Here is a 230,686-nt window from a genome sequence, read left to right as displayed (position 1 = left end):
GCCATTCGCAAGCAATTCTCGGAGCCAAGAAGATCCGTTATTGAAGACCAAATCGAAGAAATTAAATTAACGCTCGATGTCTTGATTCCAAGTGAAGAAGTAATGGTTACCGTAACGAAAGACGGCTATGTAAAACGCACTAGTACGCGTTCATACAGTGCTTCTAACGGCAAAGATTTCACCATGAAAGAATCAGATTATCTGTTATTTGAGTCGATGATGAATACGCAGCATCACTTGCTGCTGTTTACAAGTTTAGGTAATTACATTTATCAGCCGATTCATGAACTGCCTGATATCCGCTGGAAAGACCTTGGTCAGCATATATCGAGTATCGTGTCACTTGATTCAAACGAAACAATCATCAAAGCTATTCCAATCGAAAACTTTGATGAAAACCGCTATATCTTAGCCGTTTCAAAACTGGGTCAGATCAAACGTTCTACACTTGCTGAATATCAAGTACAGCGTTATTCACGTGCTTTGAATACGATGAATTTGAAAAAAGGCGACGAGGTAATGTATATTGATCTCGTGACTGAAACCGAGGATGTCTTCATCGTCACCAATAACGGCTATGCAGTACGATTCAATATGCAGGAAGTTCCTGTTACTGGTGTGAAAACTGGTGGAGTTAAAGGTATTAACTTGAAAGATGGCGATGTTGTAGCAAACGCAACGATTATTCCAGCTGATGCTCGGGGAGATCTATTCCTCGTGACACATCGTGGTGCCGTCAAAAAAATGGCTTTAAAAGAATTTGAACAAGGTTCTCGTGCAAAACGAGGAATTGTTGTGTTACGTGAATTAAAATCGAATGCTCACCGCGTAAGTGGCGTATTTTACGTAGAAGATAATGAACAAGTGATTATCGAGACGGCAAAAGGCGTTCGTGAAGTTGTTGAAACGAAACCAATCCGTGTATCTGATCGTTACTCGAATGGCTCTTTTGTTGTTGATACAGACAAAGACGGGGCTGTCGTGAGATTATGGAAAGCATTAAAGAAAAACGAAGATAGCAAGAAATAGAAGGGGTACAACAAGGAAGCTGTAATGGCTTCCTTTGTTGTATACAGGGGAAGTTATGTGGAAGAATCGTAACGTTTGGATTATTTTAGTTGGGGAAATGATTGCGGGTCTTGGACTTTGGACCGGAATTATTGGAAATCTGGAGTTTATGCAAGAACGAATTCCTTCCGATTTCCTGAAGTCAGTTATTATGGCAATCGGTTTACTGGCTGGAATACTAGCTGGGCCATTTGCTGGTAAAATTATTGATCAATCGAAGAAAAAAACAGTACTCTTGATTTCAGGATTTGGACGCATGATCAGTGTGAGCTTTATGCTGATTGCGATCGGAACAGGCTCTATCTGGTGGATGGTCGCCTTTATGATTAGCATTCAATTGTCAGCAGCATTCTATTTCCCAGCCTTGCAGGCGACTATTCCTTTAGTAGTAAAAGACGATCAATTGCTGCAAATGAATGGCTGGCATATGAATGTCGCGACGATGGCTCGTGTCATAGGTACCGCCCTTGCAGGTGTAGTATTGGTTTATTGGTCTCTTGAATCGCTCTACTATATGTCCATCATCGCTTATGCTGGTTTATTGATTTTTACTTATATGCTACGTATAGATGAGGGTCAAGAAAAAGAGGCAAAAGTAAAAGTCGCCTCACCTGGTAAAGGCGGATTCATGGAAGTGTTCCCAATTTTAAAATCCTATCCAGCGGTCATGATGACATTAGTCATGACATTAATCCCTTTGTTATTCATTGGCTCGTTTAACTTACTTGTCATTAACATTAGTGAGTTACAGGACTCTTCGTCCATAAAAGGGGCAATTTACGCAGCAGAAGGTATCGCATTCATGTTGGGTACAATTGTTGTAAAGTACATTGCAAATAAATGGAGCACCAGTACGATATTATTTTTCTTTGCATTCGTTATCGGTGTAGCTGAATTAATCTTGATATTTGCAGCAAGTCCAGTATTGTCGGTAACCGCATTTGCGGTATTTGGCTTTGCTGTGGGTAGTTTCTTCCCAACAGCCATGACAATTTTCCAAAAACAAATGCCAAAAGCGTTTCACGGCAGATTTTTCTCGTTCCGAAACATGTTGGAACGTGTGATTTTCCAGGTCGTACTATTGGCAACTGGCGCACTGTTAGACTTAATCGGCTTACAATGGATGGTTGTAGTATTTGGGGTTCTCAGCCTGTCACTGACAACAGTTTTCTTGATTCAAATGAAGAAACGTAATATTAAATTGGATACAAATGATCAAACCGCAGAAATCGTATGATTTCTGCGGTTTTTTCTATCTCAAACTTTTATTTTGCGAAAAACCGAATGTTAAAAGAGTCTTTTCATGTACAATTAAACAACTTGACTGAAATATAAATTAATTTACATATTTAGAAAACGTCCTGTAAGTAGCAATCGTCTATTAGTAAAAGGAAGGGAAGGGGGATGTGGGTGAACAGTTTTTTGGCAGAACAGAAATTTCAACTGGTTATGCAGGAACATACCGATTACTTGTTAAGGCTTGCCTATTTATATATAAAAGATTGGCCAGCTGCTGAAGATATTGTCCAAGATGTGTTTTTAGCCTATTATCAAAAGTTCGAGCAATTTGAAGAACGCTCATCTTTAAAGACGTATCTAGCAAAAATGACGATCAATAAATGCAAAGATTATTTAAAAAGCTGGCGTTATCGTAAACAAATATTAACGAATAGCTTTTTGTATCAATCAAAGAAAATTCGGGACAAAATCATTGTGGAAGATGAAAAATTGGTGCTTGCTGATGCAATTTTACAGTTACCTTTAAAATACCGCGAAGTGATAATTTATTATTATTTCGAGGAGTTATCCGTACTGGAAGTAGCTCAACTGTTATCGATTTCCGATAATACGGTGAAAACTAGATTGAAAAAGTCGAGAGCCCTTTTAAAGAATCAATTAAAACACACTATTCAATGGGAGGTGCTTTTCCATGAATGATATAAAACAGCAATTGATCACTAAGATTGGTGATACATCAGAACGTTCAGCTCGGGTACAACAACAAGTAAACTTGAAAAAGAATCAGCAACCTGAAGGAAAGAAAATTCATTGGGGATATTATGCAACGATTGCAGCCATCACGGGTGTTTTGGCACTTGGGATGAATTTACTCCCATCCGTATTGAACGAAAATCCTGGACAATTGAATGAACCGGAACCTCAAGAAATCGTTTCTCCTAATGAAGAAGACTCCGAATCAGTTGTACTGGAAAAAGGTGAATACTACGAACTGTTGAAACAATACTTTTTCCCACAGGAGTCAGAAGTTGATTTTATCGGGGGTTTTGAAAATGGCGGATTAAACATACAAACATTGTGGTTAAATGATTTTTATGTTCAACAAGTCCTTACTAATGATGGTGGAATCACAAAGCATATATACCGTATAAACGGGGACCAGATTGAATTAGTTTACGATGAAATGATTGATGGTACCGCACCATCACAAATATCGATTGATGAGCTAAATAAATTGTTCCCCATACAGATTGTCATAAAAGCTCCATTCAACCTGGGTGATCAATATGGAGATTGGACTTTGATTGATACTTCAGGTGAAGTAACAACTTATTATGAAAGCTTTTCAAATGTGCTCATTCTAGAAAATTCATATGATGATTCACGAATTAGAAAATACTTTGTAAAAGACTATGGGATGGTGAAGTGGGAAAGCGCTGAATTAAATAAAGACAGTGGTGAATATGAAGTGTTTATAACCACTGAACAGATTACAGTTTATTCTCCGCCAGAACAAACACCATCTCATTTTAAGGCAACAATCATGCCAAATTATGTAGCTGATTTTCATTCGGGCTGGAAAATATCTCCTGATAATTCTCTAAGAGCTACAATAAACGGGAAAGGTGAAACTGCTGGCGAAGAAGGTGAAGCAGTGCTAGTAATTGAAAACCTTGCTACGAGTGAAACAACCATTTACGCACTAAAAGATAACTATTTCGGTCAATTTACGCCTAAAAAGATTGAATGGATTGATGAAAATCGATTATTTGTCATTATCGGCGCTTCACACGGAATGGTGACAGTTGGCGGGAAACTGTATGAACTGAATATCAGTGACAATGTTGTTACACCAGTAATTGAAGATTTAGGCGTAAGAGAAGAAATTATGTCCGTAAAAGTTAATAATGACGGCACATTCACATACGAAAAACATGTGTATGACACAGATCAGATGGAATATAACGATAGTCACGTTGAAGAAGGAACAATGCCAATTCCACCAGCTAAATAATTTGGAATCTTAAAGCTCGGTTCATTAAGAACTGAGCTTAATTTTTACTTATAAATCGTGTAAACAAACGTTCAGTTTAATTTAAAGTGATTTTTAGCCATTTTTTTCTTTTGTCTCACTGTTACAAGTATACTTGGTTCATGAGACGTAACTTCCTATAATTTATATTATGTAAACTAAAATTAATTTCAAACAAAAAGGAGTTCTCATTTTTCCCTGAGACTCCTCTATTCATCAATCAATAGCGATAAACTGCACACTGTACTCAATTACATCATTAATAAATACATTTTGATTTTTTGCGAACTCTTTTACATCATTTAATAATTGTTGGTCATACGTCGTTTTGTATTGAACCCGATCAACTGGTTTATTGGTTTTGTCTAAATTAATTTGGTCTTGTATCAATACATTTTTTAATCCATTTTCGATTAAATGATTTACATGTGTATTATGTCTAGCTCCTAACTGTTTTAAAGTCTCCAACATTGATTGGCTAATATTCGTTCTGAATGAAATTCTGTTTGTATGTTTTGTATGAGTAATTTTACCATCGAGTATTTTCCACATCGGAAGCATTCTAGTATCATCCACTAAATAAGGATTATCTGTGTGTTGTGTCATATAAACTCTTTTATAAATAAGAAAGTTTTCGGAATCAGCTTCTTTGTAAATGATGTCAGAAAGCTTCTGAACACTTGTTTTTCCACGAACCCAAATACGGTAAATTGTATGATTTTTTTGGCTGGTTATAGATCTTATATCCGAGTTTAAGCTCCAGGATTGAAATACATCTAATATTCCCTCTGCAAATGCTAAACTACCTGTAGTAACATTCACTTGGTATCCTTCGTGGCCAACCCAGCCATCGCCATCAATAACGCCACGCACAAATGAGGATAAAAAACCTTCTGGCACTTTTGGAAAAGGCACATTTAAAGATTTCTTTGCAGAAATTCCGAGTGATTCTAGATCTTGTTTCATTACTTTTGAATTTATGATTAATGTTGCTGCGGTTTTAGTTTTTCCAAATGGCGTTAGTACATAATCTGTCTCCATATAATTGGCGATCAGTCGCAGGATACGTTCATCATTCTGAGTGAAAAAGATACTATGAAGTGAATTATGAATGTGTCCATCCGTAACCAATAAACCAAGTATCCACGCCATTTCATGCGTCCATTCCTTAAAGAAATGCTCGTTCACTTGATGTTTTCTTGGTTGACCTGAATACTGTTCTCTATTCATGGGTATTCCATGTTTGTATAGAACATTACGAATTGCGCGATCAGAAAGTCCGACAATCGTGTTCATTTCTTTGAAGGACATATCACTTTTGTACAGTTTTATTATGGTTTCATCAGTTATTCCAGGATGTCGAGGCATTGCTACTGCTCCCTTCTACTGAAAGACTATAGATAGATGACTTTAAAACCATTATACAAACAAACGTTCTGGCACGTCCATTTTGGCATTTTAAATTGAATTTCATTTTTAAAAAAAGACTATGTTTGAGGGAAATACGATTTTTAGGGATTGTGTATTTGATACAAGGGACAAATATTGGTATACTGTTTGTAAGATATGAGTAAAATAAAAAAGATCGCTGGTGCGCTAACACCAACGATCGACGTAATAGCAGGTTCCCTTCAAGGGGATCGGCAACAAAATGGTAGGAATAACCCATCTGAGCGCTAACTCAAGGATGGGTTATTTTTTATGGTTGAAAGACAGGATTGATACAATCAATGCTGCGAACGATAATGCAAACATTAATGCTTCAAATACTGACATGGCACCCCCCCCTTTCAAACGGGAGTGAGCCAACCACCCTTGAGTTCCTATTCTATTACCTTGCCATTATAACATACGTATGTTCGTAGTCAGAGGAGCAAATGGAACCTTTTTTAATGACTGATTTCCTCAAAATATGTGCTCGCTATTTCTTCTTTCCTATATAAAGCAAATGCGATGAGATGCCTAACACATGTGGATTGCTCGCTGTCTCTTTCAGCATCTCCATCAACTGATTGAACTCTTCTTCTCCACGATTTCTCCAATAATCCCATTGTTCGCTCGTCAAAAGCGTTCCGATATTGGTCGAACCGATCAAATCCAACGTCTCAAACCCTTGAGACTCCATAAATGGTTTAATATCCTCTACATTAAAGTAATATGCTCCCGTAAACCTTCCATCATCGCTATGATTAAACTCACCGGTCTTCATGAACTCCTCAATTGAATCCATCTGATCGTTTGGTCTCCAATTCATCGGATTCATCAATGAAGTCAGAACATGTTTGATTCTTGGCATAAAGGCAACAAACACAATACCTTCCTGTTTGGTCACGCGATACAGTTCCTCAATCGCTTTTTGTCTGTCATCCTCTTTTTGCAAATGGTACATAGGGCCAAGCGCTAGCGCAGCATCAAACTGCTGATCAGCTAAAATAGACAAATCCCTGGCGTCAGCCACGTGGAAACCTTTGAATTGAGCATCTAATCCCACTTGTATAGCTTTTTCCCTAGCAACTTCAACCAGTCTAGGGACAAGATCCGTCAATGTGACATTATATCCTTGATCAGCCAATCTCAAGGCGTATTTACCTGGGCCCGCTCCGTTATCCAGCACACTGCCAGTTGCCGGCATATATTTTTGAATGAAATGCCAATTAATCTGAAACTCTAAAGGCTCCCGGTCTAGTCTTCCCCATTCATCAAATTTAGAATAATACTCAATAATTTTAGTCATCATCAAATCCCCTTTTTATCTTTTATATATTGCTCCAACCATACCCCATTAAATTTAACTGTTTGCCGCCAATGGTAATGTCTTTCCGGTTTTCGATGACTTTGGCACCCATTGCTTCGTAGAAATGTCTTGAAGGATTATCTTCCAATACCCAAACAAGTGCTGATTTCATAGTGTTTTCCATCAATTTCAGGAAGACCTGTTGCAAAAGTTGTTTACCAATTCCTAATCCCTGAAATTCTTTTAGGATATAAAGTGTCGTAATATCAGCCACATAACCTGGATATTGTCCTGACTTTTCTTTACCGGCATCAGTAAAACCAACTATTTTCCCGTCCCGTTCAGCTACAAACACGTAATTATGTTCGTTTGAAATGTTTTGAACCCACATCTTGGTGCGATTTTCATAAGAAAGGTTATTTAAAAACTCGTCAGGGACGATGTCTTGATAAGTGGTTCTCCAGCAATCCACATGAACTCTCGCGATACCTTCTGCATCCACAACATTAGCTTCTCTTATTTTCATCCGCATCTTTCCTTCCCTTTTTTTAGACACAAAAAAACCCATCGCTCAAAAGAGACGATAGGTTTACCCTTCGTGGTACCACTCTTATTGGTTTGCAAACTGAACAAACCTTCTTAAGACTTTATTACGGAAGTGACCCGTTCAGACCTACATGTCAGCCTGACCTCTCATAAGCGAGTTGGGGAATTCATTGACTGTCTTACACCGACCGACAGCTCTCTGAGCAATAAATATTCCTTAATACTCTTAATCACCGAGTTTACTTTATGGGAAAATTTTCTTAATGATACAATTGTTAAAATATTTAGTCAAGAGAATTTTATAAATAACTGTATTAGACCAACAAATAATCCCGACTTAAAGCAATTAGCATCTTTCTGCAACAAATTCTGCTTCAACATTAAGACCCATTGAAGTCAACAATTCCTGTAACAATTCCCACACCGCTTCATCATAACCAGACGTCACGATGTACCAATAATTTGCATCACGGATGAATGCCAGCTTTTCCAGTTCATCGGCTTGACTCAAAAATAGACGCATTCGTTTCATTTCCTTTTCATCACACTTGCGTTCTTCAGAAAAAGTAAAGCTCTTTCCAGAAGTCGTTTCAAAATTTCGATCCCCGACACCGAGTCCATCCAAAGTAGACATTCGTTTGGACGCTGTCCGTTCTTTTTTCACTTCATGTAAATAACTGACTACATCCACTTTCTTTGTTCCAAAAACTTCACGACAACGGGTAAGAATACGCTCTCTATCTTTTTTCCATTTTCTTGGCGTATCTTTTCCGAATTCTGTTGCCAGTTCTTGAACTTGTTGTTCATTTTCAAAAGTCCATATGGTTTCCAACATCTCGACATAGACTATGGAAAAAGCCAAATCTAAAAACTCCCGAATATTCCGTGCCATGTATCGAATCGGCTGATCATTGGTTGGCGTTACACATACAATTGGAGCTTCATTTAAATCTGGTACGGAATGAAAATCAGTCAAAAACCCGAAATGAATTCCATCACCCCCAGTGCTAGCAAACGCAATTAAATCAGGAGGCGTAATCGCATAAGGATGAAATTGATTAATTGGTTGAAAACCAATTTGACCAAGTGAAAGGCCTTTTCCAGCAAACTCTTCTTCCAGTTGGAACAATTGATGGATTTCGCGTGGTATTTCATATGAACCATATAATTCTTTCAACTCTTCATATCCCATTGAACAATTCCCCCTCTTTTAGGCCTTTTACAATGGTTCGATGAGCAGATTGGTAACTCCTTCATTTTCTGGAAAATAAAAAACAGGAAAGAGTTTAGAAGCTCTTTCCTGTTTAATAAAATGTTCTTATTATGCAATTTTCTTCTTCAGTAAACCAGCTACCATGGCTGTCACAACCGCACCTGCTAGAATCGCAAGCGCATAGAGTAACACATTGATAATGCCCCCATCTACCAGTCCCATCACGAATACGCCACCGTGAGGAGCACGTAAAGCGATATCAAACAGCATCGTCAACCCACCTGTTACTGCCGCTCCTGCAACAGCGGCAGGAATAACACGTCCGGGATCAGCTGCAGCAAACGGGATGACACCTTCGGTAATGAAGCATGCCCCTAAAACGTAAGCCGTCTTACCAGCTTCTCGTTCCGGTTTAGTGAAACGTTTCTTGAATAGTGTCGTTGCCAGGGCCATGCCTAGTGGCGGTACCATTCCCGCTCCCATAACCGTTGCGATATAGGCAAAGTTTTCAGCGTCGAGCATAGCAATACCAAATGTGTAAGCGGCTTTATTGATCGGTCCGCCCATATCGATGGCCATCATCGCCCCTAATAGTAGCCCTACAAGAACAGCATTCGTGCCACCAAGTCCTTCCAAGAATGAAGAAATACCGGTATAAACTTTTGTTAATTGTGGGTTCACCAACATCATGATGATTCCCGTGATCGCGATACTAAATACCGGGAAAAACAACACCGGTTTTAGACCTTCGAGTGCATCCGGCAAACGAGAGAACATTTTCTTCACAAACAAAGTCACGTAACCTGCAAGGAAGCCGGCGATAATCCCACCAAGGAATCCAGATCCGCCGCTTGCGCCTTCTACACCTGTGACCGTAATGGCAATTAACCCACCTACCATACCGGGAGCAAAGCCTGGTCGATCCGCAATACTAGAAGCGATAAACCCGGCCAATACCGGAACCATCAGGAAGAACGCATTTCCTCCACCGATGGTATTCAACATGGCTGCAAAAGCATTGTATTCTGGACTGTCAGGGTTACTAGAATTGATACCCCAGAAAAATGATAGCGCAATTAAAATGCCGCCCCCCACGACAAATGGCAACATATTCGATACACCATTCATTAAATGTTTGTAGAAGCCATTTTTCGATTCTGAAGATGAGTCTTCTTCTTTCGAAGATTCATGGTGATAGATTGGAGCGTCGTCTGAAATCGCACGGTTGAGCAAGTTATCTGTTTCGTGAATGGCCTTGCCGACTTTTGTTTGAATAACAGGCTTTCCATTAAATCGTGCCATTTCTACCTTGGTGTCAGCCGCAACGATAATGGCATCAGCTTCTGCAATGTCAGTATCCGTCAATCTGTTTTTAACGCCACTTGAGCCGTTTGTTTCGACTTTTAAGGAAATCCCTAACTGTTTCGCACGCTCATTCAGTTTCTCAGCTGCCATATACGTATGGGCAATCCCAGTAGGACATGCTGTAACGGCCAGAATTTTCTTCATTGAACTAGCCGCTCCATGAGTATCTTCAACACTGACCTCGTCTTTAGGTCCATCCACTTCGTTTTCTTTGTTTGAGACTGCCTGTAAGACATCCTCAATCGAAGTTGCTGCTAGAATTTGATTTCGGAAGTTTGCATCCATCAAAAACGTAGCAAGTCTCGAAAGCGCATCGAGATGATCATTATTCGCTCCTTCACTTGCCGCAATCATAAAGAATAGATGTGCAGGCTGACCGTCCAGAGATTCATAGTCTATCCCTTTTAAAGACCTGCCAAAGGCAATGGCAGGTACTTGAACTGCACTTGATTTGGCATGTGGAATCGCAATGCCGTCTCCAATGCCCGTTGTACTTTGTGTCTCTCGTGCCAATATGTCCTCTGTAAACTTCTTCTTATCTATCAATTTACCAGCTTGATCTAGTTGACCAATCAATTCAGTCAAGACTTCTGATTTGCGTTGCGCATCAAGATCTAAGATGATCGTATCTTTAGTCAATAATTGTGTAATTTTCATTTCTTCACATCCTGTTCGAATAGTGGATTTAGGAGTACTTGATCTAGCAAAGCTTCAACATCATCTCTTTCGCATAAATCAGATTGAAAAGCCGTTGCACTGCCACTGGCAACGCCATATCTGAATGCTTTTGTAGCATCCTGCTCTGTCATATAAGATGCGATGAAACCGGATACAAGGGAATCACCCGATCCAACTGTATTGACCACTTGCTTAGTAGGAACGGATGCTTTAATTATCAAATCTTTTGTGACTAAAAGTGCACCTTCGCCACCCATCGAGACAATGACGTGTTCTACGCCCTGATCCACGAGGTTCCGGGCATATTTGACAGCTTCTTGAGTCGAGGTAATCTCGGTTTCAAACAATTCCCCTAATTCATCTACATTCGGTTTAATTAATAGTGGCTTTAGGCGTACCAGTTCTTTTAATGCAGGGCCAGACGTATCCAAAACGAAATGGATTCTATTTGCATTGCAATACATCGCGATTTCCTCGAAAAATGATGTCGGGATGGAATCTGTTAATCTTCCAGCAAGAACAAACCAATCTCCTGCCTTCATTTGTCGAACCTTTTCAAATAAGAGTTGTAAGTGCTCATCCAACAAAGTCGGGCCCGGTCCATTTAATTCCGTTTCCACTGTGGATTTAATTTTGACATTAATACGTGTGATTTCATCAGTAGGAATGAAATCTGTCTTAATGCCTTCATTGATCAAAAATTGCTCTATGTATGTACCGGTAAAGCCCCCAGCGAAAGCAATAGCTGTGCTCTCCACTTCTAGACGTTTCAACACACGGGAAACATTAATGCCCTTTCCACCGGGATAAAAATACACTTCGTCTGAACGATTGAGCTTGCCTGTTTTAAATTCAGGCAAATACGTTGTGTAATCGATGGATGGCGTAATCGTGCAAGTATAAATCATGTGGATACCACCTTTACGTCCGTTAATTTTATGAGTGATTCAAATGTTTCATTATCTATTTCATTTACGATCAGTTCTGCGTCATGAATATCCATGATTTTGGCAAAGCTGACTGTATTCACTTTTGTGTGATCTGCCACCACATATGTTTTTTGGGCATGGGAGCTAGCCAACTTTTTAATTGCCGCTTCTTCCGGATCAGGTGTTGTATATCCGTGAGTAGCATGTATACCGTTCACTCCGAGGAAACATAAATCAAAACGGTAACTTTCTAATGATTGAATGGCTTGTGAACCTACGAGTGCGCCTGTAAGACGTTTCATGTAACCTCCCGTCATATATGTTTGAATACCGAGTTCGTTCAGTAAATCCATATGTGTCAGGCCATTGGTCACCACGATCACATTCTTTTCTTGTAAAAAAGGAATCATATGGTTGATGGTTGTCCCAGCATCCAAGAAGATACACTGACCATTTTGTATGGACGAAGCAGCATATTTCGCAAGTTGGACTTTTTCTTGCGTGTTTTTGGAAGATTTAACGATTACACTCGGTTCATTGGCATACCGGCTTGGAACTGTTGCACCACCAAAAATTCGAACCAGTTTGCCGAGGTTTTCAAGTTCGGTTAAATCTCTGCGAATGGTTGATTCGGATGCGGAAGTTGCTTCCACTATTTCTTGAATTTTAATTGTCTGCTTTTGCGTTAACATGCTTAAAATCAAGTTGTGACGTTCGGTTGTTAACATCGACTCACCTACTTCTTCATTCGTTTGAAATGATAATACTTGAAATCGTTTTCAAAATCAATCATAATCAGTCATACGCAATCAAACTCGTTCACGCGTTGATGGTTGTGATTCATTAAGTATTCAAATTATTTAGGAGGAATTTAAAATGATTGAAAAACAATATAACATTACAGGTGGCGAAGGTCTTCATGCCCGTCCAACATCCGTTTTAGTGGCTGCTTCAGCTGCTTTTAAATCAGATATTTCACTTGAATTCAATGACAAAAAAGTAAACTTAAAATCGATCTTAGGCGTTATGTCCCTAGGTGTACCTTCGGGCGCTTCAATCAAAATTTCTGCAGATGGTGAAGATGAAGAAGCTGCAATGGCAAAAATCGATGACATCATGAAAAATGAAGGAATCGGTAACTGATGAACTTCTCACTATCCGGAATTGCAGCGTCAAATGGGATTGCCATTGCCAAAGCGTTCAGACTTGAAAATCCGGAATTGACTGTTGAAAAAACAGTGATTATTGATATTGAGGCCGAGTTAGCTCGTTTTGAGTCAGCGGTCACTCAATCAAAATCAGAACTTGAAACAATCAAAGAGCAAACGTCTAAACAAATCAGCGATGAAGAAGCAGCAATTTTCAGTGCACACCTTCTTGTCTTGAGTGACCCTGAATTACTTGGACCAATTACCGATAAAATCAAATCGGAAAAGGTCAATGCTGAGTTCGCATTGCAGGAAACATCGAATATGTTCATCGGTCTATTTGAATCGATGGACAATGACTATATGAAGGAACGTGCAGCGGACATCCGTGATGTTACGAAACGGGTTTTAGCGCATCTCCTAGGTGTATCCATTCAAAATCCGAGTATGATAGCTGATGAAGTGATTATTATCGCTGAAGATTTGACACCTTCAGATACTGTTCAGTTGAATCCTCAATTTGTCAAAGGGTTCATCACGGATATTGGAGGACGCACGTCACATTCTGCTATTCTTGCAAGAACTCTTGAAATTCCTGCGGTTGTTGGTGCAAAAACCGTGATGTCGTCGATTGAAAACGGCTCATTGGTGATTGTGGATGGACTTGACGGCAATATCATTGTGAATCCAGATGTTGAAACAATTGCACAATATGAAGAGAAAAAAGCGAACTACGAACAGCAAAAATCCGAATGGGCACGTTTAAAACATGAAGCGACTATCACTGCTGACGGTCATCATGTGGAACTTGGAGCCAATATTGGGACACCTAATGATGTAGTCGGTGTGATTGATCATGGTGGCGAAGCAATTGGTTTATACCGTACGGAATTTCTGTATATGGGACGTAGCCAATTTCCGACTGAAGATGAACAGACGGAAGCTTATGCTTCTGTTCTGAAACAAATGAACGGAAAACCTACAGTTGTTCGCACACTGGATATTGGTGGCGACAAAGAGCTTTCCTACCTACAATTGCCGAAAGAACTAAATCCTTTCTTAGGATTACGTGCGATCCGCCTGTGTCTGGAAATGAAAGATATGTTCAGAACACAACTGAGAGCATTACTTCGTGCGAGTATACATGGGAATTTGAAGATTATGTTCCCAATGATTGCAACGCTTGAAGAATTCCGTCAAGCAAAAGCATTGTTCCTCGAAGAAAAAGCGAAGCTTGAAGAACAAGGTGTTGAAGTTAGCAATTCGATCGAAGTTGGCATTATGGTTGAAATTCCCTCAACTGCTGTTATGGCGGATGTTTTCGCAAAAGAAGTCGACTTCTTCTCGATTGGTACGAACGACTTGATTCAATACACACTGGCTGCTGACCGTATGAATGAACGGGTTTCTTACTTGTACCAGCCTTTTAATCCGGCTATCCTACGTCTAGTGAAAAACGTTATTGATGCGTCTCACAAAGAAGGCAAATGGACGGGCATGTGTGGCGAAATGGCCGGAGACGAAATTGCAATCCCTATCCTTCTCGGTATGGGACTTGATGAGTTTTCCATGAGTGCTTCATCCATATTAAAAGCTCGCTCTCAAATCAGTAAGCTGTCAAAAGCAGAACTGGAAAGTCATATCGAAACCATTCTCACCCTATCTACCTCTGAGGAAGTAGTATCATATGTCAAAAAATTAACTGTTACAGAATAATGTTTTAAATCACAAAAGGCATGTAATTTCCGATAAGGAATTACATGCCTTTTTGTTTGAGGACTTAGTTTGTCAATATCAATATGGTTTAAAATGGTATACTGACAATAGTGTTTTAGTAATTTCGAAATACTCAAATAAATCTTGAGGGGTGATAGAAATGGCTATTGAAGTTTATCTGAATTTTAATGGGAATTGTCGGGAAGCAGTAGAATTTTACGCAGATGTATTTAAAACTGAAGAACCAAAAATCATGACGTTTGGTGAAATGCCGCCAAGTGAAGAGTATCCATTGCCTGAAGAAGCTAAAAACCGTATTATGCACACTCGTTTAAACATGTGTGGCAGCGTTGTTATGTTTTCTGATACATTCCCTGGAATGCCTTTTGTTGAAGGAAATAACATTAGTCTCGCCATCGTCAGTGAGGACCTGGATGAACTCAAATCACTGTTTGATCAGTTGAAAACAGGCGGAACTGTAGGGATGGAGCTTCAAGAAACATTCTGGAGCAAATGTTATGGAAGCCTTAGAGATAAGTTCGGAATCGAATGGCAGTTTAATTACGGAATGAGTGAGTTATAATACATCTTGCCTAAGTCTATATATAACCCCCGTTGAATTTTTTCAACGGGGGTTTCGTTTTTAAATTCGATGATGGTCTGCTTTCCATGAAACAATTGCTTTTTTAATATCATCTGGGGACAGTTTTTCTTTGACGGCACGTTCACAAAGAGTTGGAAACTCTTGTTCACCGGCAAAGCGTAAGGCAATAATTTGACCTTTACTAAGATTTGAATCTAGTAATTTACCTGTTAACACAAAATGACGCAGATTTTCTTCTGCTCGAATGGTTCGATCCTGGTTTTTTAAAGGGTTCAGTCTAACTAGAATGGCAACAATAATAATGCACACAACCATTAGTAATAATAAAATAGATTGCAGAATGTTTTCCCCCGCGTTAAATGAGCGGACTAAATTAAGTATGGATACGACCAATGTTGTTACTAATAGAATCAACAATACATAGTGATAAAGCGGGTCTACTTTTACATGAGTTTTGTAATTTTGATTATCCATTAGAATCTCCTTCCTGATTTTGAATTCTTATTCCCATTTAAATGTGTAACTAGCCACGATAAAAGCCCCGACTAACCAACCGCCCAATATGAGTGCTTCAGAACCAAGGTCCATAAACGATGTCCCGACATTCATTGTTTCCCGTAATGCATGGCTTAAATGAGAAATTGGTAATACGTTAACAATCGGCTGAAGAAATGCAGGCATATCGCGAATCGGGAAAAATACTCCGCCTAAAAACAGCATAGGAAACGATAAGAAGCCTGCAATCGGTCCCGCACTTTCAGGTGTTTTGGCTACTCCAGCAATGATGAAGCCTATTGCCATAAAAGCCAGAGTTCCTAAAATGACGAAGGTTATTAAACTTAACCAAGATCCGTTTACTTGAGTTCCGTAAATAAGGTGAGCCACACCTAATACAATCAGTGCTTGCATGCCGTTAAGCAGTAGTCTTGCTGTTATTTGAGCAGCAATAAAAGTGGAAGCTTTTAATGTGGTTCCTTGCATTCTACGTAAAATCCCGCGCTCTCTCCACGCAGCAATCTGACCGGCTACACCATTCATATTGTTGCTCATAATCATCATGGCTAGAATTCCTGGCACCAAGAAATCAATATACTTTAAGTCCAGGGCTTCAATGCCATTTGCATGCGTCACAATGACTGGCGTGTAATTTGCTTTTTCCTTACTAATCCCATCAACGACACTATTGACAATCGTCATTCCTATTTGCGAAACTGCGACGTCGGTTTCGTTGTAATATATCGGGAGCTCAAATGGCGTAGTTGTTGCAGCGTCCATCATTTGATTCTCATACCCTTGAGGAATGACAACGACGAGTTGAAGATTGCCTTTTTTCACTTGGGCAAGTGCTTTCTCTTTACTGTCGATTGGCTCAAGATTAACAGTTTCAATCTTTCCGAGCGTTTTTGAGAACTCTTTTGAAAGAGTTGTTTGATCCTGATCCACTACACCGATCGAGACAGATACTCCATTGCCGTCTCCTAAAAAAGACCCGAGCATGATCATCAGAAAAATGGGAAAGGCAAGCGTCCAGAAAAGAACTTGGCGGTTGCGAAGAAATATTCGTAATTGCGATAGCGTTAATTGCCAATAAGCTTTCATTCTTCTCTCAGACTCCTTCCTGTCATATGGATAAATACATCTTCCAAGGTTGAAGTTCTGGTCTGTAGATTGGTCAATTGAATCTGTTTTTCAGATGTAAATTGAATCAAGGTAATCAATGTTTCCTGTAGATTATCGGTATAAAGTACATAGGTATCCTTATGCTTCCCAACTTGTTTCACCCCATCAAGCTGTTCGAGTTCTTGTGTCAGTAAATTGCCTTCATATTGAAATTCTACTGCACTATCAGACTCTAAACTTTTAATGAGACCTGAAGGTGTATCTAAAGCAATCAGATTTCCCTGGTCCATGATGGCAATTCGGTCACAAAGAACTTGCGCTTCATCCATATAATGCGTGGTTAAAACAGTGGTCTTTCCTTTTTCTTTTAACTTCAATACGATGTCCCAAAGCGTTCTTCTAGCCTGTGGATCAAGTCCCGTTGTCGGTTCATCCAAAAACAATATCCAAGGATCATGAACGAGGGCAAGCGCGATAGCAAGGCGTTGTTTTTGACCACCGGATAGAGTCTTGACACGACTCTTCGTTTTTTCAGTTAATACCATATCTTCGATCAACTCGGGAATCAAGACGTTTTTTTGATAAAAACTTGCATACAACTTCAAAATTTCTTCAACAGTCAGTAATTCAAACAATGTGGTTGATTGTAACTGGATGCCGATGACTTCTTTCACTTTTAATAAATCTTTTGCAATATCAAATCCTCCGATAATGGCTGATCCTGTATCAGGTTTTCGCAAGCCAACCATCATTTCCAAAGTGGTCGATTTACCTGCGCCATTTGGTCCGAGAAGTCCGAAAATCTCCCCTTTATTCACGGAAAAACCAATACCATTGACAGCTGTAAAACTCCCATATTTCTTTACTAAATTTTTTATTTCGATCATTGTTTCCGTCTGATTTCGCATGGTTCACCCTCCTATGAAGACCGTATCAAAGTTGTATATTGCTCAAAAAAGGCCAATCTCCCCTCAAAGGAACATTTGTTCTATCATGTTTTTTTCTTTGGTTCGTATTGAATCATCTTTCCAGTCATACCAAGTGATTTATTTATAATTAGAGATGAGCCAGTGTGAAATCGCATTTAATCCTTCAGGACTTAAGGGACGTTTCTGAATTGTTTTATTCATTTTCTTAACTTTTAAAATTGATTTTTCTTCTTTTTGAGTACGCATTCCGTGTTCCATATCTTTGATGATATGAAATTCTGAAGATCCTTGGACAAGAGAAGATAGTTCATTTAGATGAGCATTTTCAACCAAAGGATCTTTGTCCCCATGAATAGCGAGTACAGGACATGTCACTTGCCTTAATGCCTTTCTTGGGTCATAACTATAATGTTCTCTTAGCCATTTTGCAGGCTGTTTAAACAGGAACATTGCTTTATAAACATCACGATTCGATTTCCCCATTTTCTGCATCAGTTTTTCTACTTTCTTTTCTTCTTTTTCTTCATTTACGAGCATTCTCATAAGTATGCCTTTGACGCCCTTCGAACTCTTGAGTTCCTGATAGGCTAACTTTCTTTGATGCTTTAAATATTCATCAAGGTTCGCAACCCCACCTGCTAAAAGCATTAATCCTCCAAGTTTCTGTCGCTCGGAAAGTGCTGTCCCAATAATTGTTCCTTCACTATGGCCAAGAACAATGATTCGTTCTGAATCAACATTTGGGTGTTGTTGTAAGTATGTATAGCTGCACTCCGCATCCCCAACAAAATCCCATAACCCACTGGTTAACAAAGCCTCTTTACTACTGCCGGTTCCTCGCTTGTCATATCGAAACGTGACAAAACCCAGTCCACTAATAAAGTCGGCCAGTTCTTTATATAAATTGAACTGGTATTTCCCTTTTGGTCCGTTTCCATTCCGGTCAAGCGGTCCAGAACCAGATATGAATAAAACCGCAGGAAACTTTTCATTTTCAATTGGACTCGAAGGAATAGTAATGGTTCCAAAAATCTTTGCGACACCATTAATTTCTACTTCTGTTTCTTTAAAGGGCATGCTAATATATTCCTCCATGATTACTGATTGATAATTAATTCTAAACTCCTCACTTTCTGATTTTATGGCAACTTAATGCACATAAATAGAAGCACAGCAAAGGCTGTGCTTCTATAAATTTTATGCTTATCATGACTCACTCATTCAAACTCTTATTAAGCCGATACTGCAATTTGCGCATGTCCCTTCTTATAAAAGAACTGGAATGCTCCTAGCGTTAAGATAGCAAAACCAATTAGGAAATGAACCATCCCCTTACTGATGGCATCACTAGTTCCGACAAGGATATTGATTTATATAAATTAAAACATTTATAAAAAACCCTCTGAACTGTTATAAAGTTCAAAGGGTAATTGTTAATATGTTAGACTTGCTGCAACAAGCAATCCGACAACGATCGAAATTGAAAACAAACTGAATCCTACAGCTAAATTTCCATTTTCCACTTCTTTGGCCAGGTTTGTATTTGGTGTGAGTCCATATTCCACAATCCAGTAAGCAATTACTTGAGTCGCAATTCCGACAAGCCCCCAAATAAAGGCATCAAGCAAATTCACGCTTCCCGCCCATACGGTATAAATGACAATGCCAAGACCGATTGCTTTCCCCCACAACTTCAACGCTACAGCGATGTTTCCTTCTTTAATCAGCTTAACTTCAGAAAACTTGGTTGTAAATGCAAAGACAGTCAAGCCCAAAAGCATGAGCAAAACGCCAACTCCAAAGTGTGCTAAAAAGTTCCCAACAGTTTCTCCCGTAATGTATTCCATCATCATAATCATCCCTTCAATTTCTCTTCTATGCCTATCGGTAAAAAATAAGATAAGTTATTCGTTATTGCCCCACCTGCACGTATGCCAATCGCTCCCGCCTTGTCGTTCAGTAAAAAACAGCCATACATCAGATGGACGTGTTTTGTACCTAAAGTCGTCTGTACTTCCGTTTCTGGTAAAGGATAAAAAGCTTGATAGACAGGTAGATTATCGATGTACGTCTTCTGGGGCTCCTCGTCGATGGTTTCACCCGCTCCGTTAAATATTTCTACCGTATCCCCTTCACGTCCAAGGGAAGGCTTTCGAACATAGGGCATATTCAGCGTTAAAAATTTATCCGGCTCCAAATAGGTTGGTAAAAAGTATTGTCCAATCACTTGCTGTTCTTCAGTGGTGAAGTATAGATTTTCCTCATGCAGCCCCCAAATAAGTGCCTGGACGGCTTTTGACTGCAACAAAAAAGCAGATGGTGGATTGAGAACCATCACTTTGTTCTCAATAATGAGTTTAATCAGTTCCTGCCCAATATTCTCGTTGGTCGTAGGTTCTTTATCATTTACCAAATGTTCGATTGGATAAGTTTGTCGGTATAAAATATCTATCCGTTCCCCACTTGGTGTAAAGAGACCTGAATCCGTGATGACTCCATTCTCTTCGACTGGTTCTGTCAATATTTGAAGCTGGTCCAGACTGACGTATTCCGATGGGAGATCAAGATGTTCCTGTAAAAAACGAGTGGTCCACAAATCTTCTATATTGTCACCATGAGAAGTGAAGACGATCTTAGGCGTACCTGGACGGTTTAAATGATTCCAGGAAGCGGCTACTGCTTTTCTCATTTCTTTACGTAACAAGTCCACACTTGTTTCATTCGGATTTGCGGCCCCATAGTAATTACATACATAGTCGTTCGCCTGGAAAGCTTCCTTGATGAATGTCGGCGTATCGGAATTAAATTCCATTAGCTTGATGCCAGATTCTGAAACAACAAAATCAAGACGGCCAATAATGGTATCCTGGGGAATCGATTTAAGACGACAGTACGCCAGTGCTTCACTTGGAATACCAAGCTGTAGCAAGGTTTCGTCATCCAGTTCCCTTAAAAGAGGGACAACTTTTCTGAAAATAGCTCCGACTTGTTCGGCTGCTTTTCGGATATCTTTCACTTCAGCTAAAGAATGTTTCTTTATGTCCAATAAAGCATATTCCACTTCATATAAGTCCGGAAAAAAGTAAGGAACTCGTGCATATACTTTCTGTCTTTCCAGTTGAAATTGTGGGTCAATCAACCGCCAAATCCTCCTTTGGAGCCACTGCCGATTCCTGACTTATAGCCACCACCGCTTTGTACGTTATTGTATTTGTTGAAGTTACTTGAATAATTTGGTGATTTCCTTAAAGCTGATTTATTACTGAACATGGTGCCGAAGAGATAATAGGCCCCAAAATGTGAGGATCTGCTATCGTCACAATAGTAGGTTGCTTCATTTTCGTCCCATTCCCAGTCATCACAATCGTATTCTGTAGGTTCTGGTGGCAATGAAGAATTGGATGGTTCATATTCACCTTGTCCGCATCCGGTCATCCCTAAAGCCATAACTGACGTCGCTACGCCTGCCATCAATTTTTTTGTCTTATTCATGTGTTGATTCCCTCCATTTTATATCCGGTCTCCATTAGGTAAAGAACATAAACACGACGATCCTCATCTATTTCAGCGGAATCTTTTTCCCATTCCTGACCATTGATGTAATGGTAAACAGAACCTATTCGAGAAAGAATGTCGATATGATGTTCGAATTCCAGTGTTTGCAGCAGTGGATAGTTTTCTCTTTTATTAAATCTGCGCATTTCCAATTTCAACGTATTGTTTAGGTTGAATTCTTCTTTTTCCTTTTCGCCTTCTTCGTGCTTTTCTACATAGATTACATGCCAATCACCTTCTATGGCAGATGAAGTCTGTTTATAGACGGTTCCTTCTTTTACATAAAAATCGCATTCTCTACGTGCGAGAACTTGATGTAAATCGATTTCTTCATAGTGAAATAATGGTTTATATGAGCTAGTACGGTCATACAAACGGTATTCAAGTGAAGTATTCACTTGTTCATCCATCCCTTCAAGAACTTATCAATACTTATACGGTTGTCTTTTACATTGGTTTCAAATAAAAAAGATTCTCACAATCTATTGTATATCAGGAGAAAAAGAAAAAGGCGAAATCCTTTAAAAAAGGACTTCACCCACTCCTCAATCTCCAATATCTTAAACCATGATTTTCGGTTTTCTTTGTTCCAGTAACGGTTCTTGATAAATGATTTCTTCTCCCGTCTCAATGTCAATAAACGAGCTTGTTTCATTGAACCAGCGGTCTGGCGCTTCATGTCCCCAGAATGTTTGGCGGAGAGGATCATTTAAATCCCAGCGTTTAGGCTTCAAATCCGGATCTGTTGTTAAGTAATCACCGGTGTACAGTTCAATGCGATGGCCATCCGGATCTCGTAAATACAGGAAGAATGCATTTGATAATCCATGTCGGCCTGGACCACGTTCAATGGATTGCGCATAACCCATACTCGCGAGAACGTCACAGCAGTCAAGAATGCTCAAACGGTCTGATAGGGAATACGCAAAGTGATGGAGTTTTGGTCCCGGGCCACTCATGAAGGCATGATCATGAACGGTTGGTTTACGATAAAGCCAGGCAGCCCACAAGTCTCCTTTTTCCGTTTCGGTATATTCCGAACACGAGAAGCCTAAATTCTCAACATAGAAATCATATGCTTTTTGAACATCCGGTACTGCACAATTGACGTGGTCAATCCGTTGAATTTTCGCTCCACGGTACAGATCATACCGTTGAAGCATGCGGTTGACAGTGGTCATTTCCGCGAAAAACTCAAGCGGAATCCCGGAGTTATCATGCACACGAAGTGTTCTTCCCATAGCATGTTGGGTTCCTGAAGGCATCCATTTTGTTTTTAAACCTTTGGAAGCAAAAAGCTTTTCAATTTCATCGAGGTCCTGTTCTTTTGCTACTTTGTAACTCAGTACTTCCACCGTCGCTTTTTGTGCCTTTTTCAAAACCAGACTATGATGAGCATGTTCTTCCAGTCCTCTTAAATAGATATGCTGATTATCACTTTCGGTTTCAATCATGCCTAAACCATCGACATAAAATTCTCGGGATGCTTGTAAATTCGTTACATGCAGAACCGTTCTAGCAATACGAATGATTGAAAAATCCATTGTGTTCACCACCTGCTGTTATTTTCCGAACTGTTGAATATGATGTTCCGCTATGGAAACATGAATAATTTTCTGTTCGGTATAAAATTCGAATCCATAATGTCCGCCTTCTCGTCCAATTCCTGAATACTTTGATCCGCCGAAAGGAGTGCGTAAATCCCGCACATTTTGAGCGTTGACCCATAACATCCCGGCTTCCACTTTATGCGCTACGCGGTGCCCCCGTTTAATATCATTAGTCCAAACATAACCTGCCAGGCCATAGTTGATATCGTTTGCGAGTTTAATAGCTTCTTCTTCATCTTTAAAGGTCATCACCGTCAAGACTGGTCCGAAAATTTCTTCCTGTGCAATTCGCATATGATTTTCTGCATTCAGTAGAAGTGTCGGAGCGACAAAATTCCCTTTGGCCATTTCTTCCGGAATGTCAGCAGTAATTACTTCTGCGCCTTCCTCTTTGGCAATGTCCAAGTAGCTTTTCACTTTTTGATAATGTCCTTTATCAATTAATGGTCCCACTTCAGTAGCTGCTTCCAGCGGGTCCCCCATCTTGATTTTCGCTACACGTTTTTTCAGCGCATCAACAAATTCATCTTTAATTGATTCCTGAACAAACAAGCGGGAGTTCGCTGTACATCTCTCTCCATTGAAGGAATAAATTCCCCATACACAGGCATCCATTGCACGGTCGAAGTCTGCATCGTCAAACACAATAATCGGTGACTTCCCGCCAAGTTCCATCGAACAGCTTTTGAGCGTATCTGCACTATTTTTAATGATGGTGGATCCCGTTTTTGTTTCCCCGGTAAATGAAATGAGTTGCACATCCGGATGCTTAACGAGTGCATCTCCTGCTGTTTCACCGTAACCATGAACCACGTTAAAGACACCTTTAGGCAAATCGGCTCTATGAATGATTTCAGCTAACAAATTCGCCGACAGTGGCGATAGTTCTGCTGGCTTCAACACTACGGTATTGCCAGTTGCCAGAGCAGGTGCCACTTTCCACGTTTCAAGCATGAATGGTGCATTCCATGGAGTGATTAACCCAGCAACCCCAACAGGAGTATTGATTGTATAGTTGATAAATTCATCATCCACTTGATAGGCATCACCGACTAGACGGCTTTCTACCATGCGTGCGTAAAATCGGAAGTTCTCTGAAGCGCGGCTAACCATTTTTTTAGTCTGACTGATTGGGAGTCCCGTATCGAGCGCTTCTAAGTAAGCGATTCTCTCTACTTCTTCATCGATCAGGTCCGCAATTCGATAAATGTACTCCATTCTTTTCGTGAGTTTCATCGTTTTCCAAGGACCATGGTCAAATGCTTCACGTGCAGCAGCTACCGCTTTATTAATGTCTTCTACTTGTCCTTCAGCTACTTCATTGATTCGTTCATTGGTAAATGGATTCATATTAATAATCGTTTTATTACCTGTAGCAGATATGAATTCCCCATTGATATAGAGTAGGATATTGTCTTGCGTTTCATGTTTTAACGCCACTTTTTCGCGGGAAGATACCATACTTATCACCTATATTCCTAAGTTTATTGTGAGCATCAACGAAGTTCTTAATTTACAGCCGCTTCTTTTGGAAGTTTCCCAAGATCGATCAGCGTATCACGCACTTCTTTTTTCAGTGCCTCTGAAGGGAATCCTAGAGGCAGTCGAAGCATCGGATTGATCTTGCCCATCATGCCAAGCGCGACTTTAGCGGGGCCTGGGTTCGTATCTTTAAATAACACGTCGTTCAAAGGCATTAATTCAAAGTGTAAATCCTGACACCTTGCCACGTCTCCCGCTTCCCATGCATTATATAGTTCGGCTACTTTAACCGGCTCGACGTTTGCAGTTGCGCTGATAAATCCTGCGCCGCCTATCGCAAGCATCGGATAGCAAAGTAGTTCAATTCCCGAATACAACAGGAAGTCTCTTCCGCAGTTTAGCAATACACGATTGACATGCTCGAAGTCTTTATTTGCTTCTTTGACACCGACGATATTCGGGCAATCTTCAGCCAAACGTTTCATCGTGCTTACTTCCATATTGACGGCCGAACGACCGGGAATATTATAGATGATAATCGGTGTAGTCACTGAATCAGCGACTGTCTTAAAGTGCTGGTAAAGGGCTTCTTGGTTCGGTCTATTGTAATAAGGAACAATTACCATCGCTGCGTCGGCACCGATTTCTTCTGCGTACTTTGTCAGTTCCATCGTCTCGTCATGGTTTGTAGAACCTGTTCCAGGTGCGAAAAAGACGCGGCCAGCAATGGTCTCTTTTGCAAGAGCCATCACTCTTTTTCGCTCAGCCATTGTCAGTGAGCTCGGTTCTCCACTTGTTCCTGTAACTGATATTCCGTGACTGCCACTTTCAATTTGCCAGTTGATAAGCTCAACAAATGCTTTTTCATCAATGGCACCGTCTTCTGTAAATGGGGTAACAACCGGACAAATGGAACCTCTTAGTTTTCTTTTAGCTTCTTCGTATGCCAATGTTATCTACTCCTTTAAGCAATTAAAGTTAGTGAATGTTATTCTTGAAGTTCCTTCAGTTCACGGTATTTACCTTGGCTGTAAAGTAACGGGTCATGTTGTTCTAGTTGGACGCCTGTTACTTGCCCGATAAAAATCGTATGATCGCCTGCTACATATTCGCTATGCAGTTTACATGTTACAACGGCTAGTGAATTTGGCAGAACAGGTAGTCCTTTAAAAGTAGAGAACGTTATTTCTTCCTCTAAATTAAGCTGACCTGAAAACTGTTTTGATTCATTTACTTGATTGGACGTCAGGATATTCACGGCGAATTGTTTTGCTTCTTTTATATGTTGCAGCATTCTAGCCCGCTCTCCAATGCTGACAGCAATTAGCTTCGGGTTTAAAGATATCGACATAAACGCATTTGCGGTCATGCCATGGACTTCTCCAGAAACTTCGGTTGTGATGACTGTTACCCCCGTAGCGAAACTTCCCATTGCATTGCGAAACAGTCGATCATCCACTTCATGTTCTCCGTTCTGCATATTCCAATCTCCCTTCCATTAACTTTTCGAGTATTTATTACTTGATCAGGTTAAGATGCCCGCTTCTTTTTTCGCGCGGTTCAGGAAGTCGTTCACCATGTTTTTATATGGTTGTTTGTCGAATTGATCGTAATAAGCATTGGACATACGCACTGGGTCCCCGAAGAAATAGTATTCATAAAGGGCTTGGCGGTTACCGAATGCACTGATTGAAATATCCCAGGCCAAACGGAATAGTTGAACTTTTTCTTCCCCGTTAATGTTGGCGCCTTGCGTATATCGATGCACTAACGTACCGACATCTGTATTGCTGAAATCTGCTTCCGTCGGCAATGCCATCAGACCAGATGCGCCTAAAATTTTGATAATCTCATTCATACGCTGATACATTTTCGGGTACCAGTTTCGCGCTGCGTTCAACGGTTCGAAATCTGGTGTCATATTGCCGTATTGATCGATTTTTGCGTTGTGTTCAGCACGGTAAAGATGAGAACGCATTACTTCGAGAATGACCATGATTTCGCTCGCCTTTTCTTTGACGTGCATGAATTGGTCGATTCCGATTGCTTCCATCATATTGACGACTACACCTAGAATGAATTCTGTTTTCACTGTGTTTTTGGCGATGACTTGATGCGTCATATGTATGACCGCATTCGTCTCTGCATACGTACGATTACAGATATTTGTGTTTTCGCTTACGAATACTCTTTCCCAAGGGACAAAAACATCTTCAAATGAGATGATGGCATCACTTTCGTCAAATCGTGCGCCAAGTGGGTGATCCCATTTGCTCTTCCCATAGTCGAAAGATTCACGGGATAAGAATTTGAGGCCCGCTGTATTATTTGGAATGGCAAAGGCGAAAGCATATGGATCGTCTGTTGTTCCTGGTGTTCGGTTGATGGTAGAAGGGAAAACGACAAGCTCATCCGTGATTCCGCCTAAGGTAGCCAACAGACGGCATCCGTTCACAATAATTCCGTCTGGTGTCTTTTTCGTAATGCGGGCAGAGAGAGTAGGGTCTTTTTGGTCCGATTGAGTCAACGTCGATCGGTTCACTTGTGGATGAATTAAGGTATGTGTCAAGCTGATATCATTTTCACGAGCGTATTCATAATAGTCTCTTGCGTTTTTGGCAAACTGCTTACTTCCGCCTTCTTGTGCGAAAAATTCACTAGCAGTACCAAATGCCATAATGCTCGTATTTAAATAGTCGGGAGAACGCCCCATCATTCCGCCGGAGAAACCAGCCCATTCCGAGTGCATTTCACGCCTTCTGAATAAATCATCCTTTGTTTTCGGAGCAATAAAGGAAAGCCCCACTTTCTTGCCTGAAGTTGGAGAAGTATAGAGCATTTTCTCTGGCTTTTCATGTTGCAAATCATAAAGCCCGGCAACGCTTTCCACTACATTCTTAAAGGCCGGGTGAGTTGTTACGTCTTCTACTTTCTCCCCGTGAATCCATACTTCCGTATTCCGTTTTTTAATGCCGTCGATATATTCTTTTCCTGTTCGTGCCCCCATGTAATTCCCTCCTATAGTTCAAGTTCTTTCATATGAAATCTATCAAAAGTGATAAAGGTTCTAAATTTTCAGAATAAAAATGCCGAAATGACTGATAATAGTTAACCCACACAATGAAATGATTTAATTCTTCTTAAATCGTGAGTGGATATTGTTTTGCTTATATGTGCCGGCTTCACTAAACTCCATTAGTTCCATTGACAATGCCAGGTAGCGCTTGGACATGAGTTCAGAAAAATGATTTTTCATCACGTCAAACAGCGCATCACATGCTTCTTTTTTGATTTCTGCCGAACGCCCTGCCCCTATTTTTAGCACGGCATGGACAAATGCATCGTCTTCTGCTCCGTCGGCTATCCTGTAATCAGTTAATTGAATCGCTCTAGAGCGAATGCCCCCTATTGGAAAAACTGAGCCCCTAGCGATTAAAACTTTATGGACTTCCTCGAAGAGCTTGTCGATATTCATTTCATTCTTAATGTTGTCTGTATACTCTACTGTAAAATGCGGCAAGTAGATTTCCTCCTGTCCACGTTACCGGTTCAGAAAGGACTCATCTCCGATAATGGTATTAACGAGCCGACCGACTCCCTCAATTTCCGTCACGACTACATCACCAACAGCTGTATCGACGGATCCTTTTGGTGTACCTGTAAGAATGACGTCATTTTCACTCAATGTCATAAAGCTACTAAAATATTCAATCAGCGTTGGGATATCGAAGATCATATCTGCTGTCGTTCCTTCTTGTACGAGCTTGTCATTGACATGAGTTGTCAATTTCAGATTCATCGGGTTAGAAACTTCGTTCGCATAGACGAGCCATGGACCAAAAGGTGTACACGTATCACGGTTTTTAACACGTAAGTTTGGCCGGTAGTAATTTTCAAGATAATCCCGGATGGCGTAGTCGTTTGCGACACTGTAGCCTTTTACATATTGATAAGCCTCTTCTTTTTTCACATGACGGGCTGTCTTCCCGATAATGACGGCCAATTCGCATTCATAATGCATGTACGTAACGTCAGCTGGTCGACGAGTAAACCCATGATGACCGATAAATGTATTTGGACCTTTTAGGAAAACAAGTGGTTCCGTCGGTGCATCAAATGCCAGTTCTGCAGCATGATCAGCATAGTTAAGCCCTAAAGCAAATACCGTCCTCGGAATGATTGGTGTTAACCACTCCACTTCGCGTTCTTCCACAATCCGTCCATCATCTAGCTTCAGTCGGCCTTCCCATTCAAATGCTTCATGAATGGTGCCATCAAAGGATATGCGCGCTTTTCTCATTGCGTCGCCCCCCCGCTGAAAGATTTTTCGTCAACGAGTACATTTTCCAAACTACCGATACCCTTTATCTCAATTCGGACTTTATCACCGATTTTTGCAAGAGGTGCATTTTCTGGTACCCCTACGAGCAAGACATCGCCTGGACTTAGTGTCATGAATTCAGTCACATCCACAAGTAGGCGGGGAACCGGTCGGATTAAATTGTTTGTTGAATTTTCCTGTTTTAACTCATCATTGATGTATACGCGGATAATTACATCATCCGGATTTTTCAACTCATCCCGATCAATAATCCACGGGCCGATTGGGCAAAATCCATCGCGGCATTTATGTTGCACTGCTGGTCTGAAAAGACTTGCATGCGGAACGCTAACATCATTAACAATCGTATAGCCAGCTACATAATTCATGGCCGTTTCTTCTGTTAATGCTACCGCGGTTTTGCCTATGACAATTCCGAGTGACGCACCCATTTCAAGATTTGATTCGTTTTCCGGAACCGGTATGCCGGCTCCATATCGATTGAACGTATTTGCGGGTTTAATGTAGAGAACTGGTGCCACTGGTGGCGATAGATAGGGTTTGTCATTGACCGCATCACCTAAACGCTCAAGGGCACCTTGAAAGTTCATTAATGTGCCGTAAACCGTTCCGGTTATGGGGTTGTCCAACGGAATGTCGCTCACGTTGATCTCATTGTCTTCAATTTTGATTGAGTTTCTTTCTGTACTGACAACTGCAGAAGTAAATTCCCTTGAATCTGTTCGTTTGAATTTTGCATTATTCATTCATACCACTCCTTAAGTTATTAAACTCTTTATCGGTCGGTTCAATAACTATAAGATCTATAAATTGAACATTATTAAAATATGATTCTTCGAGACCACTAATAATTAAACAGACAACAAGGCTTTATCGCTGTTTAGTTTTTCACCACGAATTCGCTGGAATTCATCCATGAGTTTCGGAATGGTCAATTTCTTTTTCTCTTCCGCATTAAATTCCAAGATAATTTGTCCTTTGTCCATCATGATCAGCCTATTTCCTAAATCCAACGCTTGCTGCATATTATGCGTAATCATTAGCGTTGTGAGCTGATCTTTTTCTATCAACTGTTTTGTTAAGTTGGTAATCAATTCCGCACGAGATGGATCAAGTGCAGCTGTATGTTCATCCAAAAGCAGAATCGATGGTTGTGTAAAGGTTGCCATCAAAAGAGAAAGAGCCTGCCTTTCACCACCGGAAAGCAAACCCACTTTCGCATTCAATCTGTTTTCAAGATTTAAATGAAGTGTTTCAAGAGATGCTCGGAATAACTCCCTGCGTTTTCTGTCTACACCAATTTTTAATAAGCGTTTCTTATTGCGTGAATAGGCCATAGCCAGATTCTCCTCGATCGTCATCGAAGGGGCTGTACCAGCCATCGGATCTTGAAAGACCCGACCAATCATCTGCGAACGTTTATATTCGGGCAATTTTGTAACATTTTTGTTGGCGATTTCAATCTCACCAAAATCAGGGGACAACGCACCGGAAATCATATTCAACATCGTGGATTTTCCTGCACCATTACTTCCAATTACCGTCATGAAATCACCTGGATTTAAATGAAGATTAATTTGATCCAAAGCGATTTTTTCATCAGGTGTGGCTTCATTGAACAATTTGTTAATCTGGACGAGTTTCAGCAACTGTAGCTCCCCCTTTTGAAAGCGAATGATACTGTACTAAACGTTCCGCATGCCGTTTGGCTTTTCTACTTCTCTCTCTTCGCTTTTCAATGTATTGAGGTAGAATCAAAGCACAGATGACAATAACTGCTGTAATCAATTTCATATCTCCTGAATCAAGGAATTCTACTCTAAGTGCCTGTCCAATTACAATACGGTAAATGATGGCTCCCGCAATTACTGCAAATGTCGTACGGACAATGGTTTTCTTCCCAAATATTGCTTCACCGATAATGACCGAGGCCAATCCGATGATGATCATTCCGATTCCCATCCCAATATCGGCAAACTTCGCATATTGAGCAAATAGTGCACCAGAGAATGCCACCAAAGCATTGGAAAAACCAAGCCCGACAATAATAAGTGTGTCCGTATTGGCAGACAGGCTGCGAATCATTCTCTTATTATCTCCGGTCGCTCTGATCGCCAAGCCAATTTCCGTTTTCAAGAACCAATCGACCACAAACTTAATAAATAAAACGGTTAGTGCCATAAGGAACAGAGTTCCCCAGGTAGCTGGTAAATACTGCACCCCCAACATACTGAAGAAATTATTTACTGCGGAATCGATCCCTAGAGAACCCCAAAAAGATTTGAATTGATTAAAGATTGATTCTGTATTCAGTAAAGGGATATTCGGCCGACCTATGGAATTCTCCGAGGTCATTCCCATTATTCGAAGATTAAGGGAATACAATGCAATCATCATCAAGATTCCGGAAAGTAGTGCATTGATTTTCCCTTTTGTATGTAGAAGGCCCGTCACACAGCCTGCAAGAAAACCGATAATGACGGCAAGCGCCGTCGCTACCAAAGGATGATATCCTAAGATAATCATCGTGGCAGCAACCGCAGCTCCTGTTACAAAGCTTCCGTCAACTGTTAAATCCGGAAAATCCAAAACACGAAATGAAATATATACACCAAGTGCCATGATTGCATAGATGATTCCTTGCTCTACAGAGCCAAATACTGCTGAAAACATGTAGAATCACCTCCTGATTTATTTGCTGAATTCAGCTTTCCATTCGTCTTTTATCTCAAGTCCAATAGTAGATGCTGTTTCTTTGTTCATGATGAATTTTAATTTTTGTGGGATATCTACAGGGATATCTGATGGCTTGCTTTCACCTTTAAGAATTTTCACCGCTTTTTGACCAGCTTCGTAGCCGATATCAAAGTATTCAAATCCGTATGCTGCTAATCCACCACGTTTGACAGAATCAAATTCACCAACCATCATCGGCAATTTATTTTCATTCGCGACTGCAATGACCGATTCTAATGCAGAAACAACGGTATTATCTGTAATGATGTATAAAGAGTCTACTTTGCCGATCAATGATTCTGTTGCTTGTTTCACATCTGCAGAAGTTGCGACCGATGCTTCAACAACCGTCATATCCATATCTTTCAGCATGGCTTTGACTGCATCCACTTGGGAACGTGAATTTTGTTCCCCAGCGTTGAATACCATTCCAACTTTTTTCGCACCTAATTCCTCTTTCAAGAATTTCATCGTATTGGAAATTGCATCAGGATGACTATCGATAGTACCTGTTACATTGCCGCCAGGTTTTTCCATGGTCTCGACGAGTTCTGCCCCAACTGCATCCGTTACTGAAGTGAAAACAATCGGTATGTCTGATGTTTCACTGGCCGCAGCCTGAGCACTTGGCGTTGAATTTGCAAATATTAAATCAACTCTCGAACCGACAAGGTTAGATGCAATTGTCGTGTTGGCACTAGGATCACCCTGTGCGATTTGGACATCATACTCCGCTTCAATACCTGCGTCTTCCAGCGCTTTTTTAAAGCCATCATAAGCGGCGTTTAAGGAAGGGTGCTCAACAATTTGTGTTACACCGATCTTAAATGTCTTATCTTCACCTGATGAATTCGTCTTTTCTCCATCGCCACATGCCCCTAAAAGCAATGCAGAACTGAGAAGAACGACTCCCATTTTTTTTAATCCACTCTTCATTACAATTCCCCCTACATGATTAGTTATATTTTCAAACTTGAAACCATAGGAAACGAATGTTACTGTGAAAATTTTCTCAAATCAGATGATGGATAAATCTTTCTTTTTAGCAGGTGGGGCATGGATGGCCTGTCCAATCAATCCTTCCACAGCTTCTAACAGTCCCTCTCCTAACCCTGGATGTGCATACAGTGGGAATTTCACATCTTCTTCTTTTGCAGCCATTTCGAGCAACTGAACAAAAGAACCAGACATTTCGATTGCCCCTTCGCCCATCATATGAATTCCACTGATAATTTCAGTTGCAGGATCGGAAATGACTTTAATAAAGCCATCTTTTTTTGCCGTAATGGAAGCATACCCATTGCCACCGAGAGGGTATTGACTGACTCGAACCTTGAGTCCAAAGTCGAGTGCATTTTGCTCAGTAAGACCAACGGAAACAGCAGGTGGGATGGTATGCGCAACAACTGGCATGAACGTAATGTCTACTTCAGGTTTATGACCTGCAATCGCTTCAACTGCTGCTTTTCCCTGCTTTATGGCTTTGATCGCTAGTAAAGGTCCTTCTGTTACGTCACCAATCGCAAAAATGGATGGAATTGATGTCCGCATATAGGCGTCTACATGGATAAATCCTTCATTCGTTTGCGCAAGCCCAATTCGGCCGATGCCAAGGGAATCGACATTCGGTTTACGCAATCCCGCTATGAATAGGTGGGAACCTTGAATTGTCTCTTCTACGTTTTTATCGTTTTTAAAAGTAATTGAAATCTCACTTTCAGTCTCATTAGAGGATAGTAGTTGAGCTTCTTTATAGACATTTAATTTGCTACGTTTAAACAGCCGCAGCATTTCTTTATGGATGGACTCATCAAAAGCAAAGCTCGATTTGTCTTCAAGGAGAATGCTTACTTTGGCACCGAGTGCTGCAAAACTTGAAGCTACTTCCAGAGCAATATAGTCCTGACCTAAAACCACCAAATGTTCCGGCTTTTTTTCCAGTTCGAATATTTCATGTGACAAGAGAATTCGTTTGCCTTTTTCATTTATAGTTGGAGGTAAAATCGGAGTACTGCCGGTTGCAATAATTGCCTGATCGAATTTGAAAATATCGAACTGATGCCCATTTTCCACGCCGATTTTGTCTGTTCCGAGGAAAGTAGCTTTCCCCCGAATCAATTCGATTTTATTGTTTTTACAGAGACTTTCCACACCAGCTCTAAGACCGTTGATAGCCTTGTCTTTATAATCCAATAGCTTGCGGTAATTGAATGTATTATCATCAAATTCAATACCCAGTTCGTTCAAATGAGCAGTATCTGCCTTTTTTGCCGCAGCGTGGGTAAAGATTTTAGACGGAATACATCCTTTATTCAGACACACACCGCCCATTTCAGCCTGTTCTATTAATGTGACTGAAAGACCAAGCTGTGCACCACGAATAGCAGCAGAGTATCCGCCTGGTCCTCCTCCGATAATGATGAGATTACGTTGTTGACTGATTTCACCGACAACCATCTATATCATCTCCATCATCAGTTTATGTGGGTGTTCAATAAGGCTTGCAAAGCGGTTGGTAAAAGCCACTGCGGTTGCGCCATCTGCAACGCGGTGATCAAATGCCATGGATAGGGTCATGATATGACCGATGACTATTTCATCCCGTTCATTGACGATTGGCTGTTTTTTTGTTTTATGGAAAGCAATCAATGCTGTTTCAGGATAATTGATAATTGGTGTTGCACCCGTGCTACCTAAGGGTCCCACGTTACTCACAGTAAATGTACTGTTCTGCATTTCAAAAGGCTGCATTTTCCCGGCAATTGCTCTCTCCGTTAACCCTTTGACTTCTGCATGGATATTTTTGATTGATTTCTTATCCGCGTCGTGCAGTACTGGAACAATCAACCCGCTATCCGTATTGGTAGCAATGCCGATATGATAATTTTTCTTAAGAAGAATCCGACTGTTATCTTCATCAAGCTCGGCATTGAAAATCGGGAAGTCCTTCAATGAAATGACTAAAGCTTTAATGAGGAAAGCAGATACACTAACTGATTCACCAGAGGCTTTCAATTCTTCTCTCATTCTAAATAAGTTGGTCATGTTCACTTCGTCAAAATGTGTAACATGCGGAATCGTGAATAATGATTTCGTCATTTTTTCAGCAATCTTTTTACGTATTCCTTTAAACGGAATTTCGTCTGGTGTTTCTAGAGTAATTGCTTCCTTCTGAACCGCCACAACGCTCTCTTTTTGAGTTTCAGGCTGCTGCCCTTTTAGGAAACGGTAAACATCTTCCTCCGTCACTCTTCCAGATGGATCAGAAGCGGGAACATCTTCAATATTGATGTTATTGTCACGTGCGATTTTCCGTGTGAATGGTGCTGCCAGAACACGGTTGAAGGTCAACGCCATATTTTTTTCCTTAAGCATCACTGGCGAAAACGCTTCTTTTTTTACGTCCTGTTTCATTTCAGGGGATGTTTTTTGTTCCATTTTTATGGATTCATCCGCTTCTATGTAAATCAGGCTGGTTCCGACTCGAACGGTTTCGCCAGCATCGATAATGATTTTTTTAACGACTCCTGAGCAGGGAGAAGTAAGTTCTGCAACCATTTTGTCTGTCTGTACTTCCACAAGAGGTTGATCCGTTTTTACCGAATCACCAACCTTGACCAGGTAATGGATGATTTCACCTTCTGTCATCCCTTCACCAATATCGTGTAGTTTTACTTCGAGCATTGCACTTCCCCCTTAAAAATGAACCACTTTTTCAATCCCTTCAACCACACGGGCTGGCGTAGGAAGATAATGTTCTTCCAAAGTGAAGAAAGGAACAGGAACATCAAAGCCCGTCACTCTTTCAATTGGAGCCCGTAAATATAGGAACGAAGTGTCATTGATGATGGACACAATATCATTGCCTAGCCCACCAGTATGATGCGCTTCGTGAATAATAACCGCTCTGCTTGTCTTTTGAACGGACTTCGCAATCATGTCGCGATCAATCGGATATAGTGTACGAAGGTCTATTATTTCGCAACTGATACCTTTTTTCTCTGCCTGATCTGCCGCTTTTTCAGCGATTGCTATCATGGCTCCCCATGCAATCAAAGTGACATCGGATCCTTCACGGACAATGTTTCCTTTGCCAATTTCCACTGTATATTTTCCAATGGGTACTTCTTCTCTTTGCGAACGGTAATTTTTCATTGTTTCGAGTACCAGCACCGGGTCTGGATCTTCCATCGCAGCAATTAACAAACCTTTTGCATCGTATGGATTTGATGGACAAACAACTTTTATGCCCGGCATATGCGTGAAAAGCGTTTCTGTGCTATCAGAATGAATTTCAGGTGCACGAATACCCGCTCCGTATGGGGCTCTAATGACCATAGGAACAGTAAAGCGGGACATTGAACGCATCCGAATACGGGATACATGAGTCATGATTTGTTCGTATGCAGGATAAATAAATCCAAGAAACTGAATTTCCGCGATCGGTCTGAATCCATTTACAGCCAGCCCAATGGATGTTCCGATGATTCCGGATTCTGCCAAAGGAGTATCTACTACTCGGTCTGCGCCGAACTTTTCCTGAAGTCCTTCTGTCGCACGGAAGACACCCCCATTTTTCCCGATGTCTTCACCCAGGATAATGGTACGTTCATCCTCTTTAAGCAATAAGCGCATGCCGTCATTGATTGCCTGGATCATCGTCATCTGGGTTGTCATTACCTCTTCATGACTTGACTCTTTCATTTTCGTCATCCTGTTACCGCCTCTCTAAATGTGCAAGATATGATTCTTTCTGTTCAGCGAGTTGTTTGGGCATAACAGCGTACACATGATCGAAAACATCTTCTACGTTTGGTGCCGGGTAGTTCTCCATTTCTTCCACTGCCTCTTCTACTTCATTCATGGTTTTTTCTTTCATTTCTTCGATCCACTGTTCGTCCCAGTAACCATAATTCTTCATGAATAATTCCATACGTTCCATAGGGTCCACAATATGCTGACCTTGTTCTGCCGGACGATATTTTGAAGGATCGTCAGCCGTTGTATGGGCTCCTTTACGCCATGTAACTGCTTCAATTAATGTCGGTCCATCGCCATTACGCGCACGGTCAAATGCTTTTTTTGTTTCAAAGTAGACGGCTAGACAGTCATTTCCGTCAATTCTGACTCCCGGCATACCATAAGCAACCGATTTTTGTGCAATCGTTTTGGAATTCATTTGTTTTTCCATTGGCACTGAAATTGCATAGCCGTTATTCTGATTGAAAAAGACTACCGGAACCTTAAAAACGCTAGCGAAATTTAGCCCTTCATGGAAGTCACCTTCCGATGTGGCACCATCGCCGAAATAAGCGATGGACGCATTTTTTGTCCCTCTCAATTTCTCAGCCCACGCAGCCCCTGCAGCATGTGGCAGTTGGGTTGCGATTGGCACTGCCGGTGGAAAAATATTTCTACCTTCAGGTGGTACACACCCTTCGACTCTTCCGTTCCAGTACAAGAAAGTTCTTGTCATACTTTTGCCGAATGTCAGGGTCGCGCCGTGGTCACGATATGTTGGGAAGACCCAGTCGTTTTCTTCAAGTGCTAATGCACTGCCTACTTGTGCTGCTTCCTGTCCTTCAAAAGGTGCGTATGTACCTAGACGCCCCTGACGTTGCAAGTTAATTGATTTTCTGTCATAGGTACGAATCCGCAACATGTTGTAATACAAATCTTTAACCAGCTCTTCATTAATCGTCTGTTCATAACTCTCATCAACCAGAATACCTTTATCGTCTATTATTCTTTTAATTGGATAGTTTTGTTCCACTTAACTTGCCTCCATTCAGGATAAGTTGCGTATGGACCACTTAGGTTTCGCAGGTGCAGTATAGAAGTTGTTTCGTTTTGCTCTTTCCGCAATTCGTTTCTCACACATCTGATTTGCAGATTCTTCTGTTGTTTTTCCACTGATGTTTGCTTCATTGAATACTTCTAAAAGTGCATCATAAATATGTTTTGTTTTGGCGAGTACACGTTCATGATTGATTCCGTACAATTCATCGGCCACTTGAATGAGACCACCGGAATTGACGATATAATCAGGGGCGTATAAGATCTCTTTTTCGTGTAACATTTTGCCGTGTGTGTCATTTAACAGCTGGTTATTAGCAGCACCGACAATGGCTTTCACTTTAAATTGAGCGATTGTATTGTCATTGATAATTCCACCGAATGCACAAGGAACAAAAAGATCCGCAGCTTGTGAATAAATATCTTCTTTTGAAATAATGGTCACTTTTCCTGCTGTCGTTGAAGCTTTTGCTTCAATAGCCTGCAAGCTTTCCTGATGAATATCTGTCACGAAAATGTCTGCCCCAGCTTCAAGAAGACCGCTGGCAACTTTGAACCCAACTTTCCCCAGACCTTGGATGGCATAGGTATGTCCACCCAATTCATCATTTCCGAAGAGCATGCGATTGGTCGCTTTTATGCCATACAGGACACCGGCAGCCGTTGGAATGGAAGAATCTCCGCCTCCACCATATTCAACAGGGAGTCCGTTAATGAAATTGGTTTCTTTTGAAGCGTGAATGAAATCATCCATTGCTGTGCCCATATCTGTTCCTGTATAAAAACGGCCACCTAATGAATTAACAAATTGACCGAATGCACGGAATAGTTCAGGTGATTTATCTGTTTTCGGATCCCCGATAATAACGGCTTTACCGCCTCCAAAATCCACATCAGCTGCCGCACATTTATACGTCATTCCTTTTGAAAGACGAAGAACATCTTCTAGTGCATCGTCCAAACTGTTGTATGGCTGCATACGACATCCCCCGAGTGCTGGGCCAAGCGTTGTATTATGAATTGCAATGATGGCACGTAAGCCTGTGGATGGATCATTACAAAAAACAACTTGTTCATGCGCACTCATTTTATCGAAGAGTTCAAATTCTTTTGCCATTGATGTTCTTTCTGCCACTTTCATTTGAAAAGCCTCCTTAAGATCTGTTAACTAAAGATAGACGCTTGTTTCAACTTATTTGCTATGGATTCTTTTGAAAGAATTACTTGCACTACTTCACCTTTTCCAATGACACCTAAATGATTTTGTGCGATCACTTTTGTCTTTACAAAATTGTCGCGAAGCTCAATCACTGTGGCTGTTAGGGAAACCACTGACCCATGAGGGGATGCCGCAATATGTTTCAGTTGGACGGATGCACCCATTCCCTCTTCATGTTCTTCTAAAAAAGGCAGAATGATTTTCCTGGAAACCCATTCCATATGATAGGTCATCGCTACTGTTGAATAGACAGGGTGTATAACTTCCCCTTCAAACGCGGCATACATGTCCTCTGTCACTGTAATTTTGATTGATTCTTCTCTACCTAACTCCAATCCCAGTTTCATATTCTATCTCCCACTTACCATTTAGTTTATGTATATGATATGAATCAAATTGCAGATTAATAGAAAAAAGTTTCTACTAACCCAAAAGATTCATATAACCAAGCTAAATATGAAAACGCTTACAAAATGAGGTTGATTTCAACGGAATGACCATTTAGGTTTACTTGCAACTGTGAAAAAACGATTACGATTCCCTTTGTACCCGATTCGTTTCTCACACATCTTATTAGCGGCTTCCATTGTTGATATGCCATGATTCATCGCCATCTCATATACCTCCAAAATAGCATCATAAATATGTTTTGTTTTGGCAAGAACTCTTGCATGGTTAATTCCATATAATTCATCAGCCACCTGAATTAACCCACCTGAATTGATAATATAATCCGGCGCGTACAGAATACCTCTTTGCTGAAGTTTTGTGCCATGAGTGTCATGTAAAAGTTGATTATTTGCCGATCCTGCAATTGCTTTCACTTTGAACTGATCAATTGTCTGGTCATTGATGATTCCCCCAAGAGCGCATGGTACAAAAATATCTGCCTCCTGCGAATAGATTTCATCACTTGCCACAACCTTCACGGATCCTGGTGTAGTGGCAGCGATTTCTTCTATAGTTCTCAGACTTTCATTGCTGATATCAGTCACAAAAAGATGAGCTCCTTCCTCCAGTAACCCAACGGCCACTTTAGCTCCCACTTTTCCAAGCCCTTGAATAGCGTACGTCACTCCGCCCAAATCAGGTTTGCCAAAAAGTCTTTGATTTGTTGCTTTAATTCCATAAAGAACTCCTGCTGCAGTTGGTATAGAGGAATCGCCTCCTCCCCCATATGCCGCTGGGAGCCCTACAATGTAAGGGGTCTCTTTTGAAGCCTGTATAAAATCTTCCATAGTAGTGCCCATATCCGTTCCGGTATAAAATCGGCCGTTTAATGAATTGACAAATTGGCCGAACGCCCGAAACAACTCAGGTGATTTATCTGATTTCGGATCTCCTATGATCACGGCTTTTCCTCCACCGAAATCCACGTCGGCAGCCGCACATTTATAACTCATTCCTTTAGACAATCGTAAGGCGTCTTCCAGAGCCTCTTCCACACTTCCATACGGATGCATGCGGCAGCCACCCAAAGCGGGCCCACCTGTTGTATTATGTATGGCAATGATTGCCCTTAGACCAGTTGATGGGTCATTACAAAAGACGACTTGTTCATGCTGTGCCATTCTTTCAAACAGCTCAAAATCGTTCGACAATTGAATACTATTTACGCTTTCCATCAATCAATCCCCCTCAGGATTCACATAAAATTTAAGTGCTTTTTTATGTAAAAGATGAAACGACTTCTATTCAGTTTACAAAATATTTTTATGGTTAAAATTAATTTCTTTTCATTCATATAGTGTATGACAGGTTTTATCGTATAACACTATTTCAACGTAATATTATCAAAACGTAATATTATAGTCAACACAATAATTGGAAAACTCTTTATTTTTGGAATTAATAGAAACTTAGTTATAAACGACTTTTTTGCCACGTTAAAGTTGCTCATGAAATAGATAAATACCCATAAAGATAGAGCCCTTCCAAGTCGATTAACCTGAAAGGGGCTCTTGCCTAAAAGTCTCATTCCCACTAATTTGTTTCAATAGAAATGGATCAGATATTTATTTCTTCATTAATAATTCAAGCTCACGCGAAGTTTTGCACATTTGAAGGTTGGCATCTTTCATCATCTTTTCAAACAAGTCTTTGACACTCGAAATCTCATCGATTAATCCTGCGATTTGTCCACTATTAATAAAACCATTTTCCAAGTCACCTTCGACAGCACCCATAACGTGTTTCTTTTCTGTCGTCATTTCACCATATTGAACGAGCGTCATGCCTTCCCTTTCATTCTCTTCAAGTTTCATTGAATATGGTGTCTTCAACATTCTTCTTAGCATTCCAACGCTACGTCCTACAATGATGGTTTCAGTATCACTGGCATTCACTAAGCTTTGCTTATAATTGTCGTGGAACGGCGCTTCTTTTGTGGCTATTAATCGTGTACCGATTTGTACACCACTTGCTCCTAACATAAGTGCCGCAGCAAAACCTTTTCCGTCACCGATCCCCCCAGCAGCAATCACTGGTAGTTTGACATTCTTTACGATTTGAGGGATAAGTGTGAATGTAGTCAATTCAAGACTGGAGTTGATTCCAGCAGCTTCGAAACCTTCCGCAACAAGAATATCTGCCCCAGCAGCCTCCGCTTTTTGAGCATGTTTTACTGATGCTACAAGTACAATCACTTTTACGCCATTTTCATGTAAAGTCGGAATAAAAGGAACGGGGTTACCGGCTGACAGGGAAACAATCGGAATACGATATTTGATGACAAGATCAATAAGTTCTTTTGTATATGGTGAGACATTAATGGCGATGTTAATCGCAAAGTTCTTATCGGTCAGTTTCTTCGTTTGAAGAATGATTTGTTCGACTTCATCAGGTGTCATCGTACCGCATCCGATTGTACCTAGACCTCCTGCTTCAGACACTGCGGAAGTTAACTGGGCATTACTAATATTCCCCATCCCCCCCTGGATAATTGGGTAATTAATTTGTAACATCTCACAAACATATTTCATTTTTCATTCACCTCTACTAGAATATGTTATAGTAATACTAGTTGAAAGACAATTGCGTTAATTTGTATTGGGGGTATTATTTTGATTATTCCGTTTAAAGGGAAAACGCCAGAAATTCATTCTACCGTTTTCGTGGCACCAGGAGCTAAACTAATCGGTGAAGTTCAAGTAGGAGAAGAATCGACCATTTGGTTCAATGCAGTCTTGCGTGGCGATGAAGGACTTATTTCGATTGGAAAAAGATGCAGTATTCAGGACAATTCAACGATTCATTTATATGAAGATGCGCCAGTCATGGTTGAAGATGAAGTAACCGTTGGCCATAATGTTATTTTACACGGCTGCAAAGTTGGAAGACGTTCGATTATTGGGATGGGTTCCACTATTCTCGATCACGCTGAAATTGGGGAAGAATGCATCATTGGTGCCAATACATTAATTCCTCCGGGCAAAAAAATTCCACCAAGATCACTCGTTGTTGGATCACCAGGAAAAGTAGTAAGAGAACTGAATGAGAAAGATCTTGAAATGATTCAACTCTCCATTGATACGTATGTACAAAAAGGATACGATTACCGAGAGATTCTGCAAAACGCTGATACTGAATAAATGAAAATCGGGTTCCCAAAGGGTTCATGTTGCATGACTAAAAAACATTACTTAATAATTTTTTTAGCACCGTATTTTATTTGCGGTGCTTTTTCTGTTATTAAAAGAAAACGTTCTTAGGCGGAAGACCTCCTTTGCTTGGATGATTAATCAAAAAATACTACCCGCACAGTCCTGGCCATTTTAACTTTCATTAAATAGATGTTCTATTCGCTTCATTATTTGGTTGTTTGGTAAATAATAAAAATCATTAATTTTTGATGTGTCAAAATACATTTTCACGTCTCTTTTCTCGAAAATTTTTACTGAATATGTATAACCGACTCTGCCTTCTTGGTTTTCATCAGGTTCAAAAGTAATTTCCTTTATACTGTTTAACCAGTCATCAATAATCTCAACATCTGTTATCGTCTTTAGTTCTCCACCACCGTGTCTGATTTCAATTTTTGTCACATCTGAAAGATTTGCAGGATAAATTTCTTGAAATGTCATTGCCTCATGTTGAACTTCTGATTGACAACCAACAATCAAAAATAAGCTTATAAAAACGATAATAAATCTCAATTTATTTAAAGCCATATACTTTCCTCCAATTGAATAACCCATTATTAAAGATAACTAGCACTTTTTTAAAACAAACCTGACTCGATAGTTCAATAAGTTCAACAATAATAATATTAATCCTTCTTTCATCCCTTTAGACTACAAAAAAACATTAAAACCTAATTATTTATGGCGTTTATCTCAAAAATGAAAATTCGGGTGGTCACGAAGGATTAAAGAAAACGCAGAAATTTTTAAAAATCCAAACTTTAATGGTTTGGCACTCGTTTAACATGTACTGAAAGGAGTGAGATTTTGTTCAATATTAATGACTTGAAAGATTTAATGTTTGAGTATACAGAGTTCTTAATACGATTAGCTTATTACTATGTTAAGGATCTACAAGCTGCAGAGGACATTGTACAAGAAGTATTCATAAAATTTTATAACAATCAGCATAATTATGAAGAACGTGGTGAGTTAAAAGCTTATTTAACCCAAATGACTGTGAACAAAAGCAAAGATTATTTGAAAAGTTGGACCAATAGAAAAATCCAACTACAGAACAGATTATTCTCACAAGCTGGTAAAAGGAATTTGGACGAATTGGTAAGAAAAGACGAGGAAGCAATGATTGGAGAAGCAATTCTTGAATTACCGTTAAAACATCGAGAAGTTCTCATTTATTTTTATTTTAATGAAATGACGATTACGGAAGTTGCCCATATCTTAACTATTCCAGAAAGTACAGTAAAAACTCGATTAAGGCGTGGTAAAGAACTATTAAGAAACCGACTGAAAGGAATAGAATGGGAGGCGCTTTTAAATGAGTAATTATCTACGTGAAGTGAAAGATTTAACCGACAGTAAACACCGTGTTATGCGAAACGTAGTAAATGCGATAGAAACTAACTCAAGAAAACCAAAACATAAATGGCGATATGTATTGATATCCGCTATTTTAACGATAGGCTCTACGCTTTTCGTTTTAAACCAAATATCGATTGAAAATGAACGACAGCCTGCAACCGAAATAAACAAAGTAACCGAAGTACTTTTAGATTTAGAACAGCCTACATTCACCGAAGAACAAGGGTTATTTTATCTTCATGGAGTTACGTTAGGTGACTCACAATCAAGAGTAATAGAACTTTTAGGAGAAAATTATAAAATCCAACAAGAGGATGGCAGTGGTGCAGACTTCGTCATGGTTTATGATGAGCTGGCGAGATTCTTTTTTTATGAAGATAAATTAGATTGGATATTATTAGAGAAAGTGGATAAGAATTACTTTGACCAAATGTTTAAGGACTACGCTGGATTTAAATTTAAAACTACGACAGATGTTAATAACGATCGTTTTTTTTACTCGAAGGAGACGGGTCAGTTATTAAAGGCAACAACAAATGTTCCGAACGAGGATCTTTACTTATATCTTATACGTGGTGGAAAGGACCTCTTGGAAAATCCAGATTTTCCAAAGTGGGAACAGATTATAAATTAGTTTTGACCATATGACAGCTAAAGTATGTTAAGGTATCAAGCAAAGTGGTTCACGCTTATAAAACACGAATCGACTCTTAATACGCAATTATAAGAAATACAAAAACAAGACTACTCTCTGATAAAAGGGTAGTTTTATTTTTTATCGTTATGGTCGTAGGAATGCCAGTTTCTTAATCGTTTTTGCAATTGTATCCCACAGGCTTCGTTTCGAATCTTGCCCCGATTCTCCTATATCAATTACAGCCTTACGCTCGCTCGGTACCTTCTCTTAGTTCGATTTGGTCACTTCCCTGCCTTTTTAAAAAATTCCAGAACTGCATCTTTTAATAAAAGAAATGATTCTATTTGTGCAATTACAAATAAAAAACTCCACAAACTGGGCACCATTCAAAAATGATGAATATAATAAATTGATTTCATTTTGGATTGACCAATAGGAGTGAAATAATGGGAGCAGTTAATGGAAAGGCATTAATTGACCGTTTGGACCAATTGAAAAGCGAAATATGGTTCGATGGAGAAATGATTACTGGCAAGCTTTCAGAGCATCCTGCGTTTAAGGGTATTCTAAAGACAAAAGCATCTTTGTATGACCTGCAACTGGATCCCAGTCTTGCAAATGAATTAACGTTTATTTCACCTGATACCAATAAACCAACAGGTCTTTCATATTTAAAGCCTAAAACAAAAGAAGATATTGTGAAGAGAAGAAAAATGATGGAACATTGGGCAAGACAGACCAAAGGGATGATGGGGAGAAGTCCAGATTATATCAACTCGGTTATCATGGCTTTTGCTTCTTCTGCTTCATTTTTAAAAGGAAAAGAAAAGTGTTTCCCCGAGAACATTCAATCTGTTTATGAATCAGCCATGAGTAAAGACCTAACATTCACTCACACATTTGTAACCCCTCAAGTGAACCGTTCTTTATTTAATTATAATACCTCAAAGGAACCAATTGCAGCCAAAGTCATTGATCACAACGAGCAAGGGTTAGTCATAAAAGGTGCACGTCTACTAGCTACCCAAGGAGGTTTAACGGATGAAGTCCTCGTCTTTAGTACCCCAAATTTTTTCTTGGAAGAGGATGAAGCATATGCTTTCTCGATTCCATCCGATACGCCAGGGTTAAAATTTATCTGCAGGGAATCTTTTGTGGGTGGCGATTCCACTTTTAATCACCCACTTAGTTCACGATTCGAAGAAATGGATTCTCTTGTTGTCTTTGATGATGTTTTAGTCCCTTGGAACCGCGTATTCTATTATGGAAATATTGAAGCATCGGTCAACTTCCTATTAAAAAGTTCCTTTCATTGTTTTGCATTACATCAAACCATAACCAGACAAATTGTTAAATCCGAATTTATGTTAGGGATTGCTCAACTTCTTGTGGAGACCATTGATGTAGGAGAATATCAACATATTCATGAAAAAATATCAGAATTTATCATTGGACTTGAAACCATGAAGGCTCTTCTTGAGAAATCTGAGCAAAACAGCGAATTAGATGAATTCGGTACAATGCGTCCACACCTACCTCCTCTTCAAATTGCCAGTAATATTTTTCCTAACATATATCCACGATTTTGTGAAATCATCCAAATAATTGGTGCTAGCGGTATGGTGACTTTGCCCACTGAAAAAGCAATTAATTCTTCAATTGGCTCTAATATTAACCATTATCTTCAAGGTTCAGACAGAACTGCCGAAGAGCGTATAAAGATATTCCGGTTGGCTTGGGATTTGACGATGAGTTCATTCGGCACCAGACAAATTCAATACGAACGGTACTTTTTTGGAGATCCTATACGTATGTCTAGTACCTTATACAACACGTATCCAAAGGCGCAATACGTGAAAAATGTCTGTGAATTTCTAGATATAAATAGTGAAGGAACCTGTTAAATGTCGAGGAGAGTTTTGAGCTATTAAGTACGTTTTTTGAAACATCATAGAAAAGACCAACAAATCATTTTACAATTTGTTGGTCTTTTCTATTACTTACTTATACTTTGTTCGAACGTTAGCTATTCATTCACTCATTAATGGATGATCATCAGCATCATATTCTTTGTCTTTCCACTGCATGTCATTGTCTTCTTGGAATACCTCTTCGAAAAACTGACTTGCTGATTGAGCGAGCAGTTTATAGTATTGCTCGAACAAGAGTGCAGCATGATGTCCATTCCAAATTTCGGGTAGCAATTCTTTCGGTAATCCTGGATCCGCAAAAAGGAATTTGCGGTATTCATGCACGAGCTTCGTCCGTTCAACAAAACATTCCGCATCTGTCATTTGACCTTTATTCATCATGCTTTGATGAACAATGAATTGCTTGCTATAAGTCTCAATAAACTCTTGATATTTAGTTTCTATCTCTTGAAGAGGCCAGCTTTTTTCGACGAGTGATTTGTCTGCTTGAGGTCCTTTATATGAAGAGATGAAGAAATCAGCATAAGGTTGAATTTCGTACTTTTCAATAAGCAAGTTTACTTCTTTTTCAAGATTGTTTGGTGAAATCCAGCAACCATTTGAAAAGCTACCAAAGCCACTCCATAAAAGTTCTTTACGAAGTTCATCGCGAATTTGTCTTTTCTCTTCAGGAATTGTATACATCAGCATACGCCATTTTCCGTCCCAATCGTCTGGTGTTAACTTGAAAATGCGGACTGCAGCTTCCTCCATACGGGCTTCGCCACGTGGAGTTAAAAAGTAATAACTTTTATTGCCCTTTTTTTCAGACTCAATCCATCCTTGCTTCATCATTCGGGAAACCGCTACACGAACGGATTGTTCGTTATGCCCGAATTCCTTTAATAGGCGAATTAAACTGCCAATCCATATTTTATTTCCGTAATGTCTAATATAATCACCATATATTGTAAATATCATGGATTGTGTGTTTGCCAATTTATTTCACTCTTTCTTTTACACTCTTATACATATTTCAATTTCATATGCTGTATATCATTATATCGTTATATTAAGAAAATGAAAATTAATTCCCCGAGAATACCGGGCTCCTCTTTTCACTGAATGCGTTTAAGGCTTCCATACGATCAGAAGTGGGAATAACCAATTCATATGCTTTTGATTCAATAGCCAGTCCAGTTTGTAAGTCCGTGTTCATGCCGTTTGTAATGGCATATTTCGCCTGTTTAATCGCAACGGGTCCATTTTTCATCATGTCGTAAGCAAGCTGTTCGCATGTTTCAAGCAACTGTTCTTTCTTCACCACTTTTAATACGATGCCAAGGTTAACACCTTCTTGTGCTGAGAACTTTCTTGCGGTAAATATCAGTTCTTTCGCTTTCATTTCTCCAACAAGTCTTGGGAGACGTTGAGTTCCTCCTGCTCCAGGTATGATTGCCCAGCTCGTTTCAGTCAAACCCATCTGTACATCTTGTGCGGCAATCGAAAAATCACATGCAATCATCAATTCAAATCCACCACCGAACGCATAGCCATTCACAGCAGCAATCGTCGGTTGAGGTAGATTTGCGATGCTGTTAAATACATCGCGGATGGCTTTCACATTTCTCCGCACTTCCGATTCTGTCAATGTTTTACGTTCTTTTAAATCCGCTCCAGCACTGAATGCTTTCTCTCCTGCTCCTGTAAAAATGACAACCCGCACATCTGGATCTAGAGAAATTGAATCTGTTACTGACTGTAATTCCTGAAGTGTTTCGAAATTAAAGCAATTCAAAGCTTGTTCTCTGTTTATCGTGACATAAGCAATATGATTGTTTTTACTATATAGAATCGATGCCATATGTTCTCTCCTTCATTAAAAGCTGTCCAACTACTGCAATAATTCATTTAAAGAATCATTTCTGGAGGGACAGCCATATTTATAATTCTATTCCGTTACATTTTCAATAATAGTAGCGATACCTTGCCCTACTCCTATACACATAGTTGCCAAACCATATTGAACGTTCTGCTTTTTCATTTCATATAAAAGAGTGGTCAATATTCGTGCTCCACTTGCACCGAGTGGATGCCCAAAAGCGATAGCTCCGCCATTGACATTCACTTTTTTATCATCCAATTCCAATTGTCGTATACATTCAAGAGATTGTGAGGCAAACGCTTCATTTAGTTCAACCAGACCGATATCCGTTATAGTCATCCCTGTTCGAGCCAAAACTTTTTTAGAAGCGTAAATTGGACCGAGGCCCATCACATTTGGTTCAAGACCCGCTGTAGCCCCTGCCACATATTTAGCCAGAGGTTGCAAGTTCAATTCCTTCGCTTTTTCTGCACTCATCAGCAACAAAGCTGACGCACCGTCATTGACACCTGATGCATTCCCGGCCGTAACTGTGCCATCTTTAAAGATTGGTTTCAGCTGTTTGAGTTTCTCCAAAGTAGTATCAGGTCGAGGATGTTCATCCTGATCCACTACTACTTTATTCCCTTTTCGGTCCATATAAACAACTGGCACAATTTCATCCGCAAACCGGTTTTCGTCCAACGCTTTTTTCGCACGTCGTTGACTTTCATAAGCAAACAGATCCTGACTTTCACGCGAAATATTGTACTGTCGTGCTACATTTTCAGCTGTTTCAGGCATAGAATCCGTACCGTACATTTCTTTTAGCTTGCTGTTTGTAAAACGCCAGCCAATTGTTGTATCCATCATTTCCATGTTTCCTCTAGGAAACGCTTGAGATGGTTTAGCCATGACTAACGGTGCACGTGTCATGCTTTCCGTTCCGCCAGCAATGTAAATATCCCCGTCACCGACTGCAATAGCCCTTGCCGCATACATAACTGCATCAAGTCCTGAACCACATAGGCGGTTAATAGTTGTACCAGCCACTTCAACCGGCAGTCCCGCCAGCAATGCGGACATACGGGCCACGTTGCGGTTATCTTCTCCTGCCTGATTGGCATTCCCTAACACCACTTCTTCGATTTCTGAAGCGACTATAGCTGGATTTCGTTCAATAAGTGCCTTGATCACGACCGCACCTAAATCATCCGGGCGTACATCTTTTAACGCACCGTTGTATCTACCGATAGGTGTTCTAACAGCATCTACTATAAGGACTTCTCTCATTTCTTGACCCACTCTTCTTCTATTGTATAGTCATATACACCTTTGCCCGTTTTTCGACCAAGACGGCCTGCTTTGACATATTGTTCGAGTAGAGGCGCTGGGCGGTACTTCTCCCCTAGTTTTGAATGTAAATAGTTTAAGTTGTTAAGGCGTGTGTCGAGTCCCACTAAATCTACTAGTTCGAATGGACCCATAGGATAGTTCAAACCAAGTTTTATCGCTTTATCTATTTCTTCAGGAGTACCAAGTCCTTCTTGTAGCATAAAAAATGCTTCGTTGCCTACGAGGGCACTGATTCTGCTGGTCACAAAACCAGGGAATTCATTGATGACGACCGTCTCTTTCCCCATTTTCACTGCTACTTCTTTGATTACTTCGGCAGTTTCGTCGCTCGTTTCCAAGCCGCGGACAATTTCCACAAGTGGCATTTTATGTACAGGATTGAAAAAATGCATTGCGATTGTTCTTTCAGGACGTTTTGCAAAAGAAGCAATTTCTGTCGGACTCATCGTTGATGTATTTGTTGCAAAATAACAATGAGCAGATGCATGTTCTTCCATTGTTTCAAACACTCGTTTTTTTATGTCCAGTTCTTCAGGGACAGCTTCTATTATTAAATCAGCATTACCAGCTGCTTCGGATAACTCTTGGATAAAGCTTAATTTACTTAGGGCTTGCGTAGCCTGATCAGAAGAGATTTTACCGATGGATACACCTTTTTTGAACATGCGTTCAATTTCTTGTCTTGCATTTTCCAAGGCCGTTTCATGTATGTCGACTACCGTTACATTAAAACCACCAACTGCGCCAACATAAGCAATTCCTCTGCCCATTAATCCTGAACCGACGACAACAATTTGGTTAATCACGTAATATTCCTCCTTTTGAGGTGAAAGAATACGGACAGGGGGTTGGATAACTCCCTGTCCGTCATTTATAGATTATTATACGAGTCAGAAAGTAAAAGTTTATCTACCTTCGTTTTAAATTATCTATGTCTATCTACAAGCGACAACCCCTCAGTTGAAAGGGAACCATAAAGCGCTAATATATCGCTTCCTGCTTTTCTTATAGACCGAACGGATTCAAAGGACGACTTCCGTAGTAGGATAAAATACTTTTCGTTTCTGTATAAAGATCCAGGGTTTCGATGCATAATTCTCGCCCGAATCCAGATTGCTTATACCCTCCGAAAGGTGTTCCAGGGAATGCGGAAAACGGGCAATTGACCATAACGATTCCCGCTTGAATCTGATTGGCAACGCGTGTCGCACGAGCCCCATCTTTTGACCAGACGGCTGAACCTAATCCGAATTCTGTATCGTTAGCTAGTCGGATTGCTTCTTTTTCATCTTTAAATTTCATGACCACAACGACCGGTCCGAAAATTTCATCTGTTACTGCTTTCATGTCGTGAGTGACGTTAGCTATGATTGTCGGTTCATACCAGAACCCATTTTCATATCCTTCAGGTTTTGCAACGTTACCACCAACCAAAATTTCAGCCCCATCTTTTTTCGCGGATTGGACATACCCATCAATCGTGTCTAGTTGACCTTGATCAATAATAGCTCCAACATGTGTACCTTTATCCAATGGATTGCCCATCTGTAATTTATTTGCTTTTTCAACAAATTTGCTCATAAATTCATCGTAAATATCTTCATGGACGTAAAGACGGGATCGTGCCTCGCATGACTGGCCTGAATTATAGAAGATCCCAAATAATGAACCATCGACTGCCGCATCAATATCTGCATCTTCGAATACTAGACTTGGTGATTTTCCACCAAGCTCCAGTGTCACACGTTTTAATGTGTCAGAAGCTTTGCCCATAATGTCTTTTCCGATTGGTGTAGAACCGGTAAATGCAACTTTATTCACTCGTGGATGCTCCACTAAGAAGTTTCCGACTTCCGCTCCTGAACCTGGAATCACGTTCACTACACCAGCAGGAACGCCTGCTTCAAGACAAATCTCTCCCAGGATAATTGCCGTAAGCGGAGTAAGTGATGCGGGTTTAACAATTACTGAACATCCTACAGCAATCGCAGGAGCGATTTTCCATGCCGCCATCATTAATGGATAGTTCCAAGGAATAATTTGTGCACAAACGCCAACAGGTTCTTTCTCCGTATAGTTGTGGAATTGTCCCGGTACATTGTTGACAGTTCCACGATGCCCGACGATTGCGCCAGCATAAAACTCGAAATCTTCGATTGCTTGCGACACTTGACCTTGTGCTGCGTGAAGTGATTTACCCGTATCCAGTATTTCAAGTTCCACTAAATCATTGAAACGAGAACGCATGATAGCAGCAATTTTATTCAATACTTGTGCACGTCGCCCAACAGGGAATAGCTTCCATTTCCCGTGATCGAAAGCATTGCGTGCCGCTTCAACGGCCTTTTCAGCATCTTCTTTAGAAGCTTTCGCCACTTCCGCTATCAGTTCACCAGTTGCTGGATTAAATGTTTGGATCGTATCGCCAGTGCTGCTCTTCACTTTTTCACCATTAATAATTAAATGATAAAAATCACGTTTCATCGATTCTTGTTCAAGTTCGTTTTCTCGGATTGTAGCCATGTGATAATCCCCCTATTGTCCTGAAAAGACAGGTTTTCGTTTTTCCATAAATGATTTAACGCCTTCGCGATGATCGTTTGTAAGACCTGCTATCCGCTGACCTTGAGCTTCATGTTCCAAATAATCTTCAAAGCTGTTTTCCGAGACCGCCTTCAAATAACGTTTGATCAAACCGATTGCTTTCGTCGGTAAAGAAGCAATGCGTTTTGCAAAAGCGGATACGTCCTCTTCCCAGCTTTCTGCCGAAATAAGTTGTGTAGCCAGTCCCATATTAAGAGCATCTTCAGCTTTCACTTTTTCACCCAATATCGAAAGTTCTAAAGCCTTCGCTTCCCCCACTAGGCGTGTTAAATAATACAGATTTCCTGAGTCTGGAATGAGACCGACATGAATAAATGCATTGATAAAACTTGCACGTTCCGATACCAGTCTGAAATCGCAAGCAAGTGCAAGACTGAATCCTGCTCCCGCCGCTACCCCATTTACAGCAGCAATAATTGGTTTTTCACACTGTCTGATTTGCTTGATCATGGGACCGTAGTGGTCACGTAATACTTGGCCGTGATCCATCTTTTCATCGACTTCCGATAAATCTTGTCCAGAACAAAATGCCCGCCCCTCGCCCGTAATAACGATGCAACGAACTTGTTCATCATTGGATGCAGCTTTGAAAGCTTCTTTTACTTCCCGATTCATTTGAGCGACGAATGCATTCAAACTGTCAGGTCTATTTAAGTAGAGCCATGCAATACCGTCTTTGACGTCGTAACGGATCGTCTCAAACATCCAACACACTCCTTACTTCCCTTTATAATCCGGTTTTCTTTTTTCAATAAAAGCATTCATGCCTTCTTTTTGGTCCTGAGTTGAAAACAGTAAATAGAAGTTTTTACGTTCATACTGCATTCCTTCTAATAAAGAAGTATCAACTGCCTTGTTTACCGAATCTTTAATTAGACGCAAGGAAAGAGGCGGTTGCTTGGCAAGTCGGTTTGCGAACTTCATACACTCTTCCATCAGAAGTTCCGGTGCGACAATTTTATTAATCACTCCATATTTAAGTGCTGCTTCCGCAGAAATACGCTCACCTGTCCATAGCCACTCTAAAGCTTTCGTGCGTCCGGCAAGTTTCGTCAAGCGCTGCGTTCCACCTGCGCCAGGCATGACACCAAGGCCGACTTCCGGGAATGAGAACTCTGTTCCACTTGCTGTAATCAGAATATCGCAACACAGCGCTAGTTCGAATCCTCCACCAAAAACAAATCCTTTTACGGCACCGATGATAGGCTTTTTAATCAGAGCCAACCGATCCCAATCAGCAAATTGATTCAGGAGTTCCAGGCTGATTGAATCATCATTTGTCATTTCATCAATGTCAGCTCCAGCTGAGAACGCCCTGCCCTTACCTGTCAACACGATGACTCGTACTTGATCATCCCGATCGAAACCTTCCATCGCCTCGACCAGTTCCCTCACCATTTTTCGGTTTAGGGAATTCAACTGACGGGGACGATTCAGTTCGATTAACGCCACGCTGCCTTCAAGTGAAGTTTCAATTAACTCATACGCGTTCATTACGCATCTTCACCAATCATCAACGTTACTAAATTCCCTGCAAACCCCATCAGGTCTTTACCAGATGCTTTTCCTTCAGCAGAACGCATTCCTTGCTGCATTGATTCCATGTCATCGTAAATCATTTCGCACATAAGGTAATACTTACTTTCTCCACCCATTGGAGAACCAGTAAATTTTGTTACTTTCATTTCACGCAGACCAGGAATTTTTGCTGTCAACGGTCCATGAACGTTGAAATAATGATCATCGAAAGCCTCTTTATTTTCAGGGTGTTTGTATAATGCGATTAATTTAGCCATTATTTTCTCCTCACTTTACATGTTGGTAGAGACCGGTTTCATGGCCTCAAATACGTTTTTACAACTCTTGCAATATAGGATGCTACGACATGCGGTCGGTCCAAAGATATTGTCCATCGTTACGTAGGTGGACCCACAATAAGCGCAGTCCACATGCCAGCTTCCGTCTTCTTTAAAATGACGCGGAGGTGGTGCAATTCCAAACGCCCTCAAATTTTGGTGACCTTTTTCCGTAATGCGATCGGAGGTCCAAGGTGGATGAAAGGTAAATTCCACTTCAATCTCTGTAACTTCCGGTAATTCTTTTATTGCATTGATTGTATTTTTCTTGATAATTTCAAGTGCGGGACAACCTAGGAAGGTTGGCAGAAGTACAACTTTCACATGAGTTCCATTCGTCGTAACTTCACCAATCATGCCGAGATCAAAGATGCTGACTGTGTCTATTTCAGGATCTTTCACATTCAGCAATGCTTCGTACACTCTCTCGACCGTTAGTTCTGTTAATGCAGTCATGTTGTCTCCTCCTTTCCCAAGCCCGATTACCAGACCGCTGCAGATTCGAATTTGTAAACTTCTGAAAGAGTGGTTAACCCTTCCTCCAGATCATTTGTATGTTCACCATTTCTTCCGTTTTTGACTGGTTGATCTGGAATTTTAGGCATTTGCACTTGTAATGAAGTCAACAAAGGCTCGATGTTCATTTTCCATTTTTCTTGCAATGCTTCTTCGCTACCGATTAGCCCATTACTTTCAATCGCTTCCTTTTGGGTGCCATAAGAAAAAACATCTCCGAAATCAGCCACTACAAGGGCAATAGCTTCATTCATCTTCTTTTTAGCTACATCAGTGGAACTCATCAATTGTTTGAACCAGGTTTCCCAGTGCAATCGGTGATAATAAAGTTCCATCCTCACTTTTACAGCTACTTCAGCCAGTGGCTTATAGGAGCTCTCACATAAAGAATCGATCTTCACCTTTTTGGCCTGAGTATAGAAATAACTTCTTGTCACGGCGTACGCCCAGTCGTAGTGGGGAGTTTCCAAATAGTATCCGCTACCGTTTACCCGCTCGGTTAAAATACTGTTTCTCCTATCCGAAGCAGGGCGGCTATGAGCGAGGTCATCTGCATTTCCAGCACCTAGATTTTCTAGAAGGGTATAATACATCGCAGCATGCCCCATCGTGTCCTGACTGATGGAAGAGTAAGCAATGTCCGCTTCAATATGAGGAGCGAGACCTAGCCATTCAGAGCCACGGAACGAGTACATGAAATCATCGTCTGCTAACTGGAATAATAAATTCTTTACCGCATCTGTATATTCAGGACTCATCACAGAATCATTCATTTTCTCTCGCCTCCCCATGACAGGATTTCTTTTTCGTCCAACATTTCCTGTTCATATTGACGCCATTTCTTTTTCAAGTATCCGTATCCTTTTGTCGTTCGGTACTCTTTATTTTCAAGTCGGCCAAGCGTCAATTTTTCTTCGGCATTCATTCGTTTGATATGTTTGCGATTGACAATCCAAATGTCGGCAACTGGTTCACGGCGCATAAAGTTTTCCTGTGCCATAATGAGCGCCATTTCTTCATTCGGAGCCAGTAAGCTGAATTGGTGCTGAAATGCAGAACTTGGCGTCCGTTTACTGAAAATTTCATATTCGTGATAAAAGGTTTTTTCGTTGCTCACTTCCCCTGACTCCTCTCTTTAACTTATATTTGCGCTGAGTGCATCACGGACCCAAGAATTATATTCATAAGAATGCCGACGTAAATTCAGTCTCGCTTCCGAACGTTGTCCCTGATTTTTAATGATTTTTTTGAATTCATTCCAATCTGGCTGCTGATAGGTCCATAAATTGCTATCTTTGTCGTAACGAAGTGTTGGATCAGGTATGGTCAATCCCAATGAAATTATTCGAGGTATATATTTATCAAAGAAAATCTGTCTGAACTCTTCATTTGTTTTAGTCCGGATTTTATATTTGATCGTCAAGTCTTGTTTGGATGAACCCGTCGTTTCTTTACTGGCTGGACCAAAGAACATAAGAAGAGGTTCCCACCATCTATTCAATGCCTCCTGAATCATAGCCTTTTGTTGATCAGTTCCTTCTGCTAACGCCATGATTATTGATTCACCGTGCTGTGCATGGAAAACTTCTTCTGCGCAAATTCGTTGAAGTGCTCTGGCGTAAGGACCGTACGAAGCCTTCAGCATATCTGTCTGTGTGATAATCGCCGCTCCGTCAACTAACCATCCGATAATTCCTGCATCTGCCCACGTTTTCGTTTCCATATGGAACACATTATGGAATTTTAAATCTCCATTAAATAAATCCTGCATTAAATCTGCACGGTTTTTGTTATAAGGTTTTAACAAGTCTTCAGTTACCCGAAGAAGGAGTTGGCCATGACCCATTTCATCCTGAACTTTTGCCATAATGCCAAGTTTTCTATAAAGTGAAGGCGCTTTAGGAACCCATTCTTTCTCTGGTAGAGCCCCCATAATTTCACTCATCCCATGCATTGAAATCAATTTGATTAATGTCTGTCTGTAATCTTCAGGCATCCAATCATCCGCTTCGATTTTTTCTCCAGCTTCAATACGCTGCATAAAGTTCGTTAACTGATTATCTTCAGAGATCGTGTTAAAACTAGCCATTCCAACTCCTCCTTTGTTTAATATATGTGTTTGTATTCTTTGACATAACAATTACATTACGGATATATGAACACTCGTTATGTATAAGGTTTTTATTCCGCTCTTTAGTTGGAATATTGTAGGTATAATCGCAGCAACATAGAAAAATGCCCTATTTCCTAAATGTCATGTTGAATTAAGACAATGAAATCTTTAGCCAATTTAACGGTAGAATTCATCATCATAATTAACATAACAATTTATCAACGATATAAACATATTTTGTAATATGTTTATAGATTAATAGGGCGTAACAGAGAAGTCAACAAAAATCTCTGAAAATTCCAATTAATAAAGAGCTTAAATTTTAAGCAAACAAAAACCCGAAGGTCAGGCAGAATCCTGATCTTCGGGTTTTATAAATGTCTTTAAAGTTCTTTATCTTCAATCGAGTTTAACCATTGTTCAATCGGACCGATGACCGATTCAACGCAACCATCGTCAAACGGGGAAATCAAGTTGGCTTCTTTTACAAGGCCAGTAAACGATAGACTTCCTCCAATTTTACAAAGATGTACGTAATCAGCCCAAGCTTGATCACGGTCTTCCATCGTACGTTTAAAGAACTGGAATGCACAGATTTGAGCTAATGTATAGTCTATATAATAGAAAGGACTTTGATAGATATGACCTTGACGCTGCCAGAACCCACCTCTGTTTAAATAATCATTGCCGTCATAATCACGGTGCGGTAAATATTTTTGCTCGAGTTCACGCCAAGCTTTTTTGCGTTCAGCTGGCGATGCTTCAGGATTTTCATAAACAAAATGTTGGAATTCATCCACAGCCACTCCATATGGTAAGAATTCAAGTGCTCCGCTTAGATGGGAGAATTTATACTTGTCTGTATCTTCCTTGAAGAAATTCTCCATCCATGGCCAAGTAATGAACTCCATGCTCATCGAGTGAATTTCACATGCTTCGTATGTCGGCCAGTTGTATTCAGGAATTTCAAAATGACGACTTGAATACACTTGGAACGCATGTCCAGCTTCATGTGTCAAAACATCGATATCTCCAGAAGTGCCATTGAAGTTAGAAAAGATGAAAGGTGCTTTGTACTCCTCAATATATGAACAATACCCACCACTTGCTTTCCCTTTTTTCGCAACAAGATCCATCAAGTTGTTATCAATCATGAAATCAAAGAATTCACTTGTTTCCGGGGACAACTCATCATACATCTTCTTACCACCTTCAATGATCCATTCAGGAGAACCCTTCGGTGTGGCATTTCCAGTTTTGTAATTGATTGATTCATCATAGTATTTAAATTCATCAACCCCAATACGTGCCTGTTGACGTTCTTTTAATTTGCCTGCTAAAGGAACAATAAAGTCTTTGACTTGATCCCTGAAGTTCTTCACCATGCTCGCGTCATAATCTGTACGGATCATGCGATAATAACCCAGTTCCACAAAGTTTTTATAACCTAAAGTACGGGCAATTTCTGTGCGGACTTTTACTAAATCATCATAAATACGGTCGAGTTGCTCTTCATTTTCAGCGAAAAAGCTGAAGAAAGCATCCTTCGCTCGCTTCCTCATATCACGGTCAGTTGATTCAGTAAATGGCTGCATTTGCGCCAGTGTGCGTTCTTCGTTTTCAAATTGAATTTTTGCAGATGCAATCAGTTGTTGGTATTCGGAAGACAGTTTGTTCTCTTTTTGCATCATCGGAATGACTTCTGAAGAAAAAGATTTGATTTGCGCATCCGCAATGGCAAATAATTGAGTGCCCCATTTTTCTTCCAGCTCTTTACGGAATGATGAGCTCACCAGAGCCTTATAATATTTTGTTACCAAATCATCTACTTTCGGGCTTAGTTCATCAAAGTAATCCTGTTCCGTTTTATAAAATTCATCAGTCGTATCAATGGAATTTCTGATATAAACAATATTCATCATCGTTCCAACCTGATTTCTTATATTGTTGATTAGCTTCATCGCATCACTTTGAGCTTCAACTGTGTCGGCAGTCGTAAACTGAACCAATGCTTCGTTAAACTTTTCTTCAATTTCCTCGAATACCGGTCGTGTATACGTGAAATCCTCGAATTTTGTAACCATTTAAAACCATCCCCTACTTATTTCAAATCGTAATCCGTCGATTGTGCAATCGTGTAATTACGTCTACTCATAAATAGTTTACTATTATTTCATTTATGACAACAAGAAAAATTATTTTATTATGAATGTTAGGGTAATTTACTCGGACCACTGGTTCTGTTGTTCTTCCGTAGCAACCAACTGTAAATCATCGGCAGAGATTGTTATGATTTGATAATCATTTTTCTCTGCATACTTCATAGCTAGTTCTTTCATAAACTTCGGGGAACCTTCATTCTCTTCATCATAAATGATGAGAAGACCGTCAGAATTCCTTATGATAAATTTATTCTTTTCGATAAATTGCCATGGTCCTTCATAAGGTTTTTTTGTCACACTTGTTTGAAAATCTGCGTTCGCACAAATCATTTGATACGTTTCTTTTTTAGTGTCATTCCAGTTCTTTTCTTGCTCAAGAAAAGGAGTAATGATGGCATATTTTAAATCTGGGAATGATTGTTTCAACTCAATAACCAACTGGGCAGCCCATGTTTCAACCCCTAATTGTCCACTGAGAATCACCCACTCCAAACCATCGTCAATCAGTCCGAGCAGACGATTTTCTAAAGCCTTCTTAATAAAACCTACGCCTGGATGTTTATCGTCAAAAACCCCAATTTCGTGCTGTTTATACCCTGTTATGACCAATCTTTTAATCAATTGAAACCCTCCGTGTCACTGACATATCTATGTATTAGTTTAGCATTTAATAGAAAGGACTGTTTAGCGAACGACTCTCGAGAATATAAAAATCCAGACTCTCAATTTTCGAGAGTCTGGATTCCATCGTTTATATTAAAAACATGGCGACAATTGTGGTAACAATGAGACCAATCGTTACAGGTAAAAGGTTTCTTCGTGCAAGTTCAAATGGATCGACACCACAGATGGCCGCAGCTGGAATAAGAGCCCATGGAACCAACGTACCGCCGCCAACCCATATTGCGGCGATTTGTCCAAGCGCGGTTAGAGTTGCGGCTCCAGCACCTATCGCAGTAGAAAAGATCGTGGCTACCGAGCCTACGAGAGAAATACCTGAAAACCCTGAGCCATCTAGTCCAGTTATGGCGCCAACAATCGTCAAAGTAACGGCACCAACTTCTTTACTTAACGGAACGAGTGAAGCAAGAGCCACCCCAAGGTCATTGACAATTCCGTGAGAAGTTTTAGGCAACAGCTCACCGATTATTTTATTAAATCCAGCATCGCCTAGATAGAAGAATGCGGCAATCGGAATGACTGCTCCAAATACTTTAAAACCGAATTGAAAACCTTCGATAAAGTAACTCGTTGCTTTTTCAAGACCTTTATTTTTATGGCTGACCATTGTAATGAATAAGAGGATAAATACAGATGTACCGCCTATCAAAGCCGTTGCATCGCCACCCTGCAAATTCAGGATGGACATTGCAATTACGTCAAGTACAAATAGTACGGGAATCAAGAGTGCAAAGAATCGTTTTTGTCCTGTAGATAGCAACGTTAATTGATGTTCTGTCGGTTCTGCTGATGGCGTGGTTGATAATCCTGTTGTTGCAGTTAATAGACCTGATTTCAAATCTCGTTTCAAGAAATAAAAAGCGGTAATAGTGGTAACGAGTCCCATTACAATAACTAGAGGAATACTAGCGCTGATGACGTCACCTACTGGAAGCCCTGCAGCATCCGCAGTCAGTTTAGGAGCCCCTTGAATGATGAAATCACCTGATAAAGCAATACCGTGTCCGAATAGATTCATGGCCATGGCGACCCCGAGTGCAGGCAAACCGACTCGGAGGGCGATTGGAAGCAAAACAGCCCCCATCAACGCTACAGCTGGCGACGGCCAGAAAAACCAAGATATGACCATCATTAAAATTCCGATGGTCCAGTAAGCAAGTGCTGGCGTTTTAATGAGTTTCGAAAACGGTGAAATCATCACATCATTGATTCCGGTCGTTGTTAAAACTTTACTCATTGCAACAATGATGGAAATAACGAGTATGGTCGGTAATAATTCTGTAATCGCGAAAATGAAACTGTTGAAAATACTACTGATTGAGCCGCTTAATGATCCGGTGGCTGTAATGGCAATTAGAAAAATACCAACGATACTTACAATGGTCGTATCACGTCTCATCACCATAAAGCCGATAATTAAAAAGATAAATACGACATAAATCCAATGCAACGCTGTTAGTTCAACACCCATTAGATTTCTTCTCCTTTCTTGCATCCTTTTGTTTGAAGACGGGTATCCCCACTTCAAGATGTTCTATAGGATATGTGCAGAAAGAAAAGTGGTTTGAGGAATGCCTAAGAATATAAATAAAAAAAGACACCGCGCTATTAACGGTGTGCAGATTGATGTGAAAATAGTTTTAATAAAAATAACAGAATTCCCATTTTTAAATTCGATCAAAGAAGGTGGTCGGCTATTTCTTTCGCTTTCCGCGGACGAAACGCCAGCCTCCTCGGCTCAGCCTGCGGGGTCTAGCTTGTTCCGTTTTTTCCGCAGGAGTCTTCAGAAATAGCCGACCACTTTCCTACTAAAAATTGAGAGCTAACCTTACAGTTAACAAGTTATCTTCAAAGGTACAAAAATAGAAATTAGTTCAGAAAGACAACGACGAAAGAATTAAATCAATAAAACAGGAAGATGAGTCTGAAATATTTAAAAACAATAAATTAATAGGATATTTATTTGCTATCGGTGCACAAGCAATAGTACAAAACGAATAAAGTTGTTATTTCACCTGAAAAAAGTAGTGTTTTCTAATGAAAACCTTGATATGAATAAAACAAAAAACTGCTAATTTAATTTCAAATTAGCAGTTTTTTTCGATTATTAGTGTAACCTTTGCACCACAAGTATGTCTGCAGTCTGAACACCATCCATCTTTTTGGATCGCTAAAAAAAGTACGATTAAAAATCAAAGTTATCTGGATCTGGACCTACTCGTTTATTTTCGTTTAGTGAAGAAATTTTCTCCATTTCTTCAGCTGACAGTTCAAAATCAAAAATAGATGCATTTTCAACAATACGATGTTCTTTAATTGATTTAGGAATGGTCACAACATCATTTTGAAGATCCCAACGTAAGATGATTTGAGCCACGGATTTACCATGAGCATCAGCAATTTCTTTTAATTTTTCATCTTCGAGTAATTGACCTTGCATAAGTGGCGACCAAGCTTCAAATTGAATATGGTTCTGTTGGCAAAACGCACGCAGGTCTTCTTGAGTCAATTTAGGGTGAAATTCAACTTGGTTGACCATTGGGACGATTGTTGCGTCTTTCATCACATCCTGCAGATGATGAATATGGAAGTTACTGACTCCGATTGCTTTTACGCGCTTTTCTGTATAAAGCGTTTCAAGTGCACGCCATGTGTCCTTATATTTCCCTTCTACTGGCCAGTGAATTAAGTAAAGATCTAGATATTCCAACCCTAATTTCTTCAGACTTGTTTCATAGGCTTCCAAAGTCGATTCATATCCGAAATCTGCATTCCACACTTTCGATGTGATAAATAATTCTTCACGTGAAATTCCGGCTTCTTTTATTCCTTGACGGATTCCTTCGCCCACACCTTCTTCATTTTGATAAACAGCTGCAGTGTCAATGCTGCGATAACCTTTTGAAATTGCAGTTTTCACTGCTTCGATTACTTCTGTTCCTTCTTCCACTTTAAAAACGCCTAAACCGAACCACGGCATTTTAACGCCATTATGTAAAGTTGTACAAGTTTGTAAATCGTTTTTCATATTAATAAATCCTCCTCTTTCTACATAAATTTACCCTTTCCCATTCTCTCGTTTTTTAATGAACACTTCAAATATTTAACCTTAGCCATTTTAGATTACACTCAATAATCTAAGGTTTCCTTAGTCTAGACTGCCCTTTGGCTATATTTGCAATATGCAACTTAAACAAATGGATTAAACTTGCATATTGCAACAGTAAAACAATATTTGTGCATTGCAATTAATTTAGAGTGAATATTGTTGCAATTATCAACTATTTGTCATAAGAAAAACCATTCCTCAATATGAAGGAATGGTTTCGATATTTACACTAAATCTTTACCGTATACAATTTCGTCTTCGTCCCTTACATCCACCGCATTAATAATATGTACAGATGTTCGTAAATACAGTTTTGCGGTTTCATCACTGGACTCCCATCTTTCATCCGGCATCATTTCAAAAGGTACCATACGGGTTTCTTTTGATTTGACTGATCCAACCATTTCAATTGTGTGTTTAGCCACACACTCTTCTGTTACGTCAAAATCACTATCTTCACGGTGCCCTTCTTTTCGCATTAATACTTCCAGTTTAATAAATTCAATTACCTGTTCGCTTTGACCACCATCAATATAAATTTTTCCCGATAGTGATTCTCCATGCGCAATTTCAGGTTTGTCGACAATCGTATCGACTTTCATGGTACCAATTCCGATTGTGGACAAAAACTTTTTCAACATCATTTCTTCCTCCCTGTCATTTCAAAACCATTACATCCATCTTATTATCATTTTATTCATACAATTTCTCAATCATAATGATGATTCAGTTCAGTTTCATGTCGATTATATCTACGCTTAAATAACTTATACATATGCGTGATTAACACTTTAAGTAAAGCATACCCTGGAATCCCTAAAATTACGCCAGGAACGCCAAACAATGAACCGGCCGTCAGTAGTACGAAAATTATTGTTATAGGATGTATATGTAGTGATTTACCCATAATCTGGGGAGAAATAAACTTCCCTTCCACTAATTGTACAACCGTCCATACAACAGCCAATTTTACTAGCATAAATGGTGCAGTTCCGATCGCGATAACAGCTGCCGGGGTAATCGCAATAATTGGCCCTAAATATGGCACGACACTTGTAATCATAGCCAGTACGCCTAAAAGTAATGCATAGTCCATTCCGATAATGAGAAATCCGATAAACACCATACATCCGATGCAAATGGCGACCAAAATTTGCCCTTGAATATAGGCGCTGATTTGTTTGTCTGCATCTTTCATTACTTGATGTGCATCTTCTCTCATCCGTGGGGGTAATAAGTTAAGAATATATTGCGGTAACTTTTCTCCGTCTTTCAACAAGTAAAACAAGATAAATGGAACTGTCACGATTGCCAATATTAAACCGGTAAGTGTGGAAATTACTTTTCCAATTCCATTTGCGACTCCTCCAACAGCATTCTGGAGGGTGTTCCCAATATTCTCTGGGAGTTGCTGCATGAGCTTTTCTACATCAAACTCCAGATTTAAATAATAACTTGAAAATATCGATGTCCGTAAAAACATATCCGCATCGATGACAAGTTTCTTGAAATATTGTGGGAAATCTTGAATCAAATTCGTTAACTGCGTTTTCAAAAACGGAAACACTAAAACGATTAATAAAGTAATAAGACCAATTAGTCCCAAGAAAATAATAAGAATGCCCCATATTTTCGGTATTTTCACCCGCATCAAAAGCTGTAACAATGGTCGAAACAGGTAATACCCGATGGTGGCTAAGATGACAGGCAAGACGACATTTGCCAGTAAGACTTGCATGGGGTAAAAAACAAAGGAAACAAGATCAAAGATAAATATAATCAAACCCAATAATAAGATTAATATCAATAAAAAAAGTGTATTCCTTCCCCCTAGAAATTGAATGAATCTAGTAGAAAAAAAAGAAGGTTTTTCTGGTTGCATCTCATGTCCCCACTTTCGAATACTCATAATCTTAAGAAAGATTAAGATATATCTAATTCTACAGGAAAATTGCGTTGATAATCAATTTATCAACGCAATCGCATCCCAAGGAATTCACTTAAAGCCTGCTTGTTTTCTTCAACATTTATTTCTATGACAGAACCTACCCCTGGATAGGAACCATAATCATAACTATGTTCAACAGGAATCGTCATGTTATTAATGTCTACTCCCCCACTAAAAGCAAGGTCTAGAACACGTTTGACTTCTTCGGTAGTTGAATAATCAGATTGGACATACCCTTGAATAGCCCCTGCAAATTTCGGGTAATTAACAGAATTTGAAGGACTCAGTACTTCATCTTTTAATGCTTCCATTACTTTTTGCTGCCTTGCAACTCGGCCGAAATCGCCTTCAGAATCCGCACGGAACCTTGCATATCCTAAGAGTTCTTTTCCATTTAACTGCTGAACACCAGGTTCAAGTGATACCCCTATTTTCTCTGACATTGCCTTTTCGACTTCTATTTCAACACCATTTGGTGCGACAATGTCAACGAGGGACTCAAAGCTTTTAAAATCTATGAGAGCATAATGATGGATTGGCACGCCGAACATACTTGAAATCGTATCTTTAACAAGTTGTACGCCATCCAGGTAGTAAGCTGTATTCAACTTATAGGATTTGTACCCTGGAATTTGAGCATAAATATCCCGCATGAATGATACGACATTTACTTCATCGGTTTCTTTATTCCACGAAACAAGCATCATCGTATCTGTGCGTGATTGTTCCTCTCCTCGAGTATCGACACCCAGGACTAAAATATTTTCAATGGCTGGGTTTTTCACATCGAGTGGATCACCTGTAAACTCGATGTTGTTTTTTTCTTTATGGGAAGCCAGCTCTTGACCAGCTTTGAATTGAACGACGGAATATATGGCGATTCCTATAAATGCTAAAAAAAGTAGAGTCATAAAAAATCGACCATACCGAAACTTTCTTTTCTTTCTCATGGAACGACGATTTGGAACTTGTTCTTCCAAAACGCTCCCCCCTTTCTTCACTTTCGTATAATAGAACGATATAGAACCAAAAAAGTTGCTTTTTTTATCTCCTCAATCATAGTTGTTGAGCCATGATGATGCAAGTGCTACAATACGGTTTATGCACGTTTGAGAGGGGTTTTATAAATGGAAAAAGCTACATTTGCAGGCGGATGTTTTTGGTGTATGGTCAAACCCTTTGATCAATGGGACGGAATAGAATCCGTAATATCCGGATATATGGGTGGACATGTCGAAAATCCTACCTATGAAGACGTTAAAAAAGGCGATTCCGGCCATTTGGAAGTCGTACAAATTCAATTTGATCCATCCATCTTTACATATGAACAACTACTTGAGATCTTCTGGCAGCAAATTGATCCGACAGATGATGGCGGTCAATTCCAAGATCGTGGAGATTCTTATAAAACTGCGATTTTTACACATTCCGATAAGCAAGTAGAATTGGCTAATATGTCGAAACAAGCACTTGCAAATAGTGGACGATTTTCTAAACCGATTGTAACTCCAATCCGTCCTGCGGAAACGTTTTATATCGCAGAAGATTATCACCAGGATTACTATAAAAAAGAACCGGATCATTATGCAGAAGATCGCGCAATGTCCGGACGTGATGAATTTATCCAAGAAAATTGGAAGAAGTAATTCGATTTCTAGCCTTGCCTTTGCAAGGCTATTTTATTTGCTTTGTTAACAATGCATTTGTTTATCGTTCAACAAGAGCTTTTACATTACCTTTATTTAAAAGGACTGTGACTACGAACATTCCCACAATTAAAGCGAGCATGACATAGTAAGTCATTTGATGTGTTCCACTCCAATCGTACAAAATCCCGATTGCTAAAGGGACAAGTCCTCCCATGATAAATCCGCCAGTTTGTACCATTGCCGTCCATGCATTTGCTTCAAAGGCATCCTTCGTTTCATCTAGAGGCAATAATAATGCAAGCGGGAACAATCCACCAAGAGTAAAGCCTAACAGGATAGAAGCTGGCCAGATCAGTGCAACATTTCCAGTCAACAACAGAACAATCCCGATGGTTCCAATAAAGAGAGAAGAATAGATCCAAAAAGAACGATTCGGAAATTTCTCAAGCAACAAAGGAATAAAAATGTTTGCGACAATTTGAGAGACGGTTAAAACACTGATTACGGATCCAGCTTCGATCACATTAAACCCTAATTCACTTGCAGCTGAAGCAAGCCATGTAGTTAATGAGAAAAATAATGAAGCCTGAAAACCAAAGAATAATAAAATGAGCCAAGCCCTAGAATTAGTCCACGGAGATCGGAATGAAGTTGCGACATGTTCCCTTTCAATTACGACCGTGGCTTCATTTTTTTCGGGTTTCATTGCAACGAACCAAACCAAGTATGCCAATAAAGCCAAGGCAGACCAGAATGCAAGTGCGTACTCCCATTCTTCGCCGATCCATACATATAAAACACCTGTTAAACCCGCACTCAGTGTTGCACCTGCACCCATCCCAAGTGAATATACGCCAATTGCGGAAGCTGTTCGGGTTGGGAATTTTTCTTTAATTAATGACGAAAGAATTGGTCCGATAATTGCAATAGCCACACCAATTACAAAAGCGGTAACTAAAAGAGATACGTAATCATTAAGCCATGCTCGAATCAAAGTAAGGAGACCGATTAAAACAATTAATAATGAAATCCCTCTCTTTTGTCCAAATTTATTGAGCCAATGAACAGCTAGTGGCGCAAATAATCCCATACAAATCACGGGAACCGCAGTTAATAAGCTGACTTCGCTATTTGTTAAATTCAAATCGTTTCGAATGGTATCCAACAAAGGACCAATCGAAGTCACCGCAGGTCGTAAATTTAAAGCAATCAAAAAGATAGCGATTAATAATGACGTCATTGATTTGTGGGAATTCATGCTCTCAGTCCTTCTATAAATAAAATTGTTCTATAATAAGTAATATCATATCAGACGTCAGACCACAACAATGTGATTATGCCCTTTAACATATGCAAACTTGTGTTCCCTTTCTGAAATTTGTACAATAAATTATGAAAGGATGACTTATTTTGAAACTAATTCAATGGAGTTATACGAAAAGATATCAAGTGAAGGCCATTTTTGATGAATTTCCAGATATGATTCTCATTTTCAGAACGATAGGTTCCTATTATTTTGTCTTTACTACAAAAGGATCCATCGTTAATCGATATCCGACAAGAAAAGATTATGTGGAAATGGAACTATTAATAAATGAAGAATTACAGACACTACCCGCGTATATTAATCGCAAGTCTTCACTCGAAATGAAATGGGTTGAAGCATGGCTACGAAAAAAAGAACTTCCACTTAACCAATTGGAAGTCCTTCCTTATAAAGAATAATTTTCTTCCGACCAAGTGATTTTGCTAAATATAGTGCTTGATCTGCATGTTTTAATATGCTTTCTCGTGATTGCAATGAAGTATATTCATAGACACCTGCTGAAAATGATAATCGGACTGAGTCCATTCGATATTTTAACAAATCATCTGTGCAGCAATCTTGCAAGGAAAGCAATTGTTGTCTTGTTTCCTGCCCGTTGCTATTATGGAAAAGAATAATAAATTCTTCCCCACCCCATCGAGCAACGATATTTGGTTCGCGAATTTGGGCTTTTAAGAGATTGGCAAACGTTTGAAGAGCAATGTCTCCAAATGTATGCCCATATCGATCATTGATGTTCTTAAAATGATCTAAATCCAAAATCGCTAAAGTGAAAGGTTGCCCATGCACTTTAAATCGCTTTTGGGCTTCCTTAATTTCATCGACCATTTTTCGCCGATTAAACAGTGTCGTTAAGTGATCGGTAATTGAAAGTTCTTTTACTTCCTCGACCAAACGTTCTAATTCCTCGTTGCGCTTATGTAGTAAATTTTCTATTTCTTTTCTCTCAGTAATATCGACATGAGTTCCTATCATGCGCTTGGCGTTTCCCCATCTATCTCTCTTTACAGCTTTTCCTCTATCCAAAATCCAACGGTAAGTTCCATCCGCGTGCAATAAACGGTGTTCAGATTCAAAAAGTTCTGTTTTATTTTGGAGATGTTCTTTTATCTCCAAATCCACTTTTGAGACGTCTTGAGGATGTATTCGTTTACGCCATTCACTGAATTCATTCGGCAACTCGTGTTCTTCATAACCGAGCATTTTCTTCCAATGTTTAGAAAAATAAACCTCATTGCTTTGTAAGTCCCAATCCCAGACTCCTTCCCTCGCACTATCAATCGCTGTCGCCCATCGATGTTCAAGGGATATATGCATATTAAGCTCATTTTGAATTTCAGTTTGGTCAAACAAATATGAAAATATCGAAGTTTCATTACCAGCTTGGTCCTGTTTTATGTATGTATAAGATTTAATAAATCGAATGTCTCCGTCTTTAGAATAAATCCGGTATGTGGATTCCCAGAATGGACTTTTGGAAGCGATGCGTTGTTTCATAATGATTTGAAACTTTTGACGATCTTCTTCAAAAATGATTGATAATAAAGGGATAGAGCCTGATATCATTTCTTCAGGCTCATACCCAAAAAATCTCTGTACATTCGGTGTTATATGTTTAACTTCCTGTTTTCCTTGATCCATAACCCAGTGCATAAAAATTACAGGTCCATTCCAAGTCATTTCCTGAAATGATGTTTCAAATACTTGTTCCATATTACCCATAATATACCACCTCACTCATGCATTAGTATAACTGAAACCATTAAATAAGGCTACTTAAAATGAGTTGTACCAATTATGAGCTTGTTGTACTTCTTCTATCGTTAATTGATGTCCGTTATTGTACCAATTATCCTCGACAGTTGCGCCTTTAGCACGCAATACATTAATTAATTCCTGTGTTTCATTTTTGGGAATGATGGGGTCATTTACTCCTGCACCTATAAATATTTGTGCATAATTTAATTCATGGACGGGTTGGTTCCGATAAGGCACCATTGCATGGAATAAAATTGAACGATCCATAATTTTTTTATGTTTCATCAATAAAGTAGCTGCAATATTGGCCCCGTTGGAATAACCGATTGCTGTCACGAGTTCACTTTTCGGCGCATAGTGCAAAAGAGCATCTTTTAAGAAAAGATAGAGTTGTTCAGCACGGAAAAACAAATCCTCCTCATCAAAAACACCTTCAGCTAGTCTTCTGAAGTATCGAGGCATGCCCCCTTCCATTACATTTCCACGAACTCCAAGTAAGGATGCAGTAGAATCAATATGTTTTCCTACATTAATCAAATCATGTTCGTTTCCACCTGTACCATGTAGTAAAATTAGGACTTTTTTTGGATCAGTTCCTTCAATGAAGATATGTTGATGTGTATCATTCATAAGTATCCCCTCCTTGAAATTATCATATCTTGAATTCGAGATATTTTCCACTATTAAAGTTTGAGCATTCTTGAAGGCATTCATGATATAATAGAAGCATTGTGAAAAATAAGGAGGTACAAGCATGATTGCTGTAAGTAATGTAAGTTTACGCTTCGGAGATCGCAAGCTTTTCGAAGACGTCAATATAAAATTCAACCCAGGTAACTGTTACGGATTAATCGGTGCAAACGGTGCTGGAAAATCTACATTTATTAAAATTTTATCAGGTGACATTGATACGCAAGAAGGTAATGTCATCATGAACCCGAACGAACGTATGGCTGTCCTAAAACAAAATCACTTTGAATATGAAGAGTATCCTGTTTTAGAAACAGTTATGATGGGCCATAAACGTTTGTATGAAGTAATGAACGAAAAGAACGCCATTTATATGAAAGAAGATTTCTCTGATGAAGACGGCATGCGTGCAGCTGAACTCGAAGGTGAATTTGCTGATATGAATGGATGGGAAGCGGAATCCGAAGCGGCTATCCTCCTTCAAGGTCTGGGAATTGGTGAAGAATTCCACACGAAAAAAATGGCTGATTTAACTGGTTCTGAAAAAGTGAAAGTGCTTTTGGCACAAGCTCTATTCGGCAAGCCAGACGTTCTTTTACTCGATGAGCCTACTAACCATCTGGACTTAAAAGCAATTCAATGGTTAGAAGAATTCCTGATTAACTTTGAAAACACAGTTATCGTTGTTTCCCATGACCGTCACTTCCTGAATAAAGTATGTACACATATTGCCGATCTTGATTTCGGTAAAATTCAAGTGTATGTCGGAAACTATGATTTCTGGTATGAATCAAGTCAATTAGCTCTTAAAATGTCACAGGACCAAAACAGCAAAAAAGAAGAAAAAATTAAAGAACTTCAAGCGTTCATTGCACGTTTCAGTGCGAATGCATCGAAGTCTAAACAAGCTACTTCCCGTAAAAAAATGTTGGATAAAATCGAATTGGACGATATCCGACCATCTTCTCGTAAATATCCATATGTAAACTTCCAAATGGGCCGTGACATCGGAAACGATGTATTATCAGTCCAAGGCATTACAATGGAACATGAAGGCCAAACATTATTTAAAAACATTCATTTCTCCGTAAATAAAGATGACAAAATCATCTTAATTGGAGATCCGATTGCCAAATCATCTTTACTACGTGTATTGGCTGAAGAAGTGCAACCTATTGAAGGTTCCATTCGTTGGGGTGTCACAACAACTCGTTCTTACTTCCCTATCGACTACAGTGAATACTTCACTGGAAAAGAAAATTCTTTAGTTGATTGGTTACGTCAATATTCACCAGATGACGAAAGTGAAACATTCTTACGTGGGTTCCTTGGACGCATGTTGTTCTCTGGCGAAGAAGTGAAGAAAAAACCAGCAGTACTATCAGGTGGAGAAAAAGTTCGTTGTATGCTTTCAAAAATGATGTTAGCCAATGCTAACGTTTTACTATTGGATGAACCGACTAACCACTTAGACTTGGAATCGATTCAAGCGTTGAATAACGGTTTGATTGCATTCAAAGGCGCTATGATTTTCACATCTCATGACCATCAGTTCATTCAAACGATTGCCAATCGTGTTATTGAAATTATGCCTGACGGATCAATCTTGGATAAACAATTATCATTTGATGAATTTTTGGAGTGGAAAGAAGCTCAAGGAATTAAATCATAATACAGATAAAGTGCGAAGGATTTCTCCTTCGCACTTTTTATTTTGAGGTTTTGATGAATCGACCAAGAAGAGAACGGGCAGGCAATTTACCGAGCAACCCATCACTGGTTTCCGAAATTTTCTTTAAGGCATCCAGTAACTTTTGATCTCCAACCCAGTGTTCTTCCAATATTTCAGGAGAGAATTTATTCAATAGCATATTTACTACAAACGTGGCTACGATGATGTCATCCATAAATCCACCTGGTCCAATCAAACCTTCGGGTATTACATCAATGGGTGCGATAAAATACAATATACCACTTCCGATTAATACTTTGCTTTTACCGTCAATCCGTTGATCCAACAAGGATTTAGTCAATAAATGAAACAAATCCGGTGCAAATAATAAATAAGGTGCAATTTTGCTTGCACTTCCGTGGGATTCTAAATAAGAAGTGATTTTCCCGCGTAATTTTTCATAAAAGTCATGTTGTTTTTGTGGTGTCGGCAGTTCCTGTTTTAGTTCATATTGCGTCATAATCATTCTCCTTCCATACCAGTTACTATACCAAAAAAACAGATTATTGAAACGTTTCGACACTTCTATTCGTCTACTGTATAAATGACTTGATTGGAGGTTTCTTTATGTCGCCATTCAGATATCTTGGTCTCTTAATGCTTTTGTTCCTATTTAGTGCTTGCGGACAAAATTCAGCAGATAAAATTCCTGCCGACACAGTAAATGCACCTCAAGATGAAGAAGCTCAAGAAGATGTTAAGGAAGAATCCCAAACTTCAATTGAAGAAAAGGTTGAACTTAAAAGTTTCTTTATGCGTGATGGAGCAGTTGCTAGTTATATAGGTGAAGGCAATGAATATGCCAGCTACCAAGCTCGCACACAATGGCATAACGATGATACGGTTTCAATCAATGAGGACAACGGAGGGACTACCGTAATCCGAACCTATCGAATTACTGATGACTCAATTGATTTAATAAAAGAACAAGGAGAATTTTATGAGCAATTTAATCCCACCAATGAAGATCTAAAGTCACTGCCGACCCTTTCAACATTCTTACAGTTGCCTTTGGAAAAAGGTACGACTTTTGATGAGTGGACATTGGTGAATGTTGAGCAAACTTTAGAAACACCATATGAAACTTTTAACCATGTGATTGTACTGGAAAAAACGGACGACAACGGAGCAATTCAGCGGAAATATTTAGTAAAAGGTTTTGGTGAGGTTAAAAGGGAATTTCTGATGAAGGAAAACGATGCAGAATTCATTGTGACTTCTATACTTGAGACAGTTGAATAAATCAAAAAAAGAAGAGGCAATCCGAAAACGGATGCCTCTTTTACATTGTAAGATTAGACTTTAGTTACGTTAGCAGCTTGTGGTCCGCGGTTGCCATCAACAACTTCGAACTCAACTTTTTGACCTTCATCCAGTGTTTTGAAGCCATCTCCTTGGATTGCTGAGAAATGAACGAATACATCGTTTTCTCCCTCAATTTCAATGAAACCGAAACCTTTTTCTGAGTTAAACCATTTTACTGTACCTTGTTTCATGAACAAAACCTCCAAAAAAATAAAGTTAACAATCTTGATTATTTCTTGTAAACCTAAAAAACCACATAGTCAACAGTCCCAGCAAACGCCGATCACTATCGAAATTATGTGAATTCAGGTCTCCGGTAAAACAATTTCAATTGTTAAGAATATTATATCATTTGCCCAACAACTGTCAATTTTATTCTTTGTATTTTCATAGTCTTTCATGTCACTTACAGCTGTTTAGGAATCCCGTTAATTAGCCATAAAACGCCATGATACGTTTGTAAATCATCGTCACATGCTTCGCAAAACTCTTGTTCATCTTCCGTCCAGAATGCCCAACATGCGCCTTTTTGACAAGCTTCATTTGGATAAGATTTCCTGAATTTTTCAAGCAGAGAAGTTAAATAAATACTTGCTTCCTTCTCGTTCGCAAATACTTGTTTTTCAACAATGGTCTCTTCCCAGCCACAAAACATCCACCAAGGTTCGTATCCAGCTTTCATATAGATGATTTCATTCATGATTATTCCATCCTTTTCTTTCAATCCTTATTCTCATTTTAGCAAACGATTTCCTGACGTCTAGTCATTCGCTCCTTTCTCTTTTCACCCTTTCATTCATCTATAAACATCTAAACAATTCGAAATGATTGATAACGGAATAAATTTGATATAAGTTTAGTCTTAATAAGGATGAAACCTTTTGTTGCCTCAACCGTAGTTATAATATAAGAACTCTTAAGGAGGGTTTCAACATGATCGATTTTAAATATTTTATGATTCGACAATTTCTCGGATTTCCCATATTTATAGGTAGCTGGATCGCATTTCAATCAGGGTTAAATATACCTTTCATGGTATCCGGCTTATTGGCAATTGGAACATACGCTGCATCCAACCAAGTAATGAAAGTCGTTCAATCAAGGTTGATTGTTTCCAAATATGGTTTGACCTTTGCTGAATACCGACATATCCGCATTCAGTTAAAAGAAGCACAGGCAAAACTTAAACAATTAAATGGATATTTCCTGAAAGTGCGCTCAATCAGAGCATTTAAACAGCTTTTTGAAATGAATCGTCTAGCTAAACGTATTTTTCAAATTGTTAAAACCAATCCGAAAAAATTTTATCAAGTCGAACCATTTTTTTATGCACATCTGGATACTGCGGTGGAACTCACTTCTAAGTATACCTTGCTAGTATCACAACCAATAAAAGCACCTGATGTTCAAATAGCCCTTCAAGATACTCGTGAAACTTTGTTGGAGCTAAATCAAGTGATGGAAAAAGACTTACGACAAGTATTGTCTTCGGACATTGAACACTTAAAAATGGAATTGGACTTCGCCAAAGTTTCAATGAAAAATCATGCGTCACCTTTACTTATGAAAGGAGAAACACCAGATGACACAAAATCAATCGGCTACTAACCAAACCAAAACTTTAGATGATTTACTGAATTCACCTTTTGATATGCAACCACAAAGAATGACACAAGACCCAATAAATGAGAAACTTCCTGTAAAAATCATGGATAGATTATCGGAAGAAGAAAAGCAAAAAGCACTCGCCCTTGCTTCTCAAATTCCTGCAGGTAATTATGAAGCCATTCTAACATATGGAGCCAATGCTCAAACGGAATTGTCTTCATTTTCTCATCAAATGCTGGATCACGTGCAAAAGAAAGATATTGGTCCTGTCGGCGATATTTTAAAAGACCTAATGGACAAGCTTGGTCAATTAAATCCTGAAGAATTATCCAATCAAAAAAAATCAGGAATTAAACGCTTATTCGGCAAAGTCTCCCGGTCTGTTCAGGAATTAATGACAAAATATCAAAAACTGAGCACTCAGATTGACCGTATTGGCATCCAACTGGAACATTCCAAACGTGGACTGATTGAAGATGTTCAGATGCTAGATAAATTGTATGAACAAAACAAAGCGTATTTCCAGGCATTAAATATTTATATTGCAGCCGCTGAAATCAAACGGGATGAAATTCTCAATGAAACCATCCCCTCCCTCCGTCAAAAAGCAGAGGCATCTTCAGATCAAATGGCCTATCAGGAAGTAAATGATATGGCGCAATTTTTAGACCGTCTTGAGAAACGTCTATACGATTTGCAGCTATCACGTCAAATCACGATTCAAAGCGCGCCACAAATTCGGATGATCCAACAAACGAATCAGACGTTAGCCGAGAAGATTCAATCATCCGTCATGACGTCTATTCCATTGTGGAAGAATCAAATTGCCATTGCATTGACACTTAACCGTCAAATGAAAGCTGTAGAGGCTCAAAAGCAAGTGACGAAAACAACAAATGATTTATTGTTAAAGAACTCTGAAATGCTGAAAATCAACAGTCTTGAAACCGCAAAAGAAAATGAGCGCGGAATTGTAGAAATTGAGACATTAAAGCAAACTCAGGAGAACTTACTTCAAACAATTGAAGAAACGCTTCGTATACAAGCAGATGGTCGCGTAAAACGTAAAGCAGCCGAAGTTGAGATCGCTCGTATGGAAGAACAATTAAAACAACGACTATTAATCGTTCATCAAGAACAAGAAAACCGTCCTCGTTAATGAGGACGGTTTTCTTACCTCTTAAATCCACCTTCAGAATGGATAATTTGGCCTGTAATCCAACTTGCGTCGTCACTTACAAGAAATTTTATGGCTTTTGCAACATCAATAGGCTCCCCTATCCTACCGAAAGGGAATTTATTTATTAACTCGCTTTTTATTTCCTCTGTCATCCATCCCGTATTGGTTGGACCTGGATTGATTGCATTGACAGTAATTCCTAAAGGTGCAAGTTCAGCTGCCATTGTAATAGTAAGAGCATCAACTGCACCTTTTGTTGTGGCATAAGCAAGTTCACCAGGCATGGGTCCTTGAAATTGTCCGGAAGTTAGATTGATTATCCTTCCTCCAGTTTTCTTCTTAAAGTTCTTGGCAAACTTGCTACTTAATAAAGTTGTGGCGCGAATATTAATCATATAGTGTTTATCCAATTCTTCTGCAGTTATGGAAGAGTAATCATTGTTCGTTGAGTAGGCAGCATTATTTATCAAAATATCTGGTTGACCCAAATCTTCTTCAATTCTCATAAAGAGCTGTTCAGGTGCATTTGGATGGCTCAAATCCAACTCCATACATGACACTTTTACACCTTTCTTCAATAACTCTTCCTTTAATTTCACTGGTTCTTCGATATTCATGCTCCAAGGCATTTTTTTATCATATTCTGTCCAATACGTAAAAAAGATATCATAACCTGCATCTGCAAGTTCTCGGAGAATAGCTGCTCCGATTCCTTGTAGTCGGCTTGCGCCTGTTACAATAGCTATTTTATTTTGTAATTGGTTCATAAGTACTTACCTCCGAAAATCGAGATTCGTTATAAATGATTCATTTTACAATCAGGAATAACATCCGACGTAACAGTCGTAATGTCTGTGTTGTAAACTCATCGACATTTCTCGCAGTTGCGGTTCTTGGACCGAACATCATTTTAAATAATTGTAATTGTTCTTCCACTGGTTGAGCCGTACTTAAATACAAATGGAGTATATGAATCCCTTTTTTCTCGGATTCAATGACTGCTTCTGCTGTATCGACAATGCCATTTGCAGCGTATCCATAAGCTGAAGGTTCCCCATCAGAAAACAGCAAAAGAAATTTATTCTTCTCAGGACGTTTATGAAGTCTTTCTGCCATCCAGCGAATCGCCAATCCGTCCCGATTATCTTCGTGTGCTTCCAGTGAAAGAATCTCTGCCGCATGATCTTTTATACCGTCTTCCACTTGATGACAAAATAAAAATGAATTCGGCTGTTCATGTTCAGAAGCTTCATAGGCATCTTCATAATAAGACACAATATCATGACGAATACCTAAATCCCTCAATACATCATGAAACAGCAGTACCGCTTTTTTCGTTTCATCCATCTTGTCAATCATGGACGCTGAGCTATCTACCAATAGTCCAAAAACCGCATCCAATGGCAACGAAGGATTATTTTTTTTATAAAAAGGTTTAGGACGTTGTTCTGTTAACAAAGAGGTCAAATTTGGCGTTAATCGACCTTTAGTTAAATTAGACCGTTTGTTTTCCATTTTCTGATCGATTCGTTTTCTCATTTCTTTTGTAAATGCTTTTACATATGGCTTTTGCTCTGCACGAATCGTTAAAATATTGTTTTTTAACGACGAAAACTCCTTAGGAACGATTCTTTTTTCCTCGATGGTTACGAATTGATGCTCGTCCCCGAATCGCTCACCGGAATGTTTTGTACTTTTCTTTTCGGATTTACCATTCATTTGGGCATCTTGTTTTGATTTCTTATTGGAATGAGAAGAACCGACACCTTCACTTTGAATTTCATTGGCATCGTCACCTTCTTCAAATCGCCCATTGTCTGTGTTCCCTTTGTTTCCTTTTGTTAAATCAAATTCCATATGTGGACCGGCTTGTTTCTCACTTTCACGGTGCCATGCTCTGAACATTTCTTCAATAGAATCCTGTATAGGTTGTTCATCTGAATTTTGCTGATCAATCTGATGCTGAGCTTTAGCTTCATAAGCCAGCAACAGTAAGTTTTCATGAATTGTCAGGAAAGTATGAGTTAAATCTTTTGTTAGCTCTTCTTCTAATGAATAAAGAATATCAAGACAGATTTTGCAACAGTCGGCTGTTGATTTTGCATCGTAAATAAATTGCCATTTCGAAAGAATTCTTTGGAAGTATCCGGGAATATCGTCATTTATTATGACGGTCTGTGAGCCTTTACGAAGTGACAAGTATAGATAATTAAACAAACTATCACTGATAAAACCTTTATTTAGATTTACATTCATTTGCTGTTCATGGTAAGTCGTATAGACATCTTCACGTACTGAAAATGCCTTGTCGGTTCCAGGACGTTCTTGTCGAATTAAGTTGGAAAGTCTAAATTCTTCTGCACTTAACGCAAGTTGCATCGCAAATTCTTTAAGTGGAAATTGCATAACTTCTTTCTTATACCGATTCCATGATGATAGGTTAAAATGACGCCAATAACCAGCAGTTAATAAATACAAATCAGACAATTGACCGTTCTGTTCAACCTCTGGATCCCGATGTTGCCAAAAATGGCTTATGGAAATAGCGCCTTCTTTCGGCCGGAATTCCATCAATTTGCGAACGGTCAATGTTAAATACGGAGTTCGGCTCAAAGCCCTTGCTAATTGTTCCAACTGAATCATTCTTTTTGCATTGATTGTTTCGTTATTGAATTGAATAAATCGGTTGACTGATGACATTTAACTCACCTCACTTAATCCAAGTATTCGCGAGTTCCATGACCAATTCTTTCTCACTTTCATCGTCCAGTTTTTCTGCAATGGCGTATCGGATTGCTCGAAGTGGATCAATGTGTTGAGCAAGTTCTGTTGCATCGAGCAGACTGCGAATCGAAGCGGCTTCTTCACTCAACAAACCATTTTGGACTTGAATAAACATATCTTCCGAGAGATGAAGCATGGTTTTAATAAGGTTCGGTGAAGCTTTTGGGTATTCGCGAACGAATAGTTCACGAAGAGGCTCGCCAGTCAAATACGGAATAGCAAAAGAAATAAAACGATTTTTTAACGCTTCATTTAATGGCGAAGTCCCGATATATCCTTCATTTATAGCTGCGATTACAGTGAAATCGTTATGCGCGTGCAAAACTTCTCCAGTGAAAGGATTTGTCAGCATACGTCGGTGATCCAGAACACTATGCAGGATTGGCAAAGTTTCAGGTTTCGCCATATTGATTTCATCGATATATAAAATATGACCGTATCTCATCGCTTGAATCACAGGTCCTTCAACAAAATCAATATTGGTTTGTCCGTTTTCCTGAACGAGTGTTTTAAAACCAAGAAGTGCCTCAGCGTCCAGATCAACCGAGCAATTGATACTGTGCATCGGTTGTGCGAAAAAGGATGAAATCGACTCAGCCAGTTTCGTCTTCCCTGACCCTGATGGTCCTTTAAGTAAGATGTTTTTTTGCAATACGACACTCAGTAATAAATCTTCCCATAAATGTGGCAATGGTGACATATATCCACCACGACCAATCAATGCTGAATGATCTTCTGAATGTGTTCGCTGTTTACGAGTAGATTGAGATTGTAATATTAGTGATTGTGTACTCAAATTGTTTTACCTCCTAAAAGAAGAACATATTGCTCCCCATTTTCTGAAATAGAGTCATTTTAGTGATTACAAACGGAATGATGAACAAATTTTCTTGGCACATGTTCTGTGAGCAAACAAAAAAGACATTCCTATATAATGATAAAAAGTTAATTGAAAAAAAGAAAAAACCGATGAAAGATTCATCGGTTATTCAAAATATTCCTTATAAAAGCCACCGATGTGACCAGTGTTATCAACAACAAAAATAAATTCTTCTGTTTCGTTTTTCACTTCATATGTTTTTCCTACAGTGAGCACATTCGATACAGAGAATTTTGCTGCGTTTGTATGAACGCAAGTGACTGTTTTAAGGGTAGGTGTCTCTTTCCAAACATTATGTAACATGATTCATCTCCTCTATTCTTACTCTCTCTAGTATAAGCAAGCGCTTGAGGATAATCAACAATATCATAATCCATCACAGTTCCAAAGCTTATTAACGGACAGCTAGATAGTGTTCGACTCCAGGTTGACAGAACTGCGCTCCAGGTAGACAGTTTTGCTTTTCAGGTAGACAGATATCAATTCCAGGTAGACAGAATCGCTCTCCAGGTTGTACAAAATCAGTTTTCTTGTTATAAATCGGTTGAACAACCTAGCTGATTCTTCCACCACTTCATAAAAAAGAATCAAAAAAGCAACTTCGCATACCAATGCGAAGCTGCAATCTATTTCTTAAGACTCTAACAGTAAGTCTTCTGGGTTTTCGATTAATTCTTTAACAGTTTTCAAGAATCCAACTGAGTCTTTTCCATCAATTACGCGGTGGTCATAAGATAGAGCCACGTACATCATCGGACGGATTTGAACTTCGTCACCGATTGCAACTGGACGTTTTTGGATAGTATGCATTCCAAGAATACCTACTTGAGTACCGTTCAAAATTGGTGTGGACATTAGGGAACCGAATACTCCACCATTTGTGATTGTGAATGATCCACCTGTCATATCAGAAATTTGAAGTTTTTTGTCGCGAGCTTTTTTAGCTAACTCGCCGATTGTCGCTTCAATTTCTGCGAAGTTTTTACGGTCAGTATCACGAACGATTGGTACAACCAAACCTTCTTCAGTTGAAACCGCAATACCTACATCATAGAACTGTTTCAATAGGATTTCATCCCCATCAAGCTCTGCGTTAACATATGGGTATTTTTTAAGTGCAGAAGTAACAGCTTTCGTGAAGAATGACATGAAGCCTAAACGAACATCATGATCTTCAAAGAATTTATCTTTTTTACGAGAACGTAAAGCCATAACGTTTGTCATATCGATTTCGTTGAATGTAGTCAACATCGCAGTTGATTGCTTAACTTCTAACAAACGGTTAGCGATTGTTTGACGACGACGAGACATTTTCTCGCGTTTCACACGGTCATCTGCTGCTTTTGGTGCAGGAGCTGCTTTTGGAGCCGCTGGTGCTGCAGGTGCTGCAGGCGCTTGTTTAGGAGCATTCGAATGTGCTTCAACGTCTTGAACGCGTACACGACCCATCGGATCAACAGTTGATACGGCTTGTAAATCAATTCCTTTTTCACGAGCAAGTTTGCGTGCAGCTGGGCTAGCGATTGTGCGCTCTGTAGAAGAAGATTCTTCTTTAGCAACAGGAGCCGGAGCCGCCGCTTGTTGTTTAGGAGCTGCTTCTACATCTTTTACTGGCGCGTCAGCTTCCGCAGGATCTGCTTCAACTGGGCTCTTCGTCGAGCTACCAGAAGCTTCACCAACAACAGCGATTACTTGCCCAACTTCAACTGTATCTCCTTCAGCAGCAAGTAGTTCTTGAACTACTCCTGCTTCTTCTGAAATGACTTCAACGTTTACTTTATCTGTTTCAAGTTCAACAATGAATTCACCTTTTTCAACTGTATCGCCCGGTTGTTTCAACCATTGTGCGATTGTTCCTTCTGTAATCGATTCTGCTAATTCGGGTACTTTAATTTCTGCCACTATATTTTCCTCCTCTAATCAATCGGTTTTAACGTGAAACCGCTTCTTCAATAATGCGGGATTGTTCAATTTTATGTGTTTCACCATCGCCCTCAGCTGGACTTGAACGTTTAACACGGCCAATATATCTGACACTCTTCGTTCCAGCTAAATCACGTAAATATGGATCAGCAAATGTCCAAGAACCCATATTTTGTGGCTCTTCCTGTACCCAAGCGATTTCTTTCGCATTTGGATAACGTTCTACAATTGCTTGAATTTTTTCAGATGGGAATGGATATAATTGTTCAACTTTAATTAAGTGAAGATGGTCGAAATCTTTGCCATCTTTTACTTTATCAGCTAAATCAATCGCCATCTTACCACTTGCTAGTAAAATTCTCTCCACTTTATCTGTTTGCTCGCCAAGACCTGGTTGTTCGAGAACAGTTTCAAACTGACCAGTTGTAAGGTCTTCAACTGCAGCCCCTACAAGAGGATGACGAAGCAATGATTTAGGCGACACAATTATTAAAGGTCTCATCGTCTCTTCTCCAAGCATTTTTGCTTGTCGACGTAAAATATGGAAATAGTTCGCAGCACTTGATAGATTTGCAACTGTCCAGTTATTTTCTCCAGCCATTTGCAAATAACGTTCTAGACGAGCACTTGAATGCTCGGGTCCTTGACCTTCATAAGCATGTGGGAGTAACATAACCAACCCTGATTTTTGACCCCATTTTGAACGACTTGCGGAAATAAACTGGTCGAACATAACTTGCGCCATGTTTGCAAAATCCCCGTATTGCGCTTCCCAAATGACTAACGCTTTTTCGTTTTCTAAGTTATAACCAAATTCGTAACCTAGAACCGCTGCTTCAGTCAATGGACTGTTGTAAACAACGAACGATGCTTTAGCATCCGAAATGTGGTGTAAAGGAACCAGTTCAGCTCCTGTTTTTTCATCATGCAACACAAGATGTCTGTGTGCGAATGTTCCACGCTGTGCATCTTGACCAGTCAAACGGATTGGATTGCCCTCTTGGATAATCGAACCAAATGCCAGAGTTTCAGCATGAGCCCAATCGATTTTCCCTTTTCCTTTGAAAGGTTCTTCACGACGTTTAAGAATTTTTTCAAGTTTCTTAAATGCTGAAAAGTCTGAAGGCCATGATAATAGTTCAGCATTCATTTTCACAAGTGTTTCTTCTTTCACACCTGTAGGAACTTCCGGATAACCATTTAACACGACTTCCGGAATTACAATATCCTGGTGTTCTGCATGTGGCACTTCTTTTACGCGGTCATATGCAGCCTGCATTGTTTTTTGTACTTCAGTTTCAAGTTTCTTCACTTCATCTTCTGCCACTACTTTTTCAGTAACTAGTTGCTTACCGTATAATGCACGCACTGTAGGGTGTTTGTGAATAGCGTGGTACATCGTTGGGTTTGTAACTAACGGCTCATCCATTTCGTTGTGACCGAAACGACGGTAACCGATTAAATCGATTAGGATGTCTTTGCCGAACTGCTCACGATATTCAAATGCAAGACGCGCAACTGCAATTACTGCTTCAACATCGTCAGCGTTAACATGTACAACTGGTACTTCAAAGCCCTTCGCAGGGTCCGAAGAATAATGTGTTGAACGTGAATCGTAATATTCAGTTGTGAATCCAATCATGTTGTTGGCGATGATATGAATTGATCCACCTGTTTGGAATCCACGGATACGGCTATAGTTTAGCGTCTCCGTAACGATACCTTGACCAGGGAAAGCAGCATCCCCATGAATTAACACGGAATAAGCAGCTTTTGAATTTTGAGAAGGTACACCAGTTTTAGTCGTTTCTTCTTGAGCTGCACGTGTTTGACCTGTAACGATCGGACTTACAACTTCAAGATGTGAAGGGTTATAAGCAAGTTTAACTTTCAAACCTGATTTTGCAGTATGAGTAGCACCCATGTGGTACTTCACATCGCCAAACCAACCAGTGGTAATTTTCAAAGAATCATCTTTTGGCAAGAATGATTCATTTGGAACATGTGCAAAATCAGCAAACATCATGTCATATGGTTTATTGATAATGTGTGTTAAGACATTTAAACGTCCACGATGAGCCATACCGATTAGAATCTGCTTCGTTTTTTGTTTCTCGGATTGACGCACTAATTCATCAAGCAGGACGACTAATGTATCCAGCCCTTCAATTGAAAATCGTTTTGCACCAACAAAAGTACGGTGGATGAATTTTTCAAATCCTTCAATTTCAGATAATCGTTTTAACAATGCTTTGCGTTCTTCTGTCGATAAAGTTAATTTCATAGATGAAGATTCAATTTTTGATTGAATCCACTGACGTTCTTGTGGATTGATGATATGAGCAAACTCATACGCAATTTTATCCGTATAGAATGATTTCAGATGCTCAATCACTTGCAATCCATTTTGAATATCCTTTGGTGCATTTTTCATTAATAAAGAAGCCGGAATTTCTATAAGATCAGACTCCGTTAATCCATAAGATGAAGGATCCAATCTTGTTGAATCTTTAGGTCGATCATTTAATGGATAAATATCCGCTGCTAAATGACCATGTGCACGAATAGCATCTGCTAATTGTACAGCTGCCAAAACTTTACCTAAATGGTTCGGATCAACTTGACCTGCTGCAGAGAAATCGACCATATTTTCATCTGTAGATGGAGCGCCATATTGTTTAAATAGTTCACCTAGTTCTGCATCAACAGATTCTGGTGATTGCATGAACAAATCGTACATTTCTAATACATAACCTAAATTCGGACCTGATAGTTTAGTCCATGGTGACCCGTTCGGTGTCCCGTTTTTTGACATTTAGAAAACCCTCCAACTTTTGCCAAGCGGCATTTCCTATTTCTATTTAATACAATCTACATTATTTTATCACGTTAGTTCTTGATATCAAAGGAATCGAACGCAATGCAAATGGCAGAACATTTTTTCCATTTCAATCTTACTACTCTGATAGGAAAATACAATGCTTTTTAGTAAATTAAGCAAACTTTTTCGTTAAGTCGAAATAACTCGACATTTAGACAAGGTTTCTTCATTTTAATAAAGGAAAAACGACTGAAAAAGTTGACCCATTACCAGGATCACTGGTCACATGAATAGAACCTCTGGCATTCTCCACAAGCATCTTGACAATACTCAATCCTAATCCGCTGCCACCCAAATCTCGTGATCTGGCAGTATCGACACGGTAAAATCGATCAAATATTTTTGATACATGCTGTGGCTCTATACCGATTCCCTTGTCATTCACATGGATGGTAACATCCTTTTCTGTACGTTCATATGAAATACGAACATTCGCTGGCTCTAAACTGTATCTGATTGCATTGATTAATAGGTTGCGAATAATTTGCTGGTAAGTATTTGAGGAGATGAGTACTTTCAGATTTCGGTCGTCTGGAAGTTCATGTTCAATGTATGCTGCTGGATACACTTGAACTAGTTCTTCTATCACTTCTTCGGTGTGCTCGATAATATTTGTTGGTGGAAGATCCTTCACTTGTTCCCCGCGCGCCAGCTCCAACATCTCATCAATCAAAGTTTTCATTTGACTCACTTCACGCAAGGCAATACCTAGAGACTCTACCAAAATCTCTGGATCATCTTTTCCCCATCTGTTCAACAGAGATAAATGGCCTTCAACTACTTGAATGGGTGTCCGTAGTTCATGAGAAGCATCCGCCATGAACTGTTGCTGTTGTTCAAAAGAATACTTCAATTTGGCCATCATGCTTTCATAAACAATGATCAGCTCACCAATTTCATCTTTAGCATCGTACGAAATCGTTAACTCCTTTTTAAAGCCATGTGCCACGACGTCGTCCATTGTCATTTTTAAATCCTTAAGGGGTTTTAGTAAATAAGAAGCCAGAATGTAACCGATCCAACCCGATAATAACAAGGCGCATACGCTGAATAACAACATAGCCGTCAAAATATAGTTATTACTTGAATGAAATGACTTTAATGGATGTTCAAGCTGGATATATCCTTTAAAACGTCCAAGTCGAACATTTCCTATAGCAGAAATGGACGATTTATCCTCTTTCGTCAGCACATAGCCTTCTTCAGGCACTTCAATATCATCAAAATCTCTGAAAGTCGCTGAATCATTGATTTGCAAGACTTCAATTCCATCCGCATTCAACAATCTTACCGTCTGATCTTTATCGACAATAGATGTCATTAACCCTGTGTTCGATTGAATGTCCTGTACGGTCAAAAAGGGACCTTGGGATTCAAAGAAAGACGTTATGTCCTGCATGGTTCGATTTACTTCTTGTTCTTCTTGCTGATATAGCCAACCTCTAAGTGCCACATATAAAATAATGCTCATGATTGCAAAACTTAAAAAAATGGCGGTTGCCGAACTGATTGCCCATTTTTTCTTCAATGATTGGGTAGCGATTGTCCGACTTAACTTTTTCCATCCATTCATTCACGCATCACATACCCGACCCCTCTAACCGTTTCAATGTAACTGGAAGCAAGCTTAGGCAATTTTGCTCTCAGATGACGGATATATACATCCACCACATTCGTTTCGATGTCCGCTAAATATCCCCAAACATTTTCCAAAATTAAATCTCTTGATACTACTCGATTTTTTTGTTGCATTAAATAAACCAACAAGTCATATTCAGTCTTGGTCAGTTCAACATTTTGGTTATTAACTTCAACTGTATGGGCATCTGTGTCAACAATGATGTCCTTAAACTGCAGGCGGGCATTCATATGGTTAGCATTGCTTGATCTTCTTAAAACGGAGCGTATTCGAGCCAGTAGTTCTTCGATGGCAAACGGTTTGACGATATAATCATCCGCCCCAGCATCCAGACCAGCGACACGGTCAATGACTGCATCCCTTGCCGTAATTAATAGCACAGGCACTTGGGAAAAGGAACGGATTCGTCGACACACTTCAATTCCGTTCAGTTCTGGCAGCATCACATCCAGCAGGACAACGTCAAATTCATCAGTTTTGGCTACTTCCAATCCTTCTCTGCCAGAACCTACATGGACAACCTCAAAATTCTCATGCCGCAATTCCAGTTCAATAAATCGGGCAATGTTTTTTTCATCCTCCACCAATAAGACGCGACTTCCCATCGTTTCACCCTTTTCCATATTTTCAAAAGAACCGCTCCAATTTGTGGACCGGTTCTTTAAAGATTTATTCTAAATAATAAACATATTGATTTTTACCCATGCGTTTCACTTCGTATAAAGCTGCATCCGCTTTTTCCAACAGTTCATCAATGCTGTTTCCGTTCTCGGGGAAATAGGCTATGCCGATGGATGTTGTCGGTTGGAAAGTCAATTGGTTGATCGACCATCCTTTTCTTAGGGACAACTTAATATCTTGAATAATCCCATTCGTTGTTTCATTCCGTTCTTCAGTATCCCGAGATAAATCATTTAACACTATAACGAACTCATCTCCACCGATTCGAGCTACCAAATCCTGTTGTCGAACACTTTTTAATAAAGCTTCGCCAAACTGACGAATGAATTCATCTCCCACATCATGCCCGAAGGAGTCATTGACTGACTTAAAATCATCTCCATCCAGATAAAGGACAGCTATTGATGTTGCTTTGACTTCAGCGCTATGGGCTAATTCAGGAAATGATTTTAGTAAATAACTGCGATTCGGTAATTGCGTAAGACTATCATGATAAGCCATAAAGCTTAGGTGCTCTTCAAAATTTTTGCGTTCCGTTATGTCTCTCGAAACAATGACGTGTTGAAGTTTATCGGGTTGTTCACGGTCTTTTACCGCAACTATTGATGTTTCCGTCCAAAGTTTTGATTGATCTTTACGCATGAACTGTAATTCCAAACGAATTTCATGCTCCTCATTCACACGGTTTGTAATGTCGTCTTCCCAAGTTTGATGAAAATGCTTTGGTAACAAATCACTGAATTTCTTGTTTGCCATATCATTGTTGGAAAACCCTAATATTCTTTCATGAGAAGGAGAAGTATATAAAATATGACCTTTTTCATCAGTAATCGCAATTAAGTCATTGGTGTTTTGAGTAATCAGATCAAATGTTTTTTCGATTGATTGAAGCTCCAGCATCACATTCTTTTTTTCGGTGATATCAAATTGAATAATAAGAACGTTTTCAATATTGTGCTGATCATTGTATAAGGGGATAACCGTCGTATCTCCCCAGTAAAACGAACCATTTGACGCTCGGTTTCGAAGCTCTCCCCGCCACATTTTATCTTTAAAAACATCTTTCCACATACGCTTCATTTTAAGGTCGTTGTATTGGTCAACCTCAAGAGCGGTGATATGTTTCCCTACGATATCTTTTGTGGAATAACCTGTGATATCTTCAAACAAATCATTGGCATATACTATGTACCCTTTTCGAGTGGTCATTAGAACCATGGCCGCCTTACTGATGGCGCGTTTATAACTTTCCAAAATATGTCTTGTGTTTCGAAGGCTCTCTTTTAAACCCACTTCATCCGTTACTTCCTGCAGCAATATATACATGGCTACATTTTCTCCATTTTTCATAATTGGAGAATAGCTGACCAGGAATGTCCCTTTGTCTCCAGTCGATTTCATTCTTTTGACAAGCACTGAAGATTTACCATCTCCCCGTAAATTCGAATCAAAAAGATGTTCGACTGCACTGCGTTCTTTGGCAGGTACAAAAGGCAAGTTTAGAAAATGTTTGCCTCGCCAATCCGTCAAATGATAGCCAAACACTTCTTCAAATTTCGGATTCATATCGAAGATTTTGCCTTCATTTGTGACAACAATTGTCGGATCCACATTCATATTTAGGAGCGATTGCATAAATAAATATTTTTCTTCAATTTCTTTTTGATTTGAAACTTCCTTTGTCGTTGCCAGAATATAGTTTCCAGAATTCGTGATGATGGGTTTAACGCTCGTCTCATTCACTAATTCCACATCTGAAAACAAAAAGAAGTCTTGATAGGTTATTACCCTTTTTTCATCAATAGCTTGCACATAGTGTTGAAAAATTTTTTCGCCATGTGAAGCGGATACCATTTCATCCAAGCTTGAATGAATCGGATTTTCTTTGAAAATGAGTCTGGCACTTTGGTTTACAAATAAGTATTCAAACGAGTGTTCCCTTTGGATTAAAAAGAACACTAAATCGGAAGAGTCTCCATATAATAAATCAAACTGTGCTTGAGTGAAAAAATGTTCCATTCCCTTTCATCTCCTACATGTACTCTTCGCTAGACCATCCATCTGTTACTTTTTGTTTTGCCAGTTGCTCTAATTCTTCGTATTCTTTGATTTCTTCTTCATGTAGAATCTTTGAATCATAGTTGAAATCATAATGATCATTTAGCGTACCGTAGTAAGTTGCAAAGAACGTCGCATTACCTATCAATGATAGATGAGTAGAAGAATCATTTTGTTCAATTGCACACTTAACAAAACCACCTGGGTTATATACAGTTGTTTCTCCGTAAGGAACAAGATTAATTGTGGCAGAAACTAAGGCCGAAGCAGTCATTGCAGTTCCACACGCATTTGTAAATCCTACTCCACGTTCATACGTACGCACAAAAATACTTTTTTCATCAACCGGGTGCACAAAACTCACATTAACGCCATCAGGGAAAAAGTCATTTTCTCTATTAAATGATGCAGCAAGTTGTTCTTGAAAACGTGTATCTTCAATATACTGAATAGGGACAATTCCTATTAAGTGAGGATTCGGAACTGAGACTGCAGTAAAGTGAATATCCGGAGAAAACTCCGGAACTATTTCATTTATAATTTGTCCGTTATTTTGATAGTTCATAGGTAGTGAAGACAGCTCAAATGATACCGGAGAAATTTCAACTGCATATGTATCGATTGTGTTAAAAATCGAATCTACTTTTTGCACAGTTAAGACTGCTTTCATTGTTTCAATTGTTGCTGATTGTTTACCAGACTTTCTCAATACAAATCTTGCAACACATCGAAGTCCATTGCCACACATAGATGCTTCTGATCCATCTGCATTATAGACACGCATTCTAGCATCCGCTTTGGTAGATGGCGAAATGATTAATAATCCATCCGCTCCATTTTCTTTAGAAGGATCGCACATTTTCTGTGCAGTTAATGGCCAATTATAATCCGTGTTTGTTACTTCTTCATGTAAATAAAACGTGTTGCCTGAACCGTGAACTTTATGAAATGTTAAGGTCATGTTTATCCCCCCATAGACTCTATCTTTTCATCATAAATCTAATCGAAAACGGTTACAACTATTCCTTTGAAATCAAGGTGCAATCTTGTAACAAAACTTACACATTTTTTACGAATTTTTTTCTTTGCATTTTGAAAAAAAGTTAGTATAGTAAGAATGCAAACAAACAATTTCATAAAACGATTTTATTCACCATAAATCGTGAGGGAAGGCAAATGGTGCGCCACCAGCATTATGACTGGTTCTAGTGGGTTCGATTCCCACCCCGAAATTTTTTATGCAACACAAAATGAAAAATTTCGAGGGGTTAGAGCCAGACTTCTGTCTTGATCTGCCCTGGTACGGAGGCGTTAATTATGATTAAACGACGAGAATTACACGAATGCGGGACTTTATTCGAGTATTTATCTCACCCATCTGTCTTCCCTTTTGTCCGTCAAAAAGCTACTTCAGCGGATGAATTTATGTTCATGACGAAACAGTTAATGGAAGAAGAAGAACGTGGAGAAGTGATTTCACGTACAATTACCGATGATTATGGGATGCCAATTGGGACCATTAATTTATATGATATTCAAGATCAAGCAGGTTTTCTTGGAACATGGATTGGTCAACCTTTCCAAGGTAAAGGATTTAATCAGAAGGCAAAGAACCTGTTTTTAGAAGAACTCTTCTATCAACACAATATCAATACTGTGTTCTTACGAATCAAGAAGCATAACGAGAAATCAATACGCGCGGCAGAAAAACTGCCATACACGATGAATGCCAAAGAAACTCACCCTGCTCTATTGGAAGAGATAAATGCAGGGAAGCATCAATATGAGCTTTATCAAATCCCTAAAGATTTGTTCTACCTTGCTACGGCTGCTTCCAGATTTACCGAAGAAGAAGAAGAGCAAGCAATGTAATATAATCTTCTGGAAAAGACAAAAATACCGTCCTCTCACCACTACGTGTGAGGACGGTATTTTTATTTTGCGTATGAGGTAATTAGAGTAACCATTTCATCAGGTGTTTTTGGAAGTTCCGAACTTCCCATCACTTCCTGGATATGTTCAGCTCTTGACTTAACATCATCCAAGGCAGCCATAAACGTTGCAGGAGTTACATCTTCTTCTTCGATGACTGATGCCCAACCTTGTTTCTTAAATATTTGGGCATTCAATAGTTGATCTCCACGACTTTGTTGTTTCGATAATGGAATTAACAACATCGGCTTGCGCAAAGCTAAAAATTCAAAAATAGAATTTGATCCCGCTCGAGAAACAATGATATTAGCTGCGTGCAACAAATCTGGCAATTCATGGGTCACGTACTCAAATTGCTGATAGCCCTTCATGTTCTTTAAAGTTTCGTCCACTTTGCCTTTACCGCACAAATGAATGACGTCATACTTTTCAAGCAATCTCGGAAGATTACTGCGTATCGCTTCATTCACTACAACGGACCCCTGACTGCCTCCCATAATGAGAAGGACAGGTTTAAACCCTTCAAATCCGCATAAACGCATTCCAGCCTCTTTTCTGCCTTCAAATAATTCTGAACGGATAATGGAGCCAGAACAACTTGATTTCTCTGATGGCAAATGCTTTAAGGTCTCAGGAAATACAGTGAAAATATGATGAGCAAATGGCATGGCAATTTTATTTGCAAGTCCTGGAGTTACGTCAGATTCGTGAATCACAACAGGTATTTTCGCCATTTTTCCAGCCATCACAACAGGAACAGATACAAAACCACCTTTTGAGAAAATGACAGACGGTTTTACTTTTTTCAAGATTAGTAAAGCTTCTAGTAAGCCCTTCATCACGCGTAGAGGGTCTGTGAAATTTTTGACGGACGCATAGCGTCTTAATTTCCCACTGGAAATCGCATGGTACTTAATATGAGGAAAAGCATCTCGAATCAATTCTAGTTCAATGCCATCTTTTGACCCGATATAATGAACTTCAAAAGATTGCTTTTCTAATGTCGGGATAATTGCTTGATTTAATGAAACGTGACCAGCAGTTCCCCCGCCAGTTAAAACAATAGTTTTTTTCTTCATGTGTAAAGCTCCTATCTTTCAAGCCACTTAAATTTGTTGAATCTGATTGGGTTATTCCGAACTTTACCCTTTACATAATATACACTATTTCAAGCATTAACATGAACGTTATCTTAAAACGGCAGGTATCTAAACGCTTGTAAATAACCAGAATAATTGATAATTCCCACATCCTCGAACCATTAGATAAATATGATATACTGGTGAAAATTTGTAGAAATTTAAGGTGATTATACATGCATGAAACTTCACATTTTAAAGAAAAATGGTCCCTTATGCTGAAAATTATTTTTCCGATTTTAGTAACACAAGTGGCATTATACTTAGTTTCATTTTTCGATATTTTGATGTCTAGTAGATACGGGAGTGAAGATCTGGCTGGGGTAGCTGTAGGATCTTCCCTTTGGGTACCCGTATATACAGGCTTGGCTGGGATCCTACTCGCAGTTACGCCAATAGTCGCTCAATTGGTTGGGGCGAAAAAGAAGGAAGAAGTCAAATTGGTCGTCCAACAAGGACTATTCTTGTCACTGGCATTATCGACTATAGTTATCGTGATTTTATTATTTTTATTAGAACCCCTTTTACAATCCATGACGCTCGAGCCTAGGGTCGAAACGATTGCTAAATCTTATTTGTACGCCATGATTATTGGCATTATTCCTTTATTTGCATATAATGTCCTTCGCTCATACATGGATGCACTCGGTAAGACAAGAGTGACGATGATTATTACTTTATTGTCTGCACCTATTAACGTGTTTTTTAATTACCTGCTTATTTTCGGCAAATTCGGATTTCCGGAACTTGGTGGAGCTGGAGCAGGTTATGCTTCTGCCATTACCTATTGGCTCATCTTTTTAATTGCGCTTGGAGTTGCGCACTATCAATCTCCATTTAAACAATATGAACTCTTTAATAACTGGGAGCGCGTCCAATTTTCCAAGTGGAGAGACATCAGTAAAATTGGGGTTCCCATTGGATTATCCATTTTTGCTGAAACGAGTATTTTTTCCGCAGTTACCTTGATGATGAGTACTTATAGCACCGCTGTCATTTCAGCACACCAAATTGCATTGAATTTTACATCGTTATTATATATGGTGCCTTTAAGCATTTCGATTGGAGCGACGGTATTAGTAGGATTTGAAGTGGGCGCAAAACGCTTCCACGATGCCAAAATCTACAGTTGGCTTAGTGTCAGCACAGCCATCATATTCAGCTTCTTCTCAGCCTGTATTTTATTTTTCTTCCGAGAACAAATTGCCGGTTTATATACGACAGATGTAACGGTCATTCAGTTGACCATTCAATTCTTTATCTTTGCTGCACTCTTTCAGTTGTCCGATGCCATTCAAGCGCCAGTCCAAGGATCCTTACGTGGTTACAAAGATGTCAATGTCACATTTATCATGGCTATTATTTCGTACTGGGTCATTGGGTTACCAATAGGCTATCTCCTATCGAAGTTCACTGATTTCGGACCTTTTGGATATTGGATTGGTTTAATTATTGGTTTGACCGCCGGTGCCATCACATTGTCACTTAGGTTAATTAAAATACAGAGAAAAAAACATGGCGCTGTCCTTTAAGGATAACGTCATGTTTTTTATTGCGGCTTTACTTTAATATCCCCGTACGTTTAATGTCGACTTTGATATCAGGTTTTATTGTAATATCACTGAACGTATCATTCCAATCGCCTTTTTCCCAAACTTCTGGATGGAAGGCTCGAACTCTCCGCCCTAATCCAAGCGGATCGCTTTTTGCTTCTTGTAAAACCTCAAATAATTTATTTGTTTCCTCATTAAGTTGCTGAGAGAGGAACTGTTCTAATTCCTTCTTGTTTTCACCCTGTTCAATATGATCTTTTGAGAACTCTTGAACATCTGCTTTTAATTTATAAGACAATTTAATAATTCCTGATTCATCCATTTCACTATAATCCCATTTTTTATCAATTTTCCTTACCACCATTGTTACAGGGGTATCTTTATAGATGACCGTAAAATTTGCTCTCCTACCTACCCGGTCTTTCAAAACGCTTAACAATTTTGATTGCTGTACTGTTAAATTAGTTCCCGTATATTCTCTCCCATTAAATAGGGCAAGACCTTTTAACTCAGGATTATTTTCCTTATTAATGAATAAGTAGGGTAAAGTTAAATCTATTCCATCATCAAAAAGTATAGAGCAAACCATTTGCAGATCGGTTTCTGGGTAAATGGATACAAAAGACAAGCTCTTGATAAATTTCTTATAATAAGAACCCGCTTCATCTTGTAATTCGTTCCCTATTTCAATATAAGGTTCAGGACTTCCTTCGGTGATTGCAACATAGGTGCTCAACTGATTTCTGGCATTACGATAATACACATCCAAGTATTCATAAAGGTCACTTTTAGCGCTTTCATCCGAATAGAGGAGAACTGACAATTTTGAAACATCAATTGTTTGATTAGATTTCAAATCTGCATCCATTCGTGCATCACGCGTTGATTTCCCCATTCCTTTGACAATGGATGAAGTAGTTGCACCTTCCTTAATTGTGGGAACACTGAAATAAGATGTGATTTCCCCCACTTGACCTTCATGTCCTACCATGGAGACAACAGAGAAGTCCTTATATTGGCGTTCATCCCAGCATCCACTCAATAATAATACACAAAATAGGATACTATGCTTTTTCCGCATTTTTACCCCTCCACATGTTAATGACAATGACGAACAAAGGAATAATCATTGAAAATAGAAAATGACCGTATATGAGAAGGTCACGCGTAATGTTAAATAATTCCTGTGCAATAATAATTAGTGGCAAGACAAATAGAAGCGCATGTAGAATGACTTTTTTAATCGTCATTGTTTTAGTTATCGCCTTTTTCATAAACATACTAATCGTGAATATCAAATAGACAACTGTAATTATGCTCCACGCCATCCAGATGAAAATGAAGAACAAGTCAAGTCGTTCAATAAAAGTTACTTCTTGAGATTTCAAGATATATACCAAAGGTTCGGGAATAATCTTGAGCTCTTCCAACGAAAAGAACATTAAAATGAAGACAAGAGTAATAAAATAAAAAGTACTGATTGTTAGTATAAATTTCATCAGGGACTTTACGTCGATTTTCTCAGACTTCAAAACAAAAGTTCTGTAAAATAAATATAATTCTGTTCCGATAAAAGCAAATTTCGCTTCTTTTAAACCAATTCCCCACTCCTTTAACGTAATATTACCCATCGGAAATACATTGGTCCAGACTAAGTCAGGCGTAGCCAATGAAAGGAAAATGAAGATTAATGGAAATAACGGGAGTAACAAAACACCTAGATTCATGACTGATTCCGGTCTGCTGATGTTGGCATAAAATGAAAGTAATACAACTGCTCCAATAATTACAGACGGAGGTGTTAAAGGGAATGCCCATACGCTAAGTGATTTTTGAATATAGGCTAGAAATGTCACAACTAGTAGCAGCCAATAGGCAGAATACATCCATTGCAGAAATTTATTGATTTTAAAGTACGAATAATATCTTTCATATAGATAAAGTTGTATGAATTGAATTACACAACAAACAATAAAAACAATCCAAGCATCTTGTGAGGCTGCTTCAATTAATGGTGTTTGAAACGAAATAAAAACAGAGCCGGTCTGCACGACAAATAATCCTAGGAAAAACTGATTTTTAGAAATGAAAAACTTCATGTTTTTTCCTCACCTGACTCATTGGCGGTTTTTTCAGGAACAAATGATGATGCTTGTACATGTGGTTTTGTGAATGGTAAACGGAAAAAGATTTCTTTAAAAACCAGTGGTTTAAATGGAACGACTGGATAAAAGTATGGCTGGTTCAGAGATCGCAAATTAATTAAATGGATAAACAAAATGATGGTACCAATAGCTATACCAAAAAATCCGAACATTGAAGCTGCAAGCATAAATGGATATCTAAGCAAACGTATCGTAGTATTCATTTCTATCGAAGGAATGACGAAGCTTGAAATCGCTGTGATTGCAACGACGATGACCATGATATTTGATACAAGTCCTGCACTCACAATCGCATCTCCAATAACTAACCCCCCTACAATACCAATGGTTTGGCCAATAGGATTCGGAAGTCGTACACTTGCTTCCCGTATAAGTTCAATCGTAATCTCTAAAATCAATGCTTCAAAAAAAGGCGGATAAGGAATTTCGTTTACAGATGATTTCACGGTTTTACTGAGTTCCAAAGGAAGAACTTCAAAATGGAAACTGACAATTGCGATATAAAATGCAGGTAGGAAAATTGCAGTCAAGAAACTGAAAATCCTTAATAACCGATAAAAAGATCCAACTAAAACCCGTCCATTAAAATCATCCGGGGATTGATAAAAAGAAAAAAACGTAACAGGACCAATCAATACAGTAGGAGATTGATCTACCAAAATCACTACTTTTCCTTCCATCAGGTTTGATACGACCTTGTCTGGTCGTTCTGTAGTCATCAATTGCGGAAAAGGTGACCAAACGGTATCTTCAAGAAAATCGGCAAGATGACCAGCACTGATTAAATACTCAGTATCAATTTTTCTCAATCGGTTTTCCACTTCACTTAACGTCACTTCGTCTACTTTAGATTCTATATACAAATAGCAGATAGGACTTTTAGAAAAACTGCTGACAATCACTTTACGAACAACTAGATTTGGGATAGTTAACCGTTTGCGAATCAATGAAATATTGACATCTAAGCTTTCCACAAAACCATCGTGTGGACCTTGAACGATTTGTTCACTTGAAGGTTCCATTGGCGCTCGATACGCGGCACGTGGTAGGTTAATACGTAAAAGCAGATTGGATTCAACCAAAATGATAACCGATTCTCCGCGACATACATACTCCACTAAATTTGCAGGGTGAAAAGCTTCAACAGAAGAACTTGGTGTATCTCCCCAATTGGTTAGATTCTCTTTAAACCTTTCCTGAATCAATTTAAGCTGTTCATTTATTACTGCATGATCCATCAGCGATGAAAACTGGCAAAGTATTGCCTCATCCCCTGGCCAATCTATCTGCCTAACAATTAAATCTGAAGAGTCATGAAATAATTCTTTTATATAGACGGATAGTTTTGTGAAAGATTCCATGATATCACCCCATTTTTTCATTAGTATAGGGTTTCTATGTAGTATTTAAACTTATTTTAAAATAGGTGAAGTTAAATCAAATGACTCAAAATCGAGAGGTTTTTACACCTGTTGACTACAGCAACGTTTTACTAGGTAATAATAAGAGAAATCTGAACACAAAAAAACCACCTCAACGAATTGAGATGGCTTATCTATTATTTTTGAATGAATTGTTGTGTCCAGTAATTACCTTGTGCAACGTATCCAATACCGATATGAGTGAAGTTACCATTCATGATATTAGCGCGATGACCAGGTGATTCCATCCATGCTTTAACGACTTCTGAAGCCGATTGTTGACCCATTGCGATATTTTCAGCAGCAGCCTTGTATTGGATGCCTTTAGCTTTCATTTGATCGAATGGAGACCCCATAGTTGGGCTTGTATGAGAGAAATAATTATTTTTACTCATATCTGCAGATTTTGCACGGGCACTGTCCATTAATGCTGCATCAGTTGCAAGTGCTTTTAATCCAGCTTTTGCACGTTCTTGGTTCGTCAATGTAAGAACTTGTTGTTCGATTGAAGAAATATTTCCTGATGCTTGTGTTGAAGGTGCTGTTGGTGCTGTTGCTGGTTTTTCTGCAACAGGTTGTGTATTAGTTGCCGGTTTTTGAGCCACCGGTTGTGCAGCAGGTTTTTCTGCTACAGGTGTTGCTGCTGGCTTTTGTGCGACAGGCTTAGCTGTTGCGGCCGGCTTTTGTGCGACAGGTTTAGCTGTTGCTGCTGGCTTTTGTGCAACTGGCTGATCTGTTGGTGCTTTGAATCCAGCACCATTAAGTTGTGCATATAGCTGATCCATCAATTGTTTCTGAACGTCTGAGTAAGAACCAACTGATATTTGTTGAGAACCTGCTGACCAGTTTGTATTTACCTGTGTCTTGCATGTGGGTGTATTTGATGAAAATGAAGCTTCTGCGGTTGTAGCCTGACTTGCTGAGAACACCATTGCTCCCATTGTTAAACCTAGTAACATTTTTTTCATTTTTTTATTCCCTCCTCTGCCACCTAGTCTATTATTAAAATCTATAAAAAAAATACCTAATCTTTCCCACTGCTACCAGGGGGATTGAAAAGGTACTATTTTCAAAGGTTTAAAGACTATAAATTTGAGTGGAATTAGAGAAATTACCATATCTTTCTTCACATTAGCTATTGACGGTCTGATAAACGGTCTCATAGACATCTTTTAACATTACTTTTTCTTGCAAACCGATGGAGCTTTTTTCGATTCTATCGATTGCGATTTTCAGTTTTTCAGACGGATTTTTCCTAACACGTGGATGCGTTAGCTCATCTAATATCTCAATGCGAATACTAGCTTTTAATTGGTCTATTGTTTCTATTGACTTGGTGCCCTGTCTAAATGGAAACAATGATTGATATGCTTGAATCAACTCATTCATGTTCGATCATACACTCCCTGGAACTTGTAATTGAGAAATTTGTTCACCAATCATGACAATGACCGGTTCCATCTTTACATACTCAGGTAACCACTGCACCATTCCATAAGAGTATTGGAAAAGCATCGGATTCTTCATTCCTAGGACCGGTACATAACCTTTCATGCGATAAACGGATGAAGGCAACGTACGTAACCAATCTTCAAATTCTTCTTTATCTACTGATTGTTTGAAGGACACGAGTCTTGTGGACAGTGCCAGTTCTTCACCAATTCTGGCTCGATTAACATCTGTAGTTCTTACAGTGCCTTTTAATCTTTCTAGTATAGATAAAGGACATTTGCCGTGTGATGTTTGAATAATCGCTGCGGATGGATTGAAACTTTGTAATTCGTAAGTGATTTTGGCTTGTTGGTCATCAGAAAGCAAATCCATTTTATTGGCTAATAATAAATGTGCATGACGAATTTGTTCCAAAAAGAGAGAACGGACTTGCGGTGGCAAGGTTTGTCGATTTAACCATAGTAAGCTGTCTACCACTGTCACGATTCCTTTCACATTCAATTGTTTCGCAAACAATGGTGAATAAACAGCGTCTAGCGCTTCAACGGGGTGTGCTGCTCCGGTGGTTTCAATAATCAATACATCAAAAGCTTCTCCTGCCAATAATGTCTGTAACTGGGCCTCCGTTTTTTCTGAACCTGTACAACATATACAGCCCTCTAGCATTTCCTTCAAAGGAATATCCTCATCCACGGCTTGAGAATCAAATGGGAGCTTGCCCAGTTCATTCATCAGGATAGCCGGTTTTAAACCTTTTTCTTTTAGCTGACGAATCGTGTCTGTTAATAAAGAGGTCTTGCCACTTCCTAAAAAACCACTGAATAAATAAACGTCTTTCATTTTAAACTTCCTTTCTTGTGAAAAAAGCTGGCCTCAAGTTGCAGGCCAGCTTTGGTTTATTTTGATAGTTGTTCCAATACCAATTCTTTTGCTTTTAACAATTGAGGATCGTCTTTTTCGATTTTCACACGTAGGCGGTCCATTAAAGCGAAAGTTGTATCACCAGTCAGGATACCTGTCTCTTCAAGTTTTGCTTCTTTCTGTACTTGTTTAACAGCAGCTACCGTTTGATCATCGAACAATCCGTCCACTTTCCCTGTATCAATGCCAATTGCAGTAAGCATTTCTTCTGCAGATTTTACTTGATCAGACAAAACACCATTCTTCATTTCAATGGAAGCATCCAAATAAGGAAGTTGTGTATACGATGGATATTCTACTTTCACGTCTGGAGCAATTCCTTTTTCGTGAATCCAATTGCCTTCAGGTGTTAACCATTTCGCAGTTGTGAATTTCATATTTGAACCATCTTTTAATTCATTAGCGGTTTGAACAGTTCCTTTACCGAATGAATTTAAGCCAACCAGTTTTGTACCAGCTGATTCGCTCATTGCAGCAGCAAGAATTTCAGAAGCTGAAGCACTTCCTTCATCTATTAATAAAGAAACCGGTACTTTAACTTTCGTTCCATCTGTTGCAGTGTAAACTTCTGCTTCTTTCCCTTTTTCCTGAGTCTGGAACAAAGGCTTGCCATCTTCAACAAATAAATTGGAGATGTCAATCGCTGAAGTTAATAAGCCACCTGGATTTTGGCGGACATCAAGCACTAACGCTTTCATTCCCTTTTCTTCCATTTCAGTGATGGCAGCTAGTAGTTCTTCATACGTATTAGTTGAAAAACTAGTAATTTGAATGTGCGCTACATTACCTTCCAACAGTTCTGCATAAACCGTTTCAATCGGAATTTCATCGCGTACAATTTCCACTTCAAGTGGCTCATCCATTTCACCACGTTGAATAGTCAACGTAACGGATGTACCTTTTTCTCCACGGATCAGCAAGACCGCTTCTGAAGCACTCATGCCTTGAATGCTTTCCCCATCGACTGCAATGATTTTGTCATTTGGTAAAATGCCAGCTTTTTCAGCTGGGGAATTTTTAATGGGTGATACGACAGAAATTACTCCATTACGTTCTTGAATTTCAGCTCCGATTCCCTGGAAGCTCGAAGAAATACTTTCTTCAAATTGTGCAGCTTCATCTTGATTCATATAATCAGAATAAGGATCTCCAAGTGCATCAATCATTCCGTTAATTGCGCCATTGACGATTGCATCTTGGTCGATATCAGCATAATAGCCTGCTTTTAATTCATCATAAGCTTGGTATAGTTTTGTAAACTCTCTTCTTTCAGGAGCGCCTACTTCGACTACTTTTTCGTCACCGAATGTTAATGCGAAGATTGTTAATCCTGCAGTACTCAAAATTAACGTGAAAATCAGCATGATGAAAACGAAAGGTTTCAGGCGTATATACTTTCCTGCGGGTCCTTCATGATGTTCGTTTTCAGGCTGATCGGGTTGTCCTGCTGGTTGTTCCGTATTGTTTTTCAATTCATCCAAGTTATTCACCACTTTCAAATCGAAACCATTTAAATACATGCTTCAATAGTTATGTATAGTTTATCAGTTACAACACGTAAACGGAAAGAAAAAGGCTGTCAAAAAACGTATGACAGCCTTTTTCAGATATTCTAATTAATCTTGAATTGCAGCATCCAATGCTACTTCAATCATGTCGTTAAATGTCAATTGACGTTCTTCTGAAGAAGTAACTTCTCCAGTCAACAAATGATCACTTACTGTAAGGATTGATAGTGCTTGACGGCCAAACTTAGCTGCCAAAGTATAAAGAGCAGATGACTCCATTTCAAGTGCCAAAATGCCATATTGAGCCCATTTTTCATGCTCAGCATGCTCATTGTAGAATACGTCTTCAGTGAATACGTTACCTACTTTAAGATTCAAGCCTTTTTCTTTACCAGCATTATATGCTTTTAACAGTAAATCGAAATCTGCTGTTGGGGCAAAGTTAATGCCATTAAAAATAATTTCGTTCATTTTCGAATCTGTTGAAGCACTTTGTGCAATGATTACGTCACGTACTTTAACGTCGTTGTGAATTGAACCACAAGTACCAACACGAATTAATTTTTGAACATCGTATTCAGCCATTAATTCTGTAACGTAAATCGAAATTGAAGGTACACCCATTCCTGTTCCTTGAACAGAAATACGTTTTCCTTTATACGTTCCTGTGTATCCGAACATGTTACGTACTTCATTGTACTGAACAACGTCTTCTAAAAACGTTTCAGCAATGTACTTAGCGCGTAATGGATCTCCTGGTAATAAAATCGTATCAGCGATATCGCCTTTTTTAGCATTAATATGAACACTCATCTTTGTACCCTCACTTTATAAACATTTCCGTACTATCATACTGTTTTTCGTGACGATATGCAAATGGTGTTAAGAGTAACGTGCAATTTCTTGGTTTAATCTTGATTCAAGTGATGATAAATCAGCTTTTGACAAAGTCATGCGAATATAGGACTCATCCATATTAAGCGCTTCTGAGAATAAACTTCCCAATCCACGCACTTTTCGATCAACCTGAATAAGCAATTCAACTTGATCCGAACCTTTAGGAATGAAAGTAAATTCAACTTCATCAAATTTCCCTCTGAAAGGTCCAGATGCAGCAATGAATTCGAATTCCTGAACGAAGGGAGTAATCCCTCTGTATGCACGGGGTGCTTCTTCACAATCCACTTTACGTAATTTGAACCCTAAATTCTGAGCAGCAGTCAAACCTGCCTGAATATAAGCATTCGGTCGAATTTCAATCATATCTTTATCCCCTGGGTCAACAGCATTTTTGATATCGAGACCAGTTTGTAGCCAAACCCTCGTTCTTCCCATGGTGACCGGCGTAATAAGTGGCAGACTGAATGAAAATGGAAATGCTTTTTTCTCCCCTTTTTCAATCGTGAATGGTTCATTCAATTTGTGGGAATAAATTGCGACTGAATCTGTGTATTTATTATCATTCGCTTCGCGTTCGTAAGTTGTATAAACTTTAATGTAAATGCTGTCCACGTTCTGAGCAGTATTTCCCCCAACAACTTCAGTGACCCCTGAAATCATTTCTCCTGCGACAAATGCAGAATTGTTCAATTTAGTATCTACTTTGGCATTCCCGACTCCTACTGATGCTAAAACCTTATTGAAAATTGACATATCCATTCCTCCTAATTTATTTCTATTAATCTTTACGATTGAGAAAGGACATTTGTTTCATACAAAGACCAAATTTCATCAAATATATTTGCACTCATATCGGGGTGTGCCAATTCTTCGATGTAACGTGAGATTTCATCAAAATCGGACGATTGTTTTGGAAAAGGCAAATCCTGAAACATCGCTTCTGCAAACATGGCTTTAAGGTCCGATTTGGCGCCTCCTCTAAAAGTCAGGGTGTATTTATAAAATGTATGATTCATAGTTTCCTCCAAAAATTAGCATTGTTTAATCTATATATACAGGTTTTTAACTGCAAAGTAAAAGTCTGATGTAATAGAAAAAGCTAAACCCAGTAAAATTCGAGTTTAGCTCCTTCATTAAAAGTGTTTCAAATATTCACCGTAACCTTCTTCTTGTAACTTTTCTTTCGGGATGAATTTCAATGCTGCCGAATTTATACAATACCGTAAGCCTTCAGGACCAGGACCATCCGGAAAAACGTGACCCAAATGTGAATTGGCCGTCTTACTTCTCACTTCAGTTCTTGTCATGCCATGAGATATGTCCGTATGCTCCGTTACTTCTGGACCATCAATGGGCTTTGTAAAACTCGGCCAACCGCAACCCGCATCGTATTTATCTTTTGAACTGAACAAAGGTTTACCTGAAACAATATCGACATAAATGCCCTCACTGAAATGTTGGTCAAATTCGTTGCGGTGAGGCGGCTCAGTTCCATTTTCTTGTGTGACATGGTACTGAATTGGTGTCAGTTTATTTTTCAAATCTTCTTTATTCATTACTGTTCACCCCACATTTTTTGTTTAAATCCTGCTCTGCCAGACCCTACTTGATAGCGTTCGTAGTGTGTTGGGTTTTTTTTGTAGTAATCCTGATGATACTGTTCAGCTAGGTAAAATGCTTTCGCTTCCACTATTGGTGTAACAATTGGTTGTGAAAATTTTCCGCTTGCCTGCAATTCCTGTTTGGATCTTTCAGCAATTTGTTTTTGTTCTTCACTATGGTAAAAAATTGCGGTTTCATAAGATGATCCACGATCAAAAAATTGCCCTCCTGCGTCTGTAGGGTCAATTTGCATCCAAAACAGTTCGACTAGTTGTTCGTAAGGAAAAACATTTGAATCAAATGTAATTTGGACAGCTTCTTTGTGTCCAGTGGAGTTCGTACATACTTGTTCGTAAGTAGGATTTTCCACATCCCCTCCTGTATATCCTGATATCACAGAATGAATGCCCTCGTACGAATCAAATGGTTTAACCATGCACCAAAAACATCCACCAGCAAATGTGGCTTTTTCTACAGTCATAAGTGGACCTCCTTTAGTTAGTCGGAACTAGTATTTCGAGTGTAATTTCATCTTTTTCCAAATTGAATTCTTTCGCTTTGACTTTCACATTGGATTTCATTGGAATACGAGATATATCGATATATACATCTTCCTCTTCAGGACGCACAATCATCCATTTCGGCAACTCTACAGAATCTTTCAGTAAGTTTAATACATATTTAGGTTCAACTGGTAACTGACCGACTTCTACGTCAGTTTGAACCAGTCGCAAGTTGCCATCCGGCTCGACTACTGGATCAAATTTCATGATGACGGGAAGTGTGAATGAAAACATGGTCATTTCGGTAGTTAGGAGTATTTGCTCCTCGACACTAAGAACGACTGGCATCGGCTGTATATTTATCGCTTCCCTTATGTACGAATTTGCAATGCCTTCAAAATCTTTTTTGGTTGTTTTTACAGTTAACACATTTCCTTCGGAAGCTGCTTGTGGTTCTGGAATTATCGTTTTTTCTGAAGGTGAAGTAATCCAAATAACAAAAACAACTACTGTAGTGATAATTAGTGCGATTAAAAGTAAAAAAGCAACTTTCCATCCATTCATTAATATGTCAACTCCTTAAAAATCCATTTCCCCTTTTGTTAAGTGTTTTAAACCGCAAGATTCAAGGGATTCAAGAATGCGGTCTGTCATTTGATCATAGCCTTTACTATTTGGATGGAAAAAATCCGTATGATATACCATGTTTGCGTTCGAGTTGAATAAATCGCTGACCGGTACAAAACAAGCATTCACGTCAGTATAAGAAGTGTTAAGGATTGCTTCGTTCCAGTTCGACATGATTTCATCAAATTCATTTTTTTCATTCGTCACAACTGTAAACGGATTATATAAACCGACCATTAGTATGGGTGAATTTGGGTTGATTTTTCTGATTTCCATGAGAATTTCCGAATAACGCTCAGAGAATGCCACTAACTCTTTTTGAAAAGCAGCAATTCTCAATTGAAATAAATCCTGCTTAACGATGCGCATAATGTCGTTTCCACCGATCGTCACAATGATTACATCAGCTTCCTTAATGGGCTCGTTAATGTCACCAGATTTCAATTGCTTCAATAATTGGTCACTTCGTCTTCCCCTCTTCGCCTCGTTCTTCAAGTCAACTTCATTGATTCCTTGAAAAGTTTTCATTTCAGACGCGAGACGTCCCAAATACCCTCCTAATTTCCGTTCATCCCCAACACCTTGGGTCAAAGAATCACCTAATCCAACTAGCATGATATCATCTGGAAAGAACGTTTCACTTATAACGAAATCTTTCATTGCAAATGGTTGTCTTGATGAAAAATCTGGGCTACTATCATGGTCAAATTGACATCCTGCCAAGATGAATGAGTTCACCAAGGTGACAAGTATCAATCGCTTTATCATTTTCCCTCTCCCTCTCATTAGAAAAGCAGGGATCTCTCCCTGCTCCACATTGTAGACAAACAATAACATGATTTAATATAACTGAAGACTATAGTAAAAGTATCATTTCATGTAAATGTTGATTTCCTTTGCGGCGGACGCGTTTCGCGGGCACGGCTTCAGTCTCCTCGGGCAACAGGATGTTGGTCACGAAGACGTTGCCACACGAGGTGGCGCACTTAGTCTTCGTTCCTTAATAAATTGCGGGGCCTTCAGCTCTTGCTGTTCCCGCTGAAAAGAAATTGGGTCGCCAATTTCTTTGCGACGAGTAACCGCAGGAGCAGTTGTTTTCCGCCGCCTCCACTCCAATCAATGTAAAGCGCTTGTGTCAGCGTTTTTTGACAAAATATTTAAGTAGTAAAGTGGTCGGCTATTTCTGAAGACTCCTGCGGAAAAACGGAACAAGCTAGACCCCACAGGCAACGAATTGTGCACAATTCGTTTGCGACGAGTAACCGCAGGAGCATAGGTTTTTAAAGTCAAAGGAACGGAGGCTAGAACGCCACGTCGTGTGGCAACGCCTCCGTGACCAACATCCTGTTGGCCCGAGGCTAGCGTTTCGTCCGCGGAAAGCGAAAGAAATAGACGACCACCTTTTTTTGTGAAAGGGTGCAATAAATAAGAACACGAATTTTTATACTTTAATATCAATCAATATTCTTTTGTCAACAGTCTGAAGCAGGGATCTCTCCCTGCTTGTTTTCCACGTTATTCGACCGTGTACATAAAACCAATGGCACCAATACCGGTATGAGTACTAATAATTGGCGAAGTATATGCTTCTTGTACATTATGAAACCCAGAATCCTCAATTAATTTTTTCAATGGATCTGACATAGCATAGCCGTTAGCTTGGGAGATGCCTACCGCTTTTACTTTTCTACCTTTTGTGTCTTCCAAATACTGTTTAAATAAATATTGAACAACTTGTTTATGGCTTCTGGCTTTATGGACAGGCGTGTATTCGCCTCCTTCAAGTGAGGCAATCGGTTTTATTGACAGCAATGAACCTATTAAAGCTTTCCCTTTTCCAATTCGCCCGCCTTTAACCAAGTTCTCCAACGTATCAACCACAACAAAAAGGTTTGTGTTTTCTCGCATGATATCCAGTTTACTAACTATTTCCTCTACAGTCGAACCTTGTTGCGCCAATTGGGCTGCTTCAATAACTTGAAATGATAAAGCATATGAAATAAAACGCGAGTCAATAACAGTTACATCTGAATTGGTCATTTCAGCAGCTGCTTGTGCAGATTTAACAGTGCCGCTCATACCACCTGACATGTGTATGGAAATGATTTGATCTCCGTTTTTACCTAATTCGTCGTAGAGTTGTTGGAATACACCAACAGCAGGTTGAGAACTTTTCGGAAGTTCCTTTGAGGAATTCATCATTTCCAAAAACGATTCTGCTTGGATATCCACTCTATCGATGTATGTTTTTCCATCAATTTGTATTGTTAGCGGTACAACATGAATTGAATGTTGTGTAATTTGTTCAGTCGCTAAATCTGCTGTTGAATCGGTTACGATATGTATTTTCGCCAAGCCGGTCACACCTTTCTGTTCATGTATTTATTATAAAAAAGATAGGAACGTTCTGTAAACTATTAGAGGCTGTACGACATCTGATATGCACGAATATAGAAAAAACCAGTTGCTCTGGCTATTAGCATCTGGTTTTTTCCTGTTGTAACTGTTCCACTGCATTTGCAATCTTCATTTGGACATGTTCGATCAATTCTTTAGATGGAAGTGTTTGAATCCTATCGACCGATATGGGCTCTAAAACACGTATCTTTACATGTGCAGGTTTAATTTTATTATTATTCATTTCCATAATCTTTGATGTACCGGTAATGGCGATTGGAACAATCGTGACATTCGCTTCTTTTGCGATTCTCGAAAATCCAGACTTGAATTCCTGGACTGGTTTTCCTTTACTGCGGGTACCCTCAGGGAAAATAATCATGGAATGTCCATTTTTTAACGTTTCCACCATATCCGTAATGGATTGCATGGCACTCCTGCGATTGGTCCGATCAATGAATACACAATTCATTGCTTCCATCCAATCTCTGATGATCGGCAGTTTTTTCACTTCTACTTTCGACATAAAAGCAAATGGTTTGGGGATATGGGCGATAAGCGATGGAATATCGAAATTACCTTCATGATTGCTTACAAATAAGACTGGTCCGTCCGGAATGAAATCCAACCCATCGATTTCAAAGGTGCTTTTCGTCCGCTTTAAAATACCGTCAGCCCACTTCTTTGGCTGACGGTGTACAAGTACATCATAATCTTCTGTAGATAAAAGATGCCGTTGTTTTTGTACTTGACGTAAATCTTTCAAACTGAAGGGCAAATAACCAAATAAAAATGAGAAAGTCCGAACAGAATTATACAACCTTCTGCCCCCCATTTTCCTTTTTATAGATTAAGTATTGGTATGTTAATCCATCCTCCGTCGTAATGGGTTCGGATTCAGAGTCAATACGCCATTCTTGGTTACATGACGGGAAAAATGTGTCTCCTTCAAACTCTTTCTGAATAAGTGTGACATACATCAAATCGGTATATGGGAGGACTTCTTTAAAAATCTGTTCCCCACCAATGACCATGACTTCTTCATGGTGTTTTCTTGCAAGTTCAATTGCTTCTTCAATCGAATGGACAACCGTTACGCCATCAGGTTTATAAGCTGTATTCCGTGTAATCACGATATTCAAGCGACCAGGTAAAGGACGACCGATCGATTCAAAAGTATTACGTCCCATCACAATGGCTTTCCCCATCGTTTTTTCTTTGAAGTAAGCCAATTCATTTGGGATATGCCAAGGCATTTTATTATCCTTGCCAATTACGCGATTAAGATCATGTGCAACAATTAAAGAAATCATAAATACTCCTACTTTCTAAACAGCAATCGGTGCTTTGATTCGTGGGTGTGGATTGTAACCTTCAATTGAAATATCAGATGTTACCAATTCAAATATTGACTCTTTTTCACTTGAAATAGTCAGTGTAGGCAAATCACGAGGTTCTCTCGTCAGTTGTTCATTTACTTGATCCATATGGTTGGAATAAATATGAGCGTCACCAAGTGTATGAACAAATTCACCCACTTCCAAATTACATTCTCTTGCAATTAAATGAGTTAATAATGCGTAGGATGCAATATTAAATGGAACTCCTAAGAAGACATCTGCACTGCGCTGATATAATTGACAGGATAGCTTGTTGTCAGCAACATAGAATTGGAAAAATGTATGACAAGGTGGTAACGCCATTTGATCCACTTCCGAAGGATTCCAGGCAGTCACAATATGTCGTCTCGAATCGGGATTGTTTTTCAGTGAATTGATAACATTTTTTAATTGATCAATGGATGACCCATCTGCCGACGGCCAAGAACGCCATTGACGGCCATAAACCGGGCCAAGATCTCCATACGATTTCGCAAACTCATCATCTGAAAGGATACGCTCTCTAAAAATGGTCATTTGTTCATCGACGATTTGTTGGAATGCTTCATCTTGCGCAGCGCGCAAACCAAAGTCGGTCATATCAGGACCATTATAGTTTTCGCTCTTCACCCATTTTTCAAAAGCCCATTCATCCCAAATGTGGTTGTTTTCTGCGATTAACGTTCTTACATTGGTGTCCCCTTTCAGAAACCAAAGCAATTCCGAAACAATTAATCGCATCGCTGTGCGTTTAGTCGTGAGCAAAGGGAACCCTTTTGTTAAATCGAAACGCATTTGATAGCCGAAAATACTTTTTGTACCGGTTCCTGTTCGGTCATCTTTAACCGCACCATTAGCTAAAATTGTTTGACAAAGTTGCAAATACTGATCCATATATAAAACCCTCCATAAATCTAGTTGTGAAAAAACCTTTTTCAGCGCCAGGCATTGAAAAAGGTCTAAAATGTTATGATAACCACTTCGGTGGCATATTTTTGGACCAATATATGTCACCCAACTTATAGTGTTTGGCGAATTGATCGGATGAAATATGGTAATGGAAATTAAAGAAATAACCATCTTGTGGTCGGTTCTCGGTTCTTACGTGAAAGCGAATTAAATCTGATTTCGTTGTTGTATCAAAAATATGAAAAATCTTTTCACTGTGATCACCAGATGGTTTTTCACTGATTGCTAAGGACTTAAGTGTTTTATTGTCCATATTAAACAATGCCATTTCAATCGCTTCTTGAATTTTAGGGAAAATCACTTCGTCAAATTCATTCGTAATAATCGGACCAATACGTGTGCCGAACTTTAACAAAGATTGCTCTTTTGCTTGAATGATTGCATCTTCAATAAAAGTAGAAGGTTCTTCTTCAGACCATTCCACTGCATATGTAGGCTGGGCATTGTGAGAAGAAATTGATTTTTGGTTTGCTTTGTCATCCAGTAAGTTTTCCCAAATCACATGGTTCGGCGATATTACACCAAATGTCAAAAGTGCTACTGCAATTACTAAGGTTTTCTGAATCCAATTTTTCATCAATTATCACCTTCAAGTATGTACAATTTTTTACAAGATTTCATTACTTATACGAATTCAAGCACGAAAAGGTTTCATCTTTCTAGTATTCATTGTACAATAAAAATGTAGAAAGAGCTTCGTTTTTTTAAGTAGGAGGAATTATTATGGACATGCATACAGTGATCGGCATTGGTTTATTACTTTTGCTTGCGTACTTGACTTCTTTAAACTTTACAGACTAAACAAGAAAAGCTGCCTTCAATTATTGAAGGCAGCTTTTTCTATGAATCCATAATGAAATTTTGTATTTGGGCGTTTGATCTGGTTAAAATCAAACTCTTCAAACCACGGTGAAGTATAATGTGCTTTTAATACAACACGTTTTTTTGCAACTCGTTTCGCTTCGTGGACCCATTCTTCGTTTAAAGTATCCTGAATCCCCAAAGCCCGTAATGGACTGATATTAACTGACTCCTCTATTGAAGTTTCGAACATCGGATCCATATAAACTACATCAACTGATTGATCTTCTAATTGTTTTAGATAAGTGACAGCATCAGAAGAGATTATCTGAATACGATTCATAAGTGTTTTAAATTCCATGTGATCAGTTCGGCCCTCATGAAAAGCTTCATTTAAAATAAATGCAAGAACAGGGTTTGCTTCACATCCGTGTATTGTACCCGTTTCACATACTGCATATGCGGCCAATAAGCTATCTGACGCATAGCCAAGTGTACAATCCAGGAAAGAGTCCCCCGGTTGCAGCTGACACACATCTAGAAATGGATCATGTTCACCACGAGCTACTCGTTTCAATCGGAACATCGCGGAACTCGGATGGTAAAAGAATGGTTCCGTTGACTTTAATCCGTGATATTCCCACCGACTCTTAGCCGCTACAAGCACATCACTTTGATAATGTTGCTGTAATTGTGTAACGGTTCTTTTCTGACGGTCAATATAAGGCAATCCCAACTTACTGGAAGCATTTTTTGCTAGCTGTATCGTCAAATCGGTTGGCCTGCCGGCAGTGGTTACTATCGTTTTCACGCAGTCGTAACTTGGTTCAATACTTGAACTAAATGATCTTTGATTTGTTCCATCGGAAATCCTTCGATTTGTTCACGAGGAATGAAGTAAGCTAACTGACCATCTTTAACAATGGCAATGGATGGTGAGCTTGGCGGCACTTCTTCAAAATAAGCGCGCATTTGATATGTCGCTTCCTGATCTTGTCCTGCAAAAACGGTTACAAGATGTTCAGGTTTATTTTGCACTTCAGCCAAAGCTTCAGAAACTGCAGGTCGTGCTAATCCAGCTGCACATCCACAAACTGAATTAATTACAACTAAAGATGTTCCATTAGCCTCCGCCATATGTTCATTCACCATTTCGGCTGTCGTCAATTCCTTAAAGCCAACATTCACTAGTTCCGCTCTCATAGGTTTAACGACTTCTTTCATGTACTCATCGTATGCATTCATCTATTTCGCCTCTTTCGGTTTTAATTGCTTTATTTGGCAATAATCTTTTTCATTCTTTATCATAACGTGTATTTCAATAGATTTCACTTCTTCAATATTTTTTACATGTTATTTTTCAATAATTCCATGCTGGGCATTTCTATTCAAATTTTCGAACATGTATGAGACACCTTTAATTACATAAAGTGAATAATGAGGTGACTAACATGAAAAAAACAAGCCTACTGGGACTCTTTACACATCTTCATAGTAATATTCATTTATATCTCCCTAATACATATTCCTTTCTCAAAACTCATTTCTATAAAGCGTGCATTTCGAATATACATTTACATAGTATTAATTTAGTCACTATTAAACCTGATTTTTATACATATTAGTATATTGAGTAGTATGGAATAGAGGAGATGAAAGCGTTTTATAGAACTTATTATGGATAGTAAAGAGAAAAGGAGTAAATGAAAAGTGATTAATCAAATAGTTCCAGCATTAATTTCTTTTGTAGTTGTTTCACTTTTATCTCCACTATTAATAGCTGTTTTGAGACAACTTAACCTCATTCAACCGATAAGAAAAGAACTTCCTTCAAATCATCAGTTAAAAAAAGGCACTCCGTTAATGTTTGGAATTATTCTGTTTGTAGGAATTATAGTATCAATTTTTATTTCTCCTACTCCATTAATGTATTTTTTGTCTATTACCTACATTCTTTTTAGTTTTATTGGGTTTTTGGACGATTTTTGGAAAGCTTCTCGTCAAGATCCAGAAGGGGTATCAGGTAAGACCAAACTTATTTTCCAATTTATTTTTACAGGTACTTTGCTTTTTTACATGATCAACGAAATGGGCGTAGACACCAGTATTAATATTTATAAAAATATTTCCTTGGAGCTTCCAATGGTGTTATATATTTTTGTCATCACATTATTTGTCGTAGGATCTGCAAATGCCATTAACTTCACGGATGGATTAGACGGTCTTTTAGGAGTTGTTGCAATCCCTACATACTTTTTCTTTTTTATGGTTTCAGAAAGAGCAGAGGTGCAAATTTTTAGTTTAATTATGATCGGATGTTTACTGGGCTTTCTCATTTATAATATATATCCTGCCAAAGCTTTTATGGGGGATACGGGCTCATTGGCTATAGGGGGATCGCTATCATTTCTTGCTGTTCTGGAGAAAGTTGAAATCTTAATTCCCATTTTGTTCTTTATATATTTTGCTGAAGTACTTTCGGTTATTTTGCAAGTTTCGTCATTTAAACTAACTCGTAAGCGTATTTTCGAAATGACACCGATTCACTATCACTTTGGCTTAAAATATAAGTGGTCTGAAAATACAATTGTCACGTTTTTTGGATTTTTTTCTTGGTTTTGTGTTTTTATCTGTTTAGCTTATTGGAGATTTTTTCTAAATCCTTAAATTAAGTTATAATCATCCCAATTTCGTTCACTAAGCTAGCTCAATGATGTCGGACCAAAAATAGACTATTCAATTGAATGGGTTAAGCAAAAAATGTTAGCAAATGTGATACGAATCACACATGCTAACATTTTTTATAAACTTATATATAAAATCTACTGATTTCTCGCTTCCGTCATTTGTTTCCAGACAGAGCCTTTTGCTTCTTCGCCTTGCTCGATACGGGCAATCGCCATATTGACTTGGAGCTTCACTTCAAATTCAGGATCTTCTTTTGCTTGATGAAGAGCAGGTAAAGAACTTTCAGTTCCTGTCTCATATAAGAACATTGCCGCGCGCCAGCGGACAAGTTTGTTTTTATCAGCTAATGCATGTTGCATCGCGTTTTCAAATTGGGGGAAGCCAAGATCGCTCATGCAATCCCCTGCTGTCCGTCTAACTGATGGACTTTTATCATGTAACGCCTTTTCCATATAAGGAATGACTTCTTCGTTATCAATCATACCTAGATAAACGGTTGCTAACCTGCGAATGGACATTTGTTCATCTTCCAATGCTTTGGCCAGTAATGGCAAGTCTTCGACAGATGGGTCTGCCATTTGATCGAGCAATTGGAATCGTTCTTCCCATGCATCAACTTGGAATTCTTCGAGACTTATTTTTCGACCACGAGCAATACCTTCATTTTTTGGACTCTTCGCTGCTTCAACCAACTGACTCAGACGAGCCTCCGGATAAGTAGCTTCGATTTCTTCTTTAATCTGAGCTGCTATTTCTTTTTTCTCACCATAACGAACACCGAAATCTGCCCATTTACGTTGCAAAATATAATTTTCATCCTGATCTTGCATGCTTGCATTCATGGCTTCTACAAACCGGGGAGATAATCCGATTCGTTCTTCAGAAGTTTGGTCAAAAACTTTTACTTGTAGCGGAATTCCTTTGATTTGTTGTACATGTACATAGACTTCCCCGAAGTGCTCGTCCACTTGGACTCCATTTGAAATGGCTTGGTCATTTTCGCCAAATACGTTTCGTACTTCAGCTAATATTTGTTCCCAGTCATTTTTAGCCAATCGTTCAATTGCTAAAAAATCCGCAACATGATAGATTCCTTTAACGCCAGGTATATTTAAAATGGAGACGATTTCATTAGGTGCCTCTGAACTTTCATCCTTTTTATAATTAAAGCTTTTTCCAAAAGGAAGTTCATGGTCTACGATTACTTTCATGGTATTCGGACTTGGTGTCGGTTCAATTGTAAGTATTTTCACGGAAAACGCCCCCTACTTGGATAGTATTAAGACCCAATAATTTCTTGCAGGTAACCCCATCGTTCAATTAAGTGATTATATTGCTCATTTAATGCTTCTAGTTGGTTCGTTGCTTTTTGCAATTTTTCAAAGTCTGCACCAGCAGATTCTACTTCTTTTTCCGCAACGATGATTGCCTCTTCTATTTTTTCAATATCTGATTCAATGGTTTCCCATTCTTTTTGCTCTTTAAAAGATAATTTTTTCTTTGGTTCTTTCGTTTTAACTGGTTCTGGTTGTTGTTCAACAATAACTACTGGTTCAACCAGAATTTCTGGTGCTTGTTCAAGGAAGTCAGAATAAATCTCTTGTACTTCTCGTGTATTTCCTTTTCCATCAAGAACCCATAACTTTTTCGCGATTCGATCAAGGAAAAAGCGATCATGAGAAATTGTAATTACAACCCCGGGGAATTGTTCGATGAAATCTTCCAGCACTGATAATGTTTGAATATCCAAATCATTTGTTGGCTCATCCAGTAGCAAAACGTTTGGTTGTTCCATTAGAAGTTTAAGCAAATGAAGTCTTTTGCGTTCTCCACCTGACAATTTCCCAATTGGAGTTCCGTGAACTTTAAGTGGAAACAAGAATCGTTCTAGCATTTGGGCAGCAGAATGCCTTACTCCATCGGAACCTTCAATATCATTTGAAGATTCTCGGACATATTCAATCATACGCGTATTTGGATTCATTGGAGGTATCGTTTGCTCAAAATGAGCAATTTTAACGGTTTGTCCAACACTCAATTCTCCACTATCAGGCAGTATTTTCTCTGCTAACATATTAATTAGCGTACTCTTACCAGCACCATTCGGTCCGACAATACCAATGCGATCACCAGGCTGTAATAGGAAAGAAAAATCTTTAATGATTTGTTTGTTTTCATATGCTTTTGATAGATTAATTCCTTCAAGTACTTTCTTCCCTAAACGAGTTGTAGCTAGATTCATTTCTAAAGATGTGTTGTCATTGTGGCGTTCCATTTGCTCATCCAATTTATCAAACCGTTGGATACGAGCTTTTTGTTTTGTTGTTCTTGCCTTGGCTCCACGACGAATCCATTTCAACTCTGAACGGAAACGGTTTTGTAGTTTTAACTGAGAAGACGCAGCCATATCTTCACGAATAGCTCTTGCTTCTAAATAATCTCCATAATTTCCACGATGTGTATACATGGTTTGGTCAGCAATTTCATAGATATGTGTAGATACTCCATCTAAAAAGTAGCGATCATGGGTTACGAAAATAATTGCACTTGATAGACGCGCTAAACTTTCTTGCAACCATTTTGAAGATTGAACATCGAGATGGTTTGTTGGCTCATCTAGTAATATTAAATCTGCTGGTTCCACTAACACTTTAGCTAATGCAACACGTTTAAGTTGTCCGCCAGAAAGTTCATTCACTTTACGGTCAAACATATCTATACCAAGGTTTTGTAATGCTGTCTTAGCCATCGAATTAATATCCCAAGCATTATTTAAATCCATTTGAGATTGGATTTCCATGTACGCATCTTGATATTCAACAGAAGAGGAATCTTCACTTAATTTATTTAAAGCATCTTCATACTTTCGATTCGTTACTAAAGCAGGTGAATCTCCACTAAAGACAGCTTGAAGTACGGTTAAATCATCATCAAACTGAGGATCTTGCTCTAAAAAAGCAATACGGTATTGATTTGGATGGTCCATAGATAAACTGTCTGCCTCAATTTGTTTTGAAATGATTGATAGGAAGGTTGACTTTCCTGTTCCATTGACACCAATTAACCCTGCTCGTTCACCAGCATAAATTGTAAAATCAATGTTTTCAAATAATGTCTTTTCTCCTACTGTCTTTGTTAAATTTGAAACTATTAAATGACTCATTTTTCTTCACTCGTTTCTATTTTCAGCTGGTCAATAAATGCCAACATAAATTCATGACGCTGTAACGCTAATTTTTTTCCTGTTTCGGTTACCATTAAATCTTTTAATAAGAGTAATTTCTCGTAAAAGTGCGTCACGGAAGATGTTTTTTGCGATCGGTATTCTGATTCGGACATGTTCATTCTTGCTGCTTCAGACCAATCGTACAACTTTCTACCCTTAGCTCCGCCATAGGCAAACGTTCTGGCAATTCCCACCGCACCGATTGCATCCAGTCGATCCGCATCACGAACAATCTTGGCTTCAATTGTTTTGGCTTCTTTCTCATGTCCACCACTGAACGATACCGATTCGATAATCTCTACAATTTTTTGGCGATCACTTAATGGTAAACCAAGTTCATCCAGAATGGCATTTTCTTTAGCTTTACCTTCACTGCCACTGTATTTTACATCACTGACATCATGGAGAAGTACAGCAAGTTCTATTAAATCAGTACGAACTGCGCCTTCTTCCTGACTGATGATTTGTGCGTTTTTTCTTACGCGTTCAATATGTTGAAAATCATGACTTGCGTCAAATCGATTGTAAATATCTTTTACTAGTAGTTCGCACTTTTCAATCGTATTCAATTAGATCTTCCTTCCTTAACGGACAAATAAAGTTCACTAATAGTATCATTGCATAGATGCAACTAAAATCGCAACAGAGTGAATTGACAGAGAATTGACTACTTTCGACAATTCATGTATAGTATAGCCATCCATTCGCAGAATATTTTGTTATATGCGGTTCTGGAAATTGACATTTCACTCGAATATTATGAGGAGGAACGTTCATGCACCAAGGCAAAGTAAAATGGTTCAACAATGAAAAAGGTTACGGCTTTATTGAATACAATGATGGTGAAGATGTGTTCGTCCATTTTACTGGAATCCAAGGTGATGGGTTCCGAACGTTAGATGAAGGTCAAGTTGTCTCCTTTGAAATAATAGACGGCAACCGAGGTCCACAAGCCGCAAATGTCTTTTTGATTACATAATAAAGTTGACCCACCAATCAATCGATTGGTGGGTTTTATCTTGTTTATTATTTCATTTTTACTTTGTTGAGCTCTTGCCCCAAAAATTGCAATTGGTCACCAACGGTACAACTATTTATACAAAAACGGTGCGCCATCGTTTTACCACCGTTCAGTTTAAGTTCTCTTTTAATGAAGCAACCGTCGCAATAAGTCTCAAGCAAATCATCAATTTCACTGATAACTGTCATTTTGTTCAAAATTGCTTCATCCTTTCATTACAATTGAAACACGTCGTTGCTTTTCAATCCTTAACTTAAGAAAGTGCTACTTTATCTTACACCCTCGTTGCATTTGCTTGCAACTGACATTATAATAGTCAAGTTGGAAAACAACACGTTTTTTCGCGGTTCGTAAACATCCCGCGTTATCAAAACTACAGGAGGATTTTTATGTTTAATGAAATGCTTGGCTTAGGATTTGCAATAGTCAACATGCTATTCGTGTTGATCTTGTATAAATTTTTTGGCAGAACTGGCTTATTCGTCTGGGTTGGATTTGCTACTGTTTTGGCAAATATACAAGTAACAAAGCTAATTGAAATTTTCGGTCTGACGGCTACACTTGGAAATGCGATTTATGGCAGTATTTTTCTAGTCACTGATATATTGAACGAAAAATACGGAAAAAAAGAAGCTAAAAAAGCGGTATGGTTAGGTTTTATATCTCTTTTAATGATGACGGTCATCATGCAAATGGTGCTCTTGTTCCAACCAGCTGCTGACGATTTTGCACAGGAATCCCTATCCACAATCTTTGGATTGATTCCTCGAATCGCGCTTGGTAGTATGATTGCCTATCTCGTCAGTCAATACACTGATGTACTTATATTCAGCTTCTTGCGTAAGCTGTTTCCGTCGGATGGCGCATTTTGGATTCGTAACAATGGATCAACAATGCTCAGCCAATTACTTGATACCCTGATTTTCACTTCCATTGCATTCTGGGGAGTTTATCCGACAGACGTTTGGTTAAGTGTCTTTATCTCTACTTATGTATTGAAGTTCCTCGTGTCGATCCTTGGTACACCATTTGGATATATCGCCAAGCGAATGACACCGGTGGATGAAAAATAAGGAGTTGTTTTCATGCTTGAAGTGTATATTGATGGAGCAAGCGCAGGGAATCCAGGCCCGAGCGGTATCGGAATTTTTATCAAAGGCGAAGGTCATCAACTACGTTTTTCTGAATACGTAGGGATTTATGATAATCATACGACAGAGTTCATTGCCTTATTACGAGGACTTGAAGAAGCACAGAAACTTTCAAAAGAATTGATTTCCGTCAGATCAGATTCACAGATTGTCGTTGCTGCCGTAGAAAAAAGATACGCTAAAAATCCTGTTTATAAAGACTTACTTGATAAGGCACTTGAAATTGCCGATACATTTGATTTTTTCTTTATTAAATGGGTTCCCGACAACTCTAATCTTACTGCCGATCAATTAGCACGGAAAGCCATTCTCAATCAAAAGGACTCATAAGCGTTTACCGCTAATGAGTCTTTTTTTGTTTTATAAGAAGTCTTCATGGGAATATCTTCATGACATAAATGCACAAAAAAACAGATTCTCCGAAGAGAATCTGTTTATAGGTTGTTCTTAAAATTAAGCTTTGTTTACGTTAGTAGCTTGTAGGCCACGTTGTCCTTGCTCGATTTCAAAAGTAACTTCTTGACCTTCGTCAAGAGATTTGAAACCTTCGCTTTGGATAGCGCTGAAATGTACGAATACATCGTCTCCGCCGTCACGTTCGATGAATCCAAAACCTTTTTCTGAGTTAAACCATTTTACTTTACCTTGTTCCATGTGTGTTTCCTCCTCGTGTACTAAGTACACATTGTGTTACTATCCTTGCTCAAATCGTGGAGATAAAATCTCTTACAAGTCTTACTCATATCCGAACAAAAATAATCCTCTATTAATGTAACATGAAACCCAGGGTAATGCAAATGAAATGTTGATGTATTTTTATAAAAATCAGTTTTTAATCACGTTTCAGTTTCCATCATATTTGCTTAAAAGAGCACCTATCGCGCCACTGTATCCATTATCCTTCAGAAAAACAGGTGTGCGGTTTTTACGTTTTGTATAGCTTCCAATAATCTTTTGAAGTGGTTCGTTTTCAGCTAAAGTCGACCCAATGTACACAATATGTTCCATTTTTTCAGCATCGGCACACTGGATGCTCAAAGTTGAAATCACTTCTCCTACCAGACCTTGAACAGTAGCTAAAATATCTTCTTTAGATCGTTCCAGAAGTGGTCTTAAACCTGCGTCCCCAAAATTACTTGCAGTCAACCCACCATCAATCGGCGTTTTATTCCCGTAATAAATATCACTAACTAACATGTCCACCTCAGAACGGCTGCCACTTGCCGAAAGCTGTACAATTTGCTCAAACTCAAAAATGCCAGTCATTAACGCTGACATTCCCAGTAACGTACCTCCACCAATACCAGTTCCAGCAATTCGAACGTGAGCATCCCCTTTCAGCGAGTGAATGGAGGTACCTGTGCCAATATTGGTAATGACGCCCTCGGCAAAATTTTGACCATCCTTTTTCAGCTGATATTTGACACCAGCAATGGTTGCGTCGAATTCAACTAAGTAATGGAGATTTTTATGTGACCTTAAAAAAGTTTTTAATTGTTCTGCACGTCCCCCAGTTAAACCAATTTGAATATCTTCTTTAAAAGAAGCAATCCAGTCACTTACTTTTTGTAAGTCAGCTGAAGGGAAATGTAACAATTTCAACTGTTGGTCATCTTCAAAGTAGGCGATTTTAGTTAACGTACCACCGACATCTATTCCAATTGCTTGTACCATATCTATTCTCCTTTAAACACATGAAAAAGCGTCGCTTTCGTGCGACGCTCAAAATTGTTATGCGCGATTACTTTCTGCAACCTGTTTCACTCGTTCTACAAATTTTACAACCACTTTGTCATTTGCAAAAACCAAGAACAGTTTAATAAACCATTTTAGCGGTTTGTTTGTAGCTGTGTAAACAAATTTCGTTTTAGCATCAGTCAGTGATTCTACTTCGTATTTTGCGGTTATATCAAATAATTTTGCCAGAGTAAATGCAACTTTCATGTGTTTTTCAGTAGGGGTATTTTTGTACTCAGTCACGTGTACATCATAAGCTTCCACCCTCTTGCCTTCGCGGTATTCTTGACGGAAGACACTGCCAACAACTTCTTCTGTTATCTGTACGGGTGTATTGCTTACTACGTTTGGCATAATTTGTTGCATTTTTTCCAAATCTCCGTCCAAATACTGCCACACAGTCTCAATCGGTGCTTCAATCACTATCGATTTCGTCCATTGTTTCAAGTGGACACTTCCTCTCAAACTTCATACTTTCAGTTTAGAGAATATTCCACTTTTAGACAACCTCTTATTTTCGATACACATGTATTTTGTAAGCACTCCATTGTTCTTCCAGCTCTCTCATGTGGACTGTTTTCCAAGGATTGAAAAATACTTGCCCATTCTTATTGAAAAAGTAGTTTTTATCAATGTGGAAGCTTGCATGAACGATTTGATTCTTTTCATCTTTCCACACAAGAATATCGTGTGGGAAAATGGCATCCATGGACAACGGAACTTCTTTGTATCCCAATTGTGTAAGTCCATTTATAAAAGTGGTCGGATGAACCCATTCCTTGATAATCCAATCAAGGGTGTAGCCTGCCTGTATGGATGCTGCAGCAAATAACGTGGAAGATAAGCAATTTGCGCCGTGCGAATTTGGATAAGTGTTTACATACGTACTTGTTACACTTTCAGTGGGAACATAGGGATCAAATATTCCGGGCGTATCATAATCAAAAGCTATCCGGTTCAATAAATCCGATTTTAATGATTTTGGCAATTGATTCCAAACTTCTTTTTGGATAGCAATATAAACACGATCATTCGAAACAAATTCGTAAGGAGCCAATAGGGTTTTAGCAGGCTCTCTGAGAATGCCTTCGAAATAACGGGCTTCAAATACAAGTCCTCTTCCTACTTGTTGCTGGATTTTTAATATCGCTGTTCTAACCGATTGGTTTAATGATGGAAAGACACGGTGTGGCAGTACGACAACTGTGGATATATCTTGAGATAATGTCCAGTACGTATAACTGCTCCCATATGATACCGCTTTATATGTCGGGTGTTTCATAAATTCTTCTTTGGAGAACAATAAACAGTTCATGCCGAATTCTTTCAGTAAATGGAGATCTTGGTCTCTTAGAAAAAATACATCTTTCTCTGGGACGAATGCCTCTTCCCATTTTTCCAGTTTGCCTTGACTTAAATTAATTCGTTTACTCAAAAAAACCACCAACCTCTATAGATTCCTACCTATACTACCAATCTTTCATGACGTTCGTGTAACATTCACTTAACAATCAAGCCTTGTTGAACCAATGGAAGATTTTTCGCAATCAAACCATTGTCTAAGATTGTTTGAGTTACCAATTCTTTAGAAGTTTCACCGAATTGCAGAACAAGTCGGTCTAGTTTGATTTGAACGATGTGACCGACGCCAAATTTTTTATGGACTATTTCTATTCCGACTTTCATTTCGCTCACTTTGCGGATGGTATTCGGATTTTCGGGCTCTGATTGTTCTTTTAAGGTTTCGAGTTGTTTTGCATTTTTCAGGAGTATGCCCCTTACTTCGCTGATAAATCGTGACTCCACTTTCTCTTTCCCATCTTTCTCGGCATACGTTAACAATTCTAGATGCTTCCGTGCTCTTGTCATGCCAACATAAAATAAACGTCGAGCTTCCTCAAGCTTATCGTTGTCCCGCAGATCTTCATCTGATGGAATCGTACCATTATGACAATCAATCATATAAACATGATCGAATTCCAATCCTTTAGCACTGTGAAACGTAGATAGCGTAACTGCGTTTGGATCTTTTGTTTTCTTTGCTTTTTGCGTAAGTTCATCCAATTCTTTTAAACGCTTAGCAAATGCCTCCATCGTCGTGAAAGGTTCAGCGATTTGTTCTAGCGTCCGGATCATATCCATTAACACTTCTATGCGGAATCCGAATTTTTCAGCTCTGTTGTTTAAGACTTGTTCATAGCCTAGTTGTTCTTTTATCAAACGGATGACGCTCTTCGGTCGGGAATTTTTCATTTTTTCATAAACGTTTGCATAGTTTTGCAACGATTGCACTTGATAATCCTTTAAAGGTACATGTCGAGATAGGAGCTGAAAAACATTACCTGTATCTTCGACACGTTCAAATTTCCGTATTTGATCATTTGATAAATATAGATTGAACTTACGTGCTATTTTAAGAAAAATATCTTTCCGCTCTAAATTAAAACTTAATCTCATGAAATTCAAGATATCTTCGACTACCCAATGTGAAAAAAATCGCTGATCGACATCCTTCATGTAAAAGGGAATGCCTCTTCTTTCCAATTCACTTATATATAAAATAGCACTCGCATTGTTTCGAAATAGAATGGCAGCACTGCCCGTTTCCTTTAAGTCAAGTAGACCATAAATCACATACCTCATTTGGGCCTGATCATCATGAAGTTGTTTTAATGCAATATCTAGAGACGGTCCATTTTCCGTAAACATTTCTTTTTTGTATCTGCTTTTATTCCTTTTTATAAATTGATTCGCAACCGAAACGATGCTGGAAGATGAACGATAGTTTTGTTCCATTTTCAAGATTTTGGCTTTTGGATACGTGTCCTTGAATTTTAATAAATAGGCAGGATCAGCAGCTCTCCAAGAATAGATCGTCTGATCATCATCTGCAACGACACATAAGTTTTGATGACTTGTAACCAGCTTTTCTACGATTGCATGTTGAATTCTTGATGTATCCTGACTTTCATCAGTTAACACATAATCATATAGATTTGAGAAACTTGCCATTATGTTTTCATCGTAAGTTAAAGCTTCATACGCAAGAACCAGTAAATCATCAAAATCCAGCCAAATATGTGCAGGGTTTTGGGTTTTAATTGCTTCGTATTGTATCGTAATTTTCACAGCTTCCGGATTTGGCAGTTCTTCGTCTTTCCATTTGGTCTGAGGAATCATTTTGTTTTTAATGAAACTAATGAATTGAACCATCTCTTGCAGTTGGTCGTCAGAACAATCTTCTTTCAGTAATTGTTTATATAAATCCTTCAGTATTTGTGATTTCATCGGCGCATTAGTATTTGGTGTTCCTTCTATTAAGGTGAAAGCAATCCCACGACTTTTTAAATAACGCGAAGTTATAGAAAATGCCAAACTATGGATGGTTGAAAAAGCAGGTTGATTTAATGAAGGGAAAAACTGCTCAAAGCGCGTTTTCATGTCGTTCGCTGATGCACGACTGAATGTAATAGCTTTTATTCGTTTCGCTTCGAAGCCTTTTTCTTCAATTAAATATCCGATTCGCATAATCAATGTGGTTGTTTTACCTGAACCAGGGCATGCCAATAACAGCAATGGCCCATCGGTTTGACATACTGCTTTTTGCTGCACTTTATTTAAATGAACGTTATGTAATTTTGCTTGTTTTTCAAAAAACGATGACATACGAAAACTCCTTTTCAAAACAAAAAATCGCTATCTTGTGGAAGACAACGATTTTACATATTTTTGAGTATAACAGAACACTTATTCTGAGGCTAATGTTGATAATTTCCTCTTAAACTGTGTGATATCTCTATTAAGCGTGAATTGCCTTTAGTGTATTTCCTGATTCGAGGTAACTTTTCAAGTTGCTCAAAATAGCTGGCCATCCATTGTTAAGCCCCCAAAACGTATCCGAATCATCCACAATGTCGCTCTCCACCAAGTTTGAATGAATCAATGTTAGTTTCACTGTTTCTTCGAGTTCTTTAATTAAAAATGTAACGACCGTAGGCTCATTGCGCAAAGTTGGATCTTCTGGGGATGTCCATGTATAGGATAACTTTTTACACTGCTCAAGTTCTAGCAAGTCACCCGTTACATCCAGTTTAGAGTCTCTAAAAAAAGTGATATTTTCTCCAACTTGCCAAGTGGACTGAACTTTACTGTTAAAGAAATATAGTTCAGTATCTTCACTAGTAGTCAGTGCTTGCCAAAGTCGATCCGGATTGGTGCGGATATACGTGGTATAAACAAATTTTTGGTTTGACAATTCTATCACTCCCAGTAAGTATGTTATAGTAAATTCAATTGATTTTAGTAATATTATACTTCATGAGAAGGTGAAAAGATGCCCCGTTTCAAACATGGCGTTCTATTATTTAATGGACAAGCTGGGCAGGACTCTGCAGAGCAAGCACTAGCAAATGTAGTGCCAGTCATCGCGACTCATTGTCATAAACTAACAATCGTTCAGACTTTATCTCCTGAAGAATTTAAACAAGCATGCATGGACGCTTCGTATGCAGATGTTTTATTTTTGATGGGTGGAGATGGCACGCTGCACACAGCTGTTCAAGTATTGGAAAGAATCGAGAATTTCCCCATCATCGGTTTGCTTCCTGGAGGCACCTGCAATGATTTTGCCCGTACCCTAGGCATTCCACCATTTCTTAAAGAAGCGGCAGAGGAAATTGTGAATGGAGTCATCCGAGATGTAGATTTAGCACAAATTAATGAAGGGCTCTTCATGAACTTTGCAGGAATTGGGTTAATTGCGGAGGCATCAGAAAATATTAATCCTGATCTCAAAGGGAAATATGGTAAGCTAAGTTATTTCATGAGTGCGTTCCAATCGTTCAAACAAAGTGAACCTTTTCCTATTCATTTAGAGATTGATGGTATTACTTATAAGGAAGAAGCTGTCATGTTGCTTGTTATGAATGGGAAATCAATTGGAACCCATCGCTTCCCTCTAGACATCATTGACCCTTCGGATGGCCAATTGGATGTGGTCCTCATTCAATCGTCAACAATGACAGCCATACGCGAATGGTTCTCTTTGTCTCAACCGGACGTTATGCCAGACGATTTGATGAACGTGACACACTATACCGGTAAACACATTGTGATTCAAACAGATGAACCGAAAAATGTGGATATGGATGGAGAAATTTATTTACAAACACCTGTCGAAATTACTGTAAAGCCAAAAGCCATTCGGTTTTTAGTACCAGCCGACACCAATTAAAAACACAGCTGCTATAATTAGGCGGCTGTGGCAAAGGAAGAAAATGTTGATTTCCATTCCGGCGCTTGCTTTCCGCGGGCACGGCCTTAGCCGCTTCACTCGCTCCGCTCGCTGCAGGGTCTTCGGCTCGTGCTGTTCCCGCAGGAAAGATATTGGTCTAATGGCCAATATCTTTGCGACGAGTAATCGCAGGAGCAATCTTTTTTGCGACGAGTAACCGCAGGAGCAGCATGTTTTCGCGCGCCTGCACTCCAATCAACAGAACGCTCTCTGTCAGCGTTTCTTTTGAAAAAATTATTAAAGTAGGAAAGTGGTCGGCTATTTCTGAAGACTCCTGCGGAAAAAACGGAACTAGCTAGACCCCGCAACTCAGCTGTCCGAGACAGCTGAGTTGAGGAGGCTTGCGTTTCGTCCGCGGAAAGCGAAAGAAATAGGCGTCCACCTTCTCTTTTTATAGAGTACAAGTAGGAAACATAGATTTTTATACCGATATATTAAATTAATATTCTCATGTCTTCAAAAAAACACAGCTTCCCTAATTAGGAAGCTGTGTTTTTTTGTTATTTTGTTTACATAATAATATTATCTCATTATTTATTGGCGATATGAACTTTTAGAAGTTTTCCTTTAATCGTCGTGTTTCTCATTTGCTTCAATACTAGAGGTCCTTTACCATTCAATATTTCCACATAAGAAACATTGTCTTGGATCGTAATAATGCCGATATCTTGTGCAGTCATTCCATCCAATTTTGCAATGGTTCCGACAAAGTCCACAGCACGGATTTTCTTTTTCTTACCACCGTTAAAGTACAGTTTTGTAATATCTTCATTTAACTGTTCTTTTTTATCGACCTTGATTTCAGGTTGTTCATTCATTTTTTGTTTAAAGGCAGCCTTTGCTTTCACTACTCGTTCTTTTGAAGGAGCATCTTTCACCGGAATATCAAAGCCGATATACTTTTCAACCGATGCAAGGAAACGATTCTCATACGGTGTAACAAGTGTAATCGCTTTTCCGACTTCCCCTGCTCTCCCTGTTCTACCTGTACGGTGAACATAGCTTTCATTTTCTAATGGCATATCATAATTGATCACATGGGTAATACGGTCAATATCAATTCCACGAGCCGCAACATCGGTTGCAATTAAATAACGGAAATCTCCACGTTTAAAATCATTCATTACATCGAAACGCTCATTTTGTTCCATCCCACCATGAATTTTATCGACTGTATACCCTTCGTCATCCAATAAGTCCACCAGTTGATCGACATTATCTTTTGTACGGCAAAAGATGATACAGCTGTCTGGATTTTCAACCATTGTAATGTCTTTTAACAAGGCGAATTTCTCTGCTTCTTTTACGATATATACTGAATGGTCAATTTGTTGGTTCACATTTTCTGTCTTTTCAATTTCAATGTCCAAAGGATTGTCCATATATTTATGGCACAGTTTCTCCACATCTTTAGGAAGTGTTGCTGAGAACAACATGGTTAATCTTTTTTTAGGCAAGTGACTGATAATGGATTCAACCAATTCAATAAAGCCCATGCTCAACATTTCGTCTGCTTCATCAATGACCAGTATTTCAACCTTGCTTAAATCCAGTGTGTGGCGTTCAATGTGATCCATCACTCGACCTGGAGTTCCTACAACGACATGCGATTTTTGTTTTAACTCTGTACGTTGGAAAGCAAACGGCTGTTTTCCATAAATCGCAGTTGCTTTAATTCGCTTAAAACGACCAAAACTCATGATATCTTGCGAAACTTGCATGGCTAATTCGCGTGTGGGTGTTAATACTAAAGCTTGTGGTTTGTTTTCATCCCAGTCCACCAACTCACAGATAGGGATACCAAATGCAGCTGTTTTACCGCTTCCTGTTTGTGATTTTACTGAGACATCTCGCTTTGCCAACGCAGTAGGAATCACTTTCGATTGCACTTCAGTCGGTGATGTAAATCCCAATCCTTCAAGTGCGCGAATTATGTCGTCTGAAATACCAAAATCTTTAAAATGTGTGTTTGTCATTAAAATCTCCCTTTATTTAAGAGTTTTACACTCTTCTTTGTATCTTCAGTATACCAATGAATCGGGCGTGATAGATTAAAACAGAAAACTATGTTATAATAGAAACATATTAACTTCATAATACGACAAAATCTCATGAGACTCATTCGACTCGTTTCGAGCTGAATGTAGTCGATATGACATCAGTGTTATAGAAATGGGGAATTCAGATGACGTTCCAAAAACATGAAAAAGAAGTATCCGAATTTGTACAAGCACGAAGAATTCGTGAAAAAATCACATTCGTTCGTCGTGATGTAGAAGTTGAAGGGGCAATTTTCAAAATCCTTGAAAATTCATGCATCGTTGAAATTTCTCAAGAAGACGCAAAAAAAATTGGTGCCGCATCAACATTAACAGTAGTATCACATAAAAATTATAAAGTATTCTCATAAGACAAAAAAACGAAGAGCTAAATGCTCTTCGTTTTTTTTGTCTTTTTATGTGAAGTTAAGTCAATTTGTTATCCACTTGATAAGCTGTAATCCAGTCACTGTAACTACCTACATATAATTTCACTTTCGGATAGCCCGCTTCTTTTAGAATGGCAAATACGGGAGCAGCAGTTACACCACTTCCGCAATAAACCGTAATCTCTTCATCTTGTTTAACAACTGCTTCTAAGTTTGGCAAGACTTCCGCAATTTCTTTAAAACGATTATTTTCTTTTAATTGTTCCCAGTCCAAATTTCGTGCAGACGGAATGTGACCTGCTACGTGATCAATCGGTTCATGTATTCCTGCATATCTTTCAGCTGAACGGGCATCGAGAAGCACACCTTGTGAAGTTTCCGATATTTCTTTTACTTGCTGACGATCGGAAAAAATGTCTTCATTCCATTTTAGGTGCAATATCGAAGTCGGGTAAGATGGAGTTTTAGTCGAAACTTCAAATCCCAGCTTGATCAATTCCTCATAGCCTTCCTTCACCAACGTAACTTGTGCAAATCCAGCATAGCAAAAAATCCAATAGGCTCGAGGTGCAAATGGCATACCACCTTGGTCATAAATCACAATATGGTCGGAATACTTTAAACCTCGAGATTCGAAAAGATGTTGCAGCTGTATTTTATCAGGAAGTGGATGACGTCCACTCGTTTTACTCATATCTGATAAATCTTTCTCAAGATCCAAATAAACGGCACCCGCTATATGACCGTGATCATATAGTTGCTTACCGGCATGAGGATCTTGTAGTGAAAATCGAGTATCAATCCATCGCACATTTGAATTCTTTAGCTCTTCTGCAGACTTCCATACTTTACCCATCAGCTCAATCCCCTTCAGATAAATTATTATATACCGCTTTCCACTCATCCAGGCGAGAGCCCTCTTGCATTGCAGCTCTCTCGGAATCAAGTTGTTGCAATGACTCATGAAGTAAATGCTGTCTTAATCCTTCAGCTTCCAAATCAATCACACCTCTTGCCCAATCTCTCATGCGTACATTTTGAGCATTTAAATATTGCTCCGCCTCTGGTTTTGTTGCATCTTGCAATGCATCTCTCAGCTTCTCTTTTTCATTTTTCTCAAAGAACGATTTATTATTTTTATAATGCGATTTTACATGTGAGTAGACGGTCGGATCTTCAAATGGTCCATCAAAATCAAGCAGCTTTGCCTCCGCAATTTCATAAGGCATAAATGAAAAACTGTTGTTGCTTTCTTTAAGTTCGTGCATTTCATCTTTTTGTCGCTGTTGTAATGCTTTTCCAATCCATTGATTCAAACGGAAATTCGTTACCCTCATTTCCTGCTCAAAATCAAAACTTAGCATAGACAGCGTTTCTTTCAAAGCGAAATCAAGTGCTTCAGCTGAAGATCTGTTCGCAAAAACTGAAGGATTATAAGATTCTTTAAAGAAATCAGGGTATCTGTAATAGACACGTTGTAAAACATAGTAAAGCAGTTCGTCCAGTTCCTGATAGGCATTCTTTGTGATGACTCCTGCAGCTGAACTTGTAAAACGTTGACGGATTTTTTGTTCCAACAGACGTAGTTCCTGTAATCGCTCTTCTTTTCTGGATAAATTCACTTCTGTTTGTTCGATTAATGAAGCTAATCGGGCAACTGTTTTTTCCGTTTCTTCAGAAAGGGCTTGGACAGCCATCGCTTTTAAATCTTCTGATAAAAATTGTTGGAAAGATTGTTCAAACAGTTCCATGCCGGAATTCAATGAAATCGACTCTTCTTTTTCCTTCAATGCTTGAAGACTCGAAACACCATATACACGTGGGAAGCGTATACCGAATCGTTGTAATTCGCTCGTTACATAATTCTTGACGTCATTTGCTTCCTCTTCACTTGAAGCCAAGTCAATCGCATTGACGATAAAGAACATTTTATCTAATTCAAATGCATCTTTCACACGACCCAATTGAATCAAAAATTCTCTGTCCGCGCGTGCAAATGCATGATTATAGTAAGTAATGAAGAGTATTGCATCTGCATTTCTGATATATTCGAAGGCCACCCCAGTATGTCGTGCATTAATGGAGTCTGCACCAGGAGTATCAACGAGCGTAACACCCATTCGTGTTAAGGGACAATCGTAGTAAAAATCAATGGTATCCACGAAACAGCTTTTGTTTTCTTGAGCAACGAACGCTTCAAATTCCGTGCGATTGACGCGCAACGTCTCTCCCAAGTTGTCCTTGAAGTTAGAATATCCTTCTTTAAAAGCACGAATGAAAGCTTTGTGTACTTGCAGTCCTTCGTTTTCTAAAGTTATCCCTTCTATGTCATTCGCCTTTTTATAGGCTTCATCTAAAGAACCTACAATGATTCCGATAGCTTCGAATGAAGAAGCCACATCTTCAAAAAATTGGACCTTCGTTTTCAGTTTAACATCAGCCGTTTCGTGCGGATGATCTTTAGTGATTGGACGAATCTTGTTGATAGCAGCTGTTGTTGGGTTCGGGGAAACCGGTAAAACATCTGCGCCCATCAATGCGTTTGAGAAAGACGATTTTCCTGCACTGAATGCACCGAACAAAGCAATGGTAAAGTCCTGTTTCTCTAGACGTTGAGATTTTGTTTGCAGGTACCTTGCAACTTCAGAGAAGCCTTGTATATGTTCAATCTGGTTTGCAATGTACTTCGCACGTGTCAGCGTATCAGTCACTTCGACTCCTGATGATTCAGGTTTTTCAGCCAATGGTTCTATCACTTCTTCTTGCTTGTCTTTTTCGACAATCATCGATGATTCGAATGGGATCATTTGTTGTTCCGCTAACTCATGGTTTTTCGTCCATGTCTTAACTAGCTCAGTAGAAAGACTGGTTACGTTTCTTGAAGGGTTGTCCCATTCTTTTGTAAAAGCTTCAAGCTGATTGTGCATTTGTTCGAGTGTTTCAATGGCCAATAATTTTTCTTGGTAGGCACGAGATTTAGAATCCGCTAAACCAAAACTATCTTCCGGTAAGTCATCAATGACTTTTGCTTGGATGTTTTTCCAGTCATCCGTTTGTTGAATAAACCACTTTTTCGTCGTATCAGTAACTCGATTTGCAAAATTCAACACTGAATCTGCAGTAACCAATGACCCTTTTTGAATTTGTTCATCAATTATTTTTAGAGGTGGATGGAACTCCATTTGATCAATGGCCAGTGATTGTTCATCACTTAGTAAGCCAACATCTTTTAAAGACTGTTTCATCAATGAACGCATATGCCCTGAAATTTGAGACTGAATAACGGTATCATACTCTTTCTCGACCAGCTGTCCGCGTAAATTTCTTTCTTCTTCTGTTTTCTTTCCACTGAAGAATAATCCAACTTTGAAATTTTCCTGTTTCGATTCCAAATACGATTTTAATTTATCTCGTAACTCATAAGGCATCATTGCAGCATTATCAAGCAAATTCTTACGATTAGATTCGAACGTTTCTTTCCAAGCTGAAGATGAAAGTAAATTGGCCTGTTTTTGATAGTGTGCTGCCGTTAATTTCATTTCTTCTTTCTGTTCCCACTCGTCATTAGATAATACGTTAGCGAAAGTTGACTGACACTCTTCTATTTCTACCAATAAATATTCAATATGTTCATCATGTAATTTCATTAATGTATTTGTTGAAGACTTCACTAATTGGTCTTGCCAGTTGTTCATACTGTCTAAAACGATCTCCCGGACTTCATTTAAGTCGTTGTGAGGGTGATCAGTTTCCTTTAACGATGTAAAAAAGATTTCTTTAGGAATGACACCCCATGCTTTAAAGGAATCATGGACAGACTCTTTAAATTGCGTAAACGTTAATTCATTTTCACGGTGTTTGTCTATCTGATTAACAATTAAATAGACATTGTCGTTATATTTCATCAGTTGTTTTGTAAACCCAAAGTTCAGCTCCGATTGGACGTGATTATAGTCCATCATATAGAAAACAATATCTGCCAAGTGTAAAGATGATTCTGTCGACATGCGGTGTGCATCATCTGTGGAGTCAACTCCTGGTGTATCCATAACGGTAATTCCTTCAGGCAAAACTGAAGATTCATGGCCTATCTCGATTTGGGAAACTGCATCCCCATCCTTACAAAATTCTTTAACTGTTGCAAAATCATAATCTCCAGTAAATTTGACAGGTTGTTGATCTTGCATATATACAATCGCAAAATCATTTTTAGCTTTATGTATTTTCACGATATTGGCACTTGTCGGTATCGGACTGGATGGCAGAAGCTGCTCACCAGTCAAAGCATTAATCATACTAGACTTACCTGCAGAAAAGTGTCCAGCGAATCCGATTGTAAACTCTCGGTCCATTAATTTTTGAGCAAATAAAGTCGCTTTATTTATTCGTTCCACATCGTCCACTTTTTTAAATAATGTATAGGCTCGTGCCGTTTCTTTTAGTAAGTGATTTATTTGGTCATCAAATGATTGCATTCTTAGTTGAACTCCTTTATCAAAAAACTATATCTATCATATCATGTTTAAATATGACGTATCCTGTCGGAATGAAAGGTTTTTAAATAAATGAAGCAACCTTTAAATTATTTAGGGATATAACATGGCAAAAGACCGGTTACGGAAATATCCGCACCGGTCTTTTGTTTGTTCTCTTACTGTTTCACTGTTATGACAGGAAACTTTACGTTCAATAATACATTGATGGTAAACAGTATCACACTAATTACTACTAGAGTTGCACCGATCGAAATAATTGGAATCGCCTGCTCGTTACCACTTAGTAAAAGAGTAGTCAGTCCAATCATCATGAAAGGTAGTCCGATATTGGAAGCCCAAAAATGAATCTTGGCAAGTACGTGATTCCCTGCTTTAGGAAATAAATAATAAATGAGTCCCGCTAATGCAAATGAAGCCCATCCTAACAAATTGATATGAACATGAACGCCTGTCAATGTGTACTCATGCCCCATGGACATATACATGCCCAGTATGACACCTATGGAAAAGTAAACAACAGAAATCTTGATAAAGGTAATCCCCACGCCACACGCTCTCCTTTCTTAAATTAAAGATAAAACTCTTTGATTTAATGTATTTTTAATTGGTTAAGAGTATTCATTACGTATTTAATAATCTAAGAATTCTTACTTCTGTTAATAGAAAGTAAAAGGTTGCCCCAATTCATATTTCAGTGGTATGTTTTTAAGCGGATTACAATTTAAGGAGGCTTTTTATGACTAATTTTATGAAGAAAAAAAGGTTGTCAATATATATCGGCTTGGCTTCGATGCTATTTTTGACTGCATGTGGAAACGATGAAGCAAAAGAATCAGCCAAATCACCAACAGCTTGGGATACAATCCAAGAAGAAGGTAAACTGACAGTTGCCACTTCAGGTACTCTATTAACCACTTCTTATCACGATGAAGAAACCGATGAATTAACTGGTTTTGAAGTTGAAGTCGTTCGTGAAGCCGCAAAACGTCTTAATCTTGAAATTGAATTTAAGGAACTCGGTTTTGATGAAATGTTGACAAGTGTCAGTACTGGTCAAGTCGATCTTGCCGCAAATGATATTGAAATTACAGAAGAACGAAAAGATAAATTCAATTTCTCAACACCATTTAAACATTCATATGGGATAGCAGTCGTTCGCAAAGATGATCTATCTGGTATCAAAACGTTAGAAGATTTAAAAGGTAAAAAAGCGGCTGGTGCATCCACTTCAGTTTATATGCAAATGGCTCGTGAGTACGGTGCGGAAGAAGTAACGTACGATAATGCATCAAACGAAGTTTATTTGCGTGATGTATCCATCGGACGTACAGATGTCATCTTAAATGATTTCTATCTGTCATCTCTAGGAGTCGCAGCGTTTCCTGATTTAAATATCACGATACATCCAGACATTAAGTACAGCCCTTCTGAAGTTGGATTTGTTATGAACAAAGAAAATAAAGAACTTGCAGAGAATATAAATGGTGTAATTGAAGAAATGTTAGAGGACGGTACAATTGCCAAATTGTCAGCTAAATTCTTTAATGGCGCAGACGTTTCAAAACCAGCAGACATCGAGTAAATTGCTTAGGGGGAAATGATAATGAATGAAATTGAATGGGGACTATTATTTGACCCCCAACTAGCTATAGATTCCTTCCCATATGTTCTAGGCGGTTTAACGCACACGCTCTTACTTGCACTTGTAAGCATGGGAGTGGGATTATTTATTGGCTTCTTTCTTTCATTGGCACGTACTTCTACCTTACCGATTTTGCAATGGCCAGCACGACTTTATATATCCTTTATGAGAGGCGTCCCCATTCTGGTCATTTTATTTTTGCTTTACTTCGGTTTCCCAGTCATTGGCGTAGAATTCACCGCGGTGCAAGCTGCTCTGATAGGGTTCAGTTTGAATAGTGCAGCTTACATGGCAGAGATTTTCAGGTCATCACTTGCTTCTGTAGACAGCGGACAATGGGAATCATCGAGAGCACTCGGCCTCACTTATTGGCAGTCCATGAGAAGAATTATTCTTCCGCAATCTGTGAGAATTGCAATACCACCTCTATCCAATGTATTAATGGATTTAATCAAAGCTTCATCTTTGGCTGCAATGATTACCGTTCCTGAGATGTTCCAAAAAGCACGAATTGTGGGTGCTCGTGAATTTGATTTACTTACATTACTAATTCTCGTTGCACTCATGTATTGGGCGATTTGTTCTATCATGGCGGTTTTACAAAACTATTTGGAAAAACGCTATGCGAAATATCTTTAGTGATAAATTTTATCAAGAAAATCAACCATTGTTTTGAGTGGTTGATTTTTTTATTGGACTTACTGTAATTATCCCCTATTTTCAAATGAAACTTTTCGATTACCTATGCCGTATTAATTAGTATTCATGAAAGAGGCGAGTATAGCATGACAGATTCTACTAGTTGGTTGCAAGAAGAATTAAAAAAAGTGGAAGTTTGGGAAAAATGCCAGAGTGATCTTTGGTTCTGGGAAAAAATTGGACGCTGGCCGTTTAAGTTTATTGATAAATGGACCCCAATCTTCATTCAAAATAAAATCGGATCACTGTTAGATGAACTCGGCAAATATGTTCAAACTGGCGGGAGCTATTTAAGTACTGTATCGTCACTCCCTTCTTATTTTCCTGGTGAAGAAGTAACAACCTTAAATGAAGTGGCAAAACTTCCATTGGTCTCAATGGATCAAGCAACAGATAAATTAACCATTAACCGAAAGCGATTTGCGACAATACAAGGTGCCAGTACTGGTATAGGGGGTATTTTCACATTATCAATTGATATCCCGCTCTTATTGGGATTACAATTAAAAACCCTTCAAGATATCGCTATTTGCTATGGATACAATCCTAATGACAAAGAAGAACGTTTGTTTATTGTGAAATGCCTTCAGTTCGTGTCCGCAGATATTGTTGGAAAACAAGCCATTCTTGATCAATTATCGCAATTCGACAATCAAGATGATTCTTTAAAAAGAGAAGTACTTTCAGAACTCCAAGGATGGCGTGAAGTAGTTTTCTCTTATCGTGACCAATTTGGCTGGAAAAAGTTATTTCAAATAATCCCCATTGCCGGTCTCATCTTTGGGGCATTTATTAATCGATCGGCCATAAACGATATAGCAGAAGCCGGAAAAATGCTCTACAGGAAAAGAAGAATTATTGAAAGGCTTAATTCAGAAAGTGAAAATTAGCTTTTATCAAATTCAGTAAAGATAGCCTTAAAAATAGACAGTAAACCGCTTGGATTATCCAAACGGTTTTCTGTCTGTTAGAATTCAAAAGGAATTTCTTCTTTGAAAGCCTTTTTGTATTTCACGATTAACTCTGCCTTCTCTTCTTCGTTGTTGTATGGAATATCACCACCAACCGGAACTACAGTGTGCCAATCTTCGTCAGGTAAATATTTTGTAGCAAATAGATAGGTTTTCCCATCTATAAGTTGTTTGTCGCCTTCCATTAAGAACAACTCATCTCCTTCAAATCCACCTGCTTGATTTACTATTATCGTCCCTTTTACTTCTCCCTTAATATTATCTAAAACCTCAACTTCAAATTGTGTTTCAGGATAATTACCAAGGTTTTTGGTACCAATTCTTTTAATTACTTTACCTAGGAAAACATTGTCAGAAAAGCCTACAACTTGTTTAGGATCGGATGTATCAATAACGGAATCTGCATTAATATTTCTTACAACAGGGTTTTCCGGAGTGTTATTTGTGAAAAAGTTAGGTGTTAAAATTAACAAAGCCATTGCTGCGGCGATGACAGGTGCTATAACAAAAGACCATCTGCGTTTTGATTTACCCATTTCTATTTTTGCCTTTGAAACGCCTAGTTTACTTCTTTCTCTAAGTTCTTCAGGGATTACAATTTTGTTTATTTCTTCTTTAACTTTATTACTCATACCTACCATCCCCTTTCATAACCTTCCGAAGCTTCTCTAATGCTCGATATAAAACAGTTTTTGCTGTGCCTAGGGGAATCTCCAATGATTCCGAGACCTCTTTAATGGTTAAATCATGGTAAAATCTTAGGATTATTACACTTTTTTCATCTTCATTTAATTGATCTATTAAATCTTGCAAAGTCATTGTTAAAATAATATCATCATTTGTATCACCTGAAATTAACTCCTCAAATTCTGGTTTCATTTGCATTACATTTTTTTGTTTATGGAGATGATCGAGAGAACAACTAATCGCAATCTTTATTAACCACGTTTTAAAATATTTTGGTTCTTTAAGATTTTTAATATATTTGAATGAGCGATAGGCTGTTTCCTGTACAACATCAAGTGCATCACTCTCATTTTTCACATAGATAAAAGCTGTTCTGTAAATATCATGTTCGTATTCTTGAAACAATACTAAAAATGCTTTTTCATCACCTTTTATTGCTTTTTTCACTAACTTAATAATCTGAACCACCCCCTCTTAACTTCCTTACACTTATTAGACGCTCAAAATATTCATTTGGCTTTAATTTATTAATTTTTTATCAAGAAACATCTTTCAAACCTAAGATGCTACTTTTGGGTACGACCGTATCAATTTGAAATTTATAGAAGACAGCGCCTAAATTAAATACTTTTTTATACAAAAGCTTTGAACTAATTCTCCGATCATTTTAATACATTAGCTAGTGAATGTCTGGGAAAAATCTGCTCCTGCGGTTACTCGTCGCATAAAAGTTTTTTCCTAAGGTTACTGGTCGCAATATGCGGTTTAGTGTAACTTCTTCGTGCCCAGTATCCTGTTACTCACGGGGACCTCAGACGGGAAGCGTACAAATTGTTTTACAGCCTTAAAAAAAGAAAAGCCACCCTATCTCGATAAATCGAATTAGGGCGACTCTTATATACGAAGTGTACTTTTTCATTTGGACTCAATGAGTAAGTGATTAGTTTTTATTTTTTAATTTCATTGGAAAATCTCACAACATTTTTTCTGCATATTTAACTTTTAATATCGTCGTCAATGTATCATTTCTCCAAAACTTGGTTAATGATGATATGCGGTTTGCTGTTATTCAAATTTTTATATATACAGCTAGCTGGTTTTTCACGCAAGGTTTCTGCGAAAGCAATCGCCAATTCCGTTTCACCAGCGACATGGATTTCTTTCCAGCCTCTTTCTTTCTTCATTTTTTCTACGTTAGCACCCATTCCTTTAAAGAATCTTTGTAAATTCTCTTTTAGTCGGGACTCAATCAAATCAACTTTACTGCTCCCAATTTTATGAGGGCCTGTAGGGTCCATATTTTTTTCCTCACCCCATACTTCCAGGTTCGGGTCAAAACTATATACCATATCCTCTTTGACAAATCCCATCGATGTATCCAAAATACGGACTTCACCGAAACTTGGTAAAATTATTCCTGCGTCTGGATATGCTTTGTACATATATTCAAACTGTTCAACAACTGGTCGATCTTCCCAGTGGAATCCCGATTTTACAGGGACTTGGACATAGTGAACGGACCATAATGGTGGATTTTCCGAGGCGAAAATAACTGCCCCTTTGTGAAGGTCATCTTTGTTATTATCAATTTCATCCATTACTTTTTTCTTTGTTTCCTTGAAATACTTAAGTTCAGTATCTTTTTCAGAAGCCGTTAAACTCTTTTCAATATCCTTCAAGCCATTCTTTAAATGTATTTTCCATCCGCCATTCAATTGATCTGGATCGCCTGGATTTGTATTTAAATAAACGCTCAGTACGTTACGGTCACCACTCCGATAATCCTTTAATGCCTGGATTTCTTTACTTAATCCCATAAATTATACAACCTCCTTGTTATTCTCTACGTAATATGATGCCCAGAGAGTCTAAAATTTACTATACTTTCCGCTATTCATTTTTCTTAACTCTTGTTGCATGATTCATTAAGTAAGCAACAAAAGTATCATCTCTAACTAACCATGCCGCATAATTTCTTTTTAAGAAATTCTCCACTTCATCAAAGCTTCCAAATTTCTGGTCTAATGTGAGGTTATTATGATCGATTTTCCATTCTTGATCACTGATTGAATGAATGAAGAATGTCTCTTCCATAATGTTTTTATAAAGAGATCCGAATGATGATTTTTTCAAATTATATCGGTTACGTTGTGCATCTTCTCGAATTGGATCCAACTGAAACGTATTTGTCACAAACTGTTTGTATGCGGCATCAGTTAATGAACTGCCTGATGCTTTTGCATGTCCACCACCACCGTATTTTCCTGCAATTTCTGATACGTCTACATGGTCATGCACGGTTCGGTAACCCACTCTCTTGCCGCCCATATTTAAAATTACGATGTAATCAAGATGTGGATATGCTTTGCCCAGTTCATTTCCGAGTTCTGAATGATAGGATTCTGCATACACAACACCTGCCAAGTATTCTCCGATTTTGGCTTGCACAATTTCTTTTTTCTTACGTTTTATATAGCGTTCGATTTTGTTTTCTTCCATGTCCAATAGTTTCTTTTCGAATTCATCAAAATTGAAGTGATTACCCAGCTTAAGCCGTTCAATCATTTTTTCTTCGAATTCCTCTATTGAAATTAAATAAAAGAGCGCATTTAACCGCTGTGCATCAAAGTTTTCATTTTTCTCCCATTCCCATGTATCATACTGTCTAACAAGCTCGACAAACTCTGAAATAGCTTCTTTGGATTCCAATAATTGTTGAGAGACAAGGTAATGATAAAACAGTGAAGTTGCGGAAGTTAATTTTCCTTGGTCATCTTCAACCAGTACGTGTCCCCATTCATATTCATTGAAGTGAAGAGATGTTTTATGATGATCGATAAGTTGGACATTTCCAGAAGTTTGATAAAAATCATTCAGCTTTTGCTCATTTTCTTTATTTACAGATAGGTCCGTAATAAATAGAAATGTGTTTTTGTCATCATTTTCTAAATACCAAATTACTTCACGATCAAGACTCGACACCGAATTATATCTGACCTTCACTTGCTTTCCAAAGGCTAGTTTTGCAAGAATCCCACATCCAACTCCATCTAAATCGTTGTGCGACAAAAGTTTATACAATTGATTCACCTCAACTGATAGTATGGATAAAAAGCCAAAAATTATTGATATTTTGATTGTGTATATAAACAAACATGACCAATGGTTTTATTCTTGGTGTGCAGTATGTTTGAAATGGAAACACAAAATCAAATAACGACAAAAAAAATACCAAGGAGATTGTCACCTTCTCTTTGGTATCTTTTGCTTAGAATTGTAGTTATTTCATACCTTTAATGTTCAGATACAGTTTACCTTTTGCCGTCTGACGAGTTTCATTGTTAAAGCTATCGACTGCTTTTACTTCAATTACGGCACCATTTGCTACTGTACCTTTTGGAACCGTATAATAACCAACATAATGGCCACTCGCTTCCTCTATCATTGGCAATTCTGTCGCGTTTTGAAGTTGTCCGCCCATATTTGTTAAAGGCATATGGATGACAAAAGTTGATCTTAATCCAGGTTCACTATCAAATTCGACTTTGACTGTTTTGCCATTTTTAAGATTGAGATCTTGATCTGGTTTTAAGTTTGTAATGACAGGTGCAATATATTTAGCATGCACTGTCACTGTTTTCGACATGGTGTTGTTTGCTTTATCTCTTGCTACAACAGTAATTTCATTTGCACCAGTGTCCAAAAGTATACGTTTTGAATATTTACCGTTTACGACCTCTGCAATTTGACCGTTTACTTTCACCCAATCAAGGTTGGCATCTTCGACACTACCTTCTACTGTAACCGACTCCCGATTTGTTTTATCTTCGTTTTTCGGGCTGTCGATCGTTAGATTTGGTTGCACTGTGTCCAAGATAACAGATACCGGAGACGATTCACCCGTTACTCTACCCTCAAGAGATGAAACTGCTGTAAATACATTCAATCCTTCATTCAATTCTGTTTGAATGGCAAATGTACCATCATTTCCTACCACTACAGAACCTGTAACATCACCATTGTTTCTCAATTGAATTGTTGTGGTTGGTGATGCACTACCTTCAATAGTAATTGCTGAATTATTCGTTGCTATATCAGAAGTTGGTGATGTTATGACTGGTACACTTACTTCATAACTAACACGGGCACGGATCATATAGTTTCCTTCCGTTGCTGGAGAAGCTGTCCAAGTACCTGAAACAGATTGGTAACTTCTTTCAGCATTTATTCCATTTTCATCAGTAGCAAGTCCTGGCGTGTTTGGATTTGCAAATGTTTGTCTGTAAACCATATAGAAGTCACCGTTTACAACGATGTTATGTTCGGTTAAGTCAACTACTGTCCATTCTCCGTTGCGTAAAGCAGTTGCATTGATTGACTCTGTGAGTTTTTTACCTGGAGCTCCTTCAGGACCAGAAGCATCCCAAACTTCTACTGCAAATGCTGTTCCACCTGGTACTGGCCACTCAGTGTCCCAGAAACGGAATACGCCATCAGTAACAATGCCATTTTCTTTCCCTTCAGGAAGAGACATTTTCACGGCCCAAGCATTACCCGCAGCATTGAATGCGCGTGCATTTTCTGCTGTTCCATCATCATAACCAATTTCACCACCTGGATAAGTGTAGAACGGTTCAAGTGCAAGATTTAATTCAAGTGCGTCTGCACCGATTGTTACGGAAACATCTTTACTATGGTAACCGCGTGCAATTACTTTAAGAGTATAACTTCCTTCATAGGCTGTGATGCTGTAGTGACCTGATGGATCTGTTTCAACAGGCGTGATATTGGCATCTTCTACAAGTAGAAGTGTTGCCCCTTCGATTGCTTCTCCTGTCGATTCGTCCGTGATTATTCCACTTATCGTGTTTTGTGCAATTTCATCCAAAATGAAATTCGCTTGTGCTGTTGCGTCAGCTTCAATTGTCACCGTCTGTTGATTGGTATGGTATCCATAAGCTTCTGCTTTCACTGTGAATGTACCAGGAACATGCGTCATTGAATATGTGCCATCTGCAGGATTTGTATATACTGAACGTCCCGATTCAAGCACACTGACTTGTGCACCAACAGGCAATAAAGTCGGATGTATCGGTGACTCCGAAACTGGCATTTCTTCTTTTAGAGGCATTAAAGGTCTGATTTTTGTTGGATCAATCGCTTCTTTCATTGCTTCCTTGTCAACATCTTTGATTAAACCTAGACCAATGTTGCCTTTATTATCATTTGAAAGATTCTCAGTTTGGGCAGTATCGGTTAAAGACACATCATCGATATACCAGCCGTCTCTTACAACACTGCCATCGGAGAATGCATGAAATGCCAAGTAAACACGTTGACCACTATAGGCTGACAAATCTACTTGCCCATCTAACCATGCTCCTGATTCTCCTTGGAACATTTTTAATTGTGTCCACTCTTGTTTATCTGTTGATACAAACACATGACCATAATCCCAGGCTCTTCCTGATGAAGATTGTTCAAAACTATGCCAGTGTTTGAACTGCAGATACGATTTACCTTCTGGCAGATCAACTGGTGGGAGAACGAGTGTTGCGTTCATGTTATTGTCATACTTACCTTCTAAATTTGTTGCATAAACTTTTTCTCCAGAAACGGCATTTCCTGGCCCGGACGTTGGAACTCCCCACTCCCAGCTGTTCATTTCACCGAATGAAGTCCAGCCAATTGTAGCATTTTCAAAATTTTCGAAGTAACCAACCGTAATACCAGGTTTCACTTCAACCATATATTCTTCACTATTGACAACGTTGTTTCCGAAATCATTGATGATCCATTTATAAATAAATGATCCACCTGTTACTGAAGTTCCAGGAATCGTAACAGCGTATTCACCAACTTTGTAGTCACCAGAAATTCGTGATGCCGGCATAGTTTGCCATTCATTGTTTCCATCCAAATAACTTAATTCAACAGATGAAACGCTGATGTTATCTGTTACTGTTACCGTCAAGTCCAGATCCATTCCTTCATACGTTTCGATTGGAGAACTATGTTCAAAGACTGGAGCTTCTTCGTCTTCCCCATGCTTCGTAACTTGTCCACCAATTTTCCCAATACCGTTCATGATTGAAGACACCGCTTCATACGCATCCACTAAACCATAACCATACCCGTGATTCGGTGTTTGTGGATATTGCGAGTCAGTTAAGGGGATTGCTGTTTCAAGTAAAATTTGTTCCATTTCTTCAACGGTTAAGTTAGCGTTCACTTGGCGCAACAATGCTGCAACCCCGGATATAGCTGGACCAGACATCGATGTTCCATTCCAACCGCCTTCATAGCCACCTCCAGGTACAGAAGAACGGATATTTACTCCTGGGGCTGAGATATCTGGTTTGATTTCAGCATAAGGAGAAGGTCCTCGTAAAGAAAAATTAGCTACTGAGTTGTTAATATCAGTTGCACCTGTTGCAAATGATTCAGGATAGTTTGCAGGTGATGCAACCGAACCTGGACCACCTGGATTTGTTGCCGTTGTGTTTCCTGCAGAAAATTCAGGGAAAATTTCTGCTGCACGCCAGTTGTTGACTACATCACGATACCATTCGTCAAGACCTGGACCACCACCCCAAGAGTTATTGACAACATCTGGAGCCATATCAACACGGGCATTCCCTTCAGAATCTGTTGGGGCTAATATCCATTCTGCCGCTTCTAGAAGGTCGACATCTGACCCGCCATTTGCAGCAAATGCTTTAACAGAAATAAATTTCGCACCAGGTGCTACTCCAACTTGATTGGATCCATTTGGTTCACTACCTACCATTGTCCCTGTCACATGTGTACCATGATCTAAGTCATCATATGGTGTGACTTGACCAGCTTTTGCGTCAAACCAGTTGAAATCATGATTTGCCTGACCCGTCAAAGCATTATAACCACGATATTTTTCTTTTAATGCTGGATGATTCCATTGAACCCCAGTATCAATACTTGCTACAACCGTTCCGGCTCCATCAATTCCCATTGCCCAAACATCGGGAGCCTTAACACGCTGAATATTCCATTCAATATTGGCAACTTCAGATTTAGGCGCCACAGCTTCTTTCGTTTTTGTTGTAAAAAGTTGGCGCATTTCATTCGGCAGCACTTTTTCAACTTCCGCAAAAGTAGCTACTTTTTCTGCTACTTCTTTCGTTGCTGTAACAGCCATCCCGTTTACAATATAATACGAATGGATATCTTCAACATTGCCTTTAGCAGCTTCTTGCTCAAGATAATGTTTTACTTTTTGCTGTTCCTGAAGGGAAGTCGCTTTTAGTTCAGACACTAAAGCAGAACGCTGGATCATTAATGATTTTTTAGAAGATAATTTCGCTTTTTGAGAACTTTTCTTAGCCTCTTCGACCACTTTTTGCGTATCCGCTTTTTCTTTGAATTTTATTAAGAAGGTAACCTTCTCATCTTCTTTAAAATTCGATAGCAAACGTTCGCTCACTTTTTCGATGGTATTCAAGTTCGAATTATTTAGCGACTGGTGCAGTTTACTAGTTGTTTCGGAACTCGCGACTCCAGGTGCGATTAGAGACAAGGTCATGAGTAAAGAAACAGCAATGTTGAAAGATTTTTTAGAACTATTTTTCTTCGTCATCTTCTTTCCTCCCTTTTAATCTTCCTTTCTTGCCTTTCGTAAAGCGGATTGCAATTTACACTCCCACAAAAATGACCAAATAAAAACACCCATGGCCCCCTTTCCCTAATCATTTAGGCAAACAGTATCAGTGGTGTCGATCGTGAAGCTCTAGTTGTTAATCAAACTATAAAAGAATGAAAGTAGTTTATTTGTCATAATTTGTCGCTAATATTCTTCGTTTTGAGAATTGATATTTAGTACCTATTTGATGTTAGGTATAATGATATATTTCAAGAATTGATGAGAAAGCAATAAAATTCTATGACATCATGCTAGGATTGAATTTGATGTTTAAGAGAAGATTATCCAAACTCGACTTTCTGTATAAAAAATCTTAAAAATAAGTAAAATATCCTAATTTCATGCATAATAGGGCAATAAGTATATTATTTTGAATTTTAATAAAGAATGACTTTTGAACTATAATAAGCCACTGTCATTTCCATTTTCTTGTGAAATAAATGGCTATATTTTCAAGTTTATCATGAGGTTTTAACAAAATATTGAATTTCTTATTAAAAGAAATCAACTACCCTATAAAAGTATATTTTTATTAAAATTTTATTTTTATTTATGTCTAAAGTACCACCTAAACAATAATTGATAATTTATTGGTTTTAAAAATTTCTACTGTGTACACGTCCTAAAATAAAATAAGCTACTTAAAAAGTGCCTTTGTTAATCCCTCATCCCGTTTTTTATGTCATGATGTTGGTGAAAAGTCTAGATTGGTCGCAACTGATTATCCCACTTTTATCTCTATAAACCCTTTACCAACCCAACAAAAAAAGAAGCTCAAGTTGCCTGAGCTTCTTTCTTTGGTTGACCTCTATATATACAATCCATAATCTCTGCTTCATACACATCTATGTTCGGCATTCCAAGATCCTTTGCTTTTTGCAATACCGCTTCCTTATCGTATGGTACTCGTACAAGTTGCACACTGACACTGTTGCCAACATGCTCGATAATTCCGTACGAGGCTTCAGGAATATCCAGAGGATTGCCGACACTCCCTACATTGACCAATATTCCTTTTCCGTCGATAGGTTTAATACAGGCATAATGGATATCTCCGTAAATATAATAATCCGGCGTTCGTTCCCCACAAATATTCATCGTTACATCACTGTTTTCAAACAATGTTTCTTGCTTTTCCAGTGGTTGAAAAGGTGTGATTCGTTCATGTGCCGAACGTGGAGAAGCATGAACACAGCGAATGAACTTATCTCCGAGCATAAATTCATAACTGAATGGAAGTTGTTTTAAATAGTTTTTGTTATCTTCACTCAAAAAGCTTTGTTGCCACTGTATGGAATGGTGCTCTGATTCATTCAAAATAAATTCATCCCAATTTCCACGAATGACCACATCACAATGTTCTTTAACAAATTCAATGACTTCTGCTGGTTCTGGACCTTTACCGACAAGATCGCCAATGCAAACAATTTCAGCAATATTTCGGAGACGGATATCCTCAAAAACCGCTTCCAAGGCAGGCATATTTCCATGTATATCTGATAATATTGCGATTTTCATTATAATACTCTCCTTCACAAGCTTACTTATGAATTCAATTTATATAAACGTGTATACTTTTCTTCCAAATATTCAGCAAGATATGTTGCGTTCAAACCTTCACCTGTAGCTTCCGTTAGAATTTCCAATGGCTTCTTCATACTCCCGTGACGATGCACTTTTTCAGTCAGCCATGTTTTAACCGGTTCTAAATCACCTGTAGCACATAGTTCATCAAAGTTTGGCAAATCTTTCAACATTGCTGCTTTTAATTGCGAAGCATACATATAACCGAGTGCGTATGATGGGAAGTAACCAAATGCCCCTCCAGCCCAGTGAACATCCTGTAAAATTCCTTCTGCATCATTGGAAGGTCTTACTCCTAAATATTCTTCATACTTATCGTTCCAAATTTGAGGAAGATCCTCCACTTTCATGTCGCCATTGAACAATCCTTTTTCAATTTCATAGCGAATCATGATATGCAATGGGTAGGTTAACTCATCCGCCTCTATTCGGATAAGAGAAGACTTGGATTCATTAATTGCAGCCAGGAAATCTTCAACTGGAATATGGCCAAATTGTTCTGGCGCATACGCTTGTAGCCTGGCATAATTGTGCTCCCAAAACTTTTCATTACGTCCAACAAAGTTTTCATAAAACAGGGATTGGGATTCATGAATTCCCATTGAGGTACCACCTGCTAAAGGAAGTCCTTCGAGTTCCTCTGAAATATTTTGTTCATATAATGCATGCCCACATTCATGGATCGTGCCAAATATGGCTGAACGGAAATCATTCTCATCATATTTTGTTGTAATGCGGACATCTCCACGGTTCAAACCAGTTGCAAAAGGATGTACCGTTTCATCCAAGCGTCCTGCTTCGAAGTCATAGCCCAATTGCTTTAAAATATCCAAGCTGAATTGTTTTTGTTTATCTTTCGGGAACGTCTTGAATAAGAAATCAGTTGTCGGTTGATTAGGAGAATCTGCGATCTTTTTCGCCAATGGCACAATTCGGTTTCTTAATTCGCCAAATACTTCATCCAATATTTCAGTCGTCATTCCTGGTTCATATTCATCAAGTAGCGTATTGTAAGGATTGTTATCCTTTACGCCCCAATATGAAACGAATCTTTTTGTCGTCTCTACGATTTCTTTCAAATACGGATAGAACATCTTAAAGTCCGATTTTTCTTTTGCTTCTTCCCACGCTGATTCTGATTTAGAAGTTAGAATAACAAATGCTTTGTATTCATTCGCAGGGATTTTTTTGCTCATTTCATAGTCTTTTTTCACTTTTTTGTACGTTTCTTTTGTAATAGGATCTAATGTTTCCAAATTCTTTTCAATTTCTTCAAGCATAGCAGCCAGTTCATCTGACGTTTGCATCGCAAATACTTCTGAAGACAGTGTACCTATTACTTCAGAACGTTGGTTGACACCTTTTCTCGGTGCACCTGTGCGCAAATCCCAATACATCAGGCCAATTGCTTCCGAATAAGCTTGCATTTTTTTTACATAGTCTATAAATCTCTCTGTCGTTTCCATGTCATCCCCCTTAACAATTCAAACATCTCACTTATTTTACCATAATGACAGAAAAGTTCTTTAATTCCGCAAAGAAAAAAGACCATTCCTCAGAATGGCCTTTCAATTTAAATCCAAGAGATTCCTACTGGAAGTATGTGTGTGAACTCTGTACTCAATTGCTTTTCATCTTCATTCAATAACAAGTGGATGGATCCATGATCGGCTGATGTCCGGATGAGACGGCCAATTCCTTGTTGAAGACGCAATAACATAAACGGCAATTCTACTTCAGCAAATGGATCATTTGAGAATTTTCGCTTCGCATCAAATAGTGGATCATGCGGAGGGAATGGTAAATCAAAAATAATCACACGTGTTAATGCTTCTGCAGGCAAATCAAGCCCTTCCCATAAATGGTATGAACATAATGTCGAGATATGTCCTGCCTGGAAATCGCGCACGATTGATGATAATTCTCTTTCCCCTTCAAAAACAATGCCCATTCTTTCTTCAACTGAGAGGGTATTTTCAAAATTCACCATATCCGTTTTCGACTTGAATAATATTAAAGTGGGTTCTTTTGATTGTAAGAGTAATTCTCGTGCTCTTTGAGCTTTGGATATAGCATTTTCGACAGAATGCCCGAAAATCCGCATTACTTGATCATAATCAAATGGTGACGGTACACTGAATGAATGATATTGATCGATGCCCAAAGCATCCGAAATATAGGTAAAGTCTTTATTCACAGATAAAGTTGCTGAAGAAAAGACTACAGGCAATTTATTAGTAAATAATTTTTCATTCAAAATATCAGTAACGAGTCGTGGCATAATCACTAATGTCTCAAGACCATCTTTTTCTTCCAACCAGTCGACAGCATCTCCATTTTGAACAAATAATTGGAGTGAAAATACATATTGTTCCAAGTATTCTTCAACCATACGAAGATCATATTCATCAATCGTATAAAGCTCTGATTCAAATACGAATTCCTCAAGGATTTGTTCTACTAATTTGACAAGCTGTTGACCTATTTCTAAAACTCGATCGGTTTTATCAATATGGAGACGCTCCCCTGCTTCACCATAGGCGTGAGTCAGCAATTCTTTAAAGAAATCATCATGTAAGTCCTGTAATCTTTCAAGAAGTTGTAATGTTTTTTCTCGAACTCCGTCCTGTGCAACGCGGTCAATCAATGACACTAGCGTCTGACTCTGTACTTCATATGTCAATGCACGTTGCGCTGCGAATTCTAGCAAGTGTCCTTCATCTAATACAATCATTGAAACATCAGGCAATAAAGGCATTTGACCTTCACGTACACGTGATTCTTTTGTCCAAATATGTTCCATTAGGAAATCATGTGAACAAATAATCAAATCACCAGCTTCACGATAGTTTTGGCGGTGAATTGTCTGACCACATCGGTTTCGAATATCACATACAGCGCATTGTTGGATGGGATGATAATTTACTTTTTGCCAATCCTCGTCACTGACGTCTGAGAAAGCACTGCGTTCGCCATACGGAAATACGGATTGAAGCGACTGATGACCGTAAACAAAATCAGGAATCCCATCTTCAATTTGTTCCAGGAAATCTTCATCATTCGTTTTTTGTTCATGTTCCAGTCTCTTTAGACATAAATATTGATCACGAGATTTTGCCAGTCGGACATCAATGTTCCATCCTAGTGAATCTTGTAACTTTTGAATATCGCCTTCTTTTTTCACAAGCTGATCAATCAATGTTTCATCTGCACAGGAAATTAACGCAGGTTTCCCTGTGTAACGCGCATAGGAAATTGCCGGAAGTAAATATGCAATTGTCTTACCTGTTCCTACGCCAGCTTCGGCAAACAAAACATTTTTATTTTTTAAAGATTTTTCAATCTGATAGGCCATATAAATCTGCTCATCACGACATTCGAATCCTTTTTCAGGCAGTTCATCATAAAGTACGTCGCCCATCCAATCACCTAGTGATTCAAAAAATGAGCGGTCTTTCGTTAGTGCAAATGGTAATGTTTGTTTCATAGTGATCCCCTTTCAAACGATAAGAAAACGGATAGGTTGACCTATCCGTTTTGGGTGCTATTCACGAGGTAATTTTATACCCCAATATTGATAATAATTCGTTTCAATAAAACCGTTAAATAATTTGCGTTTTTTTGTCGCTTTGCGTCCGTATAACGTTTCAAAGTCTGCCATTGATGACAACATATAAACAGACCAAGACGGGTAACTATCCATTATACGTCCCATATCCTGAATCATGTCTTCGATGGTTTCTTTTTCCCCGATACGTTCACCATAAGGAGGGTTTCCAATCATCACACCGTCCTTGGACGAAGTGGTAAAATCTCTTAATTGTCGTTGTTTAAAGTTAATCAAATCAGCAAAGCCTGCTTCAATCGCATTGTTTTTTGCAAGGTCAATCATTTTCCCATCTATATCTGAACCAGTGATATCGAGTGGCTGGTCATAGTTTGCTAATTCTTCTGCTTCCAAGCGAACGTCTTCCCAGATTTTTTCTGACATCCATGGCCAGTCTTCACTTATAAAACTTCGATTATACCCCGGAGCTAAGTTTTGTCCAATCATTGCCGCTTCAATCGGAATTGTTCCTGAACCACAGAACGGGTCGACAAATGGACGATTTGGATTCCATTTCGATATATAGACCAAAGCAGCAGCCAATGTTTCTTTTAATGGAGCTTCCCCTTGCTCTAATCGATAACCCCGTTTATGTAATCCGACACCACTTGTATCAATGCTTAGTTTAACCACATCTTTAAGTATACTCACTTCAATCTTGAATGTTGCACCGGATTCGTCCAAAAAGCCAATTCGTTTATGAGCCAATTTCAAACGTTCGACAATCGCTTTTTTGACAATTGCCTGACAGTCAGGAACACTGAATAATTTTGATTTAACTGATTTCCCTTGAACAGGAAAAGCCGCATCCACTGGTAAATATTTTTCCCAAGGAATCGCTTTAGTTTGTTCGAACAATTGATCAAATGTAGTTGCTCTGAAGTCACCAGCAATTATTTTGACACGGTCTGCAACTCGCAACCACATATTGGCACGGGCAATTGCTAACTCGTCACCTTCAAAATATATTTTTCCATTTTCAGTTTGCGTTTGATAGCCCAATTTTTTTACTTCATCTGCCACAATGGACTCTAACCCCATTGCTGATGTTGCTACTAATCGATGAGTCGTCATCTTCTCATCCTTTCTTTATCGGTCATTGTTCCATTTATTTGCTTATTTATTAATAAAAGCTCTCCGAATTAGTGGAGAGCTTGTGTAGTCAAGTATACCCATTAGAAAACCCAATAAGCCATGTTTTGTTATCACGTACTCAAACGGCTGATGCCTCGTACAAGTGAGTAGTAATCATCTATCTACAGACATAGTCTGTCCCTCAATTCGTTTGATTCCTGCATGAGAGTGCCCCTACCATAATTTGGGTTTCTCGCTCGTGGGGTTTACCTCGTTCCACCTGAAACGTTTCCGAATCAGCTCCGTCACTGTGGCACTTTCAGAGAACCTAAACCATATCCGAAGACTTAGGTGTTGTTCCCGCCGTCAGCTGTAACACTGCCTTAGCTTATTTTTTGGCTAAGCACGAACACTACGGTCATCTCAGAACCGTGCGAGCATGGACTTTCCTCTACAACGTCGAGCGTTGCAGCGATTACCTGGATTATCTAAATGGTTTCTTTATTATACTTGATTGTGACTCAATAAACAATCCATCCTGGAATGTTGAATTATTCGTACAACTTACTTCCAAAAACGTGTTTTTCAAGATTAGAAAGTCGTTTTAAGATATCAAAGTTGGTAGTTCCTGTAGAAGGTGCGGCAACTTGACGTCTCGGTGCGTCCTCAAGTTCTTCTTTTAAACGTCTATTTTCAGCTTTTAATGTCTCAATTGTTTGCATAAAAGTATTGTAATCTTGAATGACTTCATCCAAGAACTGATCTACTTCATCTTGGTGATAGCCACGTAATCCAGTCTTAAATTCTTTTTCCAGAATGAATTCCGGCGTTAATTTCGTATCCATAATACATCGTCCTTCCGTTGTTACATGTATGGATTTATTATAGCATAAAGAACGTTTTGTCGTTCATTTCCTCAATCATTTTCTGTCGAAACCTGCGCTTGCCCGGGAAATAGTTTGTTTTCTTATTATTCGTTCTAAACGCTTTTTAAATTCATGTGTTCTTCTATCTTTTTGTAACGGTTTTAAATCCGCCGTTTTCTGAATGAGTTCTAATGCTTTTTCAACATGAAGTCTAGCAAGTCCAAAGTCTTTTTTTGCATGTTCAGCTATTTTTGCGAGTTCTTCATACACTTTTATTTCCCATACATCCAATACATGACCAAGTGATTTTTCAAACGATTCATAAGCAAGATCAAATTGTTTGATTCGTTTATATTCATAGCCTAAGTAATAAAAAGCCATAGCAGCTTCAGCAGTACCATATTGAGTGATAATCTGTTCAAAAACACTTTGTCCTTTTTCAAAATCTTTCAAATCAGAAAACCATTTTCCTATATTTGTGGACGAGGTGCTGGAATCTAGGTATTGCTCTTGTAAAATTAGTTTGGTCGTGTGAATGAATAAGGTTAGTAATGATAGGATGTCCCATTCATTGTGATGAAGAACTTTTAATAACGTCGACGGATTCCCGCTTTTTACGGCATCCATATAAATAATTGGCGCTAAATGACCTGGGATATCCCCAACACGCTTGAATCCCAATTTTTCCTCTTCGATTTTTGTCAATTTGAATTGATCCAAATCATTCCGCCAGACTCTTCTTGAGCCATGAAGTAAATCAATATGAATAGGGTCCGATAGTTTCGGAAGATGCTCTCGGTTCAATGTCCATCTTGTCTGTAATTGGGGCCAATCAAAACTTTTGCCATTATACGTAATAACGGTCTGTCCTGGTTTCCATAAGCCTGATTCATATAACATAGCGGCTTCATGGCTTGGGTCAGCTAAGATATGTTGTGTCATTTCAAAATGATCTTTATTCCATATCAACTGTCCAATTAAGAATATGTAGGTTCCTGTTCCTTTTAGACCCGTTGTTTCAGTATCAAAGAAGACAACTTGCTTGCCATCTGTTGAAACGGGATGTACACCTTGAAATGAATTCCATAGAGCGAACGCATCGAAAACTTCTTTTAATTTAAAATTGCCGTGGCAATAATTTCGGTCATACACAATCTTTTTTTCAAAAACGATGCCGAAGTCATTTTCGATCACTTTTAAGCCAGATTCTTCCCATGCCTTTGTATATTTCGGTTTTTCTGGTATGACGAAAGGAGCCAGCGATTCAGATTTCGCTGGCTTTTTCTTAATTAGCTTCTTCATTTGTAGGAGATTTTTTTCAAATGACATATGGATCACCTGTTGATTCTAATTGTAAATAAGCAAGAAGTTTCAACACTTCATCTTTCATCCCTACAATTGCTTCCTGTGGTCCGATGCAAGCAGGACACCCTTGATCACATGGGCACGCTTCCACATGCTGTTCAACGTGGCCGAGTAGTTCTGGCCATACGTCAAAAACGCGTTCACTAATCCCAATGCCTCCTGGGTAACTGTCATAAACAAAAAATGTAGGAAGTTCTGCATGTATGGATTTCACTTGCGGTACCACATGAATATCGCGACGATCACAATGTACGAACAAAGGAATAAAGGATGCAATTGAAGTTGCTGCACCTGTCATCGCATCTGTAAGCATGGCATCCGTCCAGCCAGGCGGTCGATTAAAACTTAACCAACTCGAAGAAGTATGTAATTCTTCGGGAGGAAGTTGAATCGGACCTGATCCAATATTGTCATGTGTATCAAAACGTATTTTCTTGAAGATGGTCGCCATAGCTAAAATGGACACGTCACCATAAAAGACGGCACCGTTTTTGTAACTTCTTTCTTTATCTTCACTCATTACTTTTAATTCAACTGCAAGATTGGCATCCGTAAAGTAGTCTACATCGACTTCTCTTACAAAAGCTTTCTTTTCTTCCCAGTCCAACTTCTCCACTTGAAACTGAATGCCTTGATGTAAGTAAATCGCTTCTTCATGCAATAATGTCATTGCACTGTAGCGATCCATTTCGCCAATTACTTTCGTTGCGGCCGGGATGGTTTGATCAATAATGATGACATTTTCTTGGGAGGCAGAACGTAAACTGATTTCATGTGCAGGAAAACGATCACTCATCCAATGCCATTTATCAGAAGTCCTTACCAGTATTCCTTCTTCTTCCAAATACGCTAGTAATTCCTGTATTTCAAATTCCCCGTATTGTTCAGTGGTCTTAAAAGGCAATTCAAATGAAGCACATTTTAGATGATCCATCAAAATCACTAGATTATCGGGATGTATACGAGCTTCTTCAGGAGATTGACCCAGTAAGAATGCAGGATGATTCACAATATATTGATCAAGAGCAGTTGATTGAGCGACATAGATTATTAATGCCTCATCCTGTCTCCTGCCAGCCCGTCCCGCCTGTTGCCAAGCGCTTGCTATGTTTCCCGGGTAACCGGTCATGATGCAGGCTTGCAACTGACCGATATCTACACCAAGTTCCAGCGCATTTGTACTAACGACCGTCTGGATTGTGCCATCCCGCAAACCTTTTTCAATTTGTCTACGTTCAGAAGGCAAGTAGCCCCCTCTATAGCCACGAATGGATTCATCATTTATTTTTTTCTTGGATAGCTCTTTTAAGTACGTAACAAGCATCTCAACACGGACTCTGCTTTTCGCAAAAACGATGGTTTGAATTCCTTCCTTGTATAAGCGTTTGGCTAAATCCCTTACTTCAAGAATTGCGCTGCGTCTGACGCCAAAAGTAGGATGAACAATCGGCGGATTATAAAAAATAAAATTTTTCTTACCAGACGGCGCACCATTTTTATCTATCAGTTTATGAGTTTCGTTAGTCAATGATTCTGCCAGTTCTTGCGGGTTAGCAATTGTTGCTGAAGTACATATAAAAACCGGGTTACTTCCATAATATTGACAGATACGTTTCAACCTTCGCAAAACGTGTGCTACGTGACTGCCAAATACGCCTTTGTATGTATGCAACTCATCCACAACGATATACTTTAAGTTCTCAAATAATGAAACCCATTTCGTATGGTGAGGTAATATTCCAGAGTGGAGCATATCAGGATTTGTCAAAACGATATGCCCAGCTTTTCTAACTTTTGTTCGAATTGCCGGTGAAGTATCGCCATCATATGTGTAACTCAAAATATCTTGATTCATTTGTTCAATCAATAAATTTAAATCGGATTTTTGATCCTGAGCGAGAGCCTTTGTCGGAAATAAATAGAGTGCCCTCGAAGAACTGTCTTCAACAATTGATTGTAGGACAGGCAAATGATAGCAAAGAGATTTTCCGGATGCAGTTGGCGTAATCGCCGTAAAAGATTGTCCAGTCCTTGCTGTATCATACGCAAGCCTCTGATGGCTATAGAGCTGTGTAATACCTCGTTCTTTCAATGCTTGTTGAATAGATGGATGTAAATCTTCGGGAAAATCAGACAGGAATGCCTGTTTTTCATCTATTGTGTGCCAATGAACAATTCGTTCCCGCATGACAGGGTCCTGCTTCCACTCACTTAAAATGTCACTTATTGATTGTTTCCTGATCAAGCTTTTCACCTTCTTGCTCTATGGCATGTATAAAAGTTTGCAACGTGTAACAAGTTGATTGTATGGATTGTGCAAACCTCTTTTTCCCAGTCTCTTTATAAAATGATTGAACGACATATTGATTGAAAGCTTCAATAGCCGCATCTATTTGTTGGATACGCATATACTTCGGACGATGTTGGTTAATCCAGTTGTTGGCATTCTCTCTCCATTCAATTAGAAAAGCGAGCCATTGATCGGCATGGGGCTTTACTTGTGAAAAAAAATCCGGAGTTGTATCCGTGTCACGCATTTCTTGATGACGAATTAAACAGTTTTGACTTTCTTCTAAAATCAATTTCGTTTGTTCGTTTAAGTTCATGGTCTCAGCCCCTTTGTTACAGTTTATAGTAACAAAAAAAAGTGGTTTTAACCACTTTTTTGCGAACAGATATTCCATTCTATCATTTGTTCGGTTTCTTTCAGCGCTTTCCCCACCTGGTTACCTTTATCAATGACACTCTGCGTCTGAGTCGATCTTTCCTGTATAAATCGGGCTTCCAAAATATGTTCGAGTAATGACAACTGTTCGATCAATTCTTCTATTCGTTTCATGCTGCATCCCTCCAGTTGTTAGTGAAGTTCTCCAAATCATGATGAATTCCTTTGTCGACGACAAAACTAGAAGGAATAAGCTAATACTTACAATAATTCGACACACAAACTATGAAACCTTAAGGCGCAAATCACGTCTAGTAGGGTGTGGTTATGATAAACTGATATGCGAGGTGACGAGCATGGCAATTAACTACCCGAATGGTAAGATTTATACGCCACAAAAAAATAATTCGGAAAAACGTGCAAAGAAGGATTATACCTTCAGTAACCGGGGAAAAACCTTAGAGGATGAGATTAATGAAACAAATGACTTTTATATGCAAAGAGGTACTGCAGTCATTCATAAAAAACCAGTACCGATTCAAGTCGTAAAAGTAGAATATCCTTCCCGAAGTGCAGCTGTCATCAAAGAAGCCTATTACCGCACTGCTTCAACTACAGACTTTAATGGTGTATGGCAAGGCATTCACGTGGATTTTGAAGCGAAAGAAACGAAAAATAAAACTTCCTTCCCTTTAAAGAACATCCATGCACATCAGATCGACCACATGAGAATGGTCACGGAACAAAAAGGACTTACGTTCTTAATCGTTCGTTTTTCATCCCTCAATCGATATTTCGTTTTACCTTATCGTCCTCTTCAGGATGCGTGGGACGATATGTGTAAAGGTGGTCGCAAATCAATTCCGTTTGAGTTTTTCGAACAACATGCCTTTGAATTAGTCCCAGGAGCCTACCCTCCTATTGACTATTTGCGAGGAGTAACAAAGATGCTTTCAGAGGAATCTGTAAAGCAGTGAAAGTGAGGAGACGTTTGTGAGCGAAAAAGCTAACTCTCGTGGACAACGAAGAAAAGAATTAGAAAAACAGAAGAAATCGAAAAAAACAAGTACTTCAGGTTGGTTAAAACGTATAATCGTTGCTTGTTTCATTATCGGATTGGCAGGACTATTATTTGGTGGAGGACTCTTTGCCTTCTACGCAAGCTCCGCACCCAAATTGGATGAAGAATCATTAAAAGACCCCATTTCATCTGAATTTTATGATATAAACGGTGAAGTTTTTGCAACCATCGGTTCTGAAAGCCGTGATTATGTAAATTACGAAGATATTCCGAAAGAAATGGAAGCAGCCATTTTGGCAACTGAAGACGTCCGTTTCTATAAACATAATGGGATCGATTTTTATCGTCTTGGTGGTGCCGTACTTGCCAATATCACAAGTGGTTTTGGTTCTCAAGGAGCTAGTACGTTAACACAGCAAGTAATCAAAAACTCGTTTTTACAAAATGAAAAAACATTGAAACGTAAAGCTCAGGAAGCATACCTTGCTTATCAGCTTGAGCAGAAATATGAAAAAGAAGAAATTTTTGAAATGTACTTTAACAAAGTTTTAATGTCAGGAAATATTTATGGTTTCGGTACAGCATCTGAAAGCTTTTTCGGAAGAGAGTTAAAGGACTTGAAACTACACGAAATGGCAATGTTGGCAGGAATGCCTCAAAGTCCGAACAACTTTAATCCTTTCAAACATCCTGAATCGGCAGAAAAACGCCGCAATATCGTTTTGCGTCTAATGGAACAGCATGGAAAAATTACGAAAGCTGAAATGGAAGAAGCACAAGCGATTCCATTATCCGAAGGTTTATTGGCTGAAGAAAAACGCAAACCTTCTAATTCAACCAAGTATCTTGCATTTTTAGACATTGTTTTAAATGAATTGGCAGCAAAAAGCAAAGATGATTCTTTAGCTGATGGATTAAAAGTCTATACGACACTGGACCCACAAGCTCAAGGTTCAGTTGAAGCAGCTTTTTCTGGTGATAACTTCCCTACCAAAGAAATACAGGCGGGAATGACAGTTTTGGATACAAAAACAGGTGCTATTGTTGCTGTAGGTGGCGGCCGAGATTACGGTCCAAGCTTTGAGTTCAACTTCGCACAAGATGTCTCTAAACGAGGGATTGGTTCCACAGTTAAACCGATCCTGGATTATGGTCCAGCAATCGAATATTTAAATTGGTCAACCGGTCACACCCTTGTTGATGAGAAAATGAATTATTCGAATTCGGATCAACAAATTTATAACTTCGATAACGAGTATATGGGAGCTATGACGATGCGTGAAGCATTGTATCGTTCTCGAAATATTCCAGCTGTCAAAGCCTTCAAAGAAGTGAAAAGCGATGATCGCAAAGATTTTGCAAATAGCTTAGGCATAACTGGTGACTATCTCGATTATGAATCCGCAGCGATTGGTGCAACTACTGGAATAAACACGATTAAGTTAGCAGCCTCTTACGCCGCATTCGGAAATGCCGGTGTATTCTCAGAGCCTTTCTCAATTCGTGAAATCGTCTATCGTGACGGTGAAACAAAGAAAACATTTAAACCTAAGTCTAAACCAGCAATGAAAGATTCAACTGCATTTATGGTCACCGACATGCTTCGTGATGTCGTCAGTGAACGTAGAGGCGCATCTGGTAAAGCAGCAATTATTCCTGGCTTGGATGTTGCAGGTAAAACAGGTACAACCAACTATACGGCTAAAGAATTTAACGATTACAATTTGTCGGAAGGCTCAGCTCCAGATATTTGGTTTGCGGGTTATACAACAAATTACTCAATCGCCGTTTGGACGGGTTACAAAGAGCGTAAAAATGCAATTAATACCGCCGATTCAAATGAGCGTACTTTCGCACAAAGATTATTTAAAGACGTAATGTCAAATGTCTCAGAAGGTAAAGACACACCACGCTTTAAACGACCAAATTCTGTCGTGGAAGCCACGGTTGAAGTAGGCACTTCCCCTCTTCGACTTGCAAGTGAATTCACACCAGATAATCTAAAACAAACAGAATTATTTGTTCGTGGATCAGAACCTACTGAAGTATCTGAGGAATACGAACAAATCGAAGTAGATGCTCCATCAAACTTCAAAGCAGATTATAGTGAAGGTGATCAATCTGCTACATTATCTTGGAAGCACAAAGCGCCTAAGCGAGATAAAGATGAGTTGGATGTAGCATTTGAAGTTTCGTTTGCAGTAGATGGTGGCAGTCCTTCCGTTCTACAAACCACTAACCAGGAAGGTTTAATCGTCACTGGTATTACACCAGGCAGTACCTATACGTTTAGTGTTGTTGCAATAGCAGACGGAGTACGAAGTGAACCAACTAGTACAACGCTTGAAATTGATGCTGTTGAAGTCCCTGAACAAGGAGAAGATGAAACTCCTGGTGAAGGTGAAGGCGATGGCCAAGGCAACGGAGAAGGAAACGGCAATGGTAATGGTAATGGTCAAGGAAACGGTGAAGGTGGATCAGACGATGATTCTGATGAAGGCACTACACCTCCAGAAGATGATGGAACCACTCCTCCAGAAGACGATGAGTCAACGCCTCCAGAAGAAGAACCTACACCACCAGAAGATGGCGGTGATGGTGGAGAAGATGATTCATCCGAAGGTGCAACAAACACAACAGAAGACGGGAATGAAGCAAGAGCTGCTTCAACCGGTGAATCAGATTCTGATTCTGATTCTGATTCTGATTCTGATTCTGATTCTGATTCTTCAACCCCATAAAGAATGTAAAAGAAGCAGATCCTCAATGGATCTGCTTCTTTCAGCTTGTTGACAAAAGAATGTTAATTAATATAAATGAATAAATATTCAAGAGTTTTATCTTTTGCATTCTATTAAAAATGTGGTCGGCTATTTCTTTCGCTTTCCGCGGACGAAACGCCAGCCTCCTCGGCTCTGCCTGCGGGGTCTAGCTTGTTCCGTTTTTTCCGCAGGAGTCTTCAGAAATTACCGACCACCTGCCTACTTAAATAGTTTGTAGAGACACGTTTACACATAATTTCTGTTGATTGGAGTGGAGGCGGCGACTTCTGCGGGAAAAGCACGAGCTGAAGGCCCCGCAGGAACGTTGTGACGAGGAGACTGAAGCCGTGCCCGCGAAACGCGTCCGCCGCAGTGGAAATCAACATATCTTGCGTAGGCTCTTCTTCAATATTCAATAATATACAGTTATATATAATAATTTTTTTGTCTACAGTCTGAAAGAAGCAGATCCTCAATGGATCTGCTTCTTTTTATGTGGCTTTTATTCGTAAACGGGCAATTTTCTTATTTGTTTCATCAAATAATTCGTTTAGCTGACAAAATGCGCTATAGCGGTTTGAGTTCATGATAATAAACGTATATCTCTCCTGTCCGTTTAACGGGAGGATTTCGTAATCCTTTAATTCTTCTTGGTCAAAACTATCGGATTCAGATACTTGAACCAACAAGTCTTGATAAAGCTTGATGCCAATATTCATCTGCTGATGAGTGTCACTCGTTTTCATTTTAAAAGCTTCTTGTATTGCTTCTCTTAACGTTGACCATTGATGTAACAAATCAATGAGGTGTTCCTTTTTTGCATGCGTGGGATCAAAGCGAATCAAATCTCTACCAACCCTTTGTTCACTCGTTTTTTCCCTTCCCGGCATAAAGATAAAAGAGGGCAAACCGGGCATTGGGGATTTTGAGCTTTGCAATGATAACGACCGAAGAAAATAAGTTGATGATGTGTTCGTGACCACTTATCCATTGGCGTCTTTTTCATAATTGTCTCTTCAACTTGCAGAACCGAGTCTTTCCATCGGCAGAGTCCGAGACGCTTTGTCACCCGCTCAACATGTGTATCCACTGCCAAAGCAGGGATATCGAATGCTACCGAAACAACAACGTTTGCTGTTTTCCTACCCACTCCAGGAAGCATAGTCAACAAATCACGGTTTGCTGGTATTTCCCCATCAAATTGTTCAATCAACATCCGACTCAAAGCTTGAATGTTTTTAGCTTTGTTACGGAATAATCCGATTGATCGTATATCATCTTGCAGTTCTTCTAAAGGTACCGCCAGATAATCTTCAGGTGTCTGATACTTTGCGAACAAAGCTGGAGTCACTTTATTTACGAGGACATCTGTACATTGAGCAGAAAGCAATGTGGCGATTGTCAACTCGAATGGATTGGAGTGAACGAGCTCACAATGAGCATCAGGGAACATTCTATCCATTTCTGATAAACAGTACTCCCATTGACTTTTTGTCAGCATATTCTCACTTCCCTACTCTCGCTCTTCTAACCAATTATAGAATGGAACTTTATTTGTTTTTTGAGATTGTGTTGGTGCAGATGTTCTCTCCGGTACTGTGCGGAATTGGCTTGCTTGTTTTTCTACATCCTGCATGGTTTTGACGTTCTTCTTTTTCCATTCAAACAGAATCCGGTCGATATAACGCAAGCTCATTTTTTGTGCCAATACTGCTTCTTTCAATGCTGCCCGAATTAACTCAGGTGATTGCTGATCTTTGTCCATCCACATTGCAATGGTTTCGCTTTCCATCGGGGAAAGAAAACGACCGAATTCTTGTTCGAACAAGCGGAAAATTTCGCCTTCTTGTTCTTTTTGCGTCATTTCTTTCTGCGAAGTTGTTTCTTCTAGAACAGTATCAATTAATCGGTTCCATAAGGTATGAAATGAAAATGCTTCTATCAGAACACCTTTGTCATCATATCTTTGTTGGATTGATAAATATCCTTTTTGAAATAGCCTTTGCATATGTCGACTGACTTGTTCCGAGGTGAAATGGGATCGTTTTACCAAATCATCAGGTGTCGGAAAATGATTTCCCTTGTCGATAAACGCCAGCATATGAAGAATCAATAATGCTTCATCATCTTGGATATCACATTTTTTGTAATGTTGAAAAAAGAGCTGGGAAATGGTTACATTTCCCTGCTCTGTCCACATACGGAGCCGATCTGGCTGTTGCTGTTGCATACCCGAACTCTCCTTTGTACTTATATTATTGAGTAAAAAACGAATCTACGAATTTTGGCTGTTTTCTTTATTTTCATTATGTCTAGTTCCGAAGCCCAGCTCGCACTTCCGCTTAGGCCCACACGATGTGGGTCATGAAGGCGTTGCGAAAAAATTTATTAGCACTGCATTTTGCGACGAGTAACCGCAGGAGCAGGACCTAGCACTGCATTTTGCGACGAGTAACCGCAGGAGCAGGACTTCGCGACTTTAGCCTTCGAACCTTAAAATCATTCGAAAACGGGTTTTCGATTCGTACCTTCCACCGTCAGAGTCGAGCTTGCGTGGGCTTCTGCACTTTTCTTGTTTATGGATATAAACGGTTCAATAAACGTGGGAATGGAATTGCTTCACGAACGTGTTCTGCTCCACTGATCCAAGCTACTGTACGCTCTAAACCTAGCCCGAATCCTGAATGAGGTACTGAACCTTGTTTACGCAGTTCTAGATACCATGCATATGCTTTTTCATCCAATTCATGTTCTGAAAGGCGTTGTTTCAATAAATCGTAATCATGAATACGTTCTGAGCCACCAATGATTTCCCCATAACCTTCAGGTGCAATTAAGTCCGCACATAGAACGACATCATCACGTTCTGGGTGTGGTTGCATATAGAATGGTTTAATACCAATTGGATAATGCGTAATGAATACAGGCTTGTCATAATGTTCTGCAATTGCTGTTTCATGTGGAGCTCCGAAATCATCGCCCCATTGAATATCTTCAAACCCTTTTTCATGCAAGAAAGTAATAGCATCGTCATACGAAATACGTGGGAATGGCGCTTGAATATGCTCAAGTTTTGTTACGTCACGATCAAGACGCTCTAATTCCAACTTACAGTTTTTCAAGACGGATTGAACAACGTAAGATACATATTGTTCTTGTACTTCAAGGTTTTCTTCAAATTCAGTGAAAGCCATTTCGGGCTCGATCATCCAGAATTCGATTAGATGGCGACGTGTTTTTGATTTTTCAGCACGGAATGTTGGACCGAATGAAAATACTTTTCCAAGTGCCATTGCTGCCGCTTCCATGTAGAGTTGACCTGATTGAGAAAGATAAGCATCTTCATCAAAATATTTTGTCTGGAACAATTCTGACGTTCCTTCAGGTGCAGAACCCGTCAAAATTGGAGGGTCTACTTTTGCAAATCCATTCTCATTGAAAAATTCATAAGTAGCACGAATGACTTCATTGCGGATTTTCATGATGGCATGTTGTTTACGTGAACGCAACCATAAGTGACGGTTATCCATCAAAAATTCAGTTCCGTGTTCTTTTGGTGTGATTGGGAAATCTACAGCCTCGTGAATAACTTCAATATCTTTCACTTGAAGTTCAAAACCGAACGAAGAGCGCTCATCTTTTGTCACTTCTCCAACAACATACATTGACGTTTCTTGAGTTAAAGATTTTGCTTTAGTAAATATTTCTTCAGCGACATCTGCCTTAACAACAACGCCTTGTACAAAACCAGAACCATCGCGCAGTTGTAAGAATGCAATTTTTCCACTTGAACGTTTGTTAGCTAACCAAGCACCTAATTTTACTGTTTCGCCTAAATGTTTTGGCATTTCATGAATCATAATTTTTTTCATAAGTTCCTCCAGAAATTACAGCAAACCCTCTTGCCATTTTGATCGTACAAATGTATCAATACGTGCTACTGCTGCTTCAAGTAAATCGAGTGAAGTTGCGTAGGATAATCGAATTGTTGATGGGGCTCCAAAACCAGAACCTGGAATGACGGCTACATTTGCCTCAGTCAGCAGTGCTTCCACAAATGCATCAACAGAATCATATCCTGTATTTTTTGCTGCTTCAGAAACATCTGGTAATAGATAAAATGCGCCTTGTGGTTTTAACACTTTGAAACCTGGAATAGATGCTAGTTTCGGGAAAATAATTTCCAGACGAGATTCAAATGCAGCTCGCATTTCTTCTACAGTATCCTGAGGACCATTATACGCTTCGATTGCAGCATATTGAGATGTAGTAACAGGGTTTGATGTAGAATGGCTCGCTAAATCTGTCATTGCTGTAATTAACTCTTTATTCCCTGCTGCATATCCGATACGCCAACCAGTCATGGAATGTGACTTAGACACTCCATTAATAATAATCGTACGCTCTTTTGCATCATCCGAAAGTTGGGCAATGGAGATATGTTGAGCATCTCCATAAATCAATTTTTCATAAATTTCATCAGAGACAATCCAAATGTTCGCCTCTTTACAAACGTCTGCAATTTCCTGTAATTCGTTTTTTGTATAAAGCATGCCAGTCGGATTGCTTGGAGAATTCAAGATAATGGCACGAGTTTTGTCAGTAATTGCTTCTTTAATCTGTTTTGCTGTGATTTTATATTGTTGTTCAGCGGTACCTTCAATATAAACAGGGACGCCTCCAGCAAGTTTCACTTGTTCAGGGTAGCTTACCCAATATGGAATTGGAATAATGACTTCATCATTTTCATTCAACAGCACCTGGAACAATGTATAAAGTACATGTTTTGCACCGATACCGATTAAAATTTCCGAAGCTTGATACGTTATTTGTTGATCTCTTTCCAACTTGTCAATAATTGCTTTTTTTAATGCAGGCAAACCACCTGCGGGCGTATATTTTGTGTGCCCTTCATTCATTGACTTAAGTGCTGCATCTAAAATGTTTTGTGGCGTATTATAATCAGGCTCGCCTGCACCTAGTCCAATTACATCAATACCTTGTTCTTTCAGTTCTTTCGCTTTTGCTGTAATAGCAAGTGTTGTTGAAGGTGTTAATGTCTGAACACGATTAGCTAATTGAGGTTTCATCATCGATTGTCCCCTTTTACAAATTCAAAATACGCTTCCACCATTTACCGTTTTCGAAAAATAAGTATACGTAATTGAGTTTGTCTTTTTCATTTAAAAATGTAATTTCCCAAACCGCCTGCTTTTGTTCCCAACCCAGTTTGGAATGAAGCACTTCTTTTACTTCAAATTCAGCTTCTACCGCTTTAATTGCTTCTTTTTTTGAAATGCCGTCTTTCATTAGCACTTCTTGAATTTTTAATTTTTGGGATGAAGGGATAAATACAGCTTTTTCTTCCCCATTTTCATCTTTTCCAAGTACAGTAATATATGTATTTGAGCTACTGTACACCTGTGAATCCGTCACTTCTGATAACTTTTTCTCACTGATTGCCACTTGTTCAGCTTCTTGTTTTGCACTTTTGAATGGTTGTCCAGCTTTCCACAAGACAAACAAGCTGATACAAAGACTTAAAGAAAGAATAAATACACTAATAAAAATAAACCATTTTTTCATGTCTGCACCTTACGTTTTATAAATAGTGAAAACGGCTTTCTCATGATTGTCTTTTTCAAGTGCCAGACCAAACATTAAATTTCTTTCTTTCAAAGTGCGATTCAAGGCGTCCACAATTTTATACAAGTCTGATTGATAGTCAACCGTAACTGTTGATATTACTTCAATTCTGCTTTCCATTTTGAAACCCCTACTTTCTTCGCTCATACTTTCTCATTATACCAATGTTCCAGGTCCAAGACCATATCTTCTAGGGATACTTTCTTGATTGGGATATCAGGCAGCGCACGAATAAACTCTTTTCCGTACGATTTAGACTCGATTCTCCGATCAAGCACGATAAAAACACCGCGATCGGTTGAAGACCGGATCAAACGACCAAAACCTTGTCGGAATCTGAGTATAGCTTCAGGCAATGCCAAAGATGAAAAAGAATTAATTCCTTGTTTTGTCAGTCGGTCTGCCTGTGTTTTAAATACCGGTTCATCGGGAGAAGAAAATGGCAACCTGACCAAAATAACTGCTGATAATGCATCCCCTGGAACGTCCACACCTTCCCAGAAACTATTGGTACCAAATAATACGGACTTCCGGAACCGTTGAAATGATTTTAATAATTTCATACGGCTTCCTGATGTCATTCCTTGCGCGAACAACATATAATCCTCGAGTAATCCCGTGTCCTGAATCAAATCAACCGTTTTACGCAACATATCCTGCGATGTGAAAAGCACAAAGCATCGGCCTTCCGTAATCAGAACGGTTTGAATCACTGCATCGGCTACGGCTTCAATAAACTCGGATTGGGAGACATGTTGGATATCCGGCATGTCATCGACGATAAATAAATTCGCACCCTGGTAAAAATCTTTTGGTGCAGAGTAAGTTTTGATAGAAACTGTGTCTGGTAGACCCAATTGATTCACGATAAATCGATTATTGCCAGGAACAGATAGAGTCCCGGACGTCCATACAATGCCCGCCCTGCCTCTCCAATCGTTGAATATTTCATTGACTGCCAACGTGCTGTCTATTGGTTTTTTGTATACATGAAGGCTTCCAGGGACACTTCGGCGATCCATTTCCAACCACACTGAATGTTCCGACGGAGAAGATAGAAAAATATCGACCCATTCCCCTGTTTTTATTTTCATCTCATTCAACCAATACTGCCACTCTGCAGCTACTAATTTATCCGCATGAGTTGATTCGAGTTGGCTTTTCCCCATTCGTTCAAGCAAGTGTTGTGCAATTGTCACCCATCGTTGCAGATATTGGTAAACTTCGTCAAGCAATTCATAATCCAGCTCTAATTCTTCGAATAAAACAGTTTGTTTGGAGTGAGTTTTAGTCGCAGTTTTACGACTGACATTTTGTATGAGTGATTGAACCGCTTCATCAAATTTTTCGCTGCATTTGATATATATCCGGTCAAGTTCTTCGAATGAATAAATCACATCCACACCATGTTTCTCCAAAACATTTGCAAAGGCATAAGTTAACTGCTCCTGGTCACGTGTTCCCAGTTGCCCGAAAACATATTTCCACTGGGTGTAAGAAAAAATCCGTTCATCCCGTGTATTCGCTGCTTGTATAAATTGATGTGCTTCATCAATTATCAGAGCGCTAATTTCATCTGAGAGTAATGGCTCTAATCGATGACGGTCAGTAAACAGCATCGCATGGTTTGTTATGAGAATATCTGCTTGCTGACTTTGAAGTAACGCATATGCATGAAAATCATGGTCATTCACATCCGAAGTTTTAACAGAAAATGCATTTTTCCGGACTTTATCAAGGAAAAATTGTCCGCCACTTGAAACGTTTAACTCACCAACATCACCTGTAGATGTCCTGGTCAACCATACTAAAAGTTGGCAAATGGCAAATGTCTCATCATATGATTCGTCTTTTGCGCGCAATAACTCCTCAAAGCGGTGCAAGTCAAGATAATGTCTGGCACCTTTGAGAATCGCAACATGAACTTTATTTTTTACAATGGCTTCTAATTTCGGTATCTCCACATCATGAAGCTGCTCCATTAAATGTGTCGTGTACGTGCTGATCAAGACCTTTTTATTTTGTTGTTTCGCATGAAAGTAACTTGGTATTAAATAACTTAATGTCTTTCCAAGTCCTGTAGAGGCTTCAATGGCCAGTTCATTTTTCTCCTGAAAGGTTTGCCATATGGCATCCATCATTTGAAACTGCCCGTCGCGTTCTTTAAAGTCTTGTAACCCTTCTGAAAAATAGAGTCGTTTCTGATTTTTCGTCTCTGGATAGTAAAAAGATGATTCTTCCGAACTTTTCATTAAATATTTTTGTCGAAGGGGTATTCCTTTGTAGAAGTCGAGATTTTCAGATTTGAGCATCTTCCTCTTTTTCTGTAGTGCTTCAAAAAACAAAGAAGAGATATCAAATTTTAACTGAAATGAACGTTTATGAATCAGTTCAAGCGTTTGAATCGGTAGTTTTTCAATTTCTTTCATACACTCTATAAATAATTCAGCAGTCGCATAGGCGTCATCGTCTGCACGGTGGGCATTGGTAAGTTGGATGCCCCGTTCTTGAGTAATATCTTGCAATTTATAACTGAATGATGTCGGAAACAATAATCGAGACAGTTCAACTGTATCCATTTTTTTGCCTTTCCATAATGGAAAGCCAATACGCTTGAATTCAGCTTGCACAAATGACAAGTCAAAATTCGTATTGTGGGCCACAAAAATACAATCTTCGAGCATGTCATAAATGTCACCGGCAACATCTTCAAAAACCGGTGCGTCTTTGACATCCTCATCTGAAATATTGGTTAAGTCTTGTATGAAAAAAGGGATTTTTTTCCCGGGTTGAATGAAGGTTGAAAAAGTTGAATGGATTTGCCAGTCGCGTACGAATACAACGGCAAATTGAATCATTCGATCCCCTTTGGCAGGCGAATGACCCGTTGTTTCAATATCGACAATAGCGTAAGTAGGGCTTAACATAAAATATCAGCTCACAATTTAGACTTCTAACAAAAAAATTGTATCACAAAACATCTTTAGAAGTGTAACTGACACTGTGCAAAGTCGTCTATTTAAAAAAGGAGGTTATTACCAAATGAAGAAATGGAAACATTTCACTACGATTTCCATACTGTTATTTTCACTTGCTGCGTGTAACACGGAACAAGATGTAAATGTGGACAATGAAAACAAGGACGGAGATCCTGGTGCGATTGAATTGACCACACAAGTGGAAGGTGTTTTCAAAGGCTTTGAAGGTGATGCTAAAAAATCTGTTGTCATTGAATACGAAGGACAAGAAAAGACGTATGAAATAGCAGACGATGCTACCGGTGATTTCGATCAGGTCAAAGAAAATGACAACATTGCTTTTTCCACCAAAATGGTTGATGGAAAAGAAATGATTGAAACATTACGACTAAACTAAACTAAGAAAAAAAGAGATGCCACTTAAAAGAGGCATCTCTCTTTAAATTACATAACTGTCGCTTCAGGTTCGTAACTGATGATTTCACGGATTGTATTGTTTTCACCCATAATAGCAACAGTTGGTTTATGATCTTTTGCTTCATCATTCATCATGTAAACATACGACAAAATTATGACGATATCCCCTTTTTGAACAAGGCGGGCTGCTGCTCCATTAACACAAATAACGCCACTGCCTCTTTCTCCTGCAATGATATACGTTTCAAATCGCGCACCGTTATTATTGTTGACGATATGCACTTTTTCATTTGGTAGCATTCCGACTGCATCGAGAAGATTTTGGTCAATAGTGATACTTCCTACATAGTTTAAATCCGCTTCTGTTACTACAGCACGGTGAATTTTTGAATTTAACATCATTCGTAACATTATTTATTCTCCTCATTGTTCAAGATTAGATTATCGATTAGCCGCGCTTTTTCAAAGAAAACAGCTACCGCTAAAATAACAGATGTGTTGTTTGAAACATTATTAGTCAGGTCGGGATAGCTTAATAATTCCACATAATCAATTTTCCCTGATGTACCATTTTCAATGTGTCGAATGGTTACTTGCTTGGCTTTTTCAGAATCCTGGTTGATTTTAAAATCATCCATGCCAAGTTGAATGGCTTGTTGGATGATCGGTGCTTCTGCACGTTCTTTTTCACTTAAAAAAACATTTCGGGAACTTTTAGCTAAACCATCCTCTTCCCGAACAGTTGATACTCTCTTTACTTCCAATGGGAAGTTATAATCTCTTACCAACGTTTCAATAATTGCCAGTTGTTGAGCATCTTTTTGACCGAAATACACTTTTGTAGGTTCGACCAAATGGAAAAGTTTTGTCACGACTTTTAAGACACCATCAAAATGTCCAGGTCGTGAGGCTCCGCAAAGAACATCTGCCTGAGCACCCGCACGAATTGAAATCCCGCCATCTTGCGGATACATTTCATTCACTTGCGGGAAAAACAGCAAATCGACTCCCGCTTCTACAGCCATTTTAGTATCTCTCTCCAAATCCCTTGGATACCTGTCCAAATCTTCATTTGGACCAAATTGTGCCGGATTGACAAAAATACTCATGACGACAAAATCATTTTCTTTTCTTGCCTGTTCGACTAATGACATATGTCCTTCATGCAAATAGCCCATTGTGGGGACAAACCCGATGCTTTTGCCAGATTTTTTGGTTGCATTTATATTTTGTTTTAAATCCTTGATTAATTGAACTTGAATCATTCTTTTCCTCCGTATAACTGCTGGAATTCTTCGTCTTTCATTGTAAATCGGTGTGCAACTGCAGGGAATTGACCACTTTTCACTTCATCTACATATTGCGTTAACCCATTTGTAATTTCTTTTCCTGCTTCAGCAAAAGCTTTCACAAATTTAGGCATATGGTGACTTCCGTAAGTCACGGTGTCATGAAAGACCAGAACCTGCCCATCTGTTTCAGCACCAGCGCCAATGCCGATTACGGGTATTGTCAGTGCATCCGTGATAGTCTTAGCAAGTTGATAAGGGATACATTCTAAAACGACCATTATGGCCCCAGCAGCCTCACATTTCTTGGCATCTTCAATCAGCTTTTGTGCCGCTTGGGCTGTCTTTCCTTGCACTTTATATCCCGAAACACTTGCGGACTGTGGAAGCAAACCAAGATGAGCAACAACTGGGATGCCAGTGCGGGACAATAATCGAATAACTTCAATGACTTCGTCGGCACCTTCAATTTTCAAGGCTTGTGCATTGGTTTCCTGGAAAAGACGGATCGCATTGGATAATGTCGTATCCATGGACCCGTGATAGGATCCAAACGGCATATCTACTACAAGGAAAGTATCTTTTGCCCCTCTTCTTGTTGCTTTTCCATGATGAATCATATCTTCCATCGTAACTGGGACTGTTGAATCGTACCCAAGCACGACCATGCCAAGAGAATCTCCTACAAGAAGAATTTCGACACCTGCATTTTCTGCAAGTTTCGCAGAAGGATAATCATAAGCAGTTAACATAATAATTTTATCGTTCTCTTTTTTCATATTGATAAAATCTGTCGTTGTTTTCATTTCCTAGCTCCTCTCTTTTGAGAGGAAACCAAAATAAAAACCCTACTGACCGAAAATGGACAGAAGGGTTGCGTTGGATAAGTAATTGGTTTCCTCCGTCCCTGTCGATTAAGATCAAGGCAGAATTATTAAATTAATATTAGTCGAATTTTCACATCAGGTGCAGTTCTATTTTAGATACTACCCTACGTTTTTACTATAACAGAAAGAGATTATACATACCATTCTGTTTATTAATTGTTAATTTTGTATTTCGATATCCGCAGAATAAATTCCATGGATTTGGCCATCATCAGTTTTCACTTGAAGAATTCCTTCACTTGTAATGCCCAGCGCCAATCCTTCAATCTGCTGGTGAATCATAATCGCTTTAATTCGCTTTCCAAGTGTACAAGAATAACTCTCCCAAAGAATCTTCAAGGGCTCAAAACCATGCATCACATATAAGTCTGTATAAATTTCCAGATGATGCAATATGCGGGCAACAAGTTCAGCACGATCAACGGTCTTTCCTGTCACCATTTGAATAGAAGTGGCGATTGATTGAATTTCTTCTGGGAAATCCGTTACCTGCTGGTTAACATTTACACCTATACCTAAGATGATAGCATGAACACGATCCATATCGGCCTGGAGCTCCGTTAATATCCCGGTACATTTCTTGCCATTGATTAAAAGATCATTCGGCCATTTTATTTCTGCACGTACGTCTGCAATATCTTCTATTGCGCGTGTAACTGCAACAGCAGCAACCAATGTAAATTGAGGGGCTTTAGTAGGTGGAATTTCCGGTCTAATAATTACACTCATCCAAATGCCCTTTCCTTGTGTAGATGTCCACACTCGTGCCATCCGACCTTTTCCTGCAGTCTGTTCTTCACATACGACGATTGAGCCGTCTGGCGCACCAGATTGCGCCATTTGATGTGCAATGGGCTGTGTTGATGGACATGAAACTTCATAATGAATCGTATGTCCGAAACGTTTTGTCGTTAAATACTGATTAATTTTGGCTGCTTGTAAAGAATCTGGAGAGGAGCTCAATACATATCCTTTTTTCTTGATGGTCTCTATTTCATATCCTTCTTCTTCAAGTTCCTTGATATGTTTCCAGATTGCTGTTCGAGACAATCCAAAGTCATCCGCCAATTGCTGACCTGACAAAGGCTGTCCGTTTGCAGTCAATAAACGTTTTGTAATTTCATATTTCACTGTTGGATTCATTCATTATCCATTCCTTTATTTTGGTAGCATCATTCACTACTTTTTGGTGAAGCACGGCCATTTCAATCGCGCTCAATGCTTCTTTTAACCAAGGGCCACCCCGCTTACTGAACCAACCCATCAAGTCTTTTCCCGTAACGACAAGATCGCTTTTTGACTGGATTGGTAATGAACGCTTGTTATTAAGTATGGTTTCGATTGGCATTGGTGGAATTCCAATTTGCCATACGTGTACGAGACTTTCTGCATGTACAAGAATCTCTTCATCAAATAGGTAAAAGTCATCAACAGTAAACATTCGCTCAGAGCGAATTGTCGTAGCTTTAACTAGCTGTTTGATTCGACCTTTCGACTCATTTGATAATCTAAACGCTTTTGTCAGTTCAGTAACAGATGGCTCGTCCTGCAATAAACACAGAAATGCCCAGCAAACCAAGGCGTTTTGTGGATTTCCCAGATTCGACCATTTGTCATGATGGAAAGGGAAATCCCCTGGAAGTTGGTCGGCTAGTTGGCTACTGACCAGATAGGTCATTCCTTTATGTAAATTTGAACTGACCCACATTTTTTCAAGTTCTGCGGTCACTCTCTCTACCGAAACATATGAAAGATCGTCAGCGCATGACTGGATGGCTTTCAGTGATTGATGATCAATAGAAAAATCAAGTTGTGCACTGAATCGTATTGCACGGAGCATACGCAATGCATCTTCCTTAAATCGATCAATTGGATTACCTACAGTTCGGATCAATCGGTTTTCTAAATCCCGACGACCATTGAACAAATCAATGATTTGAAAGCTTTCCGTCATGGCTAATGCGTTCATAGTAAAATCTCTACGTCTCAAATCTTCTTCCAATGAGCGGACAAACTTTACATCCGTAGGTCTGCGGTGATCTTCATATTCCCCATCGCTCCTGAAAGTCGTGACTTCGATCGGAACACCATCTTCAATGACCAGGACGGTTCCATGTGCAAGGCCAACATCAACAGTCCGTTTGAAGATTAGTTTTACTTCTTCAGGCAATGCACATGTGGCAATGTCTATGTCGTTGGCAACTTTTTGTCGCAAAAAATCGCGAACTGCTCCTCCGACAAATACTGCTTCATAGCCATTTTCTTTCAGCCTTCTAATAATTGACTTTCCTGCTTGCCAATTTTCAGTTGTGAACATATGGTCGAACTACTTTCTCGTACAGCTTTTCGTACTGATCCACAATGATTGAAGAATGGAATTTTTGAGAAACTGTTTCAATAGAAGCCATTCTCATGCGTTTATGTAAATCAGTATTCGTTAAAATCTTCAAAGCATAGCATGCAACTGCTTCAACATCGTTTAAAGGGGCGATATAGCCATTTTGTCCATGTTCTATGACTTCTGGTATTCCCCCTACATTCGTGCCGATACAAGGCACTCCGCAGGCCATAGCTTCAAGCAAAACCAAGCCAAACGCTTCTTTTTCAGATAGTAATAATTTCAAATCGCTAATTGAGTATAATTCTGACACATTATCCTGCTTGCCTAAAAAGAGTACATCTTTTTCTAGTCCCAAAGAATCGACTAGATTGATGATATTATTCATTTCAGGTCCATCCCCGACAAGAAGTAATTTAGAACGCATCTCTTTACGAATGTAAGCGAAACTAGATACCACATCTTCAACATGTTTCACTTTTCGGAAGTTCGACACATGAATAACAACTTTCTCATCATCTTGAATGTTGAAATAAGATTTGATATTTGATTTAGAAGGCATATATTCACGTTCATCCACAAAATTATAGATGGTTTCAATGGTCTGAGATGGTTGGATTAATTGATAGGTTTCATTTTTTAATGAATCCGAGACTGCCGTCACAACATCCGATTTTTCGATTCCATAGCGAATTGCACCAGTAAGGGATGAATCGTATCCTAAAACACTAATATCTGTGCCATGTAAAGTCGTCACGATTCCAACATTCTGTTCAGCCATATCACGTGCAAGTACAGCACAAACAGCATGAGGAATTGCATAATGCACATGGAGGATGTCCAGATTCTCTTTTTTAATCACTTCGGCCATTTTACTCGCTAGAGCAATATCGTATGGTGCGTATTGAAAAACAGAGTAACTGTTAACTTCCACTTGGTGAAAGAAAATATTTGGGACCATGCGGTTTAACCGAAAAGGCATACTGGACGTAATGAAATGAATTTCATGGCCACGTTCAGCAAGAAGCTTCCCCAGTTCAGTCGCAATCACACCAGAACCTCCCACTGTCGGATAGCATGTTATACCGATTTTCAATTTCTTCATGAAACTCACAACCTTTCTTAAGAACGTCTTTCCTGTAATAAACGCCAATCTATAAAGCCTTCCTGCAGGCCTTTCAATAACACTTCAGCAGTGCCCATATTGGTTGCTAAAGGAATTTGATACACATCACATAATCGAATCAACGCCGTCACATCCGGTTCATGGGGTTGGGCTGTTAAAGGATCACGGAAGAAAATAATCATATCCATTTCATTTTTTGCAACCATGGCACCTATTTGCTGGTCTCCTCCGAGCGGGCCAGATTGAAAACGGATGACAGTTAAACCTGTTTCATCTATAATCCGTTGCCCAGTAGTTCCTGTTGCATATAATTCGTGTTCAGCCAGAATATCACGATAAGCCGTTACAAACTGGATTAAATCATCTTTTTTTCGATCATGTGCAATTAAGGCTATTTTCATAAGGTTCTCATCCTATCATTTATAAAATGTTTTCGAGTCCGTACACAAGCTCTTTTAAATCCATCACCTGATTTATTGAAAACGTCACACCTGACATGAAAGATTGTCGATTGAAAGAATCATGCCTCAATGTGAACAACTGCCCTTCTCCACCAAACATTACTTGTTGGTGAGCAACCAGTCCAGGCAGTCTTACACTATGTATTGGGATACCATCATAAGATGCGCCTCGTGCACCTGGCAAGGTCTCTTCTTCTGTTGGATGACCTTGTTTATGGGATGGGCGTACTTCAGCTATCATTTGAGCTGTTTTATATGCAGTTCCTGATGGGGCATCAAGTTTTTGATCATGATGCATCTCGATAATTTCAACATCCGGAAAATACGCGGCAGCCATAGCTGCAAATTTCATCATCAATACAGCTCCGATCGCAAAGTTTGGTGCAACAATACAACCAAGTTCGTTATCTTTGGCAATCTTTGAGCAGAGCTCCAATTGTGCTTCGCTAAATCCAGTTGTGCCGATTACTGGTCTTACAGCATTTTGCAAACACATCATCGTGTGTTCAAAAACTTGATGTGGGGTCGTCAAGTCGACGAACACATCGGGTTTAATTGAAGAAATCAGACTTTCCAGATCCAGAAACACTGGTACATCATAGCTTGCAGGGAACTCAGGTGACTCACTCAAAAGATCTCCAATTTCTTTGTGATCAAGAACTGCCACTAGTTCCATGTTCTCATTATTCATGACTGTATGTACAGCTTCTTGTCCCATTTTGCCACGTGGTCCACCTATTGCCACTCGAATCATGACTGTTCCTCCTTTAACGTCCAGCGATGTTTATCTCTAGAATTGAATTTATCCATCACGCGATCATGTGCCCGTTGTATATCTATTTTCTCAGCATTTGCAAAACAGATGAGAACAAATAGCAAATCACCTAATTCTTCTTCCATGCTCTTTTTTGCTTCTGTTGATTTTTTCTTCTTAATACCATGTACATGTTGAACTTCCCTGGCTAATTCCCCGAGTTCTTCGGTCATACGTGCAAGCATTTCAAATGGCGGAAAATAGCCTTCTTTAAATTGTCCAATATAATCATCAACTTCTTTTTGTAAAGTTTGAATCGTTTTCTCAGATGTCATTCTTTTCACACTCCTATTCTTATCCTAATAATAAGGAATGATGTTGTCAAAATACTGAAAATGAATGATAATAACTTAGGATTCTTTTTCAGAAAATGGGGTGTTTCAATGCTTAAAGGCATTAAATTTAAAAATATATTTTTCATTATGTTGGGTGCAGCAATTTTCAGTTTTGGTTTTGTTCATTTTAACATTCAAAATGAACTTGGTGAGGGTGGATTTAGCGGAATCACCTTAATTTTATTTTTCGTATTTAATCTTGATCCTGCTTTAATGAATTTACTCCTTAATATCCCAATGTTTATTCTGGGTTGGCGTCTTTTGGGACAAAAAGTATTTGTTTATACAATCATAGGAACAGTTTCAGTTTCGATATTTTTAAAGATATTCCAGATTTACGAAATCAATATTCATATACAAGATGATTTGTTTCTAGCCGCCCTTTTTGCAGGCGTTTTTGTCGGAGTGGGGCTAGGTATCATTTTTAGATATGGTGGTACTACTGGTGGCGTGGATATCATTGCGAGGCTTGCGCATAAATATGTGGGCTGGAGCATGGGGAAAACAATGTTCATGTTTGATGCAGCTGTCATTCTTCTATCCTGGTTAACTTTCTTGGATTCGCGTTCCATGATGTATACATTAGTAGCCGTCTTTATAGGTGCGAGGGTAATCGACTTCGTTCAGGAAGGTGCGTATGCTGCCCGTGGTGCATTTATTATTTCGGAATTCCAAAATGAAATTGCTGACCGAATCGCCAGCGATATGGACCGCGGTGTTACTGTTTTAAAAGGTTTTGGGCATTTTACTAAATCGGACCGTGAAGTATTGTACTGTGTAGTAGGAAAAAATGAAATTGTTCGATTAAAAAATATCATCACATCTATTGATCCTCATGCATTTGTTTCCATGACAGAAGTACATGACGTCATGGGAGAAGGTTTTACACTGGATGAACAAAAACGTCCTCTGGATTAAGCAAACAAGGTGTCTGAACGAAAAAACTCACGTAGCATGTCATTCATGCACGTGAGTTTTTTTTGTTTCTATTCGTCTCGGCTCATGCCTGTATAAATTAATACTAAACGCAGTAATTCAAGAACACCTACTGCAGCTGCAGCAACATACGTCATGGCAGCAGCATTTAATACTTTACGAGCGTGTGTTTCTTCTTCGTTACGAATAACTCCATGAGAAACAATTTGTGTCATAGCACGGCTAGAAGCATTAAACTCGACTGGTAATGTGACAATTTGGAATAACACGCCAACTGCTAATAAAACGATACCTAGTAATAACATGTTGGACATACTTGCAAAAATCCCGATCATTACGAAAATCCAAGATGCGTTTGATGAAATGTTTGCAACCGGTACTAACATATGACGGAATTTCAAAAATGAATATGCTTCTTTGTGTTGAATCGCATGACCTACCTCATGTGCTGCAATTGCAGTTCCTGCGACCGAAGCTTCATGATAGTTGTGCGAAGATAATGCAACAATTTTCGTCATCGGATTATAATGATCGCTCAAGTAACCGTGACTTTCTACCACTTTTACATCTTGCAAACCATTTTGATCTAAAATTAAACGTGCTACCTGAGCACCTGTCATCCCAGAAGTTGAACGTACTTTTGAGTATTTTTTATACGTTCGTTTCACTTTAAATTGCGCGTACAATGGCAACAACAACAATACGGCAAAATACACCAAAAAACCCAAACGGATCATCCCCCTATTTTCTATCTACCACTTATTTTATCTGCCCGGACATAATTGAGCAACTATTTAGACTGCTGAATTGGTGACGATTTGATGACCTTAATCGCTAATAAGATACAAGCAATCGACAGCCAGAATGTAAAGTACCCAATTGTTTGGTAATGTTCGCTTAAGCTGCGATAAATCGGCATTTGTCCAAATACATAGTCAATCACGTCATTATGCAATGTCCAAATGGCAGCAATTAACATATGTATCCATTTAAATTTATAAAAAGGAATATATAGCACAGCTTGAACTGCCATAGCAAAATGACTTGCAATAAGCATCCATCCAACGATACCGATCGGGCTGCCTTCAAACTGAGTCCAGATGTTCATGACAACTGCCCACAGCCCATATTTTACTAATGTAATTAGAGCCAGCGCTTCTATCAGTTTAAAATGTCGATTGATCAACCATCCAAATAGAGCAATTGAGAAGAATAAACTTGCCGTTGGACTATCAGGAACAAAAATTAAATAGATAGGTTTTGTTATTTCAAGTTGCCACTTATACCAATAATAGCCATACGCAGTACCTAAAATATTCACAACTAGTAGCAACCACATAAACGATTTATGAAATAATATGAATTTAATTTGAGTGAGTACAGTATGCACTTCTTACGACTCCTTTATGTACAAAAAAAGAGTCAGTTTCCTGACTCTCTTTTCAAAATCTATTATGGTGTTAACTCATCAATGAATGTAGCTAACTCTTTTAATTCTTCATCAGTACCTTTAAATGTACCTGCTGGCATTGTTCCAACACCATTTTTCGCGATTTCCATAATTTCTTCAGCTGTTTTATCAGTAGTTGCTAAAGATGGACCAAGGCCACCTTCGAATGCATTACCGTGACAGCCGATACAAGATGCTTCAGAGTAAATTTTATACCCTTCTGCTTCTGTGTCGAATTGTGCTTCTTCACGAATTTCACCTTGAGCTTTTGCTGCTTCCCAGTCATGGTTAACCACTGATTCCCAAGTAAGGAAAATCATTGATGCCAATGCAAGTAACATAAATGCTGTTGGTAATGGACGTTTAAATGGACGACGTTCTGGACCTTTGTCCAAGAATGGTGCAAGTAATAGGGCACCAAACGCAAGTCCTGGAATAATGATTGCTCCGATAACATTGTAAGGACCAGAAGCAAATTCATATTTTAACAATTGATATAAGAACAAGAAATACCAGTCCGGTAACGGTATGTAACCTGTATCTGTTGGATCCGCTTGGCGTTCAAGTGGTGATGGATGTGCAACAGTCAAGATTAAATAACCAATTAAGAAAACGGAACCAACCAACCATTCTTTCAATAAAAAGTTTGGCCAGAAAGCTTCAGTTTTACCCGGATACTCGGAATAGTCTTTTGGAATATTCGGTTTGCGATTAACAGGTACACGAGAATCCCCGACAAATTTCATCCCTTTTCCGCGATGCATATTGTCCCCTCCTTTTAGAAATCATCAAAGACGCTGTATCTTACAACGGTCCTGAAATACCTTGTTTACGAATCATGATAAAGTGTGCTGCAAGCAACCCAAGCAAAGCAGCTGGTAAGAAGAATACATGAATCGCAAAGAATCGTGTTAATGTTTGTGCGCCGAGAATTGTTTCATCTCCCGCTAACAAGGTTTTAATTGCGCCGCCGACAAATGGTACGGATGCAGCAATTTCAATACCTACTTTCGTTGCAAACAACGCTTTCATGTCCCAAGGAAGTAGATAACCAGTGAATCCTAAACCTAACATGACGCCTAAAATCAAAACGCCTACTACCCAGTTCAATTCACGAGGTTTCTTATAAGAACCTGTAAAGAATACGCGTAATGTATGAAGGAAAATCATCACGATTACAAGTGAAGCTCCCCAGTGATGCATACCACGCACAATTTCACCGAATGCTACTTCATTTTGCAAGTAGTAAACGGATTTCCATGCATTTTCAATATCCGGTGTATAGTACATTGTTAAAAACATACCCGAAAGAATTTGAATTACTGTGATGAAGAACGTTAAGCCCCCAAAACAATAAACGAATGCAGAAAAATGATGTGCAGGGTTAACGTGCTCTGGAACTTCATGATCTGCAATATCACGCCAAATAGGAGTAATATCCAGACGTTCATCCACCCAATCATAAATCTTATTTAGCACTGACGTCGTACCCCCTTACTTTAAACTAATGTATTTGGTCGTGTTTTACCGATTTGTAAAAGACCATCTTTTTCACGTACTTCAAACTCGTCCAACGGACCTAGAGGTGGTGTACCTTTAACGTTGTTACCGTTCTTTTCATAACGGCCAGCGTGACATGGACAGAAGAATTGATCCGGGTGATCCGGGCTACCTGCCCAGTTAACCGTACAACCTAAATGTTTACAGACTGGTGATAGCGCGATAATTTTGTCACCATTTTTGTAAACCCATGCAGTGCTTGTTACTTCAGATGTATACCATGCATCTACTTGTTCAAATGCAAAGTCGACACGTTCCGGCACATCAGTGATATCTGCCACTTTTTTATCAGTTGGTACAAAGTCTCCGCCACCAGCTTTTTGCAATACAGGATCGATTGCAAAACGAACCATCGGCATTAACATACCTGCAGCCATAAACCCACCAACACCAGTTAATGTGTAGTTTAGGAATTGACGTCTTGATACACGATTGTTACTCATCCTTTTCCCCCCTCTAACTTTAAAGGTCAGTCCAACGGACATACTTATACAAAAAATAGTAAAACTAGGACAGTTCTATGATAGCTCAATAAAAAACGGAGGTCAATATTCCAATAGATGCGAACACGTACTTTGTGAACATTTCTTGAAGCTTATTGTCCGTTTTTTGCCCAGCGGTTTGCAAATACCGGAATTATTTGTCTTAATTGATCATCCAGTACGGATTGACGTAATTTCTGGTCCATATTTTCAAGGGGAATGGATGGGGTATAAATCACGTTCAATTCACTTGCTTCAGTTCCCCATGCCATGTCACTTGAGACAAAAAACAAGTGCTTGAAGCCCATCTCGCTTAACGTTTCCGTCCATTCTTCTGCTAATTGCTGATAATTGGATTTTTTAGTATAGGTGATGGGTGGCATAAGGACTACACGGCCTTTAAATTGATTTTCGATAAACGCGGTAAGTGCCATCAAAAACTCAGCACTTGAAGCATTTTGTTTCAATTGACTGGCTTGTCCATCAATCAGCAATAACGGAATCACGGCCGTGTCAACAAACTCTTTCTGTTCTAAAAACACACTAACATCTTTTGAATTCCAGTACATATCTTCATTTCCTCTCAACAAAAAACTTCATCGTGTATACGATGAAGTTAAGATTTGGATGATTCTTTCATCCCTTGTAGCAATTTAGACAATTCAAAAAAGCGTTCTTTATCATTGGCGTCCAAAGCTTCATCGATTTGTTTCAATATATGCTCTTCTCTAAATGAATTCATGCTGACTTTCAGCACTTCTTCAGCAATAAGGCGATCTTTGTCGTTTATATGCAAATATTTCGGCATAAATGGGTTTTCTTCCAGTACCGCCAAATACTCTGAACTTGGTGGGACATTCGGGAAATTTAACTGAATAAACATATCTTCATTTGGATTTAAACGCAAGTCGTGAAATGATTTTTCTGCATCTGCAGTCATCAAATTCCCTTTGTAAAAGCGAAACGGCACGCCATTGGATTCTGTAACAGACATAACCATCGCTCTTGGGCAGTAATGTGCTTCTTCTACAAAATGAACTTTTTGGAGTAAATCATCATGACTTAATAAATAATTGAGGATCCATACGCATTCACGACGTTTCATTTGATATCGTTTCAAAAACCAACGCACAAATTCTTTCTTTTCCATCACAGAAACAGATGCGGTCATACTACTCCTCCTTTCACGACAATGATTCAATCAGGTCTTGCCATCTTTCTTCATGAGGTTGTAAAAGAACTAATTGTTTACCTATTTCTAGAGCTTCTTCACGTTTTCCTTCTTCGAGTAGAAAATAAACGTATTTTTCCATGAACAACGGATCTTCCTTATGATCAGTATATGCCAAAGAATAAAAATCGTATGCACGTTCAAAATTTTCTTCTTTCGCATAAGCTTCAGCTGCAAATGGGTATAAAGCAGACCAATCGTCCTGATTTTGTGAAATGATTTCAATCAGTTCGATAACGTCTTGATCGCGTTCTTCATTATGCAAATAGGACACAAGAGTCAATGTCGCTTCCATATATTCCGGGTCCAGTGCGATGGCCTGACGCAGATGTTGTTCAGCTTCCCTCACTTTCCCAAGCTTCAATGCCATCTTACCGGCGAATAAGTACAATTCCTTATCATATTCATCACGACTTAACCCTTCAAGAATTGCCTGATAGGCTTGCTCATGATCTTCTAGCATGCTATATGCTTGTGACAACAATAAGTGTGCTGAGAAATAGTCGGGATCCAGTGTTTTTACTTCATTCAGTTTACGTACGGATAAATCATACTGCCCTGCCTGGAATGCAGCATATGCATAACCGAAAAGTAAATCTGGTGTTACATGATCGATTAGGGATTCTTCGTAAAAAGGAATGGCATCCTCATATGCTGCTCCTGCACTGTATACTTCAGCCAGTCGTTCAGATAAACGTATACCGGCAATTTCATCCGTTTCGTTTTTCAGATTTTCATATAAGCGTGCAGCTTCGAGATATTTTCCAGTTTCCAAAAGAAGTTCCGCTTTCGCAAAAATCAGTAGAGGTTCTCCAGGCAAAATTGAGAGTGCTTGATTAATTTTTTGCTCTGCAGATTCGTAAAAGCCTTGCATTTGATAATAATCAGCTAAACTGAGCAACGCTTGAGGATATTCTTCTTCATGCTCTTCGATGCTTGTCAGTAATAATAAAGCTTCATCTTCCTCGTCAATTTCCATTAATACCTGTGCTCTGTCAATCTTAATTTGTGCTTCCTCAGGAAACAAGAACTGAAGATGCTCCAGAACTTGCTCACCTTCTTTTAAATATCCAGCTTGCACAAGCATGTTAGCAATCTCATATTGCGCGTCTGGTTCGCTTGAAAGCTGTAAAGTTTCAATTAAAGATTGAACAGACTGTAAATCTCCAGCTTCAATCGCTTCAATAAATTGTTGACTTATTTCCATTTCCATCACCCGTTCTCTTTCTATTCATACCATATGCTACATCAGGACTACCCCATTCACAAGAAAAAACTCCCCGCTTAACGGAGAGTTTCAGAAGTAGACACATTTCGCAAATGTTCGAAGAAGTTAGGATAAGATACGGAAATACACGAAGCCTGTTCAATTTCAATGGGACCTGTCGAAATGACAGAAGCAATCGCACCCATCATGCCGATGCGATGGTCACCGTAAGATTTTAAAACCCCTCCAGTGAGAGTGACGGGTCCGTTGATAATCATCCCATCATCCGTTGCTACGATATCTGCACCTAACTTTTTCAACTCCTCCACTACGGCTGTTATACGGTCTGTTTCTTTCACTTTAAGTTCCTCAGCATCTTTGATTACTGTCGTACCATTTGCTTGTGTTGCCAGCAATGCAATGATTGGTATTTCATCAATTAATCTTGGGATTAATTCGCCGCCGATCTCAATGCCATGAAGCTCGGATGTTTTAATCGAAACACTGCCAATAGGTTCTTTATCCTCGGTATCAGGTTCAACTTCAATTTCTAGTTGGGCTCCCATATTCTTTAGAACATCAATAATACCGGTACGTGTTGGATTTAATCCGACCTTCTCCAGACGAATACTACTGTCCTTAGCAATGGCTGCTGCCACTAAAAAGAATGCAGCAGAGGAAATATCTCCAGGCACCTCAACATGCGTTGCAGCAAGCTTCTGGCCTCCCTGAAGTTGAATGACTCCATCCTTACAGTTTACGGTAGCTCCAAATTGGCGCAACATACGCTCGGTATGGTCTCGTGACACTTCTTTTTCACGGATTATCGTCACTCCAGTCGCTTGAAGACCAGCAAGCAGAATGGCGGATTTAACTTGCGCACTTGCAACGGGCATCGTATAGTCGATGGCTTTCAGATCGGTTCCCTGCACAGCAAGTGGGGTGAACTGTCCTCCACTTCTCCCAGAGATTTTTGCACCCATTTGTCTTAAAGGTTCGATTACTCGTTTCATTGGTCGCTTCGCAATGGATTCATCTCCGACGAGGACGCTGTGGATGTTGGATCCAGCTAATATGCCAAGCATTAAACGAGTAGTCGTTCCGGAATTACCTGTATCTAATATTTCATCAGGTTCTTTCCAGCTTTCCATCCCATCACTCGTGATGGTGACTTCATGACCATCCACGACAATATCTACCCCTAATTTTTGAAAACAGGAAATCGTACTTAAACAATCATCCCCAAGTAAAAAGCCATCGACCGTTGTTTTACCTTTAGCCATAGCACCAAACATGATGGAACGGTGAGAAATCGATTTATCTCCAGGTACTTTTAAAGTTCCGTTGAGGGCTACTTGATTTGCTTGTAATTTTATGGAATCCTTCAATACATTCACATCCTTATAATCGTATTGGATTTTCAGTTTTATTTGTTCTGTGTGATTAGGACGATTTCTTTTATTAGGCTATGTTAAATGTTGTTGATATTCCGCAAAACAGCTACGCTTTCCGCGGGCTTGCGCTGAACTAACTCGGACTTAATGTCCGAGTGGATTTCAGCACTTCGCTTTTCCCGCAGGAGTCTTCACTGTTTTGGCTCCTGCGATTACTCGTCGCAATGATGCTCCATATCACTAAATCGTAAGTAAAGTTATTTCCCTGTTTACTATAATGATAGAAAGCGTCCACATGGAAAGAAAATCAACAATATCGTTTAAATGAGCTTTTGTTTAAGAAATATACGTTTCATAAATTGTTTCTTCTGCTATACAGCTCGCTGCTTTTGTGCGGTCTTCGAGCGTCTGGAAACTGATGACGAGAATTCCGAATACATCTTCTCGTGTTTCAACAATCCGCAAATTTGTAATGCTGATTAGATGATTTGCAAGAATACCTGTGACTTCTGAAATGACACCGGGGTAATCAGGTACATCGACGTATAAATCAAATACTGAATACATCGCACCTTGAGACGTAATCGGCAATTCATCTCTGACATATTTAGCTCTCGAAAAGTAATGTTCAATATTTGATGGTTCCGCCTGCAATAACAGCGTTTTTACCGTGTCCATTTCTTTTTGCCATTTTGTTAATTGGTTGACCAATTCGATTCGGTTCTGAAGTGTGATGTCTCTCCACATAACCGGATTCGACGACGCAATTCGTGTGATGTCTCGGAATCCACCTGCCGCGAGTTGACGAGTGAATGGATATTCTTCATTCTCGCTGGACAATTGGTGGACCAAGGATGCAGCAACCAAATGAGGAAAATGGCTTACTACAGCTGTCATATGATCATGTTCCAACGCAGTTACTCGGAGAATCTTCCCTTTTGTCGGGAGTAATAACTTCTCCAGAACAAGAATTTTCTCTTCCTCTTCGTGCTCGAGTGGAGTAACCATATAATAGGCATTTTCAAATAAATGTGCCTTTGCTGCCTCAATTCCACTTTTGTGTGAACCGGCCATAGGATGCCCGCCAATAAAAGTGAGTCCTAGTTTTTTAAGTGATTTTGCTTTTTCCATGATGATTTTCTTTGTACTACCCGTATCAGAAAGAATGACGTCTTTTTTGAGTTGCCAATGCTGGGCTTCATTCATCAATTGAAGTGTGGCATTAACAGGAGTAGCAAATACAATGATATCTGCCATCTTAGCAGAATCTTTAAGGCTAAGGGCCATGTCGTTGATAACGCCTAATTTTTTGGCTTTTCGAACAGTGTGGAAGTCGGTATCAAAACCCATCACTTTCACTTCCGGATTTTTTTGGATCGCCAAAGCCAATGATCCACCTATTAAACCCAGACCAACTATTAAAACATGCGTTGTCATGCAAGTACCTCTAATTCAGTTAATACTTCTGTCAACGACTGCAGGAATACCTCATTTTGCTGTCTCGTGCCAATTGTGATACGGATATATCCCGGCGTTCCAAGTGCATTCCCGCTGCGAATAATAAAACCTTTTTTCAGAAGCCCTTCAAATACTGTATCTGAGTCAGCTTTTACTTGGAGAAGTACAAAGTTTCCTTGGGATGGATATAAATGAAGGTTGTGTTTTGTAGCATACTCCTGGAATTGTTTTTTTCCCGATTCATTTTCGATTACACATTTTTCGATGAATGATGAATCATGTAAAGCAGTCAATGCTGCTCCTTGGCTTATGACAGTGTTGTTGAAAGGTTCTCTTACCGGATCTAGACGAGCAATCAATTCTTTTTGCGCTACAGCATAACCAACTCGGAAACCTGCGAGCCCATACGCTTTAGAAAAAGTTCGTAAGACAATGACATTGCTGTGTTTTTTTACAAGTTCAAGGGAGTTTTTATATGTAGGGTCAGTTATGTATTCGAAATAAGCTTCGTCTATGACGATGAGTACATCTTCTGAAATTTTTTGAACAAATTGTTCTAGCTTTTGCTGACCAATCAGCATGCCGGTCGGATTATTTGGTGAACACAGCCAAACCACCGCAGTATTATCATCAATTTGACGTGTCATTTCTTCCATATTATGCGCTCCGTCTTTCAGTTGAACTTCGCGGACCTCTGCACCTTCAATGACAGCATTATGTCGATATTGCGGGAAGGTAGGGATAGCCATTACGGTGTTGACTCCGGGTTGAAGTAAAGCACGTGAAATCATCATGATAATTTCGTCCGAGCCATTACCAAATAACAATTGCTGTTCTTCCACACCTAACGCTTCAGCTAAGGCCTGGCGTAAACTACTTGCGTATCCATCTGGATATATGGCATGATTTGTCGCTTGGTTTTCCAGGAACTCACTAACTTTCGGAGAAGTTCCAAAAGGGTTTTCGTTGGAAGCAAGCTTTACTATATGATCTAAGCCATACATCTTTTTCACTTCATCGATGGAACGTCCTGGTTGATATGGTTTCATCCCTGTTAATTGGTTTTTCCACTTCATCGTCAATCGCCTCTACCTTCTTACTTAATGTTTGTTAGTAAATCTGGTCGTAATTTAACTGCATCGTTCAAGTATACATGAAGTATTTCGCGTTGTGATTTTTCGGTATTGACATGCATTAATACCCGTATGCAAAATGGCATGGCACCAGGCACATCCATTTCATGCGTACACATAACTGGGACGTATGTCCATTCTGGAATGCTGCGCACGGCTTTTGCTGGAAATGCAGAAGCTATATCAGTTGTCGTTGAAACGACGACTGAAGCAACATCCTCAGGCTTTACGTCGTTTTCTTTGGCCATAGCCAACACCAGTTTTTCTGTCTCCGCCAAAACTTGAGCTGCGGAATCTTCTGTTACGGTTGTTGCTCCTCGAATACCACGTATCATGTTTATACCTCCTTACTCCATTGTCTTAATTGCACATGTGCCTTCACTAGTTCTTCTAGAGGGACAATCTTCATACAAGGTTTGCCTATCTTCTCTAGTAATACAAAGTGAAGCTCTCCAAAAGATGCTTTCTTATCGCGTTTCATATAAGGGATAAGCTGATCGATTTCCTGCGTTAACACAGGTTCAAATGTATAGCCCAATTTGTGTAGTGAATGGAAGAGTTTCTTGGCAGTGCCTTCTCTTAGAGACAATAATCTTTCACTTAGCTGAAGCGAAATAACCAACCCGACTGCTACAGCTTCCCCATGCGTGATATTTCCATATCCAACTGAAGCTTCGATCGCATGTCCATATGTGTGACCTAAATTAAGATATTTCCTTACTGACTGCTCAAACTCATCCGCTTTCACAATTTCAGCCTTTACTTGAATGCCTTTGACTAGAAAAGATAATTTTTGCTCTTCCGTCATACTTTCAAGGGAATGATACGATAGCAATTCTTCCAACCATCTCTCATCAGATATAAGAGCATGTTTGATAACTTCTGCCATACCTGATAAAACTTGTTGATGAGGTAAAGTTGTTAGTGTCGATGTATCAAAAATGACTGCTTCAGGCTGATAAAATGACCCAATCATATTTTTCCCTTGCGGATGATTGATTGCCGTTTTCCCTCCGACTGCACTATCATGAGCTAAAATAGTCGTGGGACATTGAATAAAAGGAATACCTCGCATAAATGTAGAAGCTACGAATCCAATGACATCCCCGCAAGCTCCACCGCCATATGCAAACAGAATAGATTTTCTGGTACATCCTTTTACTAGCAAGAACGACTGACATGCCAGAAAGGTCTCGAAAGATTTACTGGATTCTCCAGAAGGTAACTTATATACATGAACTGCTGTATCCAAAAAAGATTGGAGAGGCTTCAGCAATTTGTCCAGATGCAAAGCGGCGACTGCTTCGTCTACAAAAATCACCGCATGATCTGCTTGTCGAATTTGCTGTTCATACAAAGCTAAAGCAGATTCAAAAATGGTTGAACCCACATGAACCTTGTAAGACTTACTTTCCGTCTCGATTGAAATAGTATTCATGATTTAGAACTCCCTTGTATAGGCTCGGTGCTCATTAATTGAATTGAGAAGTTGTGGCATTTGGTCACTATGGAATTGTTCTAAAATCGCATTGGCAATTTCCCATGCGACTACATGTTCTGCCACGACAGAAGCAGCAGGTACTGCACAACTGTCTGATCGTTCAATACTAGCTTTGAAAGGTTCTTTTGTAGAAATATCGACACTTTGCAAAGGTTTATACAGAGTAGGTATAGGCTTCATGACACCACGAACAACGATTGGCATTCCGGTAGACATACCACCTTCCAATCCTCCCAAGCGATTTGTTGATCTTGTATAACCCTGTTCCTGGTCCCATACAATTTCATCATGCACTTGACTGCCAGGTTTACGTGCCATTTCAAACCCTAATCCAACTTCCACACCCTTGAACGCATTGATGCTCATGACTGCCATAGCAAGTTTAGCGTCAAGTTTTCGGTCATAATGTACATAGCTACCTATTCCTGCAGGCATTCCTTCCACAATGACTTCAACAACACCACCAATGGAGTCACCGTTCTCTTTCGCTTCATCAATTGCTTTTACCATTAAAGCTGATGCCTGAGGGTCTAGGCAATAAACCGGATCCGCTTCAACGATTTCACGAATTTGCTTAACTGTCAGACCTTCCCAAGTGGATGGATCTGCTTTAACCCCACCGATTTCGGTTACGTGTGAAACGATGCTGATTCCCATTTCCGCTAATAACTGCTTTGCCACTGCGCCAACTGCCACACGGACGGTTGTCTCCCTTGCAGAAGAACGTTCCAGTACGTTTCTTAAATCGGTATGACCATATTTCATGCCACCAACCAAATCCGCATGCCCTGGACGTGGACGCGTAATTTGACGTTTGATATCTTCAGGGTTCAATCCTTCTTCTAAAGGTTCAATTCCCATGACGTGTGTCCAATGTTTCCAATCGTCGTTAGTAACTACCAACGCAACTGGTGAACCTAATGTCTTACCGTGTCTCACACCTGATGTAATATCAACCGTATCGGTTTCAATTTGCATACGTCTTCCCCGACCATGTCCACCCTGTCTTCTTTTCAGGTCTTTATTGATCATTTCTGCTGTAATGGTTAATTGTGCAGGTAATCCTTCTATAATGGCGGTCAATTGTGGACCGTGAGATTCTCCAGCTGTTAAATAACGCATAACACTTTCCCCCTTCAACTCGCTAAAGTATTTTAAGTAACACTATAACACAAACCTTTTTCATTTTCACCGTTATTTGTCCGATTAAAAAAAGTCCGAAATTTCATTCGGACGATTTCACTTCAATTTTTTATTATAAACTATAAAATTTTCCAACGTCCATTTGTGCAGCTTGCTTGGTTGACGCTGATGCGTCTTGCTCAGTAAAATGCGTCCTCTTTGGAGCAACTTATTCAAAATTGGAGTAACTTCCACTGTTTTTGGAGCAACTATATAAATTTGGGAGCAACTTTCGTTTTTTTGAACATCTGTCCTATTCCCTACTAGTTTGCTCTCTTCCTCACCATTTATCTTAATCAACCGTATTCTTTCACATTGACTAGATAAATTAGTGTTTTATACAACCCCATTATATCGCAAAGATACATTGGCTTAAATTTAAAAAAGCAGTCAAATGAAAAATCATTTGACTGCTTAATTAATTAGTTTACCCAGTTGTTAGCGTCTTTTGAATAAGAAACTAGCTCTTCTTCTTTGAAGAATAAACCGATTTCACGAACAGCGCTATCTGCAGAGTCAGAACCGTGAATGATGTTTTTGCCAACTGTTACAGCGAAATCGCCACGGATAGTTCCTGGAGCAGATTCTTTAGGGTTTGTAGCACCTACTAATAAACGAGAAGTAGCAATTACATTTTCGCCTTCCCAAACCATTGCGAAAACTGGCCCAGAAGTAATGAAGTCTACTAATTCACCGAAGAATGGACGCTCTTTGTGCTCGCCGTAATGTTCGCCAGCTAGTTCAGGTGTAATTTGCATTAATTTTGCTCCAACTAATTGGAAGCCTTTGTTTTCGAAACGACCAACGATTTCACCGATTAGGTTACGTTGTACGCCATCAGGTTTTACCATTAAGAAAGTTCTTTCCATCATTAACACTCCTTCAATTATAACTTAGAGTTTAACCCTAAATAGTTATGGATACTTTATCCACCGTAAAAAATATTACCATTGTCTCTTCGTTTGTTCAACCTATTAAAATTTACGTTTGCCCATATATAGTGCAATATCACGTAATGATTTTTTTGCTAGAGATGCTGGAAGTGCATCGATTTCTTTTAATGCTTTCTGCAAATAACGATTGCTGATTGCTTTGGACTTCTCAATGGCGTCCGATTCTCTAATTCGTTTAACAAGAGCCAGTCGCTCATCTTCAGTCATATTTCCTGTTAGAGCATACTCAAGATCGGCTCTGAATTCTGGCGAATCTTTTAAAAACAAGATCGGTAAGGTGATATTACCTTGTATTAAATCAGATCCGGCAGGCTTGCCTAATTCTTTATCGGTAGAGGTAATATCCAAAATATCATCGATAATCTGAAATGACATGCCAACATAATAGCCAAACCGTTTTAAGTGATTGGCGGTTTTTTCATCGGCGCCTGATACCACTGCTCCAAGTTGGCAACTTGACGCAATCAATAATGCAGTTTTTCTTTTAATCCGTCTGAAATAATCTTGAAGTCGTTGATCTAATTTGAACTTATCTTCAATTTGGATGATTTCTCCTACACATATTTCAACCATCGTATATGAAAGAATTTGATGCGCTTTTGGATTTTGGATGTTCGTTATGTATTCAAGTGCACGGGCAAAAATAAAATCGCCGGTGTACATGGCGACTCGATTATTCCACTGTGCTTTTACCGTTGGCTGTCCCCGTCTCATTTCTGAATCATCTATTACATCATCATGTACTAATGATGCCATATGAATCAGCTCCAATGGTACGGCGACATGCTTGATTAGTTCAATTTGGTAATGACCAAATTTAGCTGCCAGCAAAACAAAAACGGGCCGAATTCGCTTTCCGCCCGCATGTAATAAATGAAGAGAAGCTTCATTGAGTAAGTCTGAAGACGAATTCACCGCTATTTCCAATTCTTTTTCGATGAGATCTAAATCTGAACGCATATCAGAATAGAGCATCTTCAACTTCATCTTTTCCACAACATTAACCTTCTCCCGCTAATTAAACTTTTTTGATGCCAATATGTCTTGCAGCTGCTCCGCCGCTATATGGCTTGTACTCCACTTGTTGGAAACCAGCTTGTTCAAGCATTTTTGCAAGAGCCTTCATTCCAGGGAAATCTTTCGCAGATTCCTGTAACCAGGAATACTCTTTGTAACTTTTTGCGAAAAACTTTCCGAAGACCGGCATTACATACTTGAAGTAAAAACGAAACAGTTGCTTATATATAGGCAACTCAGATTGCGAAGTTTCAAGACATACAAACATCCCGCCTGGTTTGAGGACACGATGCATCTCTTTGAGGACCTGCATATAGTCCGGTACATTTCGCAAGCCAAAACCAATCGTTACATAATCGAAGGTATGATCAGGATAAGGTAAGTCCATTGCATTACCATGCACAAGCTCAATTTGAGGATATTCTTTTACTTTTTCTTTTCCGACATTCAACATATTTTGACTGAAATCCAGACCTATGGCTTTTCCGTTTGAACCTACAGCTTGTCCCATTGAAATCGTCCAATCGGCAGTTCCGCAACAGACATCCAAAGTGGTACTTCCTGGTTCAACCTTCATACGTGACATCGTGTCTTCACGCCATTTTTTATGTTGTTGAAAACTAATGACTGAATTCATCTTGTCGTAGTTCCCTGAAATTTTTTCAAAAACTTCATGAACACGCTGTTCTTTTGTTTTGGTCATGCCTATGTCACCTTTCTCTCATGACTGACACTTGTTCATTCAATCGCAGATTGTATAAATCTACCAAAAACTGTCGGACAGCATGACTTAGTAGATGTGATTGTGAAATGTCTTCCATCATTTTAATTTTTTCATTAGCCAACTCACGGTTTAACAAGACAAGCCATGGATGTGAAAAATCATATTCATTTTCGCTTTCGGCTAAAGATTCTTGAAAGCGAGAGCTCTTCCCTAGTTTGACTAGTTCCAGTTCATTTTCGAGTCGGCGAATTAATAATCCACGGCGTACAAATGAATGATAGCCAACAAACTCAAAATGTTCATGAAACTGCTCAATGGATAAGCTTTCAATCGTCTGAATTGTTTCCATCCACTTTTCGAACGACTGTTTGACATTGTCATACACAGAAGCTTTTTTCTCACTGATATCAATGATGCCATTTGATAATGAGCGTATTAAATCAATATTGGAAAGTCTGGCTAACATTTGGTAGTAGAGACCGCTATAGTAATCTCCCGCCAGGACAGTTAACTGCTGGCTTTTGGAAGAAGCATTTAATTCTTTAATCTGATCATGTGCCGCTAATGCACTATAAATGACTGCAACCGAAATAGCTGACTGTTCATGCTCATCATTCCAATGCTCCCCATTCAAATATGGGAGAAGCAAAAAAAATAATCGGTCTTCGCGAAGATCCGGTTCGCCCGCATGAATACGAAGAGTCCGATGACGGACAGACATCAATATTTTCGACCTGAATTGTTCGATTGTTTGTTGTATGAATTGTTCGTTCATCGTACGTGCTCCATTTCGCTATATTGCCGGTGTCGTATTTTGTCATTATAGCACAGCAACGTCAGTCATTCACGTAGACTGAACCTATTTTTTCGTTTCACTGTGAATCGTGCCATGAGTTGTTTGAATCTCTGCTTTCCCACGGATTTTCATTGCTGAGGTATGTTCAGTAAATTGCGCAATCATAACTTCTCCACGATCCAGTTTTTCAGAATGATGAAATTTTGTATCTGTACCTCTGGTAAGACCAATTACGTGAACACCATCTTCTTCTGCACGGATTACAATGTATTCTGTTTGTGCCATTCAGCATCCTCCTCCATGAACCTTATTGTCTATTTATCATAGCATATCCTAACATTCCAAGTTTACTTGCTCAATCCATTTGAATGAAAGATAAAATTTCACTGCGTTTAACATGATCTTCCTCGTAGATTCCACGAGCTACTGCAGTAACCGTTTTAGCGCCAGGTTTTTTAATTCCACGCATCGTCATGCACATATGCTCTGCTTCAATCACAACGTATACTCCATAAGGATTCAGCATCTCCATAATTGAATCTGCAATTGTAGATGTGATACGTTCCTGCAATTGCGGGCGTCTTGCCGTTGTTTCCACCGCTCTCGCAAGTTTGCTTAGACCTGTTACTACACCGTCTCTAGGAATATAGGCAATATGTGCTTTTCCGTAAAATGGAACTAAGTGATGTTCGCACATCGAATGAAACGGAATGTCTTTAACAAGAACCAGTTCTTCATGATCTTCGTGGAAAACGGTTTTAAAGTATTCTTTTGGATCTTCCTGCAGACCAGAGAACATTTCAGCATACATTTTCGCTACACGTTTTGGCGTTTCCAACAAACCTTCACGTTGTGGGTCTTCGCCTACTGCTTCCAGAATCATTTTTACAGCTTCTTCTATTTTTTGTAAATTTACATTTGACATAATGGACGCCTCCTATAATAAACATAACTTAATCACTACGGATTGTAGCTTCAGTTATGTATCCGACACAAATCGAGCTCAAATTCTTATCTTTACTTTAGGCTCGTTTAACTTGTTGTTGTTTTACCTTAGCGTACTGAGCGAATGGTGTTAATATCCACAGATTAAGCTCTTGAGGCATCCCGGACGCAAATCCAGGCTATCGTATGAGATTAAATAACAAAGCTCTCTTAGCATGGCATTAAGATAAAAAGGTATATGTAATTCTTTCAATTAATTCTACTGAATCGTAGCACACCATCAAATGTTACGCAAAAACGCTTCGTTCGTCTATATCGTTTTTAAAAAAGTAAATAGATTGCCCGAATCGTCAAGAATTTTAACCAGACAGTTTTGATTATTCTTCAACAGTGAATAATGAGAACAAAAAAGAACGACTTCTGTGAGAATTCACAAAAGCCGTTCTTTATGTAGGTTCAGACGGGTATTATTTTACCGCGTCCTTAAGCGCTTTACCTGGTTTGAAAGCAGGTACTTTGCTTGCAGCGATTTCGATTTCTTTACCAGTTTGTGGGTTGCGACCCTTACGAGCAGCACGTTCACGAACCTCAAAGTTACCGAAACCAATTAGCTGGATTTTTTCACCCTTTGCAAGAGCATCTTGAATTGTATCAAATAACGCATCAACTGCTTTAGAAGCATCTTTTTTCGAAAGATCTGCAGCTTCAGCTACAGAGTTCACTAGTTCTGTTTTATTCACACCATTCACCTCCTCTCAAAGGGGATGGAACCTCAATCATGTAAAAAGAGTATCATAACCAAAAAGCCTACGCAACAATATTTCCACCACAATTTCCAACTTCATGCAGAAAAACCCCCAACAAAAAAAAAGAACAGGACTTTTCGCACAGTTAAATGCGAGGTCCCGTTCAGTTTTATAAGATAAATGTGACCATTCCACGATCGCCTTCGTTAACCATTCGTTCAATCGTTTCACGCATACGTCTCTTCGCATGGGTTGGAACAGCTTCTGTTTTGAACTTCATACTTTCCTTCAACATTTCATGTAGCGGGGTACCGAATAATGACGTTTGCCATAAGGCTTCACGGTTGTGAAGGTAAGCGTCTTTTAAATCTTTCAGTAGCTGTTGACTATGGAATTCAGAGCCAATCAATGGTGAGAATTCGGCATCCATATCAACTCGGATAATGTGAAGTGAAGGTGCTTTTGCTTTCATTCGTACACCAAAGAAATTATTTTCTTTAATTAACTCAGGTGCTGAAGGCGTGAAATCTTCCATTGTCGGTAAAGTGACACCATAACCACTTTCTTTTGCCATTTCAATGGCTTCATGGAATCTTAAATATGATTTTTTCGCATAAGATGCTTCTTTAACATATAAAAGCCAGTCTTTTTTCGTGACGATCGGCTCTTCCAAAAAGTCCTGATAGACTGATTGGAAAGCTTCATCTGTCAGATCAATTTGAATGGATGCTTTTCCTTTACCTGCATTCACTTCAATGACTTCAGCATTTGCAACGTAAGGTTCTTCAGCTAAAAATGTTGCCAAATCTTTCACATCACGGATTTTAGCCACTTGTTGTGACCAAGAGTCCAATGAATTTTGAATCGATTCTTTTAATGGATGATCATTTTCTAATACATCCATCCATTCCGGTTTCAAAAGTTCAAATGTCGTTACCGGGAACTCGTACAACGCTTCTTTCAGTACAAATTGGATTTCATGAACAGTCATTTGATCTACAGCCGTCGCAATGACAGGCACATTGTACTTGTCACATAATTCCTGACGTAGAGCAAGCGTTTGATCATGGGCCGGGAATCGAGTATTCAAAACTACTACAAATGGTTTACCAATTTCTTTTAACTGCCCGATAATCTCTTCTTCCACACCTTCGACAGCTGTTCTCGGAATATCATTTACCGATCCGTCTGTCGTCATCACAATCCCGATTGTAGAATGGTCGCGGATTACTTTATCCGTACCAATTCTAGCTGCTTCCTGGAACGGGATTGGTTCGTGATGCCATGGGGTGTGAACGTACTTAGGACCGTTCTCATCTTCATGGCCTTTGGCACCCTCAATAATATATCCTACACAATCCGCCAGGCGAATATGGAATCGGAATGCGTCGTCACCCACTTGAATGCTAGTACCATGAGCTGGCACAAATTTCGGTTCAGCTGTCATGATTACTGCACCAGGAGAGCTTTGAGGTAGTTCATCTTGGGCGCGGAGTCGGTCCACTTCATCCGTCATATTCGGAATTACTAAACTTTCCATTACCCTTTTTACAAAAGTTGATTTTCCAACTCGTACCGGTCCAACAACACCAATGTATACATCTCCATTTGTCCGTTCGGCTATTTGTTGATAAAGCTCTTCAGCCATATCGTTGCCCCCTTTCCTACGCACTTTATCGTATGCACAAAAAAAACGTTTCATGCATATGCACGAAACGTTTGTCTTTATTTCTTTATTAAAAATTCTGGTTCGTTGTTTTCATTTACAGTATACGGTAATGAATATGCTGGTACTACAGGGAATTTATCTTCCAAAAGATATCGTATATCTTCGCCAGGTTTCACTTCCGGTTTGTCTTCCATAAGAATACGGTTCAATTCTATTGAGTAATCAATATAAATGGACCCGTCTCCTGTTGCAATTAACGGGAGATTGACGTTCGAATATGGACTTGGTACGGTTTGTTCATCCTTGTATCCCATAATTTTATAATCCAATTTATAAACATTTTCTGAGATTTGTTCTGCTATAGGTCCATATCCATTCACACCGAGTTTAATGTTCAGTTCTCTTATTTTTTCAGCAGCACGCAAGTCTACCAATTTGACCGTAGGATTATCTTCTACATCCATTATTACATATTGAAATAAACCACCGTTTTCAAATGCATTTGGCGGAAGTTCACTTAAATAAGCAGGAACAATTTTCTTGAAATCAATCGGATATTTGATATATTGATCGACATCTTGTTCCCTTGTCTTGATTGGTAATAATCCACCTGTTGCTTCTTGAAATTGCTCTACAGCAGCCTGTACTGAGGCTAATTGTTCTTCATTAGGTCTTTGATTCTCTACGCGTTCTGATTCAGGATACATGCATCCAGATAACAGAAGTATAGTGAACATGAATAAACTTACAAGAGATATTTTCTTCATAGTTATTTCACCCTCCTGTTGGACCGCTAAATACAATATAGATCATGCTTAAAAAGCCGATAATTAAAAGTACATATGCAACAAGCGCAAATATAAATTTTATCACGCGATTATTAATTTTGTGTCGACTGAAATAAATCAATCCCATAGAAAGCATCATAAAGCCCATCGAAGCAAATGAAACCCACATTTTGTCTAGTGATGACATCAACTCAACCACCCTTCACAGTCTCTCAACAAATAAGTATAACATGAAAAAACAAGAGGTACAGACAAGCTACCCCTTGCTTTGTGACGATTTATAGATACTCAAACAAATCTTCCATCTCATGTTTTTTGACACGGTCCATCAACTGATCTACAGCTGATTTTGGATCCACTTGTTCAAATAATACGGCATAAAGGGCACTGGTAATCGGCATTGGTACTTCATGTAATTGAGATAGTTGGTAGGCTGCTTTCGTGGTACGCACACCTTCCACAACCATCCCCATCTGTTCCAATACTTCGTCCAGTTTCATTCCTTTGCCTAACATGCTTCCAGCTCTCCAATTTCGGGAATGGACGCTTGTACAGGTCACAATCAAGTCCCCAATTCCCGTCAAGCCTGAGAAAGTTAAAGGATTGGCACCCATCTTGGTCCCGAGACGAGCTATTTCGGCAAGTCCACGTGTAATCAGCGCAGCCTTCGCATTATCTCCGTAACCTAAGCCATCAGTAATCCCTGCTGCGAGTGCAATAATATTTTTCAATGCACCGCCCATTTCCACTCCAATGACATCAGAATTGGTGTATACACGGAAGTATCCATGCATAAATAAATCTTGGACCTTTTCAGCATAGAAAATATTTTCACATGCTGCAGTCACGGTAGTCGGGTGTTTTAAAACAACCTCTTCCGCATGACTAGGGCCAGATAAAACCACAATTTCTTCAATCAGGTGAGCGGGCAATTCTTCACGCATCACTTCAGAAATACGTTTTAAAGAATCCGGCTCGATTCCTTTTGATACATGTACAAAAAGAATGGGTTCTTGAATCCACTCTTTTATATTGCTGCATACTTCACGAATTCCTTTTGTAGGAACAGCCATGACCACGATTTTTCCGTGAGTGGCTGCTTCCTGTAAGGATGAAGTGGCTTTTAGTGAATTTGGCAAGACGGTACCAGGAAGATATTTTTCATTTGAATGTTGCTCATTAATTTCATTCGCCTGGTCTTCGCGATGCGACCATAGCAAACAATCATGACCGTTTTCTGCAAGAACAATACTTAACGCTGTCCCCCAGCTTCCGGCTCCTAAAACGACTACTTTTTCCATGTTAGCAACTCTCCTACTGAAACAAATTACGTTCTAGCGCGTGTAATGAGGCGAATTGGTGTTCCTTCAAAATCAAAGGATTCACGGATTCGATTTTCAAGGAATCGTTCATATGAGAAATGCATGATTTCTGGTTCGTTAACAAACACGACAAATGTCGGTGGCTTGATCGCAACTTGTGTAGCGTAATAAATACGCAGACGACGGCCTTTATCTGTCGGTGCGGGATTACGTGCAACTGAATCTTCAATTACTTCGTTCAAGACACTAGAAGTAACACGCATTGCATGGTTTTCACTAACACGGTTGATAATTGGTAAAATTGAATGAACACGCTGATTAGTTTTTGCGGATACGAAAATGATTGGTGCATAATCGAGGAATAAGAAATGTTCACGAATCATTTTTGTTGTTTTGTTCATCGTTTTCTCATCTTTTTCAACAGCATCCCATTTATTTACGACGATGATAACTGCTTTACCCGCTTCGTGTGCATAGCCGGCAATTTTTTTATCTTGTTCCTGGATACCTTCTTCAGCGTTTAATACAACTAAAACAACGTCAGAACGTTCAATTGCACGAAGAGCACGAAGTACACTGTATTTCTCAGTCGTTTCGTAAACTTTTCCTTTTTTACGCATACCAGCTGTATCGATGATGACATAAGGTTGGTCATCATATTCATATTGAGTATCGATTGCGTCACGTGTAGTTCCCGCAATTTCACTTACGATTACTCGTTCATCCCCAAGGAAACTGTTCACCAAAGAGGACTTCCCTACATTCGGACGACCGATAAGTGAGAATTTGATGACATTCTCGGGATATTCTTCTTCATCCTGTTCAGGGAAGTTTTTTGCCACTTCATCGAGCAAATCCCCTAATCCAAGACCATGAGAACCCGAGATTGGGAATGGTTCACCGAATCCAAGTGAATAGAAATCATAAATCATGGAACGCATGTCTGGATTATCTATTTTATTGATTGCCAGTACGACTGGTTTTTTTGTTTTATACAATATTTTCGCCACTTGTTCATCAGCAGCAGTAACACCTTCACGACCATTCGTAAGGAAGATGATAACATCTGCTTCCTGAATCGCGATTTCTGCTTGTTGACGGATCTGTTCCAAAAATGGCTCGTCCCCAATTTCGATACCACCTGTATCAATTATATTAAATTCATGAGTCAGCCAATCTGCCGAGCTGTATAAGCGGTCGCGTGTGATTCCTGGGATATCCTCTACGATTGATATACGTTCCCCTACAATCCTGTTAAAGATTGTAGACTTTCCGACATTCGGCCGGCCTACGATAGCTACTACCGGTTTAGACATATATTATTCATCCTTCCAACTTCTTCTCTAAAGTATTATACATTAGAAGCACTCAGCTTGCACCCCAATGGTGAAAGCTCCTGTTTTTCTATTACTTATATACGTACAATTTCCAACAATTTTGTATCGTAACGCTCCTTATGAGAGACTCTTGCATTATTTATCTTTAACAAAATTAAAGAGATACAGACATTCATAAATGTCTGTATCTCTTTATTAACTACGGTTGGCATATGTATGCAGGTCGATGCCTCGAAGCGACAGATAATGAAATAACTCCCCTGAAATAATCAACGGTGAGCGTTGTAACTCTTCAATAGAGTTGGCACCAAGAGATACCATCAACATTGTTAAATCTTCATTTATTCGCATGATTTCCTGAATTGTCGCCTCTTCACCATCTTCAACCAGCTTCTTTAATAACACTCCGGCAAGACCGACTGCCGATGCACCAAGAGCCAAGCACTTCACAATGTCCAGTGCGTGTTGAATACCACCTGAAGCGATGACAGGTGTTGTGGACATTACAGATGTGGTTTCAATCAGAGCAGCTGCTGTAGGAATACCCCATTCATTAAAATAGGATAATTTCCTTTGTCGACGCTCATTTTCAATTGCCGCAAAATTTGTTCCGCCAAATCCGCCTACATCAATGGCAGCTACATTAATTTCCTGAAGTTTAATGGCAGTTTCCCTTGAAATACCGAAACCAGTTTCTTTTACGATTACCGGAACGTTCAATTCGTTTACAAGGGTTTCAATTCTGGATAATGCTCCTGAAAACTCACGATCCCCTTCAGGCATCGTCAATTCCTGGATGACGTTCAAATGAATTTGAATGGCATCTGCTTCAAGCATATCGACTGCTCGTTTCGCTTGATCGACGGTGGCTTCACTACCTAAGTTCGCAAATATTACACCCTTCGGATTCTCTTTTCTCACGGTCGAGTAAGTAGAGATTTCTTCAGGATTCTTTAGCGCAGCCATTTGAGATCCAACAGCCATGGGAATATTCATTTCTCGGGAGATACGGGCCAATTGGCTATTAAGCTCAGCCGTTTTAGCTCCTCCACCACCGGTCATTGCATTAATGAAAAAAGGCGAACCAAAAACGAGTTCGCCTAGATGAGTCTGCAATGACACACTTTCCCAATTACTATTGGGAAGCGCTTGATGAACAAAACGAATATCGTCTAACCATGTCTGTCTTGATTGTCCTGTAGACAACGCATGTTTTATATGGTCCAATTTTCGTTCGGCTCTAGTCATAAGAATACTCCGTTATTTAAAGTTTTTTAATTTATCACCAATTACGTCACTAATAGAGAAGCCTTTTGCTTCTTCAGGCATTTCATAGTCAGTACCTGAATACCCATCTTCCTTCTCCACCAAATCTTTGATGCTTAGCGACAATCGTTTGTCCTGTTTGTTCACGTCCAAAACTTTCACTTGTACTTCTTGTCCCTCTTTTAACACTTCGTGTGGAGTGCCAATATGAGAATGCGAAATTTGCGAAATATGAACCAAACCTTCAATTCCTTGGAACACTTCTACAAAAGCACCATAAGAGACGAGACGTTTAACAGTTCCTGTATGAACAGAGCCTCTTGGCGCTTTATCTTCAATTCCTTCCCATGGTCCAGGAAGAGTATCTTTAATTGACAAAGAAATTCGTTCGCTATCACGATCAACAGAAAGTACTTTCACTTTTACTTCCTGACCTTCTTGAATAACGTCTGAAACTTGCTCTACGTGATCGTGGGATAATTGTGAAATGTGAACAAGTCCATCAACTCCGCCAAGGTCAACAAATGCACCAAAAGCAGCAATTCGTTGAACAGTACCAGTCAGCTCATCACCTGGATGAATATGGTCAAGTACATCCTTCTTGTTTGATTGTTTTTGTTCTTCCACAACTGCACGATGGGATAATATTAAACGGTTTTTTTCTTTTTCCATTTCAACAATCTTGAATGTCAGCACTTTGCCTTTGTAATCGTCAAACGATTCAACAAAATGATCTTCCACAAGTGAAGCAGGAACAAATCCGCGTAACCCAAGATCGACAACTAGTCCACCTTTGACTACGTCTTTTACTTCTGCTTCAATAATCTCGCCGCTGAGAAACTTTTGTTCCAAAGAATCCCAAGCTTCAGCAGCATCAACTTTACGTTTAGATAACACAAAATTATCATCTTCCACTTTGGTAATAACTAGTTGCAATACATCTCCGATAGAAACGACGTCAGAAGCTTTTTCAATGTGCAAGCTTGACAGTTCACTAATCGGGATAATTCCATCAAACGGGGCACCCTCAATTGTGACAGTTACTGCCTTTTCTTCAACTTGGGCAACCGTACCTTTTACAAAACTTCCTTCACGGAAATCCTGGTTTTCCTGCAAGTTCATTTCCTCAGACATATAGCATCCTCCTTCACAACGTTCCATCTTTATTTTATGCGAATTCTTTAATAAAAACAAAAATTTGCACTTTTTCTTAACAAAAATTACAAATATTACGCTTTATTATTATCTAGCAACTGTTGTATGCGTTCCATAATGACCGATGTAACTTCATCTGCAGATGCTTTCCGATCACGGTATGGCTGCATGATAATCGGTTCTCCATAAACTACTTTTAACCGTTTAAATGGCTTGTATGGACCTACAATGGCACAAGGAACTACATCCGCTTCACCTTTCAATGCAAAAAAACCGGCTCCGGAAAAGCCTTTTCCGAGTTCACCATTCTTACTTCTGGTTCCTTCAGGAAAAATGCCCATCACATCGCCACCTTTTAAAATGGCTAATGCACGTCTTAATGCTTCACGATCACTCAACCCTCTTTTAACGGGAAAAGCGTTCAATTTAGGCAACAACGGTTTCAGTACTGGCGCATTAAACAACTCTTCCTTCGCCATGAAATGTACTGGTCTAGGAGCTGTAATACCGACAACTGGTGGATCTAGAGCATCTATGTGATTGGCACATATTAAGATCCCACCTGTTTTCGGGAAATGTTCCAAACCCTTTATGTCAAAACGATAAACTGGATTTAGAGCAGTCCACACAAGGGATTTTGCGAATTGGTATAAATTCATTTAGCTCATCCTCTCTTTCGCCAACTGAATGATATGCTGAGCCGCTTCCATTATTGAAAGTTCAGTTGTATCCAAATAGATGGCATCTTTAGCCTGGACAAGTGGGGACGCTTGTCTTTCACTATCCATTTTATCGCGTTCTGCAATTTCTTTTTTCAATTGTTCTACATGTGAATCAATGCCACGACGTTCATTATCCAACTGTCGTCGTTTTGCACGTTCATCGACAGATGCAGACATGAAGATTTTCAATTCCGCATCAACAAGCACATGTGTCCCAATGTCGCGTCCATCCATCACGACGCCTCCACTTTCAGCCATTTTAAGCTGACGTTTCACCATTTCTTCTCGTAAAGTAGCATGTGCAGCAACAGCAGAAACAGAGGAAGTCACAATATTGGATCGAATTGCGTCCGATACGTCTTCACCATCAAGAAAGACAAGTTGTCCATTAACAGAAGGTCTTAAATCAATTTTTGTTTCAAGAAGCAATTGTGTTAAAGCTTCTTCATTTTCTAAATCTATGTCACGTTCAATTGCTTTATACGTAATAGCACGATACATAGCTCCTGTATCGATGTATGTATAGCCAAGTTCTTCAGCTGCCAGTTTTGCAATTGTACTTTTGCCAGCAGCAGCCGGTCCGTCAATTGCAATTTGAATATTGTTTTTCATGAAATCCACTCCTAAACTTTCTCACACATATTGTACCACAGGGATTAAAAAAAAAGCCCACCAGAGTGAGCTTTCATGCTTGTTTCTTAAAAATATTCATCATGTAAATTCTAAATAATCTATTACAAAGAAAATCAGATTAATGATTAATTTAACAACTCGGATTTCAACACTTCGTGTGTCTCCGTATCAACCAATATGCGGAATGTGTGACTTCTTGTATCCGTATCCTTTAAAACAATTAATTCATAACAAAGTCTTTGTTGTAGTAATTCATTTTCTGTATAGGCCAATCTTTCTTTTTGAATCGTCACCTGTTCTGTGAAATAATCATCCCAATTTACGGGAGTTTGTTTTTGATCAGGCAATGTTTCCTTTTGAATATATTCCATCGTATTTACACCTAAAATCTCACCATCATCTTTTGCCAATTTCAATTGGATAGCATCCGCATAAATACGCGCTTTATTTGTGGGATTCAGCCTTGCGAATACAACATGCCAGACGAGATGATTTTCACGAGTTTCCACCATTTCAACATCATCAAATCCAAACGCTTTGACCGCTCTTTCAGCTTTTTCCTTGATTTGTTCTTGCGGGATGCGATCTTTACCGATTGGCCTTTCAATTAGCACAGATAGTAAGTGTCCACCTTTTTGGGTGTAATCAACATAACCTGTTCGAATCCCCTCATTAAATTGAATGTGATAGAAAGGATATGCCGCTCCTTCTTTACTTGAGGAGGCAACTAATTTTGCATTTTTTAACTTCGGAAACATTTCTTTCAATGTATTTTCGACTTGATTCTTCGTTACCGGTTTATCTTCAATAGACTTTAATTCTTTTTTCTTTAAGTCATCAGATTCGCTGGCTGTTAGTGGAAAGTCACTTTCTGAGTATCCTTTTACAGTAGAGGATAATGCTGTCCATTTTTTTGAAGGTTCATCTTTTTTAATATCTTTTTGCCATTTTTTGAAAGATTGCTGATTTGCCAGCAATTCAGTTGAAGCATTTTGCCATTCATAAGAGAATTCATCCAAATTTTTTGCGACATTGTTCGTCACTTTTAACCATTGCTCTTCAGGTACTTTATCCTGGCTTTTTAGTCTTGCATAATCACCGAGCCTTCCAAGATAATTCATCCATTCCTTTGAAAATTCCCGATCGAGTGGTAGAGAAGCAATATCACTTTTAATTTCGGAAGATAGTCTCCAGATATCTTCAAGAGGTTCTGCTTGAGCGGCTTTGTCATTGAAGACAGTCGCACTTTGAACAGATTTTTGTAATTCACTCATTTTCTCTGATGCGTCCGTCATACGACTTGTATACTGTGCACGAAGGTTATTTTGCATGTCCATTTCGTTTTGTTTGGAGTTATATAGAAAAACGCCCATTACAAGCACAGCAAGAGCTAAAATACTTGTTAAAATCTTCATGTCATTCCTCCTCAATCACAGAATATATGTTTTCCAATTTTTTTGATTTGCGGACGCGTCCAGATCCAGTCACTTGTCGCCGTATCCGGATTGAAATAATAAAGTGCATTTTCAGTAGGATCCCAACCGTTTAATGCATCGAGAACCGCTTCTTTTGCACGTGCATTCGGAGTTAACCATATTTGTCCATCCGCAACTGCGGTAAACGCCAAAGGCTGGAAGATTACTCCGCTCACTGTATTCGGAAATTTGGAATCTTCTACACGATTTAAAATGACTGCAGCAACAGCTACTTGTCCTTCATATGGTTCACCGCGAGCCTCACCATAAACCGCATTTGCCATCAGTTGGAGATCTTGCTCAGAATATTTCGCAGGTAACTGAACCTGTTCAGGTTGTTTCGCTCCTTGTGCCGTTCCTTTTTTGACTTGTTGTTCTAAAGGAATTTTTCCGTAATGTGTGAATTGATTCCCTTTATTAATTTGATCCTTTACAAATTTTTCGTGGTAGGTAGTCTCTTTAGCTAGTCTCTCTTTGGTTTTTGCTCCTGCTACACCATCAATCGGCAAGCCAAATTGTTCCTGGAAATTACGTAGTGCCCAGTAAGTTCCATATCCGAATTTACCGTCTATCTTATTTTTGTAGAAACCGATATATTGCAATCGCGCTTGCAATTCTAATACATCATCCCCGTAAGCACCCAACTCTATCACTTGATCCGAAAAGGCTTCTGATTTTTGGGGTGCGCTGACCGATAATGTCAGCAAACATAAAGTGACAATCCAAATTAACCATTTGTTTTTTCGCATACACATTCTCCTTTTTCTTAGAATGAGGAATCATGCGTTTTTTATACAAAAAAAAACCAATTTATTAAAATTGGTTTCACAAAATTTCACTTATATCATTTCGTTTATTAAAATGTTGGATTGTCATTAAATGCGCTTTTTTAACTTTTGCTAAACATAACCACCATAAAAACAACATAAACGGAATCATGAAGTATAGTGAAATCCATTTAACCGATAATATTCCGTTATACATCATATGTAAGCTCAATGGTGCTAGTAACGCGATAAATAACAGCGGCTTTGAAGATTCGCTTAAAGCAAATTTAGCACGTCCGAGGTAATATCCCATGACCACGCCAAAAATAGCATGACTCGATACTGGCAATAGCGCTCTTAAAAAAGCGGTATCCATTCCAAAAGTAAATATATACAGTATATTTTCTACCGTTGCAAAGCCTAGTGATACACTAGCACCATATAAAATCCCATCATATGGGTCATCAAATTCAACATGTTGATAAATCGCCATCACCAGAATGAGCCACTTGAAAAACTCTTCTAATAAGCTGGTAAATAGAACATTTCGTAAAAACATCGACTGAAATATCTGTTCAACCTCAAACACATGTTGTATGAATAGAATGGGAAACGTTAAAATAGCACCATAGATAAATGTGTGAAACAATGTTCGAGAAGGCTCTGCTGAAATTTGATTACGCAAATAAAAATAACTGAACAACGCAAGTCCCGGAGCGATTGCGACAGATAATAATAGTATCAAGTTGCGCCCGCCTCCCTTTTATTGGTTTAATTATATCATTTTTATGTCATCTGTTGGATGAATGGAGGTAATAAGGAATGAAAAAAATAGTGGTAATTCATACAGGTGGAACGATTTCCATGCACGTTCACGATAAATCAGGCGCGGTAGTCCCTGGCGATTCAAACCCATTAACGGCGGAAATCGGTAAATTAATGGAATACGCCGATATTCGTGAAATTGAAGCTTTCAATTATCCGTCTCCTCATATGACACCGAAGGAAATGCTGAAACTGAAACAAATTATTGACCAGCACTCTTCGGAAGGTCATGTGGAGGGGTTCGTCATTACACATGGTACAGATACATTGGAAGAAACCGCATACTTTTTAGATCTGACAGTTAAAAGCAAAGTGCCGATCATTCTGACAGGTGCCATGCGTTCTTCCAATGAAATCGGTGCAGACGGTGTCTATAATCTGTTGTCAGCAGTTAGGGTTGCAATATCCGATAACGCTATAGGCAAAGGCGTACTGGTTGTGATGAATGATGAAATTCATACTGCACAGAATGTAACGAAAACATCAACAAGTAATGTCTCTACTTTCCAAAGTCCTCAGTATGGACCGATCGGACTCATCTCTAAAACGGCTATTCATTTCCACCATTCACCGAATACCCGTGAATCATTTGAAGTGACCGACGTTTCTCCTAAAGTAGCATTACTTAAAATCTATGCTGGTATGGATGCAGACTTGCTAATGCATGTTGCACAAGCGGGCTATCACGGTGTTGTATTAGAAGGGTTAGGTCAAGGCAACGTACCCCCAGCCATCGTACCTGCCATTCAACAACTCTTAAATCAGGACATTCCAGTTGTTTTGGTTTCAAGATGCTACAACGGAATTGCCCAACCGGTTTATGGATATGAGGGTGGAGGAAAAATGTTAGAAGATATGGGCGTGTTGTTTGCTCATGGCCTAAGTGGTCAGAAAGCACGCATCAAATTATTGATTGCCCTTTCCGATCCTAGATGGTCACTATGCCTTAATGAAATTTTCGAGTATTAATATATTCATTTGATTAGAAAAAGCTGCCTTTAATCGGCAGCTTTTTCTGATTTTATCGCATCGGCAATTAATTCACCGTGGAACCGTCCATTTTCAATAAATATTTCATTAGCATTGTTACCGGCTGCCAAGACGCCTGCGATATATAAATTTTTAATATTAGATTCCATAGTTAATTCATTCAACTTTGGTCGGCCTGATGCTTCGTCTATGTGAACACCCATTTGACGAAGGAATTCATGGTCCGGGTGATAACCAATCATTGCGAAAACAAAATCATTTTTAAGGGTGATGACTTGATCCTTCATTCGAATTCGGACTTCTTCCTGACCGATTTCTTCGACATGGGATTCAAAAAGCATTGTAATTTCTCCGTTGCGTACCAAACCATCAAATTCAGGCAGTATCCAAGGTTTTACGCTGCTTGAATAAGTACTTCCCCTGTAGACGACAGTTACTCTAGCACCTGCTTTATTTAACTCTAAAGCAGCATCTATACTTGAATTTTTACCGCCTATAACAACGACATCCGTATCAAAGTAAGGATGCCCTTCCTTAAAATAATGACTAACTTTTGGTAACTCTTCTCCAGGTATACCAAGCATATTTGGATGGTCATAATACCCAGTGGCGATTACAACATAAGCCGTTTCATAAATGGATTTTGTTGTATGTACTTTAAAAATGTCCTTTATTTTCTCGACCCGTTCTACGGTTTCAAATCGGTGGACATTTAACTTTTTCATTTTTACGACTTCTCGGTAATAAACAAGTGCCTGATTTCGCTTAGGTTTGCGTCCCTCAATAATGAACGGCACATCACCGATCGACAGTTTTTCACTTGTACTAAAAAAAGTTTGATGTGTCGGATACTTGTAGATTGCTTCCACAACGTTCCCTTTTTCGATTATGACGGGTGAAAGCCCGATATTTTGTAAAGATATTGCAGCGGCCAAACCACAAGGACCCCCGCCCACAATAATTGCATCCACTTTCTCCATCATTTTACACTTCCTCTATATTAAAAATCTCCTATCTAATGATAGGAGAACAAACCGAACTATACAACTAATTCGCATACGTTTTTTCTTCAATCCAATGGTCCCACTCGTTCATACTTTGTCCGAGAATGTTTGGATGGAATTTCTGCTTATCCTCATCATTCATCGAATCAATCGCAGAACCACCAAGTCCCACCACTAAATTACTGAATTCTTTTTCGAGCGATAAGGTTAATTCAAGAGTGCTGGAGAGATTATTCGTCATTGTACAGGACATGAATAAAAAGCGGGGTTTGACCGTTTCAAGCACTACTTCAATATCATGTTCTTTAATACTACTTCCTAAATAAATTACTTCGTAGCCTTTACGTCTCATATATAAAGTAAAGATTAATAAGCCCAATTCATGCCATTCTCCTGGAGCACAAACAGCTACTACTTTTGGAAGAATGCCATTATGAGGATATGCATGCATCACCGCACCTATTCGAGATCTTAAAATAGACGTAGAAAAATGCTCATGCGCAGTAGTAATTTTTCCATCTTCCCACATGTTGCCTATTTGCAAAAGAAGTGGAGCCAAAATATCGATTAACACTTTATCCATCGTGTAAATCGTGAAAGCTTCATTCATCAAGTCCTGAACCGTTCGCTCATCAAACTGAAGAAACGCGTGCAGAATATCCTGTTGAAGTTGTGATACTCTGTCTTCAGCCTGGTCATTAAATGGTCTGGCTGATACTTTTTGTTCTTGCTCCAAAAGTGAAATTGCCTGGCTGATTGTAAATCCGTCATTTACTTTTTGAGTCAGCCATTTTAATTTGCGGACATGGTTATCCGAATATAACCTATGACCAGCCTCATTTCGCACGGGAGCAATCATTTGATAGCGCCTTTCCCATGCTCTAAGCGTTCCTGGCAAAATACCGACCATCGTTGAAACTGCCTTCATGTTATATTTCCCTTGATTATCCAGGTCGTTTTGCATGTTTTCCCCTCCACTAGCCTTTATGTTTTGCTCTCAGTATAGGAAAGTTAAGAGTTATTGTAAACGTCGTATATGTTCTGCGAGAACATTTAAACCTCTTTATGTCTAATCGTCAAGATGTGACACTCTGCTGGTGCACCAAATCTGAAAGGTACAAAAGTTGTTCCGAAACCATTACTGATCAAGGTAAAATCATCTCGATTTTGTATCAAAGCTCCTTTTTCATAATAGCCCCATTTGCCGAATCTGATTTGGCCACCATGTGTATGACCAGCTAATAATATATCAGGACTATATTGGTTTTTTACTTTATTAAAGACAAATGGTGTGTGCGAAAGAAAGATGATCGGATCATTATCCGGTACATTTTCAAAACTTTTCTTAATGTCCGCTCTTCCTGAAGAGACATCCTCAATGCCGACAATCCAAAGATGATGTGCATTCGTTTTTATACGAATTGCTTCATTTTCTAAAATCGTTCCATCAACATTTTGAATATATTTTCGAATATGGTGCTCACCCACTTCACGGTCATTATTTCCCCATACATAATAAATAGGACCGATTTTAGCAAGTTGATTGATATTATGTTCAATTTGTTCCAAAGGCACACCACTTTCAGCCAGGTCACCACCAATTATGACCGCTTGTATACCAGTACCGACTTCCTCGATTAAATCCTTTGTGATTTTCCTGCGATGAATATCGGAAATAAAAAACAGACGAAAAGGGTTTCGATCTTTATAACTTTCCAATTCAATAATTTGCTGTCGAATATTCGTCTCAAAAGCTTTTCTAAACATGATGACTGGTATACATAAAGCAATACCTAAAATCGTTGCCAAATAACGCATATATTCACCTCTGATTCAAAACAAAAAGAGGAGGGTTTCCCCTTCCCCTTTCATGTTTGAAAGTTTTTAAGTCGATTAATCTTCTTCCATATGCAATACGCGGAATCCAGATCGGTCGAGTTCTTTTAAAAATTTTTGTATGTTATCACGTTTCTCGATCTTTAATACAATACGTCGCAATAACTTGTCTGATTCATCAAATGTCACTAATGAAATTACGGATTCATGGAACTTTTGAATAATGTCTCCAACTCGGGCAATACGTCCCTCAGTTTCAACAGATGTAAATGTTATACGAACGCCAGGTCGATCCATACCAAAAGCACTTCTGAATTGGTCCATGATATCGAAGCGAGTAACAAGTCCTAAAAAGCGATTTTCTTCTACTACCGCTATAATTGGAAAATCATTGAGTTGCAGTAAAGAGTCTTCAAAAACGTCATCGATGGACAAATAGATTTCTTCCCGTGTCACAACATCCATTAATGACGTGCTAGCGAGAAAGTCCTCTTTATTAAGACCACTGAAATAAAATGCACGGTACACAATATATCGATTCAAAATGCCTTTATAAAGACCATTTTCTAATACTGGCAGTGCATCGATTTGATTTTTCTCCAATATGTCCAGTGCCGTTTGCACCGACTCAGATGTTTGAATTGAAATACACTTTTCTTTTGGAATCATTACACTTTTAGCAAACATGCTGTCACCTCAATCTTTCTTGAATACTAACCTATTCTACAAAACTCACTTGTATCCTCTTTATCATACAAAATTTATGGAAGAATCAATGTTTGACCAGTTGAAATCGAGTTTGATGAAAGTCCATTTGCAGATTTGATTTTTTCGACAGCATCTGGCGAATTATAATAATTCATCGCTATACGGTAAAGTGTTTCGCCAGGTTGAACGACATGCGTGTTTGAAGATGTTGGTTGCTCAGCTTCTGGTTGTTCTTCTACCTCTGATGATTCAGTGTCTTGTTCAGTTTGTTCTTCAACAACTTCTGTCTCTGTTCCTTCTTCTTTGGAAGACTCTTCGGGAGATTGTTCTTCAGTTGTAACTTCTGAATCCTCTGTATTCGTGTTTTCTTCAGCAGATACCTCAGACTCTGTATCAACAGAATCTTCTTCACTCGCAATGTCTTCTTCATTTTGTTCATATTGAACTTGAGTCTCGTCGAGAACGGTTGTTTCGTTTGCGTTCGGCTCGTAAAATGCAAATACATAGATTAGAAAAGAAACGGGAATTAAAATAAAGAATAAGAACAAGATGGGTAACAATAGGTTACGTTTTTCTTTTTTCTTCTTAGGAGCCACATTAGTTGAACGTCTGGAAGTGCGTGTAATCAGTTTTTCATCACCATTTAATTGTATGGGTTTACGATGTTCTTCAATTTTATTTTGATAATCATCTTTATTCATAGCTGTAAACTCCTATTCTACTTTTCATCTGTATTTATTATGACGAAATTTGGAGAAAAAGTAAAACAAACCTCTAATCGTTTCGTTGGAACAATGCTGAAATTCGTTTTTCCCATGTTTGTATGATTCGTTGATTTTCGTGCTTTTTTGATTGATTAACAACTTCTTCTTTAATTAACCCGCACTTTGAACAACAATTATCTGGTCTTTCGTTCAGTTTCTGCCCAAAAACTTCAATGATTTGCTGTCGAATACAAGAAGTATTTGTGAGAATTTCTTTCACTAAATAGATTTGCTCGATCTTTTGCCTTTTTAATTGGTGCAATATATTAATCGTCTCTTCGGCTGATTTGCGCGGTAACCAATAGGTCAAGATTCGGACATGTGTTTCTGATAACAAGCCCATCTCCACTAACTGACCCGGATGTTGTCCATTTTGCAGAAACTCTTTATACACCTTGACATGTGATTCGTCTGGAAAATCGTTCGTAGCCACGAATATTGAATGATCTTCATCATCGCGAGTAAAAAACAGTGTGGCCAGTGAATCAAGACCATCTCTTCCCGCTCGACCGACTTCCTGGGCATAATTGGCAACTGAAGATGGAAAATGGTCATGAATAATCTGACGGACATCATCTTTATGTACACCCATTCCAAAGGCATTGGTCGCACATACCCATTCAACTTCCCCATTTAAAAACTGCTGTTGTATAAACATCCGATCAACATGCTCCATCCCTGCATGGTAGGAGGCAATACGTATGCCCATAGTACTTAATTTAAGGGCGTATTCGTCTGCTTTTTTCCGTGACTGAGTATATATGATACCTGGACCCGAAAACTGATTAATTTGTGCTGCAATCAGCTCGAATTTATCCTCCTGAGAATCGACTTCAAGCGCTTCATATCTAATGTTAGGTCTGTCTAGTGATTGAATATGGATCGAAGGCGTCTTCAAATTTAATTGAGTGGTAATATCATTTATTACTTTTGGTGTAGCAGTTGCCGTTAAAGCTAAAACTGGTGGGCGTCCTTTGAAGGATAACCAATCGCTTAGTCGCAGATAATCCGGTCTGAAGTCAAATCCCCATTGTGATATACAATGTGCTTCATCTGCAACAACAAGGGAAATGGGCATTGTCTGGAGTTTTGCTTTCACTTGTTCTTGCATCACCATTTCAGGTGATAAAAAAATGAACTTGTATGTATCCAATTTCTGCAAAAGTGCATTTTTTTCAGGAGGCGTCAAAAATGAATTCATAGCGACCACTCTCTTTTCCCCCATTTTTTTCAACTGATCTACTTGATCTTGCATCAGGGAAAGCAATGGAGAAATAATGATGACACTATACGGTAAAAGATATCCCGGCATCTGATAACAAAGTGACTTCCCCATTCCTGTCGGTAAAATAGCAAGGACATCTTCTTTATTTAAAACGCTTTGGATTATCTCTTTTTGACCCGGCCTGAACGCGCTGTAACCAAATTTATCAAATAATACTTTCTCCAGATGTGAAGTCAATTCGAATCCCCTCCGATAGCCAAAAGCAATCTTAATTGAAAGTACGTATGATTAGGAAATAATTCTTTTAACGTCCGTAATTTTTTGGTTTTAAATTTTTTAATATCGTGCAACAATGACGCAACATCCTCATTTGGAAAAAACAACTCTACAGAAAATAATGTGCCATTCATCGCCATCTCTACGAAATGATCTTCGATTGTGCTTTCTTTTAGTTGACGAATCGAACTGATTTGTTCAAACGTATAGCCTTTTTCGAAAAGGTCTGATGTTTTCTTTGCCGAATCAGTTAATGGTGTTGATGACTTGATGCCCTCTGTCATACTCGATAAAATACTCAAGGTAGGCCTGATAGAAATTTCATCAAGTAGTATATGTAAACTTTCTTGTAGAAGAATTTGAAGATCAATTTCATCTTCCTGCAATTCATGGGATAATTGTTGCCATGTTACACCGCTCACACCATATCCAGTCAACCGGTGACTTAGTATAATTAAATGAAACTTTGAAAGCTTGTCCGATTGGCACACACTGAGCAATTCTTGATGATATTGATTAATGAACTCTTCAGACTTATAAGAGAAATTTTGTAAAAACTGACGGACCCAAAGTTGTAATTTTTCATCTTTTTGAATGGGTGTAAATGACAATTTTTTTGCGTGTACATGTGATAGTGTTTGAGTGACTAAAGACAGACGTTGAAAGAAAATGCGCTCATTGCCTCTATATAACCAGCCATTTAACTTTAATTGAGGCATATTCAACAACTTTACTTTTCCCGAGCTTGTCAGCTTTGGAATACCCTTCTCGTCAATGACTAACCATTTTGATTGAATCATTTGTTGTACGTGATTATCATAGGCTGTCTTTGTAAGTTTCGGAAAAAGAGAAAAGTAGTTTGTCAGACGATAGATTTTCACATCTTGTATTGTTTGCCCGGATCGTTTGCCTCTGATTAAATGAAAAGGGGCCGAAATTGACCGTTCTTCGTTCATTTGATCGACTATATGTAAGATGATTTGTTGGAATAGCAACAGACTTCCTCCAATTTATTAGTATTTAGGTTGAAAATTGAGGAAAACATGATTAGAATAAATACGAAAGCTTTTTCAAGCGAACGGAGAAAAAGGAGAGGTTTTAACATGGCGAAGTATACCATTGTAGATAAAGATACTTGTATCGCTTGTGGCGCATGTGGCGCAGCTGCACCTGATATTTACGATTATGATGATGAAGGCATTGCCTTTGTTATTTTAGATGATAACACGGGAACTACTCAAGTTCCAGACGAACTAGAAGAAGATATGCAAGATGCATTTGAAGGCTGCCCAACGGATTCAATCAAAGTTGCCGAAGAATCATTTGACGGAGACGCATTAAAATACGAATAGAAAAAAGCTGCGAATTTGATTCGCAGCTTTTTTTATATTCCTGGCTTTGTTAACAAAAATACTCTTTCGTTACTTTATCAATATCTAGTATTCTTTATCCAAGCCTATTATTAATTATTATTATGAGAATTGAGCTCGTTGTTTATCCAACCATGATTTCATCGTTTTGAACAATACAATGATGATGGCAGACAACAGCAACCCTTTAATTAAGTTAAATGGTAAAATTCCTAGCACAATGGTATCACGCAATGCTGACCCGGTAAGTGCTGGCATATTCAAGAAATACGTGTACATCGGTAAAAATACCGCATAATTTAACACGCTCATTCCAATTGCCATGGCTAGTATCCCGACTAATAGGCCAATTGCCAAACCTTTAGTATTTGAAACTTTACGATAAATCGCATAAACCGGAAGCATGAATAAAATGCTCGTTGCAAAATTGGCCATTTCCCCTACCGGAACACCTGTCGGACTACCACTGAAAAACCAATATAGAACGTTTTTAAAAAGTGCAACTAGAATACCAGCAACAGGCCCCATCGTAATGGCTGCAATAAGCGCTGGCACATCGCTGAAATCGACTTTTAAAAAAGGTGGTAAAGCAGGTAACGGGAAATTAAATAGCATTAAGACAAATGAAATACTACTTAACATCGCTACGGCAATCATGACACGTAATTTGTTGTTCTTCATAAAACTCTCTCCTTTTGTCGATTCACTCCACAAGAAGAAAAGTTCGTCCGTTTTGTCCCATCAAAAATCCCTTAAGCCGTTATCGCTCAAGGGAGTAGAAAGGCGCACTTAAATAGGCGTCTCGTTAAATGACAGAACGAAAAACGACCGCACCTTCACCTTCTCCCATCCAGACTATACTGTCGGCTTTGGAATCACACCAAATCCTGCCTTACGGCTCGCGGGCTCAAGAAAAAAATCTTCTATTACCGCCGATCGGGAATTTCACCCTGCCCCGAAGATGAATCATTATTAACTTACATTGTATACTATAAGAAAAAAAGAACCATTTGTAAACTACTTGAGCCTACTAATGGTTCTTTTTTATTTTTATTTTTGATTCAACAATTATTTAGAAACAGTTATAAATTTATTCCCAAATGTATTTATTCGCTCCAATCGGACTTGGGACAGGCTTAGTGAAATCGAATCCATTCCAATTTAAAGGTACGATATTTTCAAACTGAACTTCGTCGCCGAAGCTTCCATTTGTCAATAAAATCCCTTCGATTAAGTGAGAAGCTACTTGCGGGTCCATCTGTTCCAAGTTCAGTTGCTGTGTAAACCGTATATGATTAGTCCCGTCTTCGTCACGAACCTCGTAATCGACACCTTCTGGAACTACACTTTTTAGATAATCACTTTGCGCAGTTTTCATTTCTGTCATAGCAACTTGAATGTCCGAATGAGTTTTATTCAAATTGGGTACTAAGAATTGTTTCCCTTGCTTGTTTGTATACAGATAATAACTTGAAAACGTGTTGCCACTCCTCAATTGTTCAGGTTTCTTAGAGCCGACTTGATCAAAATACGCTTGACTTCCATCTTCATTTTGGAATTCGACCTGGCTATATCCATAAAACGTTTCCATAATCGATTCGTCATACGAGTTAATGGTAGCACTCGATAAATCGTAATCATGTTTGGATGGTAATTTATGAATCAATTGATTTTGTTGTTCACTAAATTGTCCCACGTAAGGGTGGTACTCAGCGAATCCCAGTGCTGGTTCCACTAATTGTGCAGCATATTGATTGTATAAATCAAGACTTGTTGGCTTTTCATCCCCAAACTCATTCACAATCTTCCGATTTGGAATAAGTACTGTTAACGGTACGACGATTGCATCATCGGATACCATCCCAATATGAAATACGGTATAATCTTTCGTGTCAGCAGGATACACAGCTGTAAGAAGTGAATCTTGATTTACAAGCATAGTCGAGGTTTTCTCAGAACTATTAATCCCTTGATTGCTTGCTGGTGATGATTCTTCCGTTTCTGTGGCTTTCATCATAAAAGTTTCTTCTTCAGCCATGTCAGCAGAACCTTCTTCAGTGACTGCCATATCTGACGTAGCCTTTTCCGCTTGTTGGGGATTATTAATAAAACTTGCAACAAGCACAGTCAATGTTACCATTGCAGCGACTGCTACAGCTGGTGGAATCCACTGTATACGTTTTTCTTTTTTGACATCAGCCAGTCTTGGATCCTGTTGCAGTCGTTTAAATACTTCGTCTTTGGAACGTGTATCATGTATTTGGGGCACTTGGCTAAGTAACTCGTCAATCTTCTGTTCACTCCATTTATTGTTGCTCATCGTGAACTTGCCTCCTATCCGAATGCCCTGACAAGCGATCCCTTAGTTTATGGATTGCGCGGTGCTGTGTGGTCTTTACTTTTCCTTCCGTCCAACCAAGGACTTGTGAAGTTTCCGTAATGGATAAATCCTGGAAATATCGCATAACGATGACCATTTTCTGATCGCCTGTGCATTCATCTAATGCTTCTAGCAATTGTTTCATTTCATCATTCATTTCGACTAATTCATCAGGTAAAGCTTCATTGGATCTTAACTCTTGTTTTTCCCAATCAAAAAAGTCAAAAGCATGACGCTTGCGTACTGACGACTTTCGAAAATGATCAATCGCAACGTTTTTTGCAATGGAAAATAACCAAGTCTTTTCGGAACTTTTCCCTTCGAATCTGCTGTATGCTTTTAAAACCCTAACATATACTTCATGCATTAAATCTTCGGCTGTTTGTCTATTTTTAACCATATACAGCAAGAACTGAAAAACGTCCTGATGATATTGGTCATAAAGCCGATGAAAAACGGAGTCATTCATGAACTCCCCCCGTTCATAAAATTAGTCGTTACAATCAATAAAAAGTTACATCTTTTTTATTGGTAATGTAAAAGTAAAATTGGTTCCAATATTTTCTTCACTTTGAACGTTAATCGCGCCATCGTGGGCTTCTACCATATTTTTTGCAATAGCGAGACCCAAACCAGTTCCACCTTTTCCTCTTGTTCTCGATTTATCTGCCTTATAAAATCGTTCAAAGACAAACGGCAAATCTTCGGCCGGAATTCCCGAACCTGTGTCTTCAACACTAATTTTCACGAATGCATTGTGTTGTTCGACACGGACCGATACTTTTCCTTCATTCGGAGTATGGCGAATCGCATTATCTATCAGATTGGTCAAAACTTGTTCAATTCGATCCTCATCCACTTCTGCAGTTAACAGTTTAGAAACAGCAGATTCGAATTTCAACGTAATATGTGATTCCTTCGCCACTTGTGCAAATTTCTGTGTAATCCTTTCGATTACTGGGGCAATGGCGACATTATCTTTATAAAGTCGCATCCGTCCTGATTCCATTCTTGCTAAATCCAGCAAGTCGGTTACCAGACGTCCCATCCGTTGAGATTCTTCATAAATAATTTTAATCATTTCGTCTCGTTCTTCTTCTGTCGACACAACATCATCCATTATTGCTTCGCTATACCCTTGCAACATCGCAATAGGCGTTCTGAGTTCATGTGAAACATTGGCGATGAAGTCAGAGCGCAATCGATCCAAACGGTGTTGTTCAGTCATATCCCGCAATACAGCAACGGCTCCTCTGATGGAATCGCCGCTATACAATGGACTGATTGATATGGCAAAGTAACTGCCTTCCATCTCCAGTTCTTCATTAATTTCTTCTTCCAGATGAAGGACATGGTCAAGCATATGGTCCATTTCGACTGGGATGGGTTGACCATTGTTCGTTCCCATACGGAAAAACCATTTTTGCAACATTTTCTCCGCTTGAGGATTACTCAATAAAATTGTATGATCACGATTAAATGTGATAACCGCATCTGTCATGGACGTTAAAATACTGGACAGTTGCTCTTTCTCTTGATTGATCACTTCCAGGTGGTGCTTCAATTGTCTTCCCATCTGGTTGAATGCATTTGCCAACTGGCCAATTTCATCATTTTGATGTGCTGGCAATTTTGTATCAAAGTTTCCTTTGGATAATTCAAAAGCAGCTTCACGCATTTTCCGCAGTGGTGATGTAATACGGGTAGAAAGGAAAAAAGCAAAAAAAGTCGTCAATATAAATGCGATAAAAGCCGAAAGAAAAACGATATTCGTCGTTTCTTTTGTAGTCTCGTGTATAACGTCCAAGCTTTGGTAAATGAATACGGCTCCATGGACTTCATTTTCAACATTTAATGGAGAAGCCAATACGATAAAAGACTCCATTTGATCTTTATTCTGAAGGGAAGGGAGCATCATTTCTTTTAAAATCGGTTGTGACGATTCAAATACTTTCCCGAGAGTTTGATCATTCATGATTTGTGACTTTATTTCTTCGCCATTTTCTCCTTCATGCAAAGCCAGTGACACTTCACGAGGCTCCTTTGCAATCAGAGCATTTGTTTCTGGCCCGAGTATATCCGAAATGATAAAGAGTGACGTATCCACATTTTCATGGTCGTCTACAATCGTGGCAATTGTACTCGCTTCCTGTCTTAAAGAAGCTTCGGCCTGCTCGCTATGATAGTTGCCTAAAAACTCCAACATCAAAACTGTAATGATAAACAATACAAACGAAACGAGAAGCAATATGGTTACCCATAGCTTCCCGACAACGCTGTTCCATATTCTATTCATTGACTACCTCGAATTTATAGCCTACTCCCCAAACCGTCACAATCATTTTGGCCGCTTTTTCAGAAACGCGGTTCAGTTTTTCGCGTAATCGTTTTACATGGGTATCAACTGTTCTCAAATCACCAAAGAAATCGTAATGCCACACTTCCTTCAGCAATTGTTCCCGATCAAAAACTTTATCGGGTGATTTCGCCAAAAAGTATAGAAGCTCGTATTCCTTTGGGGTCAAGTTCACTTCTGTTCCATCTGCAGTAACACGATGTGCGTCATGATCAATCGTTAAATGCGGAAATACAACTAAATCTTTTGAAGAAGAAGTTGATGAAATGGGTGAAATTGTCACGGAACGTCTTAATACAGCCTTCACACGAAGAACGACTTCGCGCGGACTAAATGGTTTTACTATGTAATCGTCAGCTCCTAGTTCAAACCCTTGAACCCGGTTCGCTTCTTCGCCCTTCGCCGTCAATAAAAGAATCGGTGTTGCTTTCTGTTCACGAAGTTCTGCAAGTACTTCCAAACCGTCTTTTTCCGGCATCATCACGTCAAGCACGATACAGTGATATTCTTTTTCAAGTGCCATTTCCAATGCCATGGCTCCATTTTCAGCTTCGTCCACTTCATATCCTTCACGCTCTAAATACATTTTTAATAATCGACGAATGCGGTCTTCGTCATCTACCACTAATACAGCAATATGTTCCGACATTGTGGTAACCCCTTTCGTCCTATCTCTATCCATTATTGTACAATTACAAGCTCTAAAATGAAAGAAAAGCCCTTCCCCCGGAAGGAAAAGGCTTGTCTATTTATGCGTAAGAATGTAAACCGGCAATAATTAAGTTTACGGCAATTAAGTTAAACATAATAATAATGAAGCCGATAACAGCCAACCATGCAGATTTCTCTCCATGCCATCCTCGCGATAAACGAAGATGCAGGAACGCTGCATAGAATAGCCAGGTAATGAGGGCCCAAACTTCCTTTGGATCCCATCCCCAGAATCTGGACCATGCTTCCTGTGCCCAGATCATTGCGAATATCAATGCCCCTAATGTAAACACAGGGAAACCAATTGACACTGCACGATAACCGATTTCATCCATTAACTGAGAATTTGCTTTTTGGGCAAATGGTTTCAGAACAGCAGCGATTGGTTTGCGAATGATCAGTCGGATAAGACCATACAGGACTACCCCAAACAATAATGACCATGTAACCGTCGTTAATTTCTTTGCATTAACTAGTGGTGGCATTTCTGCCAGCGGTGTCATTGTTCCAGGTGTTAACGCCTTGTATTCATTCATTCCAAATATAGGCGGTGTGTTATACGTAATTTCTTGGTCTTTTTGTTCTTTATCCACATAACTAAATTTTGCTTCATAATCCATTACGCTGAATGTTGTAGTTGATGCAACAAATCCTAGTGTTAATACTAGCGTGAACATGACAGCTTCTAACCAAAAACTTTGCTTAGATCTTTTCGTCACGTCTACATTCTTCAGCAAGTAAATTAATCCTGCAACGGCGCTGATAGCTAGAATAGCTTCACCGAGTGCAGCAGTAATAACATGGACCGTTAACCAGTAGCTTTTCAATGCCGGTATCAATGGATTGATATCGCGTGGGAACATACTTGCAAAGCCAATAATGATAATGGCAATTGGTAAGGCAAACAACCCAAGCGATGGTGTACGGTAAATAAAATAGATTAAAATAAAAGCCCCGACAACCATCATGCCGAATGCAGTTGTAAATTCAAACAAGTTACTGACTGGCGCATGTCCAGCCGCAATCCAACGTGTGATGAAGTAAGCCAAATTTGCAATGAAACCAACAATCGTAACAATAATTCCGATACGTCCCCATCGCTTTTCAGAATCGGATGTTTCCGGCTTTGAGCCTTTTACAGCTCCACCAAAAAATAGTGTTGCAATCAAATAGCAAATAAATGCAACAAACAATAAATTCCCACTTATCGAGACGAGTGTCATGACGATTTCTCACCATCCTTTTTGAGCTCTTGAGATTCAGAATCTTGTTGATCCTTATACAGAGGCAATTGAGCAGCTTCCGTTACCTGATCCAACTCTTTTTTAATTGCAAACCAGTTTTTATTTGTATGGGCAGCTACAGCAAACTGTCCATCTTTTGTTTCATGTATCCATATTCTTCGGTGATTGAAGTATGAGCCTTGAGCCACTCCAATCATGAAAATCAGTCCACCTAAGGCCAAGATCCATAATGTTTTGTCTTTACGAATCGTCAATCCTGAAACATCACGCGTATCTACATTCTGGAATTCTAGTTTGTAGGCATTTTCTCCAAGTGGTTCCACTGTTTGTTTAATCGCAACAAAACTGGTTTCACCTTTAGGAGTTTCAGGTGTTGTCATTCGCACTAAAAAAGCTGGATTGTTCGGGACTGGAGACTTGGTTTGTGGTTCTCCATTTTCAAATCCAGAAAAATCAGGATAATAGCCTAACAATTTAACAGAAGAACCATTGCCTAAATCATATGTAGTCTCGGGGTTAACTAAATCTATTGCCAAGTCCCCTAATGATTCTCCTGTCGCTTTGTTTGAAAGAACAAAATGCATTGTTTTTAGCTCATCCAACCGGAAGTCCATTTGATACACGGCAAAGCCATCAAATTTCAAGGGCTTATTGACCTGAATGGATTCTTTTTTCACTTCTTCGAGATTTTCAGTTTGACCAGGTAAAGCAGATTCTGGTTTTTTGTATAAAACGACATCCGTCTGATAATTGGATGCAATCGTACCTACACGTTCAATGGCATCGCCGAATACTTCATCCGCTTGCTCTTTATCATAGGTTTCCAGAATGAAATCTTTACTTTCAAGGTAATAACCTGGCGCTTCTGGAATAGCACGTGTTTCACCTTCGCGGATCCACATCGTTTCATCCACATAAAATCCGGGCAGTGCACGAAGCATAACCCCGAACAGGAAAATAATAAGACCCACATGATTGACATAAGGACCCCATCTGGAAAAACGGCCTTTTTCTGCTAACAGTGCACCGTCTTCTCTCTTAACGTCATAACGTAGCTCTTTTAATTTAGCTTCACTTTTTGTTAACGTTTCTTGGCCTACACTTTCACCAAGAGCAAAAAGACGTTGACGTTTCATAAAGCTTTCATGTCTTCTTGTGCGTTGTTTTTTCAAAGAATTGTATAAAGGAATAAAACGGTCCAAGCTTGCAACTATTAACGAAATTCCAAGCATTCCAATTAATGTTTGGAACCACCAGGAGCCATACAAGTCAGATAAGCCCAATTCGTAATAGATTTTTCCGAATGTCCCATATACTCTTTCGTAATAAGCAGCAATATCCGCTTCTGTTGATGCGGGTACATAAAGAACTTGCGGCAAGATTGTTCCAATTGCAGCTGCCACCAAAATCATGATAATGATGGTTACACCGATCTTCACACTTGAGAAGAAGTTCCAGATTTTATCGATGATCGACTTGTTGTAGGTTTGCGAACGTCTTGCCGAACCTTCGTAACGCATGTCCGCTAATTTTAAATCTTTGGCTTCTTTCGTGAGGGGCCGACCACAGTTCCCACATAGCACTGTTCCTTCTGGATTTTCATGCCCACAAGCACAAATGATGTTGTTCATATGATTGACTCCTTATTCGGGACGTATCTGCTCCATAAAAAGAGCGATATCCTGTTCTGTCATCTCTCCGCGTACAATCTTTTCGATTTCACCATCAGGATTGATTAACAATGTCGTTGGAAGCGGGTCAATGTTATAGGCTTCCATTACACTTTTCGTTTTATCAATAACGATTGGGAAATCCAGACCATATTGGTCAGCAAACCGTTCCACTTCGAAATTGGACTGTGCAATATTTACAGCCAAGATTTGAACGCCTTGATCTTTAAATACTTCGTATTGGCGGTCCATAGCTGGCATTTCTTTAGCACACGGCTTACACCATGTACCCCAGAAATTCAAAAAGACCCCTTGCCCTTTATAATCTGACAAACGATGCTCTTCCCCATTTAAATCCACTAAAGTGAAATCCGGGGCTTCATCACCAACGCCAAGTACCTCAAACTTATCTTTCGTGGCATTGTTGTAAATGGTGTAAATGATTGCAACTGCCAGCACAGTTAGAATCAATGTGCGTATCAAAAACCTTTTTTGTTTCGTCTGAGCCATTTTTAGACCTCCTAGATGACGAAATAATCATTTTTCATTATAACAAAGAAAAGCGGTTGCTTAGACCGCAGATTTGAAGGGTTTGTGAACGTTTTCCAGAGTTCTGAAAACGTACTTTATAAATTTGAACCATCTACAAAATTTCCATTACCTACTAATTATGAACCAATTTTTCCTGTTTCAGCCATTACACGCAGTAATTTTACTTCGTGGGATGTTAACTCACGTGATTCACCTGCATTAAGACCATGCAGTGTTAAGAACGCAAATCGCTCACGTTTTAATTTTTGAACCGGGAATCCAATCGCATCGAACATACGGCGAACTTGACGGTTCTTCCCTTCATGAATTGTGATTTCAATAATTGCTTTGCTTTGTTTTGGATCAGCCGATAATAATTTCACACGGGCTGGAGCAGTTTTTCCATCTTCGAGAACAATCCCTCTTTCTAGCGGACGGAGTTGTTCCTTCACTGGGATACCTTTTACTCGTGCAACATATGTCTTGTCAATTTTGAATTTAGGGTGAGTCAATGTATATGACAAGTCGCCATCATTCGTCATAATCAATAGACCGGATGTCTCATAATCCAAACGCCCCACCGGAAACAATCTTTCTGGAATGTGCGGAAATAAATCAGCAACTGTTTTACGGCCTTTGTCATCCGTTACGGCTGATATGATGCCTCTTGGTTTATATAATAAGTAATAAACCTTTTGTTCCTTTTCCAATTTAACACCATCTACTTCAACAGTATCTGATGCAGATACTTTGGTTCCAAGTTCTTTAACAACTTGTCCATTCACTTTAACTTTTCCTTCTAAAATCAGTTGCTCAGATTTCCTTCTTGATGCAACCCCAGCATGTGCTAACATTTTTTGTAATCTTTCCATACTTTCACCTCATCGTCGATTCCTATACTCTTTAAAAATTATGTCACACTTTCACTCAAAACAAAAGAAGACCGCTTATTTAATAAGCAGTCTTCATCATTCATTCCGCTCAATATGTACTTTTTTTGTAAGTATGGTTTGCCCGTTTATTTGTACTTCCCATCTAGCCACTTTTTGAGACGTTTTAGCTCGATTTAAAACGACAAGATGTGAAACTTGTTCATCATTCTTTTTAAGGATGTATGATGGCTGGTCTGTTTTCATTACCAATCCACCAGGTAAATCATATGAGCCTTTTTCAATGACTTGAACTCTATCATATTGTGTAAAGACATTCTCTGCAAGTTGCTTATGCATTTGCCAATCGTTTGATTGGTTCAATGTGACAACAATAATTTCCTCATCGCCTTCTTTAAAATAAGTAGCAAGTGTTCTTCCTGCCGCTTTGGTGAATCCGGTTTTACCAGCAATCGCTGTATTTTCCAAGCGAACGAGTTTATGTTTGTTCTCCCAGAACTTTCCGTCATTCTTAAAATGAGGTGCCGTCAATATGGGCTGCAATTCTTTGTTTTCCATTGCGATTTTCAACATTAGTGCTGTGTCATAAGCAGTAGACATGTGCTGGTCATGATGTAATCCTGATGGGTTTTCAAAATGTGTATCTTTCAATCCCATAAGTCTGGCTTTTTCATTCATCAGTTTAACGAACCCTTCAACAGATCCTCCTGCATGCTCTGCAAGTGCTACTGCTGCATCGTTTCCGGACCTCAACATTAGGCCATACAACAATACTTCCACCGGTGTTTCTTCTCCATTTTTCAAATAAATGGATGAACCTTCCTGTGAAGTAGCATTGGGAGAAATCTCTGCTTTCTCTTTTAAGTCCACTTCATCAGCTACGACAACTGCTGTCCACATTTTCGTCAAACTAGCAATTGGCATCTGTTCATCCTCGCCACTCCCCATCAGTAATCGTCCTGTTTTGGCATCAATCACTGCATAAGATGATCCCTGAGCTTCAGAAAATCGAGGATACAAAAGACTTACACCTACAAGTAAAATTACCAGCACAATGAACCCTTTAATTCGCAATCAGCAGCACCTTTCGTTTTTTATTCTTGTTGTTCACCAAAGGCTTCCTGGAACTTTGTCATGAACAAATCTGTTTGGTCATCATCTTCCTCACCTTGCGTTTCAGGCAATGGAGGCAGCTCATTCATATCATTTAACCCAAATACATTCAAAAACTCTTTCGTTGTGCCGTAAAGGATGGCGCGTCCCGTACCTTCAGCGCGTCCGACTTCCTGAATTAGACCTTTGAGGCTTAATGTGTGCAACGGTCTTTCACTTTTCACACCTCGTAAGTCTTCAATCTCAATGCGAGTTATTGGCTGTTTATAAGCAACAATCGCCAACACTTCCAAGGATGCTTGTGAAAGAGGTTGATTTGTAGGGTTTTCAACAAGACGTTGAATCGTTTCTGCGTTCTGTCTTTTAGAAATCAGTTGATATGTACCTGCTAATTCTTTCAATTCAATTCCACGGGTTTTGGATTTTATGTACTCATCCTGTAATTTTTCTAATGCTTCTTTTACCTCTATAGATGTTGCACCTGTTAAATTTTCAATTTGCTTGCTCGATAACCCTTCGTCTCCTGTGACAAAAAGTAAACTTTCAATTTTACTCATCAATAGGCTCAAAAGATTCTTCCTCCCATCGATCGTTTATTAGATTAACTGTCAGATCATCAAAATTCTGACGTTGTTCGACCATTACCATTTGTCTTTTCATCAATTCCAGTAGCGATAAAAATGTGACCACCAGCGTTGGTTTGTCTTCAGACGGGAAAAGCTCAGAAAATGAACAACTTCCACCTCGGGATTTCAATGTTGTGAAAACACTTTTCATCTGATCTTTAATGGATAGTTCCTGTCTGGCAATTTTTGTTGCCAGTGGTGCTTTCAATCGTTTCCTTCTCAACATTTTTTGAAATGCTCCCAACATGTCGTAGACATTCAAGGGATCTTCAAATGCTGTTAATTGTTGAGTTGGTTGGTAGTCGGTCAAGTCACTTGGTGCTCTAGTGAAGACTTGTGCTCGTTGCTCTTCTAATTGTTGAAGATTCTCAGCTGCTTCTTTAAACTTGCGATATTCAATCAGACGATTCACCAATTCTTCCCTTGGATCATTCATATCAAGAACGAGGTCGTCATCGTCCAATTCGCCTTCGTGGATCGGAAGCAGCATTTTGCTCTTGATTGCTAGTAAAGAAGCAGCCATTACTAAATATTCACTGGCTTCATTCAATTCAAGCACCTGCATGGCACGAATATGTTCCATGTACTGTAAAGTTAAATCTGCCATTGGAATATCATATATATCAATTTCCAAACGATGGATTAAGTGCAATAATAAATCGAGAGGACCTTCAAAAGCGTCCAATTTTACTTCATAAGACATGTTAAGATCACCCGATCAAATAGATTCAAATTTTAGTATAGAGGAAGTGTGAGAAGAATGCATCCGTTGTTTCACCCACTTTTTATGCAGTTTGTCATATATTTTAATGAGCACGAGGATTATTTTGAATGCCACGAGGTGTTGGAAGAGTACTGGAAAGAGATTGCACCGAAAGATAAAACACATCCGCTTACTGCTTGGATTTTGCTTTCTACAGGAATGTACCACTGGAGAAGAAGTAATTTCAGTGGTGCAAAAAGATCGCTGGTCAAATCATACGAGCGCTTCCATTTAAATGGTACGAATGTTTTTACTGAAGGAATTAGCTATTCTGATCTCATGAATAATTTACAGAAATCAATTAAAAGTTTAGACGATAAAAACGATTTTCAGCCTTTTACCATTCAAGTCGAATCTCCTGACTTATTATCAGCTATTCATAATCAACCAGCATTAATCGCACTTACGGGTGATCAACTTATACACAAGCATATGCTCCGAGATCGTACAGAAATACTTAATGCACGTGAAGAAAAAAGAAGGAACAGACATTAAACGTCTGTTCCTTCTTGTTGGATAGAGCACTTATCTAAGAATGGTTTTGTTGATTCAGCAGCCGTTATCTCGTTACATGGAAGGAAATTGTTCACTTTAGACACCATTTCTTTTCCGATTCCTTCACCTCTAAATGAAGGAGTAACTGTAATATGCTGAACCAAACACTCAGTATCTGTCGTTTCTATTCCAATCAAGCCTACAAAATCTTCATCCTTTTTCCACATAAACAAATGCCAGTTTGGATTGTTTTCATAAGTATGAATGGTTTCTTGTAATTTTTTTATATCTTTTTCTTGTGGCATAAAGGACAGGAGACCCATCGCTATTTTCTCACAATTTTTTTTATATCGCACTAACATAATAAATCCCTCATTTTTGATTCCGCTTCAGCACCAATGACTATCCTACATCATTTGCAATAAAACTTCAACTCGCAATCCATTATTTAACAGTTTATTGGTTTGGTGCAATAAATATCCAATATAGAACTCCCCAGATAATTCCCACTAATAGAATAAACAGATAGAGTTTGTTATTCGTTCTTTTCATGAATGTGCCCCCACCGTTTCTCCCTGTAAAGAACAATCCAACCTGACAAGATCTTCATAGGTTTCTCTCTTTATGACCACGCGATGACTGCCCTCTTCCACGAACACCACAGCCGGTCTAGGGAGTCTGTTATAATTGCTTGCCATTGAGTATCCATAAGCCCCTGTGCAAAATACAGCCAGTATATCTCCCGCTTCAACCGATGGTAAAGAAATGTCTTCGATTAATTTATCGCCTGACTCACAGCATTTGCCGGCTACCGTATAAGTAGTAGTGGCTTCAGCTGTCATTTTATTCGCAACAGCGGCATCATATTTTGCTTGATAAAGAGCAGGACGGATATTATCTGACATCCCCCCATCGACAGCAAGGTAATTTCGAACGCCAGGCACTTCTTTTTGGGATCCAATCGAATAAAGAGTTGTCCCTGCGTCACCTACTAGTGAACGGCCTGGTTCAATCCAAATCTCAGGCATTGGATAATCTGCTTCACCAATTTCAGAGCGAATCGACCTGATCATGTCTTCTACATAAATTGCTGGTTGAAGTGGTTTATCTTCTTCTGTATAGCGGATGCCAAAACCGCCTCCTAAATTTAACACCGGGCAAATAAAGCCAAAATCTGTTTTCCAGGTAAGCATTTTCCCGATAAGTTTTTTCGCTGCTAAAGAGAAAGCCACCGTATCGAAAATCTGTGACCCAATATGGCAATGCATGCCTAGTAGACGAATAAATTTTTCATCTCTTACTGCATGGAACGCTTTATCTGCCTGACCATTATTCAAATCAAAGCCAAATTTCGAATCGGCTTGTCCTGTCGTGATATAGTCATGCGTGTGAGCTTCGATACCTGGCGTCACACGTAGTAAAATGTTAATTTGCTTATTATGGTTTTCTGTCAATCTCTTTAACTGTTCTATTTCATAGAAGTTATCAACTACAATACAGCCAATTCCAGCGTTTAAAGCAAAGAGTAATTCATCATCACTTTTGTTATTTCCATGAAAATGAATACGATCCACTGGAAAGCCTGCGTGAATAGCTGTGTATAATTCGCCTCCGGAAACAACATCCAAAGACAGTCCTTCTTCTGCAGCGAGCTGATACATCGCAATACTTGAGAATGCTTTACTCGCATATGCAACTTGAGCTTTAACGTGCTCACGTTCAAATGTTTGAATAAAAGCTAGGGCACGCTCTTTTATTAAAGCAGTATCGTATACATACAAAGGTGTTCCATAGTTTTTTGCCAATGTCAGTGCAGATGTTCCGCCGATAGTTAAATGACCCTGTTCGTCCACGGACTGTGTTCCAAATAAATGCATCTTCATCTCTCCCAGTGGTTTTTCAATATAAGAACTTTACCATAGGGAAAGACTCCGATGCAATGTATGGATTAGGAACGTTTACGTTTCGGTGAATGAACAATGAACGGTCTGAGTGCTCCATTGGATGATGGGAAACGGATAAGAATTCGAGCCAATGCTTTAGGGAAAAATGGGACAAGTGGCCATAAGTATGGTACGCCCATCGGTTTAATTGATACAAGGTAAAAGAATACGAACAAGATGCCCATGAAAAAGCCGTTGGATCCAAATGCGACGGTTGCTATTAGCAATGCATTCCTAAACATTTTAGCAGCCACACTTAATTCATATGACGGCAGTGCAAAAGTTAAAATCGCCGATACAGCGGTATATAAAACCACTTCAGGAATGAAGAGTCCCACATCGATTGCAATCTGACCAATGATAATGGCCGCCACTAAACCCATTGCCGTGGATAAAGGTGTGGGGGTATGAATAGCAGCAAGTCTCAAAAACTCCAGACCGATATCAGCTATCACAATTTGAAGGAAAAGTGGTACCTCTCCATTTTCTTTTGGACCAATATAGGAAAGAAACTCTGGCACACGATCTGGTTCTACCACTAGTAAATACCAGAAAGGTAAAAGTGTTAAACTCAGGAAAAATCCAGAGAAGCGGAGCATGCGGACGACCGTACCAATGATTGGGGCTTGTCGATACTCTTCTGCATGCTGCAGATGATGAAAGATTGTTGTGGGAACCAAAATTACAGAAGGAGACGTATCTACGATAATCGCAATGTGTCCTTCCAGTAAATGAGCTGCACATGTATCTGCACGTTCTGTATAACGGACGAATGGTACTGGATGAAACTTTTGTTTAAATAACCACTCTTCAAGCGATTTGTCGGTCATTGTCAATCCATCATGATGAATTTTCTTCATACGCTTGCGTAAATAATCGATGTGCTCCTCATTCGCAACACCTTTTACATAGGCAATAACCGTATCCGTTTGACCCCTCGTAGAAAGTTTCGTTAATTCAAAGCGTAGAGAAACATCGCGTATTCTTCTGCGGATTAATGCCGTATTCTGCAAAATATTTTCAGTAAATCCATCCCGTGATCCCCGGATGACTTTTTCATTGTCCGGTTCATCTGGTTGTCTGCCAGGATAAGAGCGGACATCAACAGTGAATACATATCCACCTGAAGTCACGATACCCAGCTGTCCACTTAATACCGCGGACAGCCAAGCATCTTTCGAATCGTAAATCGTGACAGAGTGATATGGAAAATAACTGTTCATCGCTTCAATTTCATGAATTTCCAAATTACGTTTGACTTGTGAAGATGTACTCTGAGTCAACGTCAAAATTTGGGTAAGTGTTGTGGAGTCAATCAGACCATTCATATAAACGAATAGCGACGGAATTGACCAGACATGTGCTTTTTTAACACCTACATCGAAGCTCTCTCCTTTTCCAAACTTCGAATAAACAAAGGATTCAGCATCAGGAATATTGGCAAAAAGTGACTTATTTATTGAGATCCATCCTTTAATGTTGCCTGTTTAGGTAACATCCAACTTTTCAGTTGCTTGAGTATTTTCTTTTCTAACCTGGACACTTGCACTTGTGAGATTCCGAGCCTGTCGGCAATATCACTTTGAGTACAGTCTAGGTAATAGCGTAAATAAATAATCATTTGCTCCCGTTTTCCGAGTTTCGATAAAATATCTCGCAATGGAATGTGATCAAATGAGCGCTCCGATCTTTCATCTCTTAATTGATCCATTAGGGTCAATGCGTCTCCTTCACTTTCAAACAATTGTTCATGAAGGGAAGCTGGGTCTCTCAATGCATCAGAAGCGAGTACTACTTCATCCATCGTCACATCGAGCGTCGTGGCAAGCTCGGACAGGGACGGCTGACGTTCATGAAGACGAATAAATTCATCTGTGGCATGACGAATTTTGAAACTCAGTTCACGGATGGAACGACTTACTTTAACCATGCCATCATCTCTGAGGAATCGTTGAATTTCCCCAATGATCATTGGTACCGCATAGGTTGAAAATTTCACTTCATAAGATAAATCAAATTTGTCGACAGATTTCATTAACCCAATACAACCGATTTGAAATAAATCCTCTAAATCCGCTCCCCGTGAAGCGAATCGTTGGACAATGGACCAGACGAGACGGGTATTTCCTTCAACCATGGTTTGTCTGGCAACTTTGTCTCCTTGTTGGGACAACAAGATTAATTCTCGCATTTTTTCTTGAGTCAACAACACGGGTTGTTGTCCGATAGGCGTCGTCATCGTTCACCTAAAACGAAGTTGGATTGTATGGGTAAGAATTCCTTCGTAAAGGTAATCGCAGTTCCTTTCTGAGGCTCTGACCATACCGATAAATGATCTGAGAAACTTTCCATAATGGTAAAGCCCATTCCGGAGCGTTCTCTCTCCGGTTTGGATGTATAAAGTGGTTCCATTGCTTGCTCAACGTTAGGAATCCCTCTGCCTTCATCACTGATTGTCATCGTGATGGATTGTCCAGTTCT

229 protein-coding genes, 1 other RNA gene, 1 riboswitch and 1 other annotated feature (2 of these 232 only partly in view) are annotated in these 230,686 nt (G+C 39.1%); of the genes, 35 read left to right on the top strand and 195 right to left on the bottom strand.

Annotated elements, in window-relative coordinates; all coding sequences use genetic code 11:
• The 4 genes from parC to M9R32_RS01985 all read left to right on the top strand — a co-directional run.
• Positions 1–1,029 carry the 3' end of a DNA topoisomerase IV subunit A gene (gene parC, locus M9R32_RS02000; protein ID WP_269925061.1) on the top strand. It extends 1,413 nt beyond the left edge of the window, so 1,029 of the gene's 2,442 nt are visible here — the last part of the coding sequence; its start codon lies off the left edge, out of view; it ends in the stop codon at positions 1,027–1,029.
• A gap of 55 nt (positions 1,030–1,084) precedes the next feature.
• Positions 1,085–2,305 carry an MFS transporter gene (locus tag M9R32_RS01995; RefSeq protein WP_269925060.1) on the top strand — a complete coding sequence of 407 codons (1,221 nt, stop codon included), beginning with the start codon at positions 1,085–1,087 and terminating at the stop codon, positions 2,303–2,305.
• A 173-nt stretch (positions 2,306–2,478) separates the two neighbouring features.
• Positions 2,479–3,006: a sigma-70 family RNA polymerase sigma factor gene (locus M9R32_RS01990; RefSeq protein ID WP_269925059.1), complete on the top strand. Its 528-nt coding sequence runs from the start codon at positions 2,479–2,481 to the stop codon at positions 3,004–3,006.
• Positions 2,999–4,321 carry a DUF4652 domain-containing protein gene (locus M9R32_RS01985; RefSeq protein ID WP_269925058.1) on the top strand — a complete coding sequence of 441 codons (1,323 nt, stop codon included), beginning with the start codon at positions 2,999–3,001 and terminating at the stop codon, positions 4,319–4,321. The genes M9R32_RS01990 and M9R32_RS01985 overlap by 8 nt, the downstream gene beginning before the upstream one ends.
• 234 nt (positions 4,322–4,555) lie before the next feature.
• Here the strand turns inward: M9R32_RS01985 and M9R32_RS01980 are convergent, their stop codons facing one another.
• From M9R32_RS01980 to M9R32_RS01950, 7 genes are all read right to left on the bottom strand, one after another.
• Positions 4,556–5,707 carry an LAGLIDADG family homing endonuclease gene (locus M9R32_RS01980; RefSeq protein ID WP_269925057.1) on the bottom strand — a complete coding sequence of 384 codons (1,152 nt, stop codon included), beginning with the start codon at positions 5,705–5,707 and terminating at the stop codon, positions 4,556–4,558.
• Between the two features lie 553 nt (positions 5,708–6,260).
• Positions 6,261–7,073 (bottom strand): class I SAM-dependent methyltransferase, encoded by an 813-nt coding sequence (locus M9R32_RS01975; protein WP_269925056.1) that lies wholly within the window; start codon positions 7,071–7,073, stop codon positions 6,261–6,263.
• A 22-nt stretch (positions 7,074–7,095) separates the two neighbouring features.
• On the bottom strand, positions 7,096–7,599 hold the full coding sequence (locus M9R32_RS01970; protein WP_269925055.1) for a GNAT family N-acetyltransferase: 504 nt from the start codon (positions 7,597–7,599) through the stop codon (positions 7,096–7,098).
• A 47-nt stretch (positions 7,600–7,646) separates the two neighbouring features.
• Positions 7,647–7,862, bottom strand: a binding site (T-box leader).
• Between the two features lie 103 nt (positions 7,863–7,965).
• On the bottom strand, positions 7,966–8,811 hold the full coding sequence (locus M9R32_RS01965; protein WP_269925054.1) for a hypothetical protein: 846 nt from the start codon (positions 8,809–8,811) through the stop codon (positions 7,966–7,968).
• 129 nt (positions 8,812–8,940) lie between these two features.
• Entirely contained in the window at positions 8,941–10,854 is a 1,914-nt protein-coding gene (locus tag M9R32_RS01960; protein WP_269925053.1) for a PTS fructose transporter subunit IIABC, read from the bottom strand.
• Positions 10,851–11,783, bottom strand: coding sequence for a 1-phosphofructokinase (pfkB, locus tag M9R32_RS01955; protein WP_269925052.1), 933 nt, complete (start codon positions 11,781–11,783; stop codon positions 10,851–10,853). Before pfkB ends, M9R32_RS01960 begins: the two co-directional genes overlap by 4 nt.
• On the bottom strand, positions 11,780–12,532 hold the full coding sequence (locus tag M9R32_RS01950; protein WP_269925051.1) for a DeoR/GlpR family DNA-binding transcription regulator: 753 nt from the start codon (positions 12,530–12,532) through the stop codon (positions 11,780–11,782). The genes pfkB and M9R32_RS01950 overlap by 4 nt, the downstream gene beginning before the upstream one ends.
• Before the next feature lie 148 nt (positions 12,533–12,680).
• Between M9R32_RS01950 and M9R32_RS01945 the strand changes: the two genes are divergently transcribed.
• The 3 genes from M9R32_RS01945 to M9R32_RS01935 all read left to right on the top strand — a co-directional run bounded on the left by M9R32_RS01945 (position 12,681) and on the right by M9R32_RS01935 (position 15,251).
• The gene (locus M9R32_RS01945) at positions 12,681–12,947 is read left to right on the top strand and encodes a phosphocarrier protein HPr (RefSeq protein WP_269925050.1); all 267 of its coding nucleotides are present in this window, start codon (positions 12,681–12,683) and stop codon (positions 12,945–12,947) included.
• On the top strand, positions 12,947–14,668 hold the full coding sequence (ptsP, locus tag M9R32_RS01940; protein WP_269925049.1) for a phosphoenolpyruvate--protein phosphotransferase: 1,722 nt from the start codon (positions 12,947–12,949) through the stop codon (positions 14,666–14,668). The genes M9R32_RS01945 and ptsP overlap by 1 nt, the downstream gene beginning before the upstream one ends.
• A 160-nt stretch (positions 14,669–14,828) precedes the next feature.
• Positions 14,829–15,251: a VOC family protein gene (locus M9R32_RS01935; protein ID WP_269925048.1), complete on the top strand. Its 423-nt coding sequence runs from the start codon at positions 14,829–14,831 to the stop codon at positions 15,249–15,251.
• A gap of 60 nt (positions 15,252–15,311) precedes the next feature.
• Here the strand turns inward: M9R32_RS01935 and M9R32_RS01930 are convergent, their stop codons facing one another.
• The 27 genes from M9R32_RS01930 to M9R32_RS01800 all read right to left on the bottom strand — a co-directional run bounded on the left by M9R32_RS01930 (position 15,312) and on the right by M9R32_RS01800 (position 41,542).
• Positions 15,312–15,746 (bottom strand): DUF6526 family protein, encoded by a 435-nt coding sequence (locus M9R32_RS01930; RefSeq protein ID WP_269925047.1) that lies wholly within the window; start codon positions 15,744–15,746, stop codon positions 15,312–15,314.
• A 27-nt stretch (positions 15,747–15,773) separates the two neighbouring features.
• Positions 15,774–16,871: an ABC transporter permease gene (locus M9R32_RS01925; protein WP_269925046.1), complete on the bottom strand. Its 1,098-nt coding sequence runs from the start codon at positions 16,869–16,871 to the stop codon at positions 15,774–15,776.
• The gene (locus tag M9R32_RS01920) at positions 16,868–17,800 is read right to left on the bottom strand and encodes an ABC transporter ATP-binding protein (protein ID WP_269925045.1); all 933 of its coding nucleotides are present in this window, start codon (positions 17,798–17,800) and stop codon (positions 16,868–16,870) included. Before M9R32_RS01920 ends, M9R32_RS01925 begins: the two co-directional genes overlap by 4 nt.
• Before the next feature lie 138 nt (positions 17,801–17,938).
• Positions 17,939–18,898: an alpha/beta hydrolase gene (locus tag M9R32_RS01915; protein ID WP_269925044.1), complete on the bottom strand. Its 960-nt coding sequence runs from the start codon at positions 18,896–18,898 to the stop codon at positions 17,939–17,941.
• A gap of 356 nt (positions 18,899–19,254) precedes the next feature.
• Entirely contained in the window at positions 19,255–19,680 is a 426-nt protein-coding gene (locus M9R32_RS01910) for a DUF350 domain-containing protein (protein WP_418936234.1), read from the bottom strand.
• A complete protein-coding gene (locus M9R32_RS01905) occupies positions 19,677–20,960 on the bottom strand; it encodes a glutathionylspermidine synthase family protein (protein WP_269925043.1) in 1,284 nt (427 codons plus the stop codon). The genes M9R32_RS01910 and M9R32_RS01905 overlap by 4 nt, the downstream gene beginning before the upstream one ends.
• Positions 20,957–21,313, bottom strand: a complete 357-nt coding sequence (locus tag M9R32_RS01900; protein WP_269925042.1) for a hypothetical protein — start codon at positions 21,311–21,313, stop codon at positions 20,957–20,959. The genes M9R32_RS01905 and M9R32_RS01900 overlap by 4 nt, the downstream gene beginning before the upstream one ends.
• Entirely contained in the window at positions 21,310–21,774 is a 465-nt protein-coding gene (locus M9R32_RS01895) for a hypothetical protein (RefSeq protein ID WP_336282481.1), read from the bottom strand. The genes M9R32_RS01900 and M9R32_RS01895 overlap by 4 nt, the downstream gene beginning before the upstream one ends.
• A gap of 162 nt (positions 21,775–21,936) precedes the next feature.
• Positions 21,937–22,920, bottom strand: coding sequence for a 3,4-dihydroxyphenylacetate 2,3-dioxygenase (hpaD, locus tag M9R32_RS01890; protein ID WP_269925040.1), 984 nt, complete (start codon positions 22,918–22,920; stop codon positions 21,937–21,939).
• 18 nt (positions 22,921–22,938) lie between these two features.
• Positions 22,939–24,447, bottom strand: coding sequence for a 5-carboxymethyl-2-hydroxymuconate semialdehyde dehydrogenase (gene hpaE, locus M9R32_RS01885; protein WP_269925039.1), 1,509 nt, complete (start codon positions 24,445–24,447; stop codon positions 22,939–22,941).
• A gap of 47 nt (positions 24,448–24,494) precedes the next feature.
• Positions 24,495–25,418 (bottom strand): 2,4-dihydroxyhept-2-ene-1,7-dioic acid aldolase, encoded by a 924-nt coding sequence (gene hpaI / locus M9R32_RS01880; protein ID WP_269925038.1) that lies wholly within the window; start codon positions 25,416–25,418, stop codon positions 24,495–24,497.
• Positions 25,419–25,456: 38 nt separating this feature from the next.
• Positions 25,457–25,927 (bottom strand): flavin reductase family protein, encoded by a 471-nt coding sequence (locus tag M9R32_RS01875; protein WP_269925114.1) that lies wholly within the window; start codon positions 25,925–25,927, stop codon positions 25,457–25,459.
• A 66-nt stretch (positions 25,928–25,993) separates the two neighbouring features.
• Complete coding sequence (gene hpaB, locus M9R32_RS01870; RefSeq protein WP_269925037.1) at positions 25,994–27,475, bottom strand: 4-hydroxyphenylacetate 3-monooxygenase, oxygenase component; 1,482 nt, start codon at positions 27,473–27,475, stop codon at positions 25,994–25,996.
• Positions 27,476–27,598: 123 nt separating this feature from the next.
• Positions 27,599–27,988, bottom strand: coding sequence for a 5-carboxymethyl-2-hydroxymuconate Delta-isomerase (locus M9R32_RS01865; RefSeq protein ID WP_269925036.1), 390 nt, complete (start codon positions 27,986–27,988; stop codon positions 27,599–27,601).
• 21 nt (positions 27,989–28,009) lie between these two features.
• On the bottom strand, positions 28,010–28,768 hold the full coding sequence (locus M9R32_RS01860; protein WP_269925035.1) for a fumarylacetoacetate hydrolase family protein: 759 nt from the start codon (positions 28,766–28,768) through the stop codon (positions 28,010–28,012).
• A complete protein-coding gene (locus M9R32_RS01855) occupies positions 28,765–29,556 on the bottom strand; it encodes a fumarylacetoacetate hydrolase family protein (protein ID WP_269925034.1) in 792 nt (263 codons plus the stop codon). The genes M9R32_RS01860 and M9R32_RS01855 overlap by 4 nt, the downstream gene beginning before the upstream one ends.
• Before the next feature lie 105 nt (positions 29,557–29,661).
• Positions 29,662–30,459, bottom strand: a complete 798-nt coding sequence (locus tag M9R32_RS01850) for an ABC transporter ATP-binding protein (protein ID WP_269925033.1) — start codon at positions 30,457–30,459, stop codon at positions 29,662–29,664.
• The gene (locus M9R32_RS01845) at positions 30,437–31,483 is read right to left on the bottom strand and encodes an ABC transporter permease (RefSeq protein ID WP_269925032.1); all 1,047 of its coding nucleotides are present in this window, start codon (positions 31,481–31,483) and stop codon (positions 30,437–30,439) included. The genes M9R32_RS01850 and M9R32_RS01845 overlap by 23 nt, the downstream gene beginning before the upstream one ends.
• Before the next feature lie 18 nt (positions 31,484–31,501).
• The gene (locus M9R32_RS01840) at positions 31,502–32,482 is read right to left on the bottom strand and encodes an ABC transporter substrate-binding protein (protein WP_269925031.1); all 981 of its coding nucleotides are present in this window, start codon (positions 32,480–32,482) and stop codon (positions 31,502–31,504) included.
• Positions 32,483–32,563: 81 nt separating this feature from the next.
• On the bottom strand, positions 32,564–34,003 hold the full coding sequence (locus M9R32_RS01835) for a dihydrolipoyl dehydrogenase family protein (protein ID WP_269925030.1): 1,440 nt from the start codon (positions 34,001–34,003) through the stop codon (positions 32,564–32,566).
• The gene (locus M9R32_RS01830; protein WP_269925029.1) at positions 34,004–35,230 is read right to left on the bottom strand and encodes a dihydrolipoamide acetyltransferase family protein; all 1,227 of its coding nucleotides are present in this window, start codon (positions 35,228–35,230) and stop codon (positions 34,004–34,006) included.
• Positions 35,231–35,242: 12 nt separating this feature from the next.
• Positions 35,243–36,259 carry an alpha-ketoacid dehydrogenase subunit beta gene (locus M9R32_RS01825; RefSeq protein WP_269925028.1) on the bottom strand — a complete coding sequence of 339 codons (1,017 nt, stop codon included), beginning with the start codon at positions 36,257–36,259 and terminating at the stop codon, positions 35,243–35,245.
• A gap of 4 nt (positions 36,260–36,263) precedes the next feature.
• Positions 36,264–37,319 carry a pyruvate dehydrogenase (acetyl-transferring) E1 component subunit alpha gene (gene pdhA, locus M9R32_RS01820; RefSeq protein WP_269925027.1) on the bottom strand — a complete coding sequence of 352 codons (1,056 nt, stop codon included), beginning with the start codon at positions 37,317–37,319 and terminating at the stop codon, positions 36,264–36,266.
• Positions 37,320–37,334: 15 nt separating this feature from the next.
• Positions 37,335–38,483, bottom strand: coding sequence for a Leu/Phe/Val dehydrogenase (locus M9R32_RS01815; RefSeq protein ID WP_269925026.1), 1,149 nt, complete (start codon positions 38,481–38,483; stop codon positions 37,335–37,337).
• A 23-nt stretch (positions 38,484–38,506) separates the two neighbouring features.
• Positions 38,507–38,908: a thioesterase family protein gene (locus tag M9R32_RS01810; protein WP_269925025.1), complete on the bottom strand. Its 402-nt coding sequence runs from the start codon at positions 38,906–38,908 to the stop codon at positions 38,507–38,509.
• 138 nt (positions 38,909–39,046) lie between these two features.
• Entirely contained in the window at positions 39,047–40,186 is a 1,140-nt protein-coding gene (locus M9R32_RS01805; protein ID WP_269925024.1) for a Leu/Phe/Val dehydrogenase, read from the bottom strand.
• A gap of 390 nt (positions 40,187–40,576) precedes the next feature.
• Positions 40,577–41,542, bottom strand: a complete 966-nt coding sequence (locus M9R32_RS01800) for an NAD(P)H-dependent flavin oxidoreductase (RefSeq protein ID WP_269925023.1) — start codon at positions 41,540–41,542, stop codon at positions 40,577–40,579.
• A gap of 81 nt (positions 41,543–41,623) precedes the next feature.
• Between M9R32_RS01800 and M9R32_RS01795 the strand changes: the two genes are divergently transcribed.
• Positions 41,624–42,151, top strand: a complete 528-nt coding sequence (locus M9R32_RS01795) for a gamma carbonic anhydrase family protein (RefSeq protein ID WP_269925022.1) — start codon at positions 41,624–41,626, stop codon at positions 42,149–42,151.
• Positions 42,152–42,334: 183 nt separating this feature from the next.
• On the opposite strand, the gene M9R32_RS01790 is transcribed toward M9R32_RS01795, so the two are convergent.
• Positions 42,335–42,730, bottom strand: a complete 396-nt coding sequence (locus M9R32_RS01790) for a hypothetical protein (RefSeq protein WP_269925021.1) — start codon at positions 42,728–42,730, stop codon at positions 42,335–42,337.
• 279 nt (positions 42,731–43,009) lie between these two features.
• Between M9R32_RS01790 and M9R32_RS01785 the strand changes: the two genes are divergently transcribed.
• The 3 genes from M9R32_RS01785 to hpaB (M9R32_RS01775) all read left to right on the top strand — a co-directional run bounded on the left by M9R32_RS01785 (position 43,010) and on the right by hpaB (M9R32_RS01775) (position 46,105).
• Entirely contained in the window at positions 43,010–43,528 is a 519-nt protein-coding gene (locus tag M9R32_RS01785; RefSeq protein WP_269925020.1) for a sigma-70 family RNA polymerase sigma factor, read from the top strand.
• Entirely contained in the window at positions 43,521–44,198 is a 678-nt protein-coding gene (locus M9R32_RS01780) for a hypothetical protein (RefSeq protein WP_269925019.1), read from the top strand. The genes M9R32_RS01785 and M9R32_RS01780 overlap by 8 nt, the downstream gene beginning before the upstream one ends.
• Before the next feature lie 449 nt (positions 44,199–44,647).
• A complete protein-coding gene (gene hpaB / locus M9R32_RS01775) occupies positions 44,648–46,105 on the top strand; it encodes a 4-hydroxyphenylacetate 3-monooxygenase, oxygenase component (RefSeq protein ID WP_269925018.1) in 1,458 nt (485 codons plus the stop codon).
• 126 nt (positions 46,106–46,231) lie between these two features.
• On the opposite strand, the gene paaX is transcribed toward hpaB (M9R32_RS01775), so the two are convergent.
• From paaX to M9R32_RS01680, 19 genes are all read right to left on the bottom strand, one after another.
• A complete protein-coding gene (paaX, locus tag M9R32_RS01770; protein ID WP_269925113.1) occupies positions 46,232–47,092 on the bottom strand; it encodes a phenylacetic acid degradation operon negative regulatory protein PaaX in 861 nt (286 codons plus the stop codon).
• A gap of 106 nt (positions 47,093–47,198) precedes the next feature.
• A complete protein-coding gene (locus M9R32_RS01765) occupies positions 47,199–47,975 on the bottom strand; it encodes an enoyl-CoA hydratase-related protein (protein ID WP_269925017.1) in 777 nt (258 codons plus the stop codon).
• A gap of 87 nt (positions 47,976–48,062) precedes the next feature.
• Positions 48,063–49,268 carry a 3-oxoadipyl-CoA thiolase gene (locus tag M9R32_RS01760; RefSeq protein ID WP_269925016.1) on the bottom strand — a complete coding sequence of 402 codons (1,206 nt, stop codon included), beginning with the start codon at positions 49,266–49,268 and terminating at the stop codon, positions 48,063–48,065.
• Positions 49,265–50,137 (bottom strand): 3-hydroxyacyl-CoA dehydrogenase, encoded by an 873-nt coding sequence (locus M9R32_RS01755; protein WP_269925015.1) that lies wholly within the window; start codon positions 50,135–50,137, stop codon positions 49,265–49,267. Before M9R32_RS01755 ends, M9R32_RS01760 begins: the two co-directional genes overlap by 4 nt.
• A gap of 199 nt (positions 50,138–50,336) precedes the next feature.
• Positions 50,337–51,854, bottom strand: a complete 1,518-nt coding sequence (locus M9R32_RS01750) for an aldehyde dehydrogenase family protein (protein ID WP_269925014.1) — start codon at positions 51,852–51,854, stop codon at positions 50,337–50,339.
• 12 nt (positions 51,855–51,866) lie between these two features.
• A complete protein-coding gene (locus tag M9R32_RS01745; protein ID WP_269925013.1) occupies positions 51,867–52,640 on the bottom strand; it encodes an enoyl-CoA hydratase-related protein in 774 nt (257 codons plus the stop codon).
• 12 nt (positions 52,641–52,652) lie between these two features.
• Positions 52,653–53,429: an enoyl-CoA hydratase/isomerase family protein gene (locus M9R32_RS01740; RefSeq protein WP_269925012.1), complete on the bottom strand. Its 777-nt coding sequence runs from the start codon at positions 53,427–53,429 to the stop codon at positions 52,653–52,655.
• The gene (locus M9R32_RS01735; RefSeq protein ID WP_269925011.1) at positions 53,429–53,731 is read right to left on the bottom strand and encodes an EthD family reductase; all 303 of its coding nucleotides are present in this window, start codon (positions 53,729–53,731) and stop codon (positions 53,429–53,431) included. The genes M9R32_RS01740 and M9R32_RS01735 overlap by 1 nt, the downstream gene beginning before the upstream one ends.
• Positions 53,732–53,746: 15 nt before the next feature.
• On the bottom strand, positions 53,747–54,247 hold the full coding sequence (gene paaD, locus M9R32_RS01730; protein WP_269925010.1) for a 1,2-phenylacetyl-CoA epoxidase subunit PaaD: 501 nt from the start codon (positions 54,245–54,247) through the stop codon (positions 53,747–53,749).
• Positions 54,248–54,273: 26 nt separating this feature from the next.
• Positions 54,274–55,080, bottom strand: coding sequence for a 1,2-phenylacetyl-CoA epoxidase subunit PaaC (gene paaC / locus M9R32_RS01725; protein ID WP_269925009.1), 807 nt, complete (start codon positions 55,078–55,080; stop codon positions 54,274–54,276).
• Positions 55,077–55,424 (bottom strand): 1,2-phenylacetyl-CoA epoxidase subunit PaaB, encoded by a 348-nt coding sequence (gene paaB, locus M9R32_RS01720; protein ID WP_269925008.1) that lies wholly within the window; start codon positions 55,422–55,424, stop codon positions 55,077–55,079. The genes paaC and paaB overlap by 4 nt, the downstream gene beginning before the upstream one ends.
• An 18-nt stretch (positions 55,425–55,442) precedes the next feature.
• Positions 55,443–56,396 carry a 1,2-phenylacetyl-CoA epoxidase subunit PaaA gene (gene paaA, locus M9R32_RS01715; protein ID WP_269925007.1) on the bottom strand — a complete coding sequence of 318 codons (954 nt, stop codon included), beginning with the start codon at positions 56,394–56,396 and terminating at the stop codon, positions 55,443–55,445.
• Positions 56,397–56,803: 407 nt separating this feature from the next.
• Positions 56,804–58,504: a M3 family oligoendopeptidase gene (locus M9R32_RS01710; RefSeq protein WP_269925006.1), complete on the bottom strand. Its 1,701-nt coding sequence runs from the start codon at positions 58,502–58,504 to the stop codon at positions 56,804–56,806.
• A gap of 138 nt (positions 58,505–58,642) precedes the next feature.
• Positions 58,643–59,203, bottom strand: a complete 561-nt coding sequence (locus M9R32_RS01705; protein ID WP_269925005.1) for an SLOG family protein — start codon at positions 59,201–59,203, stop codon at positions 58,643–58,645.
• Between the two features lie 130 nt (positions 59,204–59,333).
• Positions 59,334–60,734 carry a hypothetical protein gene (locus M9R32_RS01700; RefSeq protein ID WP_269925004.1) on the bottom strand — a complete coding sequence of 467 codons (1,401 nt, stop codon included), beginning with the start codon at positions 60,732–60,734 and terminating at the stop codon, positions 59,334–59,336.
• A gap of 714 nt (positions 60,735–61,448) precedes the next feature.
• Positions 61,449–62,291, bottom strand: a complete 843-nt coding sequence (locus M9R32_RS01695; protein ID WP_269925003.1) for an aldo/keto reductase — start codon at positions 62,289–62,291, stop codon at positions 61,449–61,451.
• A 305-nt stretch (positions 62,292–62,596) separates the two neighbouring features.
• A complete protein-coding gene (locus M9R32_RS01690; protein WP_336282458.1) occupies positions 62,597–63,013 on the bottom strand; it encodes a sporulation protein in 417 nt (138 codons plus the stop codon).
• Positions 63,014–63,081: 68 nt separating this feature from the next.
• Complete coding sequence (locus tag M9R32_RS01685; protein WP_269925001.1) at positions 63,082–64,254, bottom strand: AI-2E family transporter; 1,173 nt, start codon at positions 64,252–64,254, stop codon at positions 63,082–63,084.
• A gap of 89 nt (positions 64,255–64,343) precedes the next feature.
• Entirely contained in the window at positions 64,344–65,300 is a 957-nt protein-coding gene (locus M9R32_RS01680; protein ID WP_269925000.1) for an LCP family protein, read from the bottom strand.
• Between the two features lie 147 nt (positions 65,301–65,447).
• Between M9R32_RS01680 and msrA (M9R32_RS01675) the strand changes: the two genes are divergently transcribed.
• Positions 65,448–65,966 (top strand): peptide-methionine (S)-S-oxide reductase MsrA, encoded by a 519-nt coding sequence (msrA, locus tag M9R32_RS01675; protein ID WP_269924999.1) that lies wholly within the window; start codon positions 65,448–65,450, stop codon positions 65,964–65,966.
• Positions 65,967–66,027: 61 nt separating this feature from the next.
• Here the strand turns inward: msrA (M9R32_RS01675) and M9R32_RS01670 are convergent, their stop codons facing one another.
• Positions 66,028–67,227, bottom strand: a complete 1,200-nt coding sequence (locus M9R32_RS01670; protein WP_269924998.1) for an MFS transporter — start codon at positions 67,225–67,227, stop codon at positions 66,028–66,030.
• 152 nt (positions 67,228–67,379) lie between these two features.
• Between M9R32_RS01670 and M9R32_RS01665 the strand changes: the two genes are divergently transcribed.
• On the top strand, positions 67,380–67,694 hold the full coding sequence (locus M9R32_RS01665) for a hypothetical protein (RefSeq protein ID WP_269924997.1): 315 nt from the start codon (positions 67,380–67,382) through the stop codon (positions 67,692–67,694).
• Here the strand turns inward: M9R32_RS01665 and M9R32_RS01660 are convergent.
• Positions 67,660–69,018 (bottom strand): GGDEF domain-containing protein, encoded by a 1,359-nt coding sequence (locus tag M9R32_RS01660; RefSeq protein ID WP_269924996.1) that lies wholly within the window; start codon positions 69,016–69,018, stop codon positions 67,660–67,662. The two genes, M9R32_RS01665 and M9R32_RS01660, sit on opposite strands and share 35 nt — an antisense overlap.
• Positions 69,019–69,072: 54 nt before the next feature.
• Entirely contained in the window at positions 69,073–69,684 is a 612-nt protein-coding gene (locus M9R32_RS01655; protein ID WP_269924995.1) for an alpha/beta hydrolase, read from the bottom strand.
• A 124-nt stretch (positions 69,685–69,808) separates the two neighbouring features.
• On the opposite strand from M9R32_RS01655, the gene M9R32_RS01650 reads away from it, so the two are divergent.
• A complete protein-coding gene (locus M9R32_RS01650; protein ID WP_269924994.1) occupies positions 69,809–71,416 on the top strand; it encodes an ABC-F family ATP-binding cassette domain-containing protein in 1,608 nt (535 codons plus the stop codon).
• A gap of 37 nt (positions 71,417–71,453) precedes the next feature.
• Here M9R32_RS01650 and M9R32_RS01645 read toward each other — a convergent pair whose 3' ends face one another.
• Positions 71,454–71,936: a YkvA family protein gene (locus tag M9R32_RS01645; protein WP_269924993.1), complete on the bottom strand. Its 483-nt coding sequence runs from the start codon at positions 71,934–71,936 to the stop codon at positions 71,454–71,456.
• A 107-nt stretch (positions 71,937–72,043) separates the two neighbouring features.
• On the opposite strand from M9R32_RS01645, the gene M9R32_RS01640 reads away from it, so the two are divergent.
• Complete coding sequence (locus tag M9R32_RS01640) at positions 72,044–72,718, top strand: hypothetical protein (protein ID WP_269924992.1); 675 nt, start codon at positions 72,044–72,046, stop codon at positions 72,716–72,718.
• A gap of 53 nt (positions 72,719–72,771) precedes the next feature.
• Here M9R32_RS01640 and M9R32_RS01635 read toward each other — a convergent pair whose 3' ends face one another.
• On the bottom strand, positions 72,772–72,972 hold the full coding sequence (locus M9R32_RS01635; RefSeq protein ID WP_016427303.1) for a cold-shock protein: 201 nt from the start codon (positions 72,970–72,972) through the stop codon (positions 72,772–72,774).
• A 215-nt stretch (positions 72,973–73,187) separates the two neighbouring features.
• Positions 73,188–73,481, bottom strand: a complete 294-nt coding sequence (locus M9R32_RS01630) for a DUF1033 family protein (protein WP_269924991.1) — start codon at positions 73,479–73,481, stop codon at positions 73,188–73,190.
• Positions 73,482–73,714: 233 nt separating this feature from the next.
• Between M9R32_RS01630 and M9R32_RS01625 the strand changes: the two genes are divergently transcribed.
• Positions 73,715–74,389, top strand: a complete 675-nt coding sequence (locus M9R32_RS01625) for a 5-bromo-4-chloroindolyl phosphate hydrolysis family protein (protein ID WP_269924990.1) — start codon at positions 73,715–73,717, stop codon at positions 74,387–74,389.
• Positions 74,364–75,548: a toxic anion resistance protein gene (locus tag M9R32_RS01620; RefSeq protein ID WP_269924989.1), complete on the top strand. Its 1,185-nt coding sequence runs from the start codon at positions 74,364–74,366 to the stop codon at positions 75,546–75,548. The genes M9R32_RS01625 and M9R32_RS01620 overlap by 26 nt, the downstream gene beginning before the upstream one ends.
• Positions 75,549–75,562: 14 nt before the next feature.
• On the opposite strand, the gene M9R32_RS01615 is transcribed toward M9R32_RS01620, so the two are convergent.
• The 10 genes from M9R32_RS01615 to dapF all read right to left on the bottom strand — a co-directional run bounded on the left by M9R32_RS01615 (position 75,563) and on the right by dapF (position 89,376).
• Complete coding sequence (locus tag M9R32_RS01615) at positions 75,563–76,336, bottom strand: SDR family oxidoreductase (RefSeq protein WP_269924988.1); 774 nt, start codon at positions 76,334–76,336, stop codon at positions 75,563–75,565.
• A gap of 40 nt (positions 76,337–76,376) precedes the next feature.
• Positions 76,377–78,269, bottom strand: coding sequence for a vWA domain-containing protein (locus tag M9R32_RS01610; RefSeq protein ID WP_269924987.1), 1,893 nt, complete (start codon positions 78,267–78,269; stop codon positions 76,377–76,379).
• A gap of 10 nt (positions 78,270–78,279) precedes the next feature.
• On the bottom strand, positions 78,280–79,149 hold the full coding sequence (locus M9R32_RS01605; RefSeq protein ID WP_269924986.1) for an AAA family ATPase: 870 nt from the start codon (positions 79,147–79,149) through the stop codon (positions 78,280–78,282).
• 189 nt (positions 79,150–79,338) lie between these two features.
• On the bottom strand, positions 79,339–79,536 hold the full coding sequence (locus tag M9R32_RS01600) for a DUF6501 family protein (RefSeq protein WP_269924985.1): 198 nt from the start codon (positions 79,534–79,536) through the stop codon (positions 79,339–79,341).
• 330 nt (positions 79,537–79,866) lie between these two features.
• On the bottom strand, positions 79,867–81,135 hold the full coding sequence (gene odhB, locus M9R32_RS01595; protein WP_269924984.1) for a 2-oxoglutarate dehydrogenase complex dihydrolipoyllysine-residue succinyltransferase: 1,269 nt from the start codon (positions 81,133–81,135) through the stop codon (positions 79,867–79,869).
• A 28-nt stretch (positions 81,136–81,163) separates the two neighbouring features.
• On the bottom strand, positions 81,164–83,971 hold the full coding sequence (locus M9R32_RS01590; protein WP_269924983.1) for a 2-oxoglutarate dehydrogenase E1 component: 2,808 nt from the start codon (positions 83,969–83,971) through the stop codon (positions 81,164–81,166).
• Positions 83,972–84,203: 232 nt separating this feature from the next.
• Positions 84,204–85,610, bottom strand: coding sequence for a HAMP domain-containing sensor histidine kinase (locus M9R32_RS01585; RefSeq protein ID WP_269924982.1), 1,407 nt, complete (start codon positions 85,608–85,610; stop codon positions 84,204–84,206).
• On the bottom strand, positions 85,607–86,281 hold the full coding sequence (locus M9R32_RS01580) for a response regulator transcription factor (RefSeq protein ID WP_269924981.1): 675 nt from the start codon (positions 86,279–86,281) through the stop codon (positions 85,607–85,609). Before M9R32_RS01580 ends, M9R32_RS01585 begins: the two co-directional genes overlap by 4 nt.
• A gap of 64 nt (positions 86,282–86,345) precedes the next feature.
• Positions 86,346–88,376 (bottom strand): PAS domain S-box protein, encoded by a 2,031-nt coding sequence (locus tag M9R32_RS01575; RefSeq protein ID WP_269924980.1) that lies wholly within the window; start codon positions 88,374–88,376, stop codon positions 86,346–86,348.
• 13 nt (positions 88,377–88,389) lie between these two features.
• The gene (gene dapF, locus M9R32_RS01570) at positions 88,390–89,376 is read right to left on the bottom strand and encodes a diaminopimelate epimerase (RefSeq protein WP_269924979.1); all 987 of its coding nucleotides are present in this window, start codon (positions 89,374–89,376) and stop codon (positions 88,390–88,392) included.
• 356 nt (positions 89,377–89,732) lie between these two features.
• On the opposite strand from dapF, the gene M9R32_RS01565 reads away from it, so the two are divergent.
• Positions 89,733–90,287: a GNAT family N-acetyltransferase gene (locus M9R32_RS01565; RefSeq protein WP_269924978.1), complete on the top strand. Its 555-nt coding sequence runs from the start codon at positions 89,733–89,735 to the stop codon at positions 90,285–90,287.
• Positions 90,288–90,349: 62 nt separating this feature from the next.
• On the opposite strand, the gene M9R32_RS01560 is transcribed toward M9R32_RS01565, so the two are convergent.
• Positions 90,350–91,426, bottom strand: coding sequence for an undecaprenyldiphospho-muramoylpentapeptide beta-N-acetylglucosaminyltransferase (locus M9R32_RS01560; RefSeq protein WP_269924977.1), 1,077 nt, complete (start codon positions 91,424–91,426; stop codon positions 90,350–90,352).
• 236 nt (positions 91,427–91,662) lie between these two features.
• On the opposite strand from M9R32_RS01560, the gene M9R32_RS01555 reads away from it, so the two are divergent.
• Positions 91,663–93,018: an MATE family efflux transporter gene (locus M9R32_RS01555; RefSeq protein WP_269924976.1), complete on the top strand. Its 1,356-nt coding sequence runs from the start codon at positions 91,663–91,665 to the stop codon at positions 93,016–93,018.
• Between the two features lie 28 nt (positions 93,019–93,046).
• Here the strand turns inward: M9R32_RS01555 and M9R32_RS01550 are convergent, their stop codons facing one another.
• The 21 genes from M9R32_RS01550 to M9R32_RS01450 form a co-directional block, all read right to left on the bottom strand.
• Complete coding sequence (locus M9R32_RS01550) at positions 93,047–94,120, bottom strand: Ger(x)C family spore germination protein (RefSeq protein ID WP_269924975.1); 1,074 nt, start codon at positions 94,118–94,120, stop codon at positions 93,047–93,049.
• On the bottom strand, positions 94,104–95,138 hold the full coding sequence (locus tag M9R32_RS01545; RefSeq protein ID WP_269924974.1) for a GerAB/ArcD/ProY family transporter: 1,035 nt from the start codon (positions 95,136–95,138) through the stop codon (positions 94,104–94,106). The genes M9R32_RS01550 and M9R32_RS01545 overlap by 17 nt, the downstream gene beginning before the upstream one ends.
• Positions 95,135–96,565 (bottom strand): spore germination protein, encoded by a 1,431-nt coding sequence (locus M9R32_RS01540; protein ID WP_269924973.1) that lies wholly within the window; start codon positions 96,563–96,565, stop codon positions 95,135–95,137. Before M9R32_RS01540 ends, M9R32_RS01545 begins: the two co-directional genes overlap by 4 nt.
• A 197-nt stretch (positions 96,566–96,762) precedes the next feature.
• On the bottom strand, positions 96,763–97,593 hold the full coding sequence (locus tag M9R32_RS01535; protein WP_269924972.1) for a CAP domain-containing protein: 831 nt from the start codon (positions 97,591–97,593) through the stop codon (positions 96,763–96,765).
• Positions 97,594–97,756: 163 nt separating this feature from the next.
• Positions 97,757–98,014 (bottom strand): NUDIX hydrolase, encoded by a 258-nt coding sequence (locus tag M9R32_RS01530; RefSeq protein WP_269924971.1) that lies wholly within the window; start codon positions 98,012–98,014, stop codon positions 97,757–97,759.
• Between the two features lie 6 nt (positions 98,015–98,020).
• Positions 98,021–98,917, bottom strand: a complete 897-nt coding sequence (locus M9R32_RS01525; RefSeq protein WP_269924970.1) for a CobW family GTP-binding protein — start codon at positions 98,915–98,917, stop codon at positions 98,021–98,023.
• Positions 98,918–98,973: 56 nt separating this feature from the next.
• Positions 98,974–100,479 carry a lmo1851 family serine protease gene (locus tag M9R32_RS01520; RefSeq protein WP_418936232.1) on the bottom strand — a complete coding sequence of 502 codons (1,506 nt, stop codon included), beginning with the start codon at positions 100,477–100,479 and terminating at the stop codon, positions 98,974–98,976.
• A 135-nt stretch (positions 100,480–100,614) separates the two neighbouring features.
• Positions 100,615–101,319: a purine-nucleoside phosphorylase gene (gene deoD, locus M9R32_RS01515; RefSeq protein ID WP_269924968.1), complete on the bottom strand. Its 705-nt coding sequence runs from the start codon at positions 101,317–101,319 to the stop codon at positions 100,615–100,617.
• Between the two features lie 69 nt (positions 101,320–101,388).
• On the bottom strand, positions 101,389–102,159 hold the full coding sequence (locus M9R32_RS01510) for a sporulation protein (RefSeq protein WP_269924967.1): 771 nt from the start codon (positions 102,157–102,159) through the stop codon (positions 101,389–101,391).
• 32 nt (positions 102,160–102,191) lie between these two features.
• Positions 102,192–102,422 carry a YozE family protein gene (locus M9R32_RS01505; RefSeq protein WP_269924966.1) on the bottom strand — a complete coding sequence of 77 codons (231 nt, stop codon included), beginning with the start codon at positions 102,420–102,422 and terminating at the stop codon, positions 102,192–102,194.
• A 117-nt stretch (positions 102,423–102,539) separates the two neighbouring features.
• The gene (gene msrB / locus M9R32_RS01500) at positions 102,540–102,962 is read right to left on the bottom strand and encodes a peptide-methionine (R)-S-oxide reductase MsrB (RefSeq protein ID WP_269924965.1); all 423 of its coding nucleotides are present in this window, start codon (positions 102,960–102,962) and stop codon (positions 102,540–102,542) included.
• The gene (gene msrA / locus M9R32_RS01495; protein WP_269924964.1) at positions 102,962–103,489 is read right to left on the bottom strand and encodes a peptide-methionine (S)-S-oxide reductase MsrA; all 528 of its coding nucleotides are present in this window, start codon (positions 103,487–103,489) and stop codon (positions 102,962–102,964) included. The genes msrB and msrA (M9R32_RS01495) overlap by 1 nt, the downstream gene beginning before the upstream one ends.
• 13 nt (positions 103,490–103,502) lie before the next feature.
• A complete protein-coding gene (locus M9R32_RS01490) occupies positions 103,503–104,075 on the bottom strand; it encodes a YpmS family protein (RefSeq protein ID WP_269924963.1) in 573 nt (190 codons plus the stop codon).
• 15 nt (positions 104,076–104,090) lie between these two features.
• Positions 104,091–104,906, bottom strand: a complete 816-nt coding sequence (locus tag M9R32_RS01485) for a GDSL-type esterase/lipase family protein (RefSeq protein WP_269924962.1) — start codon at positions 104,904–104,906, stop codon at positions 104,091–104,093.
• Positions 104,907–105,653: 747 nt separating this feature from the next.
• The gene (locus M9R32_RS01480; protein ID WP_269924961.1) at positions 105,654–106,493 is read right to left on the bottom strand and encodes a DegV family protein; all 840 of its coding nucleotides are present in this window, start codon (positions 106,491–106,493) and stop codon (positions 105,654–105,656) included.
• A gap of 121 nt (positions 106,494–106,614) precedes the next feature.
• Positions 106,615–107,355 carry a lysophospholipid acyltransferase family protein gene (locus M9R32_RS01475; RefSeq protein ID WP_269924960.1) on the bottom strand — a complete coding sequence of 247 codons (741 nt, stop codon included), beginning with the start codon at positions 107,353–107,355 and terminating at the stop codon, positions 106,615–106,617.
• Positions 107,348–107,848: a dihydrofolate reductase gene (locus M9R32_RS01470; RefSeq protein WP_269924959.1), complete on the bottom strand. Its 501-nt coding sequence runs from the start codon at positions 107,846–107,848 to the stop codon at positions 107,348–107,350. The genes M9R32_RS01475 and M9R32_RS01470 overlap by 8 nt, the downstream gene beginning before the upstream one ends.
• Positions 107,849–107,863: 15 nt before the next feature.
• The gene (locus tag M9R32_RS01465) at positions 107,864–108,808 is read right to left on the bottom strand and encodes a thymidylate synthase (RefSeq protein WP_269924958.1); all 945 of its coding nucleotides are present in this window, start codon (positions 108,806–108,808) and stop codon (positions 107,864–107,866) included.
• 73 nt (positions 108,809–108,881) lie between these two features.
• Positions 108,882–109,460: a YpjP family protein gene (locus M9R32_RS01460; protein ID WP_269924957.1), complete on the bottom strand. Its 579-nt coding sequence runs from the start codon at positions 109,458–109,460 to the stop codon at positions 108,882–108,884.
• 240 nt (positions 109,461–109,700) lie between these two features.
• Entirely contained in the window at positions 109,701–110,495 is a 795-nt protein-coding gene (locus M9R32_RS01455) for a class I SAM-dependent methyltransferase (RefSeq protein WP_269924956.1), read from the bottom strand.
• A complete protein-coding gene (locus M9R32_RS01450; protein ID WP_269924955.1) occupies positions 110,492–110,929 on the bottom strand; it encodes a BrxA/BrxB family bacilliredoxin in 438 nt (145 codons plus the stop codon). The genes M9R32_RS01455 and M9R32_RS01450 overlap by 4 nt, the downstream gene beginning before the upstream one ends.
• Positions 110,930–111,394: 465 nt before the next feature.
• On the opposite strand from M9R32_RS01450, the gene mraY reads away from it, so the two are divergent.
• The gene (gene mraY / locus M9R32_RS01445) at positions 111,395–112,351 is read left to right on the top strand and encodes a phospho-N-acetylmuramoyl-pentapeptide-transferase (RefSeq protein ID WP_269924954.1); all 957 of its coding nucleotides are present in this window, start codon (positions 111,395–111,397) and stop codon (positions 112,349–112,351) included.
• Positions 112,352–112,506: 155 nt separating this feature from the next.
• Here the strand turns inward: mraY and M9R32_RS01440 are convergent, their stop codons facing one another.
• From M9R32_RS01440 to M9R32_RS01430, 3 genes are read right to left on the bottom strand one after another with little or no spacing between them, the layout of a single operon-like run.
• Entirely contained in the window at positions 112,507–113,625 is a 1,119-nt protein-coding gene (locus M9R32_RS01440) for a virulence factor (RefSeq protein ID WP_269924953.1), read from the bottom strand.
• A gap of 26 nt (positions 113,626–113,651) precedes the next feature.
• A complete protein-coding gene (locus M9R32_RS01435) occupies positions 113,652–115,535 on the bottom strand; it encodes an ABC-F family ATP-binding cassette domain-containing protein (protein ID WP_269924952.1) in 1,884 nt (627 codons plus the stop codon).
• Complete coding sequence (locus M9R32_RS01430; RefSeq protein WP_269924951.1) at positions 115,532–116,167, bottom strand: HD domain-containing protein; 636 nt, start codon at positions 116,165–116,167, stop codon at positions 115,532–115,534. The genes M9R32_RS01435 and M9R32_RS01430 overlap by 4 nt, the downstream gene beginning before the upstream one ends.
• Before the next feature lie 206 nt (positions 116,168–116,373).
• On the opposite strand from M9R32_RS01430, the gene M9R32_RS01425 reads away from it, so the two are divergent.
• Positions 116,374–116,577, top strand: a complete 204-nt coding sequence (locus M9R32_RS01425; RefSeq protein ID WP_269924950.1) for a cold-shock protein — start codon at positions 116,374–116,376, stop codon at positions 116,575–116,577.
• A 47-nt stretch (positions 116,578–116,624) separates the two neighbouring features.
• Here the strand turns inward: M9R32_RS01425 and M9R32_RS01420 are convergent, their stop codons facing one another.
• Positions 116,625–116,816, bottom strand: a complete 192-nt coding sequence (locus tag M9R32_RS01420) for a zinc-finger domain-containing protein (protein WP_269924949.1) — start codon at positions 116,814–116,816, stop codon at positions 116,625–116,627.
• Positions 116,817–117,008: 192 nt separating this feature from the next.
• Between M9R32_RS01420 and M9R32_RS01415 the strand changes: the two genes are divergently transcribed.
• On the top strand, positions 117,009–117,692 hold the full coding sequence (locus tag M9R32_RS01415; protein ID WP_269924948.1) for a queuosine precursor transporter: 684 nt from the start codon (positions 117,009–117,011) through the stop codon (positions 117,690–117,692).
• Between the two features lie 12 nt (positions 117,693–117,704).
• A complete protein-coding gene (locus M9R32_RS01410) occupies positions 117,705–118,100 on the top strand; it encodes a reverse transcriptase-like protein (RefSeq protein ID WP_269924947.1) in 396 nt (131 codons plus the stop codon).
• A gap of 123 nt (positions 118,101–118,223) precedes the next feature.
• Here the strand turns inward: M9R32_RS01410 and M9R32_RS01405 are convergent, their stop codons facing one another.
• The 6 genes from M9R32_RS01405 to M9R32_RS01380 form a co-directional block, all read right to left on the bottom strand.
• Entirely contained in the window at positions 118,224–118,424 is a 201-nt protein-coding gene (locus M9R32_RS01405; RefSeq protein WP_016427350.1) for a cold-shock protein, read from the bottom strand.
• 189 nt (positions 118,425–118,613) lie between these two features.
• Positions 118,614–119,444 (bottom strand): type II pantothenate kinase, encoded by an 831-nt coding sequence (gene coaW, locus M9R32_RS01400; protein WP_269924946.1) that lies wholly within the window; start codon positions 119,442–119,444, stop codon positions 118,614–118,616.
• Positions 119,445–119,501: 57 nt separating this feature from the next.
• Complete coding sequence (locus M9R32_RS01395; RefSeq protein ID WP_269924945.1) at positions 119,502–119,954, bottom strand: SRPBCC family protein; 453 nt, start codon at positions 119,952–119,954, stop codon at positions 119,502–119,504.
• 64 nt (positions 119,955–120,018) lie between these two features.
• Positions 120,019–120,951 (bottom strand): hypothetical protein, encoded by a 933-nt coding sequence (locus M9R32_RS01390; RefSeq protein ID WP_269925112.1) that lies wholly within the window; start codon positions 120,949–120,951, stop codon positions 120,019–120,021.
• Positions 120,952–121,007: 56 nt separating this feature from the next.
• Complete coding sequence (locus M9R32_RS01385) at positions 121,008–123,173, bottom strand: ATP-dependent helicase (RefSeq protein ID WP_269924944.1); 2,166 nt, start codon at positions 123,171–123,173, stop codon at positions 121,008–121,010.
• A 133-nt stretch (positions 123,174–123,306) separates the two neighbouring features.
• Positions 123,307–123,762 carry an SRPBCC family protein gene (locus tag M9R32_RS01380; protein WP_269924943.1) on the bottom strand — a complete coding sequence of 152 codons (456 nt, stop codon included), beginning with the start codon at positions 123,760–123,762 and terminating at the stop codon, positions 123,307–123,309.
• A gap of 78 nt (positions 123,763–123,840) precedes the next feature.
• On the opposite strand from M9R32_RS01380, the gene M9R32_RS01375 reads away from it, so the two are divergent.
• Positions 123,841–124,740 (top strand): diacylglycerol/lipid kinase family protein, encoded by a 900-nt coding sequence (locus M9R32_RS01375; protein ID WP_269924942.1) that lies wholly within the window; start codon positions 123,841–123,843, stop codon positions 124,738–124,740.
• Positions 124,741–125,330: 590 nt separating this feature from the next.
• On the opposite strand, the gene M9R32_RS01370 is transcribed toward M9R32_RS01375, so the two are convergent.
• Positions 125,331–126,776, bottom strand: coding sequence for a DEAD/DEAH box helicase (locus M9R32_RS01370; RefSeq protein ID WP_269924941.1), 1,446 nt, complete (start codon positions 126,774–126,776; stop codon positions 125,331–125,333).
• Between the two features lie 209 nt (positions 126,777–126,985).
• On the opposite strand from M9R32_RS01370, the gene M9R32_RS01365 reads away from it, so the two are divergent.
• Positions 126,986–127,210, top strand: coding sequence for a DUF2187 family protein (locus M9R32_RS01365; RefSeq protein ID WP_016427358.1), 225 nt, complete (start codon positions 126,986–126,988; stop codon positions 127,208–127,210).
• A 55-nt stretch (positions 127,211–127,265) separates the two neighbouring features.
• Here the strand turns inward: M9R32_RS01365 and M9R32_RS01360 are convergent, their stop codons facing one another.
• From M9R32_RS01360 to M9R32_RS01350, 3 genes are all read right to left on the bottom strand, one after another.
• Positions 127,266–128,084 carry a sulfurtransferase gene (locus M9R32_RS01360; RefSeq protein WP_269924940.1) on the bottom strand — a complete coding sequence of 273 codons (819 nt, stop codon included), beginning with the start codon at positions 128,082–128,084 and terminating at the stop codon, positions 127,266–127,268.
• Between the two features lie 4 nt (positions 128,085–128,088).
• Positions 128,089–131,703 (bottom strand): dynamin family protein, encoded by a 3,615-nt coding sequence (locus M9R32_RS01355; protein ID WP_269924939.1) that lies wholly within the window; start codon positions 131,701–131,703, stop codon positions 128,089–128,091.
• 176 nt (positions 131,704–131,879) lie between these two features.
• Positions 131,880–132,269, bottom strand: coding sequence for a cytochrome-c oxidase (locus M9R32_RS01350; protein ID WP_269924938.1), 390 nt, complete (start codon positions 132,267–132,269; stop codon positions 131,880–131,882).
• A gap of 191 nt (positions 132,270–132,460) precedes the next feature.
• Here M9R32_RS01350 and M9R32_RS01345 point away from each other — a divergent pair, with 191 nt between their 5' ends.
• The 3 genes from M9R32_RS01345 (at position 132,461) to M9R32_RS01335 (ending at position 134,955) form a co-directional block, all read left to right on the top strand.
• Complete coding sequence (locus M9R32_RS01345) at positions 132,461–133,306, top strand: transporter substrate-binding domain-containing protein (protein ID WP_269924937.1); 846 nt, start codon at positions 132,461–132,463, stop codon at positions 133,304–133,306.
• An 18-nt stretch (positions 133,307–133,324) separates the two neighbouring features.
• Positions 133,325–134,005 carry an amino acid ABC transporter permease gene (locus M9R32_RS01340; protein ID WP_269925111.1) on the top strand — a complete coding sequence of 227 codons (681 nt, stop codon included), beginning with the start codon at positions 133,325–133,327 and terminating at the stop codon, positions 134,003–134,005.
• Between the two features lie 146 nt (positions 134,006–134,151).
• The gene (locus M9R32_RS01335) at positions 134,152–134,955 is read left to right on the top strand and encodes an EcsC family protein (protein ID WP_269924936.1); all 804 of its coding nucleotides are present in this window, start codon (positions 134,152–134,154) and stop codon (positions 134,953–134,955) included.
• A gap of 77 nt (positions 134,956–135,032) precedes the next feature.
• Here M9R32_RS01335 and M9R32_RS01330 read toward each other — a convergent pair whose 3' ends face one another.
• From M9R32_RS01330 to M9R32_RS01260, 15 genes are all read right to left on the bottom strand, one after another.
• Entirely contained in the window at positions 135,033–135,668 is a 636-nt protein-coding gene (locus tag M9R32_RS01330) for a hypothetical protein (RefSeq protein WP_269924935.1), read from the bottom strand.
• A complete protein-coding gene (locus M9R32_RS01325; protein WP_269925110.1) occupies positions 135,661–136,182 on the bottom strand; it encodes a sigma-70 family RNA polymerase sigma factor in 522 nt (173 codons plus the stop codon). Before M9R32_RS01325 ends, M9R32_RS01330 begins: the two co-directional genes overlap by 8 nt.
• Positions 136,183–136,745: 563 nt before the next feature.
• Positions 136,746–137,540, bottom strand: a complete 795-nt coding sequence (locus tag M9R32_RS01320) for a VLRF1 family aeRF1-type release factor (RefSeq protein ID WP_269924934.1) — start codon at positions 137,538–137,540, stop codon at positions 136,746–136,748.
• A 73-nt stretch (positions 137,541–137,613) separates the two neighbouring features.
• A complete protein-coding gene (locus tag M9R32_RS01315; protein ID WP_269924933.1) occupies positions 137,614–138,804 on the bottom strand; it encodes a DHH family phosphoesterase in 1,191 nt (396 codons plus the stop codon).
• 199 nt (positions 138,805–139,003) lie between these two features.
• Positions 139,004–143,338: a S8 family peptidase gene (locus M9R32_RS01310; RefSeq protein ID WP_269924932.1), complete on the bottom strand. Its 4,335-nt coding sequence runs from the start codon at positions 143,336–143,338 to the stop codon at positions 139,004–139,006.
• Between the two features lie 837 nt (positions 143,339–144,175).
• Positions 144,176–144,919: a metallophosphoesterase family protein gene (locus M9R32_RS01305; RefSeq protein WP_272508242.1), complete on the bottom strand. Its 744-nt coding sequence runs from the start codon at positions 144,917–144,919 to the stop codon at positions 144,176–144,178.
• Between the two features lie 26 nt (positions 144,920–144,945).
• On the bottom strand, positions 144,946–146,451 hold the full coding sequence (locus tag M9R32_RS01300; protein ID WP_269924931.1) for a carboxypeptidase M32: 1,506 nt from the start codon (positions 146,449–146,451) through the stop codon (positions 144,946–144,948).
• 107 nt (positions 146,452–146,558) lie between these two features.
• Complete coding sequence (locus tag M9R32_RS01295) at positions 146,559–148,472, bottom strand: ATP-dependent DNA helicase (RefSeq protein WP_269924930.1); 1,914 nt, start codon at positions 148,470–148,472, stop codon at positions 146,559–146,561.
• 57 nt (positions 148,473–148,529) lie between these two features.
• The gene (locus M9R32_RS01290; protein WP_269924929.1) at positions 148,530–149,666 is read right to left on the bottom strand and encodes a THUMP domain-containing class I SAM-dependent RNA methyltransferase; all 1,137 of its coding nucleotides are present in this window, start codon (positions 149,664–149,666) and stop codon (positions 148,530–148,532) included.
• Positions 149,667–149,775: 109 nt separating this feature from the next.
• An RNA gene (rnpB, locus tag M9R32_RS01285) (RNase P RNA component class B) lies at positions 149,776–150,153 on the bottom strand.
• A gap of 64 nt (positions 150,154–150,217) precedes the next feature.
• Positions 150,218–150,511 carry a cell division regulator GpsB gene (gene gpsB, locus M9R32_RS01280; RefSeq protein ID WP_269924928.1) on the bottom strand — a complete coding sequence of 98 codons (294 nt, stop codon included), beginning with the start codon at positions 150,509–150,511 and terminating at the stop codon, positions 150,218–150,220.
• Positions 150,512–150,586: 75 nt separating this feature from the next.
• Complete coding sequence (locus tag M9R32_RS01275; protein WP_269924927.1) at positions 150,587–151,861, bottom strand: ribonuclease H-like domain-containing protein; 1,275 nt, start codon at positions 151,859–151,861, stop codon at positions 150,587–150,589.
• On the bottom strand, positions 151,851–154,085 hold the full coding sequence (locus tag M9R32_RS01270; RefSeq protein WP_269924926.1) for a DEAD/DEAH box helicase: 2,235 nt from the start codon (positions 154,083–154,085) through the stop codon (positions 151,851–151,853). Before M9R32_RS01270 ends, M9R32_RS01275 begins: the two co-directional genes overlap by 11 nt.
• Positions 154,086–154,116: 31 nt before the next feature.
• The gene (locus M9R32_RS01265; RefSeq protein WP_269924925.1) at positions 154,117–154,503 is read right to left on the bottom strand and encodes a DUF1798 family protein; all 387 of its coding nucleotides are present in this window, start codon (positions 154,501–154,503) and stop codon (positions 154,117–154,119) included.
• 47 nt (positions 154,504–154,550) lie between these two features.
• Entirely contained in the window at positions 154,551–154,736 is a 186-nt protein-coding gene (locus tag M9R32_RS01260) for a hypothetical protein (RefSeq protein WP_269924924.1), read from the bottom strand.
• Positions 154,737–154,918: 182 nt separating this feature from the next.
• Between M9R32_RS01260 and recU the strand changes: the two genes are divergently transcribed.
• Complete coding sequence (recU, locus tag M9R32_RS01255; RefSeq protein ID WP_269924923.1) at positions 154,919–155,539, top strand: Holliday junction resolvase RecU; 621 nt, start codon at positions 154,919–154,921, stop codon at positions 155,537–155,539.
• A gap of 16 nt (positions 155,540–155,555) precedes the next feature.
• Entirely contained in the window at positions 155,556–158,324 is a 2,769-nt protein-coding gene (locus tag M9R32_RS01250) for a PBP1A family penicillin-binding protein (RefSeq protein WP_269924922.1), read from the top strand.
• A gap of 512 nt (positions 158,325–158,836) precedes the next feature.
• Here M9R32_RS01250 and M9R32_RS01245 read toward each other — a convergent pair.
• The 8 genes from M9R32_RS01245 to dinG form a co-directional block, all read right to left on the bottom strand.
• Entirely contained in the window at positions 158,837–159,190 is a 354-nt protein-coding gene (locus tag M9R32_RS01245) for a YpoC family protein (RefSeq protein WP_269924921.1), read from the bottom strand.
• Positions 159,187–159,846, bottom strand: coding sequence for an endonuclease III (gene nth, locus M9R32_RS01240; protein WP_269924920.1), 660 nt, complete (start codon positions 159,844–159,846; stop codon positions 159,187–159,189). Before nth ends, M9R32_RS01245 begins: the two co-directional genes overlap by 4 nt.
• A 12-nt stretch (positions 159,847–159,858) precedes the next feature.
• Positions 159,859–160,575: a DnaD domain-containing protein gene (locus M9R32_RS01235; protein ID WP_269924919.1), complete on the bottom strand. Its 717-nt coding sequence runs from the start codon at positions 160,573–160,575 to the stop codon at positions 159,859–159,861.
• Between the two features lie 346 nt (positions 160,576–160,921).
• On the bottom strand, positions 160,922–162,217 hold the full coding sequence (asnS, locus tag M9R32_RS01230) for an asparagine--tRNA ligase (RefSeq protein ID WP_269924918.1): 1,296 nt from the start codon (positions 162,215–162,217) through the stop codon (positions 160,922–160,924).
• Positions 162,218–162,232: 15 nt separating this feature from the next.
• A complete protein-coding gene (locus M9R32_RS01225; RefSeq protein ID WP_269925108.1) occupies positions 162,233–163,435 on the bottom strand; it encodes a pyridoxal phosphate-dependent aminotransferase in 1,203 nt (400 codons plus the stop codon).
• 16 nt (positions 163,436–163,451) lie between these two features.
• A complete protein-coding gene (locus M9R32_RS01220) occupies positions 163,452–163,931 on the bottom strand; it encodes a cell wall elongation regulator TseB-like domain-containing protein (RefSeq protein ID WP_269924917.1) in 480 nt (159 codons plus the stop codon).
• 9 nt (positions 163,932–163,940) lie between these two features.
• Positions 163,941–164,111: a YpmA family protein gene (locus M9R32_RS01215; protein WP_269924916.1), complete on the bottom strand. Its 171-nt coding sequence runs from the start codon at positions 164,109–164,111 to the stop codon at positions 163,941–163,943.
• A 23-nt stretch (positions 164,112–164,134) separates the two neighbouring features.
• On the bottom strand, positions 164,135–166,918 hold the full coding sequence (gene dinG, locus M9R32_RS01210) for an ATP-dependent DNA helicase DinG (protein ID WP_269924915.1): 2,784 nt from the start codon (positions 166,916–166,918) through the stop codon (positions 164,135–164,137).
• Between the two features lie 115 nt (positions 166,919–167,033).
• Here dinG and M9R32_RS01205 point away from each other — a divergent pair, with 115 nt between their 5' ends.
• Positions 167,034–167,366 carry a hypothetical protein gene (locus M9R32_RS01205; RefSeq protein WP_269924914.1) on the top strand — a complete coding sequence of 111 codons (333 nt, stop codon included), beginning with the start codon at positions 167,034–167,036 and terminating at the stop codon, positions 167,364–167,366.
• 47 nt (positions 167,367–167,413) lie between these two features.
• Here the strand turns inward: M9R32_RS01205 and panD are convergent, their stop codons facing one another.
• From panD to M9R32_RS01160, 9 genes are all read right to left on the bottom strand, one after another.
• Positions 167,414–167,797 (bottom strand): aspartate 1-decarboxylase, encoded by a 384-nt coding sequence (panD, locus tag M9R32_RS01200; protein WP_269924913.1) that lies wholly within the window; start codon positions 167,795–167,797, stop codon positions 167,414–167,416.
• A complete protein-coding gene (gene panC, locus M9R32_RS01195) occupies positions 167,797–168,651 on the bottom strand; it encodes a pantoate--beta-alanine ligase (protein WP_269924912.1) in 855 nt (284 codons plus the stop codon). The genes panD and panC overlap by 1 nt, the downstream gene beginning before the upstream one ends.
• Positions 168,648–169,481 (bottom strand): 3-methyl-2-oxobutanoate hydroxymethyltransferase, encoded by an 834-nt coding sequence (gene panB, locus M9R32_RS01190; protein WP_269924911.1) that lies wholly within the window; start codon positions 169,479–169,481, stop codon positions 168,648–168,650. The genes panC and panB overlap by 4 nt, the downstream gene beginning before the upstream one ends.
• A gap of 240 nt (positions 169,482–169,721) precedes the next feature.
• On the bottom strand, positions 169,722–170,705 hold the full coding sequence (locus tag M9R32_RS01185) for a biotin--[acetyl-CoA-carboxylase] ligase (RefSeq protein ID WP_269924910.1): 984 nt from the start codon (positions 170,703–170,705) through the stop codon (positions 169,722–169,724).
• Positions 170,683–171,879: a CCA tRNA nucleotidyltransferase gene (locus M9R32_RS01180; protein WP_269924909.1), complete on the bottom strand. Its 1,197-nt coding sequence runs from the start codon at positions 171,877–171,879 to the stop codon at positions 170,683–170,685. The genes M9R32_RS01185 and M9R32_RS01180 overlap by 23 nt, the downstream gene beginning before the upstream one ends.
• Positions 171,866–173,005 carry an N-acetyl-alpha-D-glucosaminyl L-malate synthase BshA gene (gene bshA / locus M9R32_RS01175; RefSeq protein WP_269924908.1) on the bottom strand — a complete coding sequence of 380 codons (1,140 nt, stop codon included), beginning with the start codon at positions 173,003–173,005 and terminating at the stop codon, positions 171,866–171,868. Before bshA ends, M9R32_RS01180 begins: the two co-directional genes overlap by 14 nt.
• A 17-nt stretch (positions 173,006–173,022) precedes the next feature.
• Positions 173,023–173,427 (bottom strand): methylglyoxal synthase, encoded by a 405-nt coding sequence (mgsA, locus tag M9R32_RS01170; RefSeq protein ID WP_269924907.1) that lies wholly within the window; start codon positions 173,425–173,427, stop codon positions 173,023–173,025.
• Between the two features lie 19 nt (positions 173,428–173,446).
• Complete coding sequence (gene dapB, locus M9R32_RS01165; protein WP_269924906.1) at positions 173,447–174,241, bottom strand: 4-hydroxy-tetrahydrodipicolinate reductase; 795 nt, start codon at positions 174,239–174,241, stop codon at positions 173,447–173,449.
• The gene (locus M9R32_RS01160) at positions 174,238–174,576 is read right to left on the bottom strand and encodes a nucleotide pyrophosphohydrolase (RefSeq protein ID WP_269924905.1); all 339 of its coding nucleotides are present in this window, start codon (positions 174,574–174,576) and stop codon (positions 174,238–174,240) included. The genes dapB and M9R32_RS01160 overlap by 4 nt, the downstream gene beginning before the upstream one ends.
• A 108-nt stretch (positions 174,577–174,684) precedes the next feature.
• Here M9R32_RS01160 and M9R32_RS01155 point away from each other — a divergent pair, with 108 nt between their 5' ends.
• A complete protein-coding gene (locus tag M9R32_RS01155; RefSeq protein WP_269924904.1) occupies positions 174,685–175,554 on the top strand; it encodes a YitT family protein in 870 nt (289 codons plus the stop codon).
• 68 nt (positions 175,555–175,622) lie between these two features.
• On the opposite strand, the gene M9R32_RS01150 is transcribed toward M9R32_RS01155, so the two are convergent.
• The 33 genes from M9R32_RS01150 to prsW form a co-directional block, all read right to left on the bottom strand.
• The gene (locus M9R32_RS01150) at positions 175,623–176,309 is read right to left on the bottom strand and encodes a zinc metallopeptidase (RefSeq protein WP_269924903.1); all 687 of its coding nucleotides are present in this window, start codon (positions 176,307–176,309) and stop codon (positions 175,623–175,625) included.
• Positions 176,310–176,362: 53 nt separating this feature from the next.
• Entirely contained in the window at positions 176,363–176,962 is a 600-nt protein-coding gene (lhaT, locus tag M9R32_RS01145) for a lipoprotein heptaprenylglyceryl N-acetyltransferase LhaT (RefSeq protein ID WP_269924902.1), read from the bottom strand.
• Between the two features lie 62 nt (positions 176,963–177,024).
• Positions 177,025–177,786 (bottom strand): menaquinol-cytochrome c reductase cytochrome b/c subunit, encoded by a 762-nt coding sequence (locus M9R32_RS01140; protein ID WP_269924901.1) that lies wholly within the window; start codon positions 177,784–177,786, stop codon positions 177,025–177,027.
• Positions 177,787–177,826: 40 nt separating this feature from the next.
• Positions 177,827–178,501: a menaquinol-cytochrome c reductase cytochrome b subunit gene (qcrB, locus tag M9R32_RS01135; protein WP_269924900.1), complete on the bottom strand. Its 675-nt coding sequence runs from the start codon at positions 178,499–178,501 to the stop codon at positions 177,827–177,829.
• Between the two features lie 20 nt (positions 178,502–178,521).
• On the bottom strand, positions 178,522–179,025 hold the full coding sequence (locus tag M9R32_RS01130; RefSeq protein ID WP_269924899.1) for a QcrA and Rieske domain-containing protein: 504 nt from the start codon (positions 179,023–179,025) through the stop codon (positions 178,522–178,524).
• 152 nt (positions 179,026–179,177) lie between these two features.
• Positions 179,178–179,633, bottom strand: a complete 456-nt coding sequence (locus M9R32_RS01125) for a DUF2487 family protein (RefSeq protein WP_269924898.1) — start codon at positions 179,631–179,633, stop codon at positions 179,178–179,180.
• 47 nt (positions 179,634–179,680) lie between these two features.
• Positions 179,681–180,235, bottom strand: a complete 555-nt coding sequence (locus M9R32_RS01120) for a ReoY family proteolytic degradation factor (protein WP_016427407.1) — start codon at positions 180,233–180,235, stop codon at positions 179,681–179,683.
• 13 nt (positions 180,236–180,248) lie between these two features.
• Positions 180,249–181,508, bottom strand: coding sequence for a tetratricopeptide repeat protein (locus M9R32_RS01115; protein ID WP_418936231.1), 1,260 nt, complete (start codon positions 181,506–181,508; stop codon positions 180,249–180,251).
• A 71-nt stretch (positions 181,509–181,579) separates the two neighbouring features.
• Complete coding sequence (gene aroA, locus M9R32_RS01110) at positions 181,580–182,890, bottom strand: 3-phosphoshikimate 1-carboxyvinyltransferase (RefSeq protein WP_269924897.1); 1,311 nt, start codon at positions 182,888–182,890, stop codon at positions 181,580–181,582.
• A 342-nt stretch (positions 182,891–183,232) separates the two neighbouring features.
• Positions 183,233–184,333, bottom strand: a complete 1,101-nt coding sequence (locus tag M9R32_RS01105; RefSeq protein ID WP_269924896.1) for a prephenate dehydrogenase — start codon at positions 184,331–184,333, stop codon at positions 183,233–183,235.
• Positions 184,330–185,430, bottom strand: coding sequence for a histidinol-phosphate transaminase (hisC, locus tag M9R32_RS01100; RefSeq protein ID WP_269924895.1), 1,101 nt, complete (start codon positions 185,428–185,430; stop codon positions 184,330–184,332). Before hisC ends, M9R32_RS01105 begins: the two co-directional genes overlap by 4 nt.
• Before the next feature lie 20 nt (positions 185,431–185,450).
• The gene (gene aroH / locus M9R32_RS01095) at positions 185,451–185,822 is read right to left on the bottom strand and encodes a chorismate mutase (RefSeq protein WP_269924894.1); all 372 of its coding nucleotides are present in this window, start codon (positions 185,820–185,822) and stop codon (positions 185,451–185,453) included.
• 2 nt (positions 185,823–185,824) lie between these two features.
• Positions 185,825–186,925 (bottom strand): 3-dehydroquinate synthase, encoded by a 1,101-nt coding sequence (gene aroB, locus M9R32_RS01090; RefSeq protein WP_269924893.1) that lies wholly within the window; start codon positions 186,923–186,925, stop codon positions 185,825–185,827.
• Between the two features lie 3 nt (positions 186,926–186,928).
• The gene (gene aroC / locus M9R32_RS01085; protein ID WP_269924892.1) at positions 186,929–188,110 is read right to left on the bottom strand and encodes a chorismate synthase; all 1,182 of its coding nucleotides are present in this window, start codon (positions 188,108–188,110) and stop codon (positions 186,929–186,931) included.
• 482 nt (positions 188,111–188,592) lie between these two features.
• A complete protein-coding gene (gene ndk, locus M9R32_RS01080) occupies positions 188,593–189,039 on the bottom strand; it encodes a nucleoside-diphosphate kinase (protein WP_016427415.1) in 447 nt (148 codons plus the stop codon).
• A 105-nt stretch (positions 189,040–189,144) separates the two neighbouring features.
• Positions 189,145–190,119: a heptaprenyl diphosphate synthase component II gene (gene hepT / locus M9R32_RS01075; protein ID WP_269924891.1), complete on the bottom strand. Its 975-nt coding sequence runs from the start codon at positions 190,117–190,119 to the stop codon at positions 189,145–189,147.
• Between the two features lie 22 nt (positions 190,120–190,141).
• Positions 190,142–190,843: a demethylmenaquinone methyltransferase gene (locus M9R32_RS01070; protein WP_269924890.1), complete on the bottom strand. Its 702-nt coding sequence runs from the start codon at positions 190,841–190,843 to the stop codon at positions 190,142–190,144.
• A 7-nt stretch (positions 190,844–190,850) separates the two neighbouring features.
• Positions 190,851–191,639, bottom strand: coding sequence for a heptaprenyl diphosphate synthase component 1 (locus tag M9R32_RS01065; RefSeq protein WP_269924889.1), 789 nt, complete (start codon positions 191,637–191,639; stop codon positions 190,851–190,853).
• Between the two features lie 84 nt (positions 191,640–191,723).
• Positions 191,724–191,945: a trp RNA-binding attenuation protein MtrB gene (gene mtrB, locus M9R32_RS01060; RefSeq protein ID WP_269924888.1), complete on the bottom strand. Its 222-nt coding sequence runs from the start codon at positions 191,943–191,945 to the stop codon at positions 191,724–191,726.
• Between the two features lie 70 nt (positions 191,946–192,015).
• Positions 192,016–192,585 carry a GTP cyclohydrolase I FolE gene (folE, locus tag M9R32_RS01055; RefSeq protein ID WP_269924887.1) on the bottom strand — a complete coding sequence of 190 codons (570 nt, stop codon included), beginning with the start codon at positions 192,583–192,585 and terminating at the stop codon, positions 192,016–192,018.
• A 487-nt stretch (positions 192,586–193,072) separates the two neighbouring features.
• The gene (locus tag M9R32_RS01050; protein ID WP_016427421.1) at positions 193,073–193,345 is read right to left on the bottom strand and encodes an HU family DNA-binding protein; all 273 of its coding nucleotides are present in this window, start codon (positions 193,343–193,345) and stop codon (positions 193,073–193,075) included.
• A 175-nt stretch (positions 193,346–193,520) separates the two neighbouring features.
• Positions 193,521–194,999 carry a stage IV sporulation protein A gene (gene spoIVA, locus M9R32_RS01045; RefSeq protein ID WP_269924886.1) on the bottom strand — a complete coding sequence of 493 codons (1,479 nt, stop codon included), beginning with the start codon at positions 194,997–194,999 and terminating at the stop codon, positions 193,521–193,523.
• Positions 195,000–195,076: 77 nt separating this feature from the next.
• Positions 195,077–195,787, bottom strand: coding sequence for a hypothetical protein (locus M9R32_RS01040; RefSeq protein ID WP_269924885.1), 711 nt, complete (start codon positions 195,785–195,787; stop codon positions 195,077–195,079).
• A 7-nt stretch (positions 195,788–195,794) separates the two neighbouring features.
• Positions 195,795–195,995 (bottom strand): DUF2768 domain-containing protein, encoded by a 201-nt coding sequence (locus tag M9R32_RS01035; RefSeq protein ID WP_269924884.1) that lies wholly within the window; start codon positions 195,993–195,995, stop codon positions 195,795–195,797.
• A gap of 91 nt (positions 195,996–196,086) precedes the next feature.
• A complete protein-coding gene (locus tag M9R32_RS01030; protein ID WP_269924883.1) occupies positions 196,087–197,109 on the bottom strand; it encodes an NAD(P)H-dependent glycerol-3-phosphate dehydrogenase in 1,023 nt (340 codons plus the stop codon).
• A 26-nt stretch (positions 197,110–197,135) separates the two neighbouring features.
• The gene (der, locus tag M9R32_RS01025; protein ID WP_269924882.1) at positions 197,136–198,446 is read right to left on the bottom strand and encodes a ribosome biogenesis GTPase Der; all 1,311 of its coding nucleotides are present in this window, start codon (positions 198,444–198,446) and stop codon (positions 197,136–197,138) included.
• Positions 198,447–198,662: 216 nt separating this feature from the next.
• Positions 198,663–199,715 (bottom strand): type 2 isopentenyl-diphosphate Delta-isomerase, encoded by a 1,053-nt coding sequence (gene fni, locus M9R32_RS01020; protein ID WP_269924881.1) that lies wholly within the window; start codon positions 199,713–199,715, stop codon positions 198,663–198,665.
• A 12-nt stretch (positions 199,716–199,727) separates the two neighbouring features.
• Entirely contained in the window at positions 199,728–200,867 is a 1,140-nt protein-coding gene (gene rpsA / locus M9R32_RS01015) for a 30S ribosomal protein S1 (protein WP_269924880.1), read from the bottom strand.
• Positions 200,868–200,962: 95 nt separating this feature from the next.
• Entirely contained in the window at positions 200,963–201,547 is a 585-nt protein-coding gene (locus tag M9R32_RS01010) for a lysophospholipid acyltransferase family protein (protein ID WP_269924879.1), read from the bottom strand.
• Positions 201,548–202,222, bottom strand: coding sequence for a (d)CMP kinase (gene cmk, locus M9R32_RS01005; RefSeq protein ID WP_269924878.1), 675 nt, complete (start codon positions 202,220–202,222; stop codon positions 201,548–201,550). It lies immediately after the preceding gene.
• 146 nt (positions 202,223–202,368) lie between these two features.
• Positions 202,369–203,658, bottom strand: coding sequence for a PepSY1/2 domain-containing protein (locus M9R32_RS01000; RefSeq protein WP_269924877.1), 1,290 nt, complete (start codon positions 203,656–203,658; stop codon positions 202,369–202,371).
• A gap of 11 nt (positions 203,659–203,669) precedes the next feature.
• Positions 203,670–204,467: a spore cortex-lytic enzyme gene (gene sleB, locus M9R32_RS00995; protein WP_269924876.1), complete on the bottom strand. Its 798-nt coding sequence runs from the start codon at positions 204,465–204,467 to the stop codon at positions 203,670–203,672.
• Between the two features lie 76 nt (positions 204,468–204,543).
• A complete protein-coding gene (prsW, locus tag M9R32_RS00990; protein ID WP_269924875.1) occupies positions 204,544–205,230 on the bottom strand; it encodes a glutamic-type intramembrane protease PrsW in 687 nt (228 codons plus the stop codon).
• Positions 205,231–205,307: 77 nt separating this feature from the next.
• On the opposite strand from prsW, the gene M9R32_RS00985 reads away from it, so the two are divergent.
• On the top strand, positions 205,308–206,279 hold the full coding sequence (locus M9R32_RS00985; RefSeq protein WP_269924874.1) for an asparaginase: 972 nt from the start codon (positions 205,308–205,310) through the stop codon (positions 206,277–206,279).
• A 29-nt stretch (positions 206,280–206,308) separates the two neighbouring features.
• Here M9R32_RS00985 and M9R32_RS00980 read toward each other — a convergent pair whose 3' ends face one another.
• From M9R32_RS00980 to M9R32_RS00950, 7 genes are all read right to left on the bottom strand, one after another.
• Positions 206,309–207,280, bottom strand: coding sequence for a YpdA family putative bacillithiol disulfide reductase (locus M9R32_RS00980; protein ID WP_269925106.1), 972 nt, complete (start codon positions 207,278–207,280; stop codon positions 206,309–206,311).
• 67 nt (positions 207,281–207,347) lie between these two features.
• On the bottom strand, positions 207,348–208,268 hold the full coding sequence (locus M9R32_RS00975) for a MerR family transcriptional regulator (protein WP_269924873.1): 921 nt from the start codon (positions 208,266–208,268) through the stop codon (positions 207,348–207,350).
• Between the two features lie 89 nt (positions 208,269–208,357).
• Positions 208,358–209,122: a metallophosphoesterase gene (locus tag M9R32_RS00970; protein WP_269924872.1), complete on the bottom strand. Its 765-nt coding sequence runs from the start codon at positions 209,120–209,122 to the stop codon at positions 208,358–208,360.
• 75 nt (positions 209,123–209,197) lie between these two features.
• On the bottom strand, positions 209,198–209,827 hold the full coding sequence (locus tag M9R32_RS00965; RefSeq protein WP_269924871.1) for a CBS domain-containing protein: 630 nt from the start codon (positions 209,825–209,827) through the stop codon (positions 209,198–209,200).
• Between the two features lie 74 nt (positions 209,828–209,901).
• Positions 209,902–210,549, bottom strand: a complete 648-nt coding sequence (locus tag M9R32_RS00960) for a LysM peptidoglycan-binding domain-containing protein (RefSeq protein ID WP_269924870.1) — start codon at positions 210,547–210,549, stop codon at positions 209,902–209,904.
• A gap of 73 nt (positions 210,550–210,622) precedes the next feature.
• Positions 210,623–212,074 (bottom strand): RecQ family ATP-dependent DNA helicase, encoded by a 1,452-nt coding sequence (locus M9R32_RS00955; protein WP_269924869.1) that lies wholly within the window; start codon positions 212,072–212,074, stop codon positions 210,623–210,625.
• Complete coding sequence (locus M9R32_RS00950) at positions 212,071–213,108, bottom strand: YpbB family protein (protein WP_269924868.1); 1,038 nt, start codon at positions 213,106–213,108, stop codon at positions 212,071–212,073. Before M9R32_RS00950 ends, M9R32_RS00955 begins: the two co-directional genes overlap by 4 nt.
• Positions 213,109–213,216: 108 nt before the next feature.
• Between M9R32_RS00950 and M9R32_RS00945 the strand changes: the two genes are divergently transcribed.
• Entirely contained in the window at positions 213,217–213,465 is a 249-nt protein-coding gene (locus M9R32_RS00945; RefSeq protein WP_269924867.1) for a ferredoxin, read from the top strand.
• Between the two features lie 120 nt (positions 213,466–213,585).
• Here the strand turns inward: M9R32_RS00945 and M9R32_RS00940 are convergent, their stop codons facing one another.
• The 12 genes from M9R32_RS00940 to M9R32_RS00885 all read right to left on the bottom strand — a co-directional run bounded on the left by M9R32_RS00940 (position 213,586) and on the right by M9R32_RS00885 (position 225,707).
• Positions 213,586–214,164 carry an ECF transporter S component gene (locus M9R32_RS00940; protein WP_269924866.1) on the bottom strand — a complete coding sequence of 193 codons (579 nt, stop codon included), beginning with the start codon at positions 214,162–214,164 and terminating at the stop codon, positions 213,586–213,588.
• Between the two features lie 153 nt (positions 214,165–214,317).
• Positions 214,318–214,450, bottom strand: a riboswitch (FMN riboswitch).
• A gap of 123 nt (positions 214,451–214,573) precedes the next feature.
• Positions 214,574–215,803 (bottom strand): hypothetical protein, encoded by a 1,230-nt coding sequence (locus tag M9R32_RS00935; RefSeq protein WP_269924865.1) that lies wholly within the window; start codon positions 215,801–215,803, stop codon positions 214,574–214,576.
• A complete protein-coding gene (gene sigX, locus M9R32_RS00930) occupies positions 215,790–216,332 on the bottom strand; it encodes an RNA polymerase sigma factor SigX (protein ID WP_269924864.1) in 543 nt (180 codons plus the stop codon). The genes M9R32_RS00935 and sigX overlap by 14 nt, the downstream gene beginning before the upstream one ends.
• A 45-nt stretch (positions 216,333–216,377) precedes the next feature.
• A complete protein-coding gene (locus tag M9R32_RS00925) occupies positions 216,378–218,159 on the bottom strand; it encodes an ATP-binding protein (protein WP_269924863.1) in 1,782 nt (593 codons plus the stop codon).
• Positions 218,152–218,868 carry a response regulator transcription factor gene (locus tag M9R32_RS00920; RefSeq protein ID WP_269924862.1) on the bottom strand — a complete coding sequence of 239 codons (717 nt, stop codon included), beginning with the start codon at positions 218,866–218,868 and terminating at the stop codon, positions 218,152–218,154. Before M9R32_RS00920 ends, M9R32_RS00925 begins: the two co-directional genes overlap by 8 nt.
• A 100-nt stretch (positions 218,869–218,968) precedes the next feature.
• The gene (gene ccsB / locus M9R32_RS00915) at positions 218,969–220,153 is read right to left on the bottom strand and encodes a c-type cytochrome biogenesis protein CcsB (RefSeq protein ID WP_269924861.1); all 1,185 of its coding nucleotides are present in this window, start codon (positions 220,151–220,153) and stop codon (positions 218,969–218,971) included.
• Positions 220,150–221,805: a cytochrome c biogenesis protein ResB gene (gene resB, locus M9R32_RS00910; protein ID WP_269924860.1), complete on the bottom strand. Its 1,656-nt coding sequence runs from the start codon at positions 221,803–221,805 to the stop codon at positions 220,150–220,152. The genes ccsB and resB overlap by 4 nt, the downstream gene beginning before the upstream one ends.
• 12 nt (positions 221,806–221,817) lie before the next feature.
• On the bottom strand, positions 221,818–222,354 hold the full coding sequence (gene resA, locus M9R32_RS00905) for a thiol-disulfide oxidoreductase ResA (protein ID WP_269924859.1): 537 nt from the start codon (positions 222,352–222,354) through the stop codon (positions 221,818–221,820).
• Between the two features lie 158 nt (positions 222,355–222,512).
• Complete coding sequence (locus M9R32_RS00900) at positions 222,513–223,247, bottom strand: pseudouridine synthase (protein ID WP_016427450.1); 735 nt, start codon at positions 223,245–223,247, stop codon at positions 222,513–222,515.
• 96 nt (positions 223,248–223,343) lie between these two features.
• Positions 223,344–224,339 (bottom strand): D-alanyl-D-alanine carboxypeptidase family protein, encoded by a 996-nt coding sequence (locus M9R32_RS00895; RefSeq protein WP_269924858.1) that lies wholly within the window; start codon positions 224,337–224,339, stop codon positions 223,344–223,346.
• 20 nt (positions 224,340–224,359) lie between these two features.
• Positions 224,360–224,935, bottom strand: coding sequence for an SMC-Scp complex subunit ScpB (scpB, locus tag M9R32_RS00890; protein ID WP_269925105.1), 576 nt, complete (start codon positions 224,933–224,935; stop codon positions 224,360–224,362).
• Positions 224,928–225,707, bottom strand: coding sequence for a segregation/condensation protein A (locus tag M9R32_RS00885; RefSeq protein ID WP_269924857.1), 780 nt, complete (start codon positions 225,705–225,707; stop codon positions 224,928–224,930). Before M9R32_RS00885 ends, scpB begins: the two co-directional genes overlap by 8 nt.
• 57 nt (positions 225,708–225,764) lie before the next feature.
• Between M9R32_RS00885 and M9R32_RS00880 the strand changes: the two genes are divergently transcribed.
• Complete coding sequence (locus M9R32_RS00880) at positions 225,765–226,262, top strand: DUF309 domain-containing protein (RefSeq protein WP_269924856.1); 498 nt, start codon at positions 225,765–225,767, stop codon at positions 226,260–226,262.
• Here the strand turns inward: M9R32_RS00880 and M9R32_RS00875 are convergent.
• The 5 genes from M9R32_RS00875 to spoIIAB form a co-directional block, all read right to left on the bottom strand.
• A complete protein-coding gene (locus M9R32_RS00875; protein WP_269924855.1) occupies positions 226,259–226,624 on the bottom strand; it encodes a GNAT family N-acetyltransferase in 366 nt (121 codons plus the stop codon). The genes M9R32_RS00880 and M9R32_RS00875 overlap by 4 nt on opposite strands.
• A gap of 186 nt (positions 226,625–226,810) precedes the next feature.
• A complete protein-coding gene (lysA, locus tag M9R32_RS00870; RefSeq protein ID WP_269924854.1) occupies positions 226,811–228,139 on the bottom strand; it encodes a diaminopimelate decarboxylase in 1,329 nt (442 codons plus the stop codon).
• A gap of 71 nt (positions 228,140–228,210) precedes the next feature.
• The gene (locus M9R32_RS00865; RefSeq protein ID WP_269925104.1) at positions 228,211–229,665 is read right to left on the bottom strand and encodes a spore germination protein; all 1,455 of its coding nucleotides are present in this window, start codon (positions 229,663–229,665) and stop codon (positions 228,211–228,213) included.
• Entirely contained in the window at positions 229,662–230,444 is a 783-nt protein-coding gene (locus M9R32_RS00860; protein WP_269924853.1) for a SigF/SigG family RNA polymerase sporulation sigma factor, read from the bottom strand. Before M9R32_RS00860 ends, M9R32_RS00865 begins: the two co-directional genes overlap by 4 nt.
• Positions 230,441–230,686: the 3' portion of an anti-sigma F factor gene (gene spoIIAB, locus M9R32_RS00855; protein ID WP_269924852.1), read on the bottom strand. 207 nt of this gene lie beyond the right edge of the window; only the last 246 of its 453 coding nucleotides appear in the window; its start codon lies off the right edge, out of view; its stop codon occupies positions 230,441–230,443. The genes M9R32_RS00860 and spoIIAB overlap by 4 nt, the downstream gene beginning before the upstream one ends.

Source organism: Paenisporosarcina quisquiliarum (genome assembly GCF_027563315.1).
GTDB classification, from domain to species: domain Bacteria; phylum Bacillota; class Bacilli; order Bacillales_A; family Planococcaceae; genus Paenisporosarcina; species Paenisporosarcina quisquiliarum.
The sequence above is the reverse complement of the archived record's forward strand: the minus strand, read 5'-3'. Positions and strand labels throughout refer to the sequence as shown.

Bases quoted from the DNA above. Each gene is read 5' to 3' on its own strand.
- M9R32_RS01995 (WP_269925060.1), top strand. From the start codon at position 1,085: ATGTGGAAGAATCGTAACGTTTGGATTATTTTAGTTGGGGAAATGATT.
- M9R32_RS01985 (WP_269925058.1), top strand. From the start codon at position 2,999: ATGAATGATATAAAACAGCAATTGATCACTAAGATTGGTGATACATCA.
- M9R32_RS01980 (WP_269925057.1), bottom strand. From the start codon at position 5,707: ATGCCTCGACATCCTGGAATAACTGATGAAACCATAATAAAACTGTAC.
- M9R32_RS01975 (WP_269925056.1), bottom strand. From the start codon at position 7,073: ATGACTAAAATTATTGAGTATTATTCTAAATTTGATGAATGGGGAAGA.
- M9R32_RS01970 (WP_269925055.1), bottom strand. From the start codon at position 7,599: ATGAAAATAAGAGAAGCTAATGTTGTGGATGCAGAAGGTATCGCGAGA.
- M9R32_RS01965 (WP_269925054.1), bottom strand. From the start codon at position 8,811: ATGGGATATGAAGAGTTGAAAGAATTATATGGTTCATATGAAATACCA.
- M9R32_RS01960 (WP_269925053.1), bottom strand. From the start codon at position 10,854: ATGAAAATTACACAATTATTGACTAAAGATACGATCATCTTAGATCTT.
- pfkB (WP_269925052.1), bottom strand. From the start codon at position 11,783: ATGATTTATACTTGCACGATTACGCCATCCATCGATTACACAACGTAT.
- M9R32_RS01950 (WP_269925051.1), bottom strand. From the start codon at position 12,532: ATGTTAACAACCGAACGTCACAACTTGATTTTAAGCATGTTAACGCAA.
- M9R32_RS01945 (WP_269925050.1), top strand. From the start codon at position 12,681: ATGATTGAAAAACAATATAACATTACAGGTGGCGAAGGTCTTCATGCC.
- ptsP (WP_269925049.1), top strand. From the start codon at position 12,947: ATGAACTTCTCACTATCCGGAATTGCAGCGTCAAATGGGATTGCCATT.
- M9R32_RS01935 (WP_269925048.1), top strand. From the start codon at position 14,829: ATGGCTATTGAAGTTTATCTGAATTTTAATGGGAATTGTCGGGAAGCA.
- M9R32_RS01930 (WP_269925047.1), bottom strand. From the start codon at position 15,746: ATGGATAATCAAAATTACAAAACTCATGTAAAAGTAGACCCGCTTTAT.
- M9R32_RS01925 (WP_269925046.1), bottom strand. From the start codon at position 16,871: ATGAAAGCTTATTGGCAATTAACGCTATCGCAATTACGAATATTTCTT.
- M9R32_RS01920 (WP_269925045.1), bottom strand. From the start codon at position 17,800: ATGCGAAATCAGACGGAAACAATGATCGAAATAAAAAATTTAGTAAAG.
- M9R32_RS01915 (WP_269925044.1), bottom strand. From the start codon at position 18,898: ATGCCCTTTAAAGAAACAGAAGTAGAAATTAATGGTGTCGCAAAGATT.
- M9R32_RS01910 (WP_418936234.1), bottom strand. From the start codon at position 19,680: ATGATTATGATGATGGAATACATTACGGGAGAAACTGTTGGGAACTTT.
- M9R32_RS01900 (WP_269925042.1), bottom strand. From the start codon at position 21,313: ATGAATAAGACAAAAAAATTGATGGCAGGCGTAGCGACGTCAGTTATG.
- hpaD (WP_269925040.1), bottom strand. From the start codon at position 22,920: ATGGATTTTTCAATCATTCGTATTGCTAGAACGGTTCTGCATGTAACG.
- hpaE (WP_269925039.1), bottom strand. From the start codon at position 24,447: ATGGTATCTTCCCGCGAAAAAGTGGCGTTAAAACATGAAACGCAAGAC.
- hpaB (WP_269925037.1), bottom strand. From the start codon at position 27,475: ATGGGGGCACGAACAGGAAAAGAATATATCGACGGCATTAAAAAACGG.
- M9R32_RS01860 (WP_269925035.1), bottom strand. From the start codon at position 28,768: ATGAGAAAAGCGCGCATATCCTTTGATGGCACCATTCATGAAGCATTT.
- M9R32_RS01855 (WP_269925034.1), bottom strand. From the start codon at position 29,556: ATGAATAATGCAAAATTCAAACGAACAGATTCAAGGGAATTTACTTCT.
- M9R32_RS01845 (WP_269925032.1), bottom strand. From the start codon at position 31,483: ATGTTTTCAGCAGTATTTGGCTCTGTAGAGCAAGGAATCATCTATGCA.
- M9R32_RS01840 (WP_269925031.1), bottom strand. From the start codon at position 32,482: ATGAAGAGTGGATTAAAAAAAATGGGAGTCGTTCTTCTCAGTTCTGCA.
- M9R32_RS01835 (WP_269925030.1), bottom strand. From the start codon at position 34,003: ATGGTTGTCGGTGAAATCAGTCAACAACGTAATCTCATCATTATCGGA.
- M9R32_RS01830 (WP_269925029.1), bottom strand. From the start codon at position 35,230: ATGCTCGAAGTAAAACTACACGATATTGGTGAAGGGATGACAGAAGGT.
- M9R32_RS01825 (WP_269925028.1), bottom strand. From the start codon at position 36,259: ATGACGAAAATGAAAGAGTCAAGTCATGAAGAGGTAATGACAACCCAG.
- M9R32_RS01815 (WP_269925026.1), bottom strand. From the start codon at position 38,483: ATGAAAGTGGCAGAAAGAACATCAATGGCAAAAGAATTTGAACTCTTC.
- M9R32_RS01810 (WP_269925025.1), bottom strand. From the start codon at position 38,908: ATGAAACTGGGATTGGAGTTAGGTAGAGAAGAATCAATCAAAATTACA.
- M9R32_RS01805 (WP_269925024.1), bottom strand. From the start codon at position 40,186: ATGGAAAGCGTAAATAGTATTCAATTGTCGAACGATTTTGAGCTGTTT.
- M9R32_RS01800 (WP_269925023.1), bottom strand. From the start codon at position 41,542: ATGAAATATGTTTGTGAGATGTTACAAATTAATTACCCAATTATCCAG.
- M9R32_RS01790 (WP_269925021.1), bottom strand. From the start codon at position 42,730: ATGGCTTTAAATAAATTGAGATTTATTATCGTTTTTATAAGCTTATTT.
- M9R32_RS01780 (WP_269925019.1), top strand. From the start codon at position 43,521: ATGAGTAATTATCTACGTGAAGTGAAAGATTTAACCGACAGTAAACAC.
- hpaB (WP_269925018.1), top strand. From the start codon at position 44,648: ATGGGAGCAGTTAATGGAAAGGCATTAATTGACCGTTTGGACCAATTG.
- paaX (WP_269925113.1), bottom strand. From the start codon at position 47,092: ATGATATTTACAATATATGGTGATTATATTAGACATTACGGAAATAAA.
- M9R32_RS01765 (WP_269925017.1), bottom strand. From the start codon at position 47,975: ATGGCATCGATTCTATATAGTAAAAACAATCATATTGCTTATGTCACG.
- M9R32_RS01760 (WP_269925016.1), bottom strand. From the start codon at position 49,268: ATGAGAGAAGTCCTTATAGTAGATGCTGTTAGAACACCTATCGGTAGA.
- M9R32_RS01750 (WP_269925014.1), bottom strand. From the start codon at position 51,854: ATGGCTACAATCCGAGAAAACGAACTTGAACAAGAATCGATGAAACGT.
- M9R32_RS01745 (WP_269925013.1), bottom strand. From the start codon at position 52,640: ATGTTTGAGACGATCCGTTACGACGTCAAAGACGGTATTGCATGGCTC.
- M9R32_RS01740 (WP_269925012.1), bottom strand. From the start codon at position 53,429: ATGAACGCGTATGAGTTAATTGAAACTTCACTTGAAGGCAGCGTGGCG.
- M9R32_RS01735 (WP_269925011.1), bottom strand. From the start codon at position 53,731: ATGGCTAAATTAATCGCATTATACAAACACCCTGAAAATAAAGAGGCT.
- paaD (WP_269925010.1), bottom strand. From the start codon at position 54,247: ATGACTGCATTAACAGAACTAACGGTCGAGAGAGTGTACGAAGCATTG.
- paaC (WP_269925009.1), bottom strand. From the start codon at position 55,080: ATGAATGATTCTGTGATGAGTCCTGAATATACAGATGCGGTAAAGAAT.
- paaA (WP_269925007.1), bottom strand. From the start codon at position 56,396: ATGGCTAGTTTTAACACGATCTCTGAAGATAATCAGTTAACGAACTTT.
- M9R32_RS01710 (WP_269925006.1), bottom strand. From the start codon at position 58,504: ATGGTTACAAAATTCGAGGATTTCACGTATACACGACCGGTATTCGAG.
- M9R32_RS01700 (WP_269925004.1), bottom strand. From the start codon at position 60,734: ATGGGTGTTGAACTAACAGCGTTGCATTGGATTTATGTCGTATTTATC.
- M9R32_RS01695 (WP_269925003.1), bottom strand. From the start codon at position 62,291: ATGAAAAACGATTTACAAACTTGTACAACTTTACATAATGGCGTTAAA.
- M9R32_RS01690 (WP_336282458.1), bottom strand. From the start codon at position 63,013: ATGTTGAAAAAGTTTTTGTCCACAATCGGAATTGGTACCATGAAAGTC.
- M9R32_RS01685 (WP_269925001.1), bottom strand. From the start codon at position 64,254: ATGCAACCAGAAAAACCTTCTTTTTTTTCTACTAGATTCATTCAATTT.
- msrA (WP_269924999.1), top strand. From the start codon at position 65,448: ATGGAAAAAGCTACATTTGCAGGCGGATGTTTTTGGTGTATGGTCAAA.
- M9R32_RS01670 (WP_269924998.1), bottom strand. From the start codon at position 67,227: ATGAATTCCCACAAATCAATGACGTCATTATTAATCGCTATCTTTTTG.
- M9R32_RS01660 (WP_269924996.1), bottom strand. From the start codon at position 69,018: ATGGGTAATATGGAACAAGTATTTGAAACATCATTTCAGGAAATGACT.
- M9R32_RS01655 (WP_269924995.1), bottom strand. From the start codon at position 69,684: ATGAATGATACACATCAACATATCTTCATTGAAGGAACTGATCCAAAA.
- M9R32_RS01650 (WP_269924994.1), top strand. From the start codon at position 69,809: ATGATTGCTGTAAGTAATGTAAGTTTACGCTTCGGAGATCGCAAGCTT.
- M9R32_RS01645 (WP_269924993.1), bottom strand. From the start codon at position 71,936: ATGACGCAATATGAACTAAAACAGGAACTGCCGACACCACAAAAACAA.
- M9R32_RS01640 (WP_269924992.1), top strand. From the start codon at position 72,044: ATGTCGCCATTCAGATATCTTGGTCTCTTAATGCTTTTGTTCCTATTT.
- M9R32_RS01635 (WP_016427303.1), bottom strand. From the start codon at position 72,972: ATGAAACAAGGTACAGTAAAATGGTTTAACTCAGAAAAAGGTTTCGGT.
- M9R32_RS01630 (WP_269924991.1), bottom strand. From the start codon at position 73,481: ATGAATGAAATCATCTATATGAAAGCTGGATACGAACCTTGGTGGATG.
- M9R32_RS01625 (WP_269924990.1), top strand. From the start codon at position 73,715: ATGATCGATTTTAAATATTTTATGATTCGACAATTTCTCGGATTTCCC.
- M9R32_RS01620 (WP_269924989.1), top strand. From the start codon at position 74,364: ATGACACAAAATCAATCGGCTACTAACCAAACCAAAACTTTAGATGAT.
- M9R32_RS01615 (WP_269924988.1), bottom strand. From the start codon at position 76,336: ATGAACCAATTACAAAATAAAATAGCTATTGTAACAGGCGCAAGCCGA.
- M9R32_RS01610 (WP_269924987.1), bottom strand. From the start codon at position 78,269: ATGTCATCAGTCAACCGATTTATTCAATTCAATAACGAAACAATCAAT.
- M9R32_RS01600 (WP_269924985.1), bottom strand. From the start codon at position 79,536: ATGTTACATAATGTTTGGAAAGAGACACCTACCCTTAAAACAGTCACT.
- M9R32_RS01590 (WP_269924983.1), bottom strand. From the start codon at position 83,971: ATGTCAAAAAACGGGACACCGAACGGGTCACCATGGACTAAACTATCA.
- M9R32_RS01585 (WP_269924982.1), bottom strand. From the start codon at position 85,610: ATGAATGGATGGAAAAAGTTAAGTCGGACAATCGCTACCCAATCATTG.
- M9R32_RS01580 (WP_269924981.1), bottom strand. From the start codon at position 86,281: ATGGGAAGTCGCGTCTTATTGGTGGAGGATGAAAAAAACATTGCCCGA.
- M9R32_RS01575 (WP_269924980.1), bottom strand. From the start codon at position 88,376: ATGGAACATTTTTTCACTCAAGCACAGTTTGATTTATTATATGGAGAC.
- dapF (WP_269924979.1), bottom strand. From the start codon at position 89,376: ATGACCTTAACATTTCATAAAGTTCACGGTTCAGGCAACACGTTTTAT.
- M9R32_RS01565 (WP_269924978.1), top strand. From the start codon at position 89,733: ATGATTAAACGACGAGAATTACACGAATGCGGGACTTTATTCGAGTAT.
- M9R32_RS01560 (WP_269924977.1), bottom strand. From the start codon at position 91,426: ATGAAGAAAAAAACTATTGTTTTAACTGGCGGGGGAACTGCTGGTCAC.
- M9R32_RS01555 (WP_269924976.1), top strand. From the start codon at position 91,663: ATGCATGAAACTTCACATTTTAAAGAAAAATGGTCCCTTATGCTGAAA.
- M9R32_RS01550 (WP_269924975.1), bottom strand. From the start codon at position 94,120: ATGCGGAAAAAGCATAGTATCCTATTTTGTGTATTATTATTGAGTGGA.
- M9R32_RS01545 (WP_269924974.1), bottom strand. From the start codon at position 95,138: ATGAAGTTTTTCATTTCTAAAAATCAGTTTTTCCTAGGATTATTTGTC.
- M9R32_RS01540 (WP_269924973.1), bottom strand. From the start codon at position 96,565: ATGGAATCTTTCACAAAACTATCCGTCTATATAAAAGAATTATTTCAT.
- M9R32_RS01535 (WP_269924972.1), bottom strand. From the start codon at position 97,593: ATGAAAAAAATGTTACTAGGTTTAACAATGGGAGCAATGGTGTTCTCA.
- M9R32_RS01530 (WP_269924971.1), bottom strand. From the start codon at position 98,014: ATGAATGAGTTGATTCAAGCATATCAATCATTGTTTCCATTTAGACAG.
- M9R32_RS01525 (WP_269924970.1), bottom strand. From the start codon at position 98,917: ATGAAAGACGTTTATTTATTCAGTGGTTTTTTAGGAAGTGGCAAGACC.
- deoD (WP_269924968.1), bottom strand. From the start codon at position 101,319: ATGAGTGTTCATATTAATGCTAAAAAAGGCGATATCGCTGATACGATT.
- M9R32_RS01510 (WP_269924967.1), bottom strand. From the start codon at position 102,159: ATGTCAATTTTCAATAAGGTTTTAGCATCAGTAGGAGTCGGGAATGCC.
- M9R32_RS01505 (WP_269924966.1), bottom strand. From the start codon at position 102,422: ATGAATCATACATTTTATAAATACACCCTGACTTTTAGAGGAGGCGCC.
- msrB (WP_269924965.1), bottom strand. From the start codon at position 102,962: ATGAATAAAGAAGATTTGAAAAATAAACTGACACCAATTCAGTACCAT.
- msrA (WP_269924964.1), bottom strand. From the start codon at position 103,489: ATGACTGTAGAAAAAGCCACATTTGCTGGTGGATGTTTTTGGTGCATG.
- M9R32_RS01490 (WP_269924963.1), bottom strand. From the start codon at position 104,075: ATGAATGGATGGAAAGTTGCTTTTTTACTTTTAATCGCACTAATTATC.
- M9R32_RS01485 (WP_269924962.1), bottom strand. From the start codon at position 104,906: ATGATAAAGCGATTGATACTTGTCACCTTGGTGAACTCATTCATCTTG.
- M9R32_RS01470 (WP_269924959.1), bottom strand. From the start codon at position 107,848: ATGATTTCTTTAATTGTTGCACATGATCTTAATCGCGTAATTGGCAAG.
- M9R32_RS01465 (WP_269924958.1), bottom strand. From the start codon at position 108,808: ATGGATCAGTATTTGCAACTTTGTCAAACAATTTTAGCTAATGGTGCG.
- M9R32_RS01460 (WP_269924957.1), bottom strand. From the start codon at position 109,460: ATGAAAAATTGGATTCAGAAAACCTTAGTAATTGCAGTAGCACTTTTG.
- M9R32_RS01450 (WP_269924955.1), bottom strand. From the start codon at position 110,929: ATGAATGCATACGATGAGTACATGAAAGAAGTCGTTAAACCTATGAGA.
- M9R32_RS01435 (WP_269924952.1), bottom strand. From the start codon at position 115,535: ATGAGTCATTTAATAGTTTCAAATTTAACAAAGACAGTAGGAGAAAAG.
- M9R32_RS01425 (WP_269924950.1), top strand. From the start codon at position 116,374: ATGCACCAAGGCAAAGTAAAATGGTTCAACAATGAAAAAGGTTACGGC.
- M9R32_RS01415 (WP_269924948.1), top strand. From the start codon at position 117,009: ATGTTTAATGAAATGCTTGGCTTAGGATTTGCAATAGTCAACATGCTA.
- M9R32_RS01410 (WP_269924947.1), top strand. From the start codon at position 117,705: ATGCTTGAAGTGTATATTGATGGAGCAAGCGCAGGGAATCCAGGCCCG.
- M9R32_RS01405 (WP_016427350.1), bottom strand. From the start codon at position 118,424: ATGGAACAAGGTAAAGTAAAATGGTTTAACTCAGAAAAAGGTTTTGGA.
- coaW (WP_269924946.1), bottom strand. From the start codon at position 119,444: ATGGTACAAGCAATTGGAATAGATGTCGGTGGTACGTTAACTAAAATC.
- M9R32_RS01385 (WP_269924944.1), bottom strand. From the start codon at position 123,173: ATGTCATCGTTTTTTGAAAAACAAGCAAAATTACATAACGTTCATTTA.
- M9R32_RS01375 (WP_269924942.1), top strand. From the start codon at position 123,841: ATGCCCCGTTTCAAACATGGCGTTCTATTATTTAATGGACAAGCTGGG.
- M9R32_RS01370 (WP_269924941.1), bottom strand. From the start codon at position 126,776: ATGACAAACACACATTTTAAAGATTTTGGTATTTCAGACGACATAATT.
- M9R32_RS01365 (WP_016427358.1), top strand. From the start codon at position 126,986: ATGACGTTCCAAAAACATGAAAAAGAAGTATCCGAATTTGTACAAGCA.
- M9R32_RS01360 (WP_269924940.1), bottom strand. From the start codon at position 128,084: ATGGGTAAAGTATGGAAGTCTGCAGAAGAGCTAAAGAATTCAAATGTG.
- M9R32_RS01355 (WP_269924939.1), bottom strand. From the start codon at position 131,703: ATGCAATCATTTGATGACCAAATAAATCACTTACTAAAAGAAACGGCA.
- M9R32_RS01345 (WP_269924937.1), top strand. From the start codon at position 132,461: ATGACTAATTTTATGAAGAAAAAAAGGTTGTCAATATATATCGGCTTG.
- M9R32_RS01335 (WP_269924936.1), top strand. From the start codon at position 134,152: ATGACAGATTCTACTAGTTGGTTGCAAGAAGAATTAAAAAAAGTGGAA.
- M9R32_RS01330 (WP_269924935.1), bottom strand. From the start codon at position 135,668: ATGAGTAATAAAGTTAAAGAAGAAATAAACAAAATTGTAATCCCTGAA.
- M9R32_RS01320 (WP_269924934.1), bottom strand. From the start codon at position 137,540: ATGGGATTAAGTAAAGAAATCCAGGCATTAAAGGATTATCGGAGTGGT.
- M9R32_RS01310 (WP_269924932.1), bottom strand. From the start codon at position 143,338: ATGACGAAGAAAAATAGTTCTAAAAAATCTTTCAACATTGCTGTTTCT.
- M9R32_RS01305 (WP_272508242.1), bottom strand. From the start codon at position 144,919: ATGAAAATCGCAATATTATCAGATATACATGGAAATATGCCTGCCTTG.
- M9R32_RS01300 (WP_269924931.1), bottom strand. From the start codon at position 146,451: ATGGAAACGACAGAGAGATTTATAGACTATGTAAAAAAAATGCAAGCT.
- M9R32_RS01295 (WP_269924930.1), bottom strand. From the start codon at position 148,472: ATGAAACAAACATTACCATTTGCACTAACGAAAGACCGCTCATTTTTT.
- M9R32_RS01290 (WP_269924929.1), bottom strand. From the start codon at position 149,666: ATGACGACTCATCGATTAGTAGCAACATCAGCAATGGGGTTAGAGTCC.
- gpsB (WP_269924928.1), bottom strand. From the start codon at position 150,511: ATGGATACGAAATTAACGCCGGAATTCATTCTGGAAAAAGAATTTAAG.
- M9R32_RS01275 (WP_269924927.1), bottom strand. From the start codon at position 151,861: ATGTCATTTGAAAAAAATCTCCTACAAATGAAGAAGCTAATTAAGAAA.
- M9R32_RS01270 (WP_269924926.1), bottom strand. From the start codon at position 154,085: ATGCGGGAACGAATTGTTCATTGGCACACAATAGATGAAAAACAGGCA.
- M9R32_RS01265 (WP_269924925.1), bottom strand. From the start codon at position 154,503: ATGAACTTAAACGAACAAACGAAATTGATTTTAGAAGAAAGTCAAAAC.
- M9R32_RS01260 (WP_269924924.1), bottom strand. From the start codon at position 154,736: ATGAAACGAATAGAAGAATTGATCGAACAGTTGTCATTACTCGAACAT.
- recU (WP_269924923.1), top strand. From the start codon at position 154,919: ATGGCAATTAACTACCCGAATGGTAAGATTTATACGCCACAAAAAAAT.
- nth (WP_269924920.1), bottom strand. From the start codon at position 159,846: ATGCTGACAAAAAGTCAATGGGAGTACTGTTTATCAGAAATGGATAGA.
- M9R32_RS01235 (WP_269924919.1), bottom strand. From the start codon at position 160,575: ATGCAACAGCAACAGCCAGATCGGCTCCGTATGTGGACAGAGCAGGGA.
- asnS (WP_269924918.1), bottom strand. From the start codon at position 162,217: ATGAAAAAAATTATGATTCATGAAATGCCAAAACATTTAGGCGAAACA.
- M9R32_RS01225 (WP_269925108.1), bottom strand. From the start codon at position 163,435: ATGAAACCTCAATTAGCTAATCGTGTTCAGACATTAACACCTTCAACA.
- M9R32_RS01220 (WP_269924917.1), bottom strand. From the start codon at position 163,931: ATGAAAAAATGGTTTATTTTTATTAGTGTATTTATTCTTTCTTTAAGT.
- M9R32_RS01215 (WP_269924916.1), bottom strand. From the start codon at position 164,111: ATGGAAAGCAGAATTGAAGTAATATCAACAGTTACGGTTGACTATCAA.
- dinG (WP_269924915.1), bottom strand. From the start codon at position 166,918: ATGTTAAGCCCTACTTACGCTATTGTCGATATTGAAACAACGGGTCAT.
- M9R32_RS01205 (WP_269924914.1), top strand. From the start codon at position 167,034: ATGAAGAAATGGAAACATTTCACTACGATTTCCATACTGTTATTTTCA.
- panD (WP_269924913.1), bottom strand. From the start codon at position 167,797: ATGTTACGAATGATGTTAAATTCAAAAATTCACCGTGCTGTAGTAACA.
- panC (WP_269924912.1), bottom strand. From the start codon at position 168,651: ATGATTCAAGTTCAATTAATCAAGGATTTAAAACAAAATATAAATGCA.
- panB (WP_269924911.1), bottom strand. From the start codon at position 169,481: ATGAAAACAACGACAGATTTTATCAATATGAAAAAAGAGAACGATAAA.
- M9R32_RS01185 (WP_269924910.1), bottom strand. From the start codon at position 170,705: ATGAATCCAACAGTGAAATATGAAATTACAAAACGTTTATTGACTGCA.
- M9R32_RS01180 (WP_269924909.1), bottom strand. From the start codon at position 171,879: ATGTTCACAACTGAAAATTGGCAAGCAGGAAAGTCAATTATTAGAAGG.
- bshA (WP_269924908.1), bottom strand. From the start codon at position 173,005: ATGAAGAAATTGAAAATCGGTATAACATGCTATCCGACAGTGGGAGGT.
- mgsA (WP_269924907.1), bottom strand. From the start codon at position 173,427: ATGAAAATAGCCTTAATTGCACATGATCGAAAAAAAGATGATTTAATC.
- dapB (WP_269924906.1), bottom strand. From the start codon at position 174,241: ATGATTCGAGTGGCAATAGGTGGACCACGTGGCAAAATGGGACAAGAA.
- M9R32_RS01160 (WP_269924905.1), bottom strand. From the start codon at position 174,576: ATGACATCTGAGAAAACGATTCAAACTTTACAAAAAGAAGTTGATGAT.
- M9R32_RS01155 (WP_269924904.1), top strand. From the start codon at position 174,685: ATGCTTAAAGGCATTAAATTTAAAAATATATTTTTCATTATGTTGGGT.
- M9R32_RS01150 (WP_269924903.1), bottom strand. From the start codon at position 176,309: ATGATCCGTTTGGGTTTTTTGGTGTATTTTGCCGTATTGTTGTTGTTG.
- M9R32_RS01140 (WP_269924901.1), bottom strand. From the start codon at position 177,786: ATGCATCGCGGAAAAGGGATGAAATTTGTCGGGGATTCTCGTGTACCT.
- M9R32_RS01130 (WP_269924899.1), bottom strand. From the start codon at position 179,025: ATGAGTAACAATCGTGTATCAAGACGTCAATTCCTAAACTACACATTA.
- M9R32_RS01125 (WP_269924898.1), bottom strand. From the start codon at position 179,633: ATGTACTGGAATTCAAAAGATGTTAGTGTGTTTTTAGAACAGAAAGAG.
- M9R32_RS01120 (WP_016427407.1), bottom strand. From the start codon at position 180,235: ATGACCGCATCTGTTTCTGTGATGGAAAAGAAAGAATTTGTGCGTTGG.
- M9R32_RS01115 (WP_418936231.1), bottom strand. From the start codon at position 181,508: ATGGAAATGGAAATAAGTCAACAATTTATTGAAGCGATTGAAGCTGGA.
- M9R32_RS01105 (WP_269924896.1), bottom strand. From the start codon at position 184,333: ATGACAACGCATGTTTTAATAGTTGGTCTGGGTTTAATAGGTGGATCA.
- hisC (WP_269924895.1), bottom strand. From the start codon at position 185,430: ATGAAGTGGAAAAACCAATTAACAGGGATGAAACCATATCAACCAGGA.
- aroH (WP_269924894.1), bottom strand. From the start codon at position 185,822: ATGATACGTGGTATTCGAGGAGCAACAACCGTAACAGAAGATTCCGCA.
- aroB (WP_269924893.1), bottom strand. From the start codon at position 186,925: ATGAATACTATTTCAATCGAGACGGAAAGTAAGTCTTACAAGGTTCAT.
- aroC (WP_269924892.1), bottom strand. From the start codon at position 188,110: ATGCGTTATTTAACAGCTGGAGAATCTCACGGTCCACAATTGACCGCC.
- ndk (WP_016427415.1), bottom strand. From the start codon at position 189,039: ATGGAAAGAACTTTCTTAATGGTAAAACCTGATGGCGTACAACGTAAC.
- M9R32_RS01070 (WP_269924890.1), bottom strand. From the start codon at position 190,843: ATGACCAAAACAAAAGAACAGCGTGTTCATGAAGTTTTTGAAAAAATT.
- M9R32_RS01065 (WP_269924889.1), bottom strand. From the start codon at position 191,639: ATGAACGAACAATTCATACAACAAACAATCGAACAATTCAGGTCGAAA.
- mtrB (WP_269924888.1), bottom strand. From the start codon at position 191,945: ATGGCACAAACAGAATACATTGTAATCCGTGCAGAAGAAGATGGTGTT.
- folE (WP_269924887.1), bottom strand. From the start codon at position 192,585: ATGTCAAATGTAAATTTACAAAAAATAGAAGAAGCTGTAAAAATGATT.
- spoIVA (WP_269924886.1), bottom strand. From the start codon at position 194,999: ATGGCTGAAGAGCTTTATCAACAAATAGCCGAACGGACAAATGGAGAT.
- M9R32_RS01040 (WP_269924885.1), bottom strand. From the start codon at position 195,787: ATGAAGAAAATATCTCTTGTAAGTTTATTCATGTTCACTATACTTCTG.
- M9R32_RS01035 (WP_269924884.1), bottom strand. From the start codon at position 195,995: ATGTCATCACTAGACAAAATGTGGGTTTCATTTGCTTCGATGGGCTTT.
- M9R32_RS01030 (WP_269924883.1), bottom strand. From the start codon at position 197,109: ATGGAAAAAGTAGTCGTTTTAGGAGCCGGAAGCTGGGGGACAGCGTTA.
- der (WP_269924882.1), bottom strand. From the start codon at position 198,446: ATGTCTAAACCGGTAGTAGCTATCGTAGGCCGGCCGAATGTCGGAAAG.
- fni (WP_269924881.1), bottom strand. From the start codon at position 199,715: ATGACTAGAGCCGAACGAAAATTGGACCATATAAAACATGCGTTGTCT.
- rpsA (WP_269924880.1), bottom strand. From the start codon at position 200,867: ATGTCTGAGGAAATGAACTTGCAGGAAAACCAGGATTTCCGTGAAGGA.
- M9R32_RS01010 (WP_269924879.1), bottom strand. From the start codon at position 201,547: ATGAATTTATACCAATTCGCAAAATCCCTTGTGTGGACTGCTCTAAAT.
- cmk (WP_269924878.1), bottom strand. From the start codon at position 202,222: ATGAAAAACAATATTCAAATTGCAATTGACGGACCGGCTGCTGCTGGC.
- M9R32_RS01000 (WP_269924877.1), bottom strand. From the start codon at position 203,658: ATGAAGATTTTAACAAGTATTTTAGCTCTTGCTGTGCTTGTAATGGGC.
- sleB (WP_269924876.1), bottom strand. From the start codon at position 204,467: ATGCGAAAAAACAAATGGTTAATTTGGATTGTCACTTTATGTTTGCTG.
- M9R32_RS00985 (WP_269924874.1), top strand. From the start codon at position 205,308: ATGAAAAAAATAGTGGTAATTCATACAGGTGGAACGATTTCCATGCAC.
- M9R32_RS00980 (WP_269925106.1), bottom strand. From the start codon at position 207,280: ATGGAGAAAGTGGATGCAATTATTGTGGGCGGGGGTCCTTGTGGTTTG.
- M9R32_RS00975 (WP_269924873.1), bottom strand. From the start codon at position 208,268: ATGCAAAACGACCTGGATAATCAAGGGAAATATAACATGAAGGCAGTT.
- M9R32_RS00970 (WP_269924872.1), bottom strand. From the start codon at position 209,122: ATGCGTTATTTGGCAACGATTTTAGGTATTGCTTTATGTATACCAGTC.
- M9R32_RS00965 (WP_269924871.1), bottom strand. From the start codon at position 209,827: ATGTTTGCTAAAAGTGTAATGATTCCAAAAGAAAAGTGTATTTCAATT.
- M9R32_RS00960 (WP_269924870.1), bottom strand. From the start codon at position 210,549: ATGAATAAAGATGATTATCAAAATAAAATTGAAGAACATCGTAAACCC.
- M9R32_RS00945 (WP_269924867.1), top strand. From the start codon at position 213,217: ATGGCGAAGTATACCATTGTAGATAAAGATACTTGTATCGCTTGTGGC.
- M9R32_RS00940 (WP_269924866.1), bottom strand. From the start codon at position 214,164: ATGAAGAACAACAAATTACGTGTCATGATTGCCGTAGCGATGTTAAGT.
- M9R32_RS00935 (WP_269924865.1), bottom strand. From the start codon at position 215,803: ATGAGCAACAATAAATGGAGTGAACAGAAGATTGACGAGTTACTTAGC.
- sigX (WP_269924864.1), bottom strand. From the start codon at position 216,332: ATGAATGACTCCGTTTTTCATCGGCTTTATGACCAATATCATCAGGAC.
- M9R32_RS00925 (WP_269924863.1), bottom strand. From the start codon at position 218,159: ATGAATAGAATATGGAACAGCGTTGTCGGGAAGCTATGGGTAACCATA.
- M9R32_RS00920 (WP_269924862.1), bottom strand. From the start codon at position 218,868: ATGTCGGAACATATTGCTGTATTAGTGGTAGATGACGAAGACCGCATT.
- ccsB (WP_269924861.1), bottom strand. From the start codon at position 220,153: ATGACACTCGTCTCGATAAGTGGGAATTTATTGTTTGTTGCATTTATT.
- resB (WP_269924860.1), bottom strand. From the start codon at position 221,805: ATGAACAACATCATTTGTGCTTGTGGGCATGAAAATCCAGAAGGAACA.
- resA (WP_269924859.1), bottom strand. From the start codon at position 222,354: ATGGCTCAGACGAAACAAAAAAGGTTTTTGATACGCACATTGATTCTA.
- M9R32_RS00900 (WP_016427450.1), bottom strand. From the start codon at position 223,247: ATGGAAAGATTACAAAAAATGTTAGCACATGCTGGGGTTGCATCAAGA.
- scpB (WP_269925105.1), bottom strand. From the start codon at position 224,935: ATGAGTAAAATTGAAAGTTTACTTTTTGTCACAGGAGACGAAGGGTTA.
- M9R32_RS00885 (WP_269924857.1), bottom strand. From the start codon at position 225,707: ATGTCTTATGAAGTAAAATTGGACGCTTTTGAAGGTCCTCTCGATTTA.
- M9R32_RS00880 (WP_269924856.1), top strand. From the start codon at position 225,765: ATGCATCCGTTGTTTCACCCACTTTTTATGCAGTTTGTCATATATTTT.
- M9R32_RS00875 (WP_269924855.1), bottom strand. From the start codon at position 226,624: ATGTTAGTGCGATATAAAAAAAATTGTGAGAAAATAGCGATGGGTCTC.
- lysA (WP_269924854.1), bottom strand. From the start codon at position 228,139: ATGCATTTATTTGGAACACAGTCCGTGGACGAACAGGGTCATTTAACT.
- M9R32_RS00860 (WP_269924853.1), bottom strand. From the start codon at position 230,444: ATGACGACGCCTATCGGACAACAACCCGTGTTGTTGACTCAAGAAAAA.